Annotated in this window: 187 protein-coding genes and 5 tRNA genes (2 of these 192 only partly in view); 69 read left to right on the forward strand and 123 right to left on the reverse strand. The window is 32.2% G+C overall.

Features of this window, described 5'->3' with window-relative positions; translation table 11 throughout:
• From ABD766_RS01985 to ABD766_RS02015, 7 genes are all read left to right on the forward strand, one after another.
• A protein-coding gene (locus ABD766_RS01985) for a DNA recombination protein RmuC (protein ID WP_344815136.1) crosses the window boundary here: on the forward strand, positions 1-842 show its 3' portion. It extends 541 nt beyond the left edge of the window; the window shows 842 of its 1383 coding nt (coding positions 542-1383); its start codon lies beyond the left edge, outside the window; the stop codon is at positions 840-842.
• 12 nt (positions 843-854) lie between these two features.
• Entirely contained in the window at positions 855-1223 is a 369-nt protein-coding gene (locus tag ABD766_RS01990; protein WP_344815137.1) for a 6-phosphogluconate dehydrogenase, read from the forward strand.
• A gap of 1 nt (position 1224) precedes the next feature.
• Positions 1225-1773, forward strand: a complete 549-nt coding sequence (locus ABD766_RS01995; protein ID WP_298306634.1) for an acyl-CoA thioesterase — start codon at positions 1225-1227, stop codon at positions 1771-1773.
• A 109-nt stretch (positions 1774-1882) separates the two neighbouring features.
• On the forward strand, positions 1883-2983 hold the full coding sequence (locus ABD766_RS02000; protein ID WP_344815138.1) for a hypothetical protein: 1101 nt from the start codon (positions 1883-1885) through the stop codon (positions 2981-2983).
• 31 nt (positions 2984-3014) lie between these two features.
• On the forward strand, positions 3015-5063 hold the full coding sequence (locus tag ABD766_RS02005; protein ID WP_344815139.1) for an FG-GAP-like repeat-containing protein: 2049 nt from the start codon (positions 3015-3017) through the stop codon (positions 5061-5063).
• Between the two features lie 92 nt (positions 5064-5155).
• Complete coding sequence (locus tag ABD766_RS02010; RefSeq protein WP_344815140.1) at positions 5156-7075, forward strand: transglutaminase-like domain-containing protein; 1920 nt, start codon at positions 5156-5158, stop codon at positions 7073-7075.
• An 8-nt stretch (positions 7076-7083) separates the two neighbouring features.
• On the forward strand, positions 7084-9237 hold the full coding sequence (locus ABD766_RS02015) for a hypothetical protein (protein WP_344815141.1): 2154 nt from the start codon (positions 7084-7086) through the stop codon (positions 9235-9237).
• A gap of 39 nt (positions 9238-9276) precedes the next feature.
• Here ABD766_RS02015 and ABD766_RS02020 read toward each other — a convergent pair whose 3' ends face one another.
• Positions 9277-10233 carry an ion channel gene (locus ABD766_RS02020; RefSeq protein WP_344815142.1) on the reverse strand — a complete coding sequence of 319 codons (957 nt, stop codon included), beginning with the start codon at positions 10231-10233 and terminating at the stop codon, positions 9277-9279.
• Positions 10234-10456: 223 nt separating this feature from the next.
• Here ABD766_RS02020 and ABD766_RS02025 point away from each other — a divergent pair, with 223 nt between their 5' ends.
• Entirely contained in the window at positions 10457-11218 is a 762-nt protein-coding gene (locus ABD766_RS02025) for an NYN domain-containing protein (RefSeq protein WP_344815143.1), read from the forward strand.
• 30 nt (positions 11219-11248) lie between these two features.
• Here ABD766_RS02025 and ABD766_RS02030 read toward each other — a convergent pair whose 3' ends face one another.
• Complete coding sequence (locus ABD766_RS02030; RefSeq protein ID WP_344815144.1) at positions 11249-11641, reverse strand: hypothetical protein; 393 nt, start codon at positions 11639-11641, stop codon at positions 11249-11251.
• 267 nt (positions 11642-11908) lie between these two features.
• Here ABD766_RS02030 and ABD766_RS02035 point away from each other — a divergent pair, with 267 nt between their 5' ends.
• The 5 genes from ABD766_RS02035 (at position 11909) to ABD766_RS02055 (ending at position 15975) form a co-directional block, all read left to right on the forward strand.
• Complete coding sequence (locus tag ABD766_RS02035; protein WP_344815145.1) at positions 11909-12541, forward strand: hypothetical protein; 633 nt, start codon at positions 11909-11911, stop codon at positions 12539-12541.
• Between the two features lie 283 nt (positions 12542-12824).
• Positions 12825-13718, forward strand: a complete 894-nt coding sequence (locus tag ABD766_RS02040) for a hypothetical protein (protein ID WP_344815146.1) — start codon at positions 12825-12827, stop codon at positions 13716-13718.
• 95 nt (positions 13719-13813) lie between these two features.
• Positions 13814-14773 carry a hypothetical protein gene (locus ABD766_RS02045; RefSeq protein WP_344815147.1) on the forward strand — a complete coding sequence of 320 codons (960 nt, stop codon included), beginning with the start codon at positions 13814-13816 and terminating at the stop codon, positions 14771-14773.
• A 110-nt stretch (positions 14774-14883) separates the two neighbouring features.
• On the forward strand, positions 14884-15444 hold the full coding sequence (locus ABD766_RS02050) for a TPM domain-containing protein (RefSeq protein WP_344815148.1): 561 nt from the start codon (positions 14884-14886) through the stop codon (positions 15442-15444).
• 57 nt (positions 15445-15501) lie between these two features.
• Positions 15502-15975, forward strand: coding sequence for a hypothetical protein (locus tag ABD766_RS02055; protein ID WP_344815149.1), 474 nt, complete (start codon positions 15502-15504; stop codon positions 15973-15975).
• A 61-nt stretch (positions 15976-16036) separates the two neighbouring features.
• Here ABD766_RS02055 and carB read toward each other — a convergent pair whose 3' ends face one another.
• Together carB and rpmH are read right to left on the reverse strand one after the other, a co-directional pair.
• A complete protein-coding gene (carB, locus tag ABD766_RS02060) occupies positions 16037-18889 on the reverse strand; it encodes a carbamoyl-phosphate synthase large subunit (protein WP_344815150.1) in 2853 nt (950 codons plus the stop codon).
• 165 nt (positions 18890-19054) lie between these two features.
• On the reverse strand, positions 19055-19216 hold the full coding sequence (rpmH, locus tag ABD766_RS02065; protein WP_008464848.1) for a 50S ribosomal protein L34: 162 nt from the start codon (positions 19214-19216) through the stop codon (positions 19055-19057).
• A 153-nt stretch (positions 19217-19369) separates the two neighbouring features.
• Between rpmH and ABD766_RS02070 the strand changes: the two genes are divergently transcribed.
• Positions 19370-19885, forward strand: a complete 516-nt coding sequence (locus ABD766_RS02070) for a DUF2892 domain-containing protein (protein ID WP_298304187.1) — start codon at positions 19370-19372, stop codon at positions 19883-19885.
• 103 nt (positions 19886-19988) lie between these two features.
• On the opposite strand, the gene ABD766_RS02075 is transcribed toward ABD766_RS02070, so the two are convergent.
• Together ABD766_RS02075 and ABD766_RS02080 are read right to left on the reverse strand one after the other, a co-directional pair.
• Positions 19989-20882 (reverse strand): lytic transglycosylase domain-containing protein, encoded by an 894-nt coding sequence (locus tag ABD766_RS02075; protein ID WP_344815151.1) that lies wholly within the window; start codon positions 20880-20882, stop codon positions 19989-19991.
• 50 nt (positions 20883-20932) lie between these two features.
• The gene (locus ABD766_RS02080; RefSeq protein WP_344815152.1) at positions 20933-21589 is read right to left on the reverse strand and encodes an alpha/beta hydrolase; all 657 of its coding nucleotides are present in this window, start codon (positions 21587-21589) and stop codon (positions 20933-20935) included.
• Between the two features lie 106 nt (positions 21590-21695).
• Here ABD766_RS02080 and ABD766_RS02085 point away from each other — a divergent pair, with 106 nt between their 5' ends.
• Entirely contained in the window at positions 21696-21980 is a 285-nt protein-coding gene (locus tag ABD766_RS02085; protein WP_298304181.1) for a GNAT family N-acetyltransferase, read from the forward strand.
• A 111-nt stretch (positions 21981-22091) separates the two neighbouring features.
• On the opposite strand, the gene ABD766_RS02090 is transcribed toward ABD766_RS02085, so the two are convergent.
• Positions 22092-22577 (reverse strand): hypothetical protein, encoded by a 486-nt coding sequence (locus ABD766_RS02090; protein ID WP_344815153.1) that lies wholly within the window; start codon positions 22575-22577, stop codon positions 22092-22094.
• 195 nt (positions 22578-22772) lie between these two features.
• Between ABD766_RS02090 and ABD766_RS02095 the strand changes: the two genes are divergently transcribed.
• Positions 22773-23114 (forward strand): hypothetical protein, encoded by a 342-nt coding sequence (locus ABD766_RS02095; RefSeq protein WP_344815154.1) that lies wholly within the window; start codon positions 22773-22775, stop codon positions 23112-23114.
• Positions 23115-23148: 34 nt separating this feature from the next.
• On the opposite strand, the gene mtaB is transcribed toward ABD766_RS02095, so the two are convergent.
• Positions 23149-24492 carry a tRNA (N(6)-L-threonylcarbamoyladenosine(37)-C(2))-methylthiotransferase MtaB gene (mtaB, locus tag ABD766_RS02100; RefSeq protein ID WP_344815155.1) on the reverse strand — a complete coding sequence of 448 codons (1344 nt, stop codon included), beginning with the start codon at positions 24490-24492 and terminating at the stop codon, positions 23149-23151.
• Between the two features lie 196 nt (positions 24493-24688).
• On the opposite strand from mtaB, the gene ABD766_RS02105 reads away from it, so the two are divergent.
• Positions 24689-25060, forward strand: coding sequence for a SpoIIAA family protein (locus ABD766_RS02105; protein WP_344815156.1), 372 nt, complete (start codon positions 24689-24691; stop codon positions 25058-25060).
• Positions 25061-25136: 76 nt separating this feature from the next.
• Here ABD766_RS02105 and ABD766_RS02110 read toward each other — a convergent pair whose 3' ends face one another.
• A complete protein-coding gene (locus ABD766_RS02110; RefSeq protein WP_344815157.1) occupies positions 25137-26312 on the reverse strand; it encodes a GlmU family protein in 1176 nt (391 codons plus the stop codon).
• A 163-nt stretch (positions 26313-26475) separates the two neighbouring features.
• Positions 26476-26727 carry a type B 50S ribosomal protein L31 gene (locus tag ABD766_RS02115; protein WP_290831253.1) on the reverse strand — a complete coding sequence of 84 codons (252 nt, stop codon included), beginning with the start codon at positions 26725-26727 and terminating at the stop codon, positions 26476-26478.
• A gap of 223 nt (positions 26728-26950) precedes the next feature.
• On the opposite strand from ABD766_RS02115, the gene ABD766_RS02120 reads away from it, so the two are divergent.
• From ABD766_RS02120 to ABD766_RS02145, 6 genes are all read left to right on the forward strand, one after another.
• Positions 26951-27493 (forward strand): DUF4199 domain-containing protein, encoded by a 543-nt coding sequence (locus tag ABD766_RS02120; protein ID WP_344815158.1) that lies wholly within the window; start codon positions 26951-26953, stop codon positions 27491-27493.
• A 4-nt stretch (positions 27494-27497) separates the two neighbouring features.
• A complete protein-coding gene (locus ABD766_RS02125; protein ID WP_344815159.1) occupies positions 27498-28454 on the forward strand; it encodes a glycosyltransferase family 2 protein in 957 nt (318 codons plus the stop codon).
• A gap of 37 nt (positions 28455-28491) precedes the next feature.
• Entirely contained in the window at positions 28492-30219 is a 1728-nt protein-coding gene (locus ABD766_RS02130; protein ID WP_344815160.1) for a phospho-sugar mutase, read from the forward strand.
• Between the two features lie 2 nt (positions 30220-30221).
• Entirely contained in the window at positions 30222-32069 is a 1848-nt protein-coding gene (locus ABD766_RS02135; RefSeq protein WP_344815161.1) for an ABC transporter ATP-binding protein, read from the forward strand.
• Between the two features lie 63 nt (positions 32070-32132).
• The gene (locus ABD766_RS02140; protein ID WP_344815162.1) at positions 32133-32312 is read left to right on the forward strand and encodes a hypothetical protein; all 180 of its coding nucleotides are present in this window, start codon (positions 32133-32135) and stop codon (positions 32310-32312) included.
• A complete protein-coding gene (locus ABD766_RS02145) occupies positions 32313-33014 on the forward strand; it encodes a hypothetical protein (protein ID WP_344815163.1) in 702 nt (233 codons plus the stop codon). It abuts the gene before it with no gap.
• 179 nt (positions 33015-33193) lie between these two features.
• Here ABD766_RS02145 and ABD766_RS02150 read toward each other — a convergent pair whose 3' ends face one another.
• The 4 genes from ABD766_RS02150 to ABD766_RS02165 are packed head-to-tail and all read right to left on the reverse strand — an operon-like array spanning position 33194 to position 38755.
• Positions 33194-33910, reverse strand: coding sequence for a CREC-EF hand family protein (locus ABD766_RS02150; RefSeq protein ID WP_344815164.1), 717 nt, complete (start codon positions 33908-33910; stop codon positions 33194-33196).
• Between the two features lie 21 nt (positions 33911-33931).
• Entirely contained in the window at positions 33932-34591 is a 660-nt protein-coding gene (locus ABD766_RS02155) for a hypothetical protein (RefSeq protein WP_344815165.1), read from the reverse strand.
• Entirely contained in the window at positions 34592-37048 is a 2457-nt protein-coding gene (locus tag ABD766_RS02160; protein WP_344815389.1) for a TonB-dependent receptor, read from the reverse strand.
• Positions 37049-37063: 15 nt separating this feature from the next.
• Positions 37064-38755 carry a M23 family metallopeptidase gene (locus tag ABD766_RS02165; RefSeq protein WP_344815166.1) on the reverse strand — a complete coding sequence of 564 codons (1692 nt, stop codon included), beginning with the start codon at positions 38753-38755 and terminating at the stop codon, positions 37064-37066.
• A gap of 193 nt (positions 38756-38948) precedes the next feature.
• On the opposite strand from ABD766_RS02165, the gene ABD766_RS02170 reads away from it, so the two are divergent.
• The 3 genes from ABD766_RS02170 (at position 38949) to rny (ending at position 41327) form a co-directional block, all read left to right on the forward strand.
• A complete protein-coding gene (locus tag ABD766_RS02170; RefSeq protein ID WP_344815167.1) occupies positions 38949-39239 on the forward strand; it encodes a hypothetical protein in 291 nt (96 codons plus the stop codon).
• A 4-nt stretch (positions 39240-39243) separates the two neighbouring features.
• Complete coding sequence (locus tag ABD766_RS02175; RefSeq protein WP_298304145.1) at positions 39244-39537, forward strand: cell division protein ZapA; 294 nt, start codon at positions 39244-39246, stop codon at positions 39535-39537.
• A gap of 227 nt (positions 39538-39764) precedes the next feature.
• Positions 39765-41327, forward strand: coding sequence for a ribonuclease Y (rny, locus tag ABD766_RS02180; protein WP_298304143.1), 1563 nt, complete (start codon positions 39765-39767; stop codon positions 41325-41327).
• Positions 41328-41379: 52 nt separating this feature from the next.
• Here the strand turns inward: rny and ABD766_RS02185 are convergent, their stop codons facing one another.
• From ABD766_RS02185 to ABD766_RS02205, 5 genes are all read right to left on the reverse strand, one after another.
• A complete protein-coding gene (locus ABD766_RS02185) occupies positions 41380-41772 on the reverse strand; it encodes a response regulator (RefSeq protein ID WP_298304141.1) in 393 nt (130 codons plus the stop codon).
• On the reverse strand, positions 41759-43282 hold the full coding sequence (locus tag ABD766_RS02190) for a PAS domain-containing sensor histidine kinase (protein ID WP_344815168.1): 1524 nt from the start codon (positions 43280-43282) through the stop codon (positions 41759-41761). Before ABD766_RS02190 ends, ABD766_RS02185 begins: the two co-directional genes overlap by 14 nt.
• Before the next feature lie 173 nt (positions 43283-43455).
• Complete coding sequence (locus tag ABD766_RS02195; protein ID WP_344815169.1) at positions 43456-44562, reverse strand: sensor histidine kinase; 1107 nt, start codon at positions 44560-44562, stop codon at positions 43456-43458.
• A 94-nt stretch (positions 44563-44656) separates the two neighbouring features.
• Entirely contained in the window at positions 44657-45553 is an 897-nt protein-coding gene (xerD, locus tag ABD766_RS02200; protein WP_344815170.1) for a site-specific tyrosine recombinase XerD, read from the reverse strand.
• Positions 45554-45687: 134 nt separating this feature from the next.
• Positions 45688-46293 carry an OmpW family outer membrane protein gene (locus ABD766_RS02205; RefSeq protein WP_344815171.1) on the reverse strand — a complete coding sequence of 202 codons (606 nt, stop codon included), beginning with the start codon at positions 46291-46293 and terminating at the stop codon, positions 45688-45690.
• A gap of 189 nt (positions 46294-46482) precedes the next feature.
• Between ABD766_RS02205 and ABD766_RS02210 the strand changes: the two genes are divergently transcribed.
• From ABD766_RS02210 to ABD766_RS02220, 3 genes are all read left to right on the forward strand, one after another.
• A complete protein-coding gene (locus tag ABD766_RS02210; RefSeq protein WP_344815172.1) occupies positions 46483-47043 on the forward strand; it encodes a porin family protein in 561 nt (186 codons plus the stop codon).
• Positions 47044-47115: 72 nt separating this feature from the next.
• Entirely contained in the window at positions 47116-47529 is a 414-nt protein-coding gene (locus ABD766_RS02215; protein ID WP_344815173.1) for a type II 3-dehydroquinate dehydratase, read from the forward strand.
• A gap of 91 nt (positions 47530-47620) precedes the next feature.
• A complete protein-coding gene (locus ABD766_RS02220; protein WP_344815174.1) occupies positions 47621-50095 on the forward strand; it encodes a DUF5686 and carboxypeptidase regulatory-like domain-containing protein in 2475 nt (824 codons plus the stop codon).
• Positions 50096-50165: 70 nt separating this feature from the next.
• On the opposite strand, the gene ABD766_RS02225 is transcribed toward ABD766_RS02220, so the two are convergent.
• The 4 genes from ABD766_RS02225 to ABD766_RS02240 form a co-directional block, all read right to left on the reverse strand.
• Positions 50166-50933 carry a sulfite exporter TauE/SafE family protein gene (locus tag ABD766_RS02225; RefSeq protein WP_344815175.1) on the reverse strand — a complete coding sequence of 256 codons (768 nt, stop codon included), beginning with the start codon at positions 50931-50933 and terminating at the stop codon, positions 50166-50168.
• Between the two features lie 68 nt (positions 50934-51001).
• Positions 51002-52309, reverse strand: coding sequence for a UDP-N-acetylglucosamine 1-carboxyvinyltransferase (murA, locus tag ABD766_RS02230; protein ID WP_344815176.1), 1308 nt, complete (start codon positions 52307-52309; stop codon positions 51002-51004).
• A gap of 77 nt (positions 52310-52386) precedes the next feature.
• Complete coding sequence (locus tag ABD766_RS02235) at positions 52387-53112, reverse strand: DUF4290 domain-containing protein (RefSeq protein WP_344815177.1); 726 nt, start codon at positions 53110-53112, stop codon at positions 52387-52389.
• 1 nt (position 53113) lies between these two features.
• Positions 53114-53398: a DUF493 family protein gene (locus ABD766_RS02240; RefSeq protein ID WP_298306661.1), complete on the reverse strand. Its 285-nt coding sequence runs from the start codon at positions 53396-53398 to the stop codon at positions 53114-53116.
• Positions 53399-53637: 239 nt separating this feature from the next.
• Between ABD766_RS02240 and ABD766_RS02245 the strand changes: the two genes are divergently transcribed.
• The 5 genes from ABD766_RS02245 to ABD766_RS02265 all read left to right on the forward strand — a co-directional run bounded on the left by ABD766_RS02245 (position 53638) and on the right by ABD766_RS02265 (position 58256).
• Positions 53638-54177 (forward strand): AAA family ATPase, encoded by a 540-nt coding sequence (locus ABD766_RS02245; protein ID WP_344815178.1) that lies wholly within the window; start codon positions 53638-53640, stop codon positions 54175-54177.
• A gap of 65 nt (positions 54178-54242) precedes the next feature.
• Positions 54243-56135, forward strand: coding sequence for a RecQ family ATP-dependent DNA helicase (locus ABD766_RS02250; RefSeq protein WP_344815179.1), 1893 nt, complete (start codon positions 54243-54245; stop codon positions 56133-56135).
• A gap of 48 nt (positions 56136-56183) precedes the next feature.
• Positions 56184-57131 carry a methionyl-tRNA formyltransferase gene (gene fmt / locus ABD766_RS02255; protein WP_344815180.1) on the forward strand — a complete coding sequence of 316 codons (948 nt, stop codon included), beginning with the start codon at positions 56184-56186 and terminating at the stop codon, positions 57129-57131.
• Positions 57132-57312: 181 nt separating this feature from the next.
• Entirely contained in the window at positions 57313-57585 is a 273-nt protein-coding gene (locus ABD766_RS02260) for an HU family DNA-binding protein (RefSeq protein WP_298115502.1), read from the forward strand.
• Positions 57586-57695: 110 nt separating this feature from the next.
• On the forward strand, positions 57696-58256 hold the full coding sequence (locus tag ABD766_RS02265; protein ID WP_344815181.1) for a YqgE/AlgH family protein: 561 nt from the start codon (positions 57696-57698) through the stop codon (positions 58254-58256).
• Here the strand turns inward: ABD766_RS02265 and ABD766_RS02270 are convergent.
• Complete coding sequence (locus ABD766_RS02270; protein ID WP_344815182.1) at positions 58248-59078, reverse strand: aminotransferase class IV; 831 nt, start codon at positions 59076-59078, stop codon at positions 58248-58250. The genes ABD766_RS02265 and ABD766_RS02270 overlap by 9 nt on opposite strands.
• Before the next feature lie 61 nt (positions 59079-59139).
• Positions 59140-59532, reverse strand: a complete 393-nt coding sequence (locus ABD766_RS02275) for an START-like domain-containing protein (RefSeq protein WP_344815183.1) — start codon at positions 59530-59532, stop codon at positions 59140-59142.
• Positions 59533-59668: 136 nt separating this feature from the next.
• Between ABD766_RS02275 and ABD766_RS02280 the strand changes: the two genes are divergently transcribed.
• The 3 genes from ABD766_RS02280 (at position 59669) to ABD766_RS02290 (ending at position 73380) form a co-directional block, all read left to right on the forward strand.
• Positions 59669-59742, forward strand: a tRNA-Met gene (locus tag ABD766_RS02280).
• 471 nt (positions 59743-60213) lie between these two features.
• Entirely contained in the window at positions 60214-68445 is an 8232-nt protein-coding gene (locus ABD766_RS02285; RefSeq protein WP_344815184.1) for an HYR-like domain-containing protein, read from the forward strand.
• Between the two features lie 357 nt (positions 68446-68802).
• Positions 68803-73380 carry a T9SS type A sorting domain-containing protein gene (locus tag ABD766_RS02290; RefSeq protein ID WP_344815185.1) on the forward strand — a complete coding sequence of 1526 codons (4578 nt, stop codon included), beginning with the start codon at positions 68803-68805 and terminating at the stop codon, positions 73378-73380.
• Between the two features lie 618 nt (positions 73381-73998).
• Here the strand turns inward: ABD766_RS02290 and hisS are convergent.
• The gene (gene hisS, locus ABD766_RS02295; protein WP_344815186.1) at positions 73999-75357 is read right to left on the reverse strand and encodes a histidine--tRNA ligase; all 1359 of its coding nucleotides are present in this window, start codon (positions 75355-75357) and stop codon (positions 73999-74001) included.
• A gap of 190 nt (positions 75358-75547) precedes the next feature.
• On the opposite strand from hisS, the gene ABD766_RS02300 reads away from it, so the two are divergent.
• Complete coding sequence (locus ABD766_RS02300) at positions 75548-76792, forward strand: ABC transporter permease (RefSeq protein ID WP_344815187.1); 1245 nt, start codon at positions 75548-75550, stop codon at positions 76790-76792.
• Between the two features lie 13 nt (positions 76793-76805).
• Here ABD766_RS02300 and prmC read toward each other — a convergent pair whose 3' ends face one another.
• Together prmC and ABD766_RS02310 are read right to left on the reverse strand one after the other, a co-directional pair.
• Positions 76806-77732: a peptide chain release factor N(5)-glutamine methyltransferase gene (gene prmC / locus ABD766_RS02305; RefSeq protein ID WP_344815188.1), complete on the reverse strand. Its 927-nt coding sequence runs from the start codon at positions 77730-77732 to the stop codon at positions 76806-76808.
• A 13-nt stretch (positions 77733-77745) separates the two neighbouring features.
• Entirely contained in the window at positions 77746-78234 is a 489-nt protein-coding gene (locus ABD766_RS02310) for a GNAT family N-acetyltransferase (RefSeq protein ID WP_425556546.1), read from the reverse strand.
• A gap of 105 nt (positions 78235-78339) precedes the next feature.
• Here ABD766_RS02310 and ribD point away from each other — a divergent pair, with 105 nt between their 5' ends.
• Genes ribD through ABD766_RS02325 form a run of 3 tightly spaced genes read left to right on the forward strand, consistent with a single transcriptional unit; the run spans position 78340 to position 80560 of the window.
• Positions 78340-79347: a bifunctional diaminohydroxyphosphoribosylaminopyrimidine deaminase/5-amino-6-(5-phosphoribosylamino)uracil reductase RibD gene (ribD, locus tag ABD766_RS02315; RefSeq protein WP_344815189.1), complete on the forward strand. Its 1008-nt coding sequence runs from the start codon at positions 78340-78342 to the stop codon at positions 79345-79347.
• On the forward strand, positions 79340-79951 hold the full coding sequence (locus tag ABD766_RS02320; RefSeq protein WP_344815190.1) for an HAD family hydrolase: 612 nt from the start codon (positions 79340-79342) through the stop codon (positions 79949-79951). The genes ribD and ABD766_RS02320 overlap by 8 nt, the downstream gene beginning before the upstream one ends.
• Before the next feature lie 3 nt (positions 79952-79954).
• Positions 79955-80560 carry an IMPACT family protein gene (locus tag ABD766_RS02325; protein ID WP_344815191.1) on the forward strand — a complete coding sequence of 202 codons (606 nt, stop codon included), beginning with the start codon at positions 79955-79957 and terminating at the stop codon, positions 80558-80560.
• Here the strand turns inward: ABD766_RS02325 and ABD766_RS02330 are convergent.
• Positions 80557-80961, reverse strand: a complete 405-nt coding sequence (locus tag ABD766_RS02330; RefSeq protein ID WP_298305942.1) for an acyl-CoA thioesterase — start codon at positions 80959-80961, stop codon at positions 80557-80559. The genes ABD766_RS02325 and ABD766_RS02330 overlap by 4 nt on opposite strands.
• A 185-nt stretch (positions 80962-81146) precedes the next feature.
• Here ABD766_RS02330 and dnaA point away from each other — a divergent pair, with 185 nt between their 5' ends.
• Genes dnaA through ABD766_RS02345 form a run of 3 tightly spaced genes read left to right on the forward strand, consistent with a single transcriptional unit; the run spans position 81147 to position 83820 of the window.
• Entirely contained in the window at positions 81147-82574 is a 1428-nt protein-coding gene (gene dnaA, locus ABD766_RS02335; protein WP_344815192.1) for a chromosomal replication initiator protein DnaA, read from the forward strand.
• A gap of 53 nt (positions 82575-82627) precedes the next feature.
• Positions 82628-83095: a low molecular weight protein-tyrosine-phosphatase gene (locus ABD766_RS02340; protein WP_344815193.1), complete on the forward strand. Its 468-nt coding sequence runs from the start codon at positions 82628-82630 to the stop codon at positions 83093-83095.
• Complete coding sequence (locus ABD766_RS02345) at positions 83095-83820, forward strand: SAM-dependent methyltransferase (protein ID WP_344815194.1); 726 nt, start codon at positions 83095-83097, stop codon at positions 83818-83820. The genes ABD766_RS02340 and ABD766_RS02345 overlap by 1 nt, the downstream gene beginning before the upstream one ends.
• A gap of 49 nt (positions 83821-83869) precedes the next feature.
• On the opposite strand, the gene ABD766_RS02350 is transcribed toward ABD766_RS02345, so the two are convergent.
• From ABD766_RS02350 to dapF, 5 genes are read right to left on the reverse strand one after another with little or no spacing between them, the layout of a single operon-like run.
• The gene (locus ABD766_RS02350) at positions 83870-84556 is read right to left on the reverse strand and encodes a peptidoglycan-binding protein LysM (RefSeq protein WP_344815195.1); all 687 of its coding nucleotides are present in this window, start codon (positions 84554-84556) and stop codon (positions 83870-83872) included.
• 50 nt (positions 84557-84606) lie between these two features.
• The gene (locus tag ABD766_RS02355; protein ID WP_344815196.1) at positions 84607-85524 is read right to left on the reverse strand and encodes a DUF2279 domain-containing protein; all 918 of its coding nucleotides are present in this window, start codon (positions 85522-85524) and stop codon (positions 84607-84609) included.
• A gap of 3 nt (positions 85525-85527) precedes the next feature.
• Positions 85528-86562 carry an endolytic transglycosylase MltG gene (gene mltG, locus ABD766_RS02360; RefSeq protein ID WP_344815197.1) on the reverse strand — a complete coding sequence of 345 codons (1035 nt, stop codon included), beginning with the start codon at positions 86560-86562 and terminating at the stop codon, positions 85528-85530.
• A gap of 12 nt (positions 86563-86574) precedes the next feature.
• Positions 86575-87108, reverse strand: coding sequence for a GNAT family N-acetyltransferase (locus tag ABD766_RS02365; RefSeq protein WP_344815198.1), 534 nt, complete (start codon positions 87106-87108; stop codon positions 86575-86577).
• A 47-nt stretch (positions 87109-87155) separates the two neighbouring features.
• On the reverse strand, positions 87156-87938 hold the full coding sequence (dapF, locus tag ABD766_RS02370; RefSeq protein ID WP_344815199.1) for a diaminopimelate epimerase: 783 nt from the start codon (positions 87936-87938) through the stop codon (positions 87156-87158).
• Positions 87939-88070: 132 nt separating this feature from the next.
• On the opposite strand from dapF, the gene ABD766_RS02375 reads away from it, so the two are divergent.
• From ABD766_RS02375 to ABD766_RS02385, 3 genes are all read left to right on the forward strand, one after another.
• Entirely contained in the window at positions 88071-89456 is a 1386-nt protein-coding gene (locus tag ABD766_RS02375; RefSeq protein ID WP_344815200.1) for a trypsin-like peptidase domain-containing protein, read from the forward strand.
• Positions 89457-89611: 155 nt separating this feature from the next.
• Positions 89612-91060 (forward strand): glyceraldehyde-3-phosphate dehydrogenase, encoded by a 1449-nt coding sequence (locus tag ABD766_RS02380; protein ID WP_298302851.1) that lies wholly within the window; start codon positions 89612-89614, stop codon positions 91058-91060.
• Between the two features lie 231 nt (positions 91061-91291).
• Positions 91292-91663: a hypothetical protein gene (locus tag ABD766_RS02385; protein ID WP_298302854.1), complete on the forward strand. Its 372-nt coding sequence runs from the start codon at positions 91292-91294 to the stop codon at positions 91661-91663.
• Positions 91664-91718: 55 nt separating this feature from the next.
• Here ABD766_RS02385 and ABD766_RS02390 read toward each other — a convergent pair whose 3' ends face one another.
• The 7 genes from ABD766_RS02390 to ABD766_RS02420 all read right to left on the reverse strand — a co-directional run bounded on the left by ABD766_RS02390 (position 91719) and on the right by ABD766_RS02420 (position 100768).
• The gene (locus ABD766_RS02390) at positions 91719-92138 is read right to left on the reverse strand and encodes a DM13 domain-containing protein (RefSeq protein WP_344815201.1); all 420 of its coding nucleotides are present in this window, start codon (positions 92136-92138) and stop codon (positions 91719-91721) included.
• Between the two features lie 17 nt (positions 92139-92155).
• A complete protein-coding gene (locus tag ABD766_RS02395) occupies positions 92156-93037 on the reverse strand; it encodes a PorP/SprF family type IX secretion system membrane protein (RefSeq protein WP_344815202.1) in 882 nt (293 codons plus the stop codon).
• A 65-nt stretch (positions 93038-93102) separates the two neighbouring features.
• Positions 93103-93768 carry a Crp/Fnr family transcriptional regulator gene (locus ABD766_RS02400; RefSeq protein ID WP_298302863.1) on the reverse strand — a complete coding sequence of 222 codons (666 nt, stop codon included), beginning with the start codon at positions 93766-93768 and terminating at the stop codon, positions 93103-93105.
• An 80-nt stretch (positions 93769-93848) separates the two neighbouring features.
• Entirely contained in the window at positions 93849-96110 is a 2262-nt protein-coding gene (locus ABD766_RS02405) for an aconitate hydratase (RefSeq protein ID WP_344815203.1), read from the reverse strand.
• Between the two features lie 238 nt (positions 96111-96348).
• Entirely contained in the window at positions 96349-97302 is a 954-nt protein-coding gene (locus tag ABD766_RS02410; protein WP_344815204.1) for an AAA family ATPase, read from the reverse strand.
• Positions 97303-97382: 80 nt separating this feature from the next.
• Entirely contained in the window at positions 97383-98789 is a 1407-nt protein-coding gene (locus ABD766_RS02415) for a peptidylprolyl isomerase (protein WP_344815392.1), read from the reverse strand.
• Positions 98790-98803: 14 nt separating this feature from the next.
• The gene (locus ABD766_RS02420; protein ID WP_344815205.1) at positions 98804-100768 is read right to left on the reverse strand and encodes a peptidylprolyl isomerase; all 1965 of its coding nucleotides are present in this window, start codon (positions 100766-100768) and stop codon (positions 98804-98806) included.
• Positions 100769-100996: 228 nt separating this feature from the next.
• Here ABD766_RS02420 and ABD766_RS02425 point away from each other — a divergent pair, with 228 nt between their 5' ends.
• Entirely contained in the window at positions 100997-102586 is a 1590-nt protein-coding gene (locus ABD766_RS02425) for a peptide chain release factor 3 (RefSeq protein WP_298302874.1), read from the forward strand.
• A gap of 120 nt (positions 102587-102706) precedes the next feature.
• On the forward strand, positions 102707-102928 hold the full coding sequence (locus ABD766_RS02430; RefSeq protein WP_344815206.1) for a hypothetical protein: 222 nt from the start codon (positions 102707-102709) through the stop codon (positions 102926-102928).
• 167 nt (positions 102929-103095) lie between these two features.
• Here the strand turns inward: ABD766_RS02430 and ABD766_RS02435 are convergent, their stop codons facing one another.
• From ABD766_RS02435 to ABD766_RS02545, 23 genes are all read right to left on the reverse strand, one after another.
• Positions 103096-107145, reverse strand: a complete 4050-nt coding sequence (locus ABD766_RS02435; RefSeq protein WP_344815207.1) for a T9SS type A sorting domain-containing protein — start codon at positions 107143-107145, stop codon at positions 103096-103098.
• Positions 107146-107468: 323 nt separating this feature from the next.
• Entirely contained in the window at positions 107469-113693 is a 6225-nt protein-coding gene (locus tag ABD766_RS02440; protein ID WP_344815208.1) for a YDG domain-containing protein, read from the reverse strand.
• Between the two features lie 190 nt (positions 113694-113883).
• Complete coding sequence (locus tag ABD766_RS02445) at positions 113884-114198, reverse strand: DUF3467 domain-containing protein (RefSeq protein ID WP_298303737.1); 315 nt, start codon at positions 114196-114198, stop codon at positions 113884-113886.
• Between the two features lie 2 nt (positions 114199-114200).
• Positions 114201-118514, reverse strand: coding sequence for a DNA-directed RNA polymerase subunit beta' (gene rpoC, locus ABD766_RS02450; RefSeq protein WP_344815209.1), 4314 nt, complete (start codon positions 118512-118514; stop codon positions 114201-114203).
• A gap of 348 nt (positions 118515-118862) precedes the next feature.
• Positions 118863-122675 carry a DNA-directed RNA polymerase subunit beta gene (rpoB, locus tag ABD766_RS02455; RefSeq protein ID WP_344815210.1) on the reverse strand — a complete coding sequence of 1271 codons (3813 nt, stop codon included), beginning with the start codon at positions 122673-122675 and terminating at the stop codon, positions 118863-118865.
• Between the two features lie 247 nt (positions 122676-122922).
• Positions 122923-123294 carry a 50S ribosomal protein L7/L12 gene (gene rplL / locus ABD766_RS02460; protein WP_333601479.1) on the reverse strand — a complete coding sequence of 124 codons (372 nt, stop codon included), beginning with the start codon at positions 123292-123294 and terminating at the stop codon, positions 122923-122925.
• A 54-nt stretch (positions 123295-123348) separates the two neighbouring features.
• Positions 123349-123849, reverse strand: coding sequence for a 50S ribosomal protein L10 (gene rplJ, locus ABD766_RS02465; protein WP_344815211.1), 501 nt, complete (start codon positions 123847-123849; stop codon positions 123349-123351).
• Positions 123850-123871: 22 nt separating this feature from the next.
• Positions 123872-124561 carry a 50S ribosomal protein L1 gene (gene rplA, locus ABD766_RS02470; protein WP_344815212.1) on the reverse strand — a complete coding sequence of 230 codons (690 nt, stop codon included), beginning with the start codon at positions 124559-124561 and terminating at the stop codon, positions 123872-123874.
• An 8-nt stretch (positions 124562-124569) separates the two neighbouring features.
• Positions 124570-125010, reverse strand: coding sequence for a 50S ribosomal protein L11 (rplK, locus tag ABD766_RS02475; RefSeq protein ID WP_344815213.1), 441 nt, complete (start codon positions 125008-125010; stop codon positions 124570-124572).
• A gap of 66 nt (positions 125011-125076) precedes the next feature.
• Complete coding sequence (gene nusG, locus ABD766_RS02480) at positions 125077-125628, reverse strand: transcription termination/antitermination protein NusG (RefSeq protein WP_344815214.1); 552 nt, start codon at positions 125626-125628, stop codon at positions 125077-125079.
• A 10-nt stretch (positions 125629-125638) separates the two neighbouring features.
• Positions 125639-125836 carry a preprotein translocase subunit SecE gene (secE, locus tag ABD766_RS02485; RefSeq protein WP_298305976.1) on the reverse strand — a complete coding sequence of 66 codons (198 nt, stop codon included), beginning with the start codon at positions 125834-125836 and terminating at the stop codon, positions 125639-125641.
• Positions 125837-125857: 21 nt separating this feature from the next.
• Positions 125858-125928 (reverse strand) — tRNA-Trp (locus tag ABD766_RS02490).
• 57 nt (positions 125929-125985) lie between these two features.
• Entirely contained in the window at positions 125986-127173 is a 1188-nt protein-coding gene (tuf, locus tag ABD766_RS02495) for an elongation factor Tu (RefSeq protein ID WP_298120327.1), read from the reverse strand.
• Between the two features lie 57 nt (positions 127174-127230).
• Positions 127231-127302, reverse strand: a tRNA-Thr gene (locus ABD766_RS02500).
• A 42-nt stretch (positions 127303-127344) separates the two neighbouring features.
• Positions 127345-127426, reverse strand: a tRNA-Tyr gene (locus ABD766_RS02505).
• A gap of 28 nt (positions 127427-127454) precedes the next feature.
• Positions 127455-127528 (reverse strand) — tRNA-Thr (locus ABD766_RS02510).
• Positions 127529-127618: 90 nt separating this feature from the next.
• Entirely contained in the window at positions 127619-127921 is a 303-nt protein-coding gene (hpf, locus tag ABD766_RS02515; protein ID WP_344815216.1) for a ribosome hibernation-promoting factor, HPF/YfiA family, read from the reverse strand.
• A gap of 31 nt (positions 127922-127952) precedes the next feature.
• Positions 127953-128846: a tyrosine-type recombinase/integrase gene (locus ABD766_RS02520; protein ID WP_344815217.1), complete on the reverse strand. Its 894-nt coding sequence runs from the start codon at positions 128844-128846 to the stop codon at positions 127953-127955.
• Positions 128847-128939: 93 nt separating this feature from the next.
• A complete protein-coding gene (rpsU, locus tag ABD766_RS02525) occupies positions 128940-129134 on the reverse strand; it encodes a 30S ribosomal protein S21 (protein WP_298303504.1) in 195 nt (64 codons plus the stop codon).
• Positions 129135-129376: 242 nt separating this feature from the next.
• Complete coding sequence (locus ABD766_RS02530; RefSeq protein WP_344815218.1) at positions 129377-130549, reverse strand: acyl-CoA dehydrogenase family protein; 1173 nt, start codon at positions 130547-130549, stop codon at positions 129377-129379.
• A 35-nt stretch (positions 130550-130584) separates the two neighbouring features.
• On the reverse strand, positions 130585-131481 hold the full coding sequence (locus tag ABD766_RS02535; protein ID WP_344815219.1) for a helix-hairpin-helix domain-containing protein: 897 nt from the start codon (positions 131479-131481) through the stop codon (positions 130585-130587).
• 3 nt (positions 131482-131484) lie between these two features.
• The gene (locus ABD766_RS02540; RefSeq protein ID WP_344815220.1) at positions 131485-131706 is read right to left on the reverse strand and encodes a PspC domain-containing protein; all 222 of its coding nucleotides are present in this window, start codon (positions 131704-131706) and stop codon (positions 131485-131487) included.
• A 3-nt stretch (positions 131707-131709) separates the two neighbouring features.
• Entirely contained in the window at positions 131710-132978 is a 1269-nt protein-coding gene (locus ABD766_RS02545) for a DUF2851 family protein (RefSeq protein ID WP_344815221.1), read from the reverse strand.
• Positions 132979-133090: 112 nt separating this feature from the next.
• On the opposite strand from ABD766_RS02545, the gene ABD766_RS02550 reads away from it, so the two are divergent.
• Positions 133091-134740 carry a PNGase F N-terminal domain-containing protein gene (locus ABD766_RS02550; protein ID WP_344815222.1) on the forward strand — a complete coding sequence of 550 codons (1650 nt, stop codon included), beginning with the start codon at positions 133091-133093 and terminating at the stop codon, positions 134738-134740.
• A 33-nt stretch (positions 134741-134773) separates the two neighbouring features.
• Here ABD766_RS02550 and ABD766_RS02555 read toward each other — a convergent pair whose 3' ends face one another.
• The 4 genes from ABD766_RS02555 to ABD766_RS02570 all read right to left on the reverse strand — a co-directional run bounded on the left by ABD766_RS02555 (position 134774) and on the right by ABD766_RS02570 (position 143158).
• The gene (locus ABD766_RS02555; RefSeq protein WP_298303514.1) at positions 134774-136135 is read right to left on the reverse strand and encodes a pyridoxal-phosphate dependent enzyme; all 1362 of its coding nucleotides are present in this window, start codon (positions 136133-136135) and stop codon (positions 134774-134776) included.
• A gap of 207 nt (positions 136136-136342) precedes the next feature.
• Positions 136343-138292: a putative porin gene (locus ABD766_RS02560; protein ID WP_344815223.1), complete on the reverse strand. Its 1950-nt coding sequence runs from the start codon at positions 138290-138292 to the stop codon at positions 136343-136345.
• Between the two features lie 124 nt (positions 138293-138416).
• Positions 138417-140060, reverse strand: a complete 1644-nt coding sequence (locus tag ABD766_RS02565; protein WP_344815224.1) for a RagB/SusD family nutrient uptake outer membrane protein — start codon at positions 140058-140060, stop codon at positions 138417-138419.
• Between the two features lie 14 nt (positions 140061-140074).
• On the reverse strand, positions 140075-143158 hold the full coding sequence (locus ABD766_RS02570; RefSeq protein ID WP_344815225.1) for a SusC/RagA family TonB-linked outer membrane protein: 3084 nt from the start codon (positions 143156-143158) through the stop codon (positions 140075-140077).
• A 199-nt stretch (positions 143159-143357) separates the two neighbouring features.
• On the opposite strand from ABD766_RS02570, the gene ABD766_RS02575 reads away from it, so the two are divergent.
• A complete protein-coding gene (locus tag ABD766_RS02575; RefSeq protein WP_344815226.1) occupies positions 143358-143957 on the forward strand; it encodes a ribonuclease HII in 600 nt (199 codons plus the stop codon).
• Positions 143958-144001: 44 nt separating this feature from the next.
• Here ABD766_RS02575 and lipB read toward each other — a convergent pair whose 3' ends face one another.
• Together lipB and ABD766_RS02585 are read right to left on the reverse strand one after the other, a co-directional pair.
• Entirely contained in the window at positions 144002-144700 is a 699-nt protein-coding gene (gene lipB, locus ABD766_RS02580; protein ID WP_344815227.1) for a lipoyl(octanoyl) transferase LipB, read from the reverse strand.
• Positions 144700-145524 carry a hypothetical protein gene (locus ABD766_RS02585; RefSeq protein ID WP_344815228.1) on the reverse strand — a complete coding sequence of 275 codons (825 nt, stop codon included), beginning with the start codon at positions 145522-145524 and terminating at the stop codon, positions 144700-144702. Before ABD766_RS02585 ends, lipB begins: the two co-directional genes overlap by 1 nt.
• 226 nt (positions 145525-145750) lie before the next feature.
• Here ABD766_RS02585 and lysS point away from each other — a divergent pair, with 226 nt between their 5' ends.
• Both lysS and ABD766_RS02595 read left to right on the forward strand, forming a co-directional pair.
• Positions 145751-147445, forward strand: a complete 1695-nt coding sequence (gene lysS, locus ABD766_RS02590) for a lysine--tRNA ligase (protein ID WP_344815229.1) — start codon at positions 145751-145753, stop codon at positions 147443-147445.
• 76 nt (positions 147446-147521) lie between these two features.
• A complete protein-coding gene (locus ABD766_RS02595) occupies positions 147522-147884 on the forward strand; it encodes a hypothetical protein (protein WP_344815230.1) in 363 nt (120 codons plus the stop codon).
• A gap of 50 nt (positions 147885-147934) precedes the next feature.
• Here ABD766_RS02595 and ABD766_RS02600 read toward each other — a convergent pair whose 3' ends face one another.
• The 4 genes from ABD766_RS02600 to ABD766_RS02615 all read right to left on the reverse strand — a co-directional run bounded on the left by ABD766_RS02600 (position 147935) and on the right by ABD766_RS02615 (position 151282).
• Complete coding sequence (locus ABD766_RS02600) at positions 147935-148894, reverse strand: transporter family protein (protein ID WP_344815231.1); 960 nt, start codon at positions 148892-148894, stop codon at positions 147935-147937.
• A 4-nt stretch (positions 148895-148898) separates the two neighbouring features.
• A complete protein-coding gene (locus tag ABD766_RS02605) occupies positions 148899-149939 on the reverse strand; it encodes a cytochrome-c peroxidase (protein ID WP_344815232.1) in 1041 nt (346 codons plus the stop codon).
• Between the two features lie 59 nt (positions 149940-149998).
• On the reverse strand, positions 149999-150784 hold the full coding sequence (locus ABD766_RS02610) for an MbnP family protein (protein WP_344815233.1): 786 nt from the start codon (positions 150782-150784) through the stop codon (positions 149999-150001).
• A gap of 120 nt (positions 150785-150904) precedes the next feature.
• The gene (locus tag ABD766_RS02615; RefSeq protein WP_344815234.1) at positions 150905-151282 is read right to left on the reverse strand and encodes a hypothetical protein; all 378 of its coding nucleotides are present in this window, start codon (positions 151280-151282) and stop codon (positions 150905-150907) included.
• A 128-nt stretch (positions 151283-151410) separates the two neighbouring features.
• Between ABD766_RS02615 and ABD766_RS02620 the strand changes: the two genes are divergently transcribed.
• Both ABD766_RS02620 and ABD766_RS02625 read left to right on the forward strand, forming a co-directional pair.
• Positions 151411-151863 (forward strand): hypothetical protein, encoded by a 453-nt coding sequence (locus ABD766_RS02620; protein WP_344815235.1) that lies wholly within the window; start codon positions 151411-151413, stop codon positions 151861-151863.
• Between the two features lie 70 nt (positions 151864-151933).
• The gene (locus ABD766_RS02625) at positions 151934-152260 is read left to right on the forward strand and encodes a hypothetical protein (RefSeq protein WP_298303541.1); all 327 of its coding nucleotides are present in this window, start codon (positions 151934-151936) and stop codon (positions 152258-152260) included.
• A 49-nt stretch (positions 152261-152309) separates the two neighbouring features.
• Here ABD766_RS02625 and hemL read toward each other — a convergent pair whose 3' ends face one another.
• The 4 genes from hemL to ABD766_RS02645 form a co-directional block, all read right to left on the reverse strand.
• The gene (hemL, locus tag ABD766_RS02630; RefSeq protein WP_344815236.1) at positions 152310-153596 is read right to left on the reverse strand and encodes a glutamate-1-semialdehyde 2,1-aminomutase; all 1287 of its coding nucleotides are present in this window, start codon (positions 153594-153596) and stop codon (positions 152310-152312) included.
• A gap of 23 nt (positions 153597-153619) precedes the next feature.
• Complete coding sequence (locus ABD766_RS02635) at positions 153620-154516, reverse strand: glucosaminidase domain-containing protein (RefSeq protein WP_344815237.1); 897 nt, start codon at positions 154514-154516, stop codon at positions 153620-153622.
• The gene (locus ABD766_RS02640; protein WP_344815238.1) at positions 154509-155411 is read right to left on the reverse strand and encodes a 1-aminocyclopropane-1-carboxylate deaminase/D-cysteine desulfhydrase; all 903 of its coding nucleotides are present in this window, start codon (positions 155409-155411) and stop codon (positions 154509-154511) included. The genes ABD766_RS02635 and ABD766_RS02640 overlap by 8 nt, the downstream gene beginning before the upstream one ends.
• A gap of 97 nt (positions 155412-155508) precedes the next feature.
• Positions 155509-157386, reverse strand: coding sequence for a T9SS type A sorting domain-containing protein (locus ABD766_RS02645; RefSeq protein ID WP_344815239.1), 1878 nt, complete (start codon positions 157384-157386; stop codon positions 155509-155511).
• A gap of 342 nt (positions 157387-157728) precedes the next feature.
• Here ABD766_RS02645 and ABD766_RS02650 point away from each other — a divergent pair, with 342 nt between their 5' ends.
• The gene (locus tag ABD766_RS02650) at positions 157729-163158 is read left to right on the forward strand and encodes a hypothetical protein (protein WP_344815240.1); all 5430 of its coding nucleotides are present in this window, start codon (positions 157729-157731) and stop codon (positions 163156-163158) included.
• On the opposite strand, the gene ABD766_RS02655 is transcribed toward ABD766_RS02650, so the two are convergent.
• Positions 163148-163480, reverse strand: a complete 333-nt coding sequence (locus ABD766_RS02655; protein ID WP_344815241.1) for a hypothetical protein — start codon at positions 163478-163480, stop codon at positions 163148-163150. The two genes, ABD766_RS02650 and ABD766_RS02655, sit on opposite strands and share 11 nt — an antisense overlap.
• Before the next feature lie 28 nt (positions 163481-163508).
• On the opposite strand from ABD766_RS02655, the gene ABD766_RS02660 reads away from it, so the two are divergent.
• From ABD766_RS02660 to ABD766_RS02670, 3 genes are all read left to right on the forward strand, one after another.
• A complete protein-coding gene (locus tag ABD766_RS02660; RefSeq protein WP_344815243.1) occupies positions 163509-163685 on the forward strand; it encodes a C1orf53 family protein in 177 nt (58 codons plus the stop codon).
• Between the two features lie 56 nt (positions 163686-163741).
• Entirely contained in the window at positions 163742-165718 is a 1977-nt protein-coding gene (locus tag ABD766_RS02665; protein ID WP_344815244.1) for a urocanate hydratase, read from the forward strand.
• A 73-nt stretch (positions 165719-165791) separates the two neighbouring features.
• Positions 165792-166319, forward strand: coding sequence for a DUF4136 domain-containing protein (locus ABD766_RS02670; protein WP_344815245.1), 528 nt, complete (start codon positions 165792-165794; stop codon positions 166317-166319).
• A gap of 160 nt (positions 166320-166479) precedes the next feature.
• On the opposite strand, the gene ABD766_RS02675 is transcribed toward ABD766_RS02670, so the two are convergent.
• The 17 genes from ABD766_RS02675 to ABD766_RS02755 all read right to left on the reverse strand — a co-directional run bounded on the left by ABD766_RS02675 (position 166480) and on the right by ABD766_RS02755 (position 184291).
• Positions 166480-168525, reverse strand: coding sequence for an alpha-ketoacid dehydrogenase subunit alpha/beta (locus ABD766_RS02675; protein WP_344815246.1), 2046 nt, complete (start codon positions 168523-168525; stop codon positions 166480-166482).
• Between the two features lie 105 nt (positions 168526-168630).
• Entirely contained in the window at positions 168631-169698 is a 1068-nt protein-coding gene (locus ABD766_RS02680; RefSeq protein ID WP_344815247.1) for a branched-chain amino acid aminotransferase, read from the reverse strand.
• A gap of 4 nt (positions 169699-169702) precedes the next feature.
• Positions 169703-170977 (reverse strand): dihydrolipoamide acetyltransferase family protein, encoded by a 1275-nt coding sequence (locus tag ABD766_RS02685; protein WP_425556547.1) that lies wholly within the window; start codon positions 170975-170977, stop codon positions 169703-169705.
• 98 nt (positions 170978-171075) lie between these two features.
• A complete protein-coding gene (locus tag ABD766_RS02690; RefSeq protein ID WP_344815249.1) occupies positions 171076-171672 on the reverse strand; it encodes an acyltransferase in 597 nt (198 codons plus the stop codon).
• Between the two features lie 45 nt (positions 171673-171717).
• Positions 171718-171999: a hypothetical protein gene (locus ABD766_RS02695; protein ID WP_344815250.1), complete on the reverse strand. Its 282-nt coding sequence runs from the start codon at positions 171997-171999 to the stop codon at positions 171718-171720.
• A gap of 33 nt (positions 172000-172032) precedes the next feature.
• Positions 172033-172782, reverse strand: coding sequence for an enoyl-CoA hydratase/isomerase family protein (locus ABD766_RS02700; protein WP_344815251.1), 750 nt, complete (start codon positions 172780-172782; stop codon positions 172033-172035).
• A gap of 57 nt (positions 172783-172839) precedes the next feature.
• The gene (gene paaZ, locus ABD766_RS02705; protein ID WP_344815252.1) at positions 172840-175335 is read right to left on the reverse strand and encodes a phenylacetic acid degradation bifunctional protein PaaZ; all 2496 of its coding nucleotides are present in this window, start codon (positions 175333-175335) and stop codon (positions 172840-172842) included.
• Between the two features lie 111 nt (positions 175336-175446).
• A complete protein-coding gene (gene pcaF / locus ABD766_RS02710; protein WP_344815253.1) occupies positions 175447-176655 on the reverse strand; it encodes a 3-oxoadipyl-CoA thiolase in 1209 nt (402 codons plus the stop codon).
• A 221-nt stretch (positions 176656-176876) separates the two neighbouring features.
• Entirely contained in the window at positions 176877-177284 is a 408-nt protein-coding gene (locus ABD766_RS02715; protein WP_344815254.1) for a PaaI family thioesterase, read from the reverse strand.
• 37 nt (positions 177285-177321) lie between these two features.
• A complete protein-coding gene (locus tag ABD766_RS02720) occupies positions 177322-178473 on the reverse strand; it encodes a 3-hydroxyacyl-CoA dehydrogenase NAD-binding domain-containing protein (protein WP_344815255.1) in 1152 nt (383 codons plus the stop codon).
• 28 nt (positions 178474-178501) lie between these two features.
• A complete protein-coding gene (locus tag ABD766_RS02725) occupies positions 178502-179284 on the reverse strand; it encodes an enoyl-CoA hydratase-related protein (protein ID WP_344815256.1) in 783 nt (260 codons plus the stop codon).
• An 82-nt stretch (positions 179285-179366) separates the two neighbouring features.
• On the reverse strand, positions 179367-179867 hold the full coding sequence (gene paaD, locus ABD766_RS02730; RefSeq protein ID WP_344815257.1) for a 1,2-phenylacetyl-CoA epoxidase subunit PaaD: 501 nt from the start codon (positions 179865-179867) through the stop codon (positions 179367-179369).
• A gap of 84 nt (positions 179868-179951) precedes the next feature.
• Positions 179952-180725 carry a 1,2-phenylacetyl-CoA epoxidase subunit PaaC gene (gene paaC / locus ABD766_RS02735; protein ID WP_344815393.1) on the reverse strand — a complete coding sequence of 258 codons (774 nt, stop codon included), beginning with the start codon at positions 180723-180725 and terminating at the stop codon, positions 179952-179954.
• 90 nt (positions 180726-180815) lie between these two features.
• Complete coding sequence (paaB, locus tag ABD766_RS02740; RefSeq protein WP_298177646.1) at positions 180816-181097, reverse strand: 1,2-phenylacetyl-CoA epoxidase subunit PaaB; 282 nt, start codon at positions 181095-181097, stop codon at positions 180816-180818.
• A 69-nt stretch (positions 181098-181166) separates the two neighbouring features.
• Positions 181167-182123 carry a 1,2-phenylacetyl-CoA epoxidase subunit PaaA gene (paaA, locus tag ABD766_RS02745; protein WP_344815258.1) on the reverse strand — a complete coding sequence of 319 codons (957 nt, stop codon included), beginning with the start codon at positions 182121-182123 and terminating at the stop codon, positions 181167-181169.
• A gap of 355 nt (positions 182124-182478) precedes the next feature.
• Positions 182479-183552, reverse strand: coding sequence for a 1,2-phenylacetyl-CoA epoxidase subunit PaaE (paaE, locus tag ABD766_RS02750; protein WP_344815259.1), 1074 nt, complete (start codon positions 183550-183552; stop codon positions 182479-182481).
• 169 nt (positions 183553-183721) lie between these two features.
• Positions 183722-184291 carry a TetR/AcrR family transcriptional regulator gene (locus tag ABD766_RS02755; RefSeq protein ID WP_344815260.1) on the reverse strand — a complete coding sequence of 190 codons (570 nt, stop codon included), beginning with the start codon at positions 184289-184291 and terminating at the stop codon, positions 183722-183724.
• Positions 184292-184409: 118 nt separating this feature from the next.
• On the opposite strand from ABD766_RS02755, the gene ABD766_RS02760 reads away from it, so the two are divergent.
• Positions 184410-184718, forward strand: coding sequence for a rhodanese-like domain-containing protein (locus tag ABD766_RS02760; RefSeq protein WP_344815261.1), 309 nt, complete (start codon positions 184410-184412; stop codon positions 184716-184718).
• 129 nt (positions 184719-184847) lie between these two features.
• Here ABD766_RS02760 and ABD766_RS02765 read toward each other — a convergent pair whose 3' ends face one another.
• The 14 genes from ABD766_RS02765 to alaS all read right to left on the reverse strand — a co-directional run bounded on the left by ABD766_RS02765 (position 184848) and on the right by alaS (position 206036).
• The gene (locus ABD766_RS02765; RefSeq protein ID WP_344815262.1) at positions 184848-187958 is read right to left on the reverse strand and encodes an Ig-like domain-containing protein; all 3111 of its coding nucleotides are present in this window, start codon (positions 187956-187958) and stop codon (positions 184848-184850) included.
• A gap of 70 nt (positions 187959-188028) precedes the next feature.
• Entirely contained in the window at positions 188029-189480 is a 1452-nt protein-coding gene (locus ABD766_RS02770; protein WP_344815263.1) for an SUMF1/EgtB/PvdO family nonheme iron enzyme, read from the reverse strand.
• Between the two features lie 107 nt (positions 189481-189587).
• Complete coding sequence (locus ABD766_RS02775; RefSeq protein ID WP_344815394.1) at positions 189588-189713, reverse strand: helix-turn-helix transcriptional regulator; 126 nt, start codon at positions 189711-189713, stop codon at positions 189588-189590.
• A 45-nt stretch (positions 189714-189758) separates the two neighbouring features.
• Positions 189759-192158 (reverse strand): ELWxxDGT repeat protein, encoded by a 2400-nt coding sequence (locus ABD766_RS02780; RefSeq protein WP_344815264.1) that lies wholly within the window; start codon positions 192156-192158, stop codon positions 189759-189761.
• Between the two features lie 104 nt (positions 192159-192262).
• Entirely contained in the window at positions 192263-192913 is a 651-nt protein-coding gene (locus ABD766_RS02785; RefSeq protein WP_344815395.1) for a response regulator transcription factor, read from the reverse strand.
• Between the two features lies 1 nt (position 192914).
• A complete protein-coding gene (locus ABD766_RS02790; RefSeq protein WP_344815265.1) occupies positions 192915-194852 on the reverse strand; it encodes a tetratricopeptide repeat-containing sensor histidine kinase in 1938 nt (645 codons plus the stop codon).
• The gene (locus tag ABD766_RS02795; RefSeq protein WP_344815266.1) at positions 194849-196789 is read right to left on the reverse strand and encodes a tetratricopeptide repeat-containing sensor histidine kinase; all 1941 of its coding nucleotides are present in this window, start codon (positions 196787-196789) and stop codon (positions 194849-194851) included. The genes ABD766_RS02790 and ABD766_RS02795 overlap by 4 nt, the downstream gene beginning before the upstream one ends.
• Before the next feature lie 416 nt (positions 196790-197205).
• Positions 197206-197850 (reverse strand): DUF4230 domain-containing protein, encoded by a 645-nt coding sequence (locus tag ABD766_RS02800; protein ID WP_425556552.1) that lies wholly within the window; start codon positions 197848-197850, stop codon positions 197206-197208.
• Between the two features lie 73 nt (positions 197851-197923).
• Entirely contained in the window at positions 197924-199348 is a 1425-nt protein-coding gene (locus ABD766_RS02805; protein WP_344815268.1) for a hypothetical protein, read from the reverse strand.
• Positions 199349-199510: 162 nt separating this feature from the next.
• A complete protein-coding gene (locus ABD766_RS02810) occupies positions 199511-201325 on the reverse strand; it encodes an outer membrane protein assembly factor BamB family protein (RefSeq protein ID WP_344815269.1) in 1815 nt (604 codons plus the stop codon).
• A gap of 26 nt (positions 201326-201351) precedes the next feature.
• On the reverse strand, positions 201352-201723 hold the full coding sequence (locus ABD766_RS02815) for a hypothetical protein (protein WP_344815270.1): 372 nt from the start codon (positions 201721-201723) through the stop codon (positions 201352-201354).
• A gap of 74 nt (positions 201724-201797) precedes the next feature.
• Entirely contained in the window at positions 201798-202748 is a 951-nt protein-coding gene (locus ABD766_RS02820) for a GSCFA domain-containing protein (protein WP_344815271.1), read from the reverse strand.
• Between the two features lie 18 nt (positions 202749-202766).
• The gene (locus tag ABD766_RS02825) at positions 202767-203360 is read right to left on the reverse strand and encodes a hypothetical protein (RefSeq protein ID WP_344815272.1); all 594 of its coding nucleotides are present in this window, start codon (positions 203358-203360) and stop codon (positions 202767-202769) included.
• 39 nt (positions 203361-203399) lie between these two features.
• Positions 203400-206036, reverse strand: a complete 2637-nt coding sequence (gene alaS / locus ABD766_RS02830; protein ID WP_344815273.1) for an alanine--tRNA ligase — start codon at positions 206034-206036, stop codon at positions 203400-203402.
• A 235-nt stretch (positions 206037-206271) separates the two neighbouring features.
• Between alaS and ABD766_RS02835 the strand changes: the two genes are divergently transcribed.
• From ABD766_RS02835 to ABD766_RS02855, 5 genes are all read left to right on the forward strand, one after another.
• Complete coding sequence (locus tag ABD766_RS02835) at positions 206272-207249, forward strand: M23 family metallopeptidase (RefSeq protein WP_344815274.1); 978 nt, start codon at positions 206272-206274, stop codon at positions 207247-207249.
• A gap of 69 nt (positions 207250-207318) precedes the next feature.
• Positions 207319-207651, forward strand: a complete 333-nt coding sequence (locus ABD766_RS02840; protein ID WP_298120414.1) for a MerR family transcriptional regulator — start codon at positions 207319-207321, stop codon at positions 207649-207651.
• Positions 207652-207716: 65 nt separating this feature from the next.
• Positions 207717-208310: a LemA family protein gene (locus tag ABD766_RS02845; protein WP_344815275.1), complete on the forward strand. Its 594-nt coding sequence runs from the start codon at positions 207717-207719 to the stop codon at positions 208308-208310.
• A gap of 13 nt (positions 208311-208323) precedes the next feature.
• A complete protein-coding gene (locus ABD766_RS02850; RefSeq protein WP_344815276.1) occupies positions 208324-208761 on the forward strand; it encodes a TPM domain-containing protein in 438 nt (145 codons plus the stop codon).
• Positions 208758-209549 (forward strand): TPM domain-containing protein, encoded by a 792-nt coding sequence (locus ABD766_RS02855; RefSeq protein WP_344815277.1) that lies wholly within the window; start codon positions 208758-208760, stop codon positions 209547-209549. The genes ABD766_RS02850 and ABD766_RS02855 overlap by 4 nt, the downstream gene beginning before the upstream one ends.
• 83 nt (positions 209550-209632) lie before the next feature.
• Here the strand turns inward: ABD766_RS02855 and ABD766_RS02860 are convergent, their stop codons facing one another.
• From ABD766_RS02860 to ABD766_RS02890, 7 genes are all read right to left on the reverse strand, one after another.
• Positions 209633-212413, reverse strand: a complete 2781-nt coding sequence (locus ABD766_RS02860; RefSeq protein WP_344815278.1) for an outer membrane beta-barrel protein — start codon at positions 212411-212413, stop codon at positions 209633-209635.
• Positions 212414-212627: 214 nt separating this feature from the next.
• Positions 212628-214382 (reverse strand): tetratricopeptide repeat protein, encoded by a 1755-nt coding sequence (locus tag ABD766_RS02865; protein WP_344815279.1) that lies wholly within the window; start codon positions 214380-214382, stop codon positions 212628-212630.
• Between the two features lie 11 nt (positions 214383-214393).
• Entirely contained in the window at positions 214394-215317 is a 924-nt protein-coding gene (locus ABD766_RS02870) for a PstS family phosphate ABC transporter substrate-binding protein (protein WP_344815280.1), read from the reverse strand.
• 225 nt (positions 215318-215542) lie between these two features.
• The gene (locus tag ABD766_RS02875) at positions 215543-216346 is read right to left on the reverse strand and encodes an energy transducer TonB (protein WP_344815281.1); all 804 of its coding nucleotides are present in this window, start codon (positions 216344-216346) and stop codon (positions 215543-215545) included.
• 19 nt (positions 216347-216365) lie between these two features.
• Positions 216366-216938, reverse strand: a complete 573-nt coding sequence (locus tag ABD766_RS02880) for an ExbD/TolR family protein (protein WP_344815282.1) — start codon at positions 216936-216938, stop codon at positions 216366-216368.
• Between the two features lie 19 nt (positions 216939-216957).
• Positions 216958-217587, reverse strand: coding sequence for a biopolymer transporter ExbD (locus ABD766_RS02885; protein WP_344815283.1), 630 nt, complete (start codon positions 217585-217587; stop codon positions 216958-216960).
• Positions 217588-217643: 56 nt separating this feature from the next.
• Positions 217644-218465, reverse strand: a complete 822-nt coding sequence (locus tag ABD766_RS02890) for a MotA/TolQ/ExbB proton channel family protein (protein ID WP_344815284.1) — start codon at positions 218463-218465, stop codon at positions 217644-217646.
• 388 nt (positions 218466-218853) lie between these two features.
• Between ABD766_RS02890 and ABD766_RS02895 the strand changes: the two genes are divergently transcribed.
• The 3 genes from ABD766_RS02895 to ABD766_RS02905 all read left to right on the forward strand — a co-directional run bounded on the left by ABD766_RS02895 (position 218854) and on the right by ABD766_RS02905 (position 221297).
• Entirely contained in the window at positions 218854-220362 is a 1509-nt protein-coding gene (locus tag ABD766_RS02895; RefSeq protein ID WP_344815285.1) for a helicase HerA-like domain-containing protein, read from the forward strand.
• Between the two features lie 181 nt (positions 220363-220543).
• The gene (locus ABD766_RS02900; RefSeq protein ID WP_344815286.1) at positions 220544-220912 is read left to right on the forward strand and encodes a DMT family protein; all 369 of its coding nucleotides are present in this window, start codon (positions 220544-220546) and stop codon (positions 220910-220912) included.
• Between the two features lie 25 nt (positions 220913-220937).
• The gene (locus ABD766_RS02905; RefSeq protein WP_344815287.1) at positions 220938-221297 is read left to right on the forward strand and encodes a cupin domain-containing protein; all 360 of its coding nucleotides are present in this window, start codon (positions 220938-220940) and stop codon (positions 221295-221297) included.
• A 59-nt stretch (positions 221298-221356) separates the two neighbouring features.
• Here ABD766_RS02905 and ABD766_RS02910 read toward each other — a convergent pair whose 3' ends face one another.
• The 6 genes from ABD766_RS02910 to queA all read right to left on the reverse strand — a co-directional run bounded on the left by ABD766_RS02910 (position 221357) and on the right by queA (position 229590).
• Positions 221357-222703: an FAD-dependent oxidoreductase gene (locus ABD766_RS02910; protein WP_344815288.1), complete on the reverse strand. Its 1347-nt coding sequence runs from the start codon at positions 222701-222703 to the stop codon at positions 221357-221359.
• A 131-nt stretch (positions 222704-222834) separates the two neighbouring features.
• Positions 222835-225228: a penicillin acylase family protein gene (locus tag ABD766_RS02915; protein WP_344815289.1), complete on the reverse strand. Its 2394-nt coding sequence runs from the start codon at positions 225226-225228 to the stop codon at positions 222835-222837.
• An 80-nt stretch (positions 225229-225308) separates the two neighbouring features.
• Positions 225309-225734, reverse strand: coding sequence for a glycine zipper family protein (locus ABD766_RS02920; RefSeq protein ID WP_344815290.1), 426 nt, complete (start codon positions 225732-225734; stop codon positions 225309-225311).
• Between the two features lie 84 nt (positions 225735-225818).
• Entirely contained in the window at positions 225819-226907 is a 1089-nt protein-coding gene (locus ABD766_RS02925) for an agmatinase family protein (RefSeq protein ID WP_344815291.1), read from the reverse strand.
• A gap of 1 nt (position 226908) precedes the next feature.
• Positions 226909-228192 carry a kynureninase gene (gene kynU, locus ABD766_RS02930; protein ID WP_344815292.1) on the reverse strand — a complete coding sequence of 428 codons (1284 nt, stop codon included), beginning with the start codon at positions 228190-228192 and terminating at the stop codon, positions 226909-226911.
• Positions 228193-228540: 348 nt separating this feature from the next.
• Positions 228541-229590, reverse strand: coding sequence for a tRNA preQ1(34) S-adenosylmethionine ribosyltransferase-isomerase QueA (queA, locus tag ABD766_RS02935; protein ID WP_344815293.1), 1050 nt, complete (start codon positions 229588-229590; stop codon positions 228541-228543).
• 464 nt (positions 229591-230054) lie between these two features.
• On the opposite strand from queA, the gene ABD766_RS02940 reads away from it, so the two are divergent.
• Positions 230055-230686: the beginning of a sensor histidine kinase gene (locus ABD766_RS02940; protein WP_344815294.1), read on the forward strand. Its footprint extends 2239 nt past the window's final position; 632 of the gene's 2871 nt are visible here — the first part of the coding sequence; its start codon is at positions 230055-230057; the stop codon falls past the right edge of the window.

The following is a 230686-nucleotide window of genomic DNA, read 5'->3' on the forward strand; positions in this document are numbered from 1 at the left end:
TACGCGAAATGAACGAGCAAATGAGTAAAGAAACACTTAACTTAACTAAAGCATTAAAAGGTGACAGTAAAATGCAAGGTAATTGGGGTGAATTGGTATTAGAACGTGTTTTAGAAAAATCTGGTTTAGAAAAAGATAGAGAATATTTTGTACAACAAAGTTTTGTGACAGAAGAGGGTAATCGAGTTTTCCCTGATGTTATTATCAATCTTCCTGATGGAAAGAAAATGATTGTCGACTCAAAAGTAACATTAACAGCTTATGAGCGATATATCAATGAAGAAGACGATAATTTGAAAACTCAATTTCTAAAAGAACATGTTATTTCTATAAATCGCCATGTAGAACAATTGGGAAATAAAAATTACCATGATTTGTATCAAATGGAAAGTCCAGATTTTGTATTGTTATTTATACCTATCGAATCGGCCTTTGCATTAGCATTAAATGAAGATACTAGTTTGTACAATAAAGCATTTGAGAAAAATATTGTAATTGTTACTCCTTCTACTCTATTGGCAACTTTGCGAACTATTGATAGCATGTGGACCAACCAAAAGCAACAAGAAAACGCTTTAGAAATTGCACGTCAAGCAGGAGCTTTGTATGATAAATTTAATGGATTTGTTGAAGATTTAATTCTTGTAGGAAAGAGAATGGATGAAGGAAAAAAAGCCTATGAAGAATCAATGAAAAAACTTTACACAGGAAATGGAAACTTGATAACAAGTGTAGAAAAATTGAAAAAGATGGGAGCAAAAGCTAAAAAATCACTTCCAGAAAATATTATAAATAGAGCAAGTAGTTCTGACAATTCATTAACAGAATCTGAAATAAATTAAAACAAAAAAATTATGTTACGTAAAATTATTATTTACCTGGTTGCATCTATCGCAATTTTTGCAATCGCTTATTTTTCATTTGTTTATTATGCCACTTACAGTGAAGGTGTTCGTTCAGGCGAGTTAATCAAAATAAGTAGTAAAGGAGTGTTATTCAAAACTTGGGAAGGCGAAATTAGTCAAGGAATTTCTGGAGCTCAAATTTTCAAATTTTCGGTATTAGACAAAGATGAGAAAGTTATAGAACAACTTAAAGAATTTCAAGGAAAATATGTAAAAGTTACTTATGTAGAACGTTACAGAACTTTTCCGTGGTGGGGTGATACGAATTACTTTATTACTGAAGTTCAGCAAGACCAGTCTCCTTTTAAAATGAAATAACATTATGAGTGAATTCAAATCTGTAAAGTCTTCTCGAGTAACAATTTCACAATTGATGTTGCCTTCACACACCAATTTTAGTGGTAAAATTCATGGTGGTTATTTATTATCACTTTTAGACCAAATTGCCTTTGCTTGTGCATCAAAATACTCAGGAAACTATTGTGTTACTGCATCTGTAGATACTGTAGATTTCTTGAATCCAATAGAGGTTGGCGAATTGGTTACACTAAAAGCAAGTGTAAATTATGTTGGAAATAGCTCCATGATTATTGGAATTCGTGTTGAAGCAGAAAACATTCAAACCGGCAAAGTAAAACATTGTAATTCTTCATATTTCACAATGGTTGCCAAAGATGAACTGGGTAAAAACACAAAAGTTCCAGGATTGTTACTTTCCAATTATGAAGAAGTGAGACGTTTTTATAATTGTATCAAACAAATTGCACTTAAAAAGGAAAGAAACTTGCACGAAGAGATTTTTGATTATAAATCAGAAGAAGCATTGCTGACACTGAAAAACTACAATGTAAAACTTGAATTAAATTAAGATTATTATTTAATAATTCATTTTTTTATCCACAATTTTATAAGTTAACTAAATAAAAATTAGGAATTTGTAATATTTTTTATATTTTTGGTTGCATCAAACCTCAATTATGAAAAAATATTACGCATTAGCATTATTATTTACCGCATTAACTACAATAATCATCTCATGTTCAAAATCTGACGATGAACAATACATAGAAGTTTCACCAGTTAGAGTAGACTTAACTCAAGTTCCTTACGCTAAATTATCGGATTACAATTTTTTTGATGGTCCAATGAAAAATCAAAAACCAGCATTAGATGTTTTGATTTACGAACCTGCTTCTGCTCTTTTTACAGATTATGCTCACAAAAAAAGATTTGTTTGGATGCCAAAAGGAACAAAAGCAACTTATGATGGAGATGGTAAAACACTTATACTACCTGTTGGGTCGGCAATAATTAAAAATTTCTATTATGATAATGTTCAAAATGTAACTCCTGTTGGATCAACAAGAATAATTGAAACAAGAATCATGATTCGTAAAACTACTGGATGGATATTCGCAGAATATGTTTGGAATGCAGCTCAAACCGAAGCATATCTAGACATGGCTGGAAGTAATACAACAGTTGAATGGAAAGATGAAAATAATATTGTACGCGTTGTAGATAATTACAGAATTCCATCTGAACAGCAATGCATTACTTGTCATAAATTTAACGAACTTCCAATTCCTATTGGAATCAAACCACAAAATTTAAACCATAACTACACCTATACTTCTGGCTCTAAAAATCAGTTAGCAAAATGGATTGAGGTTGGCTATTTAGAGAATAACTTACCTTCAACAATTACATCAACTGTAGATTATAATGACACTTCAAAATCTTTAGACTTGAGAGTAAGATCCTATTTAGATATAAATTGTGCCCACTGCCATCAAACTAATAGTCATTGTGATTATAGACCTATGCGTTTTGCATTCAGTGAAACAACAAATCTGGCTAACATGGGAGTATGTGTAGATACACAAGACATGGCTGATTTTCCACCTGCATTAGGCAAAATAGTTAATCCAAACAACATTAATCGCTCAATGTTACATTATAGATTAAACACTGATAACGAAAGCTTTAGAATGCCACTTCTTGGTAGAACTGAAATTCATACTGAAGGAGTTGCATTGATAGAACAATGGATTAACTCTCTTTCACCATGTCCATAATTAATTTTAAACAAAACTAAACTTTAAATAAATGAAAAAAATTACTTTTATTTTAACCCTATGCCTTTTTTCAAGTTGGTCATTTGCTCAAGACACTTGTGCTTCGGCATTACCAATAACTGCTGGTTTACATGTAGTAGCAGCTGTTAATGGAACAGATATTCCTTCTCCAATTTGCGCAGACAATGGAGTTATTGCCGGAACAAATGGTAGAGGAGAATGGTATTCTTACACACCAACACAAAATTACACTGTAACAATAACAACAAATATTACACAAAATAATCCCTTAAGAGATACAAGATTTCATGTTTATACAGGTACTTGTGGAAATTTAACATGTTATGCAGGTGATGATGACTCTGGAGCAAACTACTCTTCTGTTGATGTATTTAACGTCACTGCAGGAACTACTTATATAATTGCATTTGACAATAGATGGACCTCTAATGGTTTTACTTTTCAACTAATTGAAAACCCATTAGTTGTTCCTACTCCTCAAAGAATTACTTACACTACTCAAAATATCCCAACCATTAATAGCTCTTACAATTTATGTGTAGTTGATATGAATGGTGACAGAAAAGATGACATTGCTGGTGTAAGTGCTAACAATCTTAGAATTCATTATCAAGGAACAGGTGGAACATTTACAAACACAGATTTCCCAATTACAGGAACTAGCAACATGCCATCATGGAGTTTGGCTGCAGGTGACTACAACAAAGACGGATATAACGATTTAATTTTAGGTGGAGGAAGTGCTGTTACTTTTTGGAAATCAAATAGTACTGGTACAGCTTATACAAACGAAACATTTTCACAATATGTTTTTTGTCAAAGAACCAACTTTGTTGATTTAAATAATGATGGAAATCTAGACGCTTTTTCTTGTCACGATGTTGATCCAAACGTATATTTTATGAATAATGGTTCTGGTGTATTAACATTTTATCAATCTGGAATAACTCCAGGTGCAACTACTATGGGAATTCATCCAGAAGGTGGAAACTATGGTTCTATTTTTGTTGATTATGACAATGATGGAGATCAAGATTTGTTTATTGCAAAATGTCGTGGTGGTGCTGGAACTGCAAAGTTTAATGAATTACACAAAAATAACGGTAACGGAACATTTGCAGATGTATCTGTAGCTGCAAACCTATATGACCCAATTCAAACATGGTCTACTGCTTGGGCTGATTATGATAATGATGGTGATTTAGACATTGTTGTTGGAGCAAGTTCAACAGCAGATGGAAATCATAAATATATGAGAAACAATGGTGATGCAACATTTACTGATATAACATCTGGTTCTGGTTGGGATACCAATACAAGTACAAGCATTGAGCACGTAGCTCATGATTTTGACAATGACGGTTTTGTTGACGTTTTAGGTGGTGGAAACAAAATCATGTTCAATTTAGGTAACGGAACTTTTGCTCCTTCTAACTATAGCGGAATAGCAGTTGGAGGAATTGGAGACTTAAACGATGATGGTTTTCTAGATTTCTTGAACGGAAGCACAATTCGTTACGCTGTACCAAACACAAACAATTGGGTAAAAGTATCACTTCAAGGAATTGCTAGTAATAGCTATGGTATTGGAGCAAGAGTTGAAATCTATGGTGTATTTGGAAAACAAATTAGAGAAATTCATAGTGGTGACGGATTTAAATATATGAGTTCATTAAATGCTCATTTTGGTATTGGTGCGGCAACTGCAATTACACAAATTATTATCAGATGGCCATCTGGAACAGTTGACACAATAAACAATCCAGCTATCAACACAAGAGTTAATGTGGTTGAAGGATCAACTTTGGCTGTTGGAACATTTGCAAACTCAGAATTTAGTGTTTATCCAAATCCTGCTAAAAATGTATTAAACATTAAATCAAATGATTCTATCACAATGAAGAATGCTTCTGTTTATGACTTAAATGGTAAACTAATATTATCAAGTTCAATAGTAAATGATAGCATTAATGTTGATGCTCTTTCAACTGGTTCATACATCTTAATTTTAAAAGATAGCAACGAAAAAGAATACACTCAAAAATTCTTAAAAGAATAGGTATTATTCAATACTAAACACTCCAAACTTCTGTTATAAATAAAAATATAACAGAAGTTTTTTTTTGTATATTTCGAAAAAATTGAAAATCAATGAAAATCACTACTCGATTTGCACTTCTATCTTTGATTATTCCAACAATGGTAGTTGCTCAAAAAAATATCGATCCTACTCCTGAAGATGTTGTTTTAGCCAAAAAAATAAGAACTACCTATGATAAAGACGATGTTGCTATCTTAGAAAGTACAGAAAACGTAACCTTCGATTTGAACAAAACGGAATCAAAAGTTATTGTTAATCATGCTATCAACGAGAAGTTAATGAATATCAATCACAGAGCCGCTATTCAGAAATATGAATTTTATGATAGCGAATCTAAAATTGAAACTTTCAATCTAAAGTACAGAAATGACAAAAGCGTAGGAAGTTATGTTGTAGATGAATTTTACAAAGACAATGACCTTTTCTATAATGACGCTCGTGTAAAACATATGGTAGTAAATTTTCCTGTACAAGGATACATTTACAACTATGAACTTGAAAAAAAATATGAAGATGTTAAGTATTTTACTTCTTTGTACTTCAATGACGAATTTCCAGTTTTAAAAAAACAAATTGTAGTTACAGTTCCAGAATGGTTAAATGCAGAATTAAAAGAATTTAATTTTGATGGGGCTAAAATCACTAAATCTCAAACTAAAGATTCTAAAAACAATACAATTTATACTTATACCATTAGCGATGTTCCTGCATTATATAAAGAAGAAGATGCACCAGGACGAAGCTACTTGTATCCACATATTTTAGTTATTGCCAAATCATACAAAATAAAAGGTAAAGATGTTGCACTATTTGGCTCAACTGCCGATTTATACAAATGGTACAAGTCGTTGGTAGATTTAATGAAAGATGATACTTCCGTTTTAAAAAGCAAAGTAACAGAACTCACTGCATCAGCAAAAACCGATGAAGAGAAAATAAAAAACATTTATTATTGGGTTCAAGATAACATCAGATACATCGCTTTTGAAGATGGAATTGCAGGTTTCAAGCCAGACGAATCTAATCATGTTTTCGAAAAACGCTATGGCGATTGTAAAGGAATGGCAAATCTTATCAAGCAAATGCTAAAATTAGCAGGTTTTGATGCCAGACTTACATGGATTGGAACCAAACACATTGCTTATGACTACAAAACTCCATCATTAGCAGTAGACAATCACATGATTTGTACATTATTTCATAAAGGCAAAAAGTACTTTCTTGATGGAACCGAAAAATTCAATTCTTTTGGTGAATACGCAGAACGCATTCAAAACAAAGAGGTAATGATTGAAGATGGTGACAAGTTTATTATTGATAAAGTTCCAACAGCTTCTCACGAAAGCAATAAAGAAATTTTTAAAGCCAATCTTTCTATAGAAAATGAAAAACTTCAAGGAACTTGTTCTAAAAGTTACTTAGGAGAAAGCCGTGCGCAATTCTTGTATATTTACAGCACTTTCAAAAATGATAAAAAGAACGAAACACTTGACAACTACTTATCAAAAAGCGAAAAAAACACTTTAGTAACCAACATCAAAACATCTGATTTAAAAAATCGTGACGCCAAACTAACCATTGATTATAACGTGAGTGTCGCTAACAAAGTTTCAAGTTTTGATAACGAAATGTATGTCGATTTAGAATACATGAATGAGTTCAAAGGATTTGAATTGAAAGATAGAAAAACCGATTATCAATTTGATTTCAAGAAAAATTACGAATCAACGGTTTCATTAGCTATTCCTGCAGGTTATTCTGTAACTAAAATCCCAACAGATTTAGTTGTTAAAGAAGGTAATTTTGATATTGCGCTTACTTTTCAAAAAACAGACAAAGAAATCATTTACAAAAAATCATTCATCTTTAAAAACGGAGAAATAAAAGCCTCTGAAATGACAAAATGGAATGATTTTATCAAAAATCTAATCGCCAATTATAACCAACAAATTACTTTCACAAAACAATAAAATTACTAATGAAAAAACTATTTCTTTACTTATTCCTAATAATAAGTAGTGCATCTTTTGCCCAAGACAAAGCCGAAATCAAAGAATTTTTCTGGGGAAAATCAGACAAGTACAAAACAGCAACAACAATTCCTGAAAAATGGAAAAATGAATCGGCTGTAATTATTTATAAATATGAATATTACAATTACCATAAATTTGGAGCAAGTGTAACCTACACTTCTGCCATTAGAAAAAGAATTAAATTACAAGATCAAGCTGCAGTCACTGAGTTTTCTGAGTTTTCTTATAAAGATAAATTTTATTCTAACAAAGGAATGCGTTCTTTAGGAAGAGGAACCAATGTTGTAGGAATCAAAATTGTAAAATCTACTGGAAAAGAGATTGATGTTGACATTGAAAAAAATGCCAAAGAAGTTGATAAAGAAAAGAAAATAGCTATCGCAAATCTTGAAATTGGTGATATTATTGATTTTTACTATTACAGCGTTGAGCCTTTCAAATCTATCTATGAATTTGGTTTCGAACCAGAAGAATCTCCGCTTGGTGATGTTTATCCAACAATGGACATGAAACTTGCGTTTGATACAGAAAATGACTTTTTTGTAAATTTCAACACTTACAATGGAGCACCAGAATTAATAGAAATTCCAACTAAAAATAGTGGTGAAAGAAAATACGAATTAAACGCTAAAGACATTGAAAAGAATGAATTTCCGCGTTGGTTTTTACCTTTAGCTGAATTACCTTGTTATAAATTTCAAGTGTTTTTTGCACGCTCAGGAAAATTTGAAGCTAGAGCAGATGCTTTTCTATCCAATTCTGAAAAAGTAATTAAAAAAACAGTTACCAAAGAAGATATTTTTAATTACTACGACGGAAAATTTCGCCCAGACGGAAGTTTAGGTGTAATTAACGATTTCCTAAAAGGAAAAACATTTGCAAGTGATGAAGAAAAAATTAGAGAAGTCTATTACTACACTAGACACATGTTCTTCACACAATTTATTGAAGCATTCATTATTAGTGATGCAACAAAGTTCTACGCGTTAAGTGTGTATAGCAATCCAATCTTTTTTAGAACCGAAGAATCCTTTGTAAACTACTTCATGGAATTCCTTAAAAAGAACAACTATGATTATGATATTATAGTAGCTACACCAAAATACAATGGCTCAATCGACGATTTATTGATTCAGAAAAACGTAAATGTATTATTAAGAGTAAATACTAAAACACCAATGTATTTAGAATATTTCTCTCCATATACTAGTGCTGACCAATTCAATTACAATTTAGAAAACAGTAAAGCTTATGCACTTCAAGTTGCTAAAGGAAAGAAAGTGGTAGATGCTGTAAACGTAAATTTACCAGCGAGCACCATGCAAGACAACGTTTCAAAAATTAACTCTCTTGTAAGTATTTCTGACGATTTTTCTGGACTTAAAGTCAAAAAAGAATCTTCTTATTTCGGACATTTGAAAGAAAACGAACAAAGCGACAAATTTTACTACTTTGATTATGCGTTTGAAGACTATGCTAAATACGGAACGAAATCAGTAATTGAATATGTAAAAAACAAAAAAGATAAAGAACGCTATGGTAAAGAAATTGACGCTGTTGTAAATAAATTGAAAGAACAACAAAAAGAAGCGTTCAAAAAAGCTACAGCCGAAGAATATGATTTTGAAATAGACGACCACAAATTCACTATCAAAAGTACAGGTCGTTTCGGAAAAAAATCTCCATTAATCTACGAAGAGGATTTTGCAATTAAAAACAACCTTATCAAAAAAGCTGGTGAAAACTACCTTATTGAAATTGGAAAACTAATCACTTCGCAAGTAGAAATTGACAAAAAAGAAAAAGAACGTAAAAACAACGTTTACATGGTTTACCCACGTTCTTTCGAAAACGAAATCACATTAGACATTCCTGCTGGTTACACCGTTGCCGGATTAGACAAACTAAACAAAAAAGTAGAAAACGATACTGGCGGATTTGTAAGTTCAGCTACAGTTAGCGGCAACAAACTTACTATCAAAGCCGTTAAATATTACAAAAACTACTACGAACCAAACAGCAATTGGAACAAAATGATTCAGTTCTTAGATGCTGCTTATCAGTTCACACAAGAAAAAGTTTTATTAAAGAAAAACTAAACCAAAAAAAACGCTCGAAATATAATCGAGCGTTTTTTTTTATAAAGAAACTTTTTCAAAAAGATTGAGTTTATCAATATGCAAAATAGTCTTGTTTTCATCTTCACTTCTAGTAAACATAGGCAAATATTTAGCACCGTAAACCACTTCGTCAAACGTGTAAGAAGTCCGTTTTACAACAGTTGTACTGTACATATCGTCAAACAATTTGATGAAAACAATAACTTCACCAATCGTGTTCTTAATATCATCAGCTGTCAGTTTATACAACGGACTATCCTCAGTTATAGGATGCACCAAAGTCCAACTTAATGTCAACGCATTTACCTTTTCCAATTCTAATTTCAATTGGTAAAATTTATTCACCATTTTACCATTTTCCTCAACATGAAGACCAAGCGTTACTTTAGCTTCAGCTTCAGTCAAGTTAGCATTTTTATATGGTGCCAATCTTAACATTAAAGCCGTTTTATCTTGATATGGCGCAATGATAGCATTTTCAGAAAAAACAATATGCGCTCTGGGCTGACTAAATCTACCATAAAACAAACCAGTTGCAATGGCGAAGCTCAACAATCCAAAAAGCGCTTCAACCGAAGCCACAAAACTCGCCAAAAACCCACTCGGACTTATATGTCCGTAACCCACAGTCGTATACGTTTGAATACTAAAGAAAAACGCCTGACCAAATTTATCTAAAGCCGAAACCGCACTAATACCTCTCAAATGCTCCACTCCTATCAACACATAAATCGAAGCAAAAGCACAATTCACCAAAAAGTAAAAAGACAAAATAATAAAGAAAAACTTCCATCTCGGAATCGTCAACATCGTGTGATACCAACTGATTCCTTCAAAAAAACCAATTCCTGTTTTTCTTACATTTGCATTACCAGATTTCGTCACAAAACGACCACCATAACTCGATGCGTTTGCTCCAAAACCAGAGTTTTTATCATCTTGAGCCTTACTATTTATTTTCTTTTTAAAAGCCATTATCTTAAGTATTAGAAGCCAATCCAGCTATACGTTACAAGCATTATCTAAAAAAGCACATTTTTGTAAGTTGCAAAAAGAGCTTCTCAGGTCGCTTTTTTACAACAACAAAAATAGCACTTTTTTACACAATGGCTTTCCACTACTATCTGGGCTAAAAACGTCCTGATTTTCATAGCACTATTAGTTTAATTCACTACATTTGATAATCTAAAACAATCCCATGACTACTAAAAACGACCTTAAATTTGCTGTTCTCATCGATGCAGACAACGTTCCTTACGCCAACGTAAAAGAAATGTTTGAAGAAATCGCCAAATACGGAACACCAACATTCAAGCGAATTTATGCCGATTGGACCAAACCAACCGTTTCGGGTTGGAAAAATGTTTTGTTAGAAAACGCCATAACTCCTATTCAACAATACAGCTATTCTACAGGAAAAAACGCAAGCGATAGCGCATTAATAATAGATGCCATGGACATTCTCTACACCGGAAAAGTAGATGGATTTTGCATTGTTTCAAGCGATTCCGATTTTACACGATTAGCCACAAGACTTCGTGAAGCTGGAATGAAAGTTATTGGAATTGGAGAAAAGAAAACCCTAACGCCATTCATCACAGCTTGCGACAAATTCATCTATATAGAAATTCTTAAAAAACCAGATTTAGAACCAATAGTAGAAAACAGCAACAAAAAAACAACTAAAACTACAAAAACTACCAACAGTCCAATAAGTAAAATAGATCCAAAAATCATTAAACTTTTAGCCGATAGTATTTCCGATTTAGAAGACGAAAACGGTTGGGCATTCTTGGGAGAATTAGGAAATTTAATGCTAAAAAAGAAACCCGATTTTGACCCAAGAAACTATGGTTTTCCTAAAATGTTGGCGCTTATCAAAAACATCAATCGTTTTGAAATCGACGAACGCGAAAGCGGTAAAAACAACATCAAACACATTTATGTAAGAAGAAAGTAAAAGTCGAGAAGTAACTTACTTTTAGAAGATTTACATATAATAAGTTTCCTCCACTTGAATACCATTTTTTTCTAAAATGGCAAAAAGATACATACTTTGGTTAGGATCATATTTTTCTGTGCCACTTTGGTACCATTTAGCCAAAACATTCAACTGAAAATTAGTGTAACCATCAGTATCTGGTGGCAAACCTAGCAAACCAGCTAACAGAAAATCTTCCAAAACCTTTTTAGTAACAATACGCTTTGGAATTCCGTCAATGATGTAGCCGTTTCTATTTTCATAATCCAGTCTACCCGAGACAAATCCAGAGTGAAAAGCATCATTATACTTCACCTCATCATAATCGATGTAAGGATTCAAACCATTTGAATAACCATTCAAATAATCTTGTCTATAAGTTGGATCAAAAATATTTTCCATAGAGCAAATTGCTATGTTATTGTAAATTTCAAATCAAACTTAATAACAATAAAACAACAATTAATTAAAAATCGTTTAACGGAAAAAAAACTCTTTAAACCACAGCCACCTTGACGTTTATCGATAAAATTGGAAGTTTTTCAAGTGCCAACAATAAAATTCACAAACAAGAATAAAATTACATTTCTAAGAGAATCTTGTGTTTTTTGATTATTTTTACTTTTATGAATTGTGTTAATAGCTACTATATAAAAGTTATCAGGCATTTTGAGAAAAACCGAAAGAACATATAATCCAGAAGAAATACAACTACTGAGAAGCAGAAAATACTCGCTTTGGCAAAATTTTGAACATTTCGGAATGAAATGGATAGGAATAATATTAGTTCTTTTGATGCCATTTTTGCTTTTTGAAAAGTTTGTACAGAAAGTATCATCTGAAAATCAACTTGTCATTTTAATTCCGATTCTAATGATTTCAATTACAATTGTTATTTATTGGATGAATAAAAACGGAGAAATAGGCTGGAATAAAAAAGTGGAAAACGAAATAAAATACGGAAAAGCTCAAGTCTTAAATATTGAAACCGAAAAAGTAATTAAACGTGCTGAAACTTATGATTTGGGTTCTGGATTTTATATAAAAGTTTCTGAAAATGAAACACTTTATCTTCAAGGACAATATTATGATGAATTACAATATTCACGAAAATTTCCAAACACAAATTTTGAAATTGTAAGGTCTAATTTAACTCAAAATGAATTAATTGCAATATATTCTTTTGGAAAATATTTAAAACCAGAAAAAAAATTAAAACCGTTTACGAAAGAACAGTACGAAAAAAATGAAGTTGATTATGATGGAGACTTATTGAATATTCCGATTGATGAAATAAAATAAAAACGTCTGGCAACAGCTATTTAGCCCAGCTTCGCAAAGAGTTCCTCATAAAAGCTACGCAAATATCTCTTGAGTTTGCGTCATTTTTACAATTCCCTTGACATTTAACGATAAAATTGGGAGATTTTTTTCAAGCGCTCACAATAAAATTCACAACCAAGAATAAAATTACATTTCTAAGAGAATCTTGTCTTTTTTGATTATTTTTACTTTTATTAATTATTTTAAAGGCTATATATAAGTTAGCGGTAATATTAACACGCAACTATAAAAAAAAGACGAATTGAAAATAAATATAATATCTATATTAGTATTTTTAATGTTGCCTCATGGACTTTTAGCTAGTCCACAAGTTCCTGATTACATTATTTACAAAAATGATACCATACCAACCTATAATCTAATTGTAGAACAATTTCTCCAACAAAAGGAAAAAGACAATGGTCAATTATTTGGATTAAGTTTTAGAAATTCAGTAGATGGAAGTTTAGGAACTTCATTTAACTGTTGGCGAGGTTATCAAGCAATATATAAATTTGAAAATGATAGCTTATTTGTCATTGATATTATTAATTGTAACTCATTAAAGAATTTCAATAAGCAAACTTCAAAAAAATTTCTAACTGAATTTTTTGGAGAAAAAATAAAAAACAATAAAGTTTTTGTTGATTGGTATACTGACATAATAAGTTTTCCTTCAAAAAAAGATAAAAACAAAATGCTTCGATGGGATGGCGTATTTGAAAGAATATTTCTATATGAGACAGTTATAAAAATTGAAAACGGAAAGATTATTAAGATTAGTAATGAGGAAAATTATACTGACATTGAAAATGGAATTGAAAGATTAGAAAGAGACTCAATCAAGAACATTTTGTTTGATAGAGTAAAAAATTATAGTTGGAAAAAACTTGATAAATTTGATTGTTCTGACAAATATATCATAACAATTAATGAAGATGGAAAAGTTGGTGATATTAGAATGGCTTGGAGTGATGAAGAAATAAAAGAGTACTTTTCTAAAAGAGAATATAATCATTGTATAAAATCAATGAAAAAAGCATTATCTACCTTACAATTTGATATAATTAAGAGAAAAGGAATACCAATCAGGGAAGATATTATACTTGAAATTTGGATTGAAGAGAATGGAAATATTGAAAATTGGTCAGATTAAAAACCCAGCTTCGCAAAGCGTTCCTTTAAAAGATATCCAAACCACTACTGGACGTTAAAGCAAGTTTACCAAAAAAAAACCGAAAAAACAACAAAATGAGAATTAAAACAGTACAATTTTTGCTTTTTATATCAACTTTAGCATTCAGCCAGACTAACGAAAAAATATCATTAGAATGGAAAATATCCAAAAATGACACTTTGAAATATCAAACTACAATGAATGCTATTAAAGTAGAAAGCGAAGTTTCAAATAAAAATGACTCTACTTCTATTTTCTCTGGAAAAGACTTTGAGAAAATCCGAGAATCACTCTCTGAAATTAATTCAGCTATGAAATATCAAACTAATCTTTTCGTAAACAAGAAAGATGAAAAACAGATAGATATTGAAATGTTAATGTTGAATGATGAAAAAGATAATTCTGCTGAAAAATTAAAAGAAATGATGTCTCAATTAAATGTTGAGAATCAACAAAAAGGAAAAAAGAAAAAAAGCAAAGATAAGATTGATGAAATAGAAAAAGATAGTTTAAACTTTAAAAACCTTTTCAAAGGTTTAGTTGGTTTAAATGGCAACGTCGTTTTAAGAGGAAGAATTACTAATGGTGGAGAAATTATAAGTACATATTATAAAAATTCTCAAAAAAATCTAATTTCAATATTATTTGAACTTCCAAATAGGGAGGTTGAAATTGGAGAAAAATGGAAACTCAACTTAAGTTTAATCGAAATGGATCAAAACTTTGTTTGTGACAGCTTAAGTAAAGAAAACTCAGTTTATATTGAACAAATCATAGAAAAAGATGGTGACAAAATTGCTATAATAAAATATAATATAAGTGAGTATGTAAACGGAGATTTTAGCAATCCAATGGGTGGAATCTTTGGAATGGAAACTAACAAAAAAACATTTATGAAAATTTCTCATATTGCAACTGGTTATTTTTCTATTCTTAAAGGAAAATGGATTAATTATGAAGGTATAATGGAAACTGAAAGTAATATTTCATTGTTTGGAGGAAAATCAAAAACAGAATTTAAACTAATTGAATAAAACAAAACAGCTTCGCAAAAAGTTCTTCATAGAAGCTATGCAAACGTCTCCTGACTTTGCATTATTATTAAAATTACCTTGACGTTCATCAATAAAATCAAACATAATAAATGAAACAAATTTTTAAATATTTCTTTTTACTTTTTTTTGCTATTAATATTAATGCGCAGAATATAGAAAATGCAGAAAAAGACAGCTTAAAAATTAAATCAATTGAACTTTTTAGAGAAATTTATTGGAATAATATACCAAAGCCTGTAAGTTGGACAAATGATTATGAAGACTTATTTTCCGATTTAGAACAAACAAAACTTGATAGTATTATCTCAAAATTTGAAAGAGAAACATCAATTGAAATTTCAATAGTAACAATAGATACAATAAAAATATCTAAAGAAAAGTTTGATGATTTGACTTTGCACATGGCACAAACTTGGAATATCGGAAAAGTTGAAAAAGATAACGGAATATTAATCGGAATTTCAAAAGGCTACAGAAGAATTAGAATTCAAAATGGTAATGGAATTGAAAAAATTGTAACAAATGATGAAACTAAAGAAATAATCGAAAACTATTTCATACCAGAATTTAAAAAAGGTGAATATTATAATGGTACTTTAAATGGTTTGTGTGAAATTATTAGAATTTTGAAAGACAAATCGGAAAAATAAAAAAGTCAGTTGAGAAACGTTGAAGTAATAGTATAGCAGAAGACGAAAAAATAAAAAATGAAGTCAAAAATAGATATAACTGAATTTAGAAATCGATTAAAAGAGAATACTAAAATTGGCTCGCCAAGACTTAAAATTCGATTAGGTTTCTTTTCGCTTTTTACTGAAAATTCAAAATACTTTTACGGAAATTTTGACAATTCAACCTTTGAGATCATAAAAAATTCTAACTTTTTTCCAAGTTTTTATTTTCTAAAAGGAACATATAAAAACATTGAAAAAAGTTTGATTGTAAATTATACTATAGAACCTTTGGGCAAATTAAGAGTTGCTTATATAAACTACTTTCCAGTTATAGCAATGATTATCTTTAATTCTATCTTTTACTTTCATGCAAAACCACCAATAGAAATATACATCATATCTAATTTATTCATAGTTTTCATCTCTATCATTACGAGACTGAACATAATACGACAAAATAGAAACTTGAAAAGAAAATTCAATAAAATGTTTGAAATAACTGAATAAAAAAACATGCAATTTTTTTTCCCATAAAAAAATCCCAAACTTTCATTTGGGATTTTCTATTTTATTTACTCAAGTACATCTTACGTCTGCTATATAATTCGTAGAATTGATCATCTTTTAAATCATCTATGAATAAAATACTTTCACCTGTAGATTTCATTTCTGGTCCGAGTGCTTTGTTTACATCTTTAAACTTACTGAAAGAAAAAACTGGTTGTTTAATCGCATAACCTTTCAACTGCGGATTGAAAGTAAAATCGGTTACTTTGTTTACACCAAGCATTACTTTGGTAGCATAATTCACGTAAGGTTCGCCATAAGCTTTTGCAATAAACGGAACCGTTCTCGATGCTCTTGGATTAGCTTCGATGATATAAACGGTATCATCTTTTATAGCAAATTGGATATTTATTAATCCAACAGTTCGTAATGCCAAAGCGATTTTCTTAGTATGATCTTTTATTTGTTGCATTACAAATTCACCTAAATTAAATGGTGGCAAAGTCGCATTAGAATCACCTGAGTGAATTCCGCAAGGCTCGATGTGTTCCATGATTCCTATGATGTACACATTTTCTCCATCGCAAATCGCATCAGCTTCTGCTTCAATTGCGCCATCAAGATAATGGTCAAGTAATAATTTATTTCCCGGAATCGATTTCAATAAATCAATTACATGTTCCTCTAATTCTTGTTTGTTGATGACAATTTTCATTCCTTGTCCACCCAAAACATAAGAAGGACGAACTAATAACGGAAAGTCTAAACTATCAGCTAATTTAGAAGCTTCATCAGCACTTTCAGCAATTCCGAATTTTGGAAACGGAATATTTAATTCAGTTAACAATTCTGAAAAACGTCCTCTATCTTCGGCTAAATCTAAAGCGTCGAAAGAAGTTCCAAGGATTTTTATTCCGTATTTAGATAATTTTTCTGCAAGTTTTAAAGCTGTTTGTCCACCCAATTGCACGATTACACCTTCAGGTTTTTCATGACGAATGATGTCGTAAATGTGTTCCCAAAATACCGGTTCGAAATATAATTTATCAGCTGTATCAAAATCGGTAGAAACCGTTTCTGGGTTACAATTAATCATAATCGTTTCGTAACCACATTCTTTGGCTGCCAAAACTCCATGAACACAAGAATAGTCAAATTCAATTCCTTGTCCAATTCTATTTGGTCCTGAACCTAAAACTACGACTTTCTTTCTATCGGTTACAATACTTTCGTTATGAACGTATCTTTCGCCATATGCAGTTTGAATTTCAGCTTCAAAAGTCGAATAATAATAAGGAGTTTGTGCTTTAAATTCGGCAGCACAAGTATCCACTAATTTATAAACACGCTTGATGTTCATGTCGTCACGCAATTTATAAACCTGACTTTCCAAACAACCCAACATGTGCGCAATTTGTCTGTCGCCGTAACCTTTTTGCTTTGCTTCAAGTAATAATTCTTTTGGCAAAGTATCTATTTTATAGTTTGTGATTTCTCTTTCTAACGAATACAATTCTTCGTACTGTTTCAAGAACCACATATCAATTTTAGTAATTTCGTGAATTCTACTCAACGGAATTCCCATTGCAATAGCATCGTAAATTACAAAAACTCTGTCCCAACTTGCGTAAGTTAGTTTTTCAATAATTTGTTCGTAGTTTTTATAACCTTTTCCGTCAGCTCCTAACCCATTACGTTTAATTTCAAGCGATTGCGTTGCTTTGTGAAGCGCTTCTTGAAACGAACGACCAATTCCCATAACTTCACCAACCGATTTCATTTGAAGTCCCAAAGTTCTATCAGCACCTTCAAATTTATCGAAATTCCAACGCGGTATTTTTACAATAACATAATCTAAAGTAGGTTCAAATAAAGCCGAAGTAGATTTTGTAATTTGATTTTGAAGTTCATCTAAAGTATAACCCAAAGCTAGTTTAGAGGCAATTTTTGCAATCGGATAACCTGTAGCTTTAGACGCTAAAGCAGAAGAACGAGAAACTCTAGGATTGATTTCGATGGCAACAATATCTTCTTTTTCATCTGGTGAAACAGCGAATTGCACGTTACAACCTCCTGCAAAATTTCCGATAGAACGCATCATCAAAATCGCCATATCACGCATCTTTTGAAACGTTGTATCTGATAAAGTCATTGCTGGTGCAACCGTAATTGAATCACCTGTATGAATTCCCATAGGATCCATATTTTCAATCGAACAGATGATTACTACGTTGTCGTTTTTATCACGTAAAAGTTCTAATTCATATTCTTTCCAACCTAGTAATGCTTTATCAATCAATACTTCATGAATTGGTGACATTTCTAAACCATAAGTTAGTTTTTCGTCAAATTCTTCTTTACTATGTACAAAAGCTGCTCCTGTTCCACCAAGAGTAAACGAAGGACGAATTACTAATGGAAAACCAAATTCTTGTGCAATTTCTTTACCTTTTAAGAACGAAGTTGCCGTTTTTGCTGGCGCTGCAGGAATACCAATTTTTTCTAATAATTGTTTGAATTGTTCGCGGTCTTCGGTAATATTGATTGCATTAACATCAACACCTATCATTCTTATATTAAAATCTTCCCAAATTCCTTTTTCATCAGCTTCTAAACAAAGATTTAAAGCTGTTTGTCCACCCATTGTTGGAAGAACAGCATCAATTTGAGGATGTTCTTTTAGAATTTGGATAATGGATTTGGTAGTTAATGGCAATAAATAAACATGATCGGCCATACTTGGGTCGGTCATAATGGTTGCTGGATTGGAATTGATTAGGATTACTTCAATTCCTTCTTCACGAATAGAACGTGCCGATTGTGAACCTGCGTAGTCAAATTCGCATGCTTGCCCAATAACGATTGGACCTGAACCAATAATTAAAACCGATTTGATTGAATTGTCTTTTGGCATTGTAGTTAGTTTGTAGTGTGTTGTTATGTTGTTTTTTCAAAGATAATCTGTTTGATTTGAAAAGTAAAAAAATGATGGTTTAAACTTATCAAATTTTATAAACAGGTTTAAAAAAAAGCCGCTACTAATAAAAGTAACGGCTTGATATTGATTAGAATCTAATCATTATTTTTTGTGTCTTGGTTCTGAAGATACAGTTAACTTATGTCTTCCTTTAGCTCTACGACGCGCAAGGACTTTTCTTCCATTTGCAGAAGCCATTCTGTCCATAAATCCGTGTTTATTTCTTCTTTTTCTTTTCGATGGTTGAAACGTTCTTTTGCTCATTGCTTTTTATCTTTAAAATCGTATAATAATCTTTTCTTGAGGTCTTTTTTAAACCGAGTGCAAATATACAACGATTTTTATTACTTGCAAGTAGTTTTTTAAAAATATTTTAATTTCTATTTATTATCTTTGCGAACTTAAAAATACACTATTATGTTTCACAGAAATATCAAACTTATTTTAACAGGTTTAATCTTTATCGCCGCTATTTGGCAATTCACAGAAGGTAATATCGGAAATGGAATTTTCCTTATCTTATTGTCATTAATTCCTTTGTTTCTTTATTTTAAAAATGAATATATTTTAATGGCTTTCTTACAGTTACGTAAACAAAACTTTGAAGGTGCAAAAAAATGGTTAGCCAAAATAAAAAATCCTGAAACAGCTTTGGTACAAAAACAACAAGGATATTATAATTACTTGCAAGGATTAATGTTATCCCAAACTAATTTAATTCAAGCAGAAAAATACTTCAAGAAAGCAATTGAATTAGGTTTAAATATGGACATGGATTTAGCTGTAGCAAAATTAAATTTAGCTGGTGTTGCAATGTCTAGAAGAAGAAAATTAGAAGCAACAAACCTTATCAACGAAGCTAAAAAGCTAGACAAACAAGGAATGCTGAATGATCAGATAAAAATGATGAAAGAACAGATGAAGAAGATTTAGTATTCAGTTATGATGATACTTAAATAAAAAAGTTCGCAAAAATTGCGAACTTTTTTATTTTCAAAATATTTCTGCCAACTGAACACTGAACACTGCCAACTTACTAATAACCTTCGGTTGGAATTTCAATCAAATACTTTTTCTTAGTTGTATTAACTAATTTCTTATCTCGCAACCAAGGATTGTGGATTTTTAAAATTTTGTAATTGATTCCTTGTGATTTTGCAAATGTTGCTAAATCAGTTATAGAACTATCAACTTCAATAGTTTTAGTTGGAATGTTATCATACAATTCATATTTTGAAACATCAAAACCATAAAGTGATGGGTTTTTCATGATTTCTTTCAAAGCTAAAATTCTGAAAACATATCTTGATGTTTCGTCTGTTAATAATAAATCATAATAATCTGTAACTTTTTGCTCCGTGATTTTGTTGTTCACTCCTGTCATTCCTCCATTATAAGATGCTGCTGCAAGTGTCCAGCTTCCGAATTTCTCTTTGGCTTTCAATAAATATTTACAAGCTGCTTCGGTAGATTTTTGAAGATGGTAACGTTCGTCAACACCATCATTAACTTCCATTCCCTTTTCTTTAGCAGTATCTGGCATAAATTGCCAAACACCTCTTGCTCCTGCTGAAGAAACCGCATTGGTTAATGAACTTTCAATAACAGCCAAATATTTAAAATCATCTGGAACTCCATATTGTTTTAAAATAGGCTCTATAACTGGAAAAGCTCTATTAGCACGTTTTAAAATTAGTATTGTAGAAGAATGTAAATTAGCATTGATTAATAATTCTCTGTCAAATCGCTCTTTTACGTCGGCTATTTGTAATGGTGCTTTTTCACCAGCAAAGTCAATTTTTGTTGGAAAATATTGAGAAGTTCCTTCTTTAAATTGTTTTTCCTTTTTTTCGCCTGAAGTCGCATAAATAAAAGCTCCACTAGCTAAAACTAATAGTGCAGTTACACCTAAAATTTGTATCTTTTTCATATTCCAATTGTATATTTTTCAAAGCTACAAAAATCAAACCAAAATCAAAATCATTCTAAAATTATCTTTGGTAAATTTGTGTTAAACCATCGATATTTACTCAAAATCATTGCATGAGTTCCTCCTTTTACATTAATAAAATTTTTAATGTGTTTGACAGGAAAAACCTCATCAGCATCTCCATGAATATGAATAATCTCTGTGTCAATTTTAGTTCTATCCCAACAAATCATTTGCTCAATTGCCCAATCAAGATATTCTTTATTGCGCATGTGAAGGTATTTTTCGTAAAGTTTCAATTTCTTTTTCAAGGTATCACCAAAAGCGTACTTTGTCAATAGTTCAACATCTTGAAGCAAACCTGTAGGAAGTAATTTATAGGCTTTAGTAGTTTTAGCAATTTTCATTCTTCGAGGTAATTCATTATTACTACGAACGCTTGAAACGATAATTATTTTTTTAGTAGTAAGAAACTGTTTCATTTCCTGAACTAAAACGCCACCAAAGGAAACTCCAATCAAAACAGCATTCTCATGAGTTACTTTTTTTGCCATACGTTTGGCATAATCAACAAGTAATTCATTCTTTTCTGGCAGAAACCAGTGTAATAAGTGTACTTCGAAAGTGTCTTTTGGCAAATCAATCATTTCAAAGATTGTTGGACTTGCCGCTAGACCTGGCATAAAATAAACGTGTATCTTACTCATATTTTAACTTATTTCGGTGGCTTTATCCATATTTTATTCCGAAATTTGCATAAAATTAATTTATTTATCCCACTTATACATGAACTCAGAGTTAATTTTAGAAAAAATGGAAATTAAAGACAATACATTCGCTAGACAGTTTGAAACTTTGGTCGATGGAAAGTTGGTTTCTGTTGAATATTCGTTTCAAGAAAAAAAGATTTTCCTAACAAGAATCAATACTTTTGATGGATTTGACAATGAAGAATTTATCAATGATTTATTGAAGAATATTATGGAAATTGCTTACGAACGTAAATTAAAAGTGGTTCCTATTCTTCCTAAAATTGCATTGTTTTTTAGAAAAAATACAACTTATAGAGATTTATTGCCTCCTGGAATTAAAATATAAATTTTTTAGTAAATTCAAAAAAAAACCAAAAATCATGACTACATCGATTTTTGGTTTTTTTTGATAAAGAATTAAAGGGTAATTCTATTTTTTATTGAGTATTTGAAACAACTATTGTTTTGTAAAAACATATTTAATAGCATAATTTTCGGTTGTATTGTTATCTAAATTTCCTAGCACAATTCCGCTGCCTACTTCCATTGTTAATGTGTTTCCGTCTAATACCAAATTAACTGTTTCATCATTTTCCTTGTAAAACGTAACTAAATTATTATTTTTAGTAAAATCAAAATTAAATGATTCAAAAGAAGATGTTGAACTATATTCTATATTTTGATTTATGGTTTGCGAGAAGAAACCTATACCAGAGACATAACTTATAGTCCCTGAAGTAGTATCAATAAAATTGATTTGCGAATTTGAAGCAATTTGAGTGAAGTTTTTTGTTAAAACACCATTTACAAGAATAGGACTTTCAGTTGTCAAAGACGTTAATTTCCAAACGCCTGCCATAGCAGAAGTTTTTTTAGTAGCATCATCATTAGAACAAGAAATAAAAAAGATTGCAATTACAAATAAAACACATTTTTTCATCATTGATTGTTTGATTTTTTAATATCAAGAACAAAAATATAAAGCGAATTTCATTGTATGAAATAAAAACGTCTAAATGAGAAGAAATCGGTTAAACAGCCAATAACATTTAAAAATAGCCTAATCAGCTAAATAAATTAAAAACCTAAAACTCTTTACTGATAATTTAAATTAGAATTTTTTTCATAATTTTATAGGATGAATTCCGAAGAACTAAACCTAAATATAATTTCATTTTTTGAAAACATCCAAAAATATTATGGTTGCAAAACCGAAATTACAGAAGGATTATTTTCAGAATTAGAAGATTTAGATGCCAATCTTACTACATGGAATTTATCTGAATTTGATTTAATTCGTTCTGCATATCGTAACAATGGCAAACGATTTATGTTTGAAGGAAACTCTATGTACTATGAAATTTCTGGTGAAAGAATCATCGATTTCAAACAACCAGGAAGAAATAAATATGAATTTATAGAAAAATATAGTGAATCTGTTTTTAGGATTACTAAAATCAGGTTTAACTATAAATATTAGAAAATCTAATTTTTAAAATTCCAAATTCTAATACTTAAACAGTTGGGATTTGGAATTTTTCGTTTTGGAATTTCAATCTAACACTTCCATCTTCGTCTATTCTTGTCAAATTGATTTCGTGCAAAGTATTTACTAATTCAGGATTCCAAGGTGTTTTAACTTTTACGTAATTTTCGGTAAATCCATGAATGTAACCTTCCTTATTTTCACCTTCAAACAAAACAGTTCTGTTGGTTCCAATTTGACTTTCGTAAAAAGCACGACGTTTTTTAACTGACAATCCTCGAAGCATTTTACTTCTTTTAGATCTCACATTCATAGGAACAACATTTTCCATAGTTGCAGCTTCAGTATTGTCTCTTTCAGAATAAGTAAAAACGTGCAAATAAGAAATATCCAACTCATTTAAGAAATTATAAGTTTCTAAGAAATGTTCATCGGTTTCACCTGGAAAACCTACAATTACATCAACACCAATACAAGCATGTGGCATCACTTTTCTGATGTTCTCAACTCTATCAACATAAACTTCACGTTGGTATCGACGTTTCATTTTACCAAGAATTTCATTACTTCCAGATTGCAATGGAATATGAAAATGAGGAACAAAAGTTCTACTTTTTGAAACAAAATCGATTGTTTCGTTTTTCAACAAATTAGGTTCAATGGATGAAATTCGTAAACGTTCAATTCCTTCTACTTCATCTAAAGCTTTTACTAAATCTAGGAAAGTATGTTCGTGTTTTTTGTTTCCGAATTCTCCTTTTCCGTAATCACCAATATTTACACCAGTTAGAACAATTTCTTTAATGCCTTGTTGTGAGATTTCATAAGCATTTTTAAGAACATTTTCTAAAGCATCACTTCTTGAAATTCCGCGTGCTAATGGAATTGTGCAATACGTACATTTGTAATCGCAACCATCTTGAACTTTTAGAAAAGCACGAGTTCTATCGCCAATGGAATAACTTCCTACGTAAAAATCGGCTTCTTCAATTTCGCAAGAATGCACTTCGCCCATATCGTTTTTGGACAAATCATTAATATAATCGGTGATTTTAAATTTTTCTGTAGCACCAAGAACTAAATCAACACCATCAACGGCAGCAAGTTCTTCTGGTTTTAATTGCGCATAACAACCAACGGCAGCAACAAATGCTTTATCATTGAGTTTCATGGCTTTTTTTACTATTTGCTTGAATTGTTTGTCGGCATTTTCTGTAACCGAACACGTATTGATGACATACATATCAGCAACTTCTTCAAAATCTACTCTATCAAAACCTTCGTCTTGAAAATTACGCGCAATTGTTGACGTTTCTGAGAAGTTCAACTTGCATCCTAAAGTGTAGAATGCTACTTTTTTTCTGTTTTCCATAAGTAAACTCAATTAATGAAATCGTTGTCAAAAAATTGAGAGTGCAAATTTAAGTAATTTTAAATCAAAACGTAAACTACATATTTGATTTTCTTTAAAATAAAAATAACACGTTAATTATACAATATCTTAAAATCATTATGTAATATTTCTAATTTATAATAAGTGAATTTTACACTGATAAAAAATTAATATTATGATAGTAGAAATAGCAAATGAAGGAAAAAAATTTATAGGTTTTAGAGCAGTTGGTGATATTAATGCCGATGATTTTACAACAGAAGTCATTCCAAAAGTTGAAGCTTTTGTAGCTAAATATGACACCTTAAATTATCTTTTACAAATTGAAACCGAATTATCAAATTTTACAGTTGGTGCTTGGCTTCAAGATGCCATTTTAGGTATAAAAGTGTTTTCAAAATGGAACAGAGCCGCAATAATAACCGACACTCAAGGTATCAAAATTTTCACTGAACTTTTTAGCAAAATTATGATTGGAGAATTTAAATGCTTTAATCATGATGAGTTGGACGCTGCTATTATTTGGGTTTCTGAAGAAGATAAATAAGAGTAATCTCAAAATTTAAAACAAAAAAACACATAACATTAATGCTATGTGTTTTGATTTATGCTAGTTAAATAATTTACTCTTTTCTATATTTTTTAGTTTCTTCAAAAATGTGTTCCAATATTTTAGCATCTTCTTCTGTAAAATCTACGTGACGACGCGACATTACAATTTTAGCCGTTTGAAAAGCTTTTGAAGTTAAGTAAGTTGTAAAACCAGAAGCGCCACCCCAAGAAAAACTTGGAACAAAATTTCTTGGAAAACCACTTCCAAAAATATTAGAAGAAACTCCTACAACAGTTCCTGTGTTAAACATGGTGTTGATTCCGCATTTACTGTGATCACCCATCATTAGTCCGCAGAATTGTAATCCTGTTTTGGCAAAACCTTCTGTTTCATAACTCCACAAACGCACTTCTTCGTAGTTATTTTTAAGATTTGAATTATTACTATCAGCTCCAATATTGCACCATTCGCCTAGAACAGCATTTCCTAAAAAACCATCATGACCTTTATTTGAATATCCGAAAAGCACTGAATTATTAACCTCTCCTCCAATTCTTGAATGTGGTCCGACAGTAGTTGCTCCATAAACTTTGGTTGCCAATTTTACTTGTGCTTCTTCACACAATGCGAATGGTCCACGAATGACAGAACCTTCCATTATTTCGGAGTTTTTTCCTATATAAATTGGTCCTGTTGAAGCGTTTAATGTTACGAATTCAAGCTTTGCTCCTTCTTCAATAAAAATATTTTCTGGTGATAAAACATTAACATTTTTTGGTATTGGTAGCGATGTTCTACCTTCAGTGATTAAATCAAAATCTTCACGAATTGCGGCATCATTTTTAGCAAAAATATCCCATGTGTTTTCAACTGTTAGGCAATCTTCGTTAAATTCAATAATTTCGTAAGTATCAAAATCAATTTCTTCTTGAGTATCTTTAGTATAAAAGGCTATTACTGTATCACCTTTAAAAATTGCCTGATTTTTTTCTAAACTTTTAACCATTTCTGACAAAACATCATTGGGCAAAAAAGAAGCATTAATCATTACGTTATCTTCAAGCTCAACCATTGGATACTTTTCAGAAAGATATTCTTCAGTTAGAGTGGTTGTTGTATAACCTAAATATTTTTCCCACTTTTCACGAATAGTTAAAATTCCAATGCGAATTTCAGCAACTGGTCGTGTAAAAGTAAAAGGTAAAAGTGCGTTTCGAACGGTTCCGTCAAAAAGTATATAGTTCATTTTAATTTCAGATTTCAGATTTCAGATTTCAGATTTCAGTTTAATGGTTGAAAACAAAATTTAAAATCATTAGTAATGTTTTGTCAAAGTTACAAAAGTTTAGTTCATAAAAAAACCTCCCAAAAAATTGGAAGGTCTTAATAAAATTTGAACTACTAAAAAATTATTTTGTTTTTTTAGCATATTTGCTATTAAATTTATCAATACGTCCTGCAGTATCGATAAGTTTAGATTTACCTGTGTAAAATGGGTGAGATGTTCTAGAAATCTCCATTTTGTAAACTGGATATTCAACTCCTTCGTGAGTGATAGTTTCTTTAGTTTCAACTGTTGATTTAGTGATAAAAACATCTTCGTTTGACATGTCTTTAAAAGCAACTAATCTGTAATTTTCTGGGTGAATTCCTTGTTTCATTGTGTAAATCTTTTATTTGTTATGAAGTAGTTTGTTGTGAAGCTTTCATTATAAAAGGTATCAACTGGCTACAACTTTTAATTATTGTTTTTTATTTGAGAGTGCAAAAATACAACTATTTTTTAATTATCAAACCTTTAAAGCACTTTTTTTAATTGAATTATATATTCTACAATAATAATGGAATTACTATATTTGTGGATTAATTTTAAAGACAAAAAAAATGGATAATACTACTTCACCTGCTAAATCAGGGTTAATTTATGGATTCCTATTTGGAGCTATAATGATTCTAGAATTTGTAATTGGTTATGTTATGAATATCGACCCTCAAACAAACCCTACATATGGAACTATAATCAACGTCTTAAATTTTTTAATTCTTCCACTTCTTTTTATATATGTTGGCTGTAATAATTACAAAACAAACATAAATGGTGGTTTTGTTAGCTTTGGAGAATGTCTAAAAATAGGAGTTACCATATGCATAATAGCAGGATTAATATCTGGAATTTTCATGGTTGTATTCAATTTAATTATGCCTGATTATATGACCGAAATGTATGATAAAGTTGGTAAAATGATGGTAGAAAAAAATCCTGAAATGACATCAGAGCAAATAGAGATGAGTATTTCAATGATGAAAAAATTCTCACATCCAGCAATTTTACTTCCTGTTACAGTACTTATGTATGCTTTTATCGGACTTATTTACTCTCTTATAATTGGTGCCATAGTAAAAAAAGACCGTAATCAAAGTTTTTAATTTAATGAATCTATCCATAATTATCCCATTATTAAACGAGCAAGAATCGTTACCAGAGTTGCATTCATGGATTGTAAAAGTCATGAAAGAAAATAACTACACTTATGAAATTCTATTTATAGATGACGGAAGTACAGATGATTCTTGGCAAACTATTGAAAATTTATCAAAAGAAAATCCTTGTGTAAAAGGGATCAAGTTTTTAAGAAACTTTGGTAAATCTCAAGCACTTCATGCAGGTTTTGCAAAAGCTCAAGGTGATGTTATTATTACAATGGATGCAGACTTACAAGATAGTCCAGATGAAATTCCAGGATTATTCAAAATGGTGACAGAACAAAATTTTGATTTAGTTTCAGGTTGGAAAAAGAAACGTTACGACAATGCAGTAACCAAGAATTTACCTTCCAAATTATTCAACTGGGCAGCAAGAAAAACTTCTGGTGTTTATTTGAACGATTTTAATTGTGGATTGAAGGCATACAAAAATGTAGTTATCAAAAACATTGAAGTTTCTGGTGAAATGCACCGATATATCCCAGTTCTAGCTAAAAATGCTGGCTTTGGAAAAATTGGCGAAAAAGTAGTTATTCATCAAGCAAGAAAATATGGCGAATCTAAATTTGGAATGAGTCGTTTTGTTAATGGTTTTCTTGATTTAATTACGATTTGGTTTTTATCTCGCTACGGAAAACGTCCAATGCACTTGTTTGGAGCTGCTGGAGTTTTAATGTTTATTATTGGTTTTTTAGCAACTGGTTTCATCATTACTATAAAACTTATAAAACTTTACTCTGGATTTGATACCATTTTAGTTACCAGTAATCCATTATTTTATATTGCCTTAACTTCAATGATTATTGGAACTCAATTATTTTTAGCTGGATTTTTAGGTGAAATCATTCTTCGTACAAAAAACAATGAAGAACGTTATAAAATTGCCTCAGAAATAAATTTATAATAATACAAAGCGAAATTTCGCCTTTCAAAATAAGATTATGCACATAGAACAAACTATTTTAGACAAAGTAAACGAGTGGTTAACACCAACATTTGACAATCAAACGCAAGAAGATATCAAAGAAATGATGACAACTTCTCCTAGAGATTTAGAAGAAAGTTTTTTTAAAAATCTTGAATTTGGAACTGGTGGAATGCGAGGTATTATGGGTGTTGGAACCAATAGAATCAACAAATATACACTTGGGAAAAACACACAAGGTTTATCAAATTACATGATAAAATCATTTCCTGGAGAACAACTAAAAGTTGCTATCGCTTACGATTGTCGACATAATAGTGATACTTTGGCAAAAGTTGTTGCTGATGTCTTTTCGGCAAATGGAATTCACGTTTATCTTTTTTCTGATATGCGTCCAACTCCTGAATTGTCTTTTGCTTTAAAATATTTGAATTGCCATGCAGGAATCGTTCTTACGGCTTCTCACAATCCGCCAGAATATAATGGATACAAAGTATATTGGCAAGATGGTGGGCAGTTAGTTCCACCACAAGACAAAGAAATTATAGAGGTTATCGAAGCATTAAATTATAGCGAAATTAAATTTGAAGCTAACGAAAATCTTATTGAATACATTGATGTTGCTATTGATGAAGCTTTTGCAAAATCTACTGTTGAAAATGCAAGTTTCAATACACCAGCAGCAGCAAAAGAAAATTTAAAAATTGTTTACACTTCACTTCACGGAACTTCAATAAAAGCAATTCCGGGAGTTTTAGCAAAAGCTGGTTATACTGATGTGAATATTGTTGCAGAACAAGAGGTTCCCAACGGTGATTTTCCAACTGTGAAATCTCCAAATCCTGAAGAACCAGAAGCATTAACAATGGCATTGGAATTAGCAGATAAAATTGGTGGCGATATTGTAATTGGCACCGATCCAGATTCTGATAGATTGGGTGTTGCTGTTCGTGATACTGATGGTAAAATGATACTGTTAAATGGTAATCAAACTATGGTTATCATGACAGCTTTCTTGCTAGAACAATGGAAACGAGCTGGAAAAATTGACGGAAAACAATTTATTGGTTCAACTATTGTTTCAACTCCAATGATGTTAGAATTAGCATCTGGATACAATGTTGAATGCAAAGTTGGATTAACCGGTTTCAAATGGATTGCGAAATTTATAAAAGACTTCCCAGAACTAACGTTTATTGGTGGTGGAGAAGAAAGCTTCGGATTCATGGTTGGCGATGCTGTTCGTGATAAAGATGCTGTTGGCGCTTGTTTACTAGTTTGCGAAATTGCTGCGCAAGCCAAAGCTGCAGGAAGTACACTATATAAAGAGTTATTAAATTTATACGTTGATTTTGGTTTTTACAAAGAGCATTTGATTTCGTTAACTAAAAAAGGAATTTCTGGAATGCAAGAAATCAATCAAATGATGATTGATTTACGTGAGAATCCGATGAGTGAGATTAATGGTCAACGTGTGGTTTGTATTGAAGATTATGAAAATTCGACTTCAAAAAATATGTTTACTCAAGAGCTTGAATCGATTTCAATTCCAAAATCTAATGTACTAATCTATTATTTGGAAGATGGCTCTAAAATTTGTGCTCGTCCTAGTGGAACAGAACCAAAAATTAAGTTTTATTTTAGTGTTAATGCTCCTCTAGATGCTGTAGAAAATGCGAAAGAAATTGAATTAGAATTGGATAATAAAATTAAAAATATAATCGCAGAAATGCAGTTAAACTAGAAATGGACGAAAACATAAAAAAGATAATTCCATTTATAAAACCTTATAAATTTCACGTTATATGGAATGTGATTTATAATATTTTATATGCTTTGTTTAGCACATTATCATTTGTTGCTCTAATACCAATGATGGATGTTTTATTCAAAAATGAAAACAAAGTATTAGAAGAACCTATCTACACAACCATTTGGGATATTGGAACTTATGGAAAAAATTATTTATACTTTCAGATAAATACTTTGTCTAAGAATGATGGTCCTCAATTTGCATTAATACTAGTTGTTAGTTTAGTAATTATTACTTTTTTATTTAAAAACTTGTTCAACTATCTTGCTTCAAACCATTTAATGCATTTAAAAAATGGAGTTCTAAAAGATTTAAGAACCACAATGTACGATAAAATTATTGAACTACCTGTTTCTTATTATTCTGAAAAAAGAAGAGGAGATATAATGGCGCGAATGTTAGGCGACGTTAATGAGGTTCAAAATTCATTCTTCTCAATTTTAGAACTTATCGTAAAAGAGCCAATGACCATTATTTTTACGATTGTAACAATGTTTGCAATTAGTGTAAAACTGACGCTTTTTGTTTTCATATTTATTCCTATTTCAGGATTTATTATTTCAAAAATTGGAAAATCATTAAAAGCAAAATCAGAAAGAGCTCAATTTGAAGGTGGTTATTTAATTTCCATTGTTGAAGAAAGTTTATCTGGCTTAAAAGTTGTAAAAAGTTATAATGCAGAGCATAATTTCAAACAGAAGTTTAATAGTTCGGTTACTAGATTACTAAATCTATCCAACAGTATTGGAAGAAAAAACAATTTAGCATCACCTTTTAGTGAATTCATGGGAATTATTGTAATTGCTGTTTTACTTTGGTTTGGCGGAAATATGGTTTTGGTTGACAAACTTGCTAATGGAAAAGCCGTTTTAGAAGGTGCTCAATTCTTAGTATACATGGGATTGGCTTACAACATTCTTACTCCAGCAAAATCAATTTCTAAAGCAAGTTATTCGGTTAAAAGCGGTTTAGCTGCAGCTCAAAGAGTATTTGAAGTTTTAGAAGTTGAAAATACCATAACAGATAAACCAAATGCGATTAACAAAGAAACATTTGATAAAAATATCACTATAGAAAATATCAACTTTAGATATGAAGATGATAATATTTTAACCAATTTTTCATTAGAAGTTCCAAAAGGAAAAACTGTGGCTCTTGTAGGTCAATCTGGTAGTGGAAAAAGTACAATTGCAAATCTTCTTACTCGTTTTTATGACGTACAAGAAGGAAGTATCAACATCGATGGCATCAATCTAAAAGACATGACGATGAACTCTTTACGTCAGATGATAGGTTTGGTTACTCAAGATTCTATACTTTTTAATGATACCATAAAAAACAATATACTAATTGGCAAACCTAATGCAACCGATGACGAAATTATTGCTGCATTAAAAGTGGCAAATGCTTATGAATTTGTAAAAGATTTACCTAACGGTATTGAAACCAATATTGGTGATGCTGGTGGAAAACTTTCTGGTGGACAAAAACAACGACTTTCAATTGCGCGTGCGGTTTTAAAAAATCCACCAATTATGATTTTGGATGAAGCAACATCTGCATTGGATACCGAAAGTGAGAAATTTGTGCAAGTAGCTCTAGAAAACATGATGCAAAATAGAACTTCTATTGTTATTGCACACCGATTATCTACAATTCAAAAAGCTGATAAAATTGTGGTGATGCAAAAAGGTTTGATAGTTGAACAAGGCAATCACGAAGAATTATTGGCCAAAAACGGAATGTATTCTAAGTTAGTATTGATGCAAAGTTTTGAGTAAAAAGTTGGAGGATGGAGGATGGATGTTGGATGTTGGAATCTAAATAATTAACCCATTTAATTTATGAAAAGAGAATATTTTACTGGTTTATTTCTTATAATTTTTGTTTCAGTTATTATCACATTATCCTACACTATTGATGAACAATTAGTTGAAGAATATCTTCTAAAATATGTAGTGGTTTGGCTTATTCTCGCTATTTATGTTGGACAATATTCGATGAAATTTCCGAAACGTTTTTAAATGTATTTCAATAATCCAAATATCACACTTCCAGAAAATCCAGATACGATAGTTTGGAAGTATTTGGACTTGTCAAAATTTTTGGACTTGCTACTTTCTAGAAAACTCTTCATGTCGCGTTCGGATAAGTTTGAAGATCAATATGAAGGAACATTTTCTGAACCGACCTTTGAAGAAATTAAAAAATTGTCTGCCAATAATCCTGAGTTTCTTGATTACTATAAATCACACAGAGAAAAAGTTGTTATTAGCAGTTGGCATATCAATGAATATGAATCGTTTGCTATGTGGCAAATTTTCACACAAAATAGTGAAGGTTTGGCTATTCAATCTACTATTGGAAGACTCCAAAAGGCCTTAGAAGCTGAAAAGGATTTCAAGCAATACATTGGCGAAGTAAATTACATCGATTACAAAAAAGAATATATTCCTTTTGACGATATGTTTTTTCCATTTCTATTTAAACGTAAAAGTTTTCAGTATGAACGTGAAGTCAGAATTATCGCCGATTTATCTGAGCAAGAAATTAAAATCAATGATGGTTTAAAAATTGATGTTGATATTTCGCAACTTATAGAAAAAATCTACATTCATCCAAAATCTGAAAATTGGTATAAAAAATTGGTAATAGAATTAGTTGACAAACTTGGGTTTGACTTTGAAATTGAAAAATCAGATTTAGAAAGTGATATTCTAATTTAAAAAACTCTTACAATTCGGTAAGTTTTTTTGAAAAGCAATCTAAATATTAATTATTTTTACTGAAGCTAACCAATAAATTTATGTTATGATAAATCTAATTGTAAAAATCGTTGTTACTGCATTAAAGATAGTAGTTAGTTGTTTGTTCTAAATTTAATGATAAATTATTTTATTTACTATTAAATAGGATTATACTCCACCACCTTCAATTCTTTATCCATTAAATCTACGTATTGATAATGTACTTTATCGTCTTTATCAAACGCACCATTTTTATTGATGTCTTCTATCGTTCTGAAGTATAATCTGTTTTGTGAATCTATCACATTCCAATCTATAAACTCTTGAAATTCAACAGAAAGTTTTTTAAAGTTACTTCCATCGATTGCACTTATATATAAATCTTTGATGTCGTTACTATCTAGTTTTCCGTCTTTATTAGAATCCATATCTTCTAGAACATAAACTAAAAATTGCTTTTTTGTTTTATCAGCAATCGATTTCAAATAAGTTACTCGCTCTATTAAAACAGGTTTGTCGGTTAAAACTTTCAATGAATCAGAACCAATTTGTTGGAACTTAAAATTGCTTAAATAACCTGTAATTTCGTATTCATTAGAATTAGAAACCACAAAACTTTCTCTTTCTGAACTCGAATATTTTGTTTTGGACCTTCCGCTAGCAACGGTAAACTCACCAATTGGAAATAACAAAACCGAAGTTCCTTCCATTTGAATTGGTAAATCAGCTACTAATATTTTAGAAGTATCAATCTTTGGTTCTGAACGCTCTTTAGAAGTATTTTCGTAAATTACTTTAGGCTTTTCAGTTTCTTCTTTACAACTAACTAAAAGTATGATTAATGCAAGGACACTATATTTTGAGAAATTTTTCATTTGAACAATATTTAATCTTTATCAAAGATATGATTTTTGATTGTATTTTCTATTTCTATTGAACTTTAGTAGTACAAAAATATTTAGAATTATAATTCCTATAAAGGCAAATAGAACTATTTTGTATTGCTTTAAATTTTTAATTAAAAGTAGCCAATTTGCTTTTGTTTTTTGTTCAGCAAAAAAATCTTTATTTGCTTCATAATAAAAACACTTTTCATAATTCATACTTTTTTTGTAACTTTTCTTTATCTTTCTGTTTCCCAATACATATAAATCGTTATCAAGTTGATAATAAGTATCTGTTTTTTCGATTGCTTGAATATCCAATACTCTTATAAAAACTTCATAATTCATTTGTTTTCCAAAATGAACTTTAATTCCATTTATTGAATCGTTGGATTGGTGCAATTTTCTTATAGCCAATTGAAAACTATCTAACTTATTTTGCTCCTTTTCTATTGAAGAATTAAATACATAAGTACTATTATTTCTTAAAATAAGTTTTGGTTTTTCTTTGATTATTTTTTTGGAATACTCTTCATCTAAGCCATAATTAAAAGATCTATATTCTTTCATATAACCATTAAAAAAAATGAACCAAAAACAAAGTAATGGCAAAACCACCAAAGAAATCATTCCAGGAACATAAAAAATCTTTCTATGTTTCTTGAAACTCATTTACAATCTTGCAGTCAACTTCACATTAAAAACTCTCGTGGTCATATAATTTGGGATTCCGTATTGATTTTTGGTGTAGGCATCACGAACCCAAGTATTTGTAATAGCATTTTGATTATTAAACAAATTAAATGCTTCAAATCCTAATGATAATTCTTTAAACTTTTTCAACCAATGTCCGTCTGGTTTTAGCTCATTTTTTTCGGTAAACGAATAGAAAAATCCAACGTCGGCTCTACGATAATCTCTCAAACGACTTTGATATTGATACACATCAGCATAAGATGGCGAACCACCAGGAAGTCCTGTATTGTAAACCAAATTCATATACAATTTCACGTTAGGAATGTTTGGCATATAATCTTGAAATAAAATACCAAATTTTAAACGTTGATCTGTAGGACGAGCGATATTTCCTCTATTGTCTTGATTTTCTTCTGTCTTTAAATATCCGAAAGTAAACCATGATTCAGTTCCTGGAACAAACTCACCATTTAATCTACAATCAAATCCGTAAGCATAAGCCGTTGCATCATTATTAGCTCTGTATCGAATTCTCACATTCTCCAAAGTATAAGTGTTTACATCATTCATAGTTTTATAAAATGCTTCTGAAACCAATTTGAATTTACGATTCCACATTTTAAAATTATAATCATTTCCTACTACAAAATGAATTGATTGTTGTGCTTTAACGTCTGATTGAACGGCTCCATTTAGGTCACGCAATTCTCTGTAAAATGGCGGTTGATAGTAAAATCCTGTTGAGAGTCGAAAAATCATATCCCTTTCCCAATCGGGTTTGAGTGAAATTTGAGCTCTCGGACTAAAAACGGTTTGACTTGAAGACGTAATATTATCACCAGAAACCATCCAATTGTGTGCTCTAACACCAGCGTTTAAAAACAATTGACTGTTTCCAAGTGTAGTTTTTGTATTCCACTGTGCGAAAGCAGAAATTCTATCAATATTTACAAAATTTAGCGCTCTTACATTCTGAAAAGGTACTAACGGACCAACATAAGGATTGTAAGGTTGATCATTAGGAATATCTATAATTGGTGGATTAATTGAGAATCCTGCCGAATCGATAACTTCCCATTCTACTATTCTATCGCGAATACTTTCGTGCGTATATTTTACGCCCCAATCTATTTGAAATCTCTTTTTTACATTGTGACTTCCTTTTACTTCTGCATTAATTATCAATGCATCTAAATCATTTCTGGCATGATTCAATTGAGACCCAACTGCACGATTGAAAGTTACATCACCAAAAGTTTCTGAACCAATATTACTATCAACTTCTCCTAAAAAATAAGCAGCGTCTATATCAAAATATTCTTGCTCTTGTGTGTGATAGGAAGATGCAATAAACTTATAAGTATTATCTTCATTTGATTTGAATGTAGACTTAATAGCGCCAAAAAAGGTTTGAAATTGAGTATCTTCTTGTCCTTCATAAAAAACTTGTAGTGCAATAGGTTCACTCAAAGTACCAAAATTGGTTTGACGTGTTAAAGGCTGGAAGCTGTATTTATTTTGAGCAATATTTCCTAAAAAACTCCATTGCCATTTTGCAGAAGCATCATAGTTAACAACAGTTTGTACATCGGCAAAAGTTGGTCTGAAATTACTTTCTGTTTCTTGACTGTTAACCAAAAGCGAATTATCTCTATAACGAATACCTGTCATGGCACTCCATTTTTTATTTTTAGAAACGCCTTCTGCAGAAATACTTCCACCAAGAAAACTTGCTTCTAGTGAAGCTCCAAATTTTGTAGGTTTTCTGTAAGTAATATCTAAAACAGAAGACATTTTGTCTCCAAATTTGGCTTGAAATCCACCAGCAGAAAATTCTATATTTTGAATTAAATCAGTGTTAGTAAAACTCAATCCTTCTTGCTGACCAGAGCGCACCAAAAACGGACGATAAATTTCGACTTCATTTACATAAACCAAGTTTTCATCATAATTTCCACCTCTCACAGAGTAAGCAGCACTCAATTCAGTATTTGAAGTTACACCTTGTAATGTTTTAATCACACTTTCAATTCCACCAGACAAACTTGGATTTTTTCTAATAACTTCTGGTTCAATACTTATAATCCCTGATGCTCTACCTCTATTGTTTTTAATAATAACTTCGTCCAATTGAGCGTTTTTAGAACTCATTACAGGATTATATTCAACAATATCATTATTTTTTAATTGAAATGTTGCTGTAATATTTTTTAAAGAAACATGTGTATAAACCAAAACTACTTTTTGATTCGCCGGAATGGTGATTACATAAAAACCTGTTTTATTAGTAACAACAGATTGGCTTTGATAACTAACATTAACTCCTTCAACAGGATTGTTGTTTTCATCTAAAACTATTCCTGTAACTTTCGCTGTTTGCCCCAAAGATGCAATGGTAAATAGAAAAAAAACTAGGTATATAAATTTATTTATTGCTTTCAAAAGATATTATTTTTTTTGACTTCTGTTAAACTGAGTTTCAAAGATAGTAGAATTTCCAACATTATCTGTAACAACTACTTTCAATTTATTGGCCCCTTCTTGTAACAAATCATCATTAAAAACGTGAGTCAAGCGCTTTAATTTTGATTCATATTCAAATAAAACCCATTTATCGTTAATGTAGCCATTGTAGGTTTTAACGCCAGACAAATCATCAGAAATCGTTACGTTAATGCTTTTTTGATTTGTAATCCATTTACCTTCAATGCTTTTTGCCATACTAATTTTTGGAGCAGTTATGTCTTTTGCTAATGTGAATTGTCCCAAATTTCTTGTTTTACAAGTAAACGTATTACCTACTAGTTTTGTTGTGATGTATCCTAATTTAGTTCCGTTTACTGATGCAATAAACATTTTTTTCTTTTCTTCTTCTGAAGATTTGGTGTCTTCAACAGAAATTGTAAAGTTGGTATGTGCAGGAACGGAATCATCATGAAGGAAAAGCGTGTTATTTCTTACATCAAAATTTAGATAGAAATCTTCATAAAATGTTCCTGCTGGAAAATAAACAGAAAAATTATCCTTTTCAAAGTTGGATTCAACTTTAGATTTTACCAAATACTTTGTGACTTTATTCTCTTCATTAATAAGAGCTGGCTTTGCTGAATATTTTACCGGAATTGAAATAACCGTTTTGTTTTTAAAGAAATCAGACACTTCAATACGTTGAATTTCTAAAGTATTTGGTACAATATTTAATATCCCATTTTCATAATTTTGATAAATATTACTCCAAGGAAATGGATTTTTCATAAAAAGCTTTTGTACTCTTTGACGCATTTTCTTATATCTAGCATAGTCGATAAAAGCATTAATATATTTTGCTTCATCAAAGACCATAGTATCAAATTCATATCCAAAAATCACTTTCCCATTAGATATCAATTCCGTTTTGTAAACACCATTTGCGTTGTATGAGACATTATCATTGTCTGTTGCGCTAATTCCAAATCCAATTTTACCACTTGCAAAAACTTGTTGCGACAAATAGGTTCCATCAGATTGAAGAGACAAATTAAGAAGAACTGGTCTTTTAGATTCATTTACCACTGCTGAATTATCTAAAGGATAAACCATGAGACTTGAAACAATTGGATTTTTTGTGTCTTGAGTTTGTATTCCAAAAAACAACGGATTTATAATTTTCTCTGTTTTGTTATCTCTGAACTCAAAATGCAAATGTGGCCCTTCTGAACCGCCAGTATTTCCGGATAGTGCAATGATGTCGCCTTTCTTTACTACAAGTTCGCCAGGTTTAAAAAAAGCTTCAATTTCATAACTTTTTTCAGCATATTGCAATGCAATAATCTTATCTTGAATAGTTCCGACAGCTTTTTGTAAATGTCCGTAAACAGAAGTATAACCATTTGGATGTGTTATATAAATTGCTTTGCCATATCCAGCAGTTGAAACTTTGATTCTAGAGATATAACCATCAGCAACGGCATAAACATTTAAACCCTCTTTCTGATTGGTTTTAAAATCAAATCCTGTATGAAAGTGATTTGGACGTAATTCTCCAAAATTTCCAGAAAATTGCAATGGAATATCTAAAGGTGATCTGAAGTAATCTTTTGGATACTCATTTTGGGCAAATGAAAAAATCGAAAACAAGAAAATAAGTGGGAAATATTTCATTATAAATGGTTTTTTGCTAAAGTATAAAAAACTTTATAATTACAAAAAAAATACCACAAACAGATTTATAACTAACTATTTTACAAAATATTAGAAGTGAATAAAAAAATATATTTAATTTTTAACGAAAAATATTGCTTTAATAGATTAGGAATTATAAATTTGTAAGATTAAGTAATGAATTGTGTCATAGATGAGTGAAATTGCAGAAATAATTGATACTCTTGAGAATAAAATTCAAAAAATGTTTAAAAAGATAAACGATTTAGAAGAAAAAAATCAAGCGTTGCAACGAGAAATAAAGATTTCTGTACAATCAAATCAAAATCAAACTTTGGCGTATGAGTCGTTAAAAAAAGAATTTGAATCATTAAAAATGACTAATTCGTTACTAGGCAGTGAAGATTATAAAAGAGATACGAAGCTTAAAATAAATTCATTAATTCGCGAAATTGATTATTGTATAGCGCAACTTGCTGATTAAAATTATGGATGAAAAGCTTAAAATTAAAATATCAATTGCAGACAGAGTTTATCCGTTAACGGTAAGTATGCAGCAAGAAGAAGCCATGAGAAGTGCTTCTAAAAAGATAGATTTAATGATAAAGCAATTTGAAGAGAATTATGCTGTAAGAGATAAGCAAGATGTTTTAGCTATGTGTGCATTACAATTTGCATCACAGTTGGAACAGAAAAAAGTGGATAATGCTATTGATGGAAAAGAATCAATGGAACGATTAACAAACATAAATAGCCTTTTAGACGACTATCTTAATAAATAAATAAGTTACAAGAAAAAACGTTCTTTTAAATAAACTAAAAATACTGCCTACATTAGTTCATTTTTGGTAAACTCAACACTAACAAATTAAAATGAGTAAATCGTCGCTACTATAGTAAGCCCATTAAGTTGGGAAACTTGAACAGCGAGTTAACTCAAAACTTGTCCTTACGAGTTTATACAAGCAATTAATGTAGGTTTTTTTATATATAAATTTTTTACACAACCATGGACATAGTATCTATAATTATCGGCGTAGTCGTTGGAATAGCTGGAGGTTTTGCAATAGCAAAAATGCTCGAAAAAAGCAATGTTTCTAACCTTATAAAAAACGCAAAAAAAGAAGCATCTTCTATTTTGAAAGATGCCAACCAAGAAGCAGAAAACATCAAGAAAGACAAATTATTACAAGCTAAAGAGAAATTTCTTGAATTAAAATCGGAACATGAAAAGGAAATTTTATCGAAAGATAAAAAAATGGCTGAAGTTGAAAAGAGAATTCGTGATAAAGAATCACAAGTTTCAAGTGAATTAGCCAAAGCTAAGAAAGTGAACGACGATTATGAAGCCAAAACTCTTGAATACAACTCTAAAATTGAAATGCTTGATAAAAAGTATCAAGAAGTAGAGAAAATGCACAAAAGTCAAGTAGAACAATTGGAAGTAATTTCAGGACTTTCAGCTGAAGATGCTAAAGAACAATTAGTAGAAAGCTTGAAAGCTGAAGCTAAAACTAAGGCAATGGCGCACATTCAAGAAACTATTGAAGAAGCCAAACTTACTGCTGCTCAAGAAGCTAAAAAAGTAATCATCAACACAATTCAACGTGTAGGAACAGAAGAAGCAGTAGAAAATTGTGTATCTGTTTTCAACATTGAATCTGATGATGTAAAAGGAAGAATTATTGGTCGTGAAGGTAGAAACATTAGAGCTTTAGAAGCTGCAACTGGTGTAGAAATTATTGTTGATGATACTCCAGAAGCAATCATCCTTTCTTGTTTTGACCCTGTGAGAAGAGAAATTGCACGTTTATCTTTACACAAACTTGTTACTGACGGACGTATTCACCCAGCTAGAATTGAAGAGGTTGTTGCTAAAACAACTAAACAAATTGATGATGAAATCATTGAAGTTGGAAAACGTACCGTTATTGATTTAGGAATTCATGGATTACATCCAGAATTGATTAAGATTGTTGGTAGAATGAAATACCGTTCTTCTTATGGTCAAAATTTATTACAACACTCGAGAGAAGTTGCCAAACTATGTGGTATCATGGCAGCAGAATTAGGATTGAATGTAAAATTAGCTAAACGTGCTGGTTTACTTCACGATATTGGTAAAGTGCCAGATGCAGAAAGTGATTTACCGCACGCATTACTTGGAATGCAGTGGGCTGAAAAATTTGGCGAAAAAGAAGAAGTATGCAACGCAATTGGAGCACACCACGACGAAATTGAAATGAAATATTTAATTTCACCTATCATTCAAGTTTGTGATGCTATTTCTGGAGCAAGACCTGGTGCTAGAAGACAAGTATTAGATTCTTACATACAACGTTTAAAAGACTTAGAAGAAATTGCTTTTGGATTTAATGGTGTAAAAAATGCTTACGCTATTCAAGCCGGACGTGAACTACGTGTTATTGTAGAAAGTGAAAAAGTTAGTGATGATATGGCGTCGAATCTATCATTTGAAATATCACAAAAAATTCAAACAGAAATGACTTATCCTGGTCAAGTGAAAATTACTGTAATTAGAGAAACTCGCGCAGTTAATATTGCTAAATAAGGTAAGTTAATAAACATAAAACATAAAAAAGGTATCCGTTTGGATACCTTTTTTATGCGAATATTGTTTCAAAATCTTCTTGAGTCATAGGTTTGTAATAGTACTTTTTAACCTCATCTTGATATTCTTTCGATTTATTTAAATCTGTTACATCATTGGATGAACTCACCAAATAAACTGTGATTTCCTTTGTAAGCTTTTGCTTTATTTTTTTAAACTCTTCTAAAAACTGCCATCCGTCGTAAACTGGCATATTAATATCTAATAGAATTAAATCTGGAATATTATCTGTTTCTACTTTATCTTTTAATTCATCAATAGCTTCTAGACCATTGAAAAAATATTTTGTATCAACATTAATATTGCATTTAGAAAATAACTTTTTTATAATAAAATGATAAACCATATCATCATCTACAACAAAAATAGTATTAAATTTCTTCATTAAAATTTATTTTAAAAGTGGTTCCAACATTTACTTTACTTTCAACCTCTATACTTCCTCCCATCGATTCGATTTGATTTTTTGTAATAAACAAACCAATTCCTCTTGCATTAGCATTTTTGTGAAATGTTTTATACATTCCAAACAACTTTTCGCCGTGCTTTTCTAAGTTTATACCCAAACCATTATCTTCAATAACCAAAACTAATTTTCCGTTTTCTACTGAAGATGAATAACTTATTTCAGGATGACGCTCAGGATGTGAGTATTTTATAGCATTGGTTGTAAAGTTTAAAAATAAACTTTCTAAATATGCTGGATTAAACTTTATAGTATCTTTTTCACCAATCTTATTAACAATTTTTACCTTATTATCTTTTATCTCTTTGCTTAAAACTTCAAGTGTTTGGTTTAAAAAAGCATTAAGATTCAAATCTTCCTTTTTATGAATTATAGCATTGTGAATATCAACCAATTCTTTTAAATGGTCAATAGTTTCAGAAAGTGCATTGGATGTAGTTTTTAAATAAGTCAAACACTCATCCTTACTTTCTTTATCATTAGATTCATCTAAAATATTTAAAAGCATTTTAAAATTTCCTGTGTGCGATCTTAAATTATGTGAGACTATATGTGCAAAATTCAATAATCTATTATTTTGCTCTATAATAATATCTAAATGATCCAACAATTCATTTTCTTTTTCTTTGTTATGTGTTACATCACTATGAGTTCCAATTATTCTAACTGGATTACCATTTTCATCTCTTTCAATAATTTTACCTCTACTTAAAACCCATTTGTAGGAACCATCTTTTGCTAAAACTCTTTTGGTATTTTCAAAATATGGTGTCTTTCTATCTTTATGAGATTGAATACTATCTAAATAATCTTTTAAATCATTTGGATGGATACGTTCATCCCATTTAGAATTGGTATTAATATCATCAAACTCATCAAGATAAAGTATGTCTAACGATTCTTTTGAGAAAAACACATTTCCTGTAGTAAGATTATAATCCCAAATCCCTTTTTTGGAGGCTTCAAGAGCAAACTGATATCTTGTTTCTGATTCTTGAACTTTAATTTCTCGCTCTTTAATATCAGTAATATCTGTTAAAGTGCTAAAAAATATAGTATTTTTATCAATATCTGAAGTAACATTGGCATCTACTTTAAACCATGAAATCTTTTTATTTTTGGTAATGATACGAAATTCACAACGCCAAGGCTCAAGATTTTGTTTAGAATAATTTAGTGATGTAAAAAATGCATCTCTATCTTCTGGATGAACCTTATTACTAATAACATCAATAGGATTGGATTTCAATTCGAATTTATTCAATTCAAAATAAGACAAAATATTCTTATTAAGATAGGTAATATTAAATTCATCGTTTGGAGAAATAGTTAACTGAAATATTAAATCTGGTATTTGATTTAACATTTGTTCGAAAAAGTTAACTTTTTCAACAAGAAAAAAATCATTAATAATTGAATTTGTTTTCATAATGTTCTAGTAGGTTTGGGACCAATATATCTTTAAAATTGCTAAAAAAACTTTAAAAACTTAAAACAAATATAAAATTAACATCGATTAAATGCGTGTTTTATACGTTAAAATACACTTTTAGATGCAATTTTAAGTATTTTAACAAGAATTATATTACTTTTAAAACTTGATTAACTTTTGAAATAAACTTTAAAAACAGAACCTTTATCAACAGTACTTTCAACCTCAATTTTACCTCCCAAAGCTTCTATTTGATTTTTGGTAATATGTAGCCCAATACCATTTGAATCTTTATTAGAATGAAATGTTTTAAACAAACCAAAGAGATGATCTCCATAACGCTCTAAGTCAATTCCGACACCGTTATCTTCAATCTTTAATACTTTATAACCATCGACTGAATAAACAGAATATGTTATCTTTGGTTCTCTATCTGGCGAAGAATATCTTATTGCATTTGAAGTTAAATTAAGTAGAATACTTTCTAAATATGCAGGATTAAAAAATACAGTTTCATCTATAGAAACCAAGTTAACAATATTTACTTTTGAATGATGAACATCTTCCATAAGAATATTAAAAACTTTTTTTAAATACACATTAAGATTCAGTTGTTCTTTATTTATATTTTGATTGTTTTGAACTTTTATTAGGTCTGAAAGATTATCAATAGTACTTGACAACTCATTAGAAACAGTTTTTATATATGATAAAAACTCATTCTGTTCAAACATTTTATTTTCATTGAGTTTTATTAAAGTACCTAAATTTCCAGCATGATTTTTTAAATTATGTGAAACTATATATGCAAAATTGAGTAATTTATTTTTTTGATTATTTATTAAAACTATAGTTTCTTCTAGATTTTGCTCTCGCTCCTTCTGTGAAGAAATATCGGTATGAGTTCCAACAATTCTGAGTGGTTTACCTTCATCATCTCTTAATACCACTTTACCCCTATCAAGAATCCATTTATATTTACCATTACATAATACTCGATGACAAGTTTCGTAGTATGGAATTTCATTTTCAAAATGCTTTTTAATATTTCCGAAATAAAGATCCCTATCATCAGGGTGTACTTTTTCATCCCATTCTTCTGGAGTAGAAATAGCAAAACTAAAATCATCCATCTCAAGAATTTTTAAAGATTCTTGTGAATAATATACTTGATTAGTAACCAAATCCCAATCCCATATTCCAATTCCTGAAGCTGAAACTGCAAACTGATTTCTAATTTCGTTAATCGTTTGATCGTCAATATAAAGTGTTTTCAAAATTGTATTTTTTTACAATACAAAGGAAAATATTAAAATCTCTGAAAGTAAAAATTAAGCGTAGAAAGATTTCTACAAGAAAGAAAATTAACAATTATTTCCTTGGGTGAAAGGAGTTCATAATTTGAGTTAAATGCTTTCTATCTAGATGGACATAAATCTCTGTAGTAGTTATTGATTCATGACCAAGCATAAGCTGAATGGCACGCAAATCGGCACCATTTTCGAGTAAATGAGTTGCAAATGAGTGTCTAAAAGTATGTGGGCTTATGGATTTATTAAGATTAATTTTGACGGCTAAATCTTTAATAATCGTAAAAACCATAGCTCTTGTAAGTTGTCTTCCTCTTCTGTTGAGAAACAAAGTATCTTCATGACCTTTGTTTATAATAAGGTGATTTCTTACAAGGTCTTTGTAAAGTAAAATAAACTTTTGTGTAACAGCACTAATTGGAACAAATCGTTGTTTATTTCCCTTTCCTGTTATTTTAATGAAACCTTCGTCAAAAAATAAATCAGAAATTTTAAGATTAACTAATTCGGAAACACGCAATCCACAACCATATAGTGTTTCAAGCATTGCTCTGTTTCTTTCACCTTCTGGTTTAGATAAATCAATTGCTTCTATAAGTGCGTCAATGTCTTGAATAGATAAAGTATCAGGAAGTTTTCTACCTAATCTTGGAGCTTCAATTAACTCCATTGGATTGTCAGAGCGATAATCTTCAAATATTAAATAGGAAAAGAAACTCTTTAAACCAGAAATTATTCTTGCTTGAGAACGAGCATTAACTTCTTTTGAAATTGTATAAATAAATTGTTGGATGGTTTCTTCAGAGATTTTTACTGGAGAAACTTCTATTCCATTTTGTTCTAAAAAAAGACAAAGTCGCTCTATATCAAAAGTATAATTATCAATAGTATTTTTTGACAATCCCCTTTCAATTTTAAGATACGACTGATAGCTTTTAATAAAAGTAGTCCAATTCATTATTCAAATATATTGGAAAAATTCTGAAATTGGAAAGACTCAGAAATAAACTGAAATAAATTCAGTTCAAGAGTTCAGTGTAAAAAAAAACCTCACCGAAGTGAGGTTTTCTATAATATAATCTAAAATTTAGATTAGAATTTGTAGTTAACTCCGAAAGAGATAGCTCTCATGTTTGCTCCTAAACCAAAAGAAGTTTCGTTTTCTGCACCAGAAACGTCAACTTTTTCTGACGCAAAGTTTAACGCAGCAAAATTAGCTTCGATTGACCAGTTTTCAGCTACGAAGTAGTTTAAACCTAAGTCTAAAGTTACATCAAAACCATTAGTTTTAACTTCTGGAGTAGATAAATTGTTAGTTTTAGAATTGTAATCAAATCCTAAACCTGTAAATAAAGAAAATTTAGAAGCTGGAGTAAAGTAATATCTTCCTTGTAATCCAAAAGTTACAGTTGACATATCTTTTGTGTCAACATTTGCAGTCTCAGCTTTATCAGAAGAAAAACCAACTTTAGCACCTAAAGAGATATTCTCAGTTAAAAAATAATTAACTTGTGGAGCAAGTTCGAAAAAGTTAGTTTTTGATTCTGGAGCATTGTTGTCTTTTGTACTGTTAAAAGAAAAAGCACCTGTTACAAATACATCACCTTTAGAAAATCCTTCAGAAGATTCTTTTTTGTCTTGAGCGTTAGCAAATCCGAAAGCGAATACTGCAGCTACTGTTAAAATAATTTTTTTCATGTTTTATTTTGTTTAAAATTAATAGGACAAAGTTAAACCTATTCTCTTTTTAATCATTTATATTAACATTTAGAGTTATCAACAGAGTTATTAACAATTTCAACAACAAAAGGTTTTGACACACAATAACTTATAAACAATTTCGTTAATAACTAAAAACACGTCTCATTTTAAAACCCTACTTTTTTTATGCAAAAACTCAAAAAAAACGTCGTATTAGTAGTAATCTTACTACTTTTTGGCTCAAAAAGTATCGCCCAAGAAACCTCTTTTGCAAGACTTGGACTTAAAGCAGGAATAAACTATGCTAATTATACTGGCACAGATGTAAATACCGATGCTATTACTAATTTTCACGCAGGATTACTTGTTGAATTAAAGATTTTTAAGAATTTCTCTCTTCAACCAGAACTACTTTACTCTACTCAAGGCGCAAGTCTAAAGAATCTTAATGAGGAAATCAAAAATGAATTGGGTTATATTTCAATTCCTGTTTTGGCTAAATTTTATCTTACAGACCATTTAAGTATGGAACTTGGTCCGCAAGCATCCTTTTTATTAAGCGAGAGAAATGAAGTTAAAGCTGGAGATTCAAATACCTTTGATTTTGCTGTTGCAGGTGGTCTTGGTTATAAATTTGGAAAACATTTCTTCGTTCAAGGAAGATATGGATTAGGATTAACAGAACCTAAACGCGATGCTGATGTAAAGAATAGTGTAGTTCAAGCATCACTGGGTTACCTTTTCTAAAAATATCATAAACTTTTCTAAAACCGCTTATTTATATGAGCGGTTTTTTTACTTTTACATAAACCTATTCATATGAAGATTATCATTATCAACGGCCCAAATTTAAATCTCTTAGGAAAAAGAGAACCCGAAGTTTATGGAAATGAAACTTTTGAAGCGTATTTCAATCAATTAAAATCTAAATATCCTTCTATTGATTTAAGTTATTATCAAAGTAACATAGAAGGTGAATTAATTTCAAAAATTCAAGAGGTTGGTTTTTCTTTTGATGGCATAATTTTGAATGCAGCAGCTTACACACATACTTCAATAGGAATTGGCGATGCTGTAAAAGCAATAACTTCACCAACAATTGAAGTTCATATTTCTAATACCTTTTCGAGAGAAACTTTCAGACATCAGTCTTTTATCTCACCAAATGCAAAAGGTGTTATTATAGGTTTTGGTTTGAAGAGTTACGAATTGGCTTTGCAGTCGTTTTTATAAAAAATCCAAGTTACATTTATAAAACCAATATAAAATAGAACTGATACAACCTTTTCATATTAATAATCGTCTATAAAAAAACACCATACAAATGAAAAAAATTACCTCTATCCTATTATTGTTATTTTCAATCTTAAGCTTTTCTCAAATTAAAGGAACTGTTACTGATTCTAATGGTAAACCTATGTCTTTTGTAAATATATATGTAAAGGACACTTACATTAGCACAACATCAAACGAGCAAGGTAAATATGAATTGAATCTAAAATTGGAAGGTACTTATGTTATACTATATCAATACCTTGGTTATAAAACTGAAAAAAAAGTAGTTGAAACTAGAAAAACTTCACAAACAGTAGATGTCACTTTAGTAGAGGAAGAAATTAAACTTAATGAAGTAGTCATTAATCCAAATGTAAATCCTGCTATTGAGATAATTAAAAATGCTATTGCAAATCGCAAGGAAAACTCAAAACTAACTGAGAAATACAATGCTGATTTCTATTCGAGAGGAATTTTTAGAGTAAAGAATCTGCCTAAAACTATATTGGGACAAAAATTAGATTTCTTTGATGAAGTAATAGATTCAACTAGAAGTGGAATTTTATATTTATCTGAAACCGTTTCGAAAATTACTTTTCAAAAACCAGACAAATTAAAAGAGACTATCATTGCATCAAAAGTAAGCGGAAATGATAATGGATTTAGTTTCAATAATGCAGCACAAGCCAACTTTGACTTCTATGAAAATTATTTAGATTTTGATGTAAAAGTAATTTCTCCAATTGCAGATAATGCTTTTAATTACTACAAATATAAATTTGAAGGTTCCTTTGCTGATGAAAACAATAAAGTAATTAATAAAATTAAGGTTACACCCAAAAGGACATCCGAACCAGCTATGGAAGGATACCTATATATAGTAGACGAATCGTATGCCATTTATGCTGTAGATTTATCTATAACTGGTAGTCAAATGCAAAATCCTGCATTGAATAAATTAACTTTAAAACAAAATTATAGTTTCAATACAAAAACTAAAATCTGGACAAAAAACACACAAACAATCGACTTTGAAGCCGGAATGTTAGGCATAAACATAAACGGAACGTTTACTCATGTTTTTTCAAATTTTGAATTCCCAGAGAAATTTGAAAAGAAAACCTTTACAGCTGAAGTGCTGAAATTTGAGGAAAACGCCAATAAAAAAGAAGATGCTTTTTGGGAAACTATCAGACCAGTTCCATTAACTGTTGAAGAAAGTACCGATTATACTAAAAAAGACATTCTTCAAACTAAAAAGAAATCTGAAAAATATCTAGATTCAATTGATGGAAAAAGAAACAAATTTAAATTTACCGATATCATTTTTGGATACAGCTATTCTAATTCCTTTAAAAAATGGTCTTTAAATTATGATGGCCCTTTACTTTCAACAACGTTTAACACAGTTCAAGGATGGAAAACTCAAGTTGGATTTTCATTCAATAAAAGAGATGAAGAAAAAAGAAGTTTTACAAGAATAGCTACAAAATTAGATTATGGTTTTTCAGAAAATCAATTGCGTGCTACAGGAATGTTTTATCATAAGTTTAATAACACCAACGATACTTACATAAATATATCTGGAGGAAGTGCTGTAAATCAATTCAATTCGAGCAACCCAATTTCTAATAATGTTAATTCAATTAGTAGTCTATTTTTCAAAAATAACTTCATGAAATTGTATGAAAAGAATTTTGTTTCAGCCAATTTTGGACGTGAAGTAGTTAATGGATTAAACTTAAATGTAGGTTTAGAATATTCTGAAAGAAAACCATTGTGGAACACTAGTGATCAAAGTTCTGTTAAATCATCCGATATTTATACTTCAAACAATCCGTTGGCGCCATTTGATTTTGTAACACCAGCTTTTGAAAAATACAATTTAGTAAAAGCCAATATTAATACTAGAATTAAGTTCGGACAAAAATATTGGACTAGACCTGATGGAAAGTTTAACATTGGAAATGAAAAGTCACCAACATTGTATTTTGGTTACGAAAAAGGATTTTCAGCTTCAGAGAAAAAATATGAATATGATTTCCTTAGTGGAAGAATTACACACGATTTATCTGTTGGAAATAAAGGTAACATGAAATTAAATTTAAAAGCAGGAAAATTTTTTAATGCAGAAAATATTGCTTTTGTTGATTACAAACACTTTAATGGAAATCAAACACACATATCTGGTGGTGATGGTTATACGAATGTTTTTAATAACTTACCGTATTATACAGCAAGTACAAATGATAGCTATTTAGAATTCCATGCAGAACACAATGACAAAGGATATATTATGAATAAAATTCCATTGTTAAATAAATTTGGTTCACAGTTGGTATTAGGATTTCATAACTTATCAGTTCCTGACAGAAAACCTTATCAAGAATTTACTATTGGTTTAGATAATTTAGGTTTCGGAAAATTCAGAATGTTTCGCGTAGATTACGTTCGTTCGTATCAAAATGGTTATCAAGGTGATGCAGTTATTTTTGGCCTAAAATTTTTGAATATAGTAGAGTAAAAACTTATTAAATTTATAATACGAAATTCCAAATTCCAAACTTATCGATGAAGTATTGGAATTTGGAATTTTATTTTACAAAAACATCATATCCAAATCTAATCAGTGTTCCAATTACTACAATTAAAAAGAAGATTCTTATAAATCCATTTCCTTTTTTGATTGCCAATTTTGCTCCAATAAAACCACCAAGTGCATTACAAACCGCCATCGGAATTGCAATTGCCCATATAATTTTACCTTTTAATACGAAAAGACAAATCGAACCAAAATTGGTTGCCAAATTCACCATTTTAGCATTGGCAGAAGCGTGAAGAAAATCGAAACCAAGAATGGCTACAAATCCAAGAACTAAAAAACTCCCTGTTCCCGGACCAATGAATCCATCGTAGAAACCAATTACGATACTCATCAATATTCCATAAAAAAGTAAATCACTTTCTGATAAATTCTTTGCTTGATGGCTACCAAAATTCTTTTTCATGAAAGTGTAAATCGCTATCAAAATCAAAACAACGAAAAGCAATGGTTTCATAAAATCACTACTAACATAAGTCAAAAGTGTTGAACCCAAAAATGCCGAAATAAATGCTACAATTGCCATGATTATTAGCAATTTCCAATTCATAGTTACTTTTTTCAAATATTGTCTTGCTGCGAACGAAGTTCCGCTAAACGCAGGAATTTTCAACGAACCAATAATAGAAGAAACAGCAACATTGGGCAATAAAATCAGAGCCACTGGAGTTTGAATCAATCCGCCACCGCCAACAATAGCATCGACAAATCCTGCGAAGAAAGAGGCTATGCAAAGAAGTATGATTATATAGGTTTCCATAGTTGTAAAATGAAAAGAGGCACAATTTGCGCCTCTATTTTCTATATTCTTTTTTCTATATTCTAAAATTATACACGAACAATATTCGCTCCTAAAGCTCTCAATCGTTCGTCAATTCTTTCGTAACCTCTATCAATTTGCTCAATATTTTGAATAGTCGAAGTTCCTTTAGCAGAAAGTGCAGCAATTAACAACGAAATTCCGGCTCTAATATCTGGCGAACTCATAACTGTTGCTTTCAATTGTGATTTGAAATTATGTCCCATAACCACAGCTCTGTGCGGATCACATAACATAATTTTAGCACCCATATCAATCAATTTATCCACGAAGAACAAACGGCTTTCAAACATTTTTTGATGAATCAAGACATCACCATTTGCCTGCGTTGCAACTACTAAAACAATACTCAATAAATCTGGTGTAAATCCTGGCCATGGCGCATCTGCAATAGTCAAAATAGAACCATCAATATCGGTTTTCACTTCATAGTTTTCATGCGTTGGAATATAAATATCGTCACCTCTTCTTTCAAGCGTAATTCCTAATTTTCTAAACACACTCGGAATCACACCTAAATTATCCCAAGATACATTTTTGATTGTAATTTCACTTCTTGTCATCGCCGCAAGACCAATCCAAGAACCAATTTCAATCATATCTGGAAGAATTCTGTGTTCGCATCCACCAAGAGAATCAACTCCTTCAATAACTAATAAATTTGAACCAACACCTTTAATGTTTGCTCCCATTGAGTTCAACATTTTACACAATTGTTGCAAATAAGGTTCGCAAGCAGCATTGTAAATAGTTGTTGTTCCTTCAGCTAAAACAGCTGCCATAACAATATTGGCAGTTCCTGTTACCGAAGCTTCATCTAACAACATGTAAGCTCCTTTTAGTTTTCCATCAACTTCAACACCATAAAAATGGTCTTCTCTTTCATAACGGAATTTTGCACCAAGATTGATGAATCCTTCAAAGTGAGTATCTAATCTTCTTCTTCCAATTTTATCGCCACCTGGTTTTGGAATATAACCACATCCAAAACGAGCTAAAAGTGGACCAACAATCATAATAGAACCTCTCAAACTTCCTCCTTCTTTCTTGAAAGCTTCTGTTTTTAAGTAGTCTACATTTACTTCGTCAGCTTGAAAAGTATAATCACCTGGACCATTTTTTTGAATTTTAACTCCTAAATTTCCTAATAATGTAATCAATTTATTGACATCAATGATATCAGGAATGTTTGTAACTCTTACTTTTTCTGATGTTAATAAAGCAGGACATAAAACTTGCAATGCTTCATTTTTTGCTCCTTGTGGTATAACATCACCTTTTAGTCTAATGCCTCCTTCAATTTGAAAAGTTCCCATTTTTTTCTGTATAATGTAAAATTGTATACTGTATACTGTAAAATCGATTTACAATTTTACAGTATACAGTATACAAATTAAGGTTTTGGATTATTATTATTTTTTACAAAAGGTTTTTTACCAGGAATTGGTTTTTTGAACCCTTGAATTTTCATGTTTTTTTGTTGCAATTGTGATTTGTTTGAAACCTTTTTGTTAGTTCTAATCAAATCATTTGTAGTCGAAAGTTCTTCTTCGCTTCCTGTTAGATTGATTCTTCCATCAGATAATTCGAAAAGATGTTCGAAAATTACGGCATCAGTCACAGTATCTTTATTCCAACTCAAATACGATTTTTTCATGTGATTGGCAATTACTTTTACCAACGCACTTTTCATTTCGCCCTCCTCCCATTTGTTGGCAACTTCTATCATGTATTTAATATTATTACCATAAAAACGATATTTTGGGTTTTTTTGTGGATACGCCAAACGCTCTGGTTTCAAATTGATTACATCACGCGTCGGAATTGGATAAGGTGAATCTACATCCAATTTAAAATCAGACATAATAAAAATCTGATCCCACAATTTGTGCTGAAAATCTGGAACATCACGCAAATGCGGATTCAAACTTCCCATCACTTGAATAATGTATTTTGCCGCTTTATTGCGTTCGGTTTTGTCTTCAATTGCCACAGCCAAGTCAATCAATTTTTGCAAATGACGACCATACTCTGGAATGATTAAATGCGAACGTTCTGCGTTGTATTCTAAATTGAATACCACATCGTTAGCATTTTCTTTTATATATTTTGGTACCATATTAAAATGAAATTATTCCTTCAATCGAAGAAACTTCTATGTATTTTTCAACCACATCTGCTGGCGATTCCATCATTACATTGATAGAAACACTCGTATATTTTCCTGCTTTAGATTGATGTGTTTTTATTACTGCGCCCATATTGTCAAAAGCATTTTCAACTTCCTCAATTTTTTTAGCATCAGTTGGCACAATAAATTTGTAAAGGTATTCTGTTGGCCACTCAGAAGTATTTCCCAATTCTTCCTTCAGCCGAATGTAAAATTCTTCCGTCTTCTTATCCATTCTTGAAATTAAAATAAACGCAAATATACATTTTTGATATTACAATTTGTTTAGTTTTTAGTTTTTTTTAGGAGCGAATGGGTTGGGCTTTCTTGGTTTCCATATTCCTGCTTTTCGTTCTACTTCGTGCCACTACAATCAGGGCTAATCTGTAATTGCATCGAATAGAAAATAAAATTACAAAACAACCTCGATTATCTAAAACAATTCAATAAATTTGCGCCTTATTTCAAAAAATTTTGGAAAAGGAAATTGTAGTTATTATTGGCGGTCCAGGAACAGGAAAAACAACAATTATAGATAATTTATTATCAAAAGGATATTGTTGTTATCCTGAGGTTTCGCGCGAAATTATTAGCGAGGCACAAAAACAAGGTATCGAACAACTTTTTCTAGAAAAACCACTACTTTTCAGCGAGTTACTCCTTGAAGGAAGAAAAAAACAATACCAAAATGCCAAAAACGAACCACATAAGACTGTTTTCCTAGACAGAGGAATTCCAGATGTTTTGGCTTACATGCATTACATTGGTGACAGTTATCCATCCTTTTTTGATCAAGCTTGTCGCGACCACAATTATGATAGAATTTTCATCCTTCCACCATGGGAAGAAATATACGTTAGCGATGATGAGCGTTATGAAAACTTCGAACAAGCCAAATTAATCTACAATCACCTAGTAGAAACTTATCAAAAATATGGTTACAACTTAATCGAAGTTCCAAAAGGAACGGTTGAGGAACGTTCAAATTTCATTTTATCACAACTTTCGATATAAAATAATTTGTGTAAATTTGTTTACCTAATTATTGGTATTTTACACATTAATTTTACTTTTCAAGAATGTCTAAACCATTAGAAATCCTTCAAAAATATTGGAATCACGATGCGTTTAGAACTCCGCAAGAAGACATAATTGCTTCCGTTTTAGCAGGAAAAGACACGTTTGGATTAATGCCAACTGGCGGTGGAAAATCAATCACGTTTCAAGTACCTGCCATGATGATGGAAGGTATTTGTTTGGTCATTTCACCATTAATCGCCTTGATGAAAGACCAAGTTCAAAATTTGCAAAACAAAGGAATCAAAGCCATTGCATTAACTGGCGGAATTGCTTCAGATGAAATCATTGATTTATTAGACAATTGCCAATATGGAAATTATAAATTCCTCTATTTATCGCCAGAACGACTACAAAGCGATTGGATTTTAGAACGCATAAAAGGTCTTCCTATAAATTTAATCGCTATTGACGAAGCACATTGTGTATCGCAATGGGGTCACGATTTTAGACCAGCCTATTTAAAAATTTCCAAACTCAAAGAATATTTCCCGAAAGTGGCTTTTTTGGCACTAACAGCTTCGGCAACTAAAAGAGTTCAAGAAGATATAATTACACAATTGCAACTCGACAATCCTGCGATTTTTGTAAAATCATTTGCTAGAGAAAATTTGGCGTATATGGTTTTTAATGTAGAAGACAAATTGCATTTGATGGAGCAAATTTTGAAGAAAAATCCGCAGCCATCAATCATATATGTTACGAATAGAAAATCCTGTTCGGAAACGGTTAAGCAATTAGAATCTTTAGGATTTTCGGCAACTTATTATCATGGTGGTTTATCTTCAAAAGACAAAGAAAATCACATGAAACTTTGGATGGACGAGAAAGTACAAACGATGGTTGCCACCAACGCTTTCGGAATGGGAATTGATAAAGCCAATGTAAAAACGGTAATTCATTTACACATTCCACCCAATCTCGAAAACTATTATCAAGAAGCCGGACGCGCAGGAAGAAATGGCGAAAAAGCATTTGCAGTTTTGCTCACAAATCCTTCCGATGTGATTCATGTTGAGGCGCAATTTCTTAGCATTTTATCAGATAAAGCATTCTTGAATTTGGTTTTTGTAAAACTTTGCAACTATTTTCAAATTGCTTATGGCGAAGGAATTGACGAGAAATTCAGTTTTAACATCAATCATTTTTGTGCCAAATATAACTTTCCTGTTTTAAAAGTTTACAATGCTTTACAATTTTTAGACGGACAAGGAATCATCAGTTTATCACAAGAATTTACTGAGAAAATCACTTTACAATTTATAATTCCGTCTAAAGAAGTTATTCGTTATATGAGTTTGAATCCGCAAGATGAAGAAGTCATTTTAACCATTTTACGAACTAATCCAGGAGTTTACGAATCGCAATCGGTGATTAATATTTCTTTGATTGCTAAAAAATCCAATTGTGATGAAAGTAAAGTTTTAGCTATTCTTCACAAATTAAATGAAAAGGAAGTAATCGAATTGCATGCTAAAAACAATGATGCCACGCTTACATTCAATGAAGTTCGAGAAGATGAACGAACGATTAGTAGAGTTGTAAAATATCTTGAAGCCCAAAACAAACTCAAAACCGAACAACTAAAATCAGTTTTACATTATATAAAGGAAGAAAAAACTTGTAAGAGTAAATTGCTTTTAGAATATTTTGGTGAAACAATCAAAAAAGATTGCGGTGTTTGCTCCTATTGTATTTCCAAAAAGAAAAACAAGACGGATACTTCAACACTTTCTGAAAAAATAATTAGCTTGCTGAAAATTCAAGAAATGAGTTCGAGAGATATTCAAAAGTTGACCAAATATCCAAAAGACGATGTTATCTTTGCACTTCAAAATTTAATGGAAAACGATACTATTATTGTTAAGCCAAATAATAATTACTCAATAAAATAATTGTACAAAATTCTGAAATAAATTCAGAACAAGTAAATTCAGCATAAAATGGAAAAATTAAGAATCGTATTTATGGGAACTCCAGAATTTGCTGTTGGCATTTTGGATACCATAATTAAAAATAACTACGAGGTTGTTGGAGTGATAACAGCAGCTGACAAACCAGCAGGTCGTGGACAAAAAATAAAATATTCTGCAGTAAAGGAATATGCTTTAGAAAATAATTTGAATTTATTGCAACCAACCAATTTAAAAGACGAAAGTTTTTTAACAGAATTGAAAAATTTAAATGCCAATCTACAAGTAGTTGTTGCTTTTAGAATGTTACCCGAAGTAGTTTGGAAAATGCCTTCATTAGGAACCTTTAATTTACATGCATCACTCCTACCAAATTATCGTGGTGCAGCACCAATTAATTGGGCAATAATAAATGGAGAAACTAAAACAGGAGTTACCACCTTTTTTATTGATGATAAAATTGATACTGGGGCTATGATTTTGAGTAAAGAAACTCCAATTTCATTTACAGAAAGTGCTGGAGAATTACATGACCGATTAATGGCAATTGGAAGTGAAGCTGTTGTTGAAACATTAGCTTTAATAGCAGAAGGAAATGTTGTTACCACAATTCAAACCGATTCATCTGATATTAAAACAGCTTACAAATTAAATAAAGAAAATTGTAAAATTGATTTTTCTAAATCAGGTGTTGAAATTTATAACTTAATAAGAGGATTATCTCCTTATCCAAGTGCTTGGTGTTTCTTCAAAGATGGAACAGAAGAATGGAATGTAAAACTATACGAAGCAAAATTGGTTGAAGAATCACATAATTTTGAAACTGGAAGTATCATTACAACTAAGAAAGAAATCAAAATAGCTGTTAATAATGGATTTTTAGAAATACTAAGTTTACAGTTTCCTGGAAAAAAGAGAATGAAAAGCTTCGAATTGTTAAACGGAATAACGTTTTCAACCAACGCGAAAGCGGTGTAAGGCATTGCAATCATTGAAAAAATAAGATTTTTTTGCTCAAAACCAATGCTTTTATTAACAAACTGCGCGAGTTATTAACAAAATAGCTAAAAATGATGTGAAACACTTGTGTAGTCTGTAATTTCTACTAAATTTGTTTTGATTAACAAAAAAGTTTAACCAACAATTAATAACTATTATTATGAACAAATCAGAATTAATCGATGCTATTGCTGCTGACGCAGGAATTACAAAAGCAGCTGCAAAATTAGCTTTAGAATCATTTTTAGGAAACGTAGGATCAACTTTGAAAAAAGGTGGAAGAGTATCTTTAGTAGGTTTCGGATCATGGTCAGTATCTAAAAGAGCTGCTAGAGACGGAAGAAATCCTCAAACAGGAAAAACTATCAAAATCGCTGCTAAAAATGTAGTAAAATTTAAAGCTGGAGCAGACTTAGAAGGTTCTGTAAACTAATCTAGTTTATCTTTGATATAGAAAACCATTCGTTTATCGAATGGTTTTTTTTTGCTCTAAAATTTGGTTTTATAACTTTTATTCGTACTTTTAGTTAAAATTGCGTCAAAATGACATCTGAAAAACTCCAAAAAGGACAACTTTTAATAGCAGAACCATCCATAATTGGCGACTTATCTTTTAATAGGTCTGTTATTTTATTGGCCGACCATAACGAAGAAGGTTCTGTCGGATTTATTTTGAACAAACCTCTTGAATATACCATAAACGATTTGCTTCCAGAGATTAACGGTTCGTTTGTCATCTACAATGGCGGACCAGTGGAACAAGACAATTTATATTTCATTCACACCATTCCTGAGTTGATTCCAAATAGTATTGAAATTTCAAATGGAATTTTTTGGGGTGGCGATTTTGAATTGACCAAGAACTTAATCAACGATGGTAAAATCAATAAGGAAGATATTCGCTTTTTCTTGGGTTACACCGGTTGGAGTTCTAACCAATTGGAAGATGAACTACAAGCCAACTCGTGGATAATCACAGCTAATAATTATCAAGCTTCGATTTTGAGTAAATCTTCAAAGCAATTTTGGAAAGAAAAAATTATCGAATTAGGTGGCGAATATGTTATTTGGTCTAACGCACCAGAAAATCCAATTCTAAATTAAGTCATTAATTTTCTCCAATAGCACTTTAGATAAATCACTTTTGTATTCCTTTTTGCGGTATTTTGAAATCGGTTGAATTCCTGTAATTACATTGGTAATAAATAATTCATCAGCTTTTTGCAAATCGAAAGGTGAAATTGATTGCTCTAAAACTTCAATATTTTCAAATTTTCTCGCAACTTGGAGTACTTGCTTTCTCATGATTCCATTTAAACAGCCGTCTTCAATAGATGGTGTTATTAATTGATTTCCAATTAACATTAAGATATTTCCATTCAATGCTTCAACTACGTTTTTTTCGTTATTCAGAAGCAAACAATTTTGCAAATCATTTTCATCAGCAAAAATACTACCAGTTATGTTTATCATCTTATTGGTAGTTTTGATAGTAGAAAGTAATTGCTTTGTGATGTAAAAATCTTTGTATAAATCTACTTCATACATTGCATCCGAAAAGGAATAATGCGTTTCATTTAATGGTGAAACTTGAATTAAAAATGAAACAGTTCTTGTTTGTGGTAGATAAAATCCGCCATCGTTTCTAAAAACGGTTAATCTTACACGAGCTGAATTTTCACAATTGTTAGCTTTCGCCAAATTCAAAACTTGCTCTTCTATGTATTCTAAAGTGAAATTGTTTGGGATTTGCATTCTTACAATTCGCATAGAAGCCATTAATCTAAAATAATGATCTTCAATAAATAAGATTTTATTATTTACGATTTTTAGTGTTTCAAAAACACCATCACCATATAAAAAACCTCTATTAAGATTAGACAAAGTAGTGTCTGAAGATTGAATTTCGCCGTTGTAATTAATCATAAAAAAATCCCGTCTCTTTATTAGAATAAGACGGGACAAATATAAGTTTTAAAAATGATTTTTAAACAGAACCAATAACATGTTTTAAATCGGAAACTTGATTTTCCCATAGTTGTTTAGATTCGTCTAATTCTTCTTCGATTGCAAAATCTACAACCATTAAAGAGACATCTTTAGTAATTTCATCTTCTAAAATTCTAAGTTCAAAATAGTATTCTGTATCTTTTTTGTTATCATCAATCCATTTGAATTTTACTTTTTCGCCAGTTTTTTTGGAGGCTAGTCGAGCATGCTCTTCTGTGTCGTCCCATTCAAAAGTAAAAAACTCTCCTCTAGAATTTACAATATCAGCAAACCATTCTTGTAATCCAGAAGGAGTTGAAATATATTGATATAGTAATTGAGGAGAAGAATTTATAGGAAATTCTATTTCGTAACGTACTTTTGGTGACATAATGTAATTTTTTGCGAAATATATAATTTTTATTTAAAAAAGCAGTCAAGAAAAAAAATATTTTTTTTCAATTTATTATTTGGACAATGTTATATTAGTCTTATATTTGCACCCGCATTCAGGGAATGCCACATCAGGCGAGGTAGCTCAGTTGGTTAGAGCGCAGGATTCATAACCCTGAGGTCACGGGTTCAACTCCCGTCCTCGCTACTACGAATTAAGTTTTAGAAATCAACGGTTTAGTGTACGCTAAACCGTTTTTTTATGTTTAAAATTTTTAAAAATTCTAAAGAAATTCTAATTATAAAAAAGGTAAAGGGTTTTGATAACAAAAAATTTGTAAATGATTTAAAGTCATTTTTTTTTTAGAAAATAAATATATCTAAAATATGCCAGATTCATAGAATTGCATTTCGTATACAAAAAATCAAGGAAAATTTTAGTTTCAAACAAATTCCACAAAGTATTCCATTGAAAACTGCGCAAATGCCTATTGAATTTGCGCAGTTTTTTTTGATGTGATAAAGTAGAGTACAAAAAAACATAAATTACTATTTGTAAGATAAATATTTCATTAAATATCTTTTTATGTATTTTATCGATATTATATGCATTTTATCGATAAAATATTTTGTCAGAAAAGAAGTATTTTTTAGGTTTGTCGTTCAAAACCCTAATAAAATGAAAAAATTTACTCTTGTATTATTGTTAACTATCTTATTTTCAAGCGCTTCTTTTGCGCAGAAAGGTAGTTCTTACGAAAAAGCAATGTATTATTTGAAAGAAAAAGGTGAAGTCATTTTTACTTTTAAAGCAAATAGTAAAGCGCAGTTCTTAGAAATCAATAGAATTGTATCTGTCAGCCATAAAGCTGTGGATGAAAATGAATTGAAAGCAGAAGTTTATGCTAACAAAGAGCAATTTCAGAAGTTCCTAACTTATGGATTGCCTTATGAAGTTACTGCTGAAGACAACGAAATCCCTCAGGAGCTTACAGCAAATAGAGCTGCAGCTGCATGGGATACTACATGGGATGCTTATCCTAGATATTCTGAATACGTAGCAAAAATGCAATATTGGGCAACAACATATCCAAGTTTGTGTACTTTACAAAGTATCGGCACAACTGCTCTTGGAAGAACATTGTACGTTCTGAAAATTTCTGATAATGCCAGTACTGATGAAACGGAACCAGAGTTTTTCTATACCTCATCAATGCACGGTGACGAAATTACAGGCTACCCAACAATGCTTCGTTTTATTGATTATTTATTAACTAATTACGGTTCATTATCTGAAATTACTAACTTAGTTAATGGAACTGAATTATACATAAATCCATTAGCAAATCCAGATGGTTCATATAAAACTGCTGGAAATGATATTTATAATCCAGGTGGAGCTACAAATACTCCTACAAGAGCAAATTCTTTAGGTGTAGATTTAAATAGAAATTATGCTGACGCAATTGGTGGGTTACATGACGATGGAAATGCTTACCAACTAGAAACAGTTGCTTTTATGAATTTTCAAGCAACTAGAAATTTTGTTTTGGCAGCAAACTATCATGGTGGAACAGAAGTTATAAATTTCCCATTAGATACTTCTAATACTCCAGGAACAGGAAACTTTAGTTATCATCCACATGATACTTACTTTAAATTTGTTTCTATAGAATACGCACAATTGTGTCAAACTGCTGATGGGAATTTAAATTATATGGATGCTGTCTATAATACGGGTCAATTTCCCGGTACAACAAACGGTGCTGCATGGTATTCTGTTTATGGCGGACGACAAGATGCCAGCAACTATTTTGATCATAGCAAAGAAATAACGGTTGAAATTTCAGATTTAAAAACTCCTGCTGCTGCAAATTTACCTTTCTTTTGGGATAGAAATAGACAAGCATTATTAAACTTTGTAAAACAAGCTAGTTACGGTTTACATGGTATAGTTACTGATCAATCTGGGAATCCAATACATGCAAAAGTGTATATTGGAGGAACATTTGATAACTTTGGTTCATGGGTTGAAACTTCTCCCACAAAAGGTGATTATCACAAAGTTCAAATTGCTGGAACTTACAATGTAATTTTTGAAGCTCCAGGTTATGCCACACAAACAATATCTGTTACTTTAACAAATAATGCTACTACTACACTTAATGTTACTATGGTACCTTCAACATCGGTACCAACAGCAAGTGATGTAACAATTTGTACAGGACAAACTGCTGCCTTATCTGCAACTGGAACTGGCACAATAAGATGGTATAATAGTGCTATATCAACAACTCCTTTAGCTTCAACTGCTGCTTATACTACGCCAGCTTTAACATCAAATACATCATATTGGGTTGAAAGAGAAGTAACTCCAGCAAATGTTGGTCCTGCAACTGTTTCTGGAACTGGTGCAACTAATACTGCTCTAGCAAATAGATATTTAATATTCAATTGTACCACTCCAACTAAACTAAAATCAGTAGCTATAAACAATACTGTAGTTGGTGACATTTTAGTAGAATTACAAAACAGCTCAGGTGTAATGCTTGAATCAAAAGTAATTAGATTAACAACTACCGGAAGTAAAGATATCGATTTAGATTTCTTTTTACCAGTAGCAAATGGTTTAAGATTAGTTTCAAGACAACTTTCGGGAACAAGTAATACATTGATTAGAGCTACAACTGGAATTATTTATCCTATAACAAGTGGTAATATATCAATAACTGGAAATAGTGGAACAGGAACTTTCTTTCAATTTTTTAATTGGAAATTAGGTGCTGTAAAAAGTAATAGAGATGAAGTTATTGTTACTGTAAAACCAAATCCAACAAATGACTCAGTTAATCCAAATTCTAGACTTGCAGGTTCTGGTGCCTTTACTTTAACTGTAAATGGTTCAAACTTTGTTAGTGGAGAATCAATTGTAAGATGGAATGGAGCAAATAGAACAACAACTTTTGTTAGTTCAACTCAATTAACTGCTGCTATAAATGCAACTGATGTTGCAACTGCAGGAACAGCAAATGTAACTGTATTCAATACTTGTAATTCAACAACAACTAGTGCAAGAACATTTACAATAAATACAAATTGTACTGCACCGGTTCCAAATGTTGCATCATTACCAACTATAACGGCTCAATGTTCTGTAACTGTAACTGCTCCAACAGCAACAAGTAATTGTTATGGTCAAATTACTGGAACTACAAACTCACCTTTGACATATAATGCTCAAGGAACTTACCAAATTTATTGGACTTACAATGATGGTAACGGAAATACTTCTAACCAATTTCAAACAGTTACTATTACAGATACGACTGCTCCAGTAGCAAACGTAACAACATTACCTACAATTTCAGGACAATGTTCAGTAAATATTACACAAACACCTACTGCAACTGATAATTGTATGGGAACTATTAATGGAACTACCACAGATCCATTAACTTATTCTGCTCAAGGAACATATTCAATCCTTTGGACTTATACTGATAATAGAGGTAACCAATCATTCCAATCACAATCTGTAATTGTTGACGATACTATTGCTCCAGTAGCAAACGTAGCTTCTTTACAAACTGTAACTGGTCAATGTTCTGCTACTGTAACGGCTCCTACTGCAACTGATGCTTGTGCTGGAACTATTACTGGTACAACAGCTTCACCTTTAACATATAACGCTCAAGGAACTTATAACATTACTTGGACTTACAATGATGGTAACGGAAATACTTCAACTCAAACTCAAACTGTAGTTGTTGATGATACTATTGCTCCAGTAGCAAATGTAGCTTCTTTACCAACTGTAACTGGTCAATGTTCTGCTACTGTAACAGCTCCTACTGCAACTGATGCTTGTGCTGGTACAATTACTGGTACAACTGCTTCACCTTTAACATACAATGCCAAAGGAACATACAACATTACATGGACTTACAATGATGGTAACGGAAATACTTCAACTCAAACTCAAACTGTAGTTGTTGATGATACTATTGCTCCAGTAGCAAATGTAGCTTCTTTACCAACTGTAACTGGTCAATGTTCTGCTTCTGTAACGGCTCCTACTGCAACTGATGCTTGTGCTGGAATTATTACTGGTACAACTGCTTCACCTTTAACATACAATGCCCAAGGAACATACAACATTACTTGGACTTACAATGATGGTGACGGAAATACTTCAACTCAAACTCAAACAGTAATTGTTGACGATACCATTGCTCCAGTAGCAAACGTAGCTTCTTTACCAACTGTAACTGGTCAATGTTCTGCTTCTGTAACAGCTCCTACTGCAACTGATGCTTGTGCTGGTACAATTACTGGTACAACTGCTTCACCTTTAACATACAATGCCAAAGGAACATACAACATTACTTGGACTTACAATGATGGTAACGGAAATACTTCAACTCAAACTCAAACTGTAGTTGTTGATGATACTATTGCTCCAGTAGCAAATGTAGCTTCTTTACCAACTGTAACTGGTCAATGTTCTGCTACTGTAACAGCTCCTACTGCAACTGATGCTTGTGCTGGTACAATTACTGGTACAACTGCTTCACCTTTAACATACAATGCCAAAGGAACATACAACATTACATGGACTTACAATGATGGTAACGGAAATACTTCAACTCAAACTCAAACTGTAGTTGTTGATGATACTATTGCTCCAGTAGCAAATGTAGCTTCTTTACCAACTGTAACTGGTCAATGTTCTGCTTCTGTAACGGCTCCTACTGCAACTGATGCTTGTGCTGGAATTATTACTGGTACAACTGCTTCACCTTTAACATACAATGCCCAAGGAACATACAACATTACTTGGACTTACAATGATGGTGACGGAAATACTTCAACTCAAACTCAAACAGTAATTGTTGACGATACCATTGCTCCAGTAGCAAACGTAGCTTCTTTACCAACTGTAACTGGTCAATGTTCTGCTTCTGTAACAGCTCCTACTGCAACTGATGCTTGTGCAGGAACTATTACTGGTACTACAACTGATGCTTTAACATACAATACTCAAGGAACTTATAACATTACTTGGACATACAATGATGGTAACGGAAATACTTCAACTCAAACTCAAACAGTTGTTGTTGACGATACTATTGCTCCTATAGCAAACGTAGCTTCTTTACCAACTGTAACTGGTCAATGTTCTGCTACTCTAACGGCTCCTACTGCAACTGATGCTTGTGCTGGAATTATTTCTGGTACTACAACTGATGCATTAACATACAATACTCAAGGAACTTACACTGTAACTTGGACTTATAATGATGGTAACGGAAATACTTCAACTCAAACTCAAACAGTTGTTGTTGACGATACTATTGCTCCTATAGCAAACGTAGCTTCTTTACCAACTGTAACTGGTCAATGTTCTGCAACTGTAACAGCTCCAACTGCAACTGATGCTTGTGCTGGTACAATTACTGGTACAACTGCTTCACCTTTAACATACAACGCTCAAGGAACTTATAACATTACTTGGACATACAATGATGGTAACGGAAATACTTCAACTCAAACTCAAACGGTAATTGTTGACGATACTATTGCTCCAGTAGCAAACGTAGCTTCTTTACCAACTGTAACTGGTCAATGTTCTGCAACTGTAACAGCTCCAACTGCAACTGATGCTTGTGCTGGGACTATTACTGGTACTACAACTGATGCTTTAACATACAGTACTCAAGGAACTTTCACTGTGACTTGGACATACAATGATGGTAACGGAAATACTTCAACTCAAACTCAAACAGTTGTTATTGACGATACTAATGCTCCAGTAGCAAATGTAGCTTCTTTACCAACTGTAACTGGACAATGTTCTGCTACTGTAACAGCTCCTGCTGCAACTGATGCTTGTGCTGGAACTATTACTGGTACAACAACTGATGCTTTAACATACAGTACTCAAGGAACTTACACTGTGACTTGGACATACAATGATGGTAACGGAAATACTTCAACTCAAACTCAAACTGTTGTTGTTACAAATGGAGGTACAATTATCACATTCTATCAAGATATTGATGGTGATACTTTTGGTAATCCTGCAGTAACTATTCAAGCGTGTACACAACCTGTTGGATATGTTTTAAACAATACAGATTGTAATGATAACGAAATACAATATTTAGATGCTGACAATGATGGTTTCGGTTCTACAACAATTGTAGCTTGTGGTGTTGCTAACAATACAGATTGTAATGATAACAATAATACTCAAAATGTATTAATTACATTCTACCAAGATATTGATGGTGATACTTTTGGAAATCCTTCAGTTTCTACTCAAGCATGTTCGCAACCTGTTGGTTATGTATTAAATAATTCTGATTGTAACGACAACCAAATTCAATATTTAGATGCTGACAACGATGGTTTCGGTTCTACTACAATTGTGGCTTGTGGTGTTGCTAACAATACAGATTGTAATGATAACAACAATACTCAAAATATTTTAATTACATTCTATCAAGATATTGATGGTGATACATTTGGTAATCCTTCAGTTTCTACTCAAGCTTGTTCGCAACCTGTTGGTTATGTTTTGGATAATACAGATTGTAATGACAACGAAATACAATATTTAGATGCTGACAACGATGGTTTTGGTTCTTCAACAATTGTTGCTTGTGGTGTTGCTAACAATACAGATTGTAATGATAACAACAATACTCAAAATGTATTAATTACATTCTATCAAGATATTGATGGTGATACATTTGGTAATCCTTCAGTTTCTACTCAAGCTTGTTCGCAACCTGTTGGTTATGTTTTGGATAATACAGATTGTAATGACAACGAAATACAATATTTAGATGCTGACAACGATGGTTTTGGTTCTTCAACAATTGTTGCTTGTGGTGTTGCTAACAATACAGATTGTAATGATAACAACAATACTCAAAATGTATTAATTACATTCTATCAAGATATTGACGGTGATACTTTTGGAAATCCATCAGTTTCTATTCAAGCTTGTTCGCAACCTGTTGGTTATGTTTTAGATAATACAGATTGTAATGATAACCAAATTCAATATTTAGATGCTGACAACGATGGTTTCGGTTCTAATACAATTGTGGCTTGTGGTGTTGCTAACAATACTGATTGTAATGATAACAACAATACTCAAAATGTATTAATCACATTCTACCAAGATTTAGATGGTGATACTTTTGGTAATCCTTCAGTTTCTACTCAAGCTTGTTCTCAACCAGTTGGTTATGTTTTAGATAATTCTGATTGTAATGATAACCAAATTCAATATTTAGATGCTGATAACGATGGTTTCGGTTCTAATACAATTGTGGCTTGTGGTGTTGCTAACAATACAGATTGTAATGATAACAACAATACTCAAAATGTATTAATTACATTCTACCAAGATTTAGACGGTGATACTTTTGGTAATCCATTAGTTTCTTCTCAAGCTTGTTCACAACCTGTTGGTTTTGTAATTAATAATTTAGATTGTAATGATAACAATGCCGCTTCTAATGCCTTAAATACTTATTATCAAGATTTAGATAATGATGGTTTTGGAAATCCAAATGTTTCAACTCAATCATGTTCTCAACCTTTAGGTTATGTAATTTTTGGAACTGACTGTGATGATACAAGAGCAAATGTAAATCCTAATGCTGTTGATGTTTGTTATGATGGATTAGATAACGATTGTAACGGAATTATCGACAATGCCTGTACACCAATTGTAGGGTCATTACCATCAGGGACTTGTGGTACAACCCTTGCAGGTTTAAACTCAACTGTTACAACAAACTGGACTAATTTTGCTCAAGGATATAGATTCAAAATCACTAAAGTGGATATGAATACTAATGCACCAATTGCTGCACCAGTTATCATTGACAGACCAGTAAATAATATTTCTTTGGCGAACGTTCTGGGAACTACTTACAACTCGAGATATATGTTTGAGATTGCAGTACGATACAACAATGTATGGCAACCTTTCTTTGGTACACCATGTTACTTAAACACACCAAATCCAGTTTCAACAATTGGAGCACAATGTGGAAGTACATTAACAGCAATGAACCAATGGATAAATGCAGGAGTAGTTTCTAATGTTACTTCTTATAGATTTAGAGTTACAAGAGTAATTGCAGGTGTTCCAACAGGGGCTTCACAAGAAATTACTCAAGGTATGAATAGGTTCAACATGACACAATTGTCAGGAATCTTGTTTGCAAGTACTTATAGAGTAGAAGTTTCTTTAAGAAACATGGATGGTACCTTCTTACCTTATGGTACTCCATGTGATATCAATACACCAGCCCATCCAACTACACAATTAGCATCAACATTTTGTAATAATTATACCGTAAATAGTAATTCAGAATTGATAACAGCTAATCCGATTAATGGTGCAACTTCTTACCGTTTCAGAATATTTAACGGATCTGGATATAATGCAACTTACACTAATTTATATAATAGATTTACTTTAAATAATTTTGCTGGAATCGCACCAGGTATTTATAGTGTTCAAGTATGTGTAAAATTACCAAATGAACCAGATTTCGGACCATATGGTTCAACATGTTCTATTGTTAAACAAGGTTTTATTACCAATAGAATCCTTGATGAAGCGAGTTTAAGTAATGTAGAATTTAATGTTTCTATCTATCCAAATCCATTTAGTGATAGCTTCAACATTAAAACGAATACAATTTTTAATAAAAACACTTCTATTTCAGTATATGATTTAACTGGAAGACAAATTGAATCAATAAACTTAGATTCAAATGAACTAGAAAATGCAACTATCGGAAGTTCATATCCAAGTGGAGTTTATTCAATGATTGTAACTCAAGGAAACAATACTAAAACAGTAAGAATAGTTAAACGATAATTTTATAATTGCTTTCAAAAGAGCCATCTATTTATTAAATAGGTGGCTCTTTTTTTATCTATTTATCTTAAAAACATTTTTTTTCAATCAAATAAATTAATAAATCAAACATTTCAACAATTAAAGGCGTCAAAATTGTAGAATTACTACTATGTCTAAATTATTTATTTGTAAGAAATTTTTCTTATTTTGTTTATTTTTATGTATTTCATCGATTTATTATGTATTTTATCGATGAAATATTTTTTTAATTAAAATTACAATTCTACATTTGTCTTGTCAAATTACATATAAGTAAGATTTATGATTTTCTTACTTGATGAAAAAAAAGAAATCATAATTAAAACCCTAAGAGTTATGAAAAATTTTACTAAAACAAAAATGTTATTAAGAGTTATAGTTTTAATGCTATTACCATTAACATCATTATCTCAAACTGTAATAAATTCTGAAACATTTGAATCTTCATTTGGTATATGGACTTCTGGTGGAGGCAATGTTGTTAGAATTGCAGGTGGAGCGACTGCTTATGAAGGTTCAAACGCAGTCAGATTTAGAGGAACTACTGGTATGACATTAACGTCACCTGCAGCTGGTATAAATACTTTGCCTTATAACAAAATTGATGTCAAATTCTTCTTAAGACATAATGCAAACCTTAATGAAACAATGACTTTGGAGTATCGTCCAAACACAGCTGCTGCATGGCAAACCGTTAGGGTTTATACAGTTGGTAATGGAGGAACAATTAGAGATATGAATACTACAGGAATTTATCATGCCTTTTATGGCACTCTTTTTTCTACAAACTTCACATTCTCTGCAACATCTCAATTTAGATTTTCAGCTGCAATAGGCAGTTCTGCTAGATTTTTCTATTTAGATTATGTTTCTATTATAGGTACAACTTACAATACTATCACCAATGGTCCTGGAGGTATAACAGCTCACCTAGAAACTTGGTTAAGAGCAGATAGAGTTAATGGAACTGGTGTAGCATCAGACAATACAGATGTAAATTCATGGGAAGATGTTGGTAAAGGAAATGATGCAACTGTTATTGATGCTACAAGAGCGGCATTAACAAATAGACCAAGATTTAAAAATAATGCTACAGATAATATTAACTTCAACCCTACAGTATTCTTTAACAATAATCCAGCTGTAAGTGGTTTATCAGATTATACTGGCTTAACTAATCAAGCTGAATTGAATGGAACTGGTGGTTTTTTTACACATGAGCAATATTTAGTCCTTGTAAATGATGTCCCTTCAACCTACAGCGCTGCAACTCCAAGTACAGACATATATTGTTCACAAAATTTAAATCCATACGACAATGATGGTACAGGTTTTGGTTATGGGCAATATACAATTAGAATGGACAATGAAGTTGTGAGTTATTGTATAGGTTCAAGTCCATCTCCAAATCCTGCAGATGTGAACTTGAGAGGATATGGTATAGCACAAACAAGTACTTCAGCATCTTATTCCAATGCAATTAGCATTTTAAATGCAAGAAATAATCCTGCAATAAATGGTCAACAGTTGTATTTTAATGCAAATAGAATTGACAATAAAGAAGTAGGTGCTCCACAATTTGCTAACTTATCTAACAGAAGATATTGGTTAGGAAGAAGTCAAGTTTGGAATGGAAGTTTTGGAGGTAGAATTGCCGAGGTAATCTCTTTTTCTAGCAGAAAAAATGATGTGAGTGAAAGAAGAAGAATAGAAACTTACTTAGCTTTAAAATATGGTATCACATTAGGAGTAAACGGAACTTCAATGAACTATGAAGACTCGAATGGTAACGTTGTTTGGAATACAACAACTAATGCAGGTTACAATTTTGATATTGCTGGTATTTTTAGAGATGATGCTTCTCAACATTCTCAAAAACAATCTAAAAGTATCAATACAACAGAAGTTATGACTATTGGTTTGACTGATATTTTAGCTACTAATACAGCTAACACAAATTCATTTGCAACAGATAGAAGTTACCTAGTTTGGGGTTCGAATGGTGCAAACATGAATAACTCAGGTGTTGACTTAACAGTAGATTTAGGACCAACGACTATTACAACAATCACAGAAGTTGTTAACAGAAAATGGAAAGTTGTAGAAACTGGTGGTGATGTTGCTACTACAAGAATTGCAATACCTACAGCAGCTTTCACAAGTGGTTTACCAGCTTTAGGACCAACAGATGCTTATGTTATGGTTGTAGCTACAAATGCTGCTTTCACAACAGGTGTAGAAACTGTATTTATGTCAACAACAGGTTTAAATGAAACATGTTTATATGATTTTGACGGAACCAAATTCATCACTTTTGGTGTAGCACATCGTGCAACAAATCCATTACATATTACATTAGATGGTAGCGATGATTATGTTAGAATTGATAATGTAAATGAAATTGGTAATAACTTCTCAGTAATGACTTGGATTAGACCAAATGGAGCTAATGATTTAGGGACTGAAAGAACAATTATTGCTAAAAAAGCAACTGCTACAACTGGATATCAATTGGTGTTACAAAATGATAATAGAATCAGAATTGAATGGAGAGGAGCTTTAGGAATAGCTCAAAGTGCAATCTCAAATACTGTTTTACCTGATGCTAAATGGCATAACATAGCTGTTACTTATGGTGCAGGAACATTGAGAATATATATTGATGGTGTTCAAGATAGATCTGTTACTTTAGCAGTTCCTCCTTTAGCTTCTACAAGTACTTTTGCAATTGGTGCACAATATGTTAACAAAACAACAATCAACAACCTATTTAAAGGTGATATTGATGAACTAAGAATGTGGAACAGAGTGGTTACTCCTACTGAAATTAGATTTATATTGAACCAAGAAATTTTACAAAATGGAACAGGTACAACTGGTACAATTATACCATCAACTGTTACTAAAAATGATTTAAGTGGTTTATTGTGGAATAACTTATTTGCTTACTATTCTATGAACTCTTACATAGGTACTCACTTAGATGATGATTCGGTTAACATTAATAGAGGTAGCTTAGTAATACCTGATAAAATTTCTATCAATGTACAAACAGCTCCAATGCCTTATGAAAGTACAGCAAATGGTTCTTGGTCAACTGATGTAACATGGGCTAATGGCACTATTCAAGATATCCCTTATAGCTTATCTATAGTTGATGGTACAACTCCAATTGATTGGAATATCGTTCGAACAAATCATAATATCGATTCAAATGGAAACAAAGTTCTTTTAGGATTGTTTACTCACTCAAATACAGTATCAGCATCTAACGATTCTAAAATTGAAATTACACATCATTTCAAATTAGATGGTATAATGGACTTACAAGGAAGATCACAATTAGTACAACCAATCAATAGTGATTTAGACCCTACAAGTTCTGGTAGAATAGAAAGAGATCAACAAGGAACTAAAAATATTTATAACTATAATTATTGGTCATCACCTGTAGGAACTATCAATAACACAACTAACAACAATACATTTTCTGTAAATGGTGTTATGAAAGATGGTACAACAAGTACACCTCAAAACATTACTTGGACATCTGGATTGAATGGTAGTCCAACAAGTCCTATAACATTGAGTAGCTACTGGATTTTCAAATTCCAAAATCTAAGCAATAGTTATGCTAACTGGCAGTCTGTAGGTTCTGGTGGTACATTAAATGCTGCACAAGGATTTACTTTAAAAGGTAGCGGTGCTGCAGGTGCAAATCAAAACTTTACTTTTGTTGGTAAACCTAACAATGGTTTAATTACAACAACTGTAGCAGCTAACAACTTGAATCTTGCAGGTAACCCATATGCTTCTGCTCTTGATGCTAATGCATTTATATCAGATAATAATGCTTCAACAACTGGAGCTTTATATTTCTGGGAACATTCAAGTACTAACAATACTCACAACTTGGTAGCTTACCAAGGTGGATATTCTGTAAGAAACTTAGTTGGTGGAACGCCTCCAACAGCTCCTGCAGGTATTAGTGGAGTTGGTGCAAGTGCAAAAGTTCCTCAAAGATATATTCCAGTAAGCCAAGGATTCTTCATTGTAGGTTCTGGTACTGGAGGTACGGTTACTTTTAATAATAACCAAAGAGCATTTATTAAAGAAGATAATGCTTTATCAACAAGTTTATTCAGAAGTAATACTAATATGTTATCATCTGTAAATCATTTTACAAACAATCAAGATGACGAAACAACAACTGATTCTTTCAAGAAAATACGTTTAGGATTAACATCTAAAGATAACTATCACAGACAAATTCTTTTAGGATTTATGAATCAACTTGCTACAAGCGCAATAGATTTCGGATACGACGCGGTAAACATTGATAACCAATTAAATGATATTTATTTTATCAATACTGGAACTAAACTTGTAATTCAAGGAGAAGGAAACTTTAATGTAAATAACTCTTACCCTATCGGAATCAAAACTAGTGTAACAGGTGAAGTAAAAATTATGCTAGACACTGCAGAAAACTTTACAAGTGGTGATAACTTAAGAGCATTCATTCATGACAATACAAATAACCAATATCATGAAATTACTGATCATCCTTATATTGTTGAATTACCTCAAGGTCTAACAGATAATCGTTTTACCTTAACATTTAAAGATAATAGTGCTGCTTTAGCTAATGCTTCTTTCAATATTGAAAACGGAATTGAAGTAGCCTACGCTAATACTAAAAACATATTGAATATTAAAAATAACGTGGCTGATGCCACAGTAGAACAAGTATTACTATACAACTTGTTAGGTCAATTAGTTACGACTTTTGAAGTAGAAAATCAAAGTCAACAAAACATCCAATTGCCTATCAGTGGAATTAGTTCTGGAACTTACATTGTAAAAGTAAAAACAGACAAAGGTGATACTAGCAGAAAAATCGTTTTTAATTAGGGTTTAAATGATTGATTTGACGCCAAAAAGCTCCACAATTAGTGGGGCTTTTTATTTTTACTATTAATCTTAAAATCAGTACCATCCAACTAAAGAAACTGTACATTCATCTAAAAATAAATACTCCCATTTATTTCATCTATATATTTGCGAAATAAGTTGGTCTATTCTTTAAATGAAAACAAACATAAGGTAAGTCTTAAAGAAAAATCGTTTTTGCTAGGGTTTAAATGATTGATTTGACGCCAAAAAGCTCCGCAAATGTGGAGCTTTTTACTTTTTACTAATCATCGAAAAACTTTATACTTTCAACGATAGAAAAGTTTCAATCATCTAAAATTTAAAACACAATTATCTATTAACAATACTTTTACACCATAATACTGATTGGTGCATGTCTTTTTCAAATGGGGGTTTGAAAAAAGACATAAAAAAAAGTCCTTAGGTTTAAAACATAAACTCTAAAAAAAAAATGAAAAAACAGAAAAATTTTTATGTTATTTTAAAAAAAGAAAACGATAACATAAAAACACAACGTTAAATCAAAATCTGAGGCAATCAAACAAAACAAAAAAACCACGTAGATTACGTGGTTTTTTTTATTTAAAATAATCAGATTTATTTCAAAGTTTTACTTAACGTAGAAAAGTCTACCTGAACTTGCTCACCAGAAATAATATTTTTCAAAGTGAACAATCCATTTGAAATTTCTTTTACTACAAAAGGAATCCCTCTTCTTTCGGCATATTTAAATTGTTTATCAATTTTGGCAGCATCCGGATACATTTCAGTTTTAATGTTAGCAACTCTTAGTTTTTGAATGGTTTGCATTACCTCAAAAGATTGGGTTTCTCCAAAATTTAAAAACATCACTTTCGTTGCGGTAGTTACCGTTTCTGGAAACAATCCCAACTCATCAAGAACCAAATAAATTCTATCCAAACCAAAAGATATTCCTACTCCACTCATATTTTTCAATCCGAAAATACCTGTCAAATCATCATATCTTCCACCACCGCCAATCGAACCCATGGCAACTCCTTCTGGCGCTGCAACTTCAAAAATTGCTCCTGTGTAATAATTCAATCCTCGAGCCAAAGTTACATCTAAATCTAAAGTTGCTTTTTGTAATCCAAGTTTTGAAACATTATCACAAATAAATTGTAACTCCTCTACTCCTTTTATTCCTTCTTCAGACGAAGAAAGTAAAACCGAAAGTTTCTCGATTTTCTCTTGAATAGTTCCAGTAAAATTAAATAATGGTTGCACTTTGACTAAAGCTTCTTCAGAAATTCCTTTTTCAAGCATTTCTTTTTTGACGCCGTCCTCTCCTATTTTATCTAGTTTATCTAAAGCAACTGTAAAATCAATCAACTTATCAGAAGCTCCTATAACCTCAGCAATACCAGATAAAATTTTACGATTGTTGATTTTAATGGTAACACCATACAATCCCAATTCTGCAAAAACAGCATCATATAATTGCACCAACTCTACTTCTTGCCACAACGAAGTTGAACCAACAACATCTGCATCACATTGATAAAACTCTCTAAAACGACCTTTTTGTGGTCTATCGGCACGCCAAACTGGTTGAATTTGATACCTTTTAAAAGGAAACTCAATCTCACTTTGGTGTTGCACAACGTATCTTGCGAATGGCACTGTTAAGTCGTAGCGTAAAGCTTTTTCGGAGATCTTACTAGTTAATTGTTTATAGTTAATTGTTTGTAATTCTTCAGAAGATACTTTATCCAAATAATCACCATTATTCAATATCTTAAAAATCAATCGATCACCTTCTTCTCCATATTTTCCCATCAAAGTATCTGAATTTTCAAAACTTGGTGTTTCTATAGGTTGGTAGCCATAGTTCTCAAAATGAGTGCGCATAATAGCAATAATATAGTTACGTTTAGAAACCTCAACTGGTGAAAAATCACGTGTACCTTTAGGAATACTTGGTTTAGATGCCATTTTTGAATATTAGATTTTAGATTTTTGATATCAGATATTAAATTTTCAGATTGTATTTTAGACATTAAATCTAATATCTAAAATCAGATATCTGAAATTATGGTACAAATATCATACTTTTTAAAATAATTTGTAATTCTTATAACACAAACTTGTAACAAAAACTGTAATTTCGTGTCAAATAAGAATTATGAATGCAGTTTTCAGAGAAAATATAAAGATTGCTATGGGTTCGATTCGTGCACAATTGTTGCGTACGATTCTTACCATTGTCATTATTGCCATAGGAATCACGGCTTTAGTAGGAATTCTTACCGTTGTTTCGGCAATTGACAACGAGTTGAACTCGAAATTTGCTTCTATGGGTTCGAATACGTTCAACATCAATCAATATGAGTTTTCGACAAGAAACCAAGGTGGTGGCGAAATTGAAAAAATAAATCCTATCATTTCTTATCCTGAAGCCAAAGCATTCAAAGAAAAATACGATTATCCTTTTACACATACTTCCGTTTCATTTACAGCAACAAGTACTGCAGAAGTAAAATATGAAAACGAAAAAACCGATCCCGAAATAAGTGTATTAGGTGTAGATGACCTTTATACAACCAATTCAGGTTTAGAAATTGTAAATGGTAGAAACTTCAATCCATTCGATATTTCAAACAATGCATACGTTTGTGTTGTTGGTAGCGATTTTGCAACAAAAGGTTTACTAAAAGATGTCAATCCTGTTGATAAAATTCTTTCTATAAGAGGTGCAAAATTTAAAGTAATTGGGGTTTTAAAAGAAAAAGGTTCAACTTTCGGAAATAATCAAGATTTACGAATTCTTATTCCAATACAAGTAGCACGTTCGTTATTTTCGACACCAAACATCAATTATACAGTAAGTTCGATGGTAGATAAAAAAGAACTTTTAGAAAGTGCTGTAAATGATGCAACGGTTACCATGCGACAAATTAGAAAATTAAGTCCAGTAGAAGAAACCAACTTCGGAATATCAAGAAGTGATGATTTAGCAAACAGAATTGCCAATATCACAGGATATTTAAGTGCTGCAGCTTGGGTAATCAGTATTATCACCATTATGGGCTCATCAATTGCCTTAATGAACATCATGATTGTTTCTGTAACCGATAGAACTAGAGAAATTGGTGTCAGAAAATCACTTGGAGCCAAAAGAAATACCATTGCTTGGCAGTTTTTTATGGAAACCTTACTAATTGCTCAAATTGGCGGATTGATTGGAATAATATTAGGAATGTTGGTAGGTTATCTAATGGCATCCTTAATGAAATTCGGATTTGTAATTCCTTGGGGTGCAATTATTGCTGCTGTAATAACAAGTTTCATTGTAGCCATAGTTTCTGGATTATATCCAGCGATAAAAGCATCGAAACTTGATCCAATTGAGGCGTTGAGATACGAGTAACCAGTATTCAGTCTCAGTGTTCAGTCTCAGAGTTCAGTTTGCACGAAATCATTCGGTCATTTCCATAAATATCTTTTTTCAGAACAATATTCTTGAAACCCATTTCTTCAAGTAATTCAACCGTTTCTTTGCCTAAATATTGATTGATTTCAAAATATAACTTTCCGTTTTCTGATAAATTTTTCTTGGCTAATTCTGCTATTTTTCTATAAAAAAGTAAGGCATCATTATCCTCAACAAATAATGCTAAATGAGGTTCATATTCTAAAACATTAGGTTTTATTTCCTCTTTTTCAAGATTTCTAACATAAGGAGGATTGGAAACAATAATATCAATAGAAGTTGGAAGTTGGAAGTTGGCACTTCGACCGCGCTCAGTGTGACAAAATGGAAGTTCTGATAATTCATCAACTTTTAAAATATCAACATTAATAAAATTCACATCAACTTTATTTATTTCAGCATTTTTATGAGCTGTTGCCAAAGCTTTTTCAGAAACATCAATTGCAGCAACTTGAGCATTTGGAAGATTTTTAGCCAATGAAATAGCAATACAACCACTTCCTGTTCCTATGTCAAGAAGTTGGATGTTGGATGTTGGATGTTGGATGTTATTATCTGAAATTATCCATTCTACCAATTCTTCTGTTTCTGGTCTTGGAATTAATGTGTTTTCATTTACAAGAAATGGCAAACCATAAAATTCTGTTTCTCCTAATATATATTGTATAGGCTTTTCCGTTTTTAAATCAGCCAAAACACTTTCCCAACGCAATAATTGTACAGCATCCATTTCCATTGCAGGATTCAAAGCCAAATCTATTCGCTTCTTGTTGTGAAAACTTTCTAATACAATATAAAAGAAACTCTCAATTTCCTTTTCATCATATAAAGAAGAAAGCTCTTGTAAAAATGTGGATTTGTATGATTTTAGTAACATTGGAATTTGGAAATTAACTTTTGGAATTTAAATCTTTTATCATCCAAACTGGACAACTTGTATGACCAGTTCCACCAAGTGGTTCACAAAGATACTCAAACCCAACTTTCTTATACAAACTTTGAGCCGCAAGCATTTCGGGAAGTGTTTCTAAGTAACATTTTTCATAGCCGAATTCTTTTGCTTTTGTCAAACATTTTTGAATCATTTCAAATCCAATTCCTTTTCCACGAACTTCCTGCAAGAAATACATTTTCTGCAATTCACATATATTTTCTTCCGAATTATCCAATTGGCTTACTCCTGCTCCACCAACAATTTTTCCATCAATTTCAACTACGAAATATATAGATTTTACTTTATCATAGGTTTCAAACATAAAATCCAATTGTTTATCAGCAAAAGCAGTTCCGGTTTTTGGATAATCATCCGATATAAATACTTGACGAATTACATTGGCAATTTGTTCGTTATCTTCTGGTTGGATTTCTCTAATTATCATTTCTAAAATTTCAAAATTCGTTATTCAAAGTTGGATATTCAAAATTCAAATAATCAAATGCTTTTGAATTATAAAATTACATTACAAAAATAGTACTTTTGTGATGTGAAAACACATGATACATACATAAAACGCTGCATCGAATTAGCCAAAAATGGTTTGGGTACAACTTATCCAAATCCTTTGGTTGGAAGCGTAATTGTATATAATAACGAAATTATTGGTGAAGGTTGGCACCGAAAATCAGGCGAACCACATGCAGAAGTAAATGCTATAAATTCTGTAAAAGACAAATCATTACTCTCAAAATCAACTATTTATGTCAGTTTAGAACCTTGCAGTCATTTTGGAAAAACACCGCCATGTTGTGATTTAATTATTGCCAATAAAATTCCAAATGTAGTTATTGGAACCATAGATCCTTTTGCAAAAGTCTCAGGAACTGGAATCAAAAAACTCATTGAAGCTGGCAAAAATGTTACTGTAGGAATTCTTGAAGACGAATGTAACGAACTAAACAAACGATTTTTTACTTTTCACAATAAAAAACGTCCTTACATTATCTTGAAATGGGCAGAAAGTGAAGACGGATTTATAGCACCATTATCTAAAGAAAAAAAAGAACCAGTTTGGATAACCAATGAATTTTCAAGACAATTAGTTCATAAATGGCGCAGTGAAGAACAGGCAATTCTTGTTGGAACCAATACTGTTATAGAAGATAATCCAAGTTTGACAACTAGAGATTGGTCTGGAAATCATCCTATTAGAATAGTTTTAGACCAAAATAATAGAATTTCAAAAGAAAGTCATATCTTTGATAATCAAGTAAAATCCATTACGATAACTAAAGAGAATATCAATTTCAACAACAATATTGCTCTTGGAATTACCGATTTCTTATTTAATGAAGGAATTCAATCGGTAATTATTGAAGGTGGAAGACAAACTTTGCAGACGTTTATTGATGCAAACATTTGGGATGAAGCGCGAGTTTTTAGTGGAGAAATTTATTTTAAATCAGGAACCAAAGCGCCAACTATTTCTGGAGAAAATAGTAAAAAAGAGAAAATTTTAAATGACGAACTTTTAACATTTTTCAATTATGATTGATACAATAATTTTTGATTTTGGTGATATTTTTATCAATTTAGAAAAACAGGCTCAAATTGAAGCATTCAAAAAATTAGGTTTAAACGAACCTAAACCTGAACTTGTTGAAATAAATGACTTATTTGAAAAGGGAAAAGTTACAGAATTAGAATTCATTCAATCGTTTCATCAATTTATTCCTAATGCATCTTTAGAAGAAATTAGAGGAGCCTGGAATACTATAATTGGTGAATTTCCATTATATAGATTGGAGTTTTTACAAATGCTTTCCTATAAAAAATACAAATTGTTTCTATTAACAAATACAGATGAAATTCACATAAGTAGATTTGAACACAATGTTGGAGTTTCTTTTTTCAGTGATTTCTATCAATGTTTTGAAAAAGTTTTTTACTCTTATGAAATGGGAATGAGAAAACCCGATCCTGCCATTTTTACAACCATAATGAATAAATACGATTTATCACCTAAACGTACTCTATTTGTAGATGATAAAAAAGTAAATACAGATGCAGCAGCTAGTTTAGGACTTCACGTATGGAATCTAGAAGTTGGAAAAGAAGATGTCGTAGACTTGTTCAATCAAAAACATTTGCCGCTTTAAGTTTTGAACGACACCTATAAAACCATTGCATCGCCATCTGAAGAAATTTTATTTAAAGAAAAAAACAGTAAGTTTTTTGGCTACGCATTTCCTGTAACTTCTGAAGAAGAAATCAAAAACCATTTAGACATCTTACGAAAGCAACATTTTGGAGCAGTACATTTTTGTTATGCTTTTCAAATTGGAACCGATAAAATTCAATATAGAGCCAATGATGATGGTGAACCAAGTAATTCTGCTGGAGCACCAATTTATGGACAAATTCAATCTTTTGGACTGACTAACATATTAGTAGTAGTTGTTAGATTTTTTGGCGGAATTAAATTAGGTGTTGGCGGATTGATTTCAGCTTACCGAATTTCAGCTCAAATGGCATTGGAAGCCTCTGAAATTATTGAAAAAACAATTAACATACATTATATTGTATCTTTTGATTACAAAAACATGAATAAAGTAATGCGAGTAATTAAAGAAAAAAATCTCGAAATCATTTCGCAAAACATGAACGAAAGTTGCGAAATTGAAATTGCAACACGCAAAAAAAATGCCGAACAAATTGTCGACATTTTTAATAATTTATTTGAAATTGATATAAAATTAAAAGACTAAACTTCTGCTTTTAAAATATCCAAAATATAGTTTGGCGGAACAATAGGTTTTCCATTTTTTATGTCCACAAAAACGAGTATAAAATGAGCAGTTGTTAATAACTCTTCATTTTCATTGCGAATCTCACAATCAAATTCAATCTTTACACCACTATATTTCTTCAACTTCGTATTGATTGTTAACATATCATCATAACGAGCTGGTTTTTTGTAATTTAAATGCATTGAGACTATTGGCAAAGCAATTCCGCTTTCTTCTAATGCTTTGTACGAAACGCCTTTATTTCTAAGCCATTCCACTCTTCCTATTTCAAAATAAGGCACATAACTGCCATGATATACTACTCCCATTTGGTCGGTTTCACCATATCTAACTCTAACTTGTACTTCGTGTCCGTTCATCTATTTTTTTTGCTTTTAATCTAAATTCAAATTATTCTTTACAACAAAATTTTTAAAAAATCAATACCATATTATTTTTTTTTAAAGAAATTTGTTCACATATTTGTTAACCCAAAAAACACAAAGAAAATCTCCTTTTTTTTTGTAAGAGAACCTTTAAATAAATTAGTAATTTTAACAATAATATGAACAAAACTGCGCAATCGGTATGGGAAAACTGTCTGTCATTTATAAAAGACAACATTCAAGAGCAAGCATACAAAACTTGGTTTGAACCTATTAAGTCCGTTGAACTTTCCGATAACGCATTGTACATTCAAGTTCCAAGTAAATTCTTTTACGAATGGCTTGAGGAACACTATGTAAAATTACTAAAAGTTGCCCTAACCAAAGAACTTGGAAAAAACGCAAAGTTACTCTATAAAATTAAAATGGAAAACACTTACGGCAATAAACAACCGTTTACGGAACAATTGCCATCTGCTCACCGTGCTCCAATAAAATCACAAGATGTTGACGCTCCTTTTAAAAACCTAAACCCAGAACTTAAAAATCCTTTTGTGATTCCTGGAATTAGAAACTTAAAAATTGAGTCGCAACTTAATCCGAATTATAGCTTTGATAATTTCTTAGAAGGTGATTCTAACAGATTAGCTCGTTCAGCTGGTATGGCAGTTGCCAATAAACCTGGAGGAACTTCATTCAATCCATTATTAATTTTTGGTGGTGTTGGACTTGGAAAAACTCACTTAGCTCATGCTATTGGTGTTGAAATTAAAGATAAATATCCTGAAAAAACCGTGTTGTATATTTCTGCCGAAGTATTCACACAACAATATATAGATTCTGTTAAGAAAAACAATCGTAATGATTTTATTCATTTTTATCAATTGATAGATGTGTTAATAATTGATGACGTTCAATTCTTATCAGGAAAATCAGGTACTCAAGATGTGTTTTTCCATATTTTTAATTATTTACATCAAAATGGAAAACAAGTAATTCTTACTTCAGACAAAGCTCCTGTTGATATGCAAGATATCGAACAACGTTTGTTATCTCGTTTCAAATGGGGATTATCTGCTGAATTACACCAACCTGACTACGAAACAAGAGTTTCTATTTTGAACAACATACTTTATCGTGATGGTGTTGAAATGCCAAACGAAATTGTAGAATATGTTGCACAAAACATAAAATCTAATGTGCGTGAACTTGAAGGCGCAATTATTTCTTTAATTGCACAATCATCGTTCAATAAAAAAGAAGTTACTCTCGAATTAGCAAAAAGCATTGTAGAGAAATTTGTTAAAAATGTAAAACGTGAAATATCAATCGACTACATCCAAAAAGTAGTTTCTGATTATTTCCAATTGGATTTAGATACTTTACAATCTAAAACCAGAAAACGTCATGTGGTTCAAGCAAGACAGCTAGCTATGTTTTTTGCAAAGAAATTTACTAAAGCTTCTTTAGCAAATATTGGTTCTCAAATTGGAGACAGAGATCACGCTACTGTTTTACACGCCTGCAAAACAGTTGACAACTTGGTTTCTACCGATAAGCAATTCAAAAAATTTGTTGAAGATATTCACAAAAAATTATCATTATAGAAATCAGCTTTTCTTACTTTTGCATTTGAAAGTAAAAACTGAAACTTAATACTATGTCCGTTAAAATTTTAATGGTTTGCTTAGGCAATATCTGTCGTTCACCATTGGCAGAAGGTTTATTAGCTGCAAAACTTCCTAAAGATAAATTCTTGGTAGATTCTGCCGGAACTGGTCATTGGCATGTTGGTAAACAACCTGATGAGCGTTCTATAGCAACGGCCAAAAAAAATGGACTTGATATTTCCAGCCAAAGAGGTAAACTTTTTACTCCTAAACACTTTCAAGAGTTTGATTACATCTATGTTATGGATGGTTCAAATTATGACGATGTTGTCTTTATGGCTAAAAACGAAGAAGACAAAAATAAAGTGCAACTTATTTTAGACGAATTATTTCCTGGTGATAATGTTGACGTGCCAGACCCATATTATGGTTTACAAAACGGATTTGATATGGTTTACGAAATGCTTGATGAAGCTACGGATTTATTAGCAAAAAAATTAATAGCAAAACATTCCTAATGAAGCCAGTAAACTTAAAAGGTATTTTATATTTAATTCCTACAACACTTGGCGAAAGCAATCCGCATGATGTTTTGCCTCAAACAGTTAAAAGAGCCATCGAATTTATAGATTGCTATATTGTTGAGAATGAAAAAACTGCACGTAGGTTTATAAAAAGTATTTACCCAGAAAAAGTACAATCCTCTCTAATAATTAGTTCTTTAAACAAACACACCGAAGTTTCTGAACACAACGAAATGATTCAGCCTTGTTTACAAGGAATTAATGTTGGGTTAATGAGCGAAGCTGGTTGTCCTGGAGTTGCCGATCCTGGTGCTGCAATTGTTAAACTAGCTCATGAAAAAGGAATTCAAGTCGTACCTTTAGTTGGGCCATCCTCCATTTTATTAGCCATGATGGGAAGCGGAATGAATGGACAAAGTTTTGCTTTTAATGGTTATTTACCCATTGACAAATCTGATAAAAAATCGGCTTTGAAAAATTTTGAAAAACTTTCTTTTGATAAAAACCAATCGCAAATTTTTATTGAAACACCTTATAGAAACAATAAGTTATTAGAAGATTTTCTCCAAACATTACAACCAAATACTCATTTATGTATTGCTGCAGATATAACACTTCCAACAGAATACATCAAAACAATGAAAGTTTCAGAATGGAAAAAAGCAACCATTGATTTACACAATCGACCTACGATATTTATAATACACAAATCTTATTAAACAAAAAAGCCATCAGAATTTGATGGCTTTTTTATTATATAACTTTTAACTATTTTATCACCTTAGGACTACTTTCAGGTTTGATATTATGAGTTTCATAACCTCCAAACTCTTTCATGTACGACTTTACAGAAGTTCCGTAGTTGTCTTTACATTTTTTTCTTCCGTTAGATTCTAGAAACTTTCTAACAGAACCTGCTCCACCTAAATGAGCTGCTGCTAAAATTCCTGATTCAGTAATTCTTACACCATCAATCATTTTACCTCTATATTCTTTTATCACTTCTCTTAATTCCCACTTGTTCTTTTTCAACAACGCGATAAAAGCTTTTTCTTGCATTTTATGATTTCTCAAAAATAGCATGCTATCTTTAATTCCGATTGAAGCTAATGTTGATTTACCAAATTGGTATTTACCTAAATATCCTAAAGAATTAACCTTATTATATTTTCCTTGAGATTCTTTGAAAGCGATAGCTTCTTTAAATCCAATAAAATATTTTCCGGTAAAAGGTATTGAAGTATTGATATAATCTGATGGTTTTTCTGAAGGAAATTGATATAACAATTCTTCATTTTCGTCTACATAAAACCAGTTATGATTGAAAGATTCTATAGGTTTAAAAGCGGAGCTTATAAATCCAATTAACACAACGATTCCTGTGTAAAACGACCATCTATTTATCATAAATTGTAATTTCCAAGTGCTGTCACCATCTTGATATTGACGGTGCAAATGTACAACTTATTTTTAAATAAAATTGAAAATCAAGCAGTTAAAGTTTTCTAAAAGTAAAAACCACGCCATTTAACTCCTTGTGAGCCACTGATTTCAATCGTTGGAGCTGGAATTTTGATAGCGTTAAAAATCGAAAAAAAAGTCTTTAAAAAAGCAGATTTTGTTTCAATTTTTGTCAAATCTGCATCCAAACTTAAGTAAAATTGTCGCTCTCTTTTCGAAAAAGGAAGGTTTAAATCAGCAACTGTTTCACTTCTTCCAGCTATCATACCATCTGCACCATAACCTGCAGACAAATTTAACCATTTGGGCAATTTAGAAGATTTAAAAAATGAATGTAAATTCACTGATAACCAATAGGTTTGTCCGTTATAATCTTTAAAAATCTCTTCAGAAAGTGAACTACCCAACACATTCGGACGTAAGGAAGCATATTTTGTAGTTTGAAATGACAATTTCGGCACAATACGTTGCTCTTTCCATAATAATTCTTGCGAAACATATAGAGCGGTTCCACCAGCATTAGCAATTAAATCTCCTGAAGATGCACCCCATTCTTGCGAAAAGCCATCAAAAACCTCGACAGCCGTTAAAAAAGCAAAACCAACAGTTGCGCCATATACTAATTGACTTTTTCTATCACAACCACTCCATTTCAAAGCATTTGCACCATAGCTTCCTAAATGATAAGCCGAAAAAACATGTCCGGCTTTATCCATTTGAAGCCATTCATCATTATCATTAATAAAATGAAAGTCAGATTTTGGGTAATCTGCATACCAAAGTTGATTAAGACCAACCAAAGCACTAGAGGCTAAAACAGTTTTAGAGATAATAACTCCGTTGAGACGTTTATTATTTAAAGAATCGGAAGGTTTGAAAAAATTATTGAAGTCACTCTGAGAAAATCCGAAGTTGAATTTTAACAGAAGTAAAAACAATAGTATTAAAGGTGATTTTTTCAACACTTATCGGTTGGTTCCAGTCGTATTCAACCAATCAGCATACTTCTTTGCATTAACTTGATGCTGAGGATAAGTTGAAGCAAATTCATGATATCCAAAACGTTCAACACTTGCACAAAAGTAGATGTAATCGTGTTTTTCAGCATTTAAGACAGCATCTATAGCATTAATATCTGGCTGCGCAATTGGTCCTGGAGGCAAACCAATATTAACATAAGTATTATAAGCTGATGAAATGGTCAAATCACCGTAAAGAACTCTTTTTATAACTTGATCAAAATCATTATCTCTAAGTTTTAGTGAATAAATTACCGTTGGATCAGCTTGCAAAGGCATACCTTGAGTAATTCGATTCAAATAAGCACCGGCTACTCTTGGACGCTCATCCTTTTTAACAGTTTCTTTATGCACAATAGAAGCTAAAGTAACCACTTGCTCTGGAGTCATCCCTAATTCTTCAGCTTTAGCTAAACGATCTTTATTCCAAAATTTCTTATACTCATCAAGCATTTTATCACGGAATTTTTCTGCAGAGGTATTCCAATAAAATTCATACGAATTAGGAAGAAACATACACAAAACATTCTCTTTTGTAAAACCATTTTTCTTTAAAAAAACGCTATCTCTAAAAGCTGTCATCAATCCTAAGGAATCCGCCTCAATTTCAGAACCAATTCTTTGAGCCACGTTTTCTAATCGCTCTTGATTGTTAAAAGCAATTTTTACTGGTAAATTTCTTCTTAAAGAAGCTATCAAACCAAAGTTACCCATTCCTTTTTTAAACAAAAACCTACCTGGTTTAACATTGTCATCATATTTTCTCAAACTAGCCATTAGATCAAAACCACTCATACTTTCAACATAGGGTGAAACGATTCGTTTAACATCTTCATAATTGGAACCTGTTGGAATTTCAACATAGAGTTCATCTTTAGAGAATTTAGTATTAGATAAGAAAAACTTCACATAAACAATAGTTGCGACAACTAAAAAAAGTGCCGTTCCAATTCCTAAAATGGTTTTTAATTTTTTGTTCAAAACAATATTTTTTTAATGTTGATGATTGATTAACTGAAAAAGAGCTTCGTCATGAAAGGAATTACCTTGATAAATCCAATCTTTCTTCACTCCTATTTTCTGAAATCCAAAAGTAGTAAAAAGGTTTAAACTTGCTTCATTATCCATTCCAATATTTGCATAAAGTTGGTGCAATTGTAATTGTTTGAAACTATAATCGATTAATAAACTAAGTGCTTCCTTACCTATTCCGTTACCACGATTAGTTTCATTTTGAATTAAAATACCAATTCCTGCACGATTATTTACAGGATCAAAATCGAATAAATCTATTAAACCAATTGCTTCAAAAGTGTCATTTTTACATATTGCAAGGCGTAATTGTTTGGCTTCATAAATATCTTGATGTGCGTTTTCAAGATATTGACGAATTAAAAACTTACTGTAAGGCGTTTGCGTATTGCTCACATTCCAAATCGATTCGTCGTTTTCTATTTGATAGACAAACTCCAAATCTTCTGGTTCGAGAGCGCGTAAATATATAGTTGTTCCTTTAAGTGTTATCATGAAAAGTACGAATTACGAGATACAAAGTACGAAGTTGGATTTACAAATCATAACTCTATTTCTCCTTCAAAAACAAAAGTTGCTGGTCCAATTAAAAAAACTTTTTCAAAACCTTTGTCTGTTTTTTCAAATTTGACTTTTAACTTTCCACCTTCTACATTTATATCAATTGAATTTGAATTGGTTTTTCCGATTACATTCATAGCAATAGCTGTTGCGGTTGCTCCTGTTCCACAAGATAATGTTTCATCTTCAACGCCACGTTCATAAGTTCTTAGTCGGAAATGATTATCAGAAATTTGATTAACAAAATTGACATTGCTTCCAGCGTTTCCATATAAATCAGAATACCTTACTTCCGCACCATTTTCTTTTACATTATAGTGTTCCAAATCATTTACCAAAGTTACATGATGCGGTGAACCTGTATTTAAAAAAACATATTCTGTATCGATTTTTACCTCATCAACATCTTTCATTTGAAGAGATACAATTCCATTTTCGTCAATTGTTGCATGATGTAAACCATCTGTTGCGATGAAAGTTGCTTCATTATTTATAACATTCAAACTTTTAGCAAAAGCTACCAAACATCGTCCGCCATTACCACACATCGAACTTTCATTTCCGTCAGAATTATAGTAAACCATTCTAAAATCTGTCGAATTGTCATTTTCTAAAAGAATTAAACCATCAGCACCAATACCAAAACGTCTGTCGCAAAGGCGTTCAATCAGTTTGGTATCGTTTTTGGGAAAGAAATTTTGACGATTATCAATCATCACAAAATCATTTCCTGTTCCTTGATATTTGTAAAATTTGAGTTGCATTTTTATTTTTGTATTCCACAAAGTTACAAATATTAATGATACGTTAAAGATTGTTAAACGAGCGTTAAACTGATTTTGTAAAAATAATAAATTACTAATTTTGATGTTAAATGATTTAAAACAATTTAAAAAATGAAAAGATTATCAAGTTTATTTTTAGTGTCTTTGTTAAGCGGTGCTACAACACTAGGTGCTTATAAATTATTTATTGAAAAAGATGTCAATGGAAATTCAATTGTTACACAAGCTCCAAGTTCCTTCGGAAGAACTGTTGGAATGGGTGCAGAAAATATTGATTTTACTTCGGCTGCAGAAAATGCAGTTCATACGGTTGTTCACGTGAAAAATGTTTCAACAAGAACCGTTTACAATATAATGGATTTTATTTATGGTTCACGAGGAGGACAGCAACAAGAGCAAATTGGAACTGGTTCTGGAGTTATTATTTCTGAAGATGGATACATAGTAACTAATAATCACGTGATTAAAGATGCTTCTGAACTTGAAGTTACTTTGAACAATAACAAAGTTTACAAAGCAAAATTAATTGGAACTGATTCTAAAATGGATATTGCTTTATTAAAAATCGATGCTGATGGAAAATTACCTTATTCAACATTTGCCGATTCTGATCAGGTAAAAGTTGGAGAATGGGTTTTAGCAGTTGGAAATCCATATAATTTGAATTCGACTGTTACAGCCGGAATTGTTTCTGCGAAAGCAAGAAATTTGGATACCAAAGGAATTCAGTCATTTATTCAAACGGATGCTGCTGTAAATCCGGGAAATTCTGGTGGTGCTTTAGTCAACACTCGTGGTGAATTGATTGGGATTAATACAATGATTTCTTCTCCAACAGGAAGTTATGCTGGATATTCATTTGCAGTTCCATCAAATATTACACGCAAAATTATTGAAGACATCATGGAATTTGGAAATGTTCAAAGAGGAATTCTTGGTGTTGAAGGAAGTGAATTGACAGGAAATTATTCTAAAGAATTAGGAATTAAAGATACTGAAGGATTCTATATTAATAAGGTTAATAAAAATTCTGGTGCGGAAAAAGCTGGTCTGAAAAAAGGTGATATCATCAAAAAATTAGACAATCAAAAAATTTCATCTTATGCTGAACTATCTGGATTTATCAACACAAAACGTCCGAATGATAAGGTGAATGTGACTTATGAAAGAGACGGACAAACAAAAGTTGTTCCTGTAATTTTAGTAAAAAATGATATAATTCAAACAGATTTTAAAGGTTTAGAATTAGAAAATTTATCAGACGCTGATAAGAAAAATTTCCGAATTGACTACGGTGTAAAAATCAAAGAAGTAAGTAACCAAAGACTTTTACCTTACAAAGACGAATTAGAAGGAAGCATCATTTTAGACATCAATGGTGTAAAAGCATCTGATGTAGAAACGGTATCGAGAGCAACCAACAACGCTAATGAAAGTCAAGGTACTAGTGTCAAATTAATGACAAAAAATGGTCAAGTAATGCGCATCATCATCTAAATATAATGTAATAAAAGGTGAAAAACCATTCTGTTTCTTTCAGAATGGTTTTTTTATTTAAAAAAAGTTTGAAATAATTTTACGAAAACGTTATAGTTGATTACTTTTGCACGGAAATTTATTTTTAACAACACAACTAATCAATTTTTCTCAAAATGAACAAAAACGCATTATACGAAAAAGAGCTTTCTTTTCAGGCTGACAGACGAAAGGCTGGTGTAGAATTTATTAAAATCATTAGTGATTTATGGTATGACAAATCTATCGAATTGGTATTCTTTAGAAATCAATTAATTGATAGAAACGTCAGCGATATTATGAATCTTCATGAATATGCTGGTGAATTCGTTCAAAAACCAATTAATGTTTTTGATTCTGTTGAAATTGCTCGTGCTATTGAAAATTTAGATTTACCACCATCAAGAATAGATATTGGAAAATTAACTTATGAATATCATTTAGAAGACAATAAATATCACGATGCACGCGCATTTGTTATTGACAAATTAAAAGGCTCTAAAAACTCACAAGAAATTAAACCTAAAGATGTAGTTCTTTATGGATTTGGTAGAATTGGAAGATTATTGGCTCGTGAAATGATGAGTAAAATTGGAAAAGGACAACAATTACGTCTAAGAGCTATTGTAACTCGTGATAGAAATGACGCACAATCATTAGAAAAAAGAGCTTCGTTATTAAGATATGATTCAGTTCATGGCGATTTTGAAGGTTCTGTAAATGCTGATACTGAAAATGATGCTTTAATCATCAACGGAACAACAGTTCACATCATTACAGCCAATTCTCCGGAAGAAATTGATTATACAGCTTACGGAATTGAAGATGCTTTAGTTATTGATAACACTGGAGCTTTTACAACAGAAGAGGCTTTGAAACGTCATTTAACTTCTAAAGGAGTTGATAAAGTTTTATTGACTGCTCCTGGAAAAGGTGTTCCGAATATTGTTTACGGTGTAAATCATAATGATTATAATCCTGATACTGTAAATATTTTCTCGGCTGCGTCTTGCACAACAAATGCAATTACACCAATTTTAAAAGCAGTTGAAGATACGCTTGGAGTTGTAAAAGGTCACTTAGAAACCATTCATGCATATACCAATGATCAAAACTTGGTGGATAATATGCACAAAAAATACCGTCGTGGAAGAGCAGCTGCTTTAAACATGGTAATTACAGAAACCGGAGCTGGAAGTGCTGTTGCAAAAGCATTGCCGAATTTAGCAGGAAAATTAACTTCCAATGCTATTCGTGTTCCTGTTCCGAATGGTTCACTTGTAGTGTTGAATCTTGAAGTTGGTAAAGAAACTTCTGTTGAAGAGGTAAACAATATTATGAAAAAATATGCTTTAGAAGGTGAACTTGTAGAGCAAATTAAATATTCTTTAAACAACGAATTAGTTTCTTCTGACATTGTTGGAACATCGGCACCATCTATTTATGATAGTAATGCTACTATTGTATCAGGCGATGGTAAAAACATTGTTTTATATGTTTGGTACGATAACGAATATGGTTACAGCCACCAAGTTATAAGACTTGCAAAATATATTTCTAAAGTAAGACGTTATACTTACTATTAGTAGATTATTAATTCGAAATAAAATTCCGTTTCTATTATTTGAAGCGGAATTTTTTTGTTTTCAAAATAAAAATATACTATTTCAATTCAAATTTTACAGAGTTTACTGCAACAAATACTTAACTTCTTTGATTTTTTAATTAATTTTTAATTAATTTTTGAAATAAAAGTCACTACTTTCCAATAATTATGATATTTTAGCGTTTTTAAAATGTAACCCAAATTTACATCTATGAATAAATCCTTGTTTGTATTGCTATTGTTGGCACAATTTTCTTTTGGCCAAGAAAAATCAAAAGTTACCACTTATAAGTATGGCTACAATGGCATGGAGCTAATTGTAAAAAACAATAGTGGAAATATGATTGTTGTAAGTACCTTTAATTCCAAAAAAGAACTTAAGGAAGAAATTGCACAAAAAGTTTATCAGCAATTTAAAGACAGTAAATTAGTAACTGGTGATACATTAAAAATACAAGGTGACAACGCAATTGTAACTGGAAAATGTATCATCCAACAAAAAGGAAAGCTAACTACACTTAACTTTTATTATGAAACTGTAGAATGGAATTCTGGTTTGACCGAAATTTATAAAAATATATAATTAAAAAAGCTCCTAAATTTAGGAGCTTTTTTTTGCAAAAATTATAACTATTTTTTTATTGTTTAGCCAAGGTTGCATAACCAAAATTAACATTAAAATCGGAACACCATACTACAACATGTTTGTATACTGCAAAGTCAACATTAGCTGGTAAATCATAAGAATGAGTTCCGCTTAATCCTTTAATGTTTCCTAGATTAATAAAATCAGCATTCACATTTGATAAATCTGAAACTAAATAAATATCCAAATTTGGACCATTATCAGACATAAAACTTGTAAATGTCAACTTAGTTTTAGTAGCATTAACTGAAGCTAAACCACTTGTTGGATGAACTGCTGAAACAAAAGTTCCTTTGTACAAAGATTCTGGTGCTGTCGTTTGATTGTCATCATCAGATGAACATGAACTTAACAAAGTAATTAGTAAAGTTAAACTTACTAACATAAAAAATGTTTTTTTTAATGTAATCATAGCTATTTATTTTAAAGTTAAAATTTAATTTTATATTCCAAATTTGCGACCAATCCTCTAGTCAAACCATCTGGTCTAGATTTACGAACTATTGTAGGAAAACCAAGACTAAATTCTAGTCCGCTAACTTTATTCAATTTGTAGTTTAAATAAGCGTTTAGATTTACTGTCAAACCACTCGAATCATCAATATTTTTTTCGATTCCATCAGTATCTGTAAATTTATCTTCCGCTAAATGATATATTGGCAGAATGCTTGGACTTAAGGTAAGTTTGTCGTTTATCACGAATAAATAGGAAGCTCTCAAAAGTAAATCACCTGCTCTAATATATTTATTGGTAGAAAAAAAATCACTTCCTGCTGGAGCAATAAACTCATTTTTATTTTGAGTTAATGGTTGTTGCAATGCTAAAGCAAAATTCCAACGATCAAATCTTTTTGAAGCTCCAATTATTAAATCTAATGTTCCTAAACTTGGTTGAAAATCTAATGGCAATGCAAATCCGTTATCTTTTAAGTTTCCATCATTGAAAGGGATTTTTAAACCTAAGGAAACCTTTGATGTTTTATTCAATCTAAAATTTGAAATCAAAAAAGCATCTGATAAAGCTGAAGAAGAGAATCCATTTGCAGTCTGGCTTAAGTAATTGATTTTCAAATCTAAATCAACAACTTTTGATATTGTTCTTTGGTACTCAAGGTAGGAACCAAAAACAATAATATCATTATCTGCTGCACCAAAATTTGCTCCAATTTTAAAAGCATTTTTATGGTTCAAAGAATCAACAGATTGTACTTGAAAATTTTCTATAGTGCAAAATCCAGCATCGCTACAACCCTGACTGTAAACACTAAACGTTGAAAATAATAGTAATAAAAAAAACGAAATCTTCTTCATAGCAATTTAATTTTAATCAAAAATAATTAAACCAATTGCAATAAAATGTTAGACTTCTTACATAACTACTTTTTTAAAATAATCTCTTTTCTTTGAAAAATCAATATATTATCTTTTTGAAGTTCGTTTAATAATATATTTAAAGTTGGTCTTGAAGTACCAATTAAAGTTGCTATTTCCTTTTGAGTATAAGGATGACGAATAACTCTATCACCACTCACAATGTTATCATAACCATATTCATCACCTAAATCTTTTATAAATTCAAGTAATCGTGTTTTGGAATCTTTAAATAACAATAATTGAAGTCTTCGTTCTAATTTTTTAAATCTGTATCCGATAAACTTGTAGATTTTTAAAGAAAAATCATTATTCTGTCTTAACATTTCATACATCATTTCAAGAGAAATGACACAAATTGAAGTACCATTTTCAATTGCTTGAGCAAATTCTTCACGTTTATCTTCACCAAGAATGGCTTTCTCTCCAAAAATTTGACCTTTAGATAAAATTGACGTAATTACTTCATCACCGCTTTCGGTATTATAACCAATCTTTACTTTGCCACTACTTATCAGATAAATTTTATTTGCTGAATCTTCTTCAAAATAGATAAAATCACCTTTATTAAAATTATTAAAAACATGATTATCAGCAAAGTTTTTATAACTATGCGGACACAAGATTTGGAAAACATCAATATTATCAAAAAACCAAATTGCGTTATTCATAAAGCACTTTTTTTCAAATATATAAAAAAACTCCCAAGTTTCCTTGAGAGTTCTTTTTGCAAAAATAAATTACTAACCAATTATGCGTTGGCTGCAATTAAGTTTAAAGCCGATCCAGCTACAAACCAACCAATTTGGCTTTCGTTGTAAGTGTGATTTGCTAGAATTATATCTTTTGAACCATCAGCATGAACGAACTCTAATGTTAATGGTTTTCCAGGTGCAAATTCTGTTAAATCTAAGAAGTTAATAGTATCATCTTCTTTGATTTTATCATAATCTGCTTCGTTAGCAAAAGTTAAGGCTAACATTCCTTGTTTTTTCAAGTTAGTTTCGTGAATACGAGCAAATGATTTTACCAAAACAGCTTTTACTCCAAGGAAACGTGGCTCCATAGCAGCGTGCTCTCTTGACGAACCTTCACCGTAATTTTGATCACCAACCACAATTGAAGGAACTCCAGCGGCTTTGTAAGCTCTTGCTACAGCAGGAACAGCAGCGTATTCTCCAGTCAATTGATTTTTAACTTTATTTGCTTCTTGGTTATAAGCATTTACAGCTCCAATCAACATATTATTAGAAATATTATCTAAATGTCCACGGAAACGCAACCATGGTCCAGCCATAGAAATATGATCCGTAGTACATTTTCCGAAAGCTTTGATAAGTAATTTAGCACCTGAAATGTTTTTTCCATCCCAAGCATCAAATGGTGCTAAAAGTTGTAAACGATCTGATGTTGGAGAAACCGCAACTTGTACGTTACTTCCATCGGCAGCTGGCGCTTGAAAACCTGCATCTTCTACATCAAAACCTCTTTTTGGAAGTTCATCACCTGTTGGAGGATTTAATTTTACCGCTTCACCTTTATCATTCAATAAAGTATCCGTTATTGGGTTGAAAGACAAATCACCTGAAATTGCTAAAGCAGCCACCATTTCTGGAGAAGTTACAAAAGCATGTGTGTTTGGATTTCCGTCAGCACGTTTTGAGAAATTTCTGTTGAACGAGTGAACGATGGTATTTTTTTCACCTTTGTCTGCTCCTTCTCTATCCCATTGTCCGATACATGGTCCGCAAGCATTTGTAAATACTTTAGTTCCCATTTTTTCGAAAGTAGCGATGATTCCATCTCTTTCAATAGTATAGCGAATTTGCTCTGAACCAGGATTGATTCCGAATTCTGCTTTTGGAGAAATTCCGTGAGCAACGGCTTGTTCAACGATTGAAGCAGCACGTGCCATATCTTCGTAAGATGAGTTGGTACATGAACCAATTAAACCCCATTCTACTTTTAAAGGCCAACCATTTTTAGTTGCTTCTTCTTTCATTTTAGAAACTGGAGTTCCTCTATCTGGAGTGAAAGGTCCATTAATATGTGGTTCTAATTCAGATAAGTTAATTTCGATTAATTCATCAAAATACTGACTTGGATTAGCATAAACTTCAGCGTCACCAGTTAAATAATCAGCTACTTTATCTGCTGCATCAACTACATCTTGACGACCAGTTGCTGCCAAATATCTTCTCATTGAATCATCGTATCCAAAAGTTGAAGTCGTTGCTCCAATTTCTGCTCCCATGTTACAGATAGTTCCTTTTCCAGTACAAGACATATTGATTGCACCTTCACCGAAATATTCTACAATCGCTCCAGTTCCACCTTTTACAGTAAGAATATCGGCTACTTTTAGAATTACGTCTTTTGGAGCTGTCCAACCGTTTAATTTTCCAGTCAATTTAACTCCGATTAATTTTGGAAATTTCAATTCCCAAGACATACCTGACATTACATCTACCGCATCAGCACCACCAACACCAATGGCTAACATACCTAATCCACCAGCATTTACTGTATGTGAATCGGTTCCAATCATCATTCCACCTGGGAATGCATAATTTTCCAAAACAATTTGGTGGATAATTCCTGAACCTGGTTTCCAGAAACCAATTCCGTATTTGTTTGAAACAGAAGAAAGGAAATCAAAAACTTCTTTTGATTGTGAATTAGCTACAGCTAAATCGGTAGTTGCACCAACCTTTGCTTGGATTAAGTGGTCACAGTGAACTGTTGTTGGAACAGCAACTGTTTTTTTTCCTGCGTGCATGAATTGTAATAATGCCATTTGAGCTGTTGCATCTTGGCAAGCTACTCTATCTGGAGCAAAATCAACATAATCTTTTCCTCTTGAAAAAGCTTGAGAAGGCGTTCCTTCCCATAAATGTGAATATAAAATCTTTTCAGAAAGTGTTAACGGACGTCCAACTAACTCACGTGCTTTGTCTACACGTTCTGCCATTGTTCCGTACACTTTTTTAATCATTTCGATATCAAAAGCCATAATGTAATAGGTTTATTTATTTGCAACGCAAATTTACGAAAACGTTATACCATTAAAAAATTTTTAGTCAAATATCTTTATTGAAAGAAATAATTTGCGAAAACGAGAATTTGGCTATGCATTTTTTATCAAAATCGCATTTTAACGAAGAAAAATTGATGATTGTTAAATTTTAGGATAAAAAAAAACTCCTAACAAAATAAATTAATTAGGAGTTCAAATATTATTGTATAAAAATTTACATCAACTTACCGATAATTACTTCTTCTGTAATTCCTTCAGCATCGGCTTTGTAATTTTTGATAATTCTGTGTCTTAATATTCCAGTCGCAACTGCTTTTACATCTTCAATATCTGGCGAGAATTTTCCGTTGAAAGCGGCATTGGCTTTGGCTGCCAAAATTAAATTTTGCGAAGCTCTTGGTCCTGCACCCCAATCTAAATAATTATTTACATAATCAGTAGCCAATGGAGAATTTGGTCTTGTCTTTCCAACTAAAGTAACTGCATATTCAATAACATTATCTGCAACAGGAATACGACGAATTAAATGTTGGAAATCTATAATTTCTTGTGCAGAAAATAAAGAATTTATGGTTGGTTTTGCATCAGAAGTAGTGCTTTTTACTACTTCAACTTCTTCTGCAAACGATGGATAGTCTAATTTAATCGCAAACATAAAACGATCTAATTGCGCTTCTGGCAAAGGATAGGTTCCTTCTTGCTCAATTGGGTTTTGGGTTGCTAAAACAAAATAAGGTAAATCTAATTTATAGTTATGACCTGCAATAGTTACCGAACGTTCTTGCATGGCTTCCAATAAAGCGGCTTGCGTTTTTGGTGGCGTTCTATTAATCTCGTCTGCTAAAATGATGTTAGAAAAAACTGGTCCTTTAATGAATTTAAACTGACGGTTTTCATCTAAAATTTCACTTCCTAAAATATCCGAAGGCATCAAATCTGGTGTGAACTGAATTCTTTTGAAATTCAATCCTAAAGCTTGAGAAATAGTATTAACCATTAAGGTTTTTGCCAAACCAGGAACTCCAACAAGCAAAGCGTGTCCACCTGAAAAAATACTCAATAATATTTGGTCAACAACATCGTCTTGACCTACAATTATTTTGGAAATTTCTTTTTTAAGTTCGAGTCTTTTTTGAACTAAATTCTGTATCGCTGTAACGTCTGACATATTTTTTTAAAGTTAGAAGTTGGAGGTTAGAAGTTGGAAGTTTAAAAAATATCTTAAAGCTAACAACTACAAACTGCTTACTATTTTTTCAACCAATTATTTGTAAAAGTACAATCTTTGTACTCACCATTAATCTTGATATAAGTTTCTTTTACCTTTTCATCTGTCCATTTTGCAATGGCGTTGATTTGTTTTTCTTTAAGAGCTAACTCTTTAATTTTGATAAAATCTTTACTAAAATCGGCAGTATGCTCTTCAATTTTATTGGTAACCATTATAATTTTATAACGCTTTCCAGCTTTCGCATCTTCATCTAAAATAACTGAAGAAATTTCACCACTTTTCAAATTAGAAACTTGACCATAAATAACTGGATCCATATTGGTTAATTCAAAATGAGTATCTTGAGTTTTTGGATTGATCAAAGTACCGCCATTAGCACGTGTTTCTTTCTCATCAGACATTGTTCTTGCAGCTTCAGCAAAAGTGATTTCTTTAGCTAATATTCTTGTTCTTAGCATTTCGATTTTATCTTTTGCCTCTTTTAGAGCATCATAAGATACTTTTGGCATCATCAAAATATGACGTAATTCTAAATCTTGACCTTTTATTTTTTCTAAATATATGATATGAAAACCAAACTCCGTTTCAAAAGGTTCTGATATTTCTCCTTCTTGCATTGAGAACGCAACATCTTTAAACTCTTTTACGAAAGGTGTTTTCTTGTTGATTTTATAGAAACCCCCACTAGATCTCGAACCAGGATCCTCTGTATACAAAACTGCTTTGGTTGTAAAACTTGAGCCTTCTTGTACTTGTTTCTTAATTTCTTTCAATCGATCAATAACCACTTGTTTCTCGGCTTGCGAAACTTTTGGTGCAATAACGATTTGTGCAATTTCAAGCTCGGCACCCAACATTGGACGTTCTGATTCTGGAATTTTCTTGAAAAAATTTCTTGTTTCTTCTGGTGTAATTTGAATAGGATCAATAATTTTCTTCTGCATTTCAGCAGCTAATTTTTGTTGTTTCAAGATTTCAAAAAGTTCTGTTTTGAACTCGTCTTCATTATTCTTTTTGAAATACTTTACTACATTTTCCATAGACTTAAGTTGTTCAACCATGTAGTCTATTTGTTGATTCATTTTTTCTTTTACTTCTTCGTCTTTTACAACAATAGAATCTTGAATGGCTTGATGCGCATACAATTTATCCTCAAGAAGTTTACCCAACATTTGACATCTAGTAATGTCTTTTACAGAACCACCAGAACCTTCAATTTCAAGAAAAGCTTTGTCAATATCAGAATCTAAAACCGTGTAATCTCCAACAGTTGCTACAATTCCATCAACACGTTGACGCTTTTGCTGTGGCGTCGTTGCTTTCTTTTCTGGTTCTTTGTCTTTAATTATCTCTTGTGCGTTTACAGAAAAACCAATTAAAAAAAGGAAAATACCTTGTACAATTTTGTTATTCAATACATTCATCATTACTTCGTTTATTATTTTTTAATTTGTTTTTTTATTGTTTCAAACACGTCTTGATTTACCTTAACCGTAAATTCTTTTTTAAGTTCATCAACCCAATTTTGTTCTAAATATTGTTGATAGTCGTTTACTAATTTACCCTTACATTCTTCTAATGATTTTGGACCAGCAGGAAGAACTTTATTTACTTTAGTGATAAAATAGTACTCACCTTTATTTGTTATTTCTGAAAGTCCCAACTCCATTTTAGTTCCTTGTGGCAAAGCGCTATCGCCTTCTTCGTATGTTCCTTCGTAAAGCATTACGTTTAATACTTCTTCAGTATTAAATTTATCTTTTACATCCTTGGGAGTTTTCCCTTTTTTAAGCATAGCTAAAACCTTGTTCATAGTTTCTTTATCTCTTGAAGAATAAATTTCACTAGTCACGCGAGTTTTCCATTGGTATTTATTTTTTTGAGTTTCGTAGAATGCTTTCAATCCAACAGAATCTGTTTTGGAACGTTGCCAAATTTCTTTATCCATTAAATCAAATAATAATAATCCATCACGATATTCTTCCATAACTGATGCAAATTCAGGAAACTCATTTTCTAAATTCTCATTATTATATTGATTACGGTGCTCATCAGCAAAATTTTCAAATAACTTTTCAACCAATTTTTCTATTGGTTTAATAGCTATTCCTGATTTTTGTTGAGAATATATGTAATCTAAAAATGTTGTTCCTGTTAGATTTCTAGTTCCAACATTGAAAAGAGTTGCAGAATATTTTTTTGCGTCAGCTGGCAAGCTCCATTTTGCTTCATAAAAATCGTTGGTTACTAATTTTACAATAGAACTATACAATTTAGCGTCTCTTTTTACTGGATATTTTTTTCTTAATTTTTCAGTTAAAGAATTTGTAATTAATCTAGAACGATCGTCTTTGCCGATTTTGTTTTCTAATTCGATTCTAGAATCCTCGTATGATTTTATTGGGAATTTTTCGATTAATTTTACAATATGCCAACCAAATTGAGTTTCAAAAGGCTCAGAAACCGGATTCTCTTTTGTTAATGAAAAAGCTTTATTTTCAAATTCTTCAGAACTCAATTGTCCTGAACCAAAACGATTTAAAACACCACCTTTTGAAGCTGAAGATTTATCCTCAGAAAATTGCTTAGCTAATTCTTCAAATTTTTCGCCTTGCTGTAGTTTTTTATAAATATCCTCGATAGTAGTTTTTGCTGTTGTAACTTCTTCATTATCTTTTTGTTTCAAAATCATAATGTGAGCAACTGCTACTTCTCCTCTATTTGCTCTGATGTCATTTACTTTTATCAAATGATATCCAAATCGAGTTCTCACTGGATTAGATATGGTTCCAACAGGAGTATTGTAAGCGCCATTTTCAAAAGCGTAAACCATTCTGAAACTTGTAAAATAACCTAGATTACCTTTATTTTCTTTAGCCGATGGATCTTGAGAAACTTCAGCAGCTACCGTTCCAAAATCTTCACCTTTCATAATTCTCTCTCTAATGGCCTTTGTCTTATTATAAGCAGCTAAAGTATCTGCAGGAGATGCATTTTCATCAACTAAAATTAAAATATGAGATGCATTAACTTCTTTTTGAAGTCTTTTATATCCTTCATCCACCAATTCTTTGGTAACTTTTGAATCGGTTGTATAATTTTTAGACAATTGAGTTCTATAGGTTTTTAACTCTGACAAATACTGTTGTCCATCCTGAAGTCCTAATTTATTTGCTTTGTTAACTTTAAGCTTATAACCAATGTAAAGTTCTAAATATTGATTCAAATCTTTTTGAGATTCATCCTTAACTAAATCAAGATTTTTATTATAAACCCTTATAAATTCATCCGTATAATAAGGCTTATCATTGATAGTGAATAAAACTTCTTTGGATTTATTTTGTGCATTTGATGTAAAAGCAAGACACATTATTAATCCTAAAAACAATTGTTTTAACTTCATATTCTGTATTTTAATTAAATAAGTGGTTTTATTAATTTCTATTTTTCGTGCAATAGCAGCACATACATTACAATCAACAAAAGTAACAAATCGACTGTATTAAACAAGTATAGCACTTACTATTAACAAAATTTTATTAACACAATAAAAAGGAAGATTTTTTCAAATCACAACTTCCATTAGTTATTTATTTAATAAATAGTATTTTTGCAGTCCATTATAACAATTATGAGCTTTTTAAAAGAAATACAACGTCGCAGAACATTCGGAATTATATCACATCCTGATGCCGGAAAAACAACACTAACAGAGAAATTATTACTTTTTGGTGGTGCTATTCAAGAGGCTGGTGCAGTAAAAAACAATAAAATCAAAAAAGGAGCAACCAGTGACTTCATGGAAATTGAGCGTCAAAGAGGAATCTCGGTGGCAACTTCTGTTTTGGCATTTAATTATAAAGACAAAAAAATCAACATTCTTGATACTCCTGGTCACAAGGATTTTGCAGAAGATACTTTTAGAACATTAACTGCTGTTGACAGTGTTATTGTTGTTGTCGATGTCGCAAAAGGTGTTGAGGAGCAAACAGAAAAACTAGTTGCTGTTTGTAGAATGCGAAAAATTCCAATAATTGTATTTATAAATAAATTAGACCGTGAAGGTAAAGATGCTTTTGACTTAATGGATGAAGTTGAAAAAAAGCTTGGTCTTCAAGTAACTCCATTAAGCTTTCCAATCGGAATGGGATATGACTTTCAAGGAATTTATAATATCTGGGAACAAAATATAAATCTTTTCAGTGGCGACAGCAGAAAAAACATTGAAGACACTATTGCAATTTCTGACATTAATAGTCCTGAATTAGAAAAATTAATTAAAGAAAAACCTGCTCAAAAACTTCGTGAAGAGTTAGAACTAATAGATGAAGTTTATCCAAAATTTGATAGACAAGAGTATTTGGATGGAAACCTACAGCCTGTGTTTTTTGGTTCTGCATTAAATAATTTTGGAGTTAGAGAATTATTAGATTGTTTTGTTGAGATTGCTCCTACTCCAAAGCCAAAAGAATCGGACACAAGAATTGTAAACCCAGAAGAAGAAAAATTATCTGGATTTGTATTTAAAATTCATGCTAACATGGATCCAAAGCATAGAGATCGTTTGGCATTTATAAAAATTGTTTCAGGAACTTTTGAACGCAACAAACCTTACATGCACGTTCGTTTGAATAAAAACTTAAAATTCTCAAGTCCAAATGCCTTTTTTGCTGAGAAAAAAGAAATTGTTGACATATCATATCCAGGAGATATTGTTGGATTACACGATACTGGTAATTTTAAAATTGGTGACACTCTTACCGAAGGCGAAATGATGAGTTTTAAAGGAATTCCAAGTTTCTCTCCAGAACATTTTAGATACATCAACAATGCTGATCCATTAAAAGCAAAACAATTGGAAAAAGGTGTTGACCAATTAATGGACGAAGGTGTTGCTCAGTTGTTTACTCTTGAGATGAATAACAGAAAAGTTATTGGAACGGTTGGAGCACTTCAATATGAAGTTATTCAATATCGTTTAGAACATGAATATGGTGCAAAATGTACTTATGAAAATTTTCCTGTACACAAAGCTTGTTGGGTAAAACCTGATGATGCTAAAAATGAAGAGTTTAAAGAATTCAAAAGAGTTAAACAAAAGTTTTTAGCACACGATAAATATGGGCAATTGGTGTTTTTGGCAGATTCAGATTTCACAATTCAGATGACTCAGAGCAAATATCCAAGCGTAAAATTATTTTTTACGTCAGAATTTGATTAGAATTTGTATAAACTACGTCGATTTCGTAAAATTATTTCTACTTTTAATCGATAAATAACAAAAATGTAACATTATTAAAAAAAATGATTTTATATTTGCATCTTGATTTAATGTATAGTTATGAATAAATTTTATAAATTTTGTTTGTTTTCATTTTTTCTGCTTTCAGACTTTGTTGTGTTTGCACAGCCTGGCGATGAAGATGATGGAACTGGTGGCGGTGGAGGTCTAGAAGGTGGAGATCCTGCTCCTGCTCCAATCAATGGTAAATTAATAGTATTGTTGCTTTTTGGTTTAATTTTTGCGTTTTATAAATTGAAAAACGTGACTAAAAAAGCTTAATATTTTAAATAGTATAAAAAAACCACTCAAAAAGAGTGGTTTTTTTATGGCTTGAAGTTTATAAAGATTCTGTTAAATAATTTTTTAATCAACATACTCTATTTATGCAAAAAAAACCTCCTCAGTTTCCTGAGGTGGTTTTAAACTATTTAGTTCTTGTTTAAAAACTATCTTTTAATAACACGTAGTGTTTTAGTGTTAGACTCTTGAGATACAATTACATTGTAAACTCCTGATGGATATTGGTTTCCTAATTCAAAGTTTTGAATATCAGAAGCATTTATCATTTTATCTTCAACTAGTTTTCCTATCATGTCGTAAACTCTAACTTGAATGTTAGCTTCGCTATTAGTTTTCACATCCAACTTGAAGTTTTCTGCAAATGGGTTTGGATAAGCTAATGCTTCAAATACATTTACTACTTCTAATTGAACATCTGATGCAATAGCTCTTGCTTGCATTGGAGTTTTGATGGTACATGCTTTACTGTATGGACCAAAACTTGGCTCATTTGGTAACCTAACCGCTACTTGTACAGAATAACTTTCTCCGTTTGGAATTAATCCTGGGAAGTTGTTTAATGTAAATCTGTTGAATTGGTTGTCGTAGAATGTATCATAGTCAACTCCATTGTAAACTCTAAATCGGTACATGGTTGCTCCATTAACTCCGTCTGCAATAATTAACTCAGAGTTACTTGTAACTTGATAGTTATTACATTGAACTGCTCTTACTTGTGTAGTAGGATAAGCTGGTGTATTGATATCACATGGTGTACCATAAGGTAAGAAAGTACCATCAGTATTTCTTAATGAAACTTCTACTCTGTATGTACTAGCATACAAGATTCCAGACAATTGAGTCATGTTAAACTTATTAGATGGCTGTGTAGTTTCTTGAGAAGTTCCTGTTGCAACACCTGCAATTACTCTTGTAACTCTAAATCTATAAGCTGAAACATTAGAAACAGCTCCTGCATTTATCCATTGGTTCATAGCTGTTAATGTACTTCCACATTGTGCGCCAATTGTTGAAACTGGATTTGGTGTGTTTAAGTAACAAGCAGGCCCAAAGAAGGGTTGCCATACGTTGTTGTATCGTACTGCAATCTCAAACATATATCTTGAGTTATAAGTTGTTCCTGGAACGTTGGCCAATGAAATATTATTTACTGGTCTGTCAATGATAACTGGTGCAGCAATTGGTAAATTAGTATTCATATCTACTTTAGTGATTCTGAATCTATATCCTTGAGCAAAATTAGTCCAATTTGCAGTAACAGTTGAGAACCAACCTGCAAGAGTTGTACCACATGTTCCTGCTGGTAATGAACCTACAATTGGTGTGCAAGCATTGTCAATAATACCATTACAATCGTTGTCGATTCCATCGTAGCAAACATCAATAGCATTTGGATTGATAGCAGCATTTGCATCATTACAGTCTGTTGAGAATAAACTTCCTCCACAAGCAACCATAGTCATAGCAACTGAACCAAATCCATCATTATCTGCATCTAAATAACGAACTTCGTTATCATTACAATCGGTAGAATTTATTACTCCACTTGGAGCTAATGTAGTAGAACCAAAACCGTCATTATCAAAATCAAGATAAGTCAATAAATTGTCGTTTGTATCTAAACTATTTGTTACACCACTTGGCGCTAATGTTGTCGAACCAAATCCATCACCATCTGCATCAACGTAAGTCAATAAATTATCATTTGAATCTAAATTATTAGAAACGCCGCATGCGACTTGAGTAGTTGAACCAAAACCATCCGCATCTAAATCAGCATACTGAATTTGATTATCATTACAATCTAGATTATTTGTTACTCCACTTGGCGCTAATGTTGTTGAACCAAACCCATCCCCATCAAAATCAATATAAGTTAATAGATTATCGTTTGTATCTAAATTGTTAGTTACTCCACTTGGTGCAAATGCTGTTGATCCAAATCCATCGCTATCGGCATCAACATAAGTCAATAAATTATCGTTTGTATCTAAACTATTAGTTACTCCACTTGGCGCTAATGTTGTTGAACCAAATCCATCACCATCAAAATCAAGATAAGTTAATAGATTATCGTTTGTATCTAAATTGTTAGTTACTCCACTTGGTGCAAATGTTGTTGAACCAAATCCATCGCTATCGGCATCAACATAAGTCAATAAATTGTCGTTTGTATCTAAATTGTTAGTTACTCCACTTGGTGCAAATGTTGTTGAACCAAATCCGTCATTATCGGCATCAACATAGGTTAATAAATTATCGTTTGTATCTAAATTATTAGAAACTCCACAGGCAACTTGAGTGGTTGATCCAAATCCATCTCCATCGGTATCTAAATATTGTAATTGATTGTCGTTACAATCATTGTTATTCAAGACATATCCTACAACTGAAACACAAGAACTAGTTGTTGATAGAGGATTTCCATACCCATCAGCATCAATATCTTGATAATAAGTATTCAATGGTTGAATTGTAACTGTTACAGGAAAACGAGTTGCGCTCTCACAAATTCCTATAGTTTGAGACGCATAATAAGTTACTCCATCAACTAAAGATAATGAGGTAGACAATGGGCTTCCTAATGTTGAATTGGCGTACCATAAAACAGATGTACCAGTTACTGATAAATTAGAAATCGTAGCAGTATTACAAAAAGATTGATTGGCACTTCCAGTTGGTGGTGGCACTACTCCTACTATAGAGTAAGAAACGCTAGCACCATTATTAGACAAAACAGGATCTAATTGATTAGACTGAATTATTGAAGCATAAGCTGATAAATTTCCTGAAGCGTTAGCTATTCCATTAATAGTTAAAGTTCTAGAACCACTTGCTGGCACAGCTCCAACTGTCCAATAACCAGAATTTGGATTGTATGTTCCGCCAGAAGCTGTATGAGAAGAATAGGTAAAACCTGCAGGCAAACTTGCAGTTGCAATTACACCACTAGCAGCTGTTGCAGTTGCATTTGATATAGTAATGGTAATTGTATTGCTTGTTCCCAAACAGGCTGTTGAAATATTTGAGGTTATTCCAATACCCAAATTGGCTTGCGTTGTAGGAGCTGCACCAAAAACTAAAACTCGATTCATTTCTCTACCAGCAACATATAATCTTCCATACAAGTCAAACGAAGCATTATAAACACTAAACATATTATTATTAGTTGGTGAACCTGAAGGATAAAAAGCAGTAGATGAAGTAAAATTGGCTTGACCTAAAACCACATTTGCTGCAGCTCCATTTGCAGTTGGAATTGAATTATAAATAAGAACACGACTATTTCCAAATTCACCAATCGCTACCTTTCCTGAAGGTGAAACGGTTACTCCAATTGGTGCATTTAAATTAGATGATGTAGTTCCAGATCCATTTGTTCCCATTATCGTTTGACCAATTACAACATTTGCTGCAGCGCCATTTGTAGTGGGAATTGTATTCCAAACTAAAACTCTATTATTAGCTGAATCTGCTACTAAAAGTTTTCCGTCAGGAGAAACACATACACCCCAAGGATTTACCATGCTAGTTGCTGAACTACCGCCACCAGGAGCATTGAAAACAGTTTGTCCTACAACCACATCAGCAGGCTTGTTATTGGTAGTTGGTATGCTGTTCCAAATTAATATTCTGTGATTCCCTCTATCCGCAATTAATAATCGGCCGTCACTACTCACATAAGCACCTGTTGGCCCATTCATTGCTGTAGCAGAAACTCCGCCAAAATTAGATGTAAAATTAGACTGTCCTAATACCACATCAGCATTTTGACCATTAACAGTCGGAATCGTATTCCAAATTAACACTCTATTATTACTAAAATCGGTTACTATCAATTTATTTCCATCTGGAGAAAATGCAACTCCATTAGAATTACTAACAGTTGATTGATTAGCACCAACATTAGTACAATCAGTAAATCCTGTTTTACCAACAACTATACTTGCGTTAGCTCCATTAGCACTCGGAGTTGGATTCCATAATTTTACTCTTCCGCCTGTTTGCTCACTGACTGCTAATACACCTTTAGAACTAATAGCTGTATAAGATGGCGCATAAAGTCCACTTTGTGTACAACCAGCAACATTAGCAGTAAAATTTGCTTGACCAACAACTAAATTTGCTGCCTGCGAATTAGTAAAATTAATTTGAGCAAAAGAAAAATTTGATAGCAAAAGAAAAATTACAATCATTTGACTTCTTTGTAAAGTTCTCAAAACATTTGTTGATTTACTAACAAACGTAAATGGAAAAATACAATATAGTACATCCAAAATAGGTCTACTAAGAAAAGTAAACTGTTTAAAATTGTGGATCAACCACTTCAATTGAATAAAGTTTTTCATAATATAAGGGTTTAAATGACTTTACAAAATTGATTCAATATTTAATACTATAAATCCCTACAAATGGGTATTTTAAATGTATTTATCTACTTTTTATAAACTTTCATCAATAAAAAAAACCTCCTCAGTTTCCTGAGGAGGTTTTAAACTATTTAGTTCTTGTTTAAAAACTATCTTTTAATAACACGTAGTGTTTTAGTGTTAGACTCTTGAGATACAATTACATTGTAAACTCCTGATGGATATTGGTTTCCTAATTCAAAGTTTTGAATATCAGAAGCGTTTATCATTTTATCTTCAACTAGTTTTCCTATCATGTCGTAAACTCTAACTTGAATGTTAGCTTCGCTATTAGTTTTCACATCCAACTTGAAGTTTTCTGCAAATGGGTTTGGATAAGCTAAAGCTTCAAATACATTTACTACTTCTAATTGAACATCTGATGCAATAGCTCTTGCTTGCAGTGGAGTCTTGATGGTACATGCTTTACTGTATGGACCAAAACTAGTCTCATTTGGTAACCTAACCGCTACTTGTACAGAATAAATGGCTCCGTTTGGAATTAATCCTGGGAAGTTGTTTAATGTAAATCTGTTAAACTGGTTGTCGTAGAATGTATCATAGTCAACTCCATTGTAAACTCTAAATCGGTACATAATTGCTCCATTAACTCCGTCTGCAATAATTAACTCAGAGTTACTTGTAACTTGATAGTTATTACATTGAACTGTTCTTACTTGTGTAGTAGGATAAGCTGGTGTATTGATATCACATGGTGTACCATAAGGTAAGAAGGTACCGTCAGTATTTCTTAATGAAACTTCTACTCTGTAAGTACTAGCAAACAAGATACCGGACAATTGAGTCATATTAAACTTATTAGATGGCTGCGTAGTTTCTTGAGAAGCTCCTGTTGGAATTCCTGCAATTACTCTTGTAACTCTAAATCTATAAGCAGTAACATTAGAAACAGCTCCTGCATTTATCCATTGGTTCATAGCTGTTAATGTACTTCCACATTGAGCTCCAATTGTTGAAACAGGATTTGGTGTGTTTAAGTAACAAGCAGGTCCAAAGAACGGTTGCCACACGTTGTTGTATCGTACTGCAATCTCAAACATATATCTTGAATTGTAAGTAGTTCCTGGAACGTTAGCCAAAGAAATATTATTTACAGGTCTGTCAATGATAACTGGTGCAGCAATTGGTAAATTAGTATTCATATCTACTTTAGTGATTCTGAATCTATATCCTTGAGCAAAATTAGTCCAGTTTGCTGTAACAGTTGAGTACCAACCTGCAAGAGTTGTACCGCATGTTCCTGCTGGTAATGAACCTACAATTGGCGAACAAGCATTGTCGATAATACCATTACAATCGTTGTCGATTCCATCGTAACAAACATCAACTGCTCCTGGATTTATAGCTGCATTAGCATCGTTACAATCTGTTCCTAAAGTTACATAACCTGGGAAAGGAACACAAGATTGAAAAGTTGGAGCTAATGGATCGCCATAACCATCACCATCATTATCAACATAATAAGTTAAATTTGGCAACAAAGTTATTACAGCAGAACCACTATTTCCAGTTCCTGTTAACGCTAAGCTATCTGTAACTGACACTATAGTATAAGTTGAAGTAATTAATGGTGAAACAATAATATTTGTTCCACTGATATAGTTACTTTCGGTAAATACAGTAGTTCCATCAGTATATTCAATTGTAAATGGACTTGTTCCTCCTGTTAAGGTTACCGAAATAGCAGCGCTATCACCTTCACAAATAGAAGTAGTTCCAGATATAACTGATGCAGTTGGACCAGTTAACTCTGCAGTAGTTCCATACAAAATAACATTATTTTGATTTGAATTCGTATCGAATCCTCCTGTACCTCCAGTAGCTGTTGCTCCAAATCCATAAAGTCTGAATGTTGTTGTTGAAGACACATTTGTTAAACTTGTAATAGGGATAGTTTTTATAGCTGTTGCACTAGCAGTCATGTTAATAAGAGTTCCAATATCATTTGTAAATCCATCAGCAGAAGATCTAAGAGCTACTGATCTTGGACCAGTTCCAGAAAAATCCCAAATAAAAGAGAAAGATGTTGGTGTGAAAGTATATCCTGAGTTAGGCGTAACTACAAATTGAATATAATCGTTTCCAGCAACAGCTTCAGAAAGTGTATTTCCTCCAGCAGTATTACCTGTATTAAACCAACCGGTACCTCCAAAACGATTTGCATTACCTGTTACAGCAATAGTTCCTTGTGTAAGATTTGCAGAAGTTACATTAGGATTATTGTATGTACTTGGCTCAGTTGTTTCATTTCCAGTATTACCAAAGGTATTCCATTGTAAGATTGCAGGTGGAGTAATGTTTGCAATAAGACCTGTTGGCTGAGTTAATGAGTAATTTCCTGCACTTGCTCCACCTAATGTTGAAGTTGAAGTTACAGCAACTCCATTAGCTACAGCAGAAGAAGCGAAAGTTCCTGTTCCGATTAATGTAACAACATCACCAGAAATAATTCCAGTTAAAGTACCTGTTATTGTAGCATTAGTATTTCCGTCAAAAGGTTTGTTCTGAGCAATTGCTCCAGTTACTGTTAGTGCTCTAGGAGTAATGTCAGCAAACAATCCTGATGGAAGTGTTAGTGTGTATTTTGCAATATCTGCACCGCTTAAAGTTTGCGTAGATGAAACTACAATACCGTTTGCTACATCAACTGAAGCAAAAGTACCAGTATTAGAAACGGTAACATCATCAGTACCTACAACACCCACTAAAGTGTAACCTGAAATTATTGCATTATTTAATTTATTATAAATTTTGTTATTAGCCACAGCACCTGAAATAGTCAGCTCTTTAGCTAAAATTGTATAATTTAAAGTTGCTATACCTGTTCCTCCACCATTTGTAGCAGAAATAGTAACTGTATACAATCCAGGTAATCCTGTTGGTGTTCCAGTAATTTCACCATTAGAAGTATTTACAGATAATCCTGCAGGTAAACCAGTAGCATTAAAACTTGATGGCGACTCTGAAGCAGTTATTGTGTATGTTTCAGCCGAAAGACCATATGTAGCAGATGCTGTTAAAACACTAGAGATTACTGGTGAAGGCTCACTTGTAATATCAGCTACTAAAGAAGGCTGAGTAAGGTAATAATTAGCAGAACCTGCTCCACTGATTGAGTATCCAGTTACTGAAACAGCAACTGCATTTGCAACAGCAGAACTTGCGAAAGTTCCAACTGGTGTTCCATTTAAAGAAACCGCATCGCTATTGATTACACCAACTAAAGAACCTGTTCCTGATAAAGTCGCAGCTGTATTTCCATCAAAAACTTTATTATTAGCAGTTAATCCAGACACTGTTAATTCCTTAGCAGAAACCGTACTTGAAACAGTTGCTACATTTACAGAAGTGGCATTAGAACTAGACAATACTATATCTCCAGAATAAGGAGAATTAATAACAGATGCTATAGCGCTTAAACGCACATAAACTGGTGTTGAAGAAATAGTTCCAGCTGCACCAACAGTAACTGAAGAAGCAAAACCAGAACCTGATGATAAGGAAACTTCATATCCAGAAGGAGGTGTTACTAAAATTCCAGCTTGCATGAAAGTTCCAGAAACAGAGAAAGAAGTTTCTGAAGATGGTGTTCCGTAAACAGTTGATAGTGCAGACAAAGTTCCTGAAGTAGCAATAGCTGGAGGTGGAGCTAATTCTGTATATCCATTTAAAACAACATTATTTTGAGAAGAAGCACAGTCAAAACCACCTGTTCCTCCGGTAGAAGTATATCCATACAATCTAAAAGTAGTAGAGCTTGACAAAGCTGTTAACCCTGAAATTGTAATTGTTCTAAAAGTTGATGTACTTGAACCACCTGTAGATAAACCTGTTATTACACCTAAATCAGATGCAAAACCATCAGCTGAAGATCTCAAAGCAACACTAGAAGGACCTGTAGAAGATCTATCCCAAATAAAAACAAATGAAGTAGGAGTAAATAAATAACCTGTTGTAGGTGTAGCAGTAAATTGAATATATTTATCTGTAGTTACTGCTGCAACTGTTCCCCATGTTCCTCCGAAACGACTTCCATTAGTGGCTGGCACTACTGTACTTCCAGTAAAATTCAAATCAGATGATAACATATTAGCATCATTGGTAGCACTTGGTTCAGTAGTTTCAGTTCCTAAATTTGAAAAAGTATTCCATTGTAATAAAGGAACTGATGGCACAGTGATATTCGCAGTCAAACCTGTTGGCTGAGTCAAAGAATAGTTTCCAGAATTTGCACCTCCAATTGTAGAAGTTGATGTAACAGCAATTCCAGTTCCAATTGCTGAACTAGCAAATGTACCTGATAGAGTTAAAGTTACTGTATCTGGAGCTATTACTCCATTTAATGTACCTGTTATAGTAGCAGTTGTATTTCCGTCAAAAGATTTGTTTTGTGCAGCTGCACCAGAAATAGTCACTTCTTTAGCAGTAATATCCGCCATTAATCCTGTAGGTAAAGTCAAACTATACTTTCCTGCATCCAAACCACTTAATGTTTGAGTTGAAGTAACTGAAACGCCATTTGAAACATTTATAGTTGCAAAAGTTCCAGAATTTGAAACTGACACATCATCACTACCAAATACACCTACTAAAGTAGATCCTGAAATTGTAGCGACATTAGTTCTATCATAAATTTTATTATCTGCAATAGCACCACTAATTGTTAATTCTTTAGCTGTAATTGTATAAACTAAAGTTTGACTATCACCAGCACCAGCACCATTAGAGGCAGAAATCAAAACATTATAAGCACCAGGAGTAGCTGTTGGTGTTCCTGAAATTTCACCATTTGAAGTATTTAAAGTCAATCCACCTGGCAAACCAGATGCACTATAACTAGTTGGTGATTCAGAAGCTGTTATTGTATAAATTGAAGCAACAGTTCCATATACTGAACTAAAAGTTAATCCACTAGTAATTGAAGGTGTTGGCGAAGAGGTAATTGAGATAGTTCCATCAGCAGCCAAAAAACTATAATTTGTAGCTGTTAACAATGATACATCTGGAGTAATAGTAACACCCGAAGTAGCCGCTGGAGTAGTATCAGTATAAGACGTTGTATAAGATGCAGAACCACTAATTACAGATGCATTTTCACTATTAACAAATCCTGAAGGAGTGTAAGAACCTAAAGCAATAACATTTGCTACAGGTGTTCCAAAAGCAACATTTTGATTATTTGCTGTGATAGTAATCGTAGCTGGAGAAACAATGTTTCCAGTTGATGATGTAGTAATATTTACAGGAGTTGCTCCAGTACTTGAAAGAACAATATTTTGTGAATCATAAGTACCAACGACAGAAGCATCAGCTTTTAATCTAATTCTTAAAGTACCACTTGCACTTCCAGAAATTTGTGGAAATGAAGTTGTAGCACCATAGGTGGCTCCGTCATTAGAAACTTCAAAACCTGTTGGTGCAGTTGCAACTAAATTTGCAGACAAATCTGTACCTGAAACCGCAAAGGATTGTTCTGTAGAAGCTGTTCCGTATGTTGTTGTGAAAGCTGTTGCAGTTGTAGCTCCTGAGATTGAAGCAGATGATGGTAAAATACTAGCCCAAGTTAATCCTACCCTAATTCCATCAATTGTTGCATTAGGTGTATTTCCTCCAGCTTGTCTAAAAGCAATACTTCCAACTCCAGAGGCTAGGTCGGCAGCAGAGCTATCTGCGGCAGATATTGTAGTTGAACCTGGCTCAATACCATTAAGCACAGGATTAAGATAAATTGCAACTGTATCGTTATTAGTTCCTGAATTTATTGAATATTTTAAAACAATTAAATATGTAGTATTCAATGAATAACTATAAGGAGTAAAAGTTGCACTTCCAATTGCAGCTGATTTAGACAACCCAAAAGACAAGTTATTTGAAGCATCTCTTCTAACAAAAAGTCTTCCAACAAAAGTTGTACCTACACTAGTTTGTCCAAAATGAGCAAAGTAATCACCAGTCGTAGTTACTCCGGATATATTTACTAAAAAAGAAGCATAAACAATCCCAGATGTTTGATTAGTAAAAACTCTATTGACATCTGCAGTACCTGAAGTACTTATTGTCATTGCTCCTCCAACATTTGAACCTGAAAAACCTGAATAGGTCAATCCACTATTGGTATATTGTGGATAATTTGTTGTTCCGCTATGAGCAGTCCAAACCCCAGCTGAAGATGTAGTTATGTCACCGGTAGTAGAGTAACTAAAATCTTCAGTTAATAACTGAGCAAATCCTTTAGAGGGAAAAAGCAATAATAAAAATGCTAAGCTGTAAAATAGCATTTTTATTGAATTAATAACTTGTAAATGTTTTTTCATAAAATTATGATTTTTTTTGATTTTGAAGTACAAAGTTAAAAACTAAACCTCTCAAAACGTATGTTTTATGTTAGCTTTTTGTTAACATTTATCAACAATCACGTTCATCGGTTAAATCGGTTTTTAATCGGTTTTAGAATAGAAAACACATAAAAAAAAACTCCTCAATTTCTTGAGGAGTTTTAATTTATTAAGCTTGTCCTGTTGGACCAAAATTTAAAGGAATTGGCGGTTGCTCGGAATCTTTTATTTCGCCATGAGCCACTTCAAATCGGTGAATGTTTTCTCCCAGTGCTTTAAGAAACCTTTTAGCATGTTGAGGAGTTAAAATAATTCTCGATTTTACTTTTGATTTTGGAACACCTGGCATGATGGTCACAAAATCTAAAACAAATTCTGATGGAGAATGATTGATTATTGCTAAATTAGAATAAATTCCTTCAGCAACTTTTTCATCAAGCTCAATGTTTATTTGTCCCGGTTGTGGTTGATTATTATCACTCATGATTAATAAATATATTCTTCTTTATTCGCCATTAACTCATTGTAATCCTCTTTTGATCCAACTATGATGTGATCGTAATCTCTCATACCTGTACCAGCTGGAATTCTGTGTCCAACGATTACATTTTCTTTCAATCCTTCTAAAGTATCTACTTTACCAGCAACAGCTGCTTCATTCAATACTTTTGTTGTTTCTTGGAACGATGCTGCAGAAATGAATGATTTAGTTTGAAGCGAAGCTCTTGTAATACCTTGTAATACAGGAGTTGCAGTAGCTGTAATAACATCACGAGCTACAACTAAATTTTTATCATTACGTTTCAATAATGAATTTTCATCTCTTAATTCACGTGGAGAAATGATTTGACCTGGTTTAAGATTATCTGAATCTCCAGCATCTTCAACCACTTTCATTCCGTATAATTTATCATTTTCAACGATAAAATCACTTGTGTGAATTAATTGTTCTTCTAAGAATAATGTATCTCCTGGATCTTCAACTCTTACTTTACGCATCATTTGACGAATAACAACCTCAAAGTGTTTATCATTGATTTTTACACCTTGAAGACGGTAAACTTCTTGAATTTCGTTAACCAAGTACTGTTGAACAGCAGATGGACCTTGAATTCTTAAAATATCGTCTGGAGTAATTGCGCCATCAGATAAAGGAACTCCAGCTTTTACGAAGTCATTTTCTTGAACAAGAATTTGACTAGATAATTTCACTAAATATTTCTTAACCTCACCAAATTTAGATTCGATGATGATTTCACGGTTACCTCTCTTAATTTTTCCGAAAGAAACAACTCCATCAATTTCTGAAACTACAGCAGGATTAGAAGGATTACGAGCTTCTAACAACTCTGTAATTCTTGGTAAACCTCCGGTAATATCACCTGCTTTAGAAGAACGACGAGGAATTTTCACAAGGATTTTACCTGCTTTAATTTTCTCTCCATCTTCTACCATAAGGTGAGCTCCAACTGGCAAGTTGTAAGAACGAATAAGTTCTCCATCTTTACCATAAACTAATAATGTTGGAATTAATTTTTTATTTCTTCCTTCAGAAATTACTTTTTCTTGGAAACCTGTTTGCTCATCGATTTCAACTTGGAATGATTGTCCTTGTTCTAAATCTTCGTAAGCAATTTTTCCTGTAAATTCAGAAACAATTACACCATTATATGGATCCCATTTACAAATTGCAGCTCCTTTTTCAACTACGTCACCATCTTTTACGCTGATAACAGAACCATAAGGAATGTAATGAGTACTTAAAAGGATTCCAGTTTTAACATCAATTAATTTTAATTCTGTTGAACGAGAAACTACGATATCTACTTTGTTTCCATCAGCATCTTCACCAACAACAGTTTTTAAATCTTCAATTTCTAGTTTTCCACCAAATCTTGCAATAATGCTTGATTCTTCAGAAACTCCTCCTGCAACTCCACCAACGTGGAATGTACGAAGTGTTAACTGTGTTCCTGGCTCTCCAATTGACTGTGCAGCAATAACACCAACAGCTTCACCTTTTTGAGTCATTTTTCCAGTTGCTAAGTTTCTTCCGTAACATTTAGCACAAATACCTTTTTTAGCTTCACAAACTAGAGGAGAACGTACTTCCACTTTTTCAATTGGAGATTCTTCAATAGCTTTAACGATAGCTTCAGTAATTTGCTCACCTGCATGAACTAATATATTAGAATCAAGAGGATTGATAACGTCTTGTAATGCTACACGTCCTAAAATTCTTTCTCCTAATGTTTCAACAATTTCTTCATTTTTCTTTAAAGCAGAAACTTCAATTCCTCTTAAAGTACCACAATCTACAGAGTTTACAATTACGTCTTGAGAAACGTCATGTAATCTACGAGTTAAGTAACCAGCATCGGCAGTTTTAAGAGCCGTATCCGCAAGACCTTTACGCGCACCGTGAGTAGAAATAAAGTACTCAAGGATAGAAAGACCTTCTTTAAAGTTTGAAAGAATTGGATTTTCAATAATTTCACCACCACCAGCAGTAGATTTTTTAGGCTTAGCCATCAAACCACGCATACCAGTTAACTGACGTATTTGTTCTTTAGATCCACGCGCTCCAGAGTCAAGCATCATATATACAGAGTTGAAACCTTGTTGGTCTTCTCTAATATTTTTCATTGCTAATTCTGTTAATTGAGCATTTGCAGAAGTCCAAATATCAATAACCTGATTGTAACGTTCGTTATTTGTGATAAGCCCCATATTATAGTTCATAGAAATACCTTCTACTTGAACACGAGCATCAGCAATTAATTTAGTTTTTTGCTCAGGAATTCTAATATCACCTAATGAGAACGATAAACCACCTTTAAAGGCAAATTTATAACCCATATCTTTCATGTTATCAAGGAAAGCTGCCGTTGTAGGAACATCAGTTACTGCAAGGATTTTTCCAATAATATCACGCAAAGATTTTTTAGTTAATACTTCATTTATATATCCAGCTGCTGGAGGAACTACTTCGTTGAAAAGTACTCTACCTGCAGTTGTTTGAATAACTTTGTAAACTAACTCACCATTTTCATTAAAATCTTTAGCACGTACTTTCACACGAGCATTCAATTCTAATCTACCTTCATTCAAAGCAATATTTACTTCTTCTGCAGAGTAGAAAGTTAAATCTTGACCTAAAATTGGATGCTCTGGAGTTGACAAACGCTCTTTGGTCATATAATATAGACCTAGTACCATGTCTTGAGAAGGTACTGTAATTGGAGCACCATTTGCTGGATTCAAGATATTATGAGAAGCTAACATTAATAATTGTGCTTCCAAAATAGCCTCTGGTCCAAGTGGCAAGTGAACCGCCATCTGGTCACCATCAAAATCCGCGTTGAACGCCGTACATACTAATGGGTGTAATTGGATAGCTTTTCCTTCAATTAATTTTGGTTGGAAAGCTTGTATACCAAGTCTGTGTAAGGTAGGAGCACGATTCAGTAATACTGGATGTCCTTTAATTACATTTTCTAAGATATCCCAAACTACTGGCTCTTTTTTGTCAATTATTTTTTTAGCCGACTTAACTGTTTTAACAATCCCTCTTTCGATTAACTTACGAATAACGAATGGTTTGTATAGTTCAGCAGCCATATCTTTAGGAAGACCACATTCGAACAATTTCATTTCTGGTCCAACAACAATTACCGAACGAGCAGAATAATCCACACGTTTTCCAAGTAAGTTTTGACGGAAACGACCTTGTTTACCTTTTAATGAGTCAGATAAAGATTTTAATGGTCTGTTTGATTCAGTTTTAACAGCAGAAGCTTTACGAGTGTTATCAAATAATGAATCTACTGATTCTTGCAACATACGTTTTTCGTTTCTTAAGATAACTTCTGGAGCTTTGATTTCCATTAATCTTTTCAAACGGTTGTTTCTGATGATAACTCTACGGTACAAGTCATTCAAATCTGAAGTTGCGAAACGACCACCATCAAGTGGCACTAATGGACGCAATTCTGGTGGAATAACTGGTACAACTTTAAGAATCATCCATTCTGGACGGTTCTCTCTATTCAAATTAGAATCACGGAATGATTCAACAACTTGTAATCTTTTTAATGCTTCTGTTTTTCTTTGTTTAGAAGTTTCATTGTTTGCACTATGTCTTAATTCATAAGAAAGTGCATCTAAATCTGTTCTAGCTAATAAATCCATAATACATTCAGCACCCATTTTAGCGATGAATTTATTAGGATCGTTATCATCTAAATATTGATTTTCCATCGGAAGTGTATCTAAAATATTTAGGTACTCTTCTTCTGTTAAGAAATCCAATCTTTGTAATGATTCACCATCAACATTTTTTGCAATACCTGCTTGGATTACTACATATCTTTCGTAGTAGATAATCATATCTAATTTTTTAGATGGTAATCCAAGAATGTATCCTATTTTGTTTGGAAGTGAACGGAAATACCAAATATGAGCAATAGGCACAACAAGGTTGATGTGTCCTACTCTATCACGACGTACTTTTTTCTCTGTTACTTCAACACCACAACGGTCACATACGATTCCTTTGTAGCGAATTCTTTTATATTTTCCACAAGCACACTCAAAATCTTTTACTGGACCGAAAATCCTTTCACAAAAAAGACCATCACGTTCTGGTTTGTGAGTTCTGTAATTAATCGTTTCTGGTTTCAAAACCTCGCCACGAGATTCTGCCAAAATTGATTCTGGTGAAGCCAATCCAATAGTGATTTTATTAAATCTCTTAATGGTGTTTTGCTTGTTGTCTTTGTTATTTCTATTATTCATCATAGTTTTTACTATTGATTTACTACTATTAATTGAACTTAGATTTATAGTTTCGAAGTGATGAGTGATAAGTGATAAGTGATGAGCTGTTGAATATTAAAATATCTATTCTTACTAATTACTATTTACTTTTACTAATTACTAAAAAAACCATTAAGTTACTACCTCGAATTACTTCTCTAAACCTCAAATCTAAAATTTGGAGGTGCTAGTTATAAATAAAATCTATAAAAAATCGGAACGGTTTACGGGTATAAATCTTTAAAAACTTGTTTTTGAAAAAGTTTTCAGTTTTCAGTCACAGTTTTCAGTTGTTACACTGTAAACTGTGACTGTGACTGTTTACTATAATTATTCTTCTAATCTAATGTCTAATCCAAGACCTTTCAATTCATGCATTAATACATTGAATGATTCTGGCAATCCTGGTTCTGGCATAGTTTCACCCTTAACGATTGCTTCGTAAGTTTTAGCTCTACCAATTACGTCATCCGATTTAACAGTTAAGATTTCTCTTAAAGTACTTGAAGCACCATAAGCCTCAAGAGCCCAAACCTCCATCTCTCCAAAACGTTGACCTCCAAATTGAGCTTTACCTCCAAGTGGTTGTTGCGTGATAAGTGAGTATGGTCCGATAGAACGAGCGTGCATTTTATCGTCAACCATGTGTCCAAGTTTCAACATATAGATAACTCCAACTGTTGCTGCTTGGTGGAAACGTTCTCCTGTTCCTCCGTCATATAAATAAGTATGACCAAATCTTGGGATTCCTGCTTCGTCTGTTAATTCATTGATTTGATCTAAAGTTGCACCATCAAAGATTGGAGTTGCATATTTACGACCTAATTTTTGTCCTGCCCATCCAAGAACAGTTTCATAAATCTGACCAATGTTCATACGAGAAGGTACACCAAGTGGATTCAATACGATATCAACTGGAGTTCCATCTTCAAGGAAAGGCATATCTTCATGACGAACAATACGAGCAACAATACCTTTGTTACCGTGACGTCCTGCCATTTTATCCCCAACTTTTAATTTACGTTTTTTAGCGATATAAACTTTCGCTAATTTCAAGATTCCAGCTGGTAATTCATCTCCAACAGTAATAGTGAATTTTTCTCTACGTAAAGCTCCTTGTAAATCGTTCAACTTGATTTTGTAGTTGTGAATCAAATCATTAACCAAACGGTTAGTATCATCATCAGCAACCCATTGCCCTTTTGTTAAGTGAGCGAAATCCTCAACAGATTGAAGCATTTTTTTAGAATATTTTTTACCTTTTGGTAAAACTTCTTCTCCTAAATCGTTCATAACACCTTGCGATGTTTTTCCGTCAACAATAACAAAAAGTTTCTCGATTAATCTGTCTTTTAAATCAACAAATTTAGTTTCGAATTCCATTTCTAAAGCAGTCAAATCGTCTTTGTCTTTTGTACGTTTACGTTTGTCTTTTACTGCTCTTGCAAATAATTTTTTATCTAAAACTACACCGTGTAATGAAGGAGACGCTTTTAATGAAGCATCTTTTACATCACCAGCTTTATCACCGAAGATAGCTCTCAAAAGTTTTTCTTCTGGAGTTGGATCTGATTCTCCTTTTGGTGTAATTTTTCCGATTAGGATGTCGCCAGGTTTAACTTCAGCTCCAATTCTAATCATTCCGTTTTCATCTAAATCTTTAGTAGCTTCTTCAGAAACGTTAGGAATATCATTAGTTAACTCTTCATTACCTAATTTTGTATCTCTAACTTCTAATGAATAATCATCTACGTGGATTGATGTAAAAATATCATCACGAACCACTTTTTCAGAGATTACAATCGCATCCTCGAAATTGTATCCTTTCCATGGCATAAATGCTACTTTAAGGTTTCTACCGATAGCTAATTCTCCGTTTTGAGTCGCATATCCTTCACAAAGAACTTGACCTAATTGAACTCTATCACCTTTTCTTACGATTGGTTTCAAGTTAATAGAAGTACTTTGATTCGTTTTTCTAAATTTAATTAATTGGTATGTTTTTTCATCTGGGTCAAAACTTACCATTCTTTCTTCTTCAGTTCTGTCGTATTTGATAGTAATCATATTAGCATCAACATACTCAACAGTTCCGTTTCCTTCAGCATTAATCAATACTCTTGAATCAGAAGCAACTTGTCTTTCAAGACCAGTTCCAACGATTGGAGCTTCTGGACGTAATAATGGAACGGCTTGACGCATCATGTTTGATCCCATCAACGCACGGTTCGCATCATCATGCTCCAAGAAAGGAATTAATGAAGCTGAAATAGAAGCAATCTGATTTGGTGCAACGTCAGTATAATGAATTTCAGTTGGTTTTACAACTGGGAAATCACCTTCTTCACGAGCAATAACTGTATCAGCAGTGATAGCTCCTTTAGCATCCATTTCGATGTTTGCTTGAGCAATCATTTTACCTTCTTCTTCTTCTGCGCTTAAATATGTAGGTGTAGATTCTAAATCAACAACTCCATTTGTTACCTTACGGTAAGGAGTTTCGATGAATCCCATTCCGTTAACTTTCGCATAAACACCAAGAGATGAAATCAATCCAATGTTTGGTCCCTCAGGAGTTTCAATTGGACAAAGTCTTCCGTAGTGAGTATAGTGAACGTCACGAACCTCGAAACCAGCTCTTTCTCTAGAAAGTCCACCTGGTCCAAGTGCTGATAATCTTCTTTTGTGTGTAATCTCGGCTAATGGATTGGTTTGATCCATAAATTGAGATAACTGGTTAGTCCCAAAGAAAGAGTTGATTACCGATGATAATGTTTTAGCATTAATCAAATCGATAGGTGTAAACACCTCGTTATCTCTAACGTTCATTCTTTCACGAATAGTTCTAGCCATACGTGCTAAACCAACACCAAATTGTTGAGAAAGTTGTTCACCAACTGTTCTTACACGACGGTTTGATAAGTGATCAATATCATCAATATCTGCTTTCGCATTGATTAATTCGATCAAATATTTAATGATAGTAATGATATCTTCTTTAGTTAAAACTTGTTTTTCCATTGGAATATCAAGGTTTAACTTTTTGTTCATTCTATAACGACCTACTTCACCTAAGTTATAACGTTGGTCAGAGAAGAACAATTTATCAATAATACCACGAGCCGTTTCCTCATCAGGCGGTTCAGCGTTACGTAATTGTCTATATATGTGTTCAACAGCCTCTTTTTCAGAGTTTGTTGGATCTTTTTGTAATGTATTGTGGATGATAGCATAATCAACTTGATTATTTTCCTCCTTGTGTAACAAGATTACTTTCACATCAGCGTCAAGAATTTCTTCTACATTATCTTTATCTAAGATAGTGTCACGATCTAAAATAATTTCGTTACGCTCAATAGAAACAACCTCTCCAGTATCCTCATCCACGAAATCTTCGTGCCAAGTATTCAATACTCTCGCAGCTAATTTTCTACCAACGTATTTTTTAAGACCTGTTTTTGAAACTTTGATTTCTTCTGCAAGATCAAATATCTCAAGAATGTCTTTATCTCTTTCAAATCCGATAGCACGTAAAAGAGTTGTTACAGGTAATTTTTTCTTTCTATCAATGTACGCATACATTACGTTATTGATATCTGTAGCAAATTCTATCCAAGAACCTTTAAAAGGAATTACTCTGGCAGAATACAATTTAGTACCATTTGCATGGAACGATTGACCAAAGAAAACTCCCGGAGAACGGTGTAATTGCGAAACTACTACACGCTCAGCACCATTTATAACAAATGTTCCGCTAGGCGTCATGTAAGGAATCGTACCTAAATAAACGTCTTGAACTATAGTTTCAAAATCCTCATGTTCTGGATCTGTACAATATAATTTAAGGCGTGCTTTAAGAGGTACACTATAAGTTAAACCTCTTTCGATACACTCTTGAATAGTGTAACGTGGTGGATCAACAAAGTAATCAAGGAATTCTAATACAAATTGGTTTCTTGTATCAGTAATTGGAAAATTTTCCATGAAGGTATTGTATAAACCTTCGTTGCCTCTTTCGTCAGATTTGGTTTCCAATTGGAAAAAATCTTGAAACGATTTAACCTGAACATCCAGAAAATCTGGATATTGAGGAATGTTTTTAGTAGAGGCAAAATTCAATCTTTCAGTCTGATTTGTTATCATCAATGGACAAAATTTTGATTAAAAAAAAGTAATTGTTTTGTGTAATGTATACTTTCTTTTATTGTCAATACATCTTAAAAATAAACCAGTATCTGTAAATTTTCTTCTTCGTATTGACTAAAAGCTTTTTCGTATTTAAACTCTTTTAAGATAACTTTTAGAGTATAATTTTATTATACGAAAAATGGTTTAGGCCATTGAGTGGTTAAACTCAAGACCTAAACCTTGTTCTAAAACTATGTTAGAGTTATTTTAACTCAACAACAGCTCCAGCTTCTTCTAAAGATTTTTTCAAACCTTCAGCTTCAGCTTTAGTAACTCCTTCTTTAATATTAGCTGGAGCACCATCTACCATATCTTTAGCTTCTTTCAATCCTAAACCAGTTAATTCTTTAACCGCTTTAACAACTGCTAATTTAGAAGCACCTGCGTCTTTTAATACTACAGTGAATTCTGTTTGCTCTTCAGCAGCACCAGCATCTCCACCACCAGCAGCAACTACTACAGCTGCAGCAGCTGGTTCGATACCATACTCATCTTTTAAAATTGTAGCTAAATCATTAACTTCTTTTACAGTTAAGTTAACTAATTGTTCTGCGAATTGTTTCAAATCTGCCATTTTTTCTATCGTTTAAAATGTTTTTAATTCTATTTTTATTTACTTGTGCGCTAATTATTCAGCTGCCTCACCTTTTTGCTCTGCATTATTTAATAAAGCAGAAATGATGCGTTTAGCTGGAGATTGAAGTAATCCAATGATTTCTCCAATAACTTCTTCTTTAGATTTAAGTGAAGCTAAGCTATCTAAAAGATTTTCTCCAATATATATTTCGTTATTGATGAAAGCTCCTTTAAATTGTGGCTTATCTGATTTTTTTCTAAAGTCTTTAATTATTTTTGCTGGTGCGTTAGCAACATCAGAAATAAAGATTGATGAATTTCCTTTAAGAACTGAAGGTAAATCTCCATATTCCTTATCAGAAGCTTCCATAGCTTTTTCTAATAGAGTGTTTTTAACAACTTCTAATTTGATTCCAGCTTTAAAACAAGCTCTTCTTAAATTTGAAGTAGTGTCTGCATCTAATCCTGAAGTATCAGCAATATATACTATGTTTGCTTCAGCCAACTTTGCAGTTAAATCTTCTATCGCGATTGATTTTTCTTCTCTAGTCATAATAAAATTTGTTAACTACCAATTATACGGCTTTAGGATCTAAAGCTATAGCAGGACTCATTGTACTTGACAAGTGAATAGACTTGATGTAAGTACCTTTAGCTGCAGTTGGTTTTAATTTAAGTAATGTTTGAATAATTTCATGAGCGTTATCTACAATTTTATCAGCTTCGAAAGAAATTCTTCCAATACCTGCATGTACGATACCTGTTTTATCAACTTTAAAATCGATTTTACCAGCTTTTACTTCCGCAACAGCTTTACCAATTTCCATAGTTACAGTTCCTGTTTTAGGGTTCGGCATTAAACCTCTTGGACCTAAAACACGCCCTAATGGACCTAATTTACCCATGATAGCAGGCATAGTGATGATTACATCAACATCTGTCCAACCATCTTTAATTTTTTGAAGGTAATCGTCTAAACCTACATAGTCAGCACCAGCTGCTTTAGCTTCTGCTTCTTTATCTGGAGTTACTAAAGCTAATACTTTAGTATCTTTACCAGTTCCATGAGGAAGAGTTACAACACCTCTTACCATTTGATTTGCTTTTCTAGGATCAACTCCAAGCTTAACAGCAATATCTACAGACTCATCAAATTTTGCTGAAGCAACAACTTTCAATAAAGATGAAGCATCTTTAAGAGAATAAAGTTTGTTTTTTTCAATTTTTGAAGCAGCCTCTTTTTGTTTTTTTGTCAATTTTGCCATTTCTTACCTTATTTTAGAGGAGAATCTCCAGTTACAGTTATACCCATAGATCTAGCTGTTCCAGCAATCATGCTCATCGCTTTTTCAATTGTGAAAGCATTTAAATCAACCATCTTGTCTTCAGCAATAGCCTTAATTTGATCCCAAGTTACATTTGCAACTTTTTTTCTATTAGGCTGGCCAGAACCAGATTTCAATTTAGCAGCATCCAATAATTGAATAGCAGCAGGTGGAGTTTTTACAACAAAATCAAACGATTTGTCTTTATACACAGTAATTTGTACTGGTAAAACTTTGCCAGGTTGATCTTGAGTTCTAGCATTAAATTGCTTACAGAACTCCATGATGTTAACCCCAGCAGCTCCCAAAGCAGGTCCAACCGGTGGCGACGGGTTCGCAGCACCTCCCTTAACTTGTAGTTTAACTACTTTACTAATTTCTTTAGCCATTTCTTAAAAATTTTACATCTCTCAATTGGAAGCGATTGATGCGGTTTAATATATATGTAACAAAAATTATACTTTTTCAACTTGCATAAAACTCAATTCAAGAGGTGTTCTTCTTCCGAAAATTTTCACCATAACTTCAAGTTTACGCTTTTCTTCATTGATTTTTTCAATAGTTCCGTTAAAACCATTGAAAGGTCCATCAATAACCTTAATTGTTTCATTAATTTTGAATGGAATAGATTGTGTATCAACATTAACAGCCAATTCATCAACCTTACCTAACATTCTGTTTACTTCTGACAATCTCAATGGAACTGGATCACCTCCTTTTACCTCTCCCAAAAATCCAATTACTCCTGTAATTGACTTAATAATGTGAGGTATTTCACCTGTAAGATTTGCTTCAATCATTACATAGCCAGGAAAATAAACTTTATCTTTAGAAATCTTTTTTCCATCACGAACTTGAACAACTTTTTCAGTAGGAACAAGAACTTGTGAAATATAATCACTCATTCCAAGTCTGCTAATCTCAGTTTCAATATAGGCTTTCACCTTATTTTCCTGACCACTTACAGCTCTTACTACGTACCATTTTTTCACACTATTATCAGCCATGGTAAAAATATTAACCTTTTATCAATTTGAAAAAACCTTCAATAGCTCTTGAACAAAGTTCATCAACTCCCCATGTAGCCAAAGCAAATAGAATTGAAAAAAGAGCAACAATAATAGTTAATCTTTGCACTTCAGCCCATTCTGGCCAAGTTACATTTGACTTCAACTCTTCAAATGCTTCTGAAAAATAATTTAATACTTTTGACATAATAATGTATTTATTTTTTTGCACGGGCGGAGGGATTCGAACCCCCATCAACGGTTTTGGAGACCGCTATTCTACCCTTGAACTACGCCCGTTTCATTAAAAACCAGTGTCGTCAAAAAAACGACACTGGCTCTTTATTTATTTTGAAATTATTCTACGATTTCAGTTACTTGACCAGCACCAACTGTTCTACCACCTTCACGGATAGCGAAACGTAAACCTACGTTCATTGCAATTGGGCTTAATAAAGCTACATCAATAGTTAAGTTATCACCTGGCATTACCATCTCTACACCTGCTGGTAAAGAAATAACTCCTGTTACGTCAGTTGTACGAACGTAGAACTGTGGACGGTAGTTATTGTGGAATGGTGTGTGACGACCACCTTCTTCTTTTTTCAAGATATAAACCTCAGCTTTAAATTTAGCGTGTGGTTTTACAGATCCTGGCTTAACAATAACCATTCCTCTTTTGATATCTTCTTTAGCAACACCTCTTAACAAGATACCTGCGTTATCTCCAGCCTCACCTCTATCAAGGATTTGACGGAACATTTCGATACCTGTAATAGTTGAAGTTAATTTTTCAGCACCCATACCGATGATTTCAACTGGATCTCCTGTATTACAAACTCCTGTTTCGATACGACCTGTAGCAACAGTTCCACGACCAGTAATTGTAAATACATCCTCAACTGGCATCAAGAATGGTTTTTCAGTATCACGGATTGGCTCTTCAATCCAGTTATCAACTGCTTCCATTAATTCAATAATTTTTGGAACCCAGTTTGGATCATTATTTAATCCTCCTAAAGCTGAACCTTGAACTACAGGACCATTATCTCCATCATATTCGTAGAAAGATAATAAATCTCTGATTTCCATTTCAACTAATTCTAGTAATTCCGCGTCATCAACCATATCCACTTTATTCATGAATACAACGATTCTTGGAATACCTACTTGACGTCCTAAAAGGATGTGCTCACGTGTTTGTGGCATTGGTCCGTCTGTAGCAGCAACTACTAAGATAGCACCATCCATTTGAGCAGCTCCAGTAACCATGTTCTTTACGTAATCCGCGTGACCTGGACAGTCAACGTGTGCGTAGTGACGATTAGCAGTTTCATATTCTACGTGAGACGTATTAATAGTAATACCTCTTTCTTTTTCTTCAGGTGCATTATCAATTTGATCAAATGATTTTGCTTGACAGTAACCAGCATCAGATAATACTTTCGTGATTGCTGCTGTTAAAGTTGTTTTACCGTGATCCACGTGTCCGATCGTACCAATATTTAAGTGTGGTTTCGAACGGTTAAAGGTTTCTTTTGCCATTTTACTTAATTTTTAATCTTAGTTATATATTTATTAGTGTTCAAATTTTCAATTTTGAGCCAACTACGGGAATTGAACCCGTGACCTCTTCCTTACCAAGGAAGCACTCTACCCCTGAGCTAAGTCGGCAGAGTTTTTTTTATTCATTCAAGCAAAAAACTCTTGAATTTGTGGGGAGAGCAGGATTCGAACCTGCGAAGACGTAGTCAGCAGATTTACAGTCTGCCCTCGTTGGCCGCTTGAGTATCTCCCCAAACCATTATTATTCAATACCTTAAAAGAGCCGGCGGAGGGACTCGAACCCACGACCTGCTGATTACAAATCAGCTGCTCTAGCCAACTGAGCTACGCTGGCAATATCAATAAAAAAAGTCCGCTATTTCTAACGGACTGCAAATGTAGGCATTTTATTTTTTAATCAAAATATTTTTTATAAAAATTTTAATTAAATATGAGTTCTAATTTTTTCTTTTCTTTTTACCAATAATCGTTCTAAAGATTCTGATGATAATTCAACGGCTTCTTCAAAAGTTTTGCATTGTTTTTTTACTAAAAAATCATCTCCTGGAACGTGAATTTTCACTTCGACAATTTTATTTTCTTTATCACTTGTATTTTCAACTTTCAAAAAAACATCTGAAGAAACAATTTTATCATAATACTTTTCTAATTTATCCATTCTTAGTTGAATAAAATCTATTAGCTTTCTATCAACTGTAAAATTTACTGCATTTACATTTACCTTCATAATTTTTAAAATTAATGGTTACACTTTTAATTTATTTTTGATTCCTTGGATGCGAATTCCCATACACTTTTTTCAACTCTGCCAAACTATTATGAGTATATACTTGAGTAGAAGCCAAACTTGAATGACCTAATAACTCTTTTACAGAATTTAAATCTGCTCCATTGTTTAACATATGAGTTGCAAATGTATGTCGCAATATATGCGGACTCCTTTTTACCTTCTCGGAAACATTACTAAAGTAATAATTTATTAATCGATATACAAACGAATCATTTAATTTAACTCCTTTTAACATTAAAAAAAAATGTTCCTTATCTTTAATCACCTCAATTTTAGTTCTTTCTAATAAATAATTTCTGATTTGTTTAGATATAATTGGCAAAATTGGAAGAATTCTTTCTTTGTTTCTTTTTCCTAATACTTTTAGCGTATTGCTCGACAAATCAACATTTTGCATTTTTAAATCGATTAGCTCTACTCTTCTTATACCTGTTGTATAAAAAAGGTCTATTATCAATTTATCTCTAATTCCGTCAAATCCTTCTGGATAAGTAAGCTGATTTAGAACTTGGTCAAGTTCTTTTTCAGAGAATGGAATTTGAATTTTTTTTGGTGTTTTTAATGATTTGTGTTTTAAAAGTGGACTATTTTCTATTTGTTTTGTTTTTAATAAAAACTTGTAGAATGATTTTAAGGAAGAAATTTTTCTGTTTACCGAACTATTAGAAATATCATTATCGACCATTGATACTATCCAGCTTCTTATCATACTATAATTTACATCTTCTAGTTTTTCTGTATCAAAATTTTCTATTAAAAATTCTTGAAAAAAAAACAAATCATTTACATAAGCATTGACTGTATGTAAAGAATAATTCTTTTCTAGTTGAAGATAGTCTTGAAATGCTTTTAAATTATTCATTAATGATTAGGGATTTGAAAAATAAAAAAACCGCTAGTAACAAAGTTATGAAACTTTATTGACTAGCGGTTGTATTTTTATTCTAAAAATTAATTAACTTTCTAATGAGTCTCTTAAGTTTTGAATATACGCTGCTTTTTGAACTTGTGCTCTTTTAACAACAGAAGGTTTTATGAAAGCTTGACGTGCACGTAACTGACGAACAGTACCTGTTTTATCAAATTTTCTTTTATAGCGCTTTAATGCTCTATCGATATTTTCTCCGTCTTTAATTGGTATAATTAACATAATCTAGACACCTCCTCTCATTTAGTGGTGCAAAAGTAGTATTATTTTTGATATCTGAAATAGAATTGTGTATTTTTTTTAGCCCAGATAGAAACGGTAATCCTTTTTTGATAAAATTGTAGTTTTTTTTTTTATAAAAAAAGAGCGACCAACGGAAGCTCCTTTATTTATATATAGAAAAACACAATTTTATTAAAAAGATAATAGTGTATAGCTGGATTAGCTACTAAACTTAATAATTACTATTTCTTTTCTGCTGGTTTGTAATTTTGGTTATCGATAATCATTTTGGACAAAATTTCTTTCAAAATTTCTGATGTTCCTCCTCCAATTGGTCCAAGGCGACTGTCTCTTAACAATCTTGCCATAGGATATTCTTCCATATAGCCATAACCGCCTAACATTTGAAGACAACTGTAAATTGTTTCGTCGGCAACTTTTGTAGATTTAAGTTTTGCCATAGTAGCTTCTTTAACTACATACTCCCCTTGATTTAATCTTGCTACAGCAGCATAATTGAAAATTTTGCAATGCTCAACATCTGTAGCATGCTCTACCATAGTGTGACGTAATGCTTGAAATTTATTGATTTTTGTACCGAATGCTTCACGCTCGGACATGTATTTTATTGTGTAATCAATTGCGTATTCTGCTCTTGCGTGTGCATTGATTGCCATAATTAATCGTTCTAGTGCAAAGTGCTCCATAATATATGGAAAGCCTTTACCTTCTAATCCCATTAAATTTTCGGCTGGAATTTCAACATTGTCGAATGCAATTTCGGCAGTATCGGAAGCTCTCCATCCTAATTTATCAAGTTTAGATGCGGAAATTCCGTTTAAATTAGTGTCAACCAAAAATATACTTATTCCTTTATTACCTAATTCTGGGCTTGTTTTGGCTGCAACTACATAGTAATCTGCATAAACTCCGTTAGTAATAAAGGTTTTTGAACCATTAATTACATATTTATCACCTTTTTTGATAGCTATAGTTCTCATTCCGGCAACATCGCTACCTCCAAAAGGTTCTGTAATACATAATGCACCTATTTTATCACCTGAAATACTTGGTGCTAAATAGTCTTGTTTGATTCGCTCGTCTCCTTCTGCGTTTAAGTGCGTCATAGCTAAATAAGCATGTGCCCACATAGCAGCAGCAAAACCTGAAGATTTTATTTTTTGAAGTTCTTCTAGAAAAATTACGGTATAGAACAAATCTAAGTTTAAACCTCCGTATGCTTCTGGATAATTGATTCCGAAGAAACCCATTTCACCGAATTTTTTCCAGATAAAGCGTTCTATCGTTCCTGTTTTTTCCCATTTTTCAATATGAGGTACTACTTCTTTTTGCAAAAAATCTTGCAAACTCTTCCTAAATAGTTCGTGTTCTTCTGTGAAATATGTTGAATTCATATTGATAAGCAATTTTAAAAAAATGTTGATTTATTTTAGAATTCCAAATATAAGGCAATTATTTTTATTTTATCAACAGGAAAAGCTTTAATATTTGTTAAATCCTCAATTTTTAAATCGCCATTCATACTTCTATAAGTTACAATATTTTTAGAAATAGGATATTTAAAGTATGGAAACTGACCTAATTCCTTGATTGAAGCATTATTAATATTGATTTTCTTGGGTTTTGGATTGACAACTTTGAAACTTTGATTGAGTTTTTCAATAACTTCTGGAGACAATCCCCAAACATCATTCATTTGTTCCATAGAAACAAACTGGCCAAACACTTCTTTTTGTTTTAAAATTCTGTCTGAAATTGCTTCACCAATTCCATAAACTTTCATCAAATCCTCTTTAGTTGCTGTGTTGATATCGAGAACGACTATCTTTTTTTCTTTCTTTTCGTATTTATCTTTGGAATAGTCCACCCAACCATTGCTTTCATTTTGATTGGAATTCTTTTTGTTAACCCAATCTGGAAATTTGAAATATGGTGAAATTGCATTTAGAAGTGAATCGGAAATCCCAGTAACTTTTTGAAACTCTTCAGGTGAGTTAGCAAACTTACCTTGTTTCCTGAAAGCTAATAAACGATCTATTTGCTCGACAGACATACCTAATTTGTGCCCTTTAAAATCAGTTATGAAGTTTGGATTGAACGGATAGATTTTATAAGTTGTTTGTGGTTTTTCAGACTTTAAAGAATCGATATTACTTTGTAATGAAAGCCAATTTTGTTTTTCTGGAGTGTTTTCATCAACATTTGAAAAATCTAAAAAGTAACTTCCTAATTGCAATCCTATGATTATAATGAATAGCAATAGAATTCCTTTTCGTTGGTCTTTCGAAAAATGGAATAATGATTTTATGTAATTGTTGTTTTCCAAAATTTATAAATCAAAAACTGATGTTCTTTTTGCTCTAACTAAATCTTTCAGTTTAATCCAAAATGCTAACGTTAAATAAACTCCGAAACCTAAACCAACAGTAACGAAAGATATATATATAAAAAACAATCGTACGCTTGTTGCTCTCATACCAAGTCTATCAGCTAATCGTGATGAGACGTGAAAACCATGTTTCTCAAAAAAATAGCGTATGCTAGTTATCATTTTTTAATTTTTTAATAGTTCTATACCTATTGCACATTGCAAACACTTTTTATGATTACAATATTCATTTTTCAATTGCAAAAGAGATTGCGTTTGAAATGCATTTGTAGATTTAATTCCAAAAGTAGTAAACTTTTCAATAATTGTGTTTTTCTCTGGTAGAATATTTGACAACAAATCAATTAAAAATTCAGAATTATCTTTTCCTTGACTGTTTGCAAATGCAAATTGAATTGGGATAATTGTATTTGTAATCAATAAATCTATAAAAGATTTAGATAATGCTTTTTCCTTTTTGGAACTTGGTTTGTCAAAATTATAATGCGTTTTCCAATAATCGCTTACTGCAATATTGAAAATTTGATAAATCTCTTGAACTGTTTTTGCTTCAATTATCTTAGAAAATAAATTTCTTTGTTGATGATAAAGCATCGCTAATTGAGCCAAACGAATGGTTGGGAAATTATCTGGTCTGTGTTTGAAAAACTGAACTGGTGCAATCGCTGGTTTTTCTAATTTATATTTTAAAGCAATATAATCAAACCAAGACTTTAGTTCTTTTGCATAATTATCTTCTGCATTTATTGAAATCATATCGGCTTGACCGAAAAGTAAGGCTTCCAAATATTTTACTTCTAAAGCTTCTTTTCTAATGATAGGAAACGTGATTGACTTTGCTACTTTAAAAAACATTTCTCCATTGGTATTCAAACCAAAATTCTTAGCCAACATACAAAACAGAACTGCTTCCCAATCGTTTTCAGTTTCTTGTAACAATTGTTGAATTGGACTAGATTTTCTTTCTAATCTTTCAAAAAACAATCGTTCTTGCCAGTTTGAGAAAACAAAACTTGGAACTTTCTCAATTTGATTTTCGCAATAAATCCATGATTTTTGAGCTGTGAGTTCATGATATTTATTCAATTCTTCTTTGGAGACATATTTTTTTAGTTCCAAAACAGGAATTTCAGAATTATCTTTTCTGAATATTGGCGTATCATTTTCCCAAACAACGTGTAGAATTACATTTTTATAATTATCGTCTTTCTCGTGATGATGCACATACCAATCGGAGGATTTTAAATGAATTTCAATATTTCCAGCCCATTTTTGATTATCAATAATTATTTGAGCATTGAAAAAATCAGGTCCTGCTTGTTGAATGTATTGTCCGAAGTTTATTATGGTGATAACTTCTCCGTTTGTGGTTTTTAAATTGGTAAAATCCAATTTCTTGTACAACCAAATGTAGTGTAGAAAATCTTCTCTCATAAAATAGTATCTGTATGGCTTTGAGGGCACTAAAGTACTTTTTTGAATTGAATTACACAAATTTCGGAAAATTAAATTTGTAAACATATATTTGTAACACAAACAACTCACCATGAAACCACTTATTTTATTTACAATTCTATTATTTTCATCAATATCATTTGGTCAAACAAACTATAAAATAACTTACACTCGAACTTCTAATGGAACTTTGGTTGAAAATCAAGATCCAATTTTGGTGTTTTCAAATGAAACTACTTCTTTAATCTCCTCAGAATCGATTCAAAATAGTAAAGCTACTTTTCCTTTTGAGCAAACTATAATTACTGGATTGCATTATTTTCAATTAGCACAATTGAATAGTTCAAAATTAATTTCTACAAAAGATAGTACTTCCATTGGTAAACAAACCTTTGAATTACTTGGTGAAACCAAAAAAATATTAGGATATACTTGTAAAAAAGCGAAAACTATTATTAACTCAAATACTATTGAAATTTGGTATACCAATGATTTTAAAATTAAAGGCGCGCCTTCTTTACTTGGTCAAAATTTAGGCTTGGTTTTGGAAACTGTTCGCAATGGAAACTTCATTGTTTCTGCTACTAAAGTTGAAAAAGTAAAGCAATTTCCTTCTTTGAAAATTGATGAAACTAAGACTATAGATTTATTAACTTACAGAGATTTAGTTTGGAAAAGCAGGTTTACGACGATTCCTATTTTTAAAGATGAGATTATAAATTTTTCGGATGCTTCTAAATCAAATGATAGCATTTTGAGATTTGCTAACGGAACTATTATTTTAAGAAAAGTAAAAATCCCAACTATTGCGAAAGGAAGTCAGGTTTTTGTTGATGTAACAGAGCAATCTAATGGCGATGCATATGATAGAACCGGTTCTGTGTTTATGATTCCGATGGATAAAAAAGTTTCTTTTTTGGATGGATTGAAAAATGGTGCTAAAACATTACCAGTCTATGAAAATGGAAATGGAAAACAATATCAAGGCGTTGTTTCTACAGATGATTATTCATCATTGATTGAATTGATGCGCTTTTTTACACCATTTGGAATTAAACAATATAATTCGCTACAATTAAAAGATAAAATTTGGGAAGAAAAAGTAAGTTACCGTCAGGATATTTCTGAATTGACTGCGTCTTTAAATAATAAAGAAGTTTATATAGGAACTTTTATCGGAAATTATGATAAAGGTGGCCACAAAGTAAGTGTTAATTTGACGATTCATCCAGAGGAAAATGGAGTTAGTAAAGCTTCTAATGTAGTATCAATTTTCAACACAACCAATGTTATGGAAATGGCTGGGCAAGAATATGGAACGATGTTTAATTCTGATAAAGGTTTGGTTGTGAACTTTAAATTAGATAAAGATTTAAAAAATGTAAGACTTAGATACATAACAACAGGTCATGGTGGATGGGAAAACGGTGATGAATTTGTGCCAAAGAAAAATACCATACTATTGAATGAAAAGGAAGTTTTTCATTTTACTCCTTGGCGAGAAGATTGTGGTTCTTACCGTTTATACAATCCAGCTTCTGGAAATTTTCCTAACGGATTATCTTCTTCTGATTACAGTCGTTCAAATTGGTGTCCAGGAATGGTTACTAATCCAGTTTATATTGATTTGGGTGATTTGAAAGCTGGAAATCATACTTTGCAAGTTAAAATTCCGCAAGGTGCGAATGAAGGAAGTAGTTTTAGCGCTTGGAATGTTAGTGGTGTTTTAATTGGAGAATAAAAAAACCTACAACTTTCATTGTAGGTTTGATTTCTATTTTATTGAACCAATGATATCATATTTTGTAATGATATGATGTTTTCCATTTCCTAAATCTACTAGAACAGCTTGATTGTCTTTTGTAAAAAGTTTGGAAACTTCTTCAATTGGTGTTCCTAATTTAACAATTGGATAAGGTTTGCCCATAACTTCTTTGATAGGTTTATCGGCAACATTTTTATCTGAAACGTAGCTTTGAAACAAATCTGATTCGTCTACTGAACCAACGAATCCATTGATATCTATCACTGGAATTTGAGAGATTTTAAATTTTCTCATTCTTTCAATAGCATGCGAAACTAATTCTTCTGTACGAACAATAATAAGAGATTTATCAATGTGATCTTTAATTACATCTTCGGCTTTTGTAATTTCTTCGTCTAAGAAACCACGTTCACGCATCCAATCGTCGTTGAACATTTTACCTACATATCTACTTCCAGAATCGTGAAACAAAACAACTACAACATCTTCTGGTTTGAAATGTTCTTTTAATTGATGTAATCCTTTTACACAAGAACCTGCTGAGTTTCCAACAAAAATTCCTTCTTCAAGAGCGATTTTTCTTGTATAAACAGCTGCATCTTTATCAGTAACCTTTGTAAACCCATCGATTAATGAGAAATCTACGTTTTTTGGAAGAATATCTTCACCAATTCCTTCTGTTATGTAGGAATAGATTTCATTTTCGTCAAATATTCCAGTTTCGTGGTATTTTTTGAAAACTGAACCATAAGTATCGATTCCCCAGATTTTGATATTTGGGTTTTTCTCTTTTAAATATTTTCCAATTCCTGAAATTGTTCCTCCTGTTCCAACACCAACTACGAAATGGGTAATTTTGCCGTCAGTTTGTTCCCAAATTTCTGGACCTGTTTGTTCGTAATGAGCTTGAGCATTTGATGGATTATCGTATTGATTTACGTACCATGAATTTGGAATTTCAGTACCTAATCTTTTAGAAACTGAATAGTAAGAACGTTCGTCTGTTGGTTCAACATCGGTTGGGCAAACTATTACTTTTGCTCCAACTGCACGAAGAATATCCATTTTTTCTTTGGATTGCTTGTCTGTGATTACAAAAATACATTTGTATCCTTTTACAATTGCTGCAAGAGCTAATCCCATTCCAGTATTTCCAGAAGTTCCTTCGATAATTGTTCCACCTGGTTTTAATCTTCCGTCGGCTTCGGCATCTTCAATCATTTTTAGAGCCATTCTATCTTTTGTAGAATTTCCTGGATTGAAAGTTTCAACTTTAGCAAGTACTAAAGCGTCAATACCTTCAACAACTTTGTTTAGTTTTACCAAAGGTGTATTACCAATAGTTCCTAATATATTTTCTGAATAATTCATTGGATTATGGATTGAGGATTATGGAATTATGATTTACGAATTATGATTTTTGAATGGCAAAGATATTGATAATAATATGGTTTTACAACACCGTGAACTTTGCAAAAATGGAAAACTGCTTAACCCTGATGGGAGAAGTTACCGTGTAACTCGGACAGCAGGAATATGGTTTGGTAAAATTCGCAATCGATTCGTTTCTAAATAAAACTATTGAAAGAAATTCCAAACTAAACCAAATCGAATCATAAAGTCATGATATGGTGTGTTGGGTGCTGAATAATATGTATTACCTGTAAAACTTGAATTAAAATGTTCTGCTTTAAGAAAAATTCTGGTTTGTCTTACCCTGGCATTTACAAAGAAATCTAACATTGGAAAATTTCCAATTTGTTTTTCATTTTGCACAAAAAACTCACCTAAAATTGGATTGTAATCGTTGGAGTAATATTTTGTAAAATAGTTTATAGTAATACCTGTTTGTAGAAACATTGCTTTTTTGAACACATTATCTGAAAAATAAATGGTACTTCGTAAAGTCACTTCAGGCACATTTAGAATCGTGTCTTTTTGAGTTACTTTTTGATATAGAAAAGTATTATCAAGAGCCCATTTTTTATATTTAAACTCTTTTGCCGCTTTTAACGAAAGATAATTAATGGTTCCAGAATATTGATGAGGCGTTACTAGTTGCTGGTTTGCTACTTGTTGTACATCTTGAAAGTACAGATAATCATTAAGTGTTGTGAATTGTGCAGTAGCATTAACCCATTGTGTATTGGCATTTACTGTTATATTATTGATTTTTTCGTTTTTAAAATTATTCAGCCAAGTATAATTGATATATGCACTTTGATTTAATATGTAATTAAAATTAGGAAGTTTACTAATATTTTGATATTGAAAAGATACTTTATTTTTATCATTTATTTGGTAATCTAAATTAGTATCAAAATTTCTGAAAGCTTGAGTTGAAATTGAATTGGAAAGCATTGCCTTCCCATTCCATTTATTTTTTCTGTATTCATATTGACCTCCAATAGAGTTAATAGTTGCTTTTAATTGGTTAGGAAAAGTTACACTTCCTACAGTTTGAACTAATTTATAAAAATACTTGTAATTAAAATTTTCTATAAAGAACTGGAACTTACCAAGTGTTTTATTCTCGTAAATTGCTCCAACCTTATTATACAATCTATCATATCTTGTATGATCATTAATTTTAGTAATTGCGTCAGAAGAAACATCACCAAAACGTTTGAATGTACCTGTACCTGTTCCAATTTCAGAGTTTAAACTTGCCTGATTGTATTCAAAAAATTTATGTTCGTAATTAAGTTGATGTGTTATAAATAAATTATTGTTTGCATCTTTTGAATTTATTCTGAAACTATGGTCTAAAAAAAGTCGTTTACCTTTTAAGAAAGACTTTGCATCAGAGAAAAAAACTTGTAAACGTGGTCTATTTCTGAAAGCCTCATCTTCGCTTTCAAAATCTGATGGAATTGTCAAACCTCCATTTTCGCCATTAAGTAAATCTTGACCTGTGAAATGGAAATTCGCAAAATACTTTTTATTTTTCGTGAAATAACTTGAAGTAAATCTAAAATTTCCTGCGCTTGTAAGTTGATTAATATATTTGCCTAAAGATCTTAATCCTTTAAAAGCAATTGAAAAATTAAATCGTTCAGAAGTATTTAAAGTTATTAAAGCATCGACATTTTGTCCTTGCTCCATTACCGTTTTAAAATAAAGTTCGGTTAATGGAGTTGCAACAGAATAATACTTAATATCATCCACTTCTAAATAATTAAAATGTTTGGCTTTGAAACCAAATTCAGGATATGCATTAAACTTATTCAATCCAAAATCTAAGGTATTGTATGTTTGTCCTTCATTAGGAAATGGCATCAAACCAAAAATATCTCTTCTTAAATAGTTATAATCATACTCTTTTTTAATTGCAAGAGTGGTATCCACAAAAGTAGTGTCTCTATCAATAGAAATGATTTTATATGAAGTAATTGGTGCTTTTCTAGCTTGCTCTTTTGCTTTTTGCTCTGCGGTTTTTACCAAACTTTTACGCTTTTCCTCTTTCCCTTTCTCTTGAGATAAAAGTAAGCATGGAATAAACAACAATAAAAAATATAATCTTCTCATAGTAAATACAAAGCAACAAAAATAGACAATAGTTTATAAAGTTATCAATAGAAAATCATAATATAAAGCAAAAAAAGAGGCTGTCTATTTTAGACAGCCTCAATTTATTGTATATTAAAAAATATTAATATCCAGGATTTTGAACTATACTTGGGTTAGCACTTAACTCAACTTGTGGTATTGGTAAAGCCCATTTAAAACTAGTTAATGGTAAATTAGCAGGGTTTGCTAATGGGAAATTCCATGAACCAGAAGCGTAATCTGCTGGACTTCTATCTATAGAAGCATTAGCTAAAGCTCCAATTCTCTTTATATCAATAAATCTAAAGCCTTCAAAACATAGTTCTATTCTTCTTTCATCCAAAACAGCTTTCCAAGCTTGTTGTGGAGTAGAATAAGTTGCCAATGTATTTCCGCCAAAAATTCTGTTATCACGTAAATTATCTATTACGGTAGCTGCACCTGTTAAATCACCAGCAGCAATTCTAGCTTCAGCTTTAATTAAATACATTTCTGACAATCTACACTGCATAAAATCTGGATTTGCAGCATTAGATGAAGAAACAGCTGTTTGACCTCCATGTTTTTGAATAGCTAAAATATCAGTATCTTTAACAACTGCATCTGTTAAATAAGTTGGACTACATAAAGACTGAGTAGTTGCATTTGGAGATGCAGGTAAAAACAAAGCAACTCTAGCTCTAACATCATTAACTACAGCATTGTTATTAAATTCCGCTGATTGATGAGCGGCTATTTGAGCAGCTGTTGGTGTACCACTTGGAAGAGAAGAAGTATAATTTGGTGCTAAAGCATTAAATAAACCTCTTGACATTTCATAAAACAAAGAACCATTTCTTCTATTAGAATTAGAATTCCATCCATTGTGTAAATTAGATCCTTGTGCATTCTGTGCAGCTAATCTTTTTAGTTTAAAAATAACCTCAGTATTTGCAGGTTCATTACCAGTGTGAAAAACATTAGCATAGTTAGTAGTATTCGCTAAAACTAAACCAGAATTATTAATAACTTCATTAGCAAATATTTCAGCATTTGGGTAATCACCTTTCAAAGCATAAGCACGAGCTTTTAAAGCGTTTGCTAAATTTTTTGAAGCATAAATTTTAGCATTAGCTCCTGTGTATAAAACAGAAGGATCTACTGTATTGAATATAGTGATTGCAGAATTTAAATCACTGTGAATTAAAGAATAAAAAGCTCCATTAGAAGTTCTTGGCAATAATTCAGTCGTTTCTATAATTCTATCAGCTAAAATACCTGCTAAAGCATTATCATCTTTAGGATTTGTAGAAAAATAAGAAAGAATTTTTATATGACATAAAGCTCTGTAAGTAAGTGCTTCTGCTTTAATTCTTTTAATTTTTTCAACTTCTACAGGATCTGTAGGTGCAAGAGTATTTGCAGCGTTAATAACTCTATTAATTCTTGCTAAAGCACGATAATTCATATTCCAGATAGAGGTAGCACCTCCATTATTTGGTAGAATATTGAAAATATAATCAGTATTTATACCTTGTCCTCCATTATTAAACCCAGGAGCAGCCTCATCCGTCATTACAGATGGAAAAACATACTCTTCTCTGTTTGTCATAATCAATAGACCATTGTTTAAAAGTCTATCCAAATCTGTACTAGTTCTTAATGCTATATCCTCATCCCTTGTACCAGGTGTGTAAGGCTCTAGCAAATCATTATCACAACTAACGAAGAGTGATAATGAACATATCAATAAAAATATTTTTTTCATAATTTAATTTTTTTTTAAAATTTAACATCCAAGCCAAAAGTTATAATTCTAGCAGTAGGGTATTGATAAACATCTTCTAATCTATCACTTTCAGCATCAAAACCTTTCCATTTAGTGATTGTAAATAAATTTTCAGCTGTAACATTAAAAGACAAATCTTTAAAGAAAGTATCTTTTAAAAATTTATTTGGCAATCTGTAACCTACTTGTAAATTTCTTAATCTGATGTAGGAAGCATCACGTAAAAAACGATCTGAATTTTCTTGTAAAGCATTACTTGCATCTAAAGCAGGAATGTCTGTGTTAGTATTTGTTGGAGTCCAAGCGTTCAATAATTCATTTGAAACATTGAACTGACCTATCTGGTTAGTTGAACTATCTAAAGCATTTAGATAATCGAAATCATAACGAACTACATCAAATACATAAGAAAACAAAGTAGAAACAAACAAACCTTTATAATCAAAATCAAAACCAAAACCTCCTTGGTATTTAGGAATAAAGTTTTTACCTACAGCTATTCTGTCTGAAGCAGTTGGAGTAGTAGTTATATTACCATTAATATCAAGATATTGCATTTCACCATTAGTAGGATTTACACCAGCATAACGATATAAGAATGGTTGATAAGTTGGTTGACCATTTCTATGCACATAAGTAATACCATTAGCAGAAGTAACAAATATTTCGCCTGTATCATTTTCAATATCATCAATATAATTTTTATTCGTTGAGCCATTACCTCTTAAAGTCAACGTCATGTTATCTGTTTTAATAACATCAACTTGCAAGTTTAGCTCAAGACCTTTATTAAATACTGTAGCTTCAGTATTTCTTAAAAGATCGTTTTCTCCAGCAGCAGCAGAAATTGGCGCTCGTAAAAACTGAGCGGTTGTTGCTCTACTATAATAGTCAACATTAGCTCTTAGTCTAGATTTGAACATTTCTAAGTCTAAACCAATATTGTATGTTTTTGTTGTTTCCCATCTCAAATCTGGATAACCTAAATTTAAACCTTGTGATGGGTTTCCATTATAAGCATTACCTGCACCAGTTAATGTAGAATATGTAGTAGCAAATTTAGGTGGATTAATACCTGTAAAAATAGTACCATCTTCAAGTCTTTGGTTACCAATTGTTCCTAAAGATCCTCTTAGTTTTAATACATTCAACTTACTGAAATCTTTCAAGAATTCATCTAAATTGACTCTTCCACCAATTGAAAAGAAATTTCCAGCTTGACGCTCTCTAATAAATCTTGAAGACCAATCTCTTCTTGCCGAAATAGCAAGACCGAACTTACTGTCAAAATCGTAATCTAAAGATCCGAAATAAGAAATTAAATCATTTCTCAATCTAGTTGCCACAACGTTTGTAGGAACATATAAATCATTTGCAGCAGTATCATTGATAAAACCTACACCAGAGTTAAATTCCCAAACTATTGGATCTAAACCATTTCTTCTCTGTTGGTCTGAAGCCAATTGAGCAAAATTATATTCACCGTTGATACTAGCATTGAATGAGTGTTTTTTAATTTTCTTATCAAAACGAGCGTATAACAAATTTGAGAAGTTAAACTCTCTTCTATTTGCAATATCATCAAAACCATTAAAATTACCACCCGCAAGTGACGACACACCTGGTGTACCTGAGAAAAATAATGAATTCCAGTTGTTAGGAAATTGAGCCGTCAATGTTCTTGTATTAATAAGTAAACCACCATTTCTTATACCAACAACAATATTCTTAGCTAATTTATAATTCAAATCAGAACCCACATCAACTCTTGTTTCTTCAATGTAATTTCTAAATGTTGCAGCATTATCTAATAATAAGATAGGTGTTGACAAGAAACCAGGTGTATTATTATAATACTCCCAAGCAGAATCTGAACCTGTATAAATATCTGGAGATATGTATGGAGCACCTAAAAATGCACCAGTAACAAAGTTTCTATTAATAGCTCCACCACCTAAGTTAGTTGGCTCGTTATTTTTAGTAAAACCAACAGCAGTATTTAAAAGGAATTTAACTTTATCATTTGCAGATTTTCCATTTAAATTATTTCTAACTGTAAATCTTTTCAAATCTGAGTTAGGCAATAATCCATCCTGATCGGTAAAACTTACAGAGGTAAAAGTACCAATGTTTTTATTAGTATTTTCAATACTCAAGTTATGACTGATAGTATTTGAAGGAGAAAAGAAAACTTTAGTCCAATCAGTATTAATGCTGTAAGCTGCAATTTCTGCAGGAGTTAAAGTTGAACCCAATCCAACACCTTTGATAGATTCTAAAGTTAACAACTCTCTAGCGTTTGCATAGGTAAATCCTGGCTTTTGCAATTCAGACACACCATATTGTGTACTATATCTAAAAGTAGTTTTAGCATCACCAAAATTTCCTTTTTTAGTTTTAATTACAATAACCCCATTAGAACCTCTTGATCCATACTCAGCAATTGCCGCAGCATCTTTCAATACCTCAGCAGATGCAATATCATTAGGATTCAAATTTCTAAACGCATCATTGTATGAAGGAAAACCATCAATTACATAAAGTGGATCTGAACTACCAGTTACAGTACCTAATCCTCTAATTAAAACTGTTGGCGCAGAACCAGGTTGCCCAGAACCAGATGTAATGTTAACACCTGCAAGTTGTCCTTGCAAAGTACTAATTGCATTAACATTTGGTCTGTTTTCAATAGTTTTTGCATTAACAATTGAAGACGCAACAACAGCAGTTTTTTTGGTAACCGTACGATACCCTTGCGTTATTACAACTTCATCAAGTACTTTAGCAGTTTCTTTCAAGGATACACTATAGCTGTTAGCAGCACCTACTGTAACAGACTTGTTGTCATAACCTAGAAATGAAAACACTAAAACATCACCAGCTTTTGCTTTTATGGAGAATTTACCATCCATATCAGCTGAGGCACCTTTTGTTGTTGTTTTATTAACAACATTAGCACCTGGTAGTGGTCCTTTTGAATCAGACACCACACCTGTTACAGTTTTCTCTTGTGCAAACGAAAACTGCATTGATAACGCTACTAAAAGCGTAAAAATCCATTTGAACTTCGATCTCATATTAAATTTATTTGAGTTAGTTATTCCGCAAACTTCTTAATAATTTCTTAAATAAACAAATAATACTTCGGAATATTACAATTTATTTTTGTTAAATTTTTTAAGCGGTTTACTAACATTGTGGTTGCAACACATTATTATGATGCAGAATTATGTAAAAGGTTGCGTTAAAATTTATATTTTTATCAAAATTAATTTTATGTTAAGTTTAAGATATTCTGAATTACTTAATGAGTGCGGAACTGACGAAGCCGGAAGAGGTTGTTTAGCAGGACCCGTAACTGCCGCTGCAATTATACTTCCTGAAGACTTTCAATTAGATTTATTAAACGACTCAAAGCAATTGTCTGAAAAGATTAGAGAAAGATTAAAACCAATTATTGAAGAAAAAGCTATTTCTTATGCTGTTACTCATTTAGAACCAATAATCATTGACGAAATAAACATCTTAAACGCTTCTATAAAAGCCATGCAAGAATGTGTTATTAAGTTAAATCCTATACCTAATTATATAATAGTGGATGGAAATAGATTTAAACCTATCAACAATATCCCATACAGCACTATAGTAAAAGGTGATTCTAAATACATGAGTATCGCAGCTGCATCGGTTTTGGCAAAAACTTACAGAGATGAATATATGGATAAAATACACGAAGAATTTCCAATGTATAATTGGAAACAAAATAAAGGTTATCCGACTAAAGAACATAGAGAAGCCATTAGAAAATATGGAACAACTAAATATCACCGAATGAGCTTTAAATTGTTACCAGAACAACTTTCTTTTGATTTTTGAAGATGGTTGGAAGTTGGGTGATGGATGCTGGGTGTTGGGTGATGTTATATGAACTCTGCTTCAAAAAGTTGTTGGAAATGTTTTTGAATTTTTTCTTTTACTTCTTCTTCATTAACACTTTCTACACCAAGTTCAACTTGTAATGATGTAACAGCTTTTCCTTTTATACCACATGGAATGATATTGTCGAAATATCCTAAATTGGCATTTACATTTAGGGCAAAACCATGCATGGTTACCCAACGACTTGCTCGAACACCCATAGCACAAATTTTTCTAGCAAATGGTGTTCCAACATCTAGCCATACACCTGTTTCACCTTCGCTTCTTGTACTGGTAATATTGTATTCAGCTAAAGTTAAAATAATTACTTCTTCGAGAAATCGTAAATACTTATGAATATCTGTAAAGAAATTTTCCAAATCTAAAATTGGATATCCTACTATCTGACCTGGTCCATGATAGGTAATATCTCCACCTCTATTTATTTTGTAAAAAGTAGCGCCTTTATCTTGAAGTTGTTTTTCAGATAAAAGCAAATTAGATATATCTCCGCTTTTACCTAATGTATATACATGAGGATGTTCTACAAACAAAAAATAATTTGGCGTTTCAACCAAAGTATTTTCTTTTCTGTTTTGAATTTTTATATCAACAATGCCTTTAAAAAGTTCTTCTTGATAATCCCAAGTTTCTTTGTAATCTTTTTTACCTAAATCTTGAAGCTTTATTTTTTTATTCATTATTCAAAAGTCACTTCAAAATTAAGTTTGTCAGGATTTTCCATATAATCTTTCAAAGGATATTCTATGGTAATTGTTTTTCTATCTTCGCTGTAAAGTGCATTTTCTGTAGAAATCTTTTTTACAGCTTTTGGAAATTGATATACTACTTTGAAATTAGATTGGTCGTAAAACATATCTAAAGATTCTTTCATTTTATTAGCAACATCATCCTCTGAACCTTCTTCTACATCTTCAGTAAACTCTTTTTTCTTTTCAATTTTAGCTACAGTCTTTTTAAATGTTTTACCATCATAAAAGAAACTTGTAGAAGAATTGTCTTCTAAAGCATCTGGAGCCATTCCCATTCCACCAGATTTTTGACCTGTAGGAGAAATTGATTTCATTGATTCAACTGGAGACATTACATCTTGAAGTTCAGAAATTGAATTGAAATCTGTAAACATACTGTAATTCATTATTCCTTTTTCCTCATCAATAATCGTTCTCACACTAAAGCGTTCCATTTTTTTAATTTTAGCTTGTTCTTCTGGAGACAATTTGGCAATACTATCTTGTTTACTTGCAAACATTTCTTTGAAAGTAAAAGTACTATCAATTACTTTTTTGTTTTTTCTACTTACTGTTTCTTTTTTATTCTTTTTAGTATCTTCTTTATCATCACCTTTAAATGCGCTACCCATCATAGACATCATTTTGGTACCGTCTATGTCATAAGCGAATTTACCCGAACCATTATCATTAATAATCATTTTTTCTGTTATGGTACAACTTGTTAAACTTAACGTAAGAAGCAATGCGAAAAGGAGTTTAATATATCTCATTTTTTTGTCTATTCTATTTTACAAATATATAAAAAGTTTGCAATTTAGACCTGACAGAAATAGTATACTTTTTTCTAGCTGTTCGAGAAAAAAGATAAAAAGTACAGCTGGAAAAAGAGTTGTTAATAAAGCCCAAACCATTCCTTAGTTATAAAAATAAAATTGAAAATTGTTGTTTTGAAACTTTCTAACTAATACCTATCTTTGCACGCTTAAATACAATTATATGCAACTTTCAGAACAAGAAATCATTAGACGAGAAAAACTTGATGCTTTACGCACTCTTGGAATTAACCCTTATCCTGCGGATTTATATCCAGTAAACGCTACTTCTAAACAGGTGAAGGAAAATTTTGAAGAAGGTAAGAAGGTTAATGTTGCTGGACGATTGATGAGTGTTCGAGATCAAGGAAAAGCTTGTTTTGCCGAATTACAAGATAGCGATGGCAGAATTCAATTGTATTTTAATAGAGATGTAATTTGTGAAGGAGAAGACAAAACGCTTTACAATCAGGTTTTTAAAAAATTGACCGATTTAGGTGATTTCATTGGTGTTGAAGGAGAATTATTCATGACTAAAGTTGGTGCTCAATGTATAAGAGTTGATAATTTTACATTCTTGAGTAAAACTTTACGTCCGTTGCCTTTGCCAAAAGTTGATGAAGATGGAAAAGTACACGATGCCTTTAATGATGCTGAATTGCGTTACAGAATGCGTTATGTTGACTTGGTTGTAAACCCAAATGTGAAAGAAGTTTTTGTAAAAAGAACGAAACTTTTTACAGCGATGCGAAATTTCTTTAACACTGCTGGATACATGGAAGTGGAAACTCCAATTTTACAAGCAATTCCTGGTGGTGCTGCGGCAAGACCTTTTATTTCACATCATAATGCTTTGGATATTCCATTATATTTGAGAATTGCTAACGAATTATATCTTAAAAGATTGATTGTTGGTGGTTTTGATGGTGTATATGAATTCTCGAAAAACTTCAGAAATGAGGGAATGGATAGAACGCACAATCCTGAATTTACTGCAATGGAAATTTATGTAGCTTACAAAGACTACAACTGGATGATGGAGTTTACAGAAAATTTATTAGAATATTGTGCAAATGAGGTAAATGGAACAACTGATGCAACTTTTGGCGAGCATAAAGTAAGTTTCAAAGCACCTTATGCTAGAGTTACTATGACCGAAGCCATTAAAAACTTTACAGGTTTTGATATTTCTGGTAAAACGGAAGTAGAACTTTTTGAAGCTGCAAAATCAATGGGAATTGAGGTTGATGCAACAATGGGTAAAGGAAAATTAATTGATGAGATTTTTGGAGCTAAATGTGAAGGAAATTTTATTCAACCAACGTTTATTACTGATTATCCAAAAGAAATGTCACCATTGTGTAAATCACACAGAGATAATCCTGAATTAACAGAACGCTTCGAGTTGATGGTTTGTGGAAAAGAAATAGCAAATGCATATTCAGAATTGAATGATCCTATTGACCAACGTGAACGTTTTGAAGCACAAATGGCTTTAAGTGAAAAAGGTGATGATGAAGCTAACGGAATTATAGATGAAGACTTTTTAAGAGCATTAGAATATGGAATGCCACCAACTTCTGGATTAGGAATTGGAATGGATCGATTGATTATGTTTTTAACCAATAACCCTTCTATTCAAGAAGTGCTTTTCTTTCCTCAAATGCGACCAGAAAAGAAACAAGTTGAATTGACGGAAGATGAGAAATTCATTATTGAACTATTAAAACTTGAAAACAATCAATCATTAGCTCAACTAAAAGAGAAATCTGCATTAAGTGGAAAAAAATGGGATGCTGCCATGAAGGGATTATCAAAACACGGTTTAACAAAAGTTATTGTGGATGGTGAAAACAAAACAGTTGAATTGAAATCATAATTTTTTTTATCATTTGTATTGATTTTTAAAAAAAATTATTAAATTCGCTTTTCAACAAATTAATTTAAAGAAGATTATGAAAAGAATTATCGCAATATTCACATTGTTTTTAGCATTTAGTTTTAATGCAAATGCTCAAGAAGCAAAAACATTTTCAACTCCGAACACAAATGAAAAAAGTGTAAAAGAAATTATTATTGAGGATATTAATTTGATGTCAAAATCAGTAAAAATGGAAGAGGGTTTAAAAATGGATTTAGTAAATCTATTACAAATGAGAAAAGATGATGTAAATAATTCTAAAACTCAAGAAGAAAAACAAGCAGTTTTTGAAAGATATACTTCAAAATTATTGAGTGCTTTCAATGAAGAACAAATTGAAGCTCTAAAGAAAGATAAAGAATTATTCAACAGATTAACTCAGTTTTCTAGCAAATAATATTAGAATAAAATAAAAAATAGGCGATTCGTTTGAATCGCCTATTTTTTTTATAAACTATAGTTGATATTTACACTCCAACGATGATTGGCAAAAACATTACCTCCTGTAAGGTTTTGGTTTATAGGAAGCATAATATTTGCTCCAAATGAAAATTTCTTTTTACCCATTTCAAATCCAAATTTACCCATAAAAATATCACCAGAAGTATTTCTAACTTTTTGATTATGTTGATAATTATTTTCAAAAACTTCACCAGCTATTCCCAATTGTGGAACAACTGAAACCTTTGAAGTTTCATATACCCAAAACAATGTTGAAGCATAATTAAACTGATTTCCGAAACGATAATTTTTTTGATTCTCCGTTTTTATCACATAGTTCAACATTGAATTCAATCCGAATTTTTTTCTTTTTATAACATACTCTGTAGCTATAAGATAATCCCATGCCCCAGTTCCAACTTGATAACTAGGATTAACACTTCCGTTATTAGTCTCGTCAAATTTTCCAACTGGAATTTTCAATCCACCACCAATTTGAAGTTTATGAATAAAAACTGTGCTATCTTCATGTGTTTGATATAAATCATACATTCCTAAAAGAGTAACATCTCCCAATCCAGAAATTTCATCACTTCCTAAAGCAGTTTCTCTATTGTGAAAGTGATAAGGAATTAAAGCAGAAATTTGTACTTTTTTAACCATTGGAATTCTTGCCCAAACTTGAATTGTATTGAAATTCTCATCATACCAAGGCGAGTTACTATATAAACCATTAGTACTTTTATAACTTTGGTTGAAATATCTAATTCCAACAAAATTGGAATTTAACATAGAAGAAAAACCCATACTACCTCCACTTGCCGAGCAACCACATGCGTCACAATCGTCATCAACTTTAATAAAACTGCTAAATTTAGAATAGTTATAACTTATTGTTATAGTATCTTTAGTAATCGCAAAACTAAATTGAATAGATAAAACTAAAAGTAAAATATGTTTTTTCATAATATTAGTATTCTGCAAATTTAGGATTCGTTAAAAACTCATTATCCGTCAATGTCTTTAAGAAAGCTATAAGTTTAGTTTTCTCACTTGAAGATAAAGAAATTCCCAAAACACCTGAATTATTTAAACTAGCATCTAAAGTTGTTGAATCAACAACACCTGAAGAATAATGATCTAAAACGGCTTCTAGTGTAAAAAATCTTCCGTCGTGCATATAAGGAGCTGTTTTTTCAATATTCCTTAAACTTGGAACTTTAAATTTATGTATGTCCTGCGGAAGTTCTGTAACTCTATATCTACCCACATCATTAATAGAGGGATTTACTGGCAAACCATTATTTCTAAATGAATTGTCAGTAAAAATATCTGTAGCATGACAAGAAGCACATTTTTGATTAAAAATAGCATATCCATCCAATTCATTTGCTGTTAAATTTCCTCCTTGTTCATTTCTTCTATATTTATCAAATCTAGAATTGGAAGAAACTAACAGAATTTGAAATTGAGCTAATGCTTTCAACATATTTTCAGAATTAATCTCACCATTTGAAAAAGCTTGCTTGTATAATTTTTTATAAGTTGCATCATTTTTCATCATGTTGATTGCATTCTCAAAATTTCCATGCATTTCAATTTCGCTTGTGAGAGGGATTATAGGTTGCAAATCTAAATGTGTCGTCGCTCCATCCCACATAAAAGTAGTTTGAAAAACCATATTTTGAATTGGTGGAGCATTTCTTGTTCCTATAGCATTACCTACTCCATGGCTAAAAGTATGACCGTGATGTGTAAAAGCATCTTCTTGAATATGACAAAAACCACAAGAAACAATCCCATCTGAGGCTAATCTTCCGTCATAAAATAGTTTTTTTCCCAATTCAAATCCTTTTTCTGTTAAAGGATTATTAGCAAAATTATAATTAGCGGCAGGAAAATTACTTGGTATTTGAAAATCTATAGGTATATTTTGATATTCATCAGAATCGTCAGAAGAGCAACTCCAAAGAATAGGAAAAATGAGCAACAATAAAATTTTTGTTTTCATTTTAATAAGGTTTTAAAAAAAGCTGTTAACTGTATCATGTTAACAGCTTTTATAATTATTTAGTCGTTGTGAACATGATGAACTTCAAACATATTAGCCAAATTAGCTGTAGCTAAAGCTAATTTTGAACCTCCCATAATTGTAGCACCATCAGATAAATTTATCTTATTAGTTCCATCTAATAAATGTTTTAAATCTGCCATAATATGCACTTGAGGAGTTATATTTGTTCTAACCAATGCATTATCAGGGAAGTTCATTGAAATTGTAGCGTAATTGTAATCTGTACCTGTTTGACCTGTGTGAAGTTTAAAATTAGTATCAGTAGTTACTGTAGAAGAAGTGAAAGTTCCTTCAAAAGCAACAAATTTATAACCAGCACTCCAAGACCACATCATACCTGCATTTTGAGCAGTAGTTAGGAAATTACCTTGACCAGTCGCTCCTAAATCAAATTGAGTCTTATCTACGCCAATTCCGTAAGAAATGCTCTTATAATTTCCTGCAGGAATATTAGGAATTGTTAATAAAGTAGAGGCTGGAGTTAATTCATCAATGATAAAATAACTTTCTGCTTTTGGCACCGTATAGGTTGTACCATCAACTTTTGTTAATACAATATTACTTACTATATATTTGACTTTATTTGCTTTAATAACTTCACCATTTGAGTTTGTGTAGGCTGTATTTGCTGCAAAATCTGCGGAACCATAAACATTGTCAAACTCTAACTTCAAGCTTCCTTGACCAGTTACAGTATCATTGTTATCATCATCGTTTGAACATGAAGTGAATGCTAAAGCAATAGCCATAACAGCTACAATATTTTTTATTTGAAATTTCATTTTGTTTTTTTATTAATTAAAATTTATAGAATAATTGGTCTTGAAAAGAGTTCTCTTCAAAACAATTTGGACATAGAAATCCTGTCAATTCAATGATTCTGAACTGACACACGATAAAATTTAAGTAATTATTATAGGCGGATGAAAAACAGAGCAACTTACCGTGTGAAAGTATAAGTTGGCATAGTTGTCTCCAACAGAAGTTTTATTATAAAAATAAATTTGTCTAAAATTAATTTCGGAAAGTTCGTTGCAATAAAGCAATTCAATTTCGTGTTTAGAATTGTCTTTTTTATCTGAATTAATTGGTTTTTCGTCTTCAGATGCTTTAGCCAATTCTTTCATTAAATGACATTTACCATTACATTTTAGTTCTGGCTTAGCTTTGTTTTCACAAAGAACTTTTGAGATATAATCATAATTAATAACATAATCTATAACCGGAAGAATCGGTTTTAGAAATATTGCTAGAATTACTATGATTATAATTTTTTTCACTTTGCAAATATACAACCATGATTATAGATTTATAAAGGCTAACAATATTTTTTTACTAAATATTTGTTAATGAATAAACCTTTTGAAAGTAGTATAGTCTTATAGCTATAACAATCAAAAAACACATCATGAAAAAAGTATTTTTATTAGTATTATTAGTTGTAGGATTTACAACATTTGCCCAAGGAAAAAGAGGAGAAAGAAAAGAGCAATTATCAACTGAAGAACGAGTTGAATTGCAAGTAAAAAAATTAACTACTGATTTATCTTTAAACGAGAAACAAGCACAAGAAGTAAAGGCTTTAATGGCTAAACAAGCTGAAAAAAGAGAAGCAAAAAGAGCCGAAATGAAAGCTTTAAAAGAAGAACGTGCTCAACAAGCAAGACCTTCAAAAGAAGAAATGGCTGCAAGAAAAGCTGAAATGCAAAAAGAACAAGAAGCGCTAAAAGCCGAAATGAAAAAAATCCTTACTGCTGAACAGTATACAAAATGGGACCAAAAACGTGAAGATCGCAAAGAAAAAGTGATTGAAAAAATGAAAGCTAAAAAGAAAAGAGGTCAAAAAACTGAAGAGAATTAAAATAAATTTTGTGATTTCATTTAAATGAATTATTTTTGAATATAATTGATATCAAATAATTTAAAAAAACATGAAAAAAATATTTTTTATTTTCGCTTTAGTTTGTGCTTTTACTCTAAGCGCTAATGCTCAAGAAAAAAGACTAACTTCGCAAGAAGCTGCAAAGAAAGATGCTGTTGAGCTTGCTGAATTAGTAGGTTTAAAAGATAATCAAATTGAAGATTTTTATAGATTGTTTGAAAGAAAATATATAATTCTTGAAGATAGAAGTTTATCTGCAGAAGGAAAAGCAGAACTTGAAAAAGTGATGGATGCTAAAATTAGAGCAACATTAAGTGAAAAACAAATGTCTATTCTTGAATCTAACAAAGCAATGTTTGAAAGATTAAAAAGATAATTTTAATATTACCTATAAAAAAAGCTTCACAAATTGTGAAGCTTTTTTATTACAACTCTTTTGATACTCTATCAATTGCATCTATAGTATAATCTAAATCTTTATAAGTTAAAGCGTCTGTTATAAACCAAGTTTCATAAGCAGATGGTGCTATATAAACACCTTGATTTAACAGACCATGAAAGAATTTCTTAAAGGTTTCGTTATCTCCATTTTTAGCAGTTTTGAAATCAACTACGGCACCTTTATCAAAATGAACTGAAATCATCGAACCAACTCTATTTACAGTAAATTTTACATTATTATTTGAGAGTACTTTTCTGATTCCGTTTTCTAAATAGGCTGTTTTTTCATCTAATCTTTTGAAAATTTCAGTATCTTGATTTAAAGCTTCCAACATTGCTAAACCGGCAGCCATTGCTAAAGGATTTCCTGATAAAGTTCCTGCTTGATAAACTGGACCAATTGGTGCTAAATAATTCATTATTTCATTTTTTGCAGCAAAGGCTCCAACAGGTAATCCACCACCAATAACTTTTCCAAAACAAACTATGTCAGCTTGAATATTATAAAGCTCTTGAGCACCACCTTTAGCTAATCGAAATCCAGTCATTACTTCATCAAATATCAGCAATGTATTATTATCTGAACATACTTGTCTTAAATCTTCTAGAAATCCTTTAATTGGAGGAATACACCCCATATTACCAGCAACTGGTTCTATGATAATAGCTGCAATTTCATTTTTATTTGCTTCAAATAATGCTTTTACGTTTTCAATATCGTTATAATTAGCTAATAAAGTGTCTTTGGCTGTGCCTTGTGTTACACCAGGTGAGTTTGGAGTTCCAAAAGTACTAAGACCACTTCCAGCTTGAATCAAAAAAGAATCAGAATGACCATGGTAACATCCTGCAAATTTTATTATTTTATCTCTTCCTGTAAATCCGCGAGCCAATCTGATAGCGCTCATACAAGCTTCCGTTCCAGAATTCACAAAACGAATTTTATCAATATTTGGAACCATTGAAACTGCTAATTCAGCTATTTTAGTTTCTAGTTCTGTTGGCATTCCAAAAGAGGTTCCTAACTTAGCTCTTTCTGTTATTGCATCAATCACTGGTTGAAAAGCATGACCCAAAATCATCGGACCCCAAGAATTAATATAATCAATTAATTGGTTTCCGTCTTCATCATATAAATAAGCACCTTTGGCACTTTTTACAAAAATAGGTGTTCCACCAACACCTTTAAAAGCCCTTACAGGCGAATTTACACCTCCAGGAATCACTTTTTCTGCATCAGCAAATAACTGACTGCTTCTTTTATATAGCATTATTTTTATTTTATTTTAGTAAACTATTTTACAATCAACTTTTGACCAATAGAAATTCCTGTATCAGAAATATTATTTTTCTTTTTCAAATCCTCTACAGAAATATTATATCGTTTTGATATTGAATACAATGTATCGCCTTTTATTACTTGGTGTAAATCAATATTTGTTGAAACAATGTCTTTAGATTTATCAATTGAAGCGACATTATTTGGAACATAATTTATTCCCAACACCTCAGCATCATATTTTTGCAATTGATACCTTTCTATCAATCCAATCAATTTTGTTGGATAATTTGGATCGGTTGCGTAACCAGCATTTTTCAAACCTTTACTCCAGCCAACATAATCGTTTTTATCAAGTTTAAATAAATTAGAATAACGCTCTCTCGTAACCAAAAACAAGGAATGGTCTCGATATGATTCATGCGGATTATTGTATTTTCTGAAACATTCTTGCGCTTCATCATCATCATATTTTACACTTGGTCCTGTCCATTCTTTGTGACATTTAATTCCGAAATGATTATTGGCTTGAGCACTCAATGGTCCTGTACCAGCTCCTGATTCTAAAATTCCTTGACCTAATGTAATACTTGCAGGAATTCCGTACTCTTTCATGTCTTTTTTGGCAATTTCTTTATATTTTTCAATATATTCTAAAACCAATGCTGTGGTAACTTTAACACGAGTTGTTGCTTCCAAAATTTGAGTTGATTCCTCATTTTTAGCAGTTGCATTTGTGCTATTTTCAGAATTTGGTTTAACAGGATTACTAGGTTTTTCAACTGGTTTTCTAACTGTTCTAACCACTGGTTTAGATGGTGATGAACTTTTAGATGTTCTCACAACTGGCTTACTAGAACCGCAAGCGATGAAAAAACCAATACAACATAATAAAATTATTTTCTTAATCATTGAAATTAATAGTTTGCAAGTTTTTATTACTCAATTTTAAATTCATTCCTTGTACACCTTGAATTCCACCTGTGTGAATTAGTAGAATTTTTGAATCTTCAGGAAAATAATTTTTAGTTATTAAATCTATAACGCCAAAAAACATTTTTCCAGTATAAATTGGATCTAATGGGATGGAATATTTTTTGTAAAAATCATTAATAAATTCAATCAAATCATCTGAAACCTTTCCGTATCCACCAAAATGATAATCAGAAATTATGTCCCAATTTTCCTTTTTTGCAAATTTACGAATATCTTTTTTTATAAAATCACCTTTCAATGATGGAAATCCTAAAACTTTATGATTGGAAGTCGAACTATTAATAATTCCAGATATTGTTCCTCCAGTCCCAATAGCACAACAAATGTAATCAAACCTTTCATCTTCATTTGACAAGATTTCCTCACAACCTTTTACAGCAAAATCGTTAGTTCCTCCTTCTGGAATTAAATAGAAATCATCAAAATCATTTTTAAGATTACATAAAAAATCTTCTGTGCTTTTCAATCTGTATTGTTCTCTTGAAACAAACACAAATTCCATACCGTTATCTTGACAAAATTTTAAAGTAGGATTTTGAGAAATTTTAGAACTTAATTCATCTCCGCGAATAACTCCAATTGTTTTAAATCCATTCTCTTTTCCTGCAAATGCAACTGCCGCAATATGATTTGAATAAGCACCTCCAAAAGTGAGTAAAGTTCTATGATTTTGTTGTTTTGCTTCTAACAAATTGTACTTTAGTTTTCTGAATTTATTTCCAGAAACAAAAGGATGAATCAAATCTTCACGTCTTATGTAAAGCTTGACTGTTGTATTTGGCAATACTATTTCTTGTGTAAGAACTCGCAAGATTATTTTTTTACAAAGTTACAAATGTTATCTTCTTTGAAACAAAAAAAGGTATCCAAAATTAGGATACCTATTTATAATTTTTAATGGATTTCAACTACTTAATTCTTTCAACAATAATTTTCTGTCCTAAACTTTGTCCATTAGTAGATTCTATTTTAACAATATAAACTCCTTCACTCAGTGAACCTGTAGAAAACTCATAAGATTTTTTAGTTCCTAAATCTACTTTATCAAATATCTTTTTTCCTGATATATCAAACAATACTACTGTTTTTAAATCTAAATCATTAGGATTAGAAATTTTAAGCAATTGATTAGTATTGTTTTGAACGATTGCCAAATCGTTAATGTTATTTTCAGTTACAGCTAATAATTGATCTGTAAAAGTGATTTCAAAACGATTATTATGTTCACCTGGAGCAAGAACAACTTCATAGAAATTATTTTTAATATCATGATAAAGTCCCGTTAAACTATCATATAAAAATACATTTTGAACATCAAAATTAACAAACTCATTAACTTTAAGTGTATATGTGGAAACACCTGTATTCGTATTTTTAAAACCAATAGGAAATCTTTTATTGATATCAAAACTTGTTACAGAATGCACATAAGGTTCATTATTTAGATACAAATACATGTCTGTACTTATGCTCTCAGTAGCTTCTGGAAATTTCGAATCGGCTAAATCAACTCCATCAATTGCATTTGGCAAAAATCCGATTGCAATTTGTCTAACTGCTTGACTATTTAATGATGTATTTACAACAAAGTGAGGTGTTGGTGCTTTACTTATCTGAGTATAATCCACTCCTGCAAGATTCGGAATTGCATCATAAAAACCATAATTTACTGTTGCATTTTCGTTTGAGCTTCTTTCGAATTGTGAATTATTTGCAACACCTTCTTTTACATATACTCTATAAACATTTCTCATTTGCAATGTTCCATTAGCAACACCTCTCACCATAAATCCTTGCCCTATTGGCGAAAATCTTCTTTGATAAACATTATTTGGACTGCTAAAAACAGAACCTTGATTTCCAGCGATATCGTAAGTATAAAAAGTTGCAGGAGAATATATACTTGTTGTACCATTATATGTTCCATAACCTCCTCTATATTGAGCAATATTATGAGAATTCACAGTTTTATCTTGTTCCCAAAATAATGCTGTTCCATCACAATTTGGGTTTCCAGGAATATCATCACCAGTTCCAGAAATTAAATCTGGTCCAGGCCCTCCAACTAGAAACAAATTTAAATCAATAGCCGAAGGATAAGGATTTCCTGTTAATGTTGAAGCGCCATTTGCAACATTAATTGTTATGTTCCCATCGTTAGGCTTTCCTCTGAAATCATATCTTTGAGCACTTCCAGGATTATTTGTAACAGCTTCACTAGGATTTGTAGTATCAGTTCCACTTGTACCTTTCATTGTGAATCCTTGACCAGCAGAAATATTTGATAATGCAGCAGACTGAACCCATTGAAAATATCCATTCGAAGATAAAAATCGCCAAATCCAATAAGATGCAATTGTTAAAGTTCCAGTATTAGAAACTCCATTATAACTTGTACTAGTAATTGTTACAGGAGTGCTTGATGTACTAGTTGTAGGAACATTTAACATAGTAATCCCAAAATCTTCATTTCCAGATGCAGCAGATGCATTTCCAACTGGAGAACACCAATAATTGTATGCAAAATTATTTACAGTTCCTTCTTGAAAAACAGATAATTTTCCGGTACCAGTATTTGTTGAGCTTCCGGTTGTTCCTTGAAGAAATTGTCCTTCGTTTCTAACATAGAAATTACTATTCAATCCATTAAGTTCAAGATTTCCTCTAGAATATACTAATGAACCTCTATTAAAAACGTAGCTATTATTACTAACAAAGATTTGAGCAACTAAATTGCTTGTAAACAAACTTGTTACCAAAAAACTAAATACTATAAACTTCTTCATAATCAAACATTTAATTTATAAAATTAGAAAAAAAAAATTAAAGAAGTTAAAAAAAATTTAAAAAAAAACACAGCAAATCATTTAGTCGAATAAATTTGTTTTTAATCGATTATTTTTGTTGAATTCGAATTTTTACTAAAAAATTCTTAAATACATTTACTTCTAAAACCATTTTTTTATCACAATTTTTTAAAACAAATTATAATCCGTTTATCTTTTCTTTGATAATTTTAAAAACAAGGCAGTTTATAATGGATTTAAAAAGGTTAAAATTCGGAAATTTCTGTAGTTTTTTTTATTTAAATATTTAACATTTTTTTTGCATTAAAACTTATTTTTTAAATGTTTTTATTTATTTTTGATAAATACAAACAACTTGATATGCTGAAAAAATTACCTTTATTTTTTAACAATAATTTGATTCCAATAAAAGTACAGCATTTAGTATGTATTGTTTTATTTTTCATTTCGTTTCAAATACAATCACAAACTACAATAATATCTCCAACAGGCGATGGTGGTTTTGAAACTGGAACTACATTTGCATTAAACGGTTGGACCACAAACAATCCTGCACAAACTACTAGGAATCAATGGGTTTGTAATACAGGTGCTACTGCAGGTTTTTCAGGCACTAGTTCAGCGTATATCACTAATAATGCAACAGGAATTCCTCCACACGCTTATGCTACTGGTACTGCAAGAGCATCACACTTTTACAGAAATGTGACTGTTCCTGGTGGTGAAACTAACATAATATTATCTTTTAGTTGGATTGGACAAGGTGAATCAACTTTTGACAGACTAAGAATATGGCTGGTTCCAACAGCTTACAATCCTGTATACGGAACTGAAATAACAACCATTGGAACAGCTCCAACAGGCAGAATTCAAGTAGGACTAGCTAATTATAGTCTTCAAGGATCATGGGCAAACGTGAGCTTTAACCTCCCAACCTCCTACGCTGGAACAACTTTTAGATTGGTTTTTGAGTGGGCGAATGATGGAAGTTTAGGCACAAACCCTCCTGCTGCTGTTGACAATATTTCCTTAACATCAGCAGCTATTGTTGCTCCTTCAAACAATAATTGCTCTAATGCTACATTGGTTACAACCAATCCAACTGCGACGTGTACAACTAGCACATCTGGAACAACAATTGGAGCAACACAATCACAAGTTGGATGCACTGGTAATGCTGATGATGATGTTTGGTATAGTTTTATTGCCACAGCAAGTACTCACGCAATTACTGTAACTCCTACTACATTAACAAACGCTGTTTTTGAAGTCTTTAGTGGTTCTTGTGGAGGGTTAACAAGCTTGAATTGTGTCAATTTAACAACAGGTTCAAGTACTGAAACCATAACTTTATCTGGACTAACAGCAACCAACACGTATTATGTTAGAGTATACAGCAATGCTAATGGAACGGATCAAGGTACTTTCTCAATATGTGTTACTTCGCCTCCACCTCCGCCATCCAATAACTTATGTACTAATGCAACTGCTTTACCTTGTGCTACTACAAATCTTGCAGGAACAACTGTAAACACAAATAATATAGTAAACAACTCTGGTTGCAGTATGGCTGACTATGGAGTTTGGTATACATTTGTTGGTGATGGTAATAATTCAACAATATCCGTAACGACTACAGGATATGATATTGAAATGTCAATTTCTAGCGGCTCATGTGGTTCATTGACAAATATTACTTGTCAAGACTCAGCATTATCAAATGGAACTGAAACTTATACTTTTTCAACAATTTTGGGTGTGAATTACTATGTTTATGTTGCACATTATTTATCAGGAAGTACTACAACTGGAACTTTTACAATATCTAGATCTTGTGCAGTAGCTCCAAATCCATGTGTTGCTATTCCTAATATCTTTAGTTGTGGAACAACCATAAACGCAACTATTCCAAGTGGTACTGGAATTTATAGTCCTTCTTCATGTGGATGGACAACACCAGGAAATGAGCAAATATACTCCTTTACACCAACTCAAACTGGAAGTTATACAATAAGTCAACTTGGTTCATTTGGTTTTATTGATTACCAATTTAAAGCGGCTTCATTAGGATGTAATGGAACTGGATGGACTTGTATAGACGATATGTCTGGAGCAATCACTAGTCCTAGTTTCACATTAACTTCTGGCGTTCAATATTATATTCTTTTAGATCCAGGAACTACTATAGGAGGAAGTGTTAGTTTTATACTTAACTGTCCTTTAACTCCTCCAACAAATGATGATTGTTTAAATGCTATACCATTAACTGTAAATGCAGTATGTTCTTATGCAACTTATACAAATGCAGGTGCCACAGCAAGTTCAGGCGCACCAGCTCCAGGATGCTCAAGTTTTTCTGGAGGAGATGTATGGTTTACAGCTGTTGTCCCTTCTAATGGAATATTAATTATAGATACTCAAACAGGTGTTATTACTGATGGAGGAATGGAAGTTTATTCGGGTTCATGTGGAAGTCTTACAGTTTTAGGATGTGACGATGATTCAAGTTTAAATGGTGCAATGCCAAATCTAACTTTAACTGGTCTAACGCCAGCTCAAATAGTATATATTAGAGTTTGGGAATATGGAAATAACAACAATGGTACATTTGGTATTTGTGTTACAAGTCCTATACCACCAACTAACGATGAGTGTGTTACAGCAGAAACAATGACTGTCAACCCAACCATAACTTGTACTGTAAGTACAACAGGAACAACTTTAGGAGCTACTCAATCGCAAGCAGGTTGTACAGGAAATGCAGATGATGATGTTTGGTATCAATTTGTTGCTAATGATATTAGCCATACTGTAACTATTACTCCAAACACATTAACAAATGCAGTTTTTCAAATTTTTACTGGGACATGTGGTAGTTTAATTAGTTCAGCATGTATTAATAATACAACAGGCACAAGCGTTGAAACAACAACATTAACAGGACTTACAATTGGAGCAATCTACACAATTAGAGTTTATAGTAATGCAAACGGAAGCGGCCAAGGAACTTTTAGTATTTGCGTAACAACACCATGTATTCCGGGAAGTGGAGTTGGTTTGTCTAGTATGGGATGTCCAACAAATGTTGCTGGTGGACTTGGATTAAATGGCTTAGATCCGTCTCCAATTTTAGATTGCTCTACTTCAACTTGCACCAATTTAGAAGCAACTTTTTTACAACTTGGACAAACTACAAGCTATACAGTTCAATCAATTCCATATGCACCTCCTTATCAATTCGGTTGTTTACAAAACTCTGTAAGTATTAATGTTGATGATGTTTGGTCTCCAACAATTAGCCTACCTTTTAACTTTTGTTATTATGGCAATACCTACAATCAATGTTTGATTGGTTCAAACGGTGTAATCACTTTTGATCAAACAAGTAATACCCCAGGAGGATATTCTACATGGTCTTTCTCAAATGACTTACCTAGCACTTCACTATTTTTAAATAGTATTTTTGGTGCTTATCATGATATTGACCCTAGTGTAGGCGGTGAAGTTGGTTGGGAATTGGTTACTTTAAGTTCGGGTTGTCGTGCTTTAGTCGCTTCTTGGAATGAAATACCAATGTTTTCTGCCTCTTGTAATTCATTACTTTACACAGGAATGATTGTTTTATACGAAAACACAAATATTATTGAGGTTTACATGAAAGAAAAAAGAGTTTGTGCCTCATGGAATTCTGGAAATGCTGTAGTTGGTGTTCAAAATGCAACAGGAAGTCAAGCAACTGTTGCTCCGAATAGAAACTCAACAAGCACAGATTGGACAATAACAAATGAAGCATGGAGATTTGTTCCTTCTGGAACCTCTTTAACAACGATAACTTGGTATGAAGGAAATGGCATTACTGGACCAGTTGTGGGAAGTACGGCTTCTATAAATGTTTGTCCTACAGCAACAACAACCTACACAGCTAGAGTAACTTATACTTTCTGCAATGGAACAACTTTGGACCTTACAGACACTACTACTATAACAATAAACGACAGAAAAACATGGAATGGTTCTGTTGATACTGATTGGAATAAAGCAAACAACTGGACACCAACTGGAATTCCTAACGGAAGTGATTGCGTTGTAATACCTATTACACCGAATAACCCAATAGTATCAGGAACAAATTATAATGGCCTTGCTGGAACATTGTCAGTATTAAATGGAGCTACTTTAACCATAAATTCTACTAATAGCGTTACTGTAACAGATTGGGTTAATGTTCAAGCTACTGGATCATTTATTATAAATAATGCCGCTAGTTTGGTTCAAATAAACAATACAACAAATACTGGAAACATTACCTACAGAAGAACTTCTAATAACATAAGAAGTTTAGACTATGTTTATTGGTCTTCACCAGTTTCAAACTATAATGTAAACAATATAATTTCTCCATTAATTCCTGGTCCAATTTGGAGATGGAATCCAACAATTGCAAATACTAATGGTGGACAAGGAAATTGGGAAGTTGCTTCTGGAGATACTATGTTACCTGCTAAAGGTTACATTGTAAGAGGACCAAGTTCTTTTAGTCCAACAGTTCCTGCACCATTGAATGGAACATTTGTTGGAACTCCAAATAATGGAATTATTAATTATACTATTTCAAGAGGTTCTGACCAAAACACAGCATATCATCAAGGAATAAATGGAACTGAAATTACTAACTTCAGTGACAATTGGAATCTTCTTGGAAATCCATATCCATCAGCTATTAGAGGAAGTCAATTTCTGTTCAATAACAATACAAAAATTGAAGGAAATATTAAACTTTGGACTCATGGAACTCTTCCTTCAATTATTGCTAGTCCGTTTTACAATAGTTATCTCTATAATTATAGTCCAGGAGATTACTTGACCTATAATTTTACAGGAACTAGTTGTTGTCCAGCTGCTGCTTCTGACTTATTTATAGGAGCTGGACAAGGATTTTTTGTTCAAATGATAGATGGACCAGCTGGCTCAGACATCGTTACATTCAACAATGGTTTAAGAAGCGCTTCCTACGACAACAGCTTATTCTACAGAATGAGCACTCCTTTAACACAAACTAATTCAACTTTTGATGTAAATGCTTTAGAAAGAAATAGAATTTGGTTAGATTTAATAAGTAGCAATAATCAATCAGATAGAACTTTATTCGGATATATTGAAGGAGCCACAATGGGAAGAGATAGTTTCTTTGATAGCCAAACGCTAAAAACAGGTTCTATGTCAATTTATTCTTTGATAAATTCTGATAAATTTTTAATTCAAGGACGCCAACTTCCTTTTGATGTTTATGATGAAGTACCTATTGGAGTTCATCTCAAAAATTCTGGCAGTTATGATATTGGAATTGGAGGTTTAGATGGAATCTTTACTACTCAAAACATTTATTTAAAAGATAAAGAATTAGATATAATACACGATTTAAAAGTATCTCCATATCGCTTTAGTGCTCAAAGCGGAACAATAAACAATCGTTTCAAAATAGTATATTTGAATGGAGCATTAAGTAACAATGACCTATCATTAAACAATAATATAGCTGTAATAACCAATGAGAACATTGTTATCCGTTCATCAAATGAAAAGCTACATTCAATAACAGTTTTTGATGTTTTAGGAAGAAATTTAGGAGTTTACAAAGACATCAATTCAACTGAATTTACTATCAAAAATCTATTGAAAAACAATACAGCTTTATTTTTACAAATCAAACTTGAAAATGGAGTACTAAAAAACGAAAAAATTATTTTTTAACATACTTTAAAAACCTCCAAAAAGACCTTTGCTTTAAATAGTTAAGGTCTTTTTCGTTTTTATAAGCTTCTCTTTCAAAAGAGATATTAAAATAAGCTTCTTTTCTATCTTTGTATTGAATCAATCGTAACAAATATTCCGTAAAATACCATAAATAAAAAGGTAAAATGAGTAGCTCTATTTGTTGTCTAATATGAATTTTTTCATGATTAATAAATACTTTATTCAACTTATCATCCCTATCTGCTAAAAAAACAAACGGATAAAATGTCAAACCTCGAAAACCTCTTGGCGTTAAATATTTAAAAACAATTAGAATCATATGGTGCAAAGTTGCTAAATTTGTACTTATGAATGAAGATTTAAATCCGAAAAATTTAAAAGAAGGAGAAGATTACTATTTAACTCCAGAAGGCTATCGCTGTTTTACCGAAAAATACCATTTAAAACGTGGTTACTGTTGCAAAAGTGGTTGTCGACATTGTCCTTACGGATTTGATAAGAAGACTGGAACAATTAAGAAGTGATTAGTGACAAGTAATTAGTAAATAGCAAACAACAAACTATAAACCATAAACTCAAAATGACTTTTCAAGAACAAATACTACAAGGAATTCCATCGGTTCTACCGAAACCAAAACCTTATGAAGTTGAAATAAATCATGCACCAAAGCGAAAAGAAATACTTTCAGAAGAGGAAAAAAAATTAGCCTTAAAAAATGCTTTACGCTATTTTGAACCTAAACATCACGCGGAATTACTTCCTGAATTCAAAGCCGAATTAGAAACCTACGGAAGAATTTACATGTACCGTTTGCGTCCTGATTATAAAATGTATGCACGTCCAATTTCAGAATATCCAGGAAAATCCGAACAAGCAAAAGCCATTATGTTGATGATTCAAAACAATTTGGATTATGCTGTAGCTCAACATCCACATGAACTAATTACTTACGGTGGAAATGGTGCAGTTTTTCAAAATTGGGCACAGTATTTATTGACCATGAAATATTTGGCAGAAATGACCGATGAGCAAACTTTAGCCATGTATTCTGGTCATCCTATGGGATTATTTCCTTCACATAAAGAAGCTCCAAGAGTTGTGGTCACTAACGGAATGGTCATTCCAAATTATTCTAAACCGGATGATTGGGAAAAAATGAATGCTTTAGGTGTTTCTCAATACGGACAAATGACTGCTGGAAGTTATATGTATATCGGTCCGCAAGGAATTGTTCACGGAACCACAATAACCGTTTTAAACGGATTCAGAAAAATAAAAAAATCACCAAAAGGTGGATTATTCGTTACTTCTGGATTGGGAGGAATGTCAGGCGCACAACCAAAAGCAGGAAATATTGCTGGTTGCGTAACAGTTTGTGCCGAAGTAAATCCAAAAATTACACACATTCGTCACTCACAAGGTTGGATTAATGAAGTGATTGAAAATATTGACCAATTAGTTCCGAGAGTTAAAAACGCTCTAGCAAATAATGAGGTGGTTTCCATTGCTTATCTCGGAAATGTAGTCGATGTTTGGGAACGATTTGACCAAGAAAATCTGCATATTGATTTAGGTTCTGACCAAACTTCATTGCACAATCCATGGGCTGGAGGTTATTATCCAATTGGATATACTTTCGAAGAATCAAACGATTTAATGGCAAATAATCCTGATAAATTCAAAGAAGAAGTTCAAAAAACATTGCGTCGTCATGCGGCTGCGATTAATAAACATACTGAAAAAGGAACATATTTCTTTGATTATGGAAATGCCTTTTTATTAGAAGCTTCTCGAGCTGGAGCAGATGTTTTTGCCGAAAATCACATCGATTTTAAATACAACAGTTACGTTCAAGACATTATGGGACCAATGTGTTTCGATTACGGATTTGGACCATTTCGTTGGGTTTGTGCTTCAGGAAATCCAGAAGATTTAGCAAAAACCGATAAAATTGCCTGTGATGTTCTGGAAGAAATGATGAAAAATTCTCCAGAAGAAATCCAACAACAAATGGCAGACAATATCCAATGGATAAAAGGAGCACAAGAAAATAAATTGGTTGTTGGTTCTCAAGCAAGAATTCTTTATGCCGATGCCGAAGGAAGAATAAAAATCGCAGAAGCTTTCAATCAAGCCATTGCACGTGGCGAAATTGGATACGTAATTTTAGGACGCGATCACCACGACGTTTCCGGAACCGATTCACCTTACAGAGAAACATCAAACATCTACGACGGCTCACGATTTACGGCCGATATGGCTATCCAAAACGTTATTGGAGACAGTTTCCGTGGTGCCACTTGGGTTTCTATTCACAATGGTGGCGGTGTTGGTTGGGGCGAAGTAATTAATGGTGGTTTTGGTATGGTTCTTGATGGAACTAAAGAAGCATCAAAACGTTTAGAGTCAATGCTTTTCTGGGATGTAAACAACGGAATTTCAAGAAGAAGTTGGGCAAGAAATGAAGGAGCAATTTTTGCCATAAAAAGAGCCATGGAGACGCAACCTTTACTGAAAGTTACCATCCCTAGTATAGTAGATGAAAATTTATTATAGTTTCAGGTTTAAAGTTTCATGTTAAGCTTTTCAAACCTGAAACCTCAAACTTGAAACACAAAAATAAAATACTATGAAAACAACAAAATTTTTACCATTACTTCTACTCTTCGTTTTAGCATCATGCAGTTCGGTTAGAGTAAATTCTGATTACGACAAAAAAGCCAATTTCGAAAGCTACAAAACCTATGCGTATTCCAAAAATGCCATAGATAAAGTAGAAATTTCCGATTTGGACAAAAAACGAATTTTACGTTCGATTGATGAAGCATTAGCAGCGAAAGGTTTTACCAAAAGCGAAACTCCCGATTTGTTAATCAGTATTTTTACCAAAGAAACGGAACGTATTGATATTTACAACAACAACGGATTTGGTTGGGGTTGGAATCCTTGGTGGGGAATGGGAATGAACTACACCAACGTTTCAAGAACTCCCGAAGGTACATTATTCATTGACCTAATCGATGCTAAAACCAAAGAATTAGTATGGCAAGGAGAAGGAAACGGCTACTTAACCAAAGACACAGAAAAGAAAGACGCAAGAATCAAAGAATTTGTAGATAAAATTTTGGAGCAATATCCTCCAGGTGTAAAAAAATAAAACAAGAAAACCTCCTAATTGGAGGTTTTTTTTATGATTATTAGGAGCGAATGGTTTATATATTTTTGGTTACCATTTTCCTGCTTTCCGTTATACTTCGTGCCACTGCAATCAGGGCTAGATAGTTTTTGTATTGAATAGAGGCAGAATTTCAAAAGAACTAATAGTTCAAAAGTTCTTCCATTTTAGCTTTCACTTTATCCACATTCGGAATCATGGTAAACTCCAAAGTGCTATTTAATGGAATCGCAGGCATATTCTCTGAACCTATAACCATTACTGGCGCATCAAGATATTTAAAACAATTTTCTTGAATCAATCCAGCCAAACTTCTAGCAAAGGAATTGTTTGTTGGTTCTTCTGTTACTACAAGACATTTTTTAGCTTTTTTAACCGATTTAAAGATAGTTTCTTCATCAAGTGGGTACAATGTTCGTAAATCAATAATTTCTACTTGGTTCTTAATCGTTGCTGAAGCATTCAACGCCCAATGAACTCCCATTCCGTAAGTAATTACCGTAATAGTTTCATCGGTTTCCTGTTCCCAAATTTCTTGAACGATGTTGGCTTTTCCGAAAGGTAAAATGTAATCTTCGCTTGGTTCGTTGACTCTGGCTGCATCGGTTCCTTTTACTTTACTCCAATATAAACCTTTATGCTCCAAAATCACAACTGGATTTGGGTCGTAATAAGCAGCTTTCAAAAGTCCTTTTAGGTCGGCACCATTGCTTGGATACGCGATTTTTATTCCGCGAATGTTTGTCAAAACGCTTTCTACAGACGACGAATGATAAGGTCCACCACTTCCGTAAGCACCAATTGGAACACGCAAAATCATACTCACAGGCCATTTTCCGTTAGATAAATAACACGAGCGACTCACTTCGGTAAACAATTGATTCAATCCAGGCCAAATGTAATCGGCAAATTGCACCTCAACAATCGGTTTCAAACCAACAGCTGACATTCCGACTGTTGAACCAACGATAAATGCTTCTTGAATTGGCGTATTAAAAACGCGATCATCTCCGAATTTTTGCGCTAAAGTCGCTGCTTCACGAAAAACACCACCTAAACGTCCGCCTACATCTTGTCCGTAAAGCAAACATTCTTGGTGTTTTTTCATTAATTCTTCCACAGCAAAAAGCGCGCAATCCACCATCACAACTTTATCTTCACGCTCCGGATTTCTTTCGCCAACTTCTTCTGTGATTGGTGTTGGAGCAAAATCGTGTGTAAATAAATCTTCTGGAGTTGGATCTTCTGCTAGTTGTGCTTTATCAAAATCTTTTTGGACAGTGGCTAAAGCCACAGCCAATTGATGGTCTATTTCTTGTTGTGTAAATCCGGCATCCAACATTTGTTTTATTAAAACCGGATAAGGATCTCGAGATTGAGCTTCTTCCAAATCGTCTCGATACCATTCCATTCGAACTCCCGAAGTATGATGATTCAACAAAGGAACTTTTGCATGAACCAAAAACGGACGACGTTCTTCGCGAATGGTTTTCACTACTTTTTGAACCGCTAAATAACTTTCTGTAAAATTCGCTCCATCAATAGAAATGGCTTCAATTCCGTGGAATCCTTTGGCATATTCGAACGCATTTTGCGCACGAGTTTCAGCAGCATTTGCCGAAATATCCCAACCATTATCTTGTACCAAATACAAAATCGGAAGTTGTTTTAAAGCTGCCATTTGCAAGGCTTCGGCGATTTCTCCTTCAGTAACTGATGCGTCACCAAGCGAGCATACAACTAATGGTTTCTCTTGATTAGCATCTTGAATTCCAATATTTTCTTTATACCAAAATCCCATAGCTGCACCAGTTGATGGAATCGCTTGCATTCCGGTTGCTGATGATTGATGTGGAATTTTAGGTTTATCAGCATCTTTCAAACTTGGATGACAATAATAGGTTCGTCCACTCGAAAATGGGTCGTCTTTTTTTGCCATCAATTGCAACATCAAATCGTAAGGTTGCATCCCGATTCCGAGCATCATTGCATCATCACGGTAATATGGAAACGCATAATCTTGAGGCAAAAGTTGCATCGCCATCGCAATTTGAATCGCTTCGTGTCCGCGTGAAGTAGCGTGTACGTATTTGGAAACTATTTTGAAATTATCTTCATACAAAGTTGCCATGGCTTTGGCAGTTGCCATCGTTGAAAATGCTTTTTCTAGTATTTTTTTGTCTAACATTTATTTTCGATTTGATAATCTGTACGTTTTTTGGAACACAGATTTAAGAAATTAAACAGATTTTTAAAATTTCTCTGATTTCTCAAATCTGTGTTCCTGAAATATTTATTTTGCTTCTACAATCCAACCAAAATCATCTTTGATATCTTGAACTTTAATCGCATTCAAAGTATCATTTACCATCACAGAAACTGGATTTTCTTCTGGAAATTTGATTGATAAATCGTTGTTTCCAATTTCTTCTACCATCGCGATTCCTACTGCTGTTCCTGTTCCGAAGGCTTCTTCTAAAGTGCCGTTTTTAGATGCTTCTATGATTTCTGAAATGGTTATTGGTCTTTCGGTTACTTCAAATCCTTTACTTCTTAATAAATCGATTACACTCATTCGGGTAATTCCTGATAAAATCGAACCTGTTAAACTTGGCGTAATAAATTTTCCATCAATTTTGAAGAAAATATTCATTGTTCCCACTTCTTGAATGTATTCAAAATCTTGTGCGTCTAACCACAACACTTGGTCAAAACCTTTAGCTTTTGCATATTCTGTTGGACGAATGGCTGCAGCGTAATTTCCAGCTGCTTTGGCTTCTCCGGTTCCACCATTTACGGCACGAACATATTTTTTTTCTGCGTATAATTTGATTTTTCTACTAAAAAATGGTCCTGCTGGCGATGCCATTACGATGAATTTGAAACTCGTCGCGGCACGCATTCCGATAAACGCTTCATCAGCATACATAAACGGACGCAAATACAAAGCGCTTCCTGTAGAAGTTGGAATCCAATTTTTTTCTAAAGCAGTGAATTGTTTTAAGGCTTCTACAAATAAATCTTCAGGAAATGAAGGCATTCCCATTCTATCGGCACTAAAATTCATTCGTTTTGCGTTTTCATCAGGCCGAAATAATAATGGCGTTCCGTCTTTTCCTAAAGTTGCTTTCATTCCTTCAAAAATAGCTTGTCCGTAATGTAAAGCCATTGCTGCTGGATGTGTTGGAATCAAAGCCAATGGTTCAATTCTTGGATTGCTCCATTCGCCATTTTCATAATCACAAATAAACATATGATCAGTGAAATTAGTTCCCATTGTGATGTTTTCAAGATTCACCTCTGAAACTCTTGATTGTGAAACTTTAGTTATTTTTATTGCTTGTGTCATTATTGTTTCCATAATGTTATATTGTTGTGTTTGTGTCAAATTGTTCTAAATAATCACCTACTTTTCGTAAGAATGAACCTCCTAAAAATCCGTCCACTACTCTATGGTCGAACGAAAGAGAAAGATACATCATACTTCTGATAGCGATTTCGTCACCTTTTTCTGTTGTGATAACTTCGGGACGTTTTTTAATAATTCCTAATGCTAAAATGGCAACTTCAGGTTGGTTTATAATTGGTGTTCCCATCAAACTTCCAAAAGTTCCTACGTTGGAAATAGTGAACGTGCTTCCTTGAATTTGTTCGGGTTTTAATTGGTTATTTCGAGAAGCTTCCGCCAAATTATTTACATCTTTTGCTAAAGTAACTAGATCTTTTTCATTAGCATTTTTTACCACTGGAACGATTAAATTTCCTGATGGTAATGCGGTTGCCATTCCGATATTAATATCATTGTGAACGATAATATTTTTCTCATCCACAGAAACATTTATCATTGGAAAATCGGCTACAGCTTTTGCTACAGCTTGAACAAAAACTGGTGTAAAAGTTAGTTTCTCGTTGTGCTTTTCTTGAAATTTATCTTTGTTTTCATTTCTCCAATTTACCAAATTCGTGACATCCACTTCAATGTAAGAAGTTACGTGTGGCGAAGTTTGCTTAGAATAAACCATGTGATCCGCAATCATTTTGCGCATTCTGTCCATTTCTATAATTCGGTCTTTTCCTTCTACAAAATTAATTTTTGGCTTTGGATAGGAAGAAGTTGTCGGTTGTCGGTTGTCGGTTATCGGTTTTGACTGAATAGGATATTTACGGTTTTTCAAATAATTAAAAACATCACTTTTTTGCAAACGCCCATCTGTTCCTGAACCTGGAATAGTTTGTAATTCTTCAATTGAAAGGTTTTCTTTTTGGGCTATTGATATTATTAATGGTGAAATGAAAGCGTCAGGGTTGCGAGTTTCGGGTTTCGAGTTTCGGGTTTCGGGTTGTGTATTTGAAACAATTTCTGCTTTCTTTCTAATTTCTTGACTATTTTCTACTTTCGTTAAAATCTGCTGACTGCCATCTGAAACCTGACTTGAATCTATCAATGCCAGAATGGTTCCAACTTCAACGACGTCATCTTTTTGAAAACGAATTTCAGTGATTATTCCCGAAACTGGCGCAGGTACATCACTATCGACTTTATCGGTAGCGACTTCTAGAATGGTTTCTTCGGCTTCTACAAAATCACCCACGTTTTTCAACCAACTTATTATTGTTGCCTCGGATATACTTTCACCCATCTTGGGCATTTTGAATTCTGTTATCATTTATATAGTATTCAGTGTTCAGTGTTCAGTGTTCAGTCTTGCATTTCTGCAAACTGACCACTGAATACTAATCACTTTTTTTTAAATTCTTCTAATGTTTTATAAAATGCTTCTTGTGTTGGTCGATTGGCTGGAATTTGTCGCAACGGTTCAACGGCTTTTAAGGTTTCATAACATTCCTTTGGTAATTGCTGATATAAAGCGGTTCCTTTGGTTTTCCAATCAATCATTTCATCGGAAACATCTTTTATAATTGTTGCTGGATTTCCTACTACCATTTTTCGGTTTGGGATTTGCATTCCGGCTTTTATGAAACTTAATGCGCCAATTATACATTCATCGCCAACATTTACGTCATCCATAATTACAACGTTCATTCCTACAAGGCAATTAGCTCCGATGTTAGCTCCGTGAATAATCGCTCCGTGACCGATGTGTGCTCCGGCTTTCAAAACCATTGTCTTTCCTGGAAACATATGAATCGTACAATTCTCTTGAACGTTACAGCCATCTTCAATAATGATTTCTCCCCAATCGCCACGAATCGCAGCGCCTGGACCAACATAAACATTTTTTCCAATAATCACGTTACCCGTTACCGCTGCTTGCGGATGGATAAAACTACTTTCGTGTATTACTGGGATGAACCCTTTGAATTCGTATATCATTTTTTAGTTATTAGTGAAGAGTAATTAGTGATTAGCTTTTCCTCTTTATAATGTTTTAATGAAAATTAATAATGAAATGAAAATTAAAAAATGAATAATAATTGATGATATCAACTCTTTTTTATAAAGAAAGTATCTAAAAATATTTATTGTCAACATTAACCCACTTATAAATGGTAATCCTAACAAAATTGCCGCACCTAATCCTGGAACACATGGTCCTGATGGAGAAATAATATCTAAAAAGTAACTTGCAATCAACAACAAAAGATAAAATCCTATTGTAAACAGCGCATTTTTTAAATATAAATTTTCAATTTTTGGCATTTCTATTTACTATTCACTAATTACTATTCACTTCTATTTAAACTTCTTCAACGTTTCTTTTGTAAAATCAGACAATACTAACCTTCCACTTATTGCTGCTCTTTCGGCTAATAAATTATCCCAATCTTCTGTTCCTCTCCAAAAAACCTTTTTCATCTCAAGCATGGCTTCAGGATTGTAGGTACATAAATGTTCGGCGAATTTTTGAACGGCTTCGTCCATTTCTTCTATATTTTCGAATACTTGTGAAAACAATCCTTTTTCTTTTGCCCAATTGGCTTCATAAAATGTGTTGGCATCAATTGCGATTTGTGACATTGCCGAAACTCCCATTTTTCTCTCGATGGCTGGTGAGACTACGAATGGTCCGATTCCGACATTTAGTTCTGATAATTTTATGGCTGCAAATTTAGTTGCCATACAATAATCGGTTGATGCAGCTATTCCTACTCCGCCACCAACAGTTTTTCCTTGAATTCTTCCGATGATGAATTTTGGACATTTTCTCATTGCGTTGATTACGTTTGCAAATCCGGAGAAAAATATTTTTCCGGTTGCGGCATCGTTGATGGAAATTAGTTCTTGAAAACTGGCTCCGGCGCAAAATGTTCTATCGCCACCACTTTTTAGGATAATTACTTTAACTTCTGAATTATTTCCAACTTCTGTTATTGTGTTGGCTAATTGTGCTAATATATCGCTAGGCAATGAGTTTTGTTCTGGATGAAAAAACTCGATGGTGGCGATGTTGTTTTGTATTTCTTGTTTTACGTATGCTTCCATATTTTTATTTAACCGCAAAGTCGCGAGGTTTTCGCAAGGCTCGCTAAGTTTTCATTTTTAAATTAATCCAAATTGTTCAAAGTGATGGTTTAAATGCTTTCGTTCTAACAGATAAGACGCGTATTTATTCATTTCTCCGAAAACCATGTTCTTTAGAACGGCTTCAGGATTTTCCTTGAAAAAGGTTATATATTGTTCTCTTGCTTCAAAAAATTTGGCTTTGGCTGTTTCGAAATCTGGATGAATTAAATCTTCTAATTCGTCTTTTTTCATCGTTGGAAACTTGGTTCCCATTGGGAATTTATCGTAATTGTATAACGAATTATGCACTTTATCCAAAATCTTTTCGGGAGTTGCTATTTCAAAATCTTGAATTTCTCCTGACATAATTCTGTAACCTTGTTCCAAATGTTCTAACAAATGTTGTGGCGTTAAAATTCCCCAACTTGGTTTAGTATTTTCGGTTAGTTTATTCAAACATTCTGCTATTTTTTCATCAATCATTTCAACGAAAACCTCTTGTTTTTTCTGAACCATTGTTAGGATTGTGGCTACTGCTACCAATTCGTTTTCGGTATCAAAAACTTCTACGAACCATTTTACTATTCCGCTTGGATGTTCGGCAGAAGCTACATCTCTATCTACTTTTTGTTTACACGTTAAACGTACATAAACCGTATCATTGTGGTAAATTGGTCGTAAGAAACGACATTCTTCTAATCCGTAATTAGCGGCAACTGGACCTTTATTTGGATACACGAACAAACCTGCTGCTGCTGCTAAAATGAAGTAGCCGTGAGCTGTTCGTTTTTTGAAAATACTTCCATCAAGCGATGTAATATCGGTGTGTGCGTAAAAATGATCCCAAGTGATGTTGGCAAAATTAATGATATCGGTATCGGTAACCGTTCTGTTGTGAGTTCGCAATGACATTCCGGGTTGGATGTCTTCCCAATGGTATTGAAATGGATGTTGAGTGATTTCTTTATAGGCCGAATTCGCTTGATAAATTCCTGTGATTTCCGTTAAAGTTGTTGGCGAACCTTGAATGGCGCAACGTTGCATATAATGTTTGATTCCGCGAACGCCACCCATTTCTTCTCCGCCACCAGCGCGACCTGGACCACCGTGAACCAATAATGGCAATGGCGAACCGTGACCTGTACTTTGTTTGGCGTTTTCACGATTTAGAACTAAAATTCTTCCGTGGTGTGATGCTGCATTTACAACATATTCTTTGGCAATTTCGTCAGAATTTGTAACGATTGACGACACTAATGAACCTTTACCCATTTGGGCTAATTCGATAGCTTCGTCAAGATTTTTGTAGGGCATTATTGTTGAAACTGGTCCAAATGCCTCGGTTTCGTGAACGGCTACATTTTGGAACGGATTGTCTTCGCGAAGTAAAATTGGGCTAATGAAAGCGCCTTTTTCATCGGCTCCGATTATGTTGGTTTTTTCTAAATCGCCATAAACTATTTTGGCAGATTTTGATAATTCTTGTACTCTTCCTTTTAGGACATCAACTTGGTCTTTGCTTACCAATGCTCCCATTCGTACTTCTTTCAATCTTGGATCACCGATAGCAACTTTGTCTAATGATTTTGAAAGAGCCGATTGAACGTCATCCATCAGTTTTTCTGGAACAATCATTCTACGAATTGCGGTACATTTTTGTCCGGCTTTTACGGTAATTTCGCTTCGAGCTTGGTTGATGAATAAATCGAATTCTGGAGTTCCTGGTACGGCATCTTCTCCTAAAATGGATGCGTTTAATGAGTCAGCTTCCATTGTAAACGGTACTGATTCTTGTATTAATCTTGGATGTGTTTTTAATAATCTTCCTGTTGTTGCCGAACCAGTAAATGTGATTACGTCTTGGCTTTCAACAGTATCGAAAATATTTTTAGCAGTTCCTGAAATTAATTGTAATGCGCCTTCTGGCAAAATATTTGACGCAATAATTTCTCTTACAACAGCTTCTGTTAAATAAGCTGTAACTGGCGCTGGCAAAACAACAGCTGGCATTCCGGCCATCCAATTGCAAGCACACTTTTCTAACATTCCCCAAATTGGGAAATTGAAAGCGTTAATGTGAATGGCAACTCCTTTTTTCGGAACCAAAATATGATGCGCCATAAATCGACCGCCTTTTGACAAATCGATTGGATCGCCTTCTACGTGATACGATTGGTTAGGGAATAATTTTCGTAACGATGCATTGGCATATAAGTTTCCGAAACCACCTTCGATGTCAATCCACGAATCGACGCGAGTGGCACCGGTTCGGTAACTGATTTCGTAGAAAGCTTCTTTGCGTTTGGTTAAATACATCGCCAAACTTTTAATCATATTGCCACGTTCTTGGAAGGTCATTTTGCGGAGTTTTTCACCGCCTTTGGTTCTTCCGTAGTGTAAAATGGCTGGAATATCTAATCCTTCAACAGAAGTTTCTGCGATGAATTCTCCTGTTACTGCATCAAAAGAAGGTTTTCCTTCTCCGGTTGCTGACGTCCATTTTCCTTGTACGTAATGTTGTGTTTTGTTCATATTACCAATATGTCGCTCCTACGGAGCTTTTATATTTAAATAAAAATCTTTATGTCTTTTTTTTCCATTTTTTCCATTTTTTCCATTTTTTCCATTGGCTAAAGCCAACGGCTATTCAGCTACGCGTTCGATAATTGCGGCGTAGCCTTGTCCAACGCCGATGCACATTGTGATTAATGCGTATCGTTTTCCTGTTAGTTGTAATTCTAAGGCTGCTGAATAGGCTATTCTTGCACCGGTAACTCCTAATGGATGTCCGATTGCGATTGCGCCACCGTTTGGATTTATTCTTGGATCGTTGTCTTTTAATCCTAATTCGCGAATGCACGCTATACTTTGTGCTGCAAAAGCTTCGTTTAATTCTATTATGTCGATTTGATCTAATGTTAAATTGGCTTTTTCTAGTGCTTTTTTGGTGGCTTCTACTGGACCAATTCCCATGATTCTTGGTTCTACTCCTACTACCGATGAACTTACTATTCGAGCCAATGGTTTTAGGTTGTATTTTTTTACAGCTTCTTCTGATGCAATGATTGTTGCGCAAGCTCCGTCATTTAATCCTGACGCATTTCCTGCAGTTACACTTCCGTCTTTTTTGAAGGCTGGACGTAACTTTGATAAACCTTCCATTGAAGTGGTTGGTTTGATGAATTCGTCTTTTGAAAACTGAATTGCATCGCCTTTTCGTTGAGGAATTTCAACAGTAACAATTTCTTTGGCTAATCTTCCTGAAGTTTGTGCTGCAGTTGCTTTTTGTTGACTATTTAAAGCAAACGCATCTTGATCTTCACGAGTGATGTTGTATTTTTCTACCAAATTTTCGGCAGTTTCACCCATTGCGTCTGTGCCGTACATTGCGTGTAGTTTTGGATTTATAAATCTCCATCCAAAACTAGTGTCGTACATTTTAGAATCGGTTCCGTAAGCTGATGATGGCTTTGAAACTACTAATGGTCCGCGTGTCATGTTTTCGATTCCGCCTGCTATGAAGATATGTCCGTCGCCTGCTTTTATGGCGCGATTGGCTTGGATTATTGCTGATAAACCTGAACTGCATAAACGATTTACCGTTTCGCCTGGAACAGAATATGGTAATTCTGCTAATAGTAATGACATTCTAGCAACATTACGATTGTCTTCTCCGGCTTGATTGGCACAACCTATGATTACGTCGTCATAAGCTTCTTTTGGAATGTTTGGATTTTTTTCTACTACGGATTTGATTACCAAAGCTCCTAAATCATCAGGTCGAACCGATGCTAGTGTTCCTTGGTAACTTCCGATTGGAGTTCTTACTCCGTCTATTATGTATGCTTCCATATTTCAGTTGGCAGTTTTCAGTTGGCAGTTTTCAGTTGCTCAACTTTGAACTTATTTTTGTTTTTTATTTTATTATCTATTCAATACATTTACTATTTAGCCCTGATTGGAGAGGAAAGCTCCCGATTTTTTCGGGACTTGGAACGGAAAGCAGGAATTGCCATTACTGAAAATGCCCGAGCCATTCGCTCCTGACTTCGACAAGCTCAGCCTGACAGTTTCTATTCTTCCCAATCTTTTTGGGTGCGATAAACGACACCTTTAAAAAGCGCTACTAATTCGTCGCCTCGTTTTACTTCTATTATATTGAACCCTAATTTGTTATTTACTTTTTCTATCACTGACTCGGCTGTTAAATAATCGCCTTCGATAACGGCTTCGATATGGTTTATTGAGGTTTCGATGGAAACAGAAAATTTACCGTGTGTATTGGCAGCGAATCCAAAAGCGGTGTCGGCCAATGAATAAGTGATTCCACCATGGGCTTTGAACATACTGTTGAGCATTTCTTTGCGAACTGTCATGGCTACTTTGCAACGACCGATTTCGCATTCGAGAATTTCGATGCCGAGCCATTGGCTATAAGCGTCTTGAGACAACATTTTGTATGGTATTTTTGTTCCTTCCATATTTTATTGATAATACCTAACAGGTTTTGGAAACCTGTTAGGATATGAAGTTTTTATTTGATTTTGACATTCGTCGCAAAATTGGACTGCATCGGTATCGATCTTCGTGGTATTCGTTGTATAATTCGTCTAGTTTTTCTACGCACCAATTGATTCCGAGTTCGTCTGCCCAAGCGAGTAATCCTTTTGGGTAATTTACTCCTTTGGTCATTGCATTGTCTATGTCTTTGGCAGATGCTATGTTTAAAAAGAATGTGTCAGCAGCTTCGTTTATTAGCATTACGATTACTCTTTCGAAAATGCTTTTGGCTAATGTTAAATCTTCTATTGGTTTTGGTAATTCTTTGTTGTAATCATAAAATCCTCTTCCCGACTTTCTTCCGAGAAATCCTGCTTCCAACAATCTTTTTTGTGTGAATGATGGTTTGAATTTTGGGTCGAAATAGAAGGCTGTGAATACGGTTTCGGTTACGACATAATTTACATCGTGGCCTATCATATCCATAAGTTCAAAAGGTCCCATTTTGAAATTTCCGATGGTTTTTAAAGCCCAATCGATTGTTGCAAAATCGGCTACACCTTCCTCGTAAATTCGTAAACTTTCGCTGTAAAAAGGTCTTGCGACACGGTTTACTATAAATCCTGGAGTGTCTTTAGCAACGGCAACTACTTTTTTCCAATCGGAGATGGTTTGCACTGATTTTTGGAGTACTTTTTCGCTGGTTTGAACCGCTGGAATTACCTCAACCAATTGCATTAATGGTGCTGGATTAAAAAAGTGAATTCCAATGACGCGTTCTGGTTTTTGACAAGAAGCAGCAATGGAAGCTATTGATAATGAAGACGTATTGGATGCTAATATAGTTTCGGGCGAGACATAATTTTCTAATTCAGAAAATAATTTTCGTTTGACTTCAAGATTTTCTAAGATGGCTTCGATGACTAAATCGGAATGTGATAACTCTCCTAATGTGTGTGCATAGGAAATATTGTTTTCGATTCGGAATTTTTCGTGCTCGTCTATTTTAGTTTTCTCGACTAATTTAGATAAGGTATTTTCGAGATTGGATTTGCTTTTGGCAAGCGCATCGAGATTGGTGTCGTAAATTTTTACTTCACAACCTGCTGTTGCGGCAACTTGCGCGATGCCACTTCCCATTGTTCCTGAACCTATTATTGCGATTTTCATGCTACCTATATTTTGTTCCTACGGAACTTTAATTTCCTTTGAATTCGGGTTTTCTTTTTTCTACGAAAGCGGTTACTCCTTCTTTGTAATCGTTGGACGAACTGGCTTCGATTTGTAAATCTGATTCTAAAGCTAGTTGTTGTTCTAGATTGTTTGTCATTGATTGATTTAATAATCTTTTGGTTAAACCGATTGCTTTTGTTGGCATTTGAGCTAAAGTGGTTGCTAAAGTCATTACTTCTTCATCGAATAATCCGGTAGGGAAAATTTTATAAATCATACCCATATTTAAGGCTTCTACTGATGAAACCTTGTCGCCTAACATCATTAATGCTGAAGCTTTTTGGAAACCAATTAAACGAGGCAAAAAGAATGTCCCTGCGCTGTCCGGAATCAATCCAATTTTACTAAAAGCTTGAATAAAAATTGCTTGTTCTGATGCTACTACAATATCACAGGCTAAAGCAATGTTTGCTCCAGCTCCAGCTGCAACACCATTTACAGCACCAATAATTGGCTTTTCGATGTTTCTAATTTTTTGGATGATTGGATTGTAGTGTTCTTCCAATATTTTTCTGAAACCTGGATTTAATTCTGGATCGGTTACTTCTTTTAGGTCTTGTCCGGCGCAAAATGCTTTTCCGTTTCCGGTGATTACTATTGCACGGACATTTGTATTGTTTGCACAATTGTCTAGAGTTTCTTGTAACAGAAACGCCATTTCTCGATTGAAACTATTGAAAACTTCGGGTCTGTTGAGTGATATCCACGCGACGTTGTTTTCAATTTTTAGTTCTATTGAATTGCTCATACCTTATTTTAATTTTTAAACCATTAAGAAATTAAGTTTCTTTATGGGTTTGATTTCAAAAGATTCCCATTTTCATGGGAATTTATTTTAAACATTTAAAGTAGTCGAATGGTTCTAGGCAATCTTCACATTGGAAAAATGCTTTGCAAGCTGTGGAACCAAATTGACTTACTAATTTTGTATTGAATGAACTGCATTGCGGACATTTCACTACTTTTTTATTTCCAAGAAGTGCTTCTTTATCGGCTGATTCTGATAATGGAGAAGCAATTCCGTATTTTTCTAATGCTGCTCTGCCTTTTGGAGTAATCCAATCGGTTGTCCAAGCTGGCGAAAGGATTAGTTCTATTTTGGCTTCGTAGCCTTTTTGTTTGAATGCTAATTTTATGTCATCTCCAATTACATCCATTGCTGGGCAACCGCTGTAGGTTGGTGTGATTTGAACTTCAACAATTCCGTTTATTATTTTAGCAGAACGTACTACTCCCATTTCCATTATTGATAGTACTGGAATTTCTGGATCGGATACTGTTTCTAGTATTTCGAAGAGTTTTTGGTCGATATGTTCTGTTGTTTCTGTCATAAAGATTTGTCTGATTGAAGATTAACGAATTTTGATTTTAGAAGTTCTTAAATCAAAAATCAACATTCAACAATCGTTAATCATTTACCAATTCATATTTGGATAAGCTAATTGCATGTATTGCATTTGTGCTAAAAGATATCCCATATGTTCGCTGTGAATTCCTTGTTTTCCTCCTTTTTGGAAGTATTCTATTGTTGGAATTTGCAATGTTGCTTCTTCTAAAATTTCGTTTACTTTTTTAAAATAATTTGATTTCAAAAGTGTTACATCTACTCCTATTCCGTCCGCAACCATTGCTTTATCTGCGTCGGTTTGGTGGAATAATTCGTCAGTAAAAATCCATAAATCGTTGATTGCTATTTGGATTTTGTTATGACTTTCTTCGGTTCCGTCGCCTAATCTTCTGATCCAATCGGAAGAAAATCTTGTGTGATAGGAAACTTCTTTGATACTTTTTTTAGCAATAGCCGATAATGTTTCGTCTTTGCTGTTTTGCAATTCTTCTAATACTAATAAATGATAGACATCAAATAGAAACTGTCTTGCAATAGAATAAGCAAAATCTTGATTAGGTTGTTCGACCAACAAAACGTTTTTATATTCTCTTTCTTTTCTTAAGAAAGCGATTGTATCTTCTGTGGCATCGCCTCCGATTAATTTGGCCGCATATTGAAAATAACTACGTACTTGACCGAATAAATCTAAAGAAATATTGGTCATTGCAATATCTGTTTCTAGACTTGGTCCGTGACCGCAAAGTTCACCGAGACGTTGTCCTAGAATTAGAGAATTATCTGCAATTCCGTATATGTATTGAATTAAATTGTTGTTCATTTTTTTGTTTTTGACACGAATTGCACGAATTAGTATGAATTCATTGTGTTAAATAAATTTCACGAATTTAAATTACTTTTAAACCTATTTAGATTTAATTGAAAACAAATTCTACATGTGTTTTAATTCATCAGGCAATTCATAGAATGTTGGATGACGGTACGCTTTGTCTTTTGCTGGATCGAAAAGTTCGGCGCTGTCGTCTGGATTTGAAGCTGTGATTTGCGCTGATGGAACAACCCAAATACTTACACCTTCCATACGTCGTGTGTAAACATCGCGTGCGTTTTCTAATGCCATAGTTGCATCGCTTGCGTGTAAACTTCCGCAATGGCGGTGTTCTAATCCGTTTTTACTTCTTATAAATACTTCCCAAAGTGGCCAATTCTTCATACTCTTATAGTTTTCAGTCGCAGTCGCAGTTGGCAGTCTGAAGACTGAAAACTGTGACTGTGAACTATTTTATATTGCTTGTTTTACTTCTTTGTTTGCTTGTTTTTCGGCGTATGCCATTGCGGCGTCGCGAACCCATTTTCCTTTTTCCCAAGCGTTAACTCTTGCTGAGATACGTTCTTTATTACATGGTCCGTGGCCTTTTACAACTTGCCAAAATTCGTCCCAATTCATTTCTCCAAAATCATAGGATTGTTTTTCTTCGTTCCATTTTAAATCTGGATCTGGAATGGTTAAACCAATCATTTTAGCTTGAGGAACGGTTTGGTCTACAAATTGTTGACGCAAATCGTCGTTGCTTTTACGTTTTAGTTTCCATTTCATTGATTGTTCGGTATGAACTGATTCAGCATCTAATGGTCCGAGCATCATTAATGCTGGCCACCACCAACGGTTTAATGCATCTTGCGCCATTTCTTTTTGCTCTGGAGTTCCTTCTGCTAAGGTCATCATAATTTGAAAACCTTGACGTTGGTGGAAACTTTCTTCTTTACAAACACGAACCATTGCTCTTGCGTATGGTCCGAAAGAAGTTGAACATAAAGGCACTTGATTGATAATAGCAGCACCATCAACTAGCCAACCAATGGCACCCATATCGGCCCAAGTTAGCGTTGGATAATTGAAAATACTGGAATATTTTGCTTTTCCAGAATGTAATTGTTCGTATAATTCTTCGCGTGATACGCCTAAAGTTTCACAAGCAGAATATAGGTATAATCCGTGTCCGGCTTCGTCTTGAATTTTTGCTAAAAGTGCTACTTTTCGTTTTAACGATGGTGCACGTGTTATCCAATTTCCTTCTGGTAGCATTCCTACGATTTCGGAATGTGCGTGTTGAGAAATTTGACGAATGTGTGTTTGACGGTATTTTTCGGGCATCCAATCTTTGGGCTCGATTTTTTCGTCACGATCTATTCTTGCGTCGAAAATTGCTTCTAAATTTTTTACTTCTTTTTCTGACATACTTTTTTGAATTAGTGTTCAGTGTTCAGTCGCCGTAATACTTTACTTTGCAGTAACTTTGAACGATTATTGTTTTATTTTTTTGCCACGGATTTAACGGATTATACAGATTTACACTGATTATTATTTACCGCAAATTCGCAAATTATATTTTTTCTTTTTGAACCATTAAGCTATTAAGGTTCATTAAGATTTTGTTGTTTTTTATTTCTAAATTTTATTCAATTCGTTTGCTTTCTAGCCCTGATTGGAGCAAGTATCCTTTTTTGCAAAAAAAGATACTGCGGAAAGCAGGAAAATGGATTGCAAAAATGCCCGAGCCATTCGCTCCTGACTTCGACAAGCTCAGCCTACATTACACGCCAAAATCGACTACTACTTTGTCGGTTGTTGGAACGGCTTGACAGCTCAAAACCAATCCTTTGGCGACTTCGTGTGCGTCTAGTGCGTAATTGACTTTCATTTCTACTTCTCCTTCTAAAACTTTGCATTTGCAGGTGCTGCATACACCGCCTTTGCAGGCAAATGGTAAATCGGCTCCAGCGGCTAATGCTCCATCGAGAATGTTGTCGTAGGCTTCGTCCATCACGAAATGGAATTCTTTTCCGCCGTCGATGATGGTGATGTCGGTTCCGTTTACTTTATTTTCTACTATTCTTTGAATTCGTTTTTTGTCTTCTTCGGAAATTCCGGAAGTGAACAACTCGTAATGTATTTTATCGCTATCTAATCCGGCAGCTTTTAATTCGTCGCGTAAGAGGAAAATCATATCTTCTGGTCCGCAGATGAAACAATCGTCGGTTGCTGGAATGTCGATTATTTTTTCGGTTAAAACCTGGATTTTTTCTTTTGTGAATCTTCCATTAAACAATTCGGATGCTCGATGTTCTTTGGTTAGGAAATGAAAAATTTCGAAACGATTGAAATACAAGTTTTTAAGCTGTTCAATTTCTTCTTTAAAGATAATGGATTTTACGGAACGATTTAAATAAAATAATTTAAAAGTGCTGTTTGGCTCTGATTTTAAATGTGTTTTTATTATTGACAGAATTGGCGTGATGCCGCTTCCTGCTGCAAATGCTATGTAATTTTTGGCTTTTTGTGTATCGATTTCTACATTAAACTTTCCGCTTGGTGGCATTATTTCTAGGATATCACCACTTTTTAACGTTTCGTTTACGTAGGTTGAGAACAATCCTCCATTGATTTTTTTAACGGCTACTTTCCATTTATCTTCGATTGGAGACGAACATAATGAATAATAACGACGCACATCTTCACCGTCAATCATCGCTTTTAGCGTAAGATGTTGCCCTGGCTTGTATTGAAATTCTTGCTTTAATTCTTCTGGAATCTCAAAAGAAAGCACGGAACAATCTTTGGTTTCCTTGTAAATATCGGCAATTTTTATGCTGTGAAATTTTGACATAACCACTGAATAATTTTTAACTAACACTTGTTAGTTTGTTATGCAAATTTAGTGAAAATTTTAATATGTTACGAAAACGTTGTAATTTTTATTTAATCGTTAACAATTGTTTTAACGTAAGCTTTTTTGATACAAAGATTGAAAATTTGAAAATTAAAATTGTAACAAACTAAATAATCCCATTTAGCAATACCTTTTTCATGTTGTTTTTTAAGACTTTTTCGTTTAGGCTTTTGGTTTTATCATACCAAATGTAAAGTGTTCTTAAGGTTGACAATGTAGAAAAGATGATAACTTCGATGTTTAGATTTACGATTTCATTATTTAAAATTCCTCTTTTTACAATGTTTCGGAAGTTTTGTTCGTAGTCATTCCGCATTTTAATGAAATATTTTAAATCGTTATCTTCTAGATGCATCCAATCGTTGTTTAGGCAAGCTAATGCATCAGGATTTCTGAGTGTAATATCAATATGTAAATCTATTACTCGTTCGATTTTTTGTGTGGAAGTGATTTCAGAATCTACTATTTCGTTCATTACGTTGGTAAATTCTTCGGCAATTTCGATAATGATTAAGACTAGAATTTCTTGCTTGGACTTGATGTGATTATACAAACTTGCGGCTTTGATGTCCATAGCTTGAGCGATGTCACGCATGGTTACTGCACTATAACCTTTTTCTTTAAAAAGTTTTGCGGATACGTTTACGATTTCGGTTTTGCGGTCGGTAATCTTCATACGAATCAAATATAAAGATTTTTTTGACTTGGGTAACTTTTGTTACAACTTTATAGGATGTATACCATTAATTTTGCTTTAGAAATCTGAAATAGAAAACAAATTAAAAATATAAAACATGGGATTATTAAGTATGTTAGGTTTAGGTGGAAAATCGGAAAGTGTAAAAGAATATATGGACAAAGGTGCTGTTATTATTGACGTAAGAACTGTTGGTGAGTTTAGAGAAGGCCATATTAAGAACTCTAAGAATATTCCGTTAGACAACATTTTTTCTAAAGTTAATGAAATTAAAAGATTAGAAAAACCTGTTATTGTATGTTGTAGAAGCGGAATGAGAAGTGCGCAAGCTGCATCAATTTTGAAAAACAATGGTATTGATGTGATGAATGGTGGTGGATGGCAAAGTTTGGAAAATAAATTATAGTTTATTGATTAAATAGTTATTGGTTTTTGTAAAGACGGCTCTAAGTTATTGGAGTCGTTTTTTTATATAAAAAAACCATCCCGAATTAACGAGATGGTTTCAAAAAAACTAAACTATAAAAACTACTTACTACTTTTTAATTACTTTAAAGATTTTAACCTTATCATCAACTAAAACTCTAACAATATAAGAACCCGAAGAATATCTTGACATATCTATTGTTGTTTCATTATCGTTTACCGATTTTGAAAAGACAATCTGACCAAGTATATTCACAACTTCTAAATTTGTCATCATTTCTGTTGAAGAAATAGTTACAAAATCAACAACTGGATTTGGATACAATTTGATAACATTTGCTACAAATTCCTCAGTTCCTAAACATCCACCTAACGTCATTGTCACTGCCAATCTTGTTGGACTTTCGCATCCTGTAACTGTTTGTGAACCATAATAAGTCGTTCCTGATACTAATGCAGTTCCTGATGGAATTACATTTCCGCCTGTTGGTGCATCATACCAAATTATGTTTGAACCTGTGACAGATATTAACCCAACTGTTTCTCCTGCGCAAAACGTTTGATTTGCAAATCCTGTTGGTGCAGCTGTTGGAATTATTGAAGCAGTAACAGCAATTCTTGAAGAAGTACAAGAACCGTTTGTTGCTTCAACATAATAAGTTGTAGAAACTGAAATACTAGGTGTTGTAAAACTAGTTCCAGTACCTAATAAAGTTCCTCCAGATGGTGCATCATACCAGCTTAGAGTTCCAATATTTGAAGTTGCATTTAGTGTTAAACTACCTGCATCACATCTACTCGCTGGAGTTGTTGAAGTGATTGTTGCTACTACAAATACAGTTGCATTAACAGCAGTTCTAGCTGAATTACAACCTCCATTAACCACCTCAACATAATAAATTGTTGTTGTTCCTAAAACAGGAGTTGTAAAAGTTCCACCTGTGGCAACTAAAGTTCCACCTGTTGGAGCGTTGTACCAATTAATAGTTCCGATACTTGCTGTTGCTTGTAATGTTACACTTCCATCACCACATCTACTAGCTGGAGTTGTTGAAGTTATAACTGGAATTTCATTTATCGTTGCTGTTATTGCAGTTCTAGATGCTGAAATACAAGTCCCATTGGCTGCTTCAACATAATAAGATGTTGTAGAAGACAAACTTGGTGTTGAAAAACTTGTTCCTGTTGCAACTAAATTTCCTCCAACTGGAGCATCATACCAATTTACGGTACCAGATGAGAAAGTTGCCGATAAAGTAACCGAACCATTTCCGCAACGTGAAGCTGGTATTGCTGATGTATTTGTTGGTCTATTGGTTACTGTAACTTCAACTGGAGTTCTTACTGATGAACAACTTCCATCAGTTGCTTGAGCATAAAAAGTTGTTGTTGCACTCAAACTTGAAAGTGAATAATTACTTCCTGTTGCAAGCAAAATTCCACCAGTTGGTAAATTATACCAGTTAATTGTTCCTGAACTAGCCGTTGCAGAAATAGTAAATGAATCGTTACTACAAATGCTCGCTGGAGTTGTTGAAGTAATAGTTGGGCTAACATTTACTGTTGCCACAACTGATGATCTTGTAGATATACAAGAACCATTTACTGCCTCTACATAATAAATTGTAGTTGTTGAAATACTTGGAGTTACAAAACTTGTTCCTGTTCCTAAAAGTGTTCCACCTGTTGGTAAGTCATACCAATTTAACGTTCCAGCATTTGCGGATGCAAAAAGTGTAACACTACCTGAATCGCATCTACTTCCCGGTGTTGTAGATGTTATACTCGGAGTAACGTTAATTGTTGCAGTTACTGGTATTCTTGATGTAGTACAAGTTGCCAAAGCTGCTTCAACATAATAAGTTGTAGTTGATGATATACTAGGCGTTGTATAACTTGTTCCTGTTCCTAATGATGTGCCACCTGTTGGTGCTGCATACCAATTTAACGTTCCACTAGAAGCTGTTGCTTGTAATGTTACCGTTCCAGCATCACATCTACTCGCTGGAGTTGTTGATGTTATTGTTGGTGTAGTATTTACCGTTACAACTACTGCTGTTCTTGGTGAAGTACAACCATTTAAAGTTGTTTCAACATAATAAGTTGTTGTTACAGTCACATTTGGAGAAAAACTAGTTCCTGAAGCAAGTAAAGTTCCTGCTGTTGGAGCATCATACCACCAAATTGTTCCTGCACTTGCTGTTGCAGAAATTGTAACAGAACCTGAACCACAACGTGTTGCCGGTGTTGTTGATGTTATTGTTGGCGTAGTATTTACTGTTGCCACAACTGCGCTTCTTGACGAAGAACAAACTCCATTTAATGATTCAACATAATAAGTTGTAGTTGAAGATAAACTAGGAGTTGTAAAACTTGTTCCAGTTCCAACTAAAGTTCCTCCAGTTGCTGCATTGTACCAATTTAAAGTCCCAACATTTGTTGAAGCTTGCAAAGTAACTGTTCCTGAATCACATCTACTCGCTGGAGTTGTTGAAGTAATAACTGGATAAGCATAAACTATTATTTGGTCTGTTGCAACTACAGTATTTGTTCCGTTGTAATTTGCTGCCATTAAAGTTACATCATAAACACCTGGCGTATTATAAGTAATTACAGGGTTTTGATCTGTTGACGTAGCTGGAGTTCCTCCTTCAAATGTCCATGTCCAAGCCGATGGAATATTGGTTGAAGTATCTGTAAATGTCACTGTTTGACCTACACAAATTTGGGTAACTGAAGCTGTAAAACTTGCTACTGGTGGTTCTGTTGGGCAAATTGGAGCCGTTTTATCTAATGTAAAACCATCTCCGTCACCACCAAAGTAAGCATAAAACTGAGGTGGAAATGCACAAACATTTGCCTCAAAAGTTTCTACTCCTGCACCATCATTATTTCCTCCCATATATGCAAAGAAGGAAGGCGGAATACCACAGACAGTAGCACTTAGCTCTTCTGTAGCTGCACCATCAGCATTTCCTCCCATATAGGCAAACTGAAACGGTGCTGTTCCACAGGTTGTTGTACTTAACTCTTCGACACTCGAACCATCATTGTTTCCTCCAAAATAAGCATAAAAATGCGCTGGAATAGAACAACTAGTGTTACTTAACTCATTTGCAGTAGAACCATGAGAGTTTCCTCCATTGTATTGAGCAAAAGCGTTAAATTGTGTCAAAATAAATGTTAAGCAAACAACTAAATATATTTTTGTTGTTTTCATCTAATTTGATTTTAAAATTATTATACTTCTTTTGTTATAGGCTTATTAACCTATACATCAAATTAGATTACTATCTTACACCTCTTCCACCATAAGTGTATTGTCTTGTTGCATCAGTTGAACCAGCAACTGTTCTATCTGATGTTCTAGCATAAGAAGCAGGACTTACATATTCTCCACCTCTTTGACCAACTCCTGTTGCAGTTGAAATTGATGGCCAAGTAGCTTGGTTTGCATTTCCTATTGCTGTTAAAGTTCCGTCACCTAAAGTTCCATTAAAGGCAACTCCTGATGCATTTGCTACAGTAATTGTTCTTTCAACAACATTTCCACCCATTTCCATAGCTCCATAATAAGAAGCTCCTGCTGATGATCTACCTGAAGTTGATGTTGCGAAAACACCTACTTTTAATGGACCATAACCTGGATTTGCACTTCCTAAAGCTACTGCACATCTACCATTAACAACAGCGTTCGCTGCTTCAGTTGGCTGTAATGGATTTACAACTGTAGTACTATAAAATGCATTAATTGTAGTATCACCCCAAGGATATTCTCCTGCAACTCTTGGCATTGTTCCACGACATACTTTTTCAAATTCTAATTCAGTCATTGGTCTTAAAGCTGCCCAATCTAAATAAGCTGCTAAATCTGCCCACGATAAATTATTCATAGCCCCACTTTGTCCGTCATTCACATTGTTGAAAACTCCATTAGTTGCATCGCAGCCAAAAACAGCAGGTATAGCCGCATTATTTCCAGGTGTTTCAATAACAATACCATTTCTATAATAATTTGCCCCAAAAGTCACATAAGTTCCTGAAGCAGATGTTGGATCAGTAGTTATTCTTGTTTGTTGCTGTGCAAAAGTTAATGAGTTTAAAAATTCAACATATTGTAATTGAGAAATTTCGTATTTCATACAGTAAAATGAATTGTATCCCATTGGAAAAGTTGCTGGAACTGTTGGTCCACCACCGCCAATTGCAGCTGATGTTATTCCACCTGATTGAGACGTTGCTGTTACATTTATGCTATTGAAAGTTGAAGCACTTGTAGCATCACCAATTTCAAAATTTCCTTGAGGAACATTTACCATTTCAATTCCGAAAACTTTGAAATTATATGGTCCAGCACCCAAACCTGTCATTCTCAATGTAATTGATGTTGCCGAAATATTTCCGCCACCAAGAGCACTTCTTCTGATAAAAACACCTCTACCATCTGCAACTGGGTCTACTTGTAATGGAGAAGCAGCAGAATGATCTCCGGCTACTGTACTTAGACTAGTATGTGCCCATAAACGTGTGTTACAATCTTGATACTTTACAAATACCCAAACGGCATCCCAATTAGCAGGAGCTACATTGGCATTCCAACTGTTTTCCCAAGAAATATTGAAAGTAATATCGTTTCCAGAAACAGATGTTCCTGTAATTTCTACATTATTTGCATTTGTATTAATTGCAAATAATAAAAATAGTGCCGAAGCAATTTTTGAAAAATAATTTTTTGATTTCATCGTATTGATTGTTAAAAGTTATAGGACAAACTTACCTAACAACAAAACATAAAAAAATACGCTAAAATGCGTATTTTTATGAATTCAATATTCTGAATATCAGAAATCTATATTATTTTATTAGTTTTTGCTTTTTGAATAGCTTCTAATTTATTATGAACCTTAAGTTTGGTATATATATTCTCCACATGCTTGCGAATGGTTCCAACAGACAGAAATAAATTATCTACAATTGCATTATATTTTAATCATTATCAAATAAAACGCTGTTCTTATTCTTATTGAATTATGATTTTTTTCGTACTAACTTCATTCACTTTTTGAATTTGAAGTAGATAAACCCCTTTATCAAGATTAGCATTTTGATTTACCTCATCAATAGAAAACTCTTTGATAGCCTGACCTAACAAATTATAGATTATGGCTTTACTTCCAATAAAACTATCTGGAACTTGAATGATGAAATTACCATTTGATGGATTTGGATAAACTATAAAATCATTCGCATTTTCAAATTGCTTGCTCGATAATAATTCTTCATTTACTACAATGAAAGGTGAAAAACTTGAAACATTGTAAGTTTGCAATGTATAGGGCCCACTACCTGAAAAAGTGCTTGTTAGCATGTCCCAACCAGAACCATTGTAGTGACCAATTTTTGCAGTATTTCTATTAAAATTTGGTAATTCTTGAGATGCATTCCATCTAAAAGTTAAAGCCACATTACTTCCTCCTGGTGTTGTTTCACTAATATGCCAAGTAGTATTTACCGCTTTTTCAGTTATTGCTGTTCCTTGCGTTTCGCCAGTGTAATTTGAGGCAACTCCATTTTCTACACGTACACTAAACGTATCTGAAGTGCCATTATTTAAAATTCCTGTTTCATGAAATGAAGTTCCTGTTCCAATTGGTAACAAAACAGTTCCTCTGGAAGCATTCATTTTTTCAATAGTAACTTTACCAGTTCCATTAGTAACAACATGACTTGTGATTGAACCCACTAAAGATGAATTAGCTCCTTTTAAATTCAAATTATTTGTATTCAGAGTTATTTTAGCATTGTTGTTTATTAATGCATAGCCATACAAATCTAAATTTCCTGTTATTAAATTCACATTTCCATTTATCATTGCATTTTTAGCATAGGCATTAGAACTCACATTTACATTTTGACCTACTGGAATTGTTACTTCATCTGTTATTCCTGGCTTCAACATGCTATTCCAATTGTTTTTGTTATTCCAATCGTTACTAACACTTCCATTAAAAGTAAAATCTCCTGTATATTGGTATAAATAGTGTGAATTATTATTGTTTCCTTTTCCAAAAAAATATAATTTATCATTTAACTCAAAGAAAGCATTTGGATTACTACTAAAAGGCGTTCCAGATATAACTGCTGGTTCTAAATCCAATGCTAATTCTGTATTTACTGTTAATCCATCACTTCTCCAAACTTCGGCATTTGCAGGCGTTCCAATATTTGCCGATCTAAACCATAAAGCTCCTTTATAGGTAGTTAAATTTTGTGCATAACTCAGATTAGAAAAAACTTGAGAACTTCCTTCAACAGTTCCATTAGATTTATACAATTGTTGATTTGCATTACTACCTGTAAAATTTACAAACCATATATTTTCTGCATCTGTTGTTGAGTAACCCGTATCGCTAATTCCGTTAGTAACATTTGGAATAACTTCTATTGTTCCAGCAATTGTTCCATCTGTTCTCCACAGCCCATTAGTTGTTCCGTTATTCGCAATGAAATAGCAATATTGACCCGCTATTTTTAAATGTAATCCCATTGCTTGAGTAGTCAATGAATTCCCAGATAGATTTATATTTTTCAACATAAAAGTACCCACTGCTGTTCCATCACTAACATATGGTTCGTAACCATCAACGGTATTATGAGCAAAGAAAATCACTTTATCGCCCAACTTTGCCATATCTTGATTTACAATATAGAAAGGTTCTGCTACCGGAATTTGTTCTGTACCGGCTGTAGTACCATTTGTTTTCCACAATTTACTTTCAAGACCAACGCTTTGTGCAATAAACAATGTAGTGCTTGGTATTTTACAGAACCCAGATGATTGGCTGCTCCCAGTTCCTACTTTAATATCTTTTAGCATTATAGTTCCTGCTGTAGTACCATCTGTTTTCCATAGCTCTTTCCCATTAATACTATCATAAGCTGAAAAGTAAAGTGTGTTTCCATCAACCGAATAATTTTTATTGTGTGCAGAAACACTATAATATACACCAACATTTGAAAAACCTGAGGCTGTTTCAAAAGTGTAAACTAATGAAGTCCCTGAAATAGTTCCATTGGATTTCCATATTTTATCAGTAGATCCAATTGTTGGTGTAAATGTTACGTCACTAGTAATAATATAAACAAAATCTTGTGCTGGTATTATCGCTGATATATTAGTTGTTCCTCCTAAATTAGAAATACCTATTGTCCCTGCCGTTGTTCCATCGGTTACGCAAAGCATGTTGCTTCCTGTACCAGCGTAAAATATTTTACCATTCCATTTGGCATAATTCAAATCGGCTTTATCTGAATTACCAGTTGGCTTTAATGAAGATGTAACATCTTTTACCACAAGAGGATTTTGTGCAAATATTATTAGTCCTGATAATAATAAAAATAAAGAGTAGAATTTTTTCATTTTTTATAAATTTAATATTTCAAAATTAGATTTATAATTAAAATCAAAAAATACGTATTAATACGTATTTTTTTATAAATTTAGAAAAATGATTATCAATAATTTTATATCAGTTTATTGGTTTTTGCTTTTTGAATAGCTTCTAATTTATTATGAACCTGAAGTTTGGTATATATATTCTCCACATGTTTGCGAATAGTTCCAACAGATAGGAATAAATTATCAGCAATTGCATTATATTTTAATCCTTTGCTTAATTGTTCTAAAACCTCAACTTCTCTATTGGTTAGATTGATTTCTTCACAAGGTTCACAATTATCAAAAACCATTGGTTCTCTTAATAATTTCAAAGTTTTTAGTGCAATTGATGGCGTCATTGCTGCTCCACCATTTAGAGTTTCAATAATTGCATTGTATAAATCTTGTGGATTTACTTCTTTAAGAAAATAGCCGTCTGCACCAGCTTTTATTGATTTGAAAATATTTTCATCATTATCAAAAACGGTAAGCATTATGATTTTGATTTGCGGATACTTATTTTTTACTGCTTCTGTAGCTTCGATGCCGTTCATTTTAGGCATTTCAATATCCATTAGAATTAAATCTATGTTGTGGTTTTTTTCTAATTTTTCTAGTAAATCTTGACCGTGATTAGCTTTAAATTTTATATCAATATCATCAAAAAAAGCAAGTTTATCTTGAATTGCTTTTTGAAGAAAGGTATTATCATCAACTATAGCTATTTTTATCATAATTTTAAATTTTAGGAATGTCAAATCTTATTTTTGTTCCTCTATCGATTAAAGAATTGATTTCAAAAGTTCCATCAATCTCTTCTACTCGTTTTTTCATATTGTAAAGTCCGTTTCCGAATTCGGTATTTTCAATGTCAAATCCTTTTCCATTGTCTTGAATTTCGATTTGAATTTTATTGGAACCATTTTTAACATCAACGATTATTTCATTTGCATCGGAATACTTTACAGCATTATTTATTGCTTCTTGAATGGTTCTGTATAAATTGATTCCAATTAATGAAGAAAATTTTAAATCTTGCAAAGATTCATCAACGTTGAATTTGAAATCAACATCTTCCTTAGCAGATTTTGCTTTTTCTATGAAATTAAATATTCTAGAGCGCAAATCTTCAAATGAAAATTCGTTGCTGTTCATTGCCCATATTGTATCTCTAAGATCAATAATTGTGGACTTGGTAAAATCGCTAATCTTTGTAAGTTGATTTACGATTTTGTTGTCTGTAATTTGATTTCCATGTTTTAAATTATCTACCGATGAAATAACAAAAGTTAATTGTGCTCCAATATTATCGTGTAAATCTCTTGATATTGAAAGTCGTTGTTCTTGTAATTGATTTTGAGTTTCAATTTGAGCAATTGCAGATTTCAATTGAAATTCTTGTTCTTGTTGCTTGTTTTTAAGTTTTTGTTGTCTATAAATCAATAACCCTAAAAGGAATAAAAAAATTGAAATACCTACTAATGAGAATATTAAATTATTTTTATTTTTTACCTGAATATCTTTTTCAAGTAATTGTTTTTCTTTTTTTGCAGTTTGATATTTGGTTTCGAGTTCAATTGTTTTTTTTAGTACTTCTGAGTCATTTATTTTTTGATTTAATTTCAAATATTTTTCTTGATAAAAAGCAACACTATCTTTTTCAGACAGATAAGAGCAAACAGGAATAAAATATTGATAGGTTAGAAGAAGATTATCTAAGCCATTTTGTTTTTCAAAATATTTTTTTAATTGTAACAACAAAACTTTAGATTCTTTGAATTTTTCAGCTCTATTTAAAACTTCAACATCATTGAGTTTCATTTTAAAATCCATAAAATCAGAATTCAAATTTTCAGTACTTTTCTTGGACTCATCAAATACTTTTTTTGATTCTTCAAATTTTTTCTGAGCTACTCGAATTACACCAATATTATTTAATGCTTTTGCAAGAAATAACTTATTGCCTGTTTCATTGCAAATTTGTTTTCCCTTTTCAAACATTTTTAAGGCGTTTAATGTATCTTTCAATCCTAAGTAAATATTCCCTTTGTTTATATACATTGGACAGAGTGTAGCAGTTGCATTAATTTTTTCATAATAATTAATGGCACTTTGGCTATATACTAATGCTTTTTTATAGTCTTTTAAATCAACTAGTAATCCAGACATTGCATTTTTGATATTGTGTATAACTTTTTCATCATTTGCTCTATTTGCATACTCAAGACCAATCAAATAATTTTTCATTGATAAATCAGATTCATTTTGATTGTAGTATAAAAGTCCTATTCCTGAGTAAACTTTTGCTAATCCTAAAACATCATTTTTTGCTTTCCTTATAGCCAATACATTTTTCAAATATTTTAATGATTGATTGTAATCACCTTTTTTTAAGTAAACGGTACTTACATCTCCATATGCTTGCGCAATAATTGTTGAATCACCAAGTTTTAAAGATTGATTAATAGCTTTTTGTCCATAAACTAGTGCAGAATCTATTGATATATTCGAGTAATACCAAGTTAAATCAGAATAAATGATTGCACGTTTTTTCTCGTCAGGATTTGATTGTAAATCCTTTTTTAAATCATATATTATTTCTTGAGTATTTTGTGAATAACCAATAATTGATACTATAAAAAATACTAATGTTAAAATCTTTTTGAGTCCTTTCATATCAATATTGAGATTATTGTTCCTTTATTGACTAAGGTATTGATTTCGAATGTTCCATCAATTTCTTCTATTCGTTTTTTCATATTATTTAAACCATTTCCAAAATCGATATTTTCTATTTCGAAACCTTTTCCATTATCTTTAATTTCAATTTGAATTTTATCATGAAAACTTTTTACATCAACTATGATTTTATCACCTTTAGAATATTTAATTGCATTGTTAATTGCTTCTTGAATGGTTCTATAAATATTAATTCCAACAATTGATGATAGTTTTATTTCGGCAAGTTTCTCATCAATTTTAAATTCAAAACCAATGTCTTCTTTTGCAATTTTTGCTTTTTCTATGAAATTAAAAATTCGTGAACGCAAATCTTCAAAAGAAAATTCATCCTTGTTCATTGCCCAAATGGTATCTCGAAGTTCAATTATTGTAGCTTTTGTAAAATCACTAATCTTAGTTAATTGATTTAGAACTTTATTATCATTTATTTGATTACCGAATTTTAAATTATCTACAGACGAAATGACAAAAGTCAATTGTGCTCCAATATTATCGTGTAAATCTCTTGAGATGGAAAGTCGTTGTTCTTGCAATTGATTTTGGGTTTCAATTTCTTTAATTGCCGATTTAAGTTGAAATTCTTGTTCTTGTTGTTTATTTTTAAGTTTCTGTTGGCGGTAAATTAAATAACCAATTGTTATTAGAGCCAAAGAAATTAACATCAATATTTGAAATTGAGTATTCTTCTTTTTTATTAAAAGCTCTTTTTCTATCAACTCATTTTTGGCCAATAATAATTGCTTTTCTTTCTTTTCAGATTGGTATTTAGCTTCATAAAGATTTATTGCCTTTTTTATTTCTAATCCACTTGTAATTTTATTTAATGAATCTTTTATTTTAGATGTTGTGTATGCTTTTTCATAATTCTTTTCTCTTAATGCTATCTTAGATTCCATTTCATAATAAACAGACATGCGTTCTAAATCTTTATTCTTTTGAGTTATAACATACAATTTGCTACTATATTCTTTAGCTTTCTTCAAATCATTTTTACCTAGATAAACTTGACTTAATCCTGAATAAACATTTTCAACTATATTAGATTCTGCTTCATTTTCTTTGCAAATTTTCTCAGCATCATTCAATACAGCAAGTGCTTCATCTAATTTATTCAACTTCATTAAAGAAGTTGACATGTTATATTTTGCGATAGCGATTCCTAAGTCATCATTAATTTTTTTCTTAATTACAATCGCTTTTTCATAATTCTGAATTGCAATATGATATTTACCTTGCTTTTCATAAAGTTTTCCAAGATTGACGTAAGAAACAGAAAGACCATAATCATCATTGGCTTTTTTTCTGATATTTAAAGCTTTCTTTAAATAGAATTCGGCTTTTTTAGGTTCATCTATTTCATCATAAATCAAACCGATATTACTTAATGTATTTCCTTGATAATTTATGTTTTCTATTTTTTCAAATAACTCTAATGATTTGTTGTAATTTTTAAGTGCTTTGTAGAAATCTCCTTTATTCCAATCTAACAATCCTAAGTTATTATATGCAGAACCTTCAGTGGAAAGTAGTTTGGCTTTTTTAGAATAATGAATTGCTGTGTTATAACTAATGTAGGCACTATCCAGTTTTCCTAAAATGTCAAAATAAACACCTTTAGCATTGAATGCTTTTGCATAAGCATAGTTTAATTTTTTCTGCTTTGCAATCAAAAACATAGCTTCAAAATATTTTTTGGACGTTTTTACATCAGAGAATACTTCGCCAAAAAAAAGTTTATTATAGCAATCTACTTTTACTGTGTCATATTTTGAATTTCTGGCAAGAATCAACAAACTATCTTTTTCATTTTTGTTTTGGGCAAAACAAGTTGAAGTTATTAGAAGAAGAATTACAAAGCTTATTTTATTCATAAATTTTATTTTGCATTGATTAAAATTAACAAAAAAATTAACATATATGATAACCATATCAATATTACTATTAATTTTTTTTATTAATAATGCTAATAAACACATTTTGTAACTCGACGATTTCCTCTGAAAGGTTCTTCAATTTATTTTTGTAATTCAAATCATAATCAGAAGAGATAGCTACTTTTTCATTCAGGTAAAGTTGCTTTTTATGTAGAGAAGATATTATTTCTTCTAATTTTCGGATATTAGATAGGTGATTTTGCTCAATTTTTGAATTTTGAAAAATCAAAAACACGAGTACTACCATCAAAACAAGTATAAAGAAAGTGAGAATATAAATCATAAAAAAAGCCATTAAATCAATACAAATTTGACCTAATGGCTTTAAAAAAACAATACGTATAAATGCGTATTTATCCTTTTATTTTTTGAGTAAATTCTTTATCAGAATTAACTACTTCTCCGTTATATTGCAATTTCCAACCCATTGAATTAGTTACAACTAATATTTTTGACAATTCGCTTATCAAACGGTTTTTTGCATTCGATTTTAAAGAAGATTTTTCTATTTTTTTTGCTAAATTTTCTTTGGCGATTTTATTAATCTTATTGTAATCGTCTCCGGTAAATTCGTTAAATGTACTTTGATCTACATTGTAATATTTAATATCTGGACTGATTTTTATTTCCTCTTTTGGAATACTTGTAATAGTCAATGTTTTGTTTGGAGCATCGATGTCATATTGTACTTTACTTAAATCAAAACTTACTGTTACATCTGCATTGATAACTACAAGTGCTTTTTTGTCAAATGAAATTAAATCTCCAAGGTACTTATTTTGATCTTTATAGGTCATCACTTGAGAGAAATGTCCTTCGGTAACTACTAATTTACCTACGTTTTTAATTTGCTCTTGAATGAGATTGGTATCGTATTCTACTGAAGATGAATCTTTTTTTACAGTAACCAATTGGTAGATTAAAAAACCAATAATTGCAAAGAGAATTAGGTAAATAATCTTTCCAGAGCGAATTAATGCTTGAATCAAAGGAGTCATTACATTTTTAATATCGGTCTCGGTAGATGTTTGTCGTGCCATGAATTATATATTTGACAACGAAGATATAAAATCAATTCTTCTTTAATAGAACATCATTAGAAATTTTAACTTGATTGATTTGGTTTTTGCCTTCTACTGCTGATATGTAATATAATATTTCATTTTTTTCATCATAAAAAGGTTGTCCATCAAATTCGGCTGAGTTGATTTTGCTTCCTAAATTTATAGGTTCACTCCAGTTTTTCCAAGTATCATCTTGTCTATACGATACAAAAATATCGTGATTCCCTAGCGTGCTAAATCCATTGGAAGCAAATAATAATGTTTTTCCATCAGATAATAATTGAGGTGTAAAATCATCGTTTGCACTATTTATGATTTTACCCATATTTTGCAACATTCCATAAGTTCCGTCTTCTTTTTTATAGGCAAAATAAAGATCGACACCGCCTTGAGTAAAATCGGTTTCAACAGCTATTATCAATGTTTTACTATCATTAGTCATAGTTGCATCTGCAAAATCTCCATAACTGTTGTAAGCAGCTACTTTTATTTGTCCTTGAGATTGAGGTTTCCCATCTACCAAATTAAAAATTTCAAATCCAGTATTATTTGAACCTGGAGTATAAGTTGAACCGCCTTTTAAAACAAAACTTGAATTAACAACATCAACAAAATTATAATAATCGCCAGAATTTAATTGGGATTCAACTTGTTTATTCGTCCACGAATCTCCTTTTTTTGAATAAGAAATAATTTCTTCTTTATCTGAAATATTTATTGATGTATACAATTTATTTCCGTCTTCAGAAATACAAACCGTTGAAGGAATAACCTCTGCTAAATCAACTTTCTGAACATTAGATAAATTTTCAAAATCGGGTTTTGAATTTATATTAACTTCAATTGGAGTTTCAGAATCTGAAATTCCTATGGCATCAATTTGTTTTTGACCAGGCAATAGAGCAAAATTAAATTCTACTTTAACAGCAATTACTCCCGAAACCGAATTATCTAATATAGCATATTCAACTCCTGGATTAAAAACGTTGGGAACTTCTTGAATTTTTCTTCTTTTTCTTCCAAAATAATAAGCTCTGTCTGTATTTAAAGTAGTTCTGTATAATGGTGTTTTATAATTGGGTTTTCTTGACCAAACGTATTGAAACTTTTCGCCATCTGTAGAAACCGCAATAGCAACAACACAACCTGCATTAAGATTTTCAAATACAGCAACTTGCTTTACTGTTTGTGCTTTTTCAAAACCAACAATAACTGTTTCTCTTCCATCTAAAGCATTTTTGGGTGTCCATGCATTACCGCTGTAACCTCCTTGTGGAAATACATCTGGTTTTCCTAAAATCCTTTTGATTCCGAATTGTTTTCCACCTAAATCGGAAGAAAATTTTATCAACTTAGATGCCCATTGAACCTGTTGAGCATTAACAGAAAATAAAGTAAACAAAATAGCGGATAGATATAGATATTTTTTCATATGTTTAAATTTTATTTTTTTAGAGGTAACATATGGTATCGCCTATTTAATCATTGGTGTTTGTTTGCAACAAACTTTTTGTTAGTGGCGATTTCATAATTATTTCATTTAAAAAATGGGCTGCAACAAAGTCACAGCCCAAACAACAAAGTGTAATAACCTCTAATTATTTACTTTGATTTTTTCTACTTTTTTACCTTTGAAAGCGAAGATGAATTCACCATCAGAAGTAATATCGATTCCGCTACCATATTTTGGGCTTCCTCCTTTACCTTTAGATTGAACAGAACCTTTAGTTTCTCCATTAGTCATATCAATTCCGTAAATAATGTTTTTGCTATTTCTTTGATCTCTTAGATAATAATTACCTTCAATTTCATAGAAGAAATCAACACCTCTAATTTTGTCTGTTGCATAAGCTCTTGAACCATCTTTTTTGTTGTAAGAAGCTAATCCTTTTTCAGAAAGCACAACTACTTTATCACCAAAATCAATTACATCAGATGCTTTTCCTACTCCTGCATCATTGTGTTTTACATCGAATAATTGTTTTCCTGAAGCGATATCATATCCGTAAAACTCATCACCATCACCAACAAAAGCTGTTTTATCTTGATCAATTATGATATCTGTAATTCTTTTATCGAATTTTTCGGAACGCCATGATGTTAAACCTGTTTTATCATCGATTGCCAAAACTCCATTTTTTTGAGCTTTATAATCCCAGTAAATGTATGGTACGCTTTCTCTGTAAGTTCCACCCATTGGAGATGATCTTGTTTCCATTCTATATTCTTGAACTTGAACTTTACCTCCAATTTGAAGCATGATTTTATCACCTGTTTTGTATAAGTTTGGCATACTAAAAGCTCCTGTAATTTTTTCTGATGCCCATAATAATTTACCAGATTCTAAATCGTGTTTTTCAACATATTTAGTTCTATCTCTTGTACCTAACATCACTAAATAAACTGCATTTTCTTCAAATACTGGATCAGCAATAGTTCTGTAATATTTTTTGTTTGTTGAATTTGAGAACAAACCTTTTCCACCATCCATATCGTTTTCATAGATAGCTTCCCAAAGTTTTTGACCATTATTGATATTATAAACCTGAAGACCATTTAGATACATATAAATTTTATCGCCTTTTATCCATAAATCTAGAATAGCTCTTCTTGTAACCAATTCTTTCTCAACTGTTCCCAAGAAAGTTGCATCCCAAAGGACTTCACCATTTACAGCATTAATTTTCACTAACTGATTTTTGAATCCCGCGAATAAAGCTCCTAAAGCTGTTGGTTTGAAGTTCACCATGATAATTTCGTTTCTTTTAGCATCGTAAATGTATTTTCCAACACCACCTTTAAAACGATTAGTTTCCCAAACTTTTTCACCAGTATTGGCTTTTACTAATATTACTGAAGCCTTTTGAGAAATTAAAAAAGCGTCCAGCTCTGAAATGTATTTTACAGTCTCCAACTCACCTTGATCTGCTCCATCTTCTGATTTTGTTCCTTTAGGCATCAAGTTTTGATATTCTTCAGAATTCCATAACTCTTTTCCAGTTGCAATATCTAAAACAGCTACTCTATCGGTTCCCATTTTTCTTTCGTCAAATAAGAATAAGTAACCGCCTTTCTGTTTCCAAATAACATATTGGTATTCACTTTTGTTAGTTTTATTTGTGGTAAGTTTTTTATAATCACCACTCCATAACATTTTTCCGTTGGCATCTAATACCGTTGCAGAATTGTCATCTGTACCAAGAATATAAGAACCATCACCATCATTTACTGCCAATCTACTAGCTTTGTTATCAAATTCTGATTCCCAAACTGTAGAGAAATTTCCTGATTTTTTACCAGCCGATTTTCCACCGCCAGTTACTTTGCCTAATAATTTTCCGAATTGTGCATTGGATTGCAATGTTCCCATCATACAAATGGAAAGCATTAAAATTGATAATTTTTTCATTGTTAAATAATGTTTAGAGGTTGTTTTTAAAAGGTTACTGTGTAACGAATTTTATATCGTTGTTGTTTTTGAAGTTTGAATTGAAATTTGTGATCTAAAATGTAAGATGACATAAAATTGATAAAGTCAATATTCTTTATATCGCTATCAACTTTGAAGAAAGTAGCAACTTTACCATTTTGAACTACACTAATATCAATTACCATAGTTCCTTTTACGTCGGCAAATTTTTTATTTTTCTTTTTTGTAAATTCTTGTGATTGAAATACTTCATCAATCTCTTTTGTTACTGTTTCTGCAACAACTTCTTCATCAGTTAAAACTGGTTTTTGAGCATTGATTGCAGGAGAAATTAATAGTAAGAATGTTAATCCGAAAACAAGTCTGATTATACGCATGACTAATTTGTTTAATGTTACAAGGCAAACTTATAACTTAAACAAATCGAGGGAAATACGAAAAAATACGTATTTTAACTAAAATGTATGAATGGTAATTTTTGTTGAAGTTGTTCAATTTTAGCTTCAAGGTTGGCTAAAAATTTTTGATGACTTTCAGAATTTGGATTGAATGGTCTGTGTTTTAAAGCTCTTTGAATTTCACAAACCTGATTCATCAATCCGAATTCACTTTCAGAAACGTAGTTTTCAAAGAATTTTATCCAAATATAATCGATAGCTGACTGACTTGGATGCAACATATCATCGGCATAAAATCGATAATCACGAAGTTCGTCCATCATAATTTCGTAGGAAGGAAAATAGATTGTAGATTGCAGATTGCAGATTGCAGATTGTAAAGCGGTAATCAAATGCGCTTTGCTTCTTTGGTTTTCAACAAATCCATCTTTGATATGTCGCACAGGCGAAATCGTAAAAATAAAATTACAATTTGGATTGATTGATTGAATTAAATTGATTGAATTCTCAATTGATTTTTCAATAATTTCTACAGATAAAATTTCTTTGTCAAATTGATTTTGTGGTACTTTATGGCAGTTTGCTACAATTTTATTTGACGCTTTATGTCTATAAACCCAAGACGTTCCGTAAGTAATAATAAAATGAGATGCTTCTATAATTTGAGTTCTAAAAAGATGTAGTACTCTATTCAAATTTTGTACTATTAATTCTGAAGAAGTATCACTTAAAAGGGAATGAACTTCATAACAATGCCATAAATCGTTATGAAAAAAAATGTCATTTTCTGTAAACTCAATTTTATTTACAGCTCTGTTTATAAGATTTTCAATAGATATTGGATTGAAAATAATTCCGAAAGGATTTACAGAATTCTGAAACTTAAAATACTCGAATTTTTCTCCCATATTCTCAGCAAAACACGAACCAATAGAAATAATTTTAGAATTATAATCTATAGGATTTTGATATTTTGCAATTGGAACTTTGGTAGTGAAATTCATTTACGTGTGAAAAAAAAATTAATTAGTCGCTTTTTTTTCTTTTTTGCTTTTCTTTTTGCTTTCTTTTTCTAATTTTTTTTCTTCTTTCTTAGCGGCAATTTCCAATTTCTTTTTTTCTATTTCTGCATTTCTTTTTTGAATTGAAACATTTAAACCAGTAATAGTTTGAGAAGATGATTCAATTTTTTTATTGTTCTTAGCAATCTTAGAATTTAATTTTTCAATCTTTTTTTCAATTTTTTCAGATGCCTCTTTATCTTGGCTTTGACTTAAATCATTTTTTAACTGCGCAACCTCTTGAGCCATTTCGGCATTTTTGGCTACTTTTTTATCTTTTTTTAGAATTTCTTTTTTTAATAAATCCTCTGCTGATATCTGATTTCTTTGCATTTGCATCATCATTCTCATTTGTTGTTGCTGCATTTGCATTTGTCGTTGTTGCATTCTCATTTGATTTTGTTGCTGCATTCTCATTTGATCTTGCTGCCTCATAATTTGCTGATTTTGTTGCATATTACGCATGTTATTCTGCATATGAAAATTGTTGTTGCCTTGTGAAAAAGCAGCATTTACAAATAAAAAAAACAATGCTATTCTTAGTATATTTTTCATTTTTATTTAATTATAAGTGATTTTTATTTTGTTAGTTTTTTAGATTAAAAAATCAACCGCTTTCTCCAAAGCTTCCTTAATTCCTAAAACATTTTTTCCTTTTCCAGATGCGAAAAACGGTTGTCCGCCACCATTTCCATCTATGTATTTTCCTAATTCTCTGATTACATTTCCTGCATTTAATGATTTTTCTGCAACCAATTCTTTTGAAATGTAACAGTGAATATTAGGAGCGTCATCTTCAACCGAAGCTAAAAACACGAATGAATTTGGTTTAGATGTTCCAATAGCTTGAGCTAAATCTTTAGTGGAACTCATTGACAAATCAACTTGTTTAGCTAAAAAGTTAATTCCGTTTATTTCTTGAAAATCTGAAACTAACGTGTTTTTTAATCCGTCTATTTTTTCTTTTAATAATTGCTCAATTTGTTTTTTCAACTTTGCATTATCGTCTTGCAATGAAGCAACCGATTTTAAAATATCTTGTGGATTTTTCAAAGTTTCCTTAATTTCTGCCAAAGTTGTTTCTTGATTTTTGTAGAAATCTTTCACAGCATCTCCAGTGATTGCTTCAATACGACGAATTCCTGCGGCAACTGCACCTTCTGAAATGATTTTGAACTGCCAAATATCTGCAGTATTTTTTACGTGAATTCCACCACAAAGCTCTTTGCTTTCGCCAAATTCAATCATTCTTACTGAATCACCATATTTTTCTCCAAATAAAGCCATTGCGCCTTTCTCCAAAGCTTCTTTAATTGGAATATTTCTGTGCTCTACCAATTGCAATTGTGCTTCGATTTGCTCATTTACACTTGCCTCAACTTGACGTAATTCGTCATCAGAAACTTTAGAAAAATGCGAAAAGTCAAAACGCAAGTAATTTGGATTTACTAACGAACCTTTTTGTTCCACATGTGTTCCTAAAATGTTTCTCAATGCTAAATGCATCAAATGCGTAGCCGAGTGATTTTTAGAAGTTGACGTTCTTAAATCGGTGTTTACTTTTGCTACAAATCCTGCTTCAATATTTTCTGGAAGTTGTTTTGCAAAATGTAATATTAAATTATTTTCTTTCTTAGTATCAATAATATCAATGGTTTCGTTAGCAGAAACTAAGGTTCCTTTATCTCCCACTTGTCCTCCACCTTCAGGATAAAATGTTGTGTTGTCTAAAACAATTTGATATAAAATTCCATCTTTTTTTGAATCTACTTTACGAATTCTAGTGATTTTTACTTCGTTTTCGGTTTGGTCATAACCTACGAAAGTTTCTACGTTTCCTGGAATTAAAACTGACCAATCTTCTGTAGAAACCTCTGAAGCTGCACGAGAACGCGCTTTTTGTTTTTGTAATTCCGATTCGAAATCTGATTCGTTGTATGAAAATCCTTTTTCTTTTAAAATTAACGCAGTCAAATCCTTTGGAAATCCGAAAGTATCGTACAATTCAAAAACTTTTGCTCCTGAAACTTCTTTTCCAGATGTTTCAGCAACAACTTTATCTAACAATTGTAAACCTTGGTCTAAAGTTCTTAAAAACGAAGCTTCTTCTTCACGGATTACATTAGTAACCAATTGCTGTTGCGATTTGATTTCTGGGAAAAATTCGCCCATTTGATTAGCTAAAACTTCAACTAATTTATTGATAAAAGGTTCTTTAGTATTCAAAAATGTAAATCCGTAACGAATCGCACGACGCAAAATTCTACGAATTACATAACCTGCACCAGTGTTGGAAGGTAATTGTCCGTCAGCAATTGCAAAGGCAACCGCACGAACGTGATCGACAATTACACGAATAGCAATGTTGGTTTTATTTTGTTCTTCTGAAACGTTTTTAACTTCGTTTGAAGTGTATTTAAATCCTGTAATTTGTTCTACTTTTTCGATTAGCGGAGTGAAAACATCCGTGTCGTAATTGGAAGTCACATTTTGCATTGCCATACATAAACGCTCAAATCCCATGCCGGTATCAACATGTTGTGCTGGTAGTTTTTCTAACGAACCATCAGCTTTTCTGTTGAATTCCATGAAAACGTTGTTCCAAATTTCAACCACTTGCGGATGATCGGCATTTACTAAACTTCTTCCAGAAACTGCAGCTCTTTCAGCATCGGTTCTTAAATCGATATGAATTTCTGAACACGGACCACACGGACCTTGATCACCCATTTCCCAAAAGTTGTCTTTTTTATTTCCAAGAATAATTCGATCTTCTGTAACATATTGTCTCCAAATATCCCAAGCTTCCTGATCGAAGGCAACATTTTCTGTAGGATTTCCTTCAAAAACAGAAACGTACAAACGGTCTTTATCTAATTTTAAAACTTCTGTAAGAAATTCCCAAGCCCAATCCAATGCTTCTTTCTTAAAATAATCACCAAAAGACCAGTTTCCTAGCATTTCGAACATAGTGTGATGATAAGTGTCAAAACCTACATCTTCAAGATCATTGTGCTTTCCTGAAACACGAAGACATTTTTGCGTATCGGCTATTCTTGGACTTTTTGGAGTTCCGTTTCCTAAAAAGTATTCTTTGAATTGCGCCATTCCTGAGTTATTAAACATCAAGGTTGGATCGTCTTTAAGCACAATTGGTGCCGATGGAACAATTAAATGTCCTTTTGATTCAAAGAAATTGAGGTATGCTTTACGAATGTCTTGTGATTTCATTTTCGAAATTAATATTAATATTGTTTTGAAACTTTTATTTTACAAAAATGGACGGCTCTTTAGCCCTGATTGAAGCAAGTATCCTCGAAGAGATACTGCGAAAAGCAGGAACAAGAATAACAAAAATGCTTAAAGTTTCGCTCATAAAAATAGGAAAGTTTGAAACATTTATTAAATTTGTTCGTATAACCATTGTTGTTCTTAAAACGTTTACAAAAATAGTATAATTTAAGAAATGTCGAAGAAAGTTAAGTATTATTACGATCCAGAAAGTTTAGCTTACCGAAAAATTAATCCTCAGAAAAGGAAAAAATTTGGTTATGCCTTGTTATTCTTGGTTGCATCGGCTTTATTTGGATTTCTTTGCTTTGTAATTTTAATGAATACACCCTATTTTGAAACACCAAAAGACAAGATTCAAGCCAGAGAAATTGAAAATTTGAAGTTGAGTTATGCTCTTTTAAATAAGAAAATTGAAGATATCGATCAAGTAGCTTCAGATTTAGAAGAACGAGATAATAACTTATATCGCGTTTATTTTAACTCCTCGCCCATTTCAAACGAAAAACGAAGAGGAATTATCGACAGAAAAAGATATAAAGAATTAGAGGGATTTAATAATTCTGAATTAGTCATAAATACATCGGAAAAAGTGGATGCTATTTCAAAAGCATTGGCAGTACAATCAAAATCATTGGACGAAATTTTGAAATTGGCTAAAGCAAAAGACAAATTATTGAGTGCCGTTCCTGCAATTCAACCAGTAAAAAATGAGGATTTGAAGCATATGGCATCTGGATTTGGATACAGAACTGATCCGTTTACAAAAGCAAGAAAAATGCACGAAGGAATGGATTTTACAGCTAAAACTGGAACTCCAATTTATGCTACTGGCGATGGAATTGTGAAAAGTGCTGATAATTCACTTTCAGGTTATGGAAATCATATTGAGATTAATCATGGTTTTGGCTATTTAACATTGTATGCCCATTTAAGCAAGTACAAAGTAAGGCCAGGACAACGAGTAAAACGCGGTGACATAATCGGATATGTAGGAAGCACAGGAAGAAGTCAGGCGCCACATTTACATTATGAAGTTCACAAAGACGGAAAAGTAGTTAATCCGATTAATTTTTATTACGGAAATATTTCGGCAGCAGAATACGTAGCGATTTCAAAAATTGCTAATCAAGAGAATCAGTCTTTAGACTAGTGTTCAGTGTTCAGTGTTCAGTGTTCAGTGTTCAGTGTTCAGTGTTCAAAATTAAATAAATAGAAAAAAATGCACATAGAATTATCAAAAGACAAATTATATTTTAGTATTGGTGAAATTGCCGAAGCTTTTGATGTAAACGCATCACTTATAAGGTTTTGGGATAAAGAATTTGACATTCTTAAACCAAAGAAAAATGCCAAAGGAAATAGAATGTTCACACAAGAAGATGTGAAGAATTTACAACTGATTTATCATTTAGTTAAAGAACGCGGATTTACCTTGGAAGGAGCAAAAACGCATTTGAAAGAAGGTCAGAAAAAAACCTTAGACAAATTTGATATCATTTCAAAGCTTGAAGGAATCAAAGCGGAGTTAACAAACATTAAGAATAATTTATAAATCAATAACAAATTAATTATTAACAGAATCTGAAATAAATTCAGATTAAAAAACAATTAGAAATTATGAGAAAATGGTTAATACCTGTTGGTATAATTGTAGTTTTACTACTTTTGGCAGTATCATCGTATAATGGTTTAGTAAACGTTGAAGCCGATACAAAAACAGCTTGGTCAAAAGTTGAAAGTGCTTATCAAAGAAGAAATGATTTGATTGATAATTTAGTAAGCACAGTTAAAGAATCTGCTAATTTTGAAAAATCTACGTTAGAAGCAGTAATTAATGCTCGTGCTAAAGCAACATCAATTTCAATTGACCCTACAAACGTTACTCCTGAACAATTAGCACAATTTCAACAAGCCAAAAGCTCAGAAATGAGTTCATTATCTAGACTACTCGTTTCATTCGAAAAATACCCTGAATTAAAAACTACTGACGCTTTTAAAGAATTACAATCACAAATTGAAGGAACTGAAAATAGAATTAACGTTGAAAGAGATCGTTTTAACGATGCTGCAAATCTTTATGACAAGAAAATAAGAAGTTTTCCAAGTGTTATTTTTGCTAAACTTTTTGGTTTTAATGAAATTGCAAGATTCAAAGCTGACTCAGGAGCTGAAAAAAAACCGAATGTAGGAGAAAGCTTCCGTAAAAAATAAGATAAAAAATGATATGTCAAAAGTAGAAGACTTTTTAACTAAAGCTGAAGAGGAAGAAGTAGTTGAAGCTATTCGTTTGGCTGAAAAAAATACTTCAGGTGAACTTCGTGTGCACATAGAAAAAGAAACATCCATGGCTCCTATTGACAGAGCTGTGGAGGTTTTTAATCTACTAAAAATGGACAATACTAAAGACCGCAATGGCGTCATTATTTATGTGGCTTTAAAAAGCAAACAATTTGCAATTTATGGTGACAAAGGTATTAATGAGAAAGTTGCTGATGATTTTTGGAATTGTACTAAAGACATCATGCTAAACCATTTTAAAAACGGCAACAACAAACAAGCATTGGTTGACGGAATTAACAATGCAGGCGAACAACTTAAAAAACATTTTCCATTTGTGGATAATGATACAGACGAACTTTCTAACGAAATATCAAAAGGATGATACAACTAGTTTTTAGAATCGTGAAATTTCTCTTGATTGTATCATTATTGTTGCTACATCAACTTGGATTTTCTCAGTATGAAATTCCAAAAAAACCTTCGTTTATTCCTCCAATAATCGATAGTACGAAAACATTATCTGATTCTGAAATAAAAAATCTGTACGAAAAATTAAGAATTTATTCAGATAGTACATCTACAGAAATTTTTGTTATGATTGTTTCTACAACCCAAGGACAAGATGTTTCTAAATATGGTTTTGACATTGCTGATAAATGGAAAATTGGTCAGAAAGGAAAAGATAACGGAATCGTTTTTCTAATCGCTAAAGACGATAGAAAGATGACCATTCAAACAGGATATGGAACCGAACATTTGCTTACTGACGCACTTTCAAGGAGAATTATTGAACAAGATGTAAAACCATTCTTTAAAGAAAGTCGATATTACGAAGGCATTGACAATGGCATAAATGCTATTTTCAAAGTTATGAAAGGCGAGTATAAAAATGACAAAAAATCATCAAATGATGGCTTTGCTCCTATTCTTTTGTTCATAGTAATTTTCGTTGTTATCATGATTTTAGCATCAAAAAATAAAGGCGGCGGAAACTCTGGAAATTCATCTGGAGGACCTAGTTTACTTGATATTATCATATTGAGTAATATGGGACGAAGCTCAGGTGGTGGATTTGGTGGTGGATTTGGCGGCTCGTCTGGCGGAGGCGGTTTCGGCGGTTTTGGCGGCGGAGGCGGTTTTGGCGGTGGAGGCGCAAGTGGTGATTGGTAAAATCAAAATCTTCGATATATAAAAATAAATACCCCAAAAGTGAATTGCTTTTGGGGTATATTTTTATCAAATTTAATTCTGAATTAAAACCACATCATTCCGCCTGATTTCTTTTCTTTTCCTGCGAATTTTTCTAGCTTGTAGGTTAATGAAAACATTATGTAACGTCTTAGCACTACGTTTTCTTCATCTCTAATTGACGTTGCTGTGATGCTTCTTGTTGCGTTTTGATTTTGATTCAACATATCATACACTTTTACTTTTGCCATTAATTTCTTTTGATAAAAACTATAAGACAAACTAGTATTCCATAAGTAGAAATCTTTCTTGAATCCGCTTGCTATGTTTGAGTTGTACGTGTATCCAAAGTCGTTTCCGAAAGTCCAGTTTTTTGGCCAAAAACTTGTTACTTGTATGTTTAATCGATGTATAAAATTGGATGCCGATTCAATCACATAATTTGAAAAATTAGTTTTGTTATAAGAATAAGTATACGATGGATTAATCGTTAACAGTTCACCATATTCATATGTAAAATTAACTCTTGGATTGAATGTAAATGTTTTTGCGCTAAACAATTCTCCATCGGTAAATCCTTTTGACAAACCAAAATTGTTATTTGCTCTAAGTTCAAATCTATATTTGTGTCCGTCTTTTTTGATGGATTTATTCCAATATAACCCAAACCACGAGTTATATGTACCAGATACATTTTCGTATGAAGTTGTTCTTTTTCTATTGGCATCAAATGTTGTTGAAGATACAATTTGATTATCGTAAAAATTTCCTCCTGTATAAACTCCATATCCAGAACGTGTTGCGTAATCGAAATCTCTGTAAGAAAAATAGATACCATGATTTTGATTCAAATCTAAATTTGGATTACCAATTATAGTATTCAATGGATTGGCTAAATCTTCTACTGGTAAAATTTGTCTTGCAGTTGGAAGCGTGTAAGAGTAATTGTAGTTAATCCATAAGTTTTTACTTTTTGAAAAACGATAACTAGCATAAGTGTTTATGTAGGGTAAAACAAATTCTTTTTCTAAACTGGTTTTCACATTTAAATATTCTGAATCATTATCAAAATTGATTAATGTGGTTCCAACATTCAAATTGAAATTCATTTTTTTGCTATTGTAGGCTAAACCTGTGTTTGGGGTAATTGTCCTTTCTAACGAATTGAAAACATTAGATAATTCATCATTTGCAATAGAATAAGTTTCATTTGTTGCATCAAAATCAAAAGAATTTCTTCTATCTCTGTTTCTATCCATTTTATATTCTACACCCAATTTTACTAGAAGTGAATCTGTAATTGGCTGATAAAACTCTAGTTCTGCCCTATAATTGGAGCTTATATTTTTAGAATTATTGGTCTGATTCCTGACATCATCTGGATCGGCTCCTTGATAAAAAATAGTTGTTGACCTTACAATTTCATCTTCTTTTGTGTTAGAATTTTCGTTATCAAAAACAAAACTTAAACTTTTACCTTTTCTTTTAAACGATTTGGTAAAAGACAAAGTATTATTGAACGAGTCATTATTATTTTCATAAAAATTATTTGAGCTACTTTCGTTTAAAAGAGCATTAGCTGCATCAAAAGAAGATTGAGAAGCAACATTTCTATTTTTGTTATTAGACTTTGTGAAATTTGGTTCTAATGATATTGTTGTTAATGAATCTATTTTAAATTCAAATAATGAAGTTACATTATGAACGTATCTGTCTTCGTTTGTATTTGAATTTGAATTTGTTGAGAAATTTCCTGAGGGAAGAAAGTTAGTCAAACTTGTTCTATTGGTATTTTTAGAATTTGCTCCTGAATAAAAATAACTTAAGGAAGTTTCTGCATCTTTAAACCATTCATCAGAATAATTCAATCCAACTAAATTAGACTGTGTAATCCCTTTATTTCCTCCAAAACTTCTTCCGTTTATCCCAAACGAACCGTTGTCACCAATCCATACACTCCTATTTCTTCCGCCACCCATATTATCAAAAACTTCATCCATTGAGAATCCAGTTGCATTGATATTATTGGATGATGCCAAAAGACTTATCTTTCTATTATTCTTAAAATAATTTACAAGTGTACTAGATTCATATCGTTTATCAGAACCTTGTCCTCCCATGAACTTACCAAAAAATCCTTTGTTTTTATTTTCGTCAATGGTTAGATTTATACTAGCAGTATTGGCACTTGCTGCAGCACCTGTTTGCTCTTCTTTTTTAGTTTTAGTATCAGAAACTTGAACTTTATTTATAATATCTGAAGGCAAATTTTGTAGCGCAATTTTACCATCTTTATCAAAAAATGGTTTTCCGTTGACTAGGATTTGATTTACTTCTTTTCCGTTTACCGTTATTTTTCCATCAGCGTCAATTTCTACGCCAGGCAATTGTTTCAATAAAGTTTCTACATTAGCATCTGGACGCACCTTAAATGAAGATGCATTAAACTCTAAAGTGTCTTTTTTAATTCTAATTGGAGGAGTTTCTTTCTTGATGATGACTTCATCTAGATTATTTATAGCAACTTTTAATGCTAAAGTTCCAAAATCTTTGTCGGCAGATACATTCTCTATAGGTATTTTATATTCATCGTAAGTAACAAAAGAGATTTTTAGAAAAACTGGTTTATCTATTTTCTTTAATTTGAAATCAAATTTTCCAAATTTATCTGTAATCGTATAGTCAATCACTGTTGAATCTTTGGCTGACGAAAGGTAAACTGTTGCTGATTCAATAGGTAATTTGGTTACTTCATCAATTACTTTTCCTTTTAAATTAAAGGTGTTTTGACCATAAGTAAAGGAGCAGAATACAATTGCAAGTACGACGTAGAACGTTTTAGGCATAAATTTATTGGTTAGTTTTTCTAAATAACTGCGAAATAAAGACTTTAGTATTTAAAGAAATAATTTCTTACAAAACTTTAACATAAGTAAATAAAAAAACGCCCAATTTCTTGGACGTTTCTTAGTGTTATTTCTTCTTTTTAGTTGTCTTTTTTACAACTTTCTTTTTTGTAGTTACAGGAGCTTTAGTTTCGGGTATTATAGGGTCTGCTCCTCATTTCAACAATTTCAAAGACTCTAAAGCATAATTATTTGTTGGATCTATAACTAAGGTTTTACCAAAAAACTCTTTTGCTTTTACTTTATCAGTATTAGCATAGAATGCTGCAATACTGTTATAAGCTTCTGTTAATTTTGGTTTTAATCTATTTAACTCATCTTGATAAATCGAATAATTAAAATCTTTAATTGTATTTTTATATAAATCTTGTATATAATTATTATTTGATAAATCAACATTTGCTTTCTCTAAATCTTTCTTTAATTTTTCAAATGCATAAGTTAAATATTTATCATAGTTAGCTGCCATCACATCATCTTTTTCCAATGAACTGTTAATTCTTGCTTTGTATAAATATGCCTCTTGATAAGTTGGTGATGCTGTAATTACATTATCCATAGCTTTATCAGCTTTATCTAAACTTACAAGGTCAATAGTTTTAGCATCTTTTCCTCTATTGATTGTGAAAACAGAAAGACCATAATAAACATTATCTTCAAGATAGTTTTTAGACGTTGGACTGGAAATTGCTGCTTCAAAAATAGCTGAAGAAACATCATACAACTTTTGTCCAAAATATTTTTTACCAATTTCGTTCAAACCATTTGCTAAAACTGGCTCCATAGTAACTGCTTTCTGAATCTCAGCTGCTCCATTTTTTAACATTGTTGCGTCAACTGTTTTCCCATCTGCACCAATTGATTTTTTTACAAGAGCTAATCCTAAATAATAGTAATCACCAGGTATAATTTTAGTTCCTTTTGCAATAAATTCATTAAGTGCTGTAATAGCTGCTTCTGTATTTCCATTTTCATAAGCAGAATAACCTAAATAACGCAGAATTCTTGGATTAACTTTATCTAGTTTTTTCATTTCATTTGCTTCTGCTTCTAGAGCTACATAATCTCTTGCTAAGATTAAGAAGTCTGCATGACGCATACGAGATGTTAATGAATAATCTGTTAATTTCATGTACTCATTATAGCTATCTAATGCTTTTTTGATGTTTTCTGTATAAGTAGAAGGTTTATTGTTAGCCCACAAATAGTAAGTCTCTGCTAATTCTCTGTAAACAGGACCATAACTTTTGTTGATTGCAATAACTTCATCATACGCTTTAATTGCTTCACCGTAAGCTTTAGCTCCTTTCAACAAAACACCTAATTGCATTTTAGCTCTAATCAAAGAACTATCTGATTGGTATGCGTTTCTATAGGCAGCATAAGCTTCATTTTGATTTTTCTCGCCATAATAAGCATCACCTAACGCTAATTGTATGTAGGCATTAGTTGGATTTGCAGCTTTGGCTTTATTCAAAACTTCAATCGCTGCTTTATAGTCAGGTTTGTCAGCATTCATATAAGCTTTTGCAATATAGATGTACTCTTCAACATCTTTCTTTTTAAGATCTTTGGTTACTGCATCAAATTTAGATTTTGCAGCAGCAACATTACCACTATTCAATTCTAATTGACCTAGACCAATGTTATTGATTTTTCCTTCTTCAGAAGATAAACCTCTGTCAAAAGCAATTTTTGCAGAATCCTCGATGTTTTGAGTTAGATATATATTCCCTAAAAGAAATGATGCTCTACCATTACTTTTGGTTTGAATAATACTCTTTAATAATGACTTAGCTTTTTCATACTGTTCAGCATCAATCGCTTTTCTAGCTTGATCTAAGTCTTGTGCTTGGCTCACTGCGGCTGAAGCTAACAAAGCAATACTGAAAATTTTAAATTTGCTCATCTTATTGTAATTTATTTCTTGTTTTCTATTTGATTTCTAATTCTAATATTTCGGCTTGGTTCTCTTATTGGAGCTAGTCCCGATTGTGTAATTATTCTTTGTCCTATCTCTCCAGCTATGAATGACGCAAAGCCCATTCCCAAACCATTATATCCTTGACAATTTATAATATACAAAACGCGTGCCAAAGGGTATGCTCTACTTCCTATGTTCTCTTGTGAAGGGTAAACATACTTATTATCAGCAGTTTTCACACTTAAAATTTTTACACTATTTACATATCTTTGCATTGCTGCTTTTGGTTGTGTCAACCAATTTATTCCAACTACACCAATCATTCCATCATTTTCTGAAACGTATTTAATTACATCATCATTTGTTTTGAAAGAAAAAACACCTTCACTTGGAAGTGATTCTATCTTTGCTAATCTGCATAAATAGCTAACTGTACTTGAGTTAGGGTTGTCAAAAACCAATCCTTTTATGCTGTTTTTAGTCCCTTTTAAATAATTGATTACTTCTTTTAAATCAATTAAAGTATCGTTTGATTTTGTATTTTTAATAAAAGTAATAGCATCTATTGCAAATGGTGTTGACCTTGGAGTGATTCTATTATTTTTAAAAAAAGTTATTTCTTCATTGTTAAAATCACGCGAAAGAACAATGATACCCGATTTTTTGTCCGTTAAATCATTTAAACTTTCCTTTTCCGATTTTGGTAACAAGGTTAATTTTGCATTATAATCTGTTTGAAAAATAATGGCTTGATCTTCGACTATTGGCATTAGCGATTCGTCAACTAAAATCGAAGTTTGCCCTTCGATAATCGAATCAGAATTTGCACTATTACTATCTTTTTTTTTACATGATAAAATAAATCCCACTATAAAAATTGGCAGTATAGCCAGTAAAAGAAAATTTTTATTCTTCATCATTGTTAGTATTAAAATATCTATAGAATCTGAAAAAACCGTAAGCCATTAATAATATACCTAATGCTATTCTATATTTTGGTTGTAATTTAACTGGAAAACTAGTCCAAAAAATTAGCACAATACCAAATGTTAAATAAATCAAAAAAAACAAAAATCCTATAAATAGAAGAAATCGCTCGTTAAGCGATTTCTTCTTATAGTTTGAAATTAATTTCTTAATCATTACTATTCTTCTTGAGGAGCAGAAAGCGTTATAGGTAATTGGTATGAACATCTAACTTTTTTACCATTTTGCTCAGCTGGAGTCCATCTTGGAGATTTTCTCAATACTCTTTCAGCTTCTTTTCCAGTTCCATAACCAATATCTCTTAAAATTTTGATATCTGTTAACGAACCATCTTTTTCAACAACGAATTGAATAAAAACTTTTCCACCCGGACTATCAGAAGGTACATTATAGTTGTTCTCAATAAATTTATAAAACTTAGCCATACCACCTGGAAACTCAGGTTTTACTTCGATACCAGCAGAATTATAAATTGTATTATCTTCCTCAACTACCGCAGGTCCTTTTGGACCATCACCAGGTGGTTCAAGAGATAAACCAGCATTTGGATCACCATCAATGTTTTCTTTCCCAATTTTTGTTTCCTTCAATTCCTCAACTTTAGGCGGTTCTTCTGTAACCTCATTAGTTTTAGCAACAACCGGTTTTACAAACTTAACCACATCTTGTTTTGGAGGTGGAGGTGGAGGTGGAGGAAGATTTTCCTTCGGTTTTTCCTCTTTTGGAGGTAACTTTATACTAGTAATTTTATCGTTTAATGCCTGATCATCATCGGTTCCGCTCGGTAACATGTCAATGATTACTGGTGCTGCAATCGCTAAAGAAAAAATAATAGCTCCAATTATGAATGCTCGAACATTAGTACTAGTATTTTTCTTACGTAATTCATAAGCACCATAACTTTTGTTACGTCCTTCAAAAACGATATCAATCCATTTATTGTTTAATAAATCTAATTTCATTTTTATCTAGTTTACAGCACTATTCAGCACTTTTGTTAAGTTCTTCAGCTAATTTATTTTCCTCAGGAGAAAAATCATTAACAATCGCATTTGTAGGCACTTTACATATTGCCATCTCATCTAAAATATCTACTAAATTTTTGTATGTAGATTTTTTAGTTGGTTTAATAATTACAATTAAACCTTTGTCTTTATCACCAGTAACTTGAGGTACAGATGCTACTCTTGAAAGTAATTCTTTACGAATTCCTTCTTTACCATAACCCGTAGTTTGTGGTTTACCATTTGGTTCTGGAGCTTCAAGAAGACCATGAAACCATTTAATTTGATCATTTGCACCTAGAATAACAGTAACTGTTCTTCTTTGGTCAGTTTTCATTTCAACTTTATCTTTTGGATCATCTTCTTTGTCAGGTAAACCCAAATCCATAGATTTTGGTTTAGATAACGATGTGGTTAACATAAAGAACGTGATTAATAAGAATGCCAAATCCACCATTGCTGTTAAGTCAACTTTAGAGTTTTGCTTTTTACTTCTTACCTTACCTCCGCCTTTTTTACCACCACCGTCGCCGGTATTTAATTCTGCCATATTGCTAAATAATTAAATATTAAAAATCTTTACCTCTTGCACCAGTAACTAAATTGAAGCTATTGATTTTTTGGTCTTGTAAAATATCCATAATTTTTTTAATATTTGGATATTCTTGTTTAGCATCACCTTTAATAGCGAAGTCTAGCTCTTTATCGTTTCCAAGCTCAATATTAGCTTGTCTTGCCGTATAGATCCAATCTTTTAATTGGTTATCTAGAGAATCTAAAGGAATTCCAGGTTGCAATCCTTCTTTATTTCTATCCGCAGCTTTCATTGCAATAATCTGTTTAAGTGCTTGAATAGGAACACCAAACTCGTCAATTAAAGCAAATTGTGCAGTCTCTTCTGGAGTAAATGATAGCTTGTATTTAGCTGCCATTAATTCCAAAGTTTTTGCTCGCACATCTCTATCTTTCATCCCAAAAAACACTTTGTCTTTACCATCGCTTTTTCCTATTGTTAACATAACTAATCCTGTGTCAGGAAGTTTAACTTCAACAGTAGATGCTGGAGTAGTAACGGGCAAGGCCTCTGGTGTTTTTGCAGTTGCAGTTAAGATAAAAAACGTGAGCAAAAGGAAAGCTACATCACACATAGCCGTCATATCAATAGACGCTACGTTTTTAGACATTTTTATTTTTGCCATTTGAATTTTATTAATATTTAACAATTTGAATAATATCAAATGTTAAATCATTACTATTATTTTAAACTCCCTCTTAATCTTCTGTAAGTATTTACGATAGAAGTACCAGCCTCATCAATTGAATAAGTTAAAGAATCAATTTTAGAGTTAAAGAAATTATACATAACAATTGCTAATGCAGAAGTTGCAATACCAGTTGCAGTATTAATAAGCGCTTCAGAAATACCCGTTGCAAGTGCCGCTTGGTCTGGAGTTCCTGAATTTGCTAATGCACCAAACGCTTTAATCATACCTGATACTGTACCTAATAATCCACCTAATGTACCTAAAGATACTAGTGTAGATAGGATAGTCATATGTTTTTCTAACATTGGCATTTCTAAAGTTGTTGATTCCTCAATTTCTTTATGAATCATCTCAGCAGCTTCTTCACTATTAAATCCTTCTTTTTTAACATCTTGAAACTTAACTAAAGCAGATTTAATTGCATTTGCAACTGATCCTTTTTGCTTATCGCAAGCATCGATAGCATCTTCAATATTTCCAGATTTAATATGAGATTGAACATTATTCATAAATTTATCAAGATTTGCTTTTCCAGCAGCTTTTGAAATTACAAAGAATCTTTCAAATGAAAACACTACTACCATCAATAACATACCTAATAAAATCGGAACAATAAATCCTCCCATATAAACCATACCTAAAGTATTTATTGGTTTTGGATGCTCTGTGTTGAAACTACCTGCTTCAAAATTAGATTCTGCACCCATAATAAATTTCCATACCAATGTACCTACTAAAATACATGCTACGATGATAATTCCTGTAATCATTCCTCCTCCGTTTGAACCGTTGTCTTTTTTAACGTTTGCCATTTTTTAAAATTTTAAGTTTTTAATAATTTATAAGTTTTAGTTGTAAGTAAACTTGAATAGGAGCAAATTTAATTTTTTAGTTTAAATAAAAAAACTTTTTTTGTTATTTATATCATTATTTTAAACATACAAATTCATAGTATTTATTCTATTGAAAATTTAATTTTAATGTTAAATGTTTAAAAGTTTCAATTATAACTAATTAAAAACTCAATAAATCCTAATCTTAATAACGTTTAATTAACTGCATTTATTATTACTATAGAGGTGAAAAAAGCAGAAAAGGTTGGGAAGAGGTAAAAAAATGAATCATATAGGGACATTAAGAGAAGTAAAAAAATGTATTATATTCGCTTTAAATTAAAAAATCATTCTAATTTTCATAATAATGAGTAAAAAAGATAACTTCATTCAGCACATTAACGAAGGTTACACTTCTAAAGGAGAAAGTATAATTCTAGGAGCTGCAATTTTAGACGCCGAACCTGTTGGAGAAACTCAAGTTAGAATTCCACTGAAAACATTAAACCGTCATGGATTAATTGCAGGAGCCACTGGAACTGGAAAAACTAAAACCATTCAAGTGCTTTCTGAGCAATTGTCTTCTTTTGGAATTCCTGTTTTAATGATGGATATAAAAGGTGATTTTTCTGGAATAGCACAACCTGGCGTGGAGAAACCTTTTATTACTGAACGTCATACAAAAATAAATATTCCCTACTCTACAAGTTCTTTTCCAGTTGAGCTAATGACACTTTCTGCTCAAGATGGTGTGAGAATGAGAGCAACCATTTCTGAATTTGGACCTGTATTATTTTCAAGAATATTAGATTTAAATGATACTCAAGCTGGAGTGATGGCGGTTATCTTTAAATATTGTGATGATAACAAAATGCCTTTGTTGGATTTAAAAGACATCAAAAAAGTCCTTAATTATATAACCGAAGAGGGAAAAGATGAAATTTCTGAAAACTATGGAAAGATTTCAACGGCTACAACCGGAACAATTCTGAGAAAAATTATTGAATTGGAACAACAAGGAGGCGATTTCTTTTTTGGAGAAAAATCATTCGAAATTGATGATTTAATGCGAATCGATGAAAACGGAAAAGGATACATTAATATATTACGTCTAACAGATATTCAAGATAAACCAAAATTATTCTCGACATTTATGTTGAGTTTATTGGCTGAAATTTATCAACAAATGCCTGAAAAAGGTGATGTTGATCAACCAGAATTAGTTTTATTCATTGATGAAGCACATTTAATTTTTGACGAAGCTAGTAAAGTACTTTTAGATCAAATAGAAACAATTATCAAGCTTATTCGTTCGAAAGGAATTGGCGTTTACTTTGTAACACAAAATCCTATGGATATTCCTAAAGGTGTTTTGGCACAATTGGGTTTAAAAATTCAGCATGCATTGAGAGTTTTTACAGCAAATGATAGACAAGCCATCAAACAAACAGCAGATAATTACCCAACTTCTGATTATTATCAAACCGATGAAGTTTTGACTTCGCTTGGAATTGGAGAGGCTTTTGTAACTGCTTTAAACGAAAAAGGAATTCCAACACCTTTGGCGGCAACAATGCTTCGTGCTCCTCAAAGTAGAATGGATATTTTGGTGGATTCTGAAATTGATGCTATCAATGCAAAATCGAAACTTGTAAAAAAATATGCCGAAGAAATCGACAGAGAAAGTGCTTACGAAATTCTAACTAAAAAAATTGAAGAAGCATTTGAACAAGCTGAAGAAACTGAAGTAGAAGAAAAGAAAAGTAACGAACCAAGTACTGCAGAAGTTATTGGTAAATCTGTAACAAAAGTTGTTACTAGTGCAAGTTTCATTCGTGGTGTTTTTGGAATTTTGATGAAGATTTTTAAGAAATAGTTGGATGATGGAAGTTGGATGATGGAAGTTGGATGATGGATGATGGATGATGGAAGTTGGATGATGGATGATGGATGATGGAAGTTGGATGATGGAAGTTGGATGATGGATGATGGAAGTTGGATGATGGAAGTATTTATGACTTTTAAACTTCTAAACACATAAACTTTTAAACACACAAATGAAAGGTTACATTACTATAGGATTGCTTATACTTTCTAATGTTTTTATGACATTGGCTTGGTATGGACATTTAAAATTTAAAGAATTAAAATGGTTTGAAAATGCTGGATTGATTACGATTGTTTTAATCAGTTGGGGTTTGGCATTATTTGAATATTGCTTTCAAGTTCCTGCTAACCGAATTGGGTTTCAAGGCAATGGAGGACCTTTTTCTTTATTGCAATTAAAAGTCATTCAAGAAGTAATTACATTGGTAATTTTTGTTATTTTCTCAATGCTGTTTTTTAAAAATGAAACATTGAGATGGAATCATTTTATGGGAATGTTTTTTTTGATTTTGGCGGTTTATTTTATTTTTAGGAAATAAAGAAAAGAATATAGAAAATAGATTTATGAAAAAATACTTAATCCAAAAAACACCTTTTGTAGTTCCAACTACTGATGGTAAATTGATTGAAGAACATCATGGAAAAGTTGCAACCAATAATAATGACATTTCAATTGCTCATATGATTGCACCACCAAAATGGAGTGAACCTTTTCAAACACCTGAATTTGAAGAATACACTTATATTATTTCAGGTAAAAAGCAATTTATTATTGAAGACGAAATTGTAATTTTAGAAACTGGTCAATCTATAAAAATTGAAGCCAATACAAGAGTTCAATATTCTAATCCGTTTGATGAACCTTGTGAATATATTGCCATTTGCAAACCGGCATTCGATTTTACAAAAGTGCATCGCGAGTAAAATACCAATATTGAAATTCCAAATTCCAAAATGTAAATAAATTGGGATTTGGGATTTTTTTATTTGGAATTTAATAATTGAATAATCATATTCTCTACTTCTTCTGAATTCCATTTATTTTCAATATTTTCTATTTTCAAAATTTCTTCCATGATTTTATTTTGAAAATCTCCAATGGCTAAAGCTTCTGAATACGGTTGTAAACTAAAAGTTACACGACTATATAATGGCATCCATTTGTCAGGATGTTTGTCTGAAAACCATTTTTCGATTTTCTTTTGAAGAAGAAATTTTTCATCTGCGGTTTTCGAACTCATTTCCATGAAATTTCTATAGGAAAGTTCGGCAATAGCATCAGTGTTTGGTTTTCTAGAGTTTTCGTAATCGTTTAACAAATTTGCCCAATCATCACCATATTTTTCAATCATATTATTTAAAACGGTAATATCTTCAAATCCGGCATTCATTCCGTGACCATAAAATGGAACTATAGCATGACAAGCATCACCTATTAGAGCAACTTTATCACTAAAAGTCCAAGGAAAACACTTCATAGTAACTAAATAACTTGTTGGATTTTTAAAGAAATCTTCCACAAGATTTGGAATTACTTCTTTTGTATCTGGAAAATGTTTTGCGAAAAATTCAACTAATTGTTCCTTTGTTTTTAATTCTTCAAAAGAATTTTCTCCATCGTGGGGCATAAACAATGTACACGTAAAACTTCCATTAGGATTTGCTAATGCCATAAGCATGAAATTTCCTCTTGGCCATATATGCAAAGCGTTTTTATTTAGCTTATGTTTTCCATCAGGATTTGCAGGAATATTTAATTCTTTGTAACCAATATTTAAAAACTCTTGTGAATAGTTAAACATACTCTGGCGTTGCATTCTATGTCTAATTCTTGAAAACGCACCATCGGCACCAAAAGTAATATCATAGTCTTTAGTAAACCACTCGCCTCTTTCGGTTTCACCAATTGAAATTGTTGCAGTGTTTAAATCTACATCCCAAACCTTTTGCTCAAAGTAAAAATCAACTCCGGCTTGTTCCGCTAAGTCAACCATTTTTTTATTCAACAATCCTCTTGAAAGCGAATAAATTACTTCACCATCTTTACCATAAAATTGCTCATTTACAGTGTCCACGCCAACATGAATCGCTCTTTTTTCAACAGGAATACCTATTCCAAGCACTTCATCTTCTAAACCAACATCTTTTAGTGCTTTAATTCCTCTATCAGAAAGTACTAGATTAATAGAACGACCAGAAAAATTAATTTTTCTAATATCAGGACTTCTGTCATAAACATGAACTGTATGACCGAGTTTTTTTAGGTAGATTGCCAATAAGGTTCCTACTAAACCTGAACCTACAATGGCTATTTTTTTGGGAGTTTGCATTATCTTTTTATAAGCGGTTTTGCAAATTTATCGAATTATATTTATTTCATATGTTTAAATTATATTTTTTAGCGGTAACATATGGAATCGCCTTTTTTAATCATTGGGGTTTACTAGCGTAAACTTGTTGTTTATTGCGATTTCTTACTGACAAAAACCAACTTTGTTGATGTTTCCATAATCTCTTTCTTATTCATCTTCATTTTTCGGAATTTGCCTTGATTGTACATTTCGGCTTGATCATTATAATGCTTACTCATTGGATTTCCTGAGTTTCCTGTTGGCAAAATACTTACACTATTTTCAACATCAGAAAAATCGATAATTCTTCTTGTTGATGGTCCTGCTTTTACTTCATATTTCCCATTGGACGGGAAACCAAACATTAAATTATTAATCACTTCATTACTTCCTGCCACTTGAAATTTTCCGACATTAAAAAATGAAGATAAAAGTTCAATTTGACCAATTGGATGAACGTGTTCCAAAGTATGAACTCTATTCCATGTCCATTTTGATATGTCTTTTCCAAGTTGTTTTTCGAGTTCGGTAATGGTTTCTTTAAATGATTTTGTTAGAATCTCTTTACGCGTTTCTCTTTTATCTTTAGTTTTAGAATTGTCCCACCAAACTGAATTTTCGTTAGCTACTTGAGGTTCAATTATTTGCTTAATTACATGTGTTGAAAGCAATGCCGAAAATTTATCTTTACCCAATTCGTCTTGAAACGTATTTTCTAAATATCTATAGATTAATTTATTATAAATTGTTGATTGAATAGTAGTTAATTCGTTTTCGCCATCCCATTTTACTAAAGAATACATTGCGTCTTTTTCTAAACGAGAAAAATCATTTGTATTCAAACTTGAAACAATTGCTATTGCATTTTTTGCGGAATTGGTTGAAGTATTATCCAAAATCATTTTTTCAACATCCTTAGAAGTCCAATTGTTTTTTGGAAAAAGAATACTTTCAATTCTCATTGCTCTATCTTTTGGCAAATAATATCCAGGATACAAATAACCATCAACGGCTTCTGTCTGATTATTGGAAGAATACACATAATTCCAACTAGGATTTAAGGCTGTTGGATTTTTAGAAAAATCAAGAAACTCTTTTTGGTCATCTATTCCGTTACTTCCGTTTTGAATAAAATTTGGGTTGACATTTTTAGGTAATTTATACAATTTTCCTGCGGCTGTCCATGAAATATTATTTTGTGCATCACCATACATGATGTTTAATCCAGGCGCATGAATGAGTTCGATATTTGTTCTAAAATCAGTTATATTTTTAGAATGACTTAAATGATAAACTGCATCTAAAATTTGATTTTTTTGCTGCGTATAAATCCACGAAAGTGCAATAGGTTTATCGGTAGAAATAGTATTCAAAACTCCATTCATAATGGGTCCATGAATACTTTCTTTTATGTTCAAAACTATATCGGAACTGTCTTTTACTTTGATAGTTTTTTTTCGATTCTTAAAATCTAAGAACTCATTTTTATACTTGTATTGATTTTCATTCTTCTGATTAATTTCCTCTTGAAACAAATCTATATCGTCGTTTTCAAACATCGTTAATCCATAAGCATAGTCTCGATTATGTCCTAAAAGTGGAAATGGAGTTCCTGCCAAATAATAGCCATAAATTTCGTAATCTGGGCATGAAACATGTGCCTCATACCAAGTGCAAGGTTGTGCAAAAGAAATATGAGGATCATTGGCGAAAATTACTTTTCCGTTTTTGGTTTTTTGCGAACCAATTACCCAACTATTACTTCCAATAAATGCTGGAACTGGAGAATTATCAAGAATACTTGCTACTTGTTTAGAAATCTCAGAATAATTAGATACTTCGCCATCATAGTTTTTTAATTGAACTGCCCCAAGCGAGCCATCAAGTCCAAAATCTTTCAAATATTCTGAACCTAAATTATCACGAATATCGGTCATTAAAGGATCGGTTTTTTGAGCCATTGCAAAACTAAAAGACATAAATCCGAAGATATTATAAACATCTTTTAGAGTAAATGGTTTCTTTTCTAATCCTAATAAAGTGTATTCGACTGGAGTTTTTCCGTTTTCAATGTATTGATTTATTCCATCAAGATAAGCCATTGATAATTTATAACTTTCGGAATTTTTATCAATATTTGCTACAGCTTTTTCAGAATTTTCATCAATACCTAAACCTACAAAAAACATATCCGTTTTAGAAACTTTATTCCCAAAAAGTTCCGATAATCTTCCTGCGGCAATTCTACGTAATAATTCCATTTGCCATAATCTATCTTGCGCATGAACATAACCTAAAACTACTTGAGCATCGGTTTGATTAGCAGCATAAATATGCGGAATTCCATACTCGTCAAATAAAACTTCGGTGTTTTTAGAAATGTTTTTTATGTCAACTTCACCTTCATATTGAGGTTTTGTTGTTTGAAGATAAATGTAAAGTGAAAGTGCAATTAGAAGTAGTAGCACAACAAAAATGAGTAATGCTTTTTTGAATTTTTTCATAAAGTAAGATAAAACTCAAAGTTAAATAAAAAATCCGCAACAATTACTGCTGCGGATTTTAAAAATTTTATTTTAAATTTTTATTTTTTACTACTGTCAATTATCGCACCTGTTCCAGCGCCAACTCCAGCTCCAGCAAGTCCGCCAATAATGGCACCTTCTCCTTTTTTCTTGCTAATCGCTGCACCAGTTATTGCTCCAACACCAACGCCAATTACAGCGCCTTTTGCTGCTCCACTCCAACCTTTTCTCTTAGTTGTTGTGGTTGTTGCTCCTGATGACTGAGTTTTTGTAGTATTATTAACTACAATTACTTCTTTCTCTTTTGCGATTTTAGCAGCGTCAACTTTCATCGAATCAATAATTCTTTGTTTTTCTGCTACAACTTTCATTGAATCAATAACAACTTGTTTTTCTGTATCTACAACACCAGATTTGTCTGAATTTTTACAAGAAGTAAAAAACATCATTCCTAAAATTGTTACCGAAACTAATAAATTCCTCATATGTACCTTTTTATATTTTTTTAAAGGTACGTTATTATTAACAGATAAGTTTTTTAAGGTGTTTAATTTAACGTTTCCTAAAAATTACTTTCTTGGAAACTCTATTTTTGTCCCAACATTCAATCCATTATTTTTTGCAAGAACGCCACACATGTGAAACAACATTCTTGCACCTACATTTCCATCCCAGTCATCATTTTCGCCTGGTGCAACTTCTACCAAATCAAATCCTATAATTTCTTTGCCGCTTTCAGCCAATTTGTTGAATAAATAGGTAGCTTGTTCAAATGAAAATCCACCTGGAACTGGAGTTCCTGTGTTTGGGCAATACCAAGGATACATTCCATCAATATCAAAGGAGATGCAAACTTTTTGTGGTAGTGAAGCTATGATGACATCGCATTGTTGTGCCCAAGTCATTCCTTCAAAAGTTTCTTTTTTCAAATCGGAATCTGTGTGAACTAAAACTCTTCCGTTTTCTGATTTTACAACGTCAACTTCTTGTTCGCAGAAATCGCGAATTCCAACTTGAACGATTTTAGAAATCTGTGGGATTTGCAAAGCATTATACATAATTGATGCGTGCGAATAAGTAAAACCTTCGTAGGCAATACGTAAATCCATGTGCGCATCAAGGTGTAAAATTCCGAAATTATCATGTTTTGTTGCCAAAGCTTCGTAATAACCAAGTGGCGTTGAATGATCACCACCAAGAAGAACTACTTTTTTACCTTGATTCATCCAATACAAAACAGTTTCTCTAACTTCGGTATGCAAATCTCTACAAACAATATTTATTTTATCTAAATCGGATTTCAATGCAGGAATTTCAGACACATCTTGACCGTCTTCTAAAGCTTCTATAATGGGTTGAGCTAATGCTTTGTATTTATCAGAATTGGTTTTCCATGAGTCTGAAATTTCTGCGTAATACATTCCGAGTTTCCATAATTCTGGAAAATCTTGATGATTCAAATCCACTTGAAAAGAAGCATCCAAAACAGCTTCTGGACCTTCTGAAGCTCCAGCTCCATAACTTACAGTTACTTCCCAAGGCACTGGAATTATAATGATTTCTGATTGTTCTGATGAAAATGGTAATCCGAAAATAGTTGCATCGGCTAATCCTGGTTGTGACGGATCGAAGGTGTTTATTATTTCTTGTTTAGTCATTTTATTTTGAATGAATTGAAAGTATTCCTTGTTTTAAAATCTGTCCAAAGTTGTACATATCTTCATACGAAGTATATAACGGAACTGGTGCAAGACGAATTACATTTGGTTCGCGCCAATCGGTAATGACTCCGTTACTCATTAAATAATCAAATAAACTTCTTCCTTCTCCGTGAAGAAAAACAGATAATTGACAAGCTCTTTCTTCTTGATTTGATGGAGTAATTACTTCAAATGTGCTGTCAACTTCTTTGTCTATTTCGTGAAGAATGAATTCTAAATAAGCTGTGATTTGATTTCTTTTTGCAATTAGTTTTTCCATTCCAACTTCAGCAAACATCTCAACAGATGCTAAATATGGAGCTAGTGATAAAATTGGTAAATTAGAAACTTGCCATCCGTCAGCACCATGAACTGGATCGAAAGTTGGTTCCATTTTGAAACGTCTTTCTTTGTTGTGTCCCCACCAACCAGCTAATCTTGGTAAGTTAGAATGATGGTGCTTTTCGTGAACAAAAACGCCTGACGCATTTCCTGGTCCGGAATTCATGTATTTATATGAACACCATGCAGCGAAATCTACATTCCAATTGTGTAATTCTAATTTTATATTTCCGGCTGCGTGCGCAAGGTCGAAACCAACGTTTGCTCCTACTTTGTGTCCGGCTTCGGTGATGGTTTTCATGTCGAAAACTTGTCCAGTATAGTAATTCACGCCACCAAATAAAACTAATGCTAATTCATCACCAACTTCTTCAATTTTAGCTAAAATGTCTTCTAAACGAATATTATGTTCACCTTCTCTCCTTTTAATTTCAACAATAGCATCTTCTGGTTTGTAACCGTGATGATTGACTTGCGATTGAAACATATATTGGTCTGACGGAAATGCTTTTTCTTCGCAAATGATTTTGTAACGCGACTTAGTTGGACGATAAAACGAAACCATCAATAAGTGTAGATTGATAGTTAACGTGTTCATTACTGAAACTTCTGAAGGTTTTGCTCCTACTATTTTGCTTAATGGTTCAGCAAAACGCTCGTGGTAATCCCACCAAGGTTTATCTGCATAGAAATGACCTTCGACAGCTAGATTTGCCCAATCGTTCATTACTTCATCAACATAGGTTTTAGCAGATTTTGGTTGTAAACCCAATGAATTTCCTGTGAAGTAGATTACATCCTTACCATCATGTTGAGGAAAGATGAATTCTTGTCTGTATTTTTTTAATTCGTCTTGTGCGTCTAATTGTTGAGCGAATTGAAGATTATTTTGAAATGTCATTGTGAAATTTGTTTGTGGTGTAAATGTAGATAAAAGTTTAAAAGTTTAAAAGTTTAGTCGTTTAAAAGTTTGTGTTGTGAAAGTTGATTTTATGTAAGACAATTGCCAACTAGCCCTGATGCTGAAATTGTTTGAGCTCTTTTTCTAATGTTGCCTTCGAGAGCATTTCGACAAGCTCAATGTATAACCTCAAGCAACATTAGAAAAAAGCGAGTTTCAGTAGCAGGAAAATGGTTTGTAATAATTCCTAGTGATTCGCTCTTAATTAGATTCCTACGGAATGACAAAATTGTGGGTAAAAAAAATCTCACCATAACTGATGAGATTTTAAATTATTGAAATACTTGATTACAATATTAACATGGCATCGCCATAAGAATAGAATTTGTATCCTTCTTTGATTGCTTCTTCGTATGCTTTTTTCATTAAATCGTGTCCACAGAACGCTGAAATCATCATTAATAATGTTGATTTTGGTGTGTGAAAATTGGTAATCATTGCGTCTGCGATACTAAAATCGTATGGTGGAAAAATGAATTTGTTAGTCCAACCATCAAAAGGATTTAATGTTCTTTGTGATGAAACTGAACTTTCAACAGCGCGCATTGAAGTTGTTCCAACAACACATACTTTTTTCTTTTTAGCTTTAGCATTGTTAACAATATCGCAAGCTTTTTGAGTGATTTTTAGTTCTTCAGAATCCATTTTGTGTTTAGATAAATCTTCAACCTCAACTGGATTAAAAGTTCCTAAACCTACGTGAAGTGTTACTTCCGCAAAGTCAACTCCTTTGATTTCTAATCTTTTCAAAAGATGTTTTGAGAAGTGTAAACCTGCGGTTGGAGCTGCTACTGCACCTTCTTCTTTTGCATAAATTGTTTGGTAACGTTCTGCATCTTCTTCTGTTACTTCACGATTGATGTATTTTGGGATTGGAGTTTCACCAAGTTCTGTTAATTTATTTCTGAATTCTTCGTAAGAACCATCGTAAAGGAAACGTAACGTTCTTCCACGAGATGTTGTGTTGTCGATAACTTCAGCTACTAATGAATCGTCATCACCAAAATATAATTTGTTTCCAATTCTGATTTTACGAGCAGGATCAACTAAAACATCCCAAAGGCGTTGCTCTGCATTTAGTTCTCTTAGTAAGAAAACTTCAATTCTTGCACCTGTTTTTTCTTTGTTTCCATACATACGTGCAGGAAAAACTTTGGTGTTGTTAAGAATCATTACGTCGCCATCACCGAAATAATCGATAACGTCTTTGAACATTTTGTGCTCGATAGTTCCTTTTTTTCTGTCGATAACCATTAAACGAGATTCGTCACGGTTTTCTGCTGGATATTCAGCAAGTAATTCTGTAGGAAGATTAAAATTAAAATGTGATAATTTCATAATTGAGTATTAAGATATTTGTATTAAGTATTAAGATTTTAAATACTTACAACGCGTGCAAATATACGATTGTGAAATAGGCGTTGTCAAGTAAAAAGGGGTTTATTTTATAAATCTCCCATTTTACTCGACAACGCCAAGCAAAAAAACTAAAAAACTACTTATCTTTAAATCATACTTAACAGTTGAACTTTTCTATGTATATCTTTTGAAGCCTTTAAAATTAATGCTCCTTTGGTAAAGGTAATTTTATTTATACTTTAACTTTTAAAGTTTATTCAAAAGTAGCTTAGTACAAAGCCAAACAATTACTTAGTTTATAAAATGCCGTTATGAGTTTACAAAAATTAGAATTATCTTATATTTAAATGAATATTCTTTTTATGAATTGAAAACCCACTTTGGTAAACTTCATTATGAATACTGTTTCTCTTTTTTCTACATTTGTTTAAAATCAAAAGCGTTTGAAAATTTTTGCTTTCTTATTTATTCTTTTATTCACGAATCTTGGCTTTTGTCAAAATCCGTTTTATGTTTCTATAGATAAAACTTCTGGTTTACCTTCTAATAGTGTTTACGATATCTTGCAAGACAGTAAAGGATTTATGTGGTTTGCAACTGGAAAAGGAATTTGTCGTTATGACGGTTCTACTTTTAAAACATTTTCTTCTGATGAACAAACCTCTAAATCAGGTTCATGTCTAGTAGAAGATGGTTTCGGTAGAATTTGGTATTCCAATTTTGATGGCTATTTGTATTATGTAGAAAAAAACGTATTGAAATCATTGAAACAGCCAACTTCTCTAGGATACTTTAGATTTGGAATAATCAAAGATGAATTGTTTTTATTACAACCTAACATGGTTTTAATATATGATTTGAGAACTTTAAAAGTAAAATCAAAAATCAAAATTTCAGATAATCAAATAAGTTTCTCTTATGCTAGTCCAGAAAAATTTTATGTTCTAGGTGCTTCTTTGTATGAATTCAATGATTCGAAAACATATACAAAACATCCATTGCCAAATAAATTTTATGACGAAATTAATGGTTCTATTATGAACTATTGGGACCATAAATTAATTATAAATTCAAA

It is taken from the genome of Flavobacterium cheonanense, assembly GCF_039539185.1.
Taxonomy (GTDB): domain Bacteria; phylum Bacteroidota; class Bacteroidia; order Flavobacteriales; family Flavobacteriaceae; genus Flavobacterium; species Flavobacterium cheonanense.

Bases quoted from the DNA above. Each gene is read 5' to 3' on its own strand.
- ABD766_RS02105 (WP_344815156.1), top strand. From the start codon at position 24,689: ATGATAGTAGAAATAGCAAATGAAGGAAAAAAATTTATAGGTTTTAGA.
- hpf (WP_344815216.1), bottom strand. From the start codon at position 127,921: ATGAAGGTAAATGTAAATGCAGTAAATTTTACAGTTGATAGAAAGCTA.
- ABD766_RS02205 (WP_344815171.1), bottom strand. From the start codon at position 46,293: ATGAAAAAAATTATTTTAACAGTAGCTGCAGTATTCGCTTTCGGATTT.
- ABD766_RS02155 (WP_344815165.1), bottom strand. From the start codon at position 34,591: ATGAGTTTCAAGAAACATAGAAAGATTTTTTATGTTCCTGGAATGATT.
- ABD766_RS02595 (WP_344815230.1), top strand. From the start codon at position 147,522: ATGAAAAGAATTATCGCAATATTCACATTGTTTTTAGCATTTAGTTTT.
- ABD766_RS02145 (WP_344815163.1), top strand. From the start codon at position 32,313: ATGTATTTCAATAATCCAAATATCACACTTCCAGAAAATCCAGATACG.
- alaS (WP_344815273.1), bottom strand. From the start codon at position 206,036: ATGAAATCACAAGACATTCGTAAAGCATACCTCAATTTCTTTGAATCA.
- ABD766_RS02755 (WP_344815260.1), bottom strand. From the start codon at position 184,291: ATGAAGATTACCGACCGCAAAACCGAAATCGTAAACGTATCCGCAAAA.
- ABD766_RS02780 (WP_344815264.1), bottom strand. From the start codon at position 192,158: ATGAAAAAATTCTACTCTTTATTTTTATTATTATCAGGACTAATAATA.
- ABD766_RS02765 (WP_344815262.1), bottom strand. From the start codon at position 187,958: ATGAAAACAACAAAAATATATTTAGTTGTTTGCTTAACATTTATTTTG.
- ABD766_RS02880 (WP_344815282.1), bottom strand. From the start codon at position 216,938: ATGGCAGAATTAAATACCGGCGACGGTGGTGGTAAAAAAGGCGGAGGT.
- ABD766_RS02435 (WP_344815207.1), bottom strand. From the start codon at position 107,145: ATGATTGTAATTTTTCTTTTGCTATCAAATTTTTCTTTTGCTCAAATT.
- ABD766_RS02540 (WP_344815220.1), bottom strand. From the start codon at position 131,706: ATGATAACTAGCATACGCTATTTTTTTGAGAAACATGGTTTTCACGTC.
- ABD766_RS02550 (WP_344815222.1), top strand. From the start codon at position 133,091: ATGAAACCACTTATTTTATTTACAATTCTATTATTTTCATCAATATCA.
- ABD766_RS02045 (WP_344815147.1), top strand. From the start codon at position 13,814: ATGAGAATTAAAACAGTACAATTTTTGCTTTTTATATCAACTTTAGCA.
- ABD766_RS02165 (WP_344815166.1), bottom strand. From the start codon at position 38,755: ATGAAATATTTCCCACTTATTTTCTTGTTTTCGATTTTTTCATTTGCC.
- ABD766_RS02250 (WP_344815179.1), top strand. From the start codon at position 54,243: ATGTCTAAACCATTAGAAATCCTTCAAAAATATTGGAATCACGATGCG.
- ABD766_RS02570 (WP_344815225.1), bottom strand. From the start codon at position 143,158: ATGAGATCGAAGTTCAAATGGATTTTTACGCTTTTAGTAGCGTTATCA.
- ABD766_RS02070 (WP_298304187.1), top strand. From the start codon at position 19,370: ATGTTTCACAGAAATATCAAACTTATTTTAACAGGTTTAATCTTTATC.
- ABD766_RS02855 (WP_344815277.1), top strand. From the start codon at position 208,758: ATGATACAACTAGTTTTTAGAATCGTGAAATTTCTCTTGATTGTATCA.
- ABD766_RS02715 (WP_344815254.1), bottom strand. From the start codon at position 177,284: ATGGAAGGAACAAAAATACCATACAAAATGTTGTCTCAAGACGCTTAT.
- ABD766_RS02225 (WP_344815175.1), bottom strand. From the start codon at position 50,933: ATGGAAACCTATATAATCATACTTCTTTGCATAGCCTCTTTCTTCGCA.
- ABD766_RS02815 (WP_344815270.1), bottom strand. From the start codon at position 201,723: ATGCGTATAATCAGACTTGTTTTCGGATTAACATTCTTACTATTAATT.
- ABD766_RS02860 (WP_344815278.1), bottom strand. From the start codon at position 212,413: ATGCCTAAAACGTTCTACGTCGTACTTGCAATTGTATTCTGCTCCTTT.
- ABD766_RS02610 (WP_344815233.1), bottom strand. From the start codon at position 150,784: ATGAAATTTCAAATAAAAAATATTGTAGCTGTTATGGCTATTGCTTTA.
- rplL (WP_333601479.1), bottom strand. From the start codon at position 123,294: ATGGCAGATTTGAAACAATTCGCAGAACAATTAGTTAACTTAACTGTA.
- ABD766_RS02000 (WP_344815138.1), top strand. From the start codon at position 1,883: ATGAAAAAATATTACGCATTAGCATTATTATTTACCGCATTAACTACA.
- ABD766_RS02845 (WP_344815275.1), top strand. From the start codon at position 207,717: ATGAGAAAATGGTTAATACCTGTTGGTATAATTGTAGTTTTACTACTT.
- ABD766_RS02420 (WP_344815205.1), bottom strand. From the start codon at position 100,768: ATGAAGTTAAAACAATTGTTTTTAGGATTAATAATGTGTCTTGCTTTT.
- pcaF (WP_344815253.1), bottom strand. From the start codon at position 176,655: ATGGAAGCATACATAATAGACGGAGTAAGAACTCCAATCGGAAGTTAC.
- ABD766_RS02835 (WP_344815274.1), top strand. From the start codon at position 206,272: ATGTCGAAGAAAGTTAAGTATTATTACGATCCAGAAAGTTTAGCTTAC.
- ABD766_RS02825 (WP_344815272.1), bottom strand. From the start codon at position 203,360: ATGAAAAATATACTAAGAATAGCATTGTTTTTTTTATTTGTAAATGCT.
- ABD766_RS02820 (WP_344815271.1), bottom strand. From the start codon at position 202,748: ATGAATTTCACTACCAAAGTTCCAATTGCAAAATATCAAAATCCTATA.
- rpoB (WP_344815210.1), bottom strand. From the start codon at position 122,675: ATGATAACAAATCAGACTGAAAGATTGAATTTTGCCTCTACTAAAAAC.
- ABD766_RS02395 (WP_344815202.1), bottom strand. From the start codon at position 93,037: ATGAAGAAGATTTCGTTTTTTTTATTACTATTATTTTCAACGTTTAGT.
- ABD766_RS02770 (WP_344815263.1), bottom strand. From the start codon at position 189,480: ATGAAATCAAAAAATTATTTTTCAAAAATTGCTTCGGCACTATTTTTA.
- ABD766_RS02300 (WP_344815187.1), top strand. From the start codon at position 75,548: ATGAATGCAGTTTTCAGAGAAAATATAAAGATTGCTATGGGTTCGATT.
- ABD766_RS02635 (WP_344815237.1), bottom strand. From the start codon at position 154,516: ATGATTAAGAAAATAATTTTATTATGTTGTATTGGTTTTTTCATCGCT.
- ABD766_RS02140 (WP_344815162.1), top strand. From the start codon at position 32,133: ATGAAAAGAGAATATTTTACTGGTTTATTTCTTATAATTTTTGTTTCA.
- ABD766_RS02695 (WP_344815250.1), bottom strand. From the start codon at position 171,999: ATGCCAAAAATTGAAAATTTATATTTAAAAAATGCGCTGTTTACAATA.
- ABD766_RS02275 (WP_344815183.1), bottom strand. From the start codon at position 59,532: ATGTCACCAAAAGTACGTTACGAAATAGAATTTCCTATAAATTCTTCT.
- ABD766_RS02560 (WP_344815223.1), bottom strand. From the start codon at position 138,292: ATGAGAAGATTATATTTTTTATTGTTGTTTATTCCATGCTTACTTTTA.
- dnaA (WP_344815192.1), top strand. From the start codon at position 81,147: ATGAACAAAACTGCGCAATCGGTATGGGAAAACTGTCTGTCATTTATA.
- rplK (WP_344815213.1), bottom strand. From the start codon at position 125,010: ATGGCTAAAGAAATTAGTAAAGTAGTTAAACTACAAGTTAAGGGAGGT.
- ABD766_RS02320 (WP_344815190.1), top strand. From the start codon at position 79,340: ATGATTGATACAATAATTTTTGATTTTGGTGATATTTTTATCAATTTA.
- ABD766_RS02220 (WP_344815174.1), top strand. From the start codon at position 47,621: ATGAAAAAAATTACCTCTATCCTATTATTGTTATTTTCAATCTTAAGC.
- ABD766_RS02175 (WP_298304145.1), top strand. From the start codon at position 39,244: ATGGATGAAAAGCTTAAAATTAAAATATCAATTGCAGACAGAGTTTAT.
- ABD766_RS02375 (WP_344815200.1), top strand. From the start codon at position 88,071: ATGAAAAGATTATCAAGTTTATTTTTAGTGTCTTTGTTAAGCGGTGCT.
- ABD766_RS02665 (WP_344815244.1), top strand. From the start codon at position 163,742: ATGACTTTTCAAGAACAAATACTACAAGGAATTCCATCGGTTCTACCG.
- ABD766_RS02260 (WP_298115502.1), top strand. From the start codon at position 57,313: ATGAACAAATCAGAATTAATCGATGCTATTGCTGCTGACGCAGGAATT.
- ABD766_RS02235 (WP_344815177.1), bottom strand. From the start codon at position 53,112: ATGGTACCAAAATATATAAAAGAAAATGCTAACGATGTGGTATTCAAT.
- ABD766_RS02625 (WP_298303541.1), top strand. From the start codon at position 151,934: ATGAAAAAAATATTTTTTATTTTCGCTTTAGTTTGTGCTTTTACTCTA.
- ABD766_RS02795 (WP_344815266.1), bottom strand. From the start codon at position 196,789: ATGAATAAAATAAGCTTTGTAATTCTTCTTCTAATAACTTCAACTTGT.
- hisS (WP_344815186.1), bottom strand. From the start codon at position 75,357: ATGGCATCTAAACCAAGTATTCCTAAAGGTACACGTGATTTTTCACCA.
- lysS (WP_344815229.1), top strand. From the start codon at position 145,751: ATGCAACTTTCAGAACAAGAAATCATTAGACGAGAAAAACTTGATGCT.
- ABD766_RS02600 (WP_344815231.1), bottom strand. From the start codon at position 148,894: ATGAAAAAACATATTTTACTTTTAGTTTTATCTATTCAATTTAGTTTT.
- rpmH (WP_008464848.1), bottom strand. From the start codon at position 19,216: ATGAGCAAAAGAACGTTTCAACCATCGAAAAGAAAAAGAAGAAATAAA.
- ABD766_RS02720 (WP_344815255.1), bottom strand. From the start codon at position 178,473: ATGAAAATCGCAATAATAGGTTCAGGAACAATGGGAAGTGGCATCGCG.
- ABD766_RS02010 (WP_344815140.1), top strand. From the start codon at position 5,156: ATGAAAATCACTACTCGATTTGCACTTCTATCTTTGATTATTCCAACA.
- ABD766_RS02800 (WP_425556552.1), bottom strand. From the start codon at position 197,850: ATGACTCCTTTGATTCAAGCATTAATTCGCTCTGGAAAGATTATTTAC.
- ABD766_RS02340 (WP_344815193.1), top strand. From the start codon at position 82,628: ATGTCCGTTAAAATTTTAATGGTTTGCTTAGGCAATATCTGTCGTTCA.
- ABD766_RS02575 (WP_344815226.1), top strand. From the start codon at position 143,358: ATGTTAAGTTTAAGATATTCTGAATTACTTAATGAGTGCGGAACTGAC.
- ABD766_RS02445 (WP_298303737.1), bottom strand. From the start codon at position 114,198: ATGAGTGATAATAATCAACCACAACCGGGACAAATAAACATTGAGCTT.
- ABD766_RS02645 (WP_344815239.1), bottom strand. From the start codon at position 157,386: ATGAAGAAGTTTATAGTATTTAGTTTTTTGGTAACAAGTTTGTTTACA.
- ABD766_RS02005 (WP_344815139.1), top strand. From the start codon at position 3,015: ATGAAAAAAATTACTTTTATTTTAACCCTATGCCTTTTTTCAAGTTGG.
- xerD (WP_344815170.1), bottom strand. From the start codon at position 45,553: ATGAATTGGACTACTTTTATTAAAAGCTATCAGTCGTATCTTAAAATT.
- ABD766_RS02875 (WP_344815281.1), bottom strand. From the start codon at position 216,346: ATGAAATTAGATTTATTAAACAATAAATGGATTGATATCGTTTTTGAA.
- ABD766_RS02030 (WP_344815144.1), bottom strand. From the start codon at position 11,641: ATGGAAAATATTTTTGATCCAACTTATAGACAAGATTATTTGAATGGT.
- ABD766_RS02585 (WP_344815228.1), bottom strand. From the start codon at position 145,524: ATGAGATATATTAAACTCCTTTTCGCATTGCTTCTTACGTTAAGTTTA.
- ABD766_RS02655 (WP_344815241.1), bottom strand. From the start codon at position 163,480: ATGATTCTAATTGTTTTTAAATATTTAACGCCAAGAGGTTTTCGAGGT.
- ABD766_RS02345 (WP_344815194.1), top strand. From the start codon at position 83,095: ATGAAGCCAGTAAACTTAAAAGGTATTTTATATTTAATTCCTACAACA.
- ABD766_RS02425 (WP_298302874.1), top strand. From the start codon at position 100,997: ATGAGCTTTTTAAAAGAAATACAACGTCGCAGAACATTCGGAATTATA.
- ABD766_RS02110 (WP_344815157.1), bottom strand. From the start codon at position 26,312: ATGAACTATATACTTTTTGACGGAACCGTTCGAAACGCACTTTTACCT.
- carB (WP_344815150.1), bottom strand. From the start codon at position 18,889: ATGCCAAAAGACAATTCAATCAAATCGGTTTTAATTATTGGTTCAGGT.
- ABD766_RS02680 (WP_344815247.1), bottom strand. From the start codon at position 169,698: ATGGAAACAATAATGACACAAGCAATAAAAATAACTAAAGTTTCACAA.
- ABD766_RS02760 (WP_344815261.1), top strand. From the start codon at position 184,410: ATGGGATTATTAAGTATGTTAGGTTTAGGTGGAAAATCGGAAAGTGTA.
- secE (WP_298305976.1), bottom strand. From the start codon at position 125,836: ATGTCAAAAGTATTAAATTATTTTTCAGAAGCATTTGAAGAGTTGAAG.
- ABD766_RS02150 (WP_344815164.1), bottom strand. From the start codon at position 33,910: ATGAAAAATTTCTCAAAATATAGTGTCCTTGCATTAATCATACTTTTA.
- ABD766_RS02650 (WP_344815240.1), top strand. From the start codon at position 157,729: ATGTTTTTATTTATTTTTGATAAATACAAACAACTTGATATGCTGAAA.
- ABD766_RS02310 (WP_425556546.1), bottom strand. From the start codon at position 78,234: ATGATAATTAGAGAAATCCAACCAGAAGATAACGAACAAATTGCCAAT.
- rny (WP_298304143.1), top strand. From the start codon at position 39,765: ATGGACATAGTATCTATAATTATCGGCGTAGTCGTTGGAATAGCTGGA.
- ABD766_RS02725 (WP_344815256.1), bottom strand. From the start codon at position 179,284: ATGAGCAATTCAATAGAACTAAAAATTGAAAACAACGTCGCGTGGATA.
- ABD766_RS02015 (WP_344815141.1), top strand. From the start codon at position 7,084: ATGAAAAAACTATTTCTTTACTTATTCCTAATAATAAGTAGTGCATCT.
- ABD766_RS02685 (WP_425556547.1), bottom strand. From the start codon at position 170,977: ATGGGTGAAAGTATATCCGAGGCAACAATAATAAGTTGGTTGAAAAAC.
- ABD766_RS02290 (WP_344815185.1), top strand. From the start codon at position 68,803: ATGAAAAATTTTACTAAAACAAAAATGTTATTAAGAGTTATAGTTTTA.
- ABD766_RS02670 (WP_344815245.1), top strand. From the start codon at position 165,792: ATGAAAACAACAAAATTTTTACCATTACTTCTACTCTTCGTTTTAGCA.
- ABD766_RS02025 (WP_344815143.1), top strand. From the start codon at position 10,457: ATGACTACTAAAAACGACCTTAAATTTGCTGTTCTCATCGATGCAGAC.
- ABD766_RS02555 (WP_298303514.1), bottom strand. From the start codon at position 136,135: ATGAATTATTCAGAAAATATATTAGGAACTATTGGTAATACACCTTTG.
- rpsU (WP_298303504.1), bottom strand. From the start codon at position 129,134: ATGTTAATTATACCAATTAAAGACGGAGAAAATATCGATAGAGCATTA.
- ABD766_RS02565 (WP_344815224.1), bottom strand. From the start codon at position 140,060: ATGAAAAAAATATTTTTATTGATATGTTCATTATCACTCTTCGTTAGT.
- ABD766_RS02380 (WP_298302851.1), top strand. From the start codon at position 89,612: ATGAACAAAAACGCATTATACGAAAAAGAGCTTTCTTTTCAGGCTGAC.
- ABD766_RS02020 (WP_344815142.1), bottom strand. From the start codon at position 10,233: ATGGCTTTTAAAAAGAAAATAAATAGTAAGGCTCAAGATGATAAAAAC.
- ABD766_RS02810 (WP_344815269.1), bottom strand. From the start codon at position 201,325: ATGAAAAAATTATCAATTTTAATGCTTTCCATTTGTATGATGGGAACA.
- ABD766_RS02870 (WP_344815280.1), bottom strand. From the start codon at position 215,317: ATGATGAAGAATAAAAATTTTCTTTTACTGGCTATACTGCCAATTTTT.
- fmt (WP_344815180.1), top strand. From the start codon at position 56,184: ATGGAAAAATTAAGAATCGTATTTATGGGAACTCCAGAATTTGCTGTT.
- nusG (WP_344815214.1), bottom strand. From the start codon at position 125,628: ATGGCTGATAATAGTGTGAAAAAATGGTACGTAGTAAGAGCTGTAAGT.
- ABD766_RS02215 (WP_344815173.1), top strand. From the start codon at position 47,116: ATGAAGATTATCATTATCAACGGCCCAAATTTAAATCTCTTAGGAAAA.
- ABD766_RS02090 (WP_344815153.1), bottom strand. From the start codon at position 22,577: ATGATGAAAAAATGTGTTTTATTTGTAATTGCAATCTTTTTTATTTCT.
- lipB (WP_344815227.1), bottom strand. From the start codon at position 144,700: ATGAATAAAAAAATAAAGCTTCAAGATTTAGGTAAAAAAGATTACAAA.
- ABD766_RS02120 (WP_344815158.1), top strand. From the start codon at position 26,951: ATGGATAATACTACTTCACCTGCTAAATCAGGGTTAATTTATGGATTC.
- rpoC (WP_344815209.1), bottom strand. From the start codon at position 118,514: ATGATGAATAATAGAAATAACAAAGACAACAAGCAAAACACCATTAAG.
- ABD766_RS02365 (WP_344815198.1), bottom strand. From the start codon at position 87,108: ATGATAACACTTAAAGGAACAACTATATATTTACGCGCTCTCGAACCA.
- paaZ (WP_344815252.1), bottom strand. From the start codon at position 175,335: ATGAACAAAACACAACATTACGTACAAGGAAAATGGACGTCAGCAACC.
- ABD766_RS02240 (WP_298306661.1), bottom strand. From the start codon at position 53,398: ATGGATAAGAAGACGGAAGAATTTTACATTCGGCTGAAGGAAGAATTG.
- ABD766_RS02115 (WP_290831253.1), bottom strand. From the start codon at position 26,727: ATGAAACAAGGAATTCACCCAGAAAATTACAGATTAGTTGCTTTTAAA.
- murA (WP_344815176.1), bottom strand. From the start codon at position 52,309: ATGGGAACTTTTCAAATTGAAGGAGGCATTAGACTAAAAGGTGATGTT.
- hemL (WP_344815236.1), bottom strand. From the start codon at position 153,596: ATGCTATATAAAAGAAGCAGTCAGTTATTTGCTGATGCAGAAAAAGTG.
- ABD766_RS02385 (WP_298302854.1), top strand. From the start codon at position 91,292: ATGAATAAATCCTTGTTTGTATTGCTATTGTTGGCACAATTTTCTTTT.
- ABD766_RS02075 (WP_344815151.1), bottom strand. From the start codon at position 20,882: ATGAAAAAGATACAAATTTTAGGTGTAACTGCACTATTAGTTTTAGCT.
- ABD766_RS02270 (WP_344815182.1), bottom strand. From the start codon at position 59,078: ATGATTAATTACAACGGCGAAATTCAATCTTCAGACACTACTTTGTCT.
- ABD766_RS02430 (WP_344815206.1), top strand. From the start codon at position 102,707: ATGAATAAATTTTATAAATTTTGTTTGTTTTCATTTTTTCTGCTTTCA.
- ABD766_RS02265 (WP_344815181.1), top strand. From the start codon at position 57,696: ATGACATCTGAAAAACTCCAAAAAGGACAACTTTTAATAGCAGAACCA.
- ABD766_RS02920 (WP_344815290.1), bottom strand. From the start codon at position 225,734: ATGAGGAATTTATTAGTTTCGGTAACAATTTTAGGAATGATGTTTTTT.
- ABD766_RS02840 (WP_298120414.1), top strand. From the start codon at position 207,319: ATGCACATAGAATTATCAAAAGACAAATTATATTTTAGTATTGGTGAA.
- dapF (WP_344815199.1), bottom strand. From the start codon at position 87,938: ATGCAACTCAAATTTTACAAATATCAAGGAACAGGAAATGATTTTGTG.
- ABD766_RS02190 (WP_344815168.1), bottom strand. From the start codon at position 43,282: ATGAAAACAAATTCAATTATTAATGATTTTTTTCTTGTTGAAAAAGTT.
- ABD766_RS02185 (WP_298304141.1), bottom strand. From the start codon at position 41,772: ATGAAGAAATTTAATACTATTTTTGTTGTAGATGATGATATGGTTTAT.
- ABD766_RS02660 (WP_344815243.1), top strand. From the start codon at position 163,509: ATGAATGAAGATTTAAATCCGAAAAATTTAAAAGAAGGAGAAGATTAC.
- ABD766_RS02620 (WP_344815235.1), top strand. From the start codon at position 151,411: ATGAAAAAAGTATTTTTATTAGTATTATTAGTTGTAGGATTTACAACA.
- ABD766_RS02790 (WP_344815265.1), bottom strand. From the start codon at position 194,852: ATGAAAGGACTCAAAAAGATTTTAACATTAGTATTTTTTATAGTATCA.
- ABD766_RS02910 (WP_344815288.1), bottom strand. From the start codon at position 222,703: ATGCAAACTCCCAAAAAAATAGCCATTGTAGGTTCAGGTTTAGTAGGA.
- queA (WP_344815293.1), bottom strand. From the start codon at position 229,590: ATGAAATTATCACATTTTAATTTTAATCTTCCTACAGAATTACTTGCT.
- prmC (WP_344815188.1), bottom strand. From the start codon at position 77,732: ATGTTACTAAAATCATACAAATCCACATTTTTACAAGAGCTTTCTTCT.
- ABD766_RS02850 (WP_344815276.1), top strand. From the start codon at position 208,324: ATGTCAAAAGTAGAAGACTTTTTAACTAAAGCTGAAGAGGAAGAAGTA.
- ABD766_RS01990 (WP_344815137.1), top strand. From the start codon at position 855: ATGTTACGTAAAATTATTATTTACCTGGTTGCATCTATCGCAATTTTT.
- ABD766_RS02095 (WP_344815154.1), top strand. From the start codon at position 22,773: ATGAATTCCGAAGAACTAAACCTAAATATAATTTCATTTTTTGAAAAC.
- ABD766_RS02050 (WP_344815148.1), top strand. From the start codon at position 14,884: ATGAAACAAATTTTTAAATATTTCTTTTTACTTTTTTTTGCTATTAAT.
- ABD766_RS02400 (WP_298302863.1), bottom strand. From the start codon at position 93,768: ATGAATAACGCAATTTGGTTTTTTGATAATATTGATGTTTTCCAAATC.
- ABD766_RS02675 (WP_344815246.1), bottom strand. From the start codon at position 168,525: ATGTTAGACAAAAAAATACTAGAAAAAGCATTTTCAACGATGGCAACT.
- ABD766_RS02605 (WP_344815232.1), bottom strand. From the start codon at position 149,939: ATGAAAACAAAAATTTTATTGTTGCTCATTTTTCCTATTCTTTGGAGT.
- ABD766_RS02915 (WP_344815289.1), bottom strand. From the start codon at position 225,228: ATGAAAAAATTCAAAAAAGCATTACTCATTTTTGTTGTGCTACTACTT.
- paaD (WP_344815257.1), bottom strand. From the start codon at position 179,867: ATGACAGAAACAACAGAACATATCGACCAAAAACTCTTCGAAATACTA.
- ABD766_RS02125 (WP_344815159.1), top strand. From the start codon at position 27,498: ATGAATCTATCCATAATTATCCCATTATTAAACGAGCAAGAATCGTTA.
- paaA (WP_344815258.1), bottom strand. From the start codon at position 182,123: ATGTCAGAAAAAGAAGTAAAAAATTTAGAAGCAATTTTCGACGCAAGA.
- ABD766_RS02285 (WP_344815184.1), top strand. From the start codon at position 60,214: ATGAAAAAATTTACTCTTGTATTATTGTTAACTATCTTATTTTCAAGC.
- ABD766_RS02405 (WP_344815203.1), bottom strand. From the start codon at position 96,110: ATGGCTTTTGATATCGAAATGATTAAAAAAGTGTACGGAACAATGGCA.
- ABD766_RS02390 (WP_344815201.1), bottom strand. From the start codon at position 92,138: ATGATTACATTAAAAAAAACATTTTTTATGTTAGTAAGTTTAACTTTA.
- ABD766_RS02130 (WP_344815160.1), top strand. From the start codon at position 28,492: ATGCACATAGAACAAACTATTTTAGACAAAGTAAACGAGTGGTTAACA.
- rplA (WP_344815212.1), bottom strand. From the start codon at position 124,561: ATGGCAAAATTGACAAAAAAACAAAAAGAGGCTGCTTCAAAAATTGAA.
- ABD766_RS02905 (WP_344815287.1), top strand. From the start codon at position 220,938: ATGAAAAAATACTTAATCCAAAAAACACCTTTTGTAGTTCCAACTACT.
- tuf (WP_298120327.1), bottom strand. From the start codon at position 127,173: ATGGCAAAAGAAACCTTTAACCGTTCGAAACCACACTTAAATATTGGT.
- rplJ (WP_344815211.1), bottom strand. From the start codon at position 123,849: ATGACTAGAGAAGAAAAATCAATCGCGATAGAAGATTTAACTGCAAAG.
- ABD766_RS02135 (WP_344815161.1), top strand. From the start codon at position 30,222: ATGGACGAAAACATAAAAAAGATAATTCCATTTATAAAACCTTATAAA.
- ABD766_RS02210 (WP_344815172.1), top strand. From the start codon at position 46,483: ATGCAAAAACTCAAAAAAAACGTCGTATTAGTAGTAATCTTACTACTT.
- ABD766_RS02900 (WP_344815286.1), top strand. From the start codon at position 220,544: ATGAAAGGTTACATTACTATAGGATTGCTTATACTTTCTAATGTTTTT.
- paaE (WP_344815259.1), bottom strand. From the start codon at position 183,552: ATGTCAAAATTTCACAGCATAAAAATTGCCGATATTTACAAGGAAACC.
- ABD766_RS02700 (WP_344815251.1), bottom strand. From the start codon at position 172,782: ATGGAAGCATACGTAAAACAAGAAATACAAAACAACATCGCCACCATC.
- ABD766_RS02330 (WP_298305942.1), bottom strand. From the start codon at position 80,961: ATGAACGGACACGAAGTACAAGTTAGAGTTAGATATGGTGAAACCGAC.
- ABD766_RS02530 (WP_344815218.1), bottom strand. From the start codon at position 130,549: ATGAATTCAACATATTTCACAGAAGAACACGAACTATTTAGGAAGAGT.
- ABD766_RS02890 (WP_344815284.1), bottom strand. From the start codon at position 218,465: ATGGCAAACGTTAAAAAAGACAACGGTTCAAACGGAGGAGGAATGATT.
- ABD766_RS02895 (WP_344815285.1), top strand. From the start codon at position 218,854: ATGAGTAAAAAAGATAACTTCATTCAGCACATTAACGAAGGTTACACT.
- ABD766_RS02805 (WP_344815268.1), bottom strand. From the start codon at position 199,348: ATGAAAAAATATCTATATCTATCCGCTATTTTGTTTACTTTATTTTCT.
- ABD766_RS02440 (WP_344815208.1), bottom strand. From the start codon at position 113,693: ATGAAAAAACATTTACAAGTTATTAATTCAATAAAAATGCTATTTTAC.
- kynU (WP_344815292.1), bottom strand. From the start codon at position 228,192: ATGACATTTCAAAATAATCTTCAATTCGCTCAACAATTAGACGCACAA.
- ABD766_RS02925 (WP_344815291.1), bottom strand. From the start codon at position 226,907: ATGACTAAACAAGAAATAATAAACACCTTCGATCCGTCACAACCAGGA.
- ABD766_RS02415 (WP_344815392.1), bottom strand. From the start codon at position 98,789: ATGAATGTATTGAATAACAAAATTGTACAAGGTATTTTCCTTTTTTTA.
- ABD766_RS02410 (WP_344815204.1), bottom strand. From the start codon at position 97,302: ATGTCAGACGTTACAGCGATACAGAATTTAGTTCAAAAAAGACTCGAA.
- ABD766_RS02885 (WP_344815283.1), bottom strand. From the start codon at position 217,587: ATGGCAAAAATAAAAATGTCTAAAAACGTAGCGTCTATTGATATGACG.
- ABD766_RS02170 (WP_344815167.1), top strand. From the start codon at position 38,949: ATGAGTGAAATTGCAGAAATAATTGATACTCTTGAGAATAAAATTCAA.
- mtaB (WP_344815155.1), bottom strand. From the start codon at position 24,492: ATGGAAAACAGAAAAAAAGTAGCATTCTACACTTTAGGATGCAAGTTG.
- ABD766_RS02085 (WP_298304181.1), top strand. From the start codon at position 21,696: ATGGAAATTAAAGACAATACATTCGCTAGACAGTTTGAAACTTTGGTC.
- ABD766_RS02055 (WP_344815149.1), top strand. From the start codon at position 15,502: ATGAAGTCAAAAATAGATATAACTGAATTTAGAAATCGATTAAAAGAG.
- ABD766_RS02080 (WP_344815152.1), bottom strand. From the start codon at position 21,589: ATGAGTAAGATACACGTTTATTTTATGCCAGGTCTAGCGGCAAGTCCA.
- ABD766_RS02520 (WP_344815217.1), bottom strand. From the start codon at position 128,846: ATGAATAATTTAAAAGCATTTCAAGACTATCTTCAACTAGAAAAGAAT.
- ABD766_RS02545 (WP_344815221.1), bottom strand. From the start codon at position 132,978: ATGAGAGAAGATTTTCTACACTACATTTGGTTGTACAAGAAATTGGAT.
- ABD766_RS02690 (WP_344815249.1), bottom strand. From the start codon at position 171,672: ATGATATACGAATTCAAAGGGTTCATCCCAGTAATACACGAAAGTAGT.
- ABD766_RS02865 (WP_344815279.1), bottom strand. From the start codon at position 214,382: ATGAGCAAATTTAAAATTTTCAGTATTGCTTTGTTAGCTTCAGCCGCA.
- paaB (WP_298177646.1), bottom strand. From the start codon at position 181,097: ATGAAGAATTGGCCACTTTGGGAAGTATTTATAAGAAGTAAAAACGGA.